Origin of the sequence: Alkalinema sp. FACHB-956 (genome assembly GCF_014697025.1) — a bacterium.
In the GTDB taxonomy this organism is placed as follows: Bacteria; Cyanobacteriota; Cyanobacteriia; order Leptolyngbyales; family Leptolyngbyaceae; genus Alkalinema.
Genome location: NZ_JACJRC010000008.1, coordinates 1 through 200,810 on the forward strand (window position 1 = coordinate 1; position 200,810 = coordinate 200,810).

174 protein-coding genes, 5 tRNA genes and 1 pseudogene are annotated in these 200,810 nt (G+C 50.4%); 105 read left to right on the plus strand and 75 right to left on the minus strand.

Features of this window, described 5'->3' with window-relative positions; all coding sequences use genetic code 11:
- The 4 genes from H6G21_RS10835 to H6G21_RS10850 all read right to left on the minus strand — a co-directional run.
- Positions 1-175: IS630 transposase-related protein (locus H6G21_RS10835; RefSeq protein ID WP_190573429.1), on the minus strand; the 175-nt coding region annotated here is incomplete at its 3' end.
- Between the two features lie 148 nt (positions 176-323).
- Positions 324-1,667, minus strand: coding sequence for an urea ABC transporter substrate-binding protein (gene urtA, locus H6G21_RS10840; RefSeq protein WP_190573430.1), 1,344 nt, complete (start codon positions 1,665-1,667; stop codon positions 324-326).
- Positions 1,668-1,793: 126 nt separating this feature from the next.
- Positions 1,794-3,185 carry a TIGR03279 family radical SAM protein gene (locus H6G21_RS10845; protein ID WP_190573431.1) on the minus strand — a complete coding sequence of 464 codons (1,392 nt, stop codon included), beginning with the start codon at positions 3,183-3,185 and terminating at the stop codon, positions 1,794-1,796.
- A 154-nt stretch (positions 3,186-3,339) separates the two neighbouring features.
- Positions 3,340-4,239 (minus strand): undecaprenyl-diphosphate phosphatase, encoded by a 900-nt coding sequence (locus tag H6G21_RS10850; RefSeq protein WP_190573577.1) that lies wholly within the window; start codon positions 4,237-4,239, stop codon positions 3,340-3,342.
- Between the two features lie 434 nt (positions 4,240-4,673).
- Between H6G21_RS10850 and H6G21_RS10855 the strand changes: the two genes are divergently transcribed.
- From H6G21_RS10855 to nadB, 4 genes are all read left to right on the plus strand, one after another.
- On the plus strand, positions 4,674-5,288 hold the full coding sequence (locus H6G21_RS10855; protein WP_347278006.1) for a DUF3120 domain-containing protein: 615 nt from the start codon (positions 4,674-4,676) through the stop codon (positions 5,286-5,288).
- A 527-nt stretch (positions 5,289-5,815) separates the two neighbouring features.
- Positions 5,816-6,802 carry an FHA domain-containing protein gene (locus tag H6G21_RS10860; RefSeq protein ID WP_190573432.1) on the plus strand — a complete coding sequence of 329 codons (987 nt, stop codon included), beginning with the start codon at positions 5,816-5,818 and terminating at the stop codon, positions 6,800-6,802.
- Positions 6,803-6,959: 157 nt separating this feature from the next.
- The gene (gene psbU, locus H6G21_RS10865; RefSeq protein ID WP_190573433.1) at positions 6,960-7,403 is read left to right on the plus strand and encodes a photosystem II complex extrinsic protein PsbU; all 444 of its coding nucleotides are present in this window, start codon (positions 6,960-6,962) and stop codon (positions 7,401-7,403) included.
- Positions 7,404-7,644: 241 nt separating this feature from the next.
- Positions 7,645-9,381 (plus strand): L-aspartate oxidase, encoded by a 1,737-nt coding sequence (gene nadB, locus H6G21_RS10870; RefSeq protein WP_347278007.1) that lies wholly within the window; start codon positions 7,645-7,647, stop codon positions 9,379-9,381.
- Between the two features lie 282 nt (positions 9,382-9,663).
- Here nadB and H6G21_RS10875 read toward each other — a convergent pair whose 3' ends face one another.
- Positions 9,664-10,005, minus strand: a complete 342-nt coding sequence (locus H6G21_RS10875; RefSeq protein WP_190573434.1) for a DUF1830 domain-containing protein — start codon at positions 10,003-10,005, stop codon at positions 9,664-9,666.
- 371 nt (positions 10,006-10,376) lie between these two features.
- Here H6G21_RS10875 and H6G21_RS10880 point away from each other — a divergent pair, with 371 nt between their 5' ends.
- The gene (locus H6G21_RS10880; protein WP_190573435.1) at positions 10,377-11,948 is read left to right on the plus strand and encodes a photosystem II high light acclimation radical SAM protein; all 1,572 of its coding nucleotides are present in this window, start codon (positions 10,377-10,379) and stop codon (positions 11,946-11,948) included.
- 101 nt (positions 11,949-12,049) lie between these two features.
- On the opposite strand, the gene H6G21_RS10885 is transcribed toward H6G21_RS10880, so the two are convergent.
- Together H6G21_RS10885 and clpS are read right to left on the minus strand one after the other, a co-directional pair.
- Positions 12,050-12,961: a type II CAAX endopeptidase family protein gene (locus H6G21_RS10885; RefSeq protein ID WP_190573436.1), complete on the minus strand. Its 912-nt coding sequence runs from the start codon at positions 12,959-12,961 to the stop codon at positions 12,050-12,052.
- Between the two features lie 257 nt (positions 12,962-13,218).
- Positions 13,219-13,500 carry an ATP-dependent Clp protease adapter ClpS gene (gene clpS / locus H6G21_RS10890; RefSeq protein WP_190573437.1) on the minus strand — a complete coding sequence of 94 codons (282 nt, stop codon included), beginning with the start codon at positions 13,498-13,500 and terminating at the stop codon, positions 13,219-13,221.
- A 354-nt stretch (positions 13,501-13,854) separates the two neighbouring features.
- Here clpS and H6G21_RS10895 point away from each other — a divergent pair, with 354 nt between their 5' ends.
- Together H6G21_RS10895 and dapB are read left to right on the plus strand one after the other, a co-directional pair.
- Positions 13,855-14,328 (plus strand): hypothetical protein, encoded by a 474-nt coding sequence (locus H6G21_RS10895; protein ID WP_190573438.1) that lies wholly within the window; start codon positions 13,855-13,857, stop codon positions 14,326-14,328.
- Between the two features lie 106 nt (positions 14,329-14,434).
- On the plus strand, positions 14,435-15,256 hold the full coding sequence (gene dapB / locus H6G21_RS10900) for a 4-hydroxy-tetrahydrodipicolinate reductase (RefSeq protein ID WP_190573439.1): 822 nt from the start codon (positions 14,435-14,437) through the stop codon (positions 15,254-15,256).
- A 405-nt stretch (positions 15,257-15,661) separates the two neighbouring features.
- Here the strand turns inward: dapB and H6G21_RS10905 are convergent, their stop codons facing one another.
- Entirely contained in the window at positions 15,662-16,294 is a 633-nt protein-coding gene (locus tag H6G21_RS10905; RefSeq protein WP_190573580.1) for a precorrin-8X methylmutase, read from the minus strand.
- Positions 16,295-16,476: 182 nt separating this feature from the next.
- Here H6G21_RS10905 and H6G21_RS10910 point away from each other — a divergent pair, with 182 nt between their 5' ends.
- From H6G21_RS10910 to H6G21_RS10930, 5 genes are all read left to right on the plus strand, one after another.
- A complete protein-coding gene (locus H6G21_RS10910) occupies positions 16,477-18,303 on the plus strand; it encodes an alpha/beta hydrolase (protein WP_190573440.1) in 1,827 nt (608 codons plus the stop codon).
- 49 nt (positions 18,304-18,352) lie between these two features.
- Positions 18,353-19,807 (plus strand): glycosyl hydrolase, encoded by a 1,455-nt coding sequence (locus H6G21_RS10915; RefSeq protein ID WP_190573441.1) that lies wholly within the window; start codon positions 18,353-18,355, stop codon positions 19,805-19,807.
- Positions 19,808-20,046: 239 nt separating this feature from the next.
- The gene (locus H6G21_RS10920) at positions 20,047-20,841 is read left to right on the plus strand and encodes a PspA/IM30 family protein (RefSeq protein WP_190573442.1); all 795 of its coding nucleotides are present in this window, start codon (positions 20,047-20,049) and stop codon (positions 20,839-20,841) included.
- 69 nt (positions 20,842-20,910) lie between these two features.
- Positions 20,911-21,366: a DCC1-like thiol-disulfide oxidoreductase family protein gene (locus tag H6G21_RS10925; protein ID WP_190573581.1), complete on the plus strand. Its 456-nt coding sequence runs from the start codon at positions 20,911-20,913 to the stop codon at positions 21,364-21,366.
- Entirely contained in the window at positions 21,363-21,857 is a 495-nt protein-coding gene (locus H6G21_RS10930) for an MEKHLA domain-containing protein (protein ID WP_190573443.1), read from the plus strand. Before H6G21_RS10925 ends, H6G21_RS10930 begins: the two co-directional genes overlap by 4 nt.
- Here H6G21_RS10930 and H6G21_RS10935 read toward each other — a convergent pair.
- The gene (locus H6G21_RS10935; protein ID WP_190573444.1) at positions 21,841-22,596 is read right to left on the minus strand and encodes a membrane-binding protein; all 756 of its coding nucleotides are present in this window, start codon (positions 22,594-22,596) and stop codon (positions 21,841-21,843) included. The genes H6G21_RS10930 and H6G21_RS10935 overlap by 17 nt on opposite strands.
- Before the next feature lie 526 nt (positions 22,597-23,122).
- Between H6G21_RS10935 and H6G21_RS10940 the strand changes: the two genes are divergently transcribed.
- The 3 genes from H6G21_RS10940 to H6G21_RS26210 all read left to right on the plus strand — a co-directional run bounded on the left by H6G21_RS10940 (position 23,123) and on the right by H6G21_RS26210 (position 25,283).
- A complete protein-coding gene (locus H6G21_RS10940; protein WP_190573445.1) occupies positions 23,123-24,583 on the plus strand; it encodes a DUF3370 domain-containing protein in 1,461 nt (486 codons plus the stop codon).
- A 180-nt stretch (positions 24,584-24,763) separates the two neighbouring features.
- A complete protein-coding gene (locus H6G21_RS10945) occupies positions 24,764-24,991 on the plus strand; it encodes an addiction module protein (protein WP_190573582.1) in 228 nt (75 codons plus the stop codon).
- Entirely contained in the window at positions 24,981-25,283 is a 303-nt protein-coding gene (locus H6G21_RS26210; protein WP_199307154.1) for a type II toxin-antitoxin system RelE/ParE family toxin, read from the plus strand. The genes H6G21_RS10945 and H6G21_RS26210 overlap by 11 nt, the downstream gene beginning before the upstream one ends.
- Before the next feature lie 210 nt (positions 25,284-25,493).
- Here H6G21_RS26210 and H6G21_RS10955 read toward each other — a convergent pair whose 3' ends face one another.
- The 4 genes from H6G21_RS10955 to H6G21_RS10970 all read right to left on the minus strand — a co-directional run bounded on the left by H6G21_RS10955 (position 25,494) and on the right by H6G21_RS10970 (position 29,452).
- On the minus strand, positions 25,494-27,614 hold the full coding sequence (locus H6G21_RS10955; protein WP_190573446.1) for a prolyl oligopeptidase family serine peptidase: 2,121 nt from the start codon (positions 27,612-27,614) through the stop codon (positions 25,494-25,496).
- Between the two features lie 196 nt (positions 27,615-27,810).
- Positions 27,811-28,173 (minus strand): dihydroneopterin aldolase, encoded by a 363-nt coding sequence (folB, locus tag H6G21_RS10960; RefSeq protein WP_190573447.1) that lies wholly within the window; start codon positions 28,171-28,173, stop codon positions 27,811-27,813.
- Positions 28,174-28,299: 126 nt separating this feature from the next.
- Entirely contained in the window at positions 28,300-29,124 is an 825-nt protein-coding gene (locus H6G21_RS10965; protein WP_190573448.1) for a Ycf66 family protein, read from the minus strand.
- A 211-nt stretch (positions 29,125-29,335) separates the two neighbouring features.
- On the minus strand, positions 29,336-29,452 hold the full coding sequence (locus H6G21_RS10970) for a photosystem II reaction center X protein (RefSeq protein WP_190573449.1): 117 nt from the start codon (positions 29,450-29,452) through the stop codon (positions 29,336-29,338).
- A 157-nt stretch (positions 29,453-29,609) separates the two neighbouring features.
- On the opposite strand from H6G21_RS10970, the gene H6G21_RS10975 reads away from it, so the two are divergent.
- Positions 29,610-29,897 (plus strand): YggT family protein, encoded by a 288-nt coding sequence (locus H6G21_RS10975; RefSeq protein ID WP_190573450.1) that lies wholly within the window; start codon positions 29,610-29,612, stop codon positions 29,895-29,897.
- A gap of 240 nt (positions 29,898-30,137) precedes the next feature.
- On the plus strand, positions 30,138-30,848 hold the full coding sequence (locus H6G21_RS10980) for a Uma2 family endonuclease (RefSeq protein WP_190573451.1): 711 nt from the start codon (positions 30,138-30,140) through the stop codon (positions 30,846-30,848).
- Between the two features lie 13 nt (positions 30,849-30,861).
- Here the strand turns inward: H6G21_RS10980 and H6G21_RS10985 are convergent.
- Positions 30,862-31,560: pseudogene (locus H6G21_RS10985) on the minus strand (Uma2 family endonuclease).
- Positions 31,561-31,903: 343 nt separating this feature from the next.
- Here H6G21_RS10985 and H6G21_RS10990 point away from each other — a divergent pair.
- The gene (locus H6G21_RS10990) at positions 31,904-32,143 is read left to right on the plus strand and encodes a hypothetical protein (protein ID WP_190573452.1); all 240 of its coding nucleotides are present in this window, start codon (positions 31,904-31,906) and stop codon (positions 32,141-32,143) included.
- A gap of 2 nt (positions 32,144-32,145) precedes the next feature.
- Here the strand turns inward: H6G21_RS10990 and H6G21_RS10995 are convergent, their stop codons facing one another.
- Positions 32,146-33,549, minus strand: a complete 1,404-nt coding sequence (locus tag H6G21_RS10995; protein ID WP_190573453.1) for an ATP-binding protein — start codon at positions 33,547-33,549, stop codon at positions 32,146-32,148.
- 352 nt (positions 33,550-33,901) lie between these two features.
- On the opposite strand from H6G21_RS10995, the gene lepA reads away from it, so the two are divergent.
- The 3 genes from lepA (at position 33,902) to H6G21_RS11010 (ending at position 38,654) form a co-directional block, all read left to right on the plus strand.
- Positions 33,902-35,722, plus strand: coding sequence for a translation elongation factor 4 (lepA, locus tag H6G21_RS11000; RefSeq protein WP_190573454.1), 1,821 nt, complete (start codon positions 33,902-33,904; stop codon positions 35,720-35,722).
- Between the two features lie 279 nt (positions 35,723-36,001).
- Positions 36,002-36,961, plus strand: a complete 960-nt coding sequence (locus H6G21_RS11005; protein ID WP_190573455.1) for a UDP-glucuronic acid decarboxylase family protein — start codon at positions 36,002-36,004, stop codon at positions 36,959-36,961.
- Between the two features lie 292 nt (positions 36,962-37,253).
- Positions 37,254-38,654, plus strand: a complete 1,401-nt coding sequence (locus H6G21_RS11010; protein WP_190573456.1) for a UDP-glucose/GDP-mannose dehydrogenase family protein — start codon at positions 37,254-37,256, stop codon at positions 38,652-38,654.
- A 192-nt stretch (positions 38,655-38,846) separates the two neighbouring features.
- Here H6G21_RS11010 and H6G21_RS11015 read toward each other — a convergent pair whose 3' ends face one another.
- Positions 38,847-39,737, minus strand: a complete 891-nt coding sequence (locus H6G21_RS11015; protein ID WP_242041769.1) for a 1-acyl-sn-glycerol-3-phosphate acyltransferase — start codon at positions 39,735-39,737, stop codon at positions 38,847-38,849.
- A gap of 347 nt (positions 39,738-40,084) precedes the next feature.
- Between H6G21_RS11015 and H6G21_RS11020 the strand changes: the two genes are divergently transcribed.
- Positions 40,085-40,157: transfer RNA gene (locus H6G21_RS11020), tRNA-Glu, on the plus strand.
- Positions 40,158-40,436: 279 nt separating this feature from the next.
- Positions 40,437-40,509, plus strand: a tRNA-Glu gene (locus H6G21_RS11025).
- 78 nt (positions 40,510-40,587) lie between these two features.
- On the opposite strand, the gene H6G21_RS11030 is transcribed toward H6G21_RS11025, so the two are convergent.
- Positions 40,588-44,247, minus strand: coding sequence for a CHAT domain-containing protein (locus H6G21_RS11030; RefSeq protein WP_190573457.1), 3,660 nt, complete (start codon positions 44,245-44,247; stop codon positions 40,588-40,590).
- A 297-nt stretch (positions 44,248-44,544) separates the two neighbouring features.
- Between H6G21_RS11030 and H6G21_RS11035 the strand changes: the two genes are divergently transcribed.
- Both H6G21_RS11035 and H6G21_RS11040 read left to right on the plus strand, forming a co-directional pair.
- Positions 44,545-49,953 (plus strand): AAA family ATPase, encoded by a 5,409-nt coding sequence (locus H6G21_RS11035; protein WP_190573458.1) that lies wholly within the window; start codon positions 44,545-44,547, stop codon positions 49,951-49,953.
- A gap of 241 nt (positions 49,954-50,194) precedes the next feature.
- On the plus strand, positions 50,195-52,303 hold the full coding sequence (locus H6G21_RS11040; RefSeq protein ID WP_190573459.1) for a carotenoid oxygenase family protein: 2,109 nt from the start codon (positions 50,195-50,197) through the stop codon (positions 52,301-52,303).
- Positions 52,304-52,540: 237 nt separating this feature from the next.
- Here H6G21_RS11040 and H6G21_RS11045 read toward each other — a convergent pair whose 3' ends face one another.
- From H6G21_RS11045 to H6G21_RS11055, 3 genes are all read right to left on the minus strand, one after another.
- A complete protein-coding gene (locus H6G21_RS11045; RefSeq protein ID WP_190573460.1) occupies positions 52,541-54,097 on the minus strand; it encodes an anthranilate synthase component I in 1,557 nt (518 codons plus the stop codon).
- A 140-nt stretch (positions 54,098-54,237) separates the two neighbouring features.
- Entirely contained in the window at positions 54,238-54,432 is a 195-nt protein-coding gene (locus tag H6G21_RS11050; protein ID WP_190573461.1) for a chlorophyll a/b-binding protein, read from the minus strand.
- A gap of 62 nt (positions 54,433-54,494) precedes the next feature.
- A complete protein-coding gene (locus H6G21_RS11055; protein ID WP_190573462.1) occupies positions 54,495-55,490 on the minus strand; it encodes a succinate dehydrogenase/fumarate reductase iron-sulfur subunit in 996 nt (331 codons plus the stop codon).
- Between the two features lie 1,151 nt (positions 55,491-56,641).
- On the opposite strand from H6G21_RS11055, the gene H6G21_RS11060 reads away from it, so the two are divergent.
- Entirely contained in the window at positions 56,642-57,040 is a 399-nt protein-coding gene (locus tag H6G21_RS11060) for an AbrB family transcriptional regulator (protein ID WP_190573463.1), read from the plus strand.
- A gap of 628 nt (positions 57,041-57,668) precedes the next feature.
- Here the strand turns inward: H6G21_RS11060 and H6G21_RS11065 are convergent.
- Positions 57,669-58,448: a DUF1868 domain-containing protein gene (locus H6G21_RS11065; protein ID WP_190573464.1), complete on the minus strand. Its 780-nt coding sequence runs from the start codon at positions 58,446-58,448 to the stop codon at positions 57,669-57,671.
- A 245-nt stretch (positions 58,449-58,693) separates the two neighbouring features.
- Here H6G21_RS11065 and holA point away from each other — a divergent pair, with 245 nt between their 5' ends.
- Entirely contained in the window at positions 58,694-59,677 is a 984-nt protein-coding gene (holA, locus tag H6G21_RS11070; protein ID WP_190573465.1) for a DNA polymerase III subunit delta, read from the plus strand.
- Positions 59,678-59,999: 322 nt separating this feature from the next.
- Entirely contained in the window at positions 60,000-60,503 is a 504-nt protein-coding gene (locus H6G21_RS11075) for a DUF4168 domain-containing protein (RefSeq protein ID WP_190573466.1), read from the plus strand.
- Positions 60,504-60,748: 245 nt separating this feature from the next.
- Here the strand turns inward: H6G21_RS11075 and aroQ are convergent, their stop codons facing one another.
- The 5 genes from aroQ to glyA all read right to left on the minus strand — a co-directional run bounded on the left by aroQ (position 60,749) and on the right by glyA (position 65,743).
- Positions 60,749-61,195 (minus strand): type II 3-dehydroquinate dehydratase, encoded by a 447-nt coding sequence (aroQ, locus tag H6G21_RS11080; protein ID WP_190573467.1) that lies wholly within the window; start codon positions 61,193-61,195, stop codon positions 60,749-60,751.
- 80 nt (positions 61,196-61,275) lie between these two features.
- On the minus strand, positions 61,276-61,416 hold the full coding sequence (locus H6G21_RS11085) for a hypothetical protein (protein WP_190573468.1): 141 nt from the start codon (positions 61,414-61,416) through the stop codon (positions 61,276-61,278).
- 223 nt (positions 61,417-61,639) lie between these two features.
- A complete protein-coding gene (locus H6G21_RS11090) occupies positions 61,640-62,893 on the minus strand; it encodes a competence/damage-inducible protein A (RefSeq protein ID WP_190573469.1) in 1,254 nt (417 codons plus the stop codon).
- A gap of 129 nt (positions 62,894-63,022) precedes the next feature.
- Positions 63,023-64,072, minus strand: coding sequence for an MraY family glycosyltransferase (locus H6G21_RS11095; protein ID WP_190573470.1), 1,050 nt, complete (start codon positions 64,070-64,072; stop codon positions 63,023-63,025).
- Positions 64,073-64,447: 375 nt separating this feature from the next.
- On the minus strand, positions 64,448-65,743 hold the full coding sequence (gene glyA / locus H6G21_RS11100; RefSeq protein ID WP_190573471.1) for a serine hydroxymethyltransferase: 1,296 nt from the start codon (positions 65,741-65,743) through the stop codon (positions 64,448-64,450).
- 389 nt (positions 65,744-66,132) lie between these two features.
- On the opposite strand from glyA, the gene H6G21_RS26010 reads away from it, so the two are divergent.
- Together H6G21_RS26010 and H6G21_RS11110 are read left to right on the plus strand one after the other, a co-directional pair.
- Positions 66,133-66,330, plus strand: a complete 198-nt coding sequence (locus H6G21_RS26010; protein WP_190573472.1) for a hypothetical protein — start codon at positions 66,133-66,135, stop codon at positions 66,328-66,330.
- A 154-nt stretch (positions 66,331-66,484) separates the two neighbouring features.
- The gene (locus H6G21_RS11110) at positions 66,485-66,982 is read left to right on the plus strand and encodes a Tic20 family protein (RefSeq protein ID WP_190573473.1); all 498 of its coding nucleotides are present in this window, start codon (positions 66,485-66,487) and stop codon (positions 66,980-66,982) included.
- Positions 66,983-67,120: 138 nt separating this feature from the next.
- Here H6G21_RS11110 and H6G21_RS11115 read toward each other — a convergent pair whose 3' ends face one another.
- Entirely contained in the window at positions 67,121-67,900 is a 780-nt protein-coding gene (locus H6G21_RS11115) for a fumarylacetoacetate hydrolase family protein (protein ID WP_190573474.1), read from the minus strand.
- Positions 67,901-68,039: 139 nt separating this feature from the next.
- On the opposite strand from H6G21_RS11115, the gene rpsF reads away from it, so the two are divergent.
- Positions 68,040-68,357 carry a 30S ribosomal protein S6 gene (gene rpsF / locus H6G21_RS11120; protein ID WP_190573475.1) on the plus strand — a complete coding sequence of 106 codons (318 nt, stop codon included), beginning with the start codon at positions 68,040-68,042 and terminating at the stop codon, positions 68,355-68,357.
- A gap of 324 nt (positions 68,358-68,681) precedes the next feature.
- Complete coding sequence (locus tag H6G21_RS11125) at positions 68,682-69,248, plus strand: Npun_F5560 family protein (RefSeq protein WP_190573476.1); 567 nt, start codon at positions 68,682-68,684, stop codon at positions 69,246-69,248.
- A gap of 189 nt (positions 69,249-69,437) precedes the next feature.
- Here H6G21_RS11125 and H6G21_RS11130 read toward each other — a convergent pair whose 3' ends face one another.
- Positions 69,438-69,911: an STAS domain-containing protein gene (locus H6G21_RS11130; protein ID WP_347278008.1), complete on the minus strand. Its 474-nt coding sequence runs from the start codon at positions 69,909-69,911 to the stop codon at positions 69,438-69,440.
- 361 nt (positions 69,912-70,272) lie between these two features.
- Between H6G21_RS11130 and H6G21_RS11135 the strand changes: the two genes are divergently transcribed.
- Complete coding sequence (locus H6G21_RS11135) at positions 70,273-70,923, plus strand: DedA family protein (RefSeq protein ID WP_190573478.1); 651 nt, start codon at positions 70,273-70,275, stop codon at positions 70,921-70,923.
- 165 nt (positions 70,924-71,088) lie between these two features.
- Here the strand turns inward: H6G21_RS11135 and H6G21_RS11140 are convergent, their stop codons facing one another.
- The gene (locus H6G21_RS11140; protein ID WP_190573479.1) at positions 71,089-72,291 is read right to left on the minus strand and encodes an argininosuccinate synthase; all 1,203 of its coding nucleotides are present in this window, start codon (positions 72,289-72,291) and stop codon (positions 71,089-71,091) included.
- Positions 72,292-72,567: 276 nt separating this feature from the next.
- Between H6G21_RS11140 and H6G21_RS11145 the strand changes: the two genes are divergently transcribed.
- Positions 72,568-73,368 carry a Uma2 family endonuclease gene (locus H6G21_RS11145; RefSeq protein ID WP_190573480.1) on the plus strand — a complete coding sequence of 267 codons (801 nt, stop codon included), beginning with the start codon at positions 72,568-72,570 and terminating at the stop codon, positions 73,366-73,368.
- 65 nt (positions 73,369-73,433) lie between these two features.
- The gene (locus H6G21_RS11150; protein ID WP_190573481.1) at positions 73,434-74,360 is read left to right on the plus strand and encodes a glycosyltransferase; all 927 of its coding nucleotides are present in this window, start codon (positions 73,434-73,436) and stop codon (positions 74,358-74,360) included.
- Positions 74,361-74,390: 30 nt separating this feature from the next.
- Here H6G21_RS11150 and H6G21_RS11155 read toward each other — a convergent pair whose 3' ends face one another.
- Positions 74,391-75,599 (minus strand): SGNH/GDSL hydrolase family protein, encoded by a 1,209-nt coding sequence (locus H6G21_RS11155; RefSeq protein ID WP_190573482.1) that lies wholly within the window; start codon positions 75,597-75,599, stop codon positions 74,391-74,393.
- A gap of 253 nt (positions 75,600-75,852) precedes the next feature.
- A complete protein-coding gene (locus H6G21_RS11160; RefSeq protein WP_199307156.1) occupies positions 75,853-77,331 on the minus strand; it encodes a DUF2079 domain-containing protein in 1,479 nt (492 codons plus the stop codon).
- A 262-nt stretch (positions 77,332-77,593) separates the two neighbouring features.
- On the opposite strand from H6G21_RS11160, the gene rpsB reads away from it, so the two are divergent.
- Both rpsB and tsf read left to right on the plus strand, forming a co-directional pair.
- Entirely contained in the window at positions 77,594-78,367 is a 774-nt protein-coding gene (gene rpsB / locus H6G21_RS11165) for a 30S ribosomal protein S2 (protein ID WP_190573483.1), read from the plus strand.
- A gap of 160 nt (positions 78,368-78,527) precedes the next feature.
- Positions 78,528-79,190 carry a translation elongation factor Ts gene (gene tsf, locus H6G21_RS11170; protein ID WP_190573484.1) on the plus strand — a complete coding sequence of 221 codons (663 nt, stop codon included), beginning with the start codon at positions 78,528-78,530 and terminating at the stop codon, positions 79,188-79,190.
- Positions 79,191-79,538: 348 nt separating this feature from the next.
- Here the strand turns inward: tsf and H6G21_RS11175 are convergent, their stop codons facing one another.
- Positions 79,539-80,012 carry a tellurite resistance TerB family protein gene (locus H6G21_RS11175; protein ID WP_199307157.1) on the minus strand — a complete coding sequence of 158 codons (474 nt, stop codon included), beginning with the start codon at positions 80,010-80,012 and terminating at the stop codon, positions 79,539-79,541.
- A 126-nt stretch (positions 80,013-80,138) separates the two neighbouring features.
- Here H6G21_RS11175 and H6G21_RS11180 point away from each other — a divergent pair, with 126 nt between their 5' ends.
- A complete protein-coding gene (locus tag H6G21_RS11180) occupies positions 80,139-82,343 on the plus strand; it encodes a DEAD/DEAH box helicase (RefSeq protein WP_190573485.1) in 2,205 nt (734 codons plus the stop codon).
- 305 nt (positions 82,344-82,648) lie between these two features.
- Here the strand turns inward: H6G21_RS11180 and atpC are convergent, their stop codons facing one another.
- The 3 genes from atpC to purD all read right to left on the minus strand — a co-directional run bounded on the left by atpC (position 82,649) and on the right by purD (position 86,163).
- Complete coding sequence (gene atpC, locus H6G21_RS11185; protein ID WP_190573486.1) at positions 82,649-83,059, minus strand: ATP synthase F1 subunit epsilon; 411 nt, start codon at positions 83,057-83,059, stop codon at positions 82,649-82,651.
- Positions 83,060-83,176: 117 nt separating this feature from the next.
- On the minus strand, positions 83,177-84,628 hold the full coding sequence (gene atpD, locus H6G21_RS11190) for a F0F1 ATP synthase subunit beta (RefSeq protein ID WP_190573487.1): 1,452 nt from the start codon (positions 84,626-84,628) through the stop codon (positions 83,177-83,179).
- Between the two features lie 239 nt (positions 84,629-84,867).
- The gene (gene purD / locus H6G21_RS11195) at positions 84,868-86,163 is read right to left on the minus strand and encodes a phosphoribosylamine--glycine ligase (protein WP_190573488.1); all 1,296 of its coding nucleotides are present in this window, start codon (positions 86,161-86,163) and stop codon (positions 84,868-84,870) included.
- Between the two features lie 175 nt (positions 86,164-86,338).
- Between purD and H6G21_RS11200 the strand changes: the two genes are divergently transcribed.
- Positions 86,339-87,739: a hypothetical protein gene (locus tag H6G21_RS11200; protein ID WP_190573489.1), complete on the plus strand. Its 1,401-nt coding sequence runs from the start codon at positions 86,339-86,341 to the stop codon at positions 87,737-87,739.
- Between the two features lie 167 nt (positions 87,740-87,906).
- Positions 87,907-88,434: a universal stress protein gene (locus H6G21_RS11205; RefSeq protein ID WP_190573490.1), complete on the plus strand. Its 528-nt coding sequence runs from the start codon at positions 87,907-87,909 to the stop codon at positions 88,432-88,434.
- Positions 88,435-88,624: 190 nt separating this feature from the next.
- Here H6G21_RS11205 and H6G21_RS11210 read toward each other — a convergent pair whose 3' ends face one another.
- The 3 genes from H6G21_RS11210 to H6G21_RS11220 all read right to left on the minus strand — a co-directional run bounded on the left by H6G21_RS11210 (position 88,625) and on the right by H6G21_RS11220 (position 91,152).
- Positions 88,625-89,275 carry a response regulator transcription factor gene (locus tag H6G21_RS11210; protein WP_190573491.1) on the minus strand — a complete coding sequence of 217 codons (651 nt, stop codon included), beginning with the start codon at positions 89,273-89,275 and terminating at the stop codon, positions 88,625-88,627.
- 413 nt (positions 89,276-89,688) lie between these two features.
- On the minus strand, positions 89,689-90,189 hold the full coding sequence (locus H6G21_RS11215; protein WP_347278009.1) for a ferredoxin: 501 nt from the start codon (positions 90,187-90,189) through the stop codon (positions 89,689-89,691).
- Positions 90,190-90,426: 237 nt separating this feature from the next.
- A complete protein-coding gene (locus tag H6G21_RS11220) occupies positions 90,427-91,152 on the minus strand; it encodes a helix-turn-helix domain-containing protein (RefSeq protein WP_190573492.1) in 726 nt (241 codons plus the stop codon).
- Between the two features lie 82 nt (positions 91,153-91,234).
- On the opposite strand from H6G21_RS11220, the gene H6G21_RS11225 reads away from it, so the two are divergent.
- Positions 91,235-91,579 carry a DMT family protein gene (locus tag H6G21_RS11225; protein ID WP_190573493.1) on the plus strand — a complete coding sequence of 115 codons (345 nt, stop codon included), beginning with the start codon at positions 91,235-91,237 and terminating at the stop codon, positions 91,577-91,579.
- Between the two features lie 246 nt (positions 91,580-91,825).
- On the opposite strand, the gene H6G21_RS11230 is transcribed toward H6G21_RS11225, so the two are convergent.
- Positions 91,826-92,431, minus strand: a complete 606-nt coding sequence (locus H6G21_RS11230; RefSeq protein ID WP_190573494.1) for a hypothetical protein — start codon at positions 92,429-92,431, stop codon at positions 91,826-91,828.
- Positions 92,432-92,591: 160 nt separating this feature from the next.
- Between H6G21_RS11230 and H6G21_RS11235 the strand changes: the two genes are divergently transcribed.
- The 4 genes from H6G21_RS11235 (at position 92,592) to H6G21_RS11250 (ending at position 106,134) form a co-directional block, all read left to right on the plus strand.
- Positions 92,592-93,071 carry an NUDIX domain-containing protein gene (locus H6G21_RS11235; protein ID WP_190573495.1) on the plus strand — a complete coding sequence of 160 codons (480 nt, stop codon included), beginning with the start codon at positions 92,592-92,594 and terminating at the stop codon, positions 93,069-93,071.
- Between the two features lie 508 nt (positions 93,072-93,579).
- Positions 93,580-103,641, plus strand: a complete 10,062-nt coding sequence (locus H6G21_RS11240; RefSeq protein ID WP_190573496.1) for a DUF4347 domain-containing protein — start codon at positions 93,580-93,582, stop codon at positions 103,639-103,641.
- An 89-nt stretch (positions 103,642-103,730) separates the two neighbouring features.
- A complete protein-coding gene (locus tag H6G21_RS11245; protein ID WP_190573497.1) occupies positions 103,731-105,389 on the plus strand; it encodes an Lpg1974 family pore-forming outer membrane protein in 1,659 nt (552 codons plus the stop codon).
- A 178-nt stretch (positions 105,390-105,567) separates the two neighbouring features.
- Entirely contained in the window at positions 105,568-106,134 is a 567-nt protein-coding gene (locus tag H6G21_RS11250) for a gamma-glutamylcyclotransferase (RefSeq protein WP_190573498.1), read from the plus strand.
- Positions 106,135-106,178: 44 nt separating this feature from the next.
- On the opposite strand, the gene H6G21_RS11255 is transcribed toward H6G21_RS11250, so the two are convergent.
- From H6G21_RS11255 to H6G21_RS11265, 3 genes are all read right to left on the minus strand, one after another.
- Positions 106,179-106,763 carry a zf-HC2 domain-containing protein gene (locus H6G21_RS11255; RefSeq protein WP_190573499.1) on the minus strand — a complete coding sequence of 195 codons (585 nt, stop codon included), beginning with the start codon at positions 106,761-106,763 and terminating at the stop codon, positions 106,179-106,181.
- Positions 106,764-106,946: 183 nt separating this feature from the next.
- Positions 106,947-107,603, minus strand: coding sequence for a sigma-70 family RNA polymerase sigma factor (locus H6G21_RS11260; protein ID WP_190573500.1), 657 nt, complete (start codon positions 107,601-107,603; stop codon positions 106,947-106,949).
- A gap of 577 nt (positions 107,604-108,180) precedes the next feature.
- Positions 108,181-108,327: a hypothetical protein gene (locus H6G21_RS11265; RefSeq protein WP_190573501.1), complete on the minus strand. Its 147-nt coding sequence runs from the start codon at positions 108,325-108,327 to the stop codon at positions 108,181-108,183.
- Positions 108,328-108,491: 164 nt separating this feature from the next.
- On the opposite strand from H6G21_RS11265, the gene H6G21_RS11270 reads away from it, so the two are divergent.
- From H6G21_RS11270 to H6G21_RS11335, 14 genes are all read left to right on the plus strand, one after another.
- Positions 108,492-109,064, plus strand: a complete 573-nt coding sequence (locus H6G21_RS11270) for a L,D-transpeptidase (protein WP_242041771.1) — start codon at positions 108,492-108,494, stop codon at positions 109,062-109,064.
- A gap of 288 nt (positions 109,065-109,352) precedes the next feature.
- Positions 109,353-109,826 carry a phycobilisome protein gene (locus tag H6G21_RS11275; protein WP_190573502.1) on the plus strand — a complete coding sequence of 158 codons (474 nt, stop codon included), beginning with the start codon at positions 109,353-109,355 and terminating at the stop codon, positions 109,824-109,826.
- A gap of 133 nt (positions 109,827-109,959) precedes the next feature.
- Positions 109,960-110,640 carry a V4R domain-containing protein gene (locus H6G21_RS11280; RefSeq protein WP_190573503.1) on the plus strand — a complete coding sequence of 227 codons (681 nt, stop codon included), beginning with the start codon at positions 109,960-109,962 and terminating at the stop codon, positions 110,638-110,640.
- Entirely contained in the window at positions 110,637-110,981 is a 345-nt protein-coding gene (locus H6G21_RS11285) for a hypothetical protein (protein WP_190573504.1), read from the plus strand. The genes H6G21_RS11280 and H6G21_RS11285 overlap by 4 nt, the downstream gene beginning before the upstream one ends.
- A gap of 13 nt (positions 110,982-110,994) precedes the next feature.
- The gene (locus H6G21_RS11290) at positions 110,995-111,492 is read left to right on the plus strand and encodes a hypothetical protein (RefSeq protein ID WP_190573505.1); all 498 of its coding nucleotides are present in this window, start codon (positions 110,995-110,997) and stop codon (positions 111,490-111,492) included.
- Positions 111,493-111,581: 89 nt separating this feature from the next.
- Complete coding sequence (locus tag H6G21_RS11295; RefSeq protein ID WP_190573506.1) at positions 111,582-112,241, plus strand: V4R domain-containing protein; 660 nt, start codon at positions 111,582-111,584, stop codon at positions 112,239-112,241.
- A 134-nt stretch (positions 112,242-112,375) separates the two neighbouring features.
- A complete protein-coding gene (locus H6G21_RS11300) occupies positions 112,376-113,935 on the plus strand; it encodes a serine/threonine-protein kinase (protein ID WP_190573507.1) in 1,560 nt (519 codons plus the stop codon).
- A gap of 92 nt (positions 113,936-114,027) precedes the next feature.
- Entirely contained in the window at positions 114,028-114,741 is a 714-nt protein-coding gene (locus H6G21_RS11305) for an NnrU family protein (protein ID WP_190573508.1), read from the plus strand.
- Positions 114,742-114,964: 223 nt separating this feature from the next.
- The gene (locus tag H6G21_RS11310; protein WP_190573509.1) at positions 114,965-115,294 is read left to right on the plus strand and encodes a thioredoxin domain-containing protein; all 330 of its coding nucleotides are present in this window, start codon (positions 114,965-114,967) and stop codon (positions 115,292-115,294) included.
- Positions 115,295-115,407: 113 nt separating this feature from the next.
- A complete protein-coding gene (locus tag H6G21_RS11315) occupies positions 115,408-117,468 on the plus strand; it encodes an NAD(P)H-quinone oxidoreductase subunit 5 (RefSeq protein WP_190573510.1) in 2,061 nt (686 codons plus the stop codon).
- A gap of 385 nt (positions 117,469-117,853) precedes the next feature.
- Positions 117,854-119,446: an NAD(P)H-quinone oxidoreductase subunit 4 gene (locus H6G21_RS11320; RefSeq protein ID WP_190573511.1), complete on the plus strand. Its 1,593-nt coding sequence runs from the start codon at positions 117,854-117,856 to the stop codon at positions 119,444-119,446.
- Positions 119,447-119,837: 391 nt separating this feature from the next.
- Positions 119,838-120,800 carry a response regulator gene (locus H6G21_RS11325; protein WP_190573512.1) on the plus strand — a complete coding sequence of 321 codons (963 nt, stop codon included), beginning with the start codon at positions 119,838-119,840 and terminating at the stop codon, positions 120,798-120,800.
- 296 nt (positions 120,801-121,096) lie between these two features.
- The gene (locus H6G21_RS11330) at positions 121,097-122,080 is read left to right on the plus strand and encodes a cysteine synthase A (RefSeq protein ID WP_190573513.1); all 984 of its coding nucleotides are present in this window, start codon (positions 121,097-121,099) and stop codon (positions 122,078-122,080) included.
- 605 nt (positions 122,081-122,685) lie between these two features.
- On the plus strand, positions 122,686-123,516 hold the full coding sequence (locus H6G21_RS11335) for a DUF4388 domain-containing protein (protein WP_242041772.1): 831 nt from the start codon (positions 122,686-122,688) through the stop codon (positions 123,514-123,516).
- A gap of 68 nt (positions 123,517-123,584) precedes the next feature.
- Here the strand turns inward: H6G21_RS11335 and H6G21_RS11340 are convergent, their stop codons facing one another.
- Together H6G21_RS11340 and H6G21_RS11345 are read right to left on the minus strand one after the other, a co-directional pair.
- Positions 123,585-124,634, minus strand: a complete 1,050-nt coding sequence (locus H6G21_RS11340; RefSeq protein ID WP_190573515.1) for a folate-binding protein YgfZ — start codon at positions 124,632-124,634, stop codon at positions 123,585-123,587.
- Between the two features lie 164 nt (positions 124,635-124,798).
- On the minus strand, positions 124,799-125,326 hold the full coding sequence (locus H6G21_RS11345; RefSeq protein WP_190573516.1) for a hypothetical protein: 528 nt from the start codon (positions 125,324-125,326) through the stop codon (positions 124,799-124,801).
- Between the two features lie 104 nt (positions 125,327-125,430).
- Here H6G21_RS11345 and fmt point away from each other — a divergent pair, with 104 nt between their 5' ends.
- The gene (gene fmt, locus H6G21_RS11350; RefSeq protein WP_190573588.1) at positions 125,431-126,426 is read left to right on the plus strand and encodes a methionyl-tRNA formyltransferase; all 996 of its coding nucleotides are present in this window, start codon (positions 125,431-125,433) and stop codon (positions 126,424-126,426) included.
- A gap of 41 nt (positions 126,427-126,467) precedes the next feature.
- On the opposite strand, the gene H6G21_RS11355 is transcribed toward fmt, so the two are convergent.
- Entirely contained in the window at positions 126,468-126,689 is a 222-nt protein-coding gene (locus tag H6G21_RS11355; RefSeq protein ID WP_190573517.1) for a hypothetical protein, read from the minus strand.
- 319 nt (positions 126,690-127,008) lie between these two features.
- Here H6G21_RS11355 and H6G21_RS11360 point away from each other — a divergent pair, with 319 nt between their 5' ends.
- The 4 genes from H6G21_RS11360 (at position 127,009) to H6G21_RS11375 (ending at position 129,668) form a co-directional block, all read left to right on the plus strand.
- On the plus strand, positions 127,009-127,173 hold the full coding sequence (locus tag H6G21_RS11360; RefSeq protein WP_190573518.1) for a hypothetical protein: 165 nt from the start codon (positions 127,009-127,011) through the stop codon (positions 127,171-127,173).
- A gap of 49 nt (positions 127,174-127,222) precedes the next feature.
- Positions 127,223-127,729 carry a hypothetical protein gene (locus tag H6G21_RS11365; protein WP_190573519.1) on the plus strand — a complete coding sequence of 169 codons (507 nt, stop codon included), beginning with the start codon at positions 127,223-127,225 and terminating at the stop codon, positions 127,727-127,729.
- A gap of 227 nt (positions 127,730-127,956) precedes the next feature.
- Entirely contained in the window at positions 127,957-128,352 is a 396-nt protein-coding gene (locus tag H6G21_RS11370; protein ID WP_190573520.1) for a DUF3119 family protein, read from the plus strand.
- A complete protein-coding gene (locus H6G21_RS11375) occupies positions 128,331-129,668 on the plus strand; it encodes a DUF3086 domain-containing protein (protein ID WP_242041773.1) in 1,338 nt (445 codons plus the stop codon). Before H6G21_RS11370 ends, H6G21_RS11375 begins: the two co-directional genes overlap by 22 nt.
- Positions 129,669-129,800: 132 nt before the next feature.
- Here H6G21_RS11375 and H6G21_RS11380 read toward each other — a convergent pair whose 3' ends face one another.
- Positions 129,801-130,373, minus strand: a complete 573-nt coding sequence (locus H6G21_RS11380; protein WP_190573521.1) for a Uma2 family endonuclease — start codon at positions 130,371-130,373, stop codon at positions 129,801-129,803.
- A 219-nt stretch (positions 130,374-130,592) separates the two neighbouring features.
- Between H6G21_RS11380 and plsY the strand changes: the two genes are divergently transcribed.
- From plsY to H6G21_RS11390, 3 genes are all read left to right on the plus strand, one after another.
- The gene (plsY, locus tag H6G21_RS11385) at positions 130,593-131,360 is read left to right on the plus strand and encodes a glycerol-3-phosphate 1-O-acyltransferase PlsY (protein WP_190573522.1); all 768 of its coding nucleotides are present in this window, start codon (positions 130,593-130,595) and stop codon (positions 131,358-131,360) included.
- 347 nt (positions 131,361-131,707) lie between these two features.
- On the plus strand, positions 131,708-131,833 hold the full coding sequence (locus tag H6G21_RS26015) for a hypothetical protein (RefSeq protein ID WP_277875281.1): 126 nt from the start codon (positions 131,708-131,710) through the stop codon (positions 131,831-131,833).
- A 67-nt stretch (positions 131,834-131,900) separates the two neighbouring features.
- Positions 131,901-132,869, plus strand: a complete 969-nt coding sequence (locus H6G21_RS11390) for a KGK domain-containing protein (RefSeq protein ID WP_190573523.1) — start codon at positions 131,901-131,903, stop codon at positions 132,867-132,869.
- A gap of 123 nt (positions 132,870-132,992) precedes the next feature.
- Here the strand turns inward: H6G21_RS11390 and rlmD are convergent, their stop codons facing one another.
- Both rlmD and H6G21_RS11400 read right to left on the minus strand, forming a co-directional pair.
- Entirely contained in the window at positions 132,993-134,456 is a 1,464-nt protein-coding gene (gene rlmD, locus H6G21_RS11395) for a 23S rRNA (uracil(1939)-C(5))-methyltransferase RlmD (protein WP_190573524.1), read from the minus strand.
- A gap of 134 nt (positions 134,457-134,590) precedes the next feature.
- A tRNA-Phe gene (locus H6G21_RS11400) sits at positions 134,591-134,663 on the minus strand.
- Positions 134,664-135,027: 364 nt separating this feature from the next.
- On the opposite strand from H6G21_RS11400, the gene H6G21_RS11405 reads away from it, so the two are divergent.
- Positions 135,028-136,026, plus strand: coding sequence for a vitamin K epoxide reductase family protein (locus H6G21_RS11405; RefSeq protein WP_190573525.1), 999 nt, complete (start codon positions 135,028-135,030; stop codon positions 136,024-136,026).
- 150 nt (positions 136,027-136,176) lie between these two features.
- Here H6G21_RS11405 and H6G21_RS11410 read toward each other — a convergent pair whose 3' ends face one another.
- Positions 136,177-136,851 carry a response regulator transcription factor gene (locus H6G21_RS11410; RefSeq protein ID WP_190573526.1) on the minus strand — a complete coding sequence of 225 codons (675 nt, stop codon included), beginning with the start codon at positions 136,849-136,851 and terminating at the stop codon, positions 136,177-136,179.
- Positions 136,852-137,224: 373 nt separating this feature from the next.
- Here H6G21_RS11410 and H6G21_RS11415 point away from each other — a divergent pair, with 373 nt between their 5' ends.
- A complete protein-coding gene (locus H6G21_RS11415; RefSeq protein ID WP_190573527.1) occupies positions 137,225-137,905 on the plus strand; it encodes a hypothetical protein in 681 nt (226 codons plus the stop codon).
- Positions 137,906-138,054: 149 nt separating this feature from the next.
- Here the strand turns inward: H6G21_RS11415 and H6G21_RS11420 are convergent, their stop codons facing one another.
- The 4 genes from H6G21_RS11420 to H6G21_RS11435 form a co-directional block, all read right to left on the minus strand.
- Complete coding sequence (locus H6G21_RS11420; RefSeq protein WP_242041774.1) at positions 138,055-138,708, minus strand: exopolysaccharide biosynthesis protein; 654 nt, start codon at positions 138,706-138,708, stop codon at positions 138,055-138,057.
- A 484-nt stretch (positions 138,709-139,192) separates the two neighbouring features.
- The gene (bioD, locus tag H6G21_RS11425; protein WP_190573528.1) at positions 139,193-139,903 is read right to left on the minus strand and encodes a dethiobiotin synthase; all 711 of its coding nucleotides are present in this window, start codon (positions 139,901-139,903) and stop codon (positions 139,193-139,195) included.
- 180 nt (positions 139,904-140,083) lie between these two features.
- Entirely contained in the window at positions 140,084-142,006 is a 1,923-nt protein-coding gene (locus tag H6G21_RS11430; protein ID WP_190573529.1) for a serine/threonine-protein kinase, read from the minus strand.
- Positions 142,007-142,162: 156 nt separating this feature from the next.
- Positions 142,163-142,621 carry a GatB/YqeY domain-containing protein gene (locus tag H6G21_RS11435; protein ID WP_190573530.1) on the minus strand — a complete coding sequence of 153 codons (459 nt, stop codon included), beginning with the start codon at positions 142,619-142,621 and terminating at the stop codon, positions 142,163-142,165.
- A gap of 516 nt (positions 142,622-143,137) precedes the next feature.
- On the opposite strand from H6G21_RS11435, the gene H6G21_RS11440 reads away from it, so the two are divergent.
- A complete protein-coding gene (locus H6G21_RS11440) occupies positions 143,138-144,136 on the plus strand; it encodes a ribose-phosphate pyrophosphokinase (protein ID WP_190573531.1) in 999 nt (332 codons plus the stop codon).
- A 289-nt stretch (positions 144,137-144,425) separates the two neighbouring features.
- Positions 144,426-144,716 (plus strand): hypothetical protein, encoded by a 291-nt coding sequence (locus H6G21_RS11445; RefSeq protein ID WP_190573532.1) that lies wholly within the window; start codon positions 144,426-144,428, stop codon positions 144,714-144,716.
- On the opposite strand, the gene H6G21_RS11450 is transcribed toward H6G21_RS11445, so the two are convergent.
- Together H6G21_RS11450 and H6G21_RS11455 are read right to left on the minus strand one after the other, a co-directional pair.
- Positions 144,713-145,174 carry a DUF3531 family protein gene (locus tag H6G21_RS11450; RefSeq protein WP_190573533.1) on the minus strand — a complete coding sequence of 154 codons (462 nt, stop codon included), beginning with the start codon at positions 145,172-145,174 and terminating at the stop codon, positions 144,713-144,715. The genes H6G21_RS11445 and H6G21_RS11450 overlap by 4 nt on opposite strands.
- Before the next feature lie 215 nt (positions 145,175-145,389).
- Complete coding sequence (locus H6G21_RS11455) at positions 145,390-146,388, minus strand: Sll0314/Alr1548 family TPR repeat-containing protein (protein ID WP_242041775.1); 999 nt, start codon at positions 146,386-146,388, stop codon at positions 145,390-145,392.
- A gap of 248 nt (positions 146,389-146,636) precedes the next feature.
- On the opposite strand from H6G21_RS11455, the gene H6G21_RS11460 reads away from it, so the two are divergent.
- Positions 146,637-147,332: an energy-coupling factor ABC transporter ATP-binding protein gene (locus tag H6G21_RS11460; protein ID WP_190573534.1), complete on the plus strand. Its 696-nt coding sequence runs from the start codon at positions 146,637-146,639 to the stop codon at positions 147,330-147,332.
- 183 nt (positions 147,333-147,515) lie between these two features.
- The gene (gene rsmG, locus H6G21_RS11465) at positions 147,516-148,244 is read left to right on the plus strand and encodes a 16S rRNA (guanine(527)-N(7))-methyltransferase RsmG (RefSeq protein ID WP_190573535.1); all 729 of its coding nucleotides are present in this window, start codon (positions 147,516-147,518) and stop codon (positions 148,242-148,244) included.
- Between the two features lie 86 nt (positions 148,245-148,330).
- Here the strand turns inward: rsmG and H6G21_RS11470 are convergent, their stop codons facing one another.
- Both H6G21_RS11470 and H6G21_RS11475 read right to left on the minus strand, forming a co-directional pair.
- Positions 148,331-151,693: a Calx-beta domain-containing protein gene (locus H6G21_RS11470; RefSeq protein WP_190573536.1), complete on the minus strand. Its 3,363-nt coding sequence runs from the start codon at positions 151,691-151,693 to the stop codon at positions 148,331-148,333.
- A gap of 1,399 nt (positions 151,694-153,092) precedes the next feature.
- The gene (locus H6G21_RS11475; RefSeq protein ID WP_190573537.1) at positions 153,093-154,436 is read right to left on the minus strand and encodes an ArsB/NhaD family transporter; all 1,344 of its coding nucleotides are present in this window, start codon (positions 154,434-154,436) and stop codon (positions 153,093-153,095) included.
- A gap of 351 nt (positions 154,437-154,787) precedes the next feature.
- Here H6G21_RS11475 and H6G21_RS11480 point away from each other — a divergent pair, with 351 nt between their 5' ends.
- Both H6G21_RS11480 and H6G21_RS11485 read left to right on the plus strand, forming a co-directional pair.
- Entirely contained in the window at positions 154,788-155,921 is a 1,134-nt protein-coding gene (locus tag H6G21_RS11480) for an FIST N-terminal domain-containing protein (protein WP_190573538.1), read from the plus strand.
- Positions 155,922-155,969: 48 nt separating this feature from the next.
- Positions 155,970-157,331: an ATP-binding protein gene (locus H6G21_RS11485; RefSeq protein ID WP_190573539.1), complete on the plus strand. Its 1,362-nt coding sequence runs from the start codon at positions 155,970-155,972 to the stop codon at positions 157,329-157,331.
- Positions 157,332-157,785: 454 nt separating this feature from the next.
- Here the strand turns inward: H6G21_RS11485 and psbN are convergent, their stop codons facing one another.
- Positions 157,786-157,917 (minus strand): photosystem II reaction center protein PsbN, encoded by a 132-nt coding sequence (gene psbN / locus H6G21_RS11490; RefSeq protein ID WP_190573540.1) that lies wholly within the window; start codon positions 157,915-157,917, stop codon positions 157,786-157,788.
- A gap of 99 nt (positions 157,918-158,016) precedes the next feature.
- Here psbN and psbH point away from each other — a divergent pair, with 99 nt between their 5' ends.
- From psbH to H6G21_RS11510, 4 genes are all read left to right on the plus strand, one after another.
- Positions 158,017-158,220: a photosystem II reaction center protein PsbH gene (gene psbH / locus H6G21_RS11495; RefSeq protein WP_190573541.1), complete on the plus strand. Its 204-nt coding sequence runs from the start codon at positions 158,017-158,019 to the stop codon at positions 158,218-158,220.
- A 225-nt stretch (positions 158,221-158,445) separates the two neighbouring features.
- Positions 158,446-158,790, plus strand: a complete 345-nt coding sequence (locus tag H6G21_RS11500) for a TatA/E family twin arginine-targeting protein translocase (protein ID WP_190573542.1) — start codon at positions 158,446-158,448, stop codon at positions 158,788-158,790.
- A gap of 380 nt (positions 158,791-159,170) precedes the next feature.
- A complete protein-coding gene (gene pth, locus H6G21_RS11505; protein ID WP_190573543.1) occupies positions 159,171-159,791 on the plus strand; it encodes an aminoacyl-tRNA hydrolase in 621 nt (206 codons plus the stop codon).
- A 26-nt stretch (positions 159,792-159,817) separates the two neighbouring features.
- Positions 159,818-160,081, plus strand: coding sequence for a DUF3146 family protein (locus tag H6G21_RS11510; protein ID WP_190573544.1), 264 nt, complete (start codon positions 159,818-159,820; stop codon positions 160,079-160,081).
- Here the strand turns inward: H6G21_RS11510 and H6G21_RS11515 are convergent.
- From H6G21_RS11515 to ntcA, 3 genes are all read right to left on the minus strand, one after another.
- Positions 160,059-160,577, minus strand: a complete 519-nt coding sequence (locus H6G21_RS11515) for a pre-16S rRNA-processing nuclease YqgF (RefSeq protein ID WP_242041776.1) — start codon at positions 160,575-160,577, stop codon at positions 160,059-160,061. The genes H6G21_RS11510 and H6G21_RS11515 overlap by 23 nt on opposite strands.
- A complete protein-coding gene (locus H6G21_RS11520; RefSeq protein ID WP_190573545.1) occupies positions 160,546-161,943 on the minus strand; it encodes a DUF3084 domain-containing protein in 1,398 nt (465 codons plus the stop codon). The genes H6G21_RS11515 and H6G21_RS11520 overlap by 32 nt, the downstream gene beginning before the upstream one ends.
- A 236-nt stretch (positions 161,944-162,179) precedes the next feature.
- Entirely contained in the window at positions 162,180-162,851 is a 672-nt protein-coding gene (ntcA, locus tag H6G21_RS11525; protein ID WP_190573546.1) for a global nitrogen regulator NtcA, read from the minus strand.
- A 711-nt stretch (positions 162,852-163,562) separates the two neighbouring features.
- Between ntcA and fabI the strand changes: the two genes are divergently transcribed.
- Entirely contained in the window at positions 163,563-164,360 is a 798-nt protein-coding gene (gene fabI, locus H6G21_RS11530) for an enoyl-ACP reductase FabI (RefSeq protein WP_190573593.1), read from the plus strand.
- A gap of 28 nt (positions 164,361-164,388) precedes the next feature.
- On the opposite strand, the gene H6G21_RS11535 is transcribed toward fabI, so the two are convergent.
- Positions 164,389-164,949: a Uma2 family endonuclease gene (locus tag H6G21_RS11535; RefSeq protein ID WP_190573547.1), complete on the minus strand. Its 561-nt coding sequence runs from the start codon at positions 164,947-164,949 to the stop codon at positions 164,389-164,391.
- Positions 164,950-165,084: 135 nt separating this feature from the next.
- Here H6G21_RS11535 and hisB point away from each other — a divergent pair, with 135 nt between their 5' ends.
- The 5 genes from hisB to mnmE all read left to right on the plus strand — a co-directional run bounded on the left by hisB (position 165,085) and on the right by mnmE (position 169,831).
- Positions 165,085-165,717: an imidazoleglycerol-phosphate dehydratase HisB gene (gene hisB, locus H6G21_RS11540; protein ID WP_190573548.1), complete on the plus strand. Its 633-nt coding sequence runs from the start codon at positions 165,085-165,087 to the stop codon at positions 165,715-165,717.
- A gap of 266 nt (positions 165,718-165,983) precedes the next feature.
- A complete protein-coding gene (locus H6G21_RS11545; protein ID WP_347278010.1) occupies positions 165,984-167,060 on the plus strand; it encodes a Gfo/Idh/MocA family oxidoreductase in 1,077 nt (358 codons plus the stop codon).
- A 143-nt stretch (positions 167,061-167,203) separates the two neighbouring features.
- A complete protein-coding gene (locus tag H6G21_RS11550; protein WP_190573549.1) occupies positions 167,204-167,770 on the plus strand; it encodes a GNAT family N-acetyltransferase in 567 nt (188 codons plus the stop codon).
- Positions 167,771-167,792: 22 nt separating this feature from the next.
- Positions 167,793-168,275, plus strand: a complete 483-nt coding sequence (locus H6G21_RS11555; protein WP_190573550.1) for a GNAT family N-acetyltransferase — start codon at positions 167,793-167,795, stop codon at positions 168,273-168,275.
- Between the two features lie 146 nt (positions 168,276-168,421).
- Positions 168,422-169,831, plus strand: a complete 1,410-nt coding sequence (mnmE, locus tag H6G21_RS11560; protein WP_190573551.1) for a tRNA uridine-5-carboxymethylaminomethyl(34) synthesis GTPase MnmE — start codon at positions 168,422-168,424, stop codon at positions 169,829-169,831.
- 32 nt (positions 169,832-169,863) lie between these two features.
- Here the strand turns inward: mnmE and H6G21_RS11565 are convergent, their stop codons facing one another.
- The 6 genes from H6G21_RS11565 to H6G21_RS11590 all read right to left on the minus strand — a co-directional run bounded on the left by H6G21_RS11565 (position 169,864) and on the right by H6G21_RS11590 (position 174,232).
- The gene (locus H6G21_RS11565; protein WP_190573595.1) at positions 169,864-170,406 is read right to left on the minus strand and encodes a Uma2 family endonuclease; all 543 of its coding nucleotides are present in this window, start codon (positions 170,404-170,406) and stop codon (positions 169,864-169,866) included.
- 45 nt (positions 170,407-170,451) lie between these two features.
- The gene (locus H6G21_RS11570; protein WP_190573552.1) at positions 170,452-171,000 is read right to left on the minus strand and encodes a Uma2 family endonuclease; all 549 of its coding nucleotides are present in this window, start codon (positions 170,998-171,000) and stop codon (positions 170,452-170,454) included.
- Positions 171,001-171,106: 106 nt separating this feature from the next.
- Positions 171,107-171,583, minus strand: a complete 477-nt coding sequence (locus tag H6G21_RS11575; RefSeq protein ID WP_190573553.1) for a DUF29 domain-containing protein — start codon at positions 171,581-171,583, stop codon at positions 171,107-171,109.
- Positions 171,584-171,705: 122 nt separating this feature from the next.
- Positions 171,706-172,776 carry a class II fructose-bisphosphate aldolase gene (fba, locus tag H6G21_RS11580; protein WP_190573554.1) on the minus strand — a complete coding sequence of 357 codons (1,071 nt, stop codon included), beginning with the start codon at positions 172,774-172,776 and terminating at the stop codon, positions 171,706-171,708.
- Positions 172,777-172,929: 153 nt separating this feature from the next.
- The gene (locus H6G21_RS11585; protein ID WP_199307160.1) at positions 172,930-173,685 is read right to left on the minus strand and encodes an ACP phosphodiesterase; all 756 of its coding nucleotides are present in this window, start codon (positions 173,683-173,685) and stop codon (positions 172,930-172,932) included.
- A gap of 19 nt (positions 173,686-173,704) precedes the next feature.
- Entirely contained in the window at positions 173,705-174,232 is a 528-nt protein-coding gene (locus H6G21_RS11590; protein ID WP_190573555.1) for a hypothetical protein, read from the minus strand.
- A 180-nt stretch (positions 174,233-174,412) separates the two neighbouring features.
- Between H6G21_RS11590 and H6G21_RS11595 the strand changes: the two genes are divergently transcribed.
- The 20 genes from H6G21_RS11595 to H6G21_RS11690 all read left to right on the plus strand — a co-directional run bounded on the left by H6G21_RS11595 (position 174,413) and on the right by H6G21_RS11690 (position 196,041).
- Positions 174,413-175,009, plus strand: a complete 597-nt coding sequence (locus H6G21_RS11595) for a Uma2 family endonuclease (RefSeq protein WP_190573556.1) — start codon at positions 174,413-174,415, stop codon at positions 175,007-175,009.
- 97 nt (positions 175,010-175,106) lie between these two features.
- Entirely contained in the window at positions 175,107-175,889 is a 783-nt protein-coding gene (locus tag H6G21_RS11600; protein ID WP_190573557.1) for a photosystem II S4 domain protein, read from the plus strand.
- Positions 175,890-176,342: 453 nt separating this feature from the next.
- Positions 176,343-176,720: a response regulator gene (locus tag H6G21_RS11605; protein ID WP_190573558.1), complete on the plus strand. Its 378-nt coding sequence runs from the start codon at positions 176,343-176,345 to the stop codon at positions 176,718-176,720.
- Entirely contained in the window at positions 176,717-179,047 is a 2,331-nt protein-coding gene (locus H6G21_RS11610) for a CHASE4 domain-containing protein (RefSeq protein ID WP_190573559.1), read from the plus strand. The genes H6G21_RS11605 and H6G21_RS11610 overlap by 4 nt, the downstream gene beginning before the upstream one ends.
- 192 nt (positions 179,048-179,239) lie before the next feature.
- A complete protein-coding gene (locus H6G21_RS11615) occupies positions 179,240-179,563 on the plus strand; it encodes a 2Fe-2S iron-sulfur cluster-binding protein (protein WP_190573560.1) in 324 nt (107 codons plus the stop codon).
- Between the two features lie 92 nt (positions 179,564-179,655).
- Complete coding sequence (locus H6G21_RS11620) at positions 179,656-179,910, plus strand: hypothetical protein (protein WP_190573561.1); 255 nt, start codon at positions 179,656-179,658, stop codon at positions 179,908-179,910.
- Positions 179,911-179,949: 39 nt separating this feature from the next.
- Positions 179,950-181,047, plus strand: a complete 1,098-nt coding sequence (locus H6G21_RS11625) for a DUF3326 domain-containing protein (RefSeq protein ID WP_190573562.1) — start codon at positions 179,950-179,952, stop codon at positions 181,045-181,047.
- Between the two features lie 219 nt (positions 181,048-181,266).
- Complete coding sequence (locus H6G21_RS11630) at positions 181,267-181,815, plus strand: type II CAAX endopeptidase family protein (RefSeq protein WP_190573563.1); 549 nt, start codon at positions 181,267-181,269, stop codon at positions 181,813-181,815.
- A gap of 773 nt (positions 181,816-182,588) precedes the next feature.
- Positions 182,589-182,942 (plus strand): hypothetical protein, encoded by a 354-nt coding sequence (locus H6G21_RS11635; RefSeq protein WP_190573564.1) that lies wholly within the window; start codon positions 182,589-182,591, stop codon positions 182,940-182,942.
- Positions 182,943-183,823: 881 nt separating this feature from the next.
- A complete protein-coding gene (locus H6G21_RS11640; RefSeq protein ID WP_190573565.1) occupies positions 183,824-183,973 on the plus strand; it encodes a hypothetical protein in 150 nt (49 codons plus the stop codon).
- Between the two features lie 48 nt (positions 183,974-184,021).
- A complete protein-coding gene (locus tag H6G21_RS11645) occupies positions 184,022-185,674 on the plus strand; it encodes an NAD(P)H-hydrate dehydratase (RefSeq protein WP_242041778.1) in 1,653 nt (550 codons plus the stop codon).
- A gap of 93 nt (positions 185,675-185,767) precedes the next feature.
- Positions 185,768-185,849: transfer RNA gene (locus tag H6G21_RS11650), tRNA-Tyr, on the plus strand.
- Positions 185,850-185,860: 11 nt separating this feature from the next.
- Positions 185,861-185,932 (plus strand) — tRNA-Thr (locus H6G21_RS11655).
- Between the two features lie 405 nt (positions 185,933-186,337).
- Entirely contained in the window at positions 186,338-186,976 is a 639-nt protein-coding gene (gene pdxH, locus H6G21_RS11660) for a pyridoxamine 5'-phosphate oxidase (RefSeq protein WP_190573566.1), read from the plus strand.
- A gap of 120 nt (positions 186,977-187,096) precedes the next feature.
- Positions 187,097-187,735, plus strand: coding sequence for a hypothetical protein (locus H6G21_RS11665; protein WP_190573567.1), 639 nt, complete (start codon positions 187,097-187,099; stop codon positions 187,733-187,735).
- Between the two features lie 822 nt (positions 187,736-188,557).
- Entirely contained in the window at positions 188,558-190,078 is a 1,521-nt protein-coding gene (locus H6G21_RS11670) for a CHAT domain-containing protein (RefSeq protein ID WP_190573568.1), read from the plus strand.
- Positions 190,079-190,101: 23 nt separating this feature from the next.
- Positions 190,102-191,373: a sigma-70 family RNA polymerase sigma factor gene (locus H6G21_RS11675; protein ID WP_199307161.1), complete on the plus strand. Its 1,272-nt coding sequence runs from the start codon at positions 190,102-190,104 to the stop codon at positions 191,371-191,373.
- Between the two features lie 101 nt (positions 191,374-191,474).
- Entirely contained in the window at positions 191,475-192,659 is a 1,185-nt protein-coding gene (locus H6G21_RS11680; protein WP_190573569.1) for a DUF1822 family protein, read from the plus strand.
- Between the two features lie 29 nt (positions 192,660-192,688).
- A complete protein-coding gene (locus H6G21_RS11685; protein WP_190573570.1) occupies positions 192,689-195,040 on the plus strand; it encodes a CHASE2 domain-containing protein in 2,352 nt (783 codons plus the stop codon).
- Between the two features lie 101 nt (positions 195,041-195,141).
- A complete protein-coding gene (locus H6G21_RS11690) occupies positions 195,142-196,041 on the plus strand; it encodes a DUF928 domain-containing protein (RefSeq protein ID WP_190573571.1) in 900 nt (299 codons plus the stop codon).
- A 23-nt stretch (positions 196,042-196,064) separates the two neighbouring features.
- Here H6G21_RS11690 and H6G21_RS11695 read toward each other — a convergent pair whose 3' ends face one another.
- From H6G21_RS11695 to H6G21_RS11725, 7 genes are read right to left on the minus strand one after another with little or no spacing between them, the layout of a single operon-like run.
- Positions 196,065-196,724: a Na(+)/H(+) antiporter subunit B gene (locus tag H6G21_RS11695; RefSeq protein WP_190573572.1), complete on the minus strand. Its 660-nt coding sequence runs from the start codon at positions 196,722-196,724 to the stop codon at positions 196,065-196,067.
- Entirely contained in the window at positions 196,724-197,401 is a 678-nt protein-coding gene (locus H6G21_RS11700; protein WP_190573599.1) for a DUF4040 domain-containing protein, read from the minus strand. Before H6G21_RS11700 ends, H6G21_RS11695 begins: the two co-directional genes overlap by 1 nt.
- Positions 197,394-197,690: a monovalent cation/H(+) antiporter subunit G gene (locus tag H6G21_RS11705; RefSeq protein WP_190573573.1), complete on the minus strand. Its 297-nt coding sequence runs from the start codon at positions 197,688-197,690 to the stop codon at positions 197,394-197,396. The genes H6G21_RS11700 and H6G21_RS11705 overlap by 8 nt, the downstream gene beginning before the upstream one ends.
- The gene (locus H6G21_RS11710; RefSeq protein ID WP_190573574.1) at positions 197,690-197,947 is read right to left on the minus strand and encodes a hypothetical protein; all 258 of its coding nucleotides are present in this window, start codon (positions 197,945-197,947) and stop codon (positions 197,690-197,692) included. The genes H6G21_RS11705 and H6G21_RS11710 overlap by 1 nt, the downstream gene beginning before the upstream one ends.
- Before the next feature lie 2 nt (positions 197,948-197,949).
- Complete coding sequence (locus H6G21_RS11715) at positions 197,950-198,348, minus strand: Na+/H+ antiporter subunit E (RefSeq protein WP_190573575.1); 399 nt, start codon at positions 198,346-198,348, stop codon at positions 197,950-197,952.
- Complete coding sequence (locus H6G21_RS11720) at positions 198,345-199,787, minus strand: cation:proton antiporter (RefSeq protein WP_190573576.1); 1,443 nt, start codon at positions 199,785-199,787, stop codon at positions 198,345-198,347. The genes H6G21_RS11715 and H6G21_RS11720 overlap by 4 nt, the downstream gene beginning before the upstream one ends.
- A gap of 11 nt (positions 199,788-199,798) precedes the next feature.
- Positions 199,799-200,134 (minus strand): NADH-quinone oxidoreductase subunit K, encoded by a 336-nt coding sequence (locus H6G21_RS11725; protein ID WP_190573600.1) that lies wholly within the window; start codon positions 200,132-200,134, stop codon positions 199,799-199,801.
- Between the last annotated feature and the right edge of the window lie 676 nt (positions 200,135-200,810).

Here is a 200,810-nt window from a genome sequence, read left to right on the forward strand (position 1 = left end):
GAGACTGGCGTTGCTTGGGTTTAATATCTCCGGTTTCGGCTTTGCGGTGGAGCCACAGGTTAATCGTATTGCGACTGATGTGAAACAGTTCACTGGCTTCTTGTTTTTTCAGTCCGTCCAATTCGATCGCTTCGATGACTCTGCGTCGAAAATCTTCACTGTAGGGGCGGGCCATGGTCAGCAGGGGGAATTACTCACTTCCCTTCTAGTCTACGTCCTAAGGTCGCTGGCTTTAGCTATATTTGGATTTTGATTGTTCTGGCGAGGGGCGCATGGTCAATGGTGTTGATGAGGGTAGCCAGTAGTCAACACTGGCGGATGGGTCAAACCTGTCTACTCTTGAACTTCCCTCCTCTTTTGGGATTCGTCCAATCGCAGGCATAGCCTTTAGTTTCTGCAATGGCTTGACTCCAAGGCTCCGGCGCGATCGGCCCTGAAGATCCGTAGACGATGTTAAACAATCCATCCGATCGGGCTTGGCCAATGTAGCAAGGTTTAGAAAGGTGGTGATTGCGATTGAGCGTGACGCGCCCCATGGGAGACACAAAGGTTTGGCCAATGGCTGCCCGTCGCACTGCCTCTAGATCCTGGACTGTACCCGCTTTTTCGACCGCCTGCTTCCAGAGATAAACGGCAGTGTAGGCCGATGCCATGGGATCATTCAGACGGCGCTGGACTCCGTATTTGGCCCGAAAGGCTTGGATAAATGTTTGGTTCGCCCCATGCTTCAAGGTTTGGAAATAGTTCCAAACAGCATAGTGTCCACGCAGATATTCTGCACCGATCGCTAACGTTTCATCCTCGGTAATGGTGAACGACAGGACTGGATAGTGTTGTGGCGTCATGCCTTGCTGGTGGAGGGCTTTAAAAAATGCAACATTAGAATCGCCATTGAGGGAATTCAAAATGACGCCCCCCTTGGGCATCGCCTGACGAATTTTCTGGATGATCCGATCTACATCGGTGACACCGAGCGGTAAATAGTCTTCTCCGAGATAGCTGCCTTTTTTTGCCAAAATCAGAGTCTTGAGCACCGTATTGACCACCCGAGGATAGACATAGTCCGACCCCAAGAGAAACTTGGCTTTTCCGGGAAAATTTTTGAATACCCAATCCAAGCTGGGTTCCACCTGCTGGTTAGGAACGGCTCCCGTGTAGAAGATATTCTTAGAACATTCTTGTCCTTCGTAAGAGACGGGATACCAGAGCATAGAAGCTTCCGCTTCAAATACTGGCAATACTGATCTACGACTAGCGGAAGTCCAACAACCGAAAATAGTCAGCACGCGGTCTTGGCGAATGAGTTTTTTGGCTTTTTCTGCAAACTGAACCCAATCTGAAGCCCCATCTTCAATCACTGGTTCAATTTCTCGGCCTAAAATGCCGCCTGTTTTATTAATTTCTTCAATGGCTAACATTTCTGCATCTAAGCAACCCATTTCACTGATCGCCATCGTGCCACTCAGAGAATGGAGCAGGCCGATCGCCAGGTGCTTGCTCGATTTTGGGGCCGATCGCGCGGGTTGGGGACTCGGTAATGGATTGGGTTTCACCGATCGCGGTGGGGAAGCGGGCCGGGGTGGCAAGCCAAAGGCCGTTAACCCCGCCCCCGCGATCGTCCAGCCTGCCAGTTGCAGAAATCGCCGTCGCCGAAATCGTTGTTCCATAGGACATGCTCCCGAACGATCGCAAAGAATCCTGCGTTTCACTCTACGATTGGGGACTGGCTGCGGTCTGGTTTATTACAGTGCTGTCAAGCTATTTAACGTTCAGTCACGTTGGAGCGCTTGAATTTACACCACTCCGGCGGCGGCAAGCACGGTCGAACCCCCTCCCCCGATCGCCTGTTCCCGATCCAAATGGATACAGGTTTGCACCAAACCATCGGCTCCATCAACAATCCAAACCCGAGTTTGTAATTGCTCAGCCACCTGCTCCACCGTCATATCATCGAGGAAAAGAGTGGAATGCAACTTCAGCATTAGAGAGGGTAAAAGAATGCCATCTCCCAAGTCCTGTCCCCGTAACCGTTCCACAATATCCAGCCCCGTCAACAAACCCGTGACCGTAATACTCTGGCCCCAGTAAGTGCTATTGAGTGCGGCCATGGTCACTTCTAGATTCTCCACTTGATTCAACCGTTGCAAAATCGGCTGAAATGCAAGTTCCACGGCATTGCCCACAATCCAGGTTAAGCGCTGAAGTCGATCGATCTGGGCTGGCAGTTTGCGAGCCTGCTTGTCAAATTCCTTGAGAAACAGCCGAATTGATCCAACCCCATTGCCAATCTGGGGATAGTCTTCATAATGCTGCTCCGAGGGAATCTCCATACCTGCAATTAGAAACCACTCGTCAGCCAACCACGCAAAAGTTGAGCCGAGTTCCTGCTGGAACTGTTGCTGTAAGGCTTGCACCTGGTGGATCACTTCTTGCGCCTTGGCGGGCGAAACGGGAATCAGCTCATCCTGATCGGGCCGAAAGCGCGTCAAACCGACGGGCACAACGGCAGCTGAGAGCACTGCGGGAAAGTCGCCCCGGTGGAAGTTGGCTAAATCCGTGAGGGTGCGCGTTAAATGTTCGCCGTCATTAATGCCGGGGCACAGTACCACCTGCGCATGGATTTGTAACTCGTTCTGCTCAAACCAAGCTAACTGCTCCAACAGCAGCCCCGCCCGTGGATTTTTCAGCAGCCGCGATCGCACATCAGGTTCGGTCGCATGCACGGAGACGTACAGGGGCGACAACCGCATCGCTGCAATACGATCCCACTCCCGCTGAGGCAAATTCGTCAGCGTCAGGTAACTGCCATAGAGAAAACTTAAACGGTAGTCGTCATCCTTGTGATACAGCGTTTCCCGTTTCCCTGGAGGCTGCTGATCGATAAAGCAAAAGGGACAGCGATTGGTGCATTGGATCAGTGCATCAAATAAGGCTGTTTCAAATTCCAACCCTAGGTCTTCGTCGTAATCCTTCTCAATTTCGATCGTGTGGGAGCGACCCTTGCGATCGAGCACTTCCAATTCGAGAGACTCATCAGCACAGAAAAATTGATAGTCAATTAAATCCCGGGGCTTCTGGCCGTTAATCGCCACGATCGCGTCTCCCGCCTCAAAGCCAATTTCCTCCGCGATCGAAGCGGGCAAGACCTGACTAATCACTGCCGGACGGATCGTAGACTCACTCATAAATAACAGCTGCTGAACCAAAACTGAAGGGCTGCGTTCTTCAGTCTACCGTGTCTTTTCAAGGCTGATCGACGGCAACGACGAAACATTACTTGGATACTTGTCGATGAACGCCATGCAGCTTGGTTTTCTAGACCTTTAACAGCTTAGTTTTCTAGCCCTTCAATAAGCCCAAGCCCAGGGCTGTAAATAGAAAAGCTGCAAAAACCAGACGATACCAGACAAAGACCCAAGTACTTTGTTTTTGCAAAAATTTCAGCAACCACGCGATCGACAGATAGGAAAAGATAAAGGTTGAAACAATGCCCACCAATAAGGGGACTGCCATTGCCGCTTCGTTCACCACTTCTTTTGCTTGCACTAAGGTAGCGATCGCGAGGGTTGGAAAGCCCAACAGAAAGGAAAAGCGAGCTGCTGTTTGTCGTTCCAACCCCAGAAACAGCGCAGTGGTTAGTGTAGACCCCGATCGGGAGGCCCCCGGCAAGAGTGCAATCATCTGCCCCAGCCCCACAAGAATCCCATCCTGGGTTTTCAACTGGCTAAAGCGCCGTTTACGACTGCCAATTTTTTCCGCCAGTCCCAGCAATAACGACATGACGATCGACATAACGGCAATCATGACCGGACTTTCCAGTTCCACCTTCAGCATTTTGAAGACCAGTCCTCCCAGTAATGCAGGAAAGGTGCCAATCACAATGCCAATTAGGATCCGCCACTCTTCCCGTCGCCAATCCTTTTGCTGAAAGGCTTGCCAAGCGCCTCGCAGGAGGAAGTCAAAGTCCTTCCAGAAATACATTAAAACCGCAACCACACTGCCGAACTGGATGGCATCGATCGCTTCCTTACTCCAGCCCGATCGCGGCACACAGTCCGGCGGAACGCTGGCCAAGGCATCTGCGCAACTCACGGCTTCCCACCCCAATAGATCCCGAAAAATAATCAGATGGGCAGTGCTGCTAATTGGCAAAAATTCTGTAATCCCTTGCACAATTCCCAAGACAATGCCCTGAAAGGCTTGAAATAATGGCGTGACTCCCGTCTCTGCCAGCAGCATTGGCTCAACTCCTGTGAAGGGCATTCCACTCATAACCGTCGTTGTTTACTAGGCTGTTGTATTTTGACAAAATTTGTGTGACTCAAGGATGTCGTAGAGATGACGATTTAGTCAGGGCTCAGCATGAAACCAGTCACTTTACGTAACGTTTCTCCCCCTCCATACACCCAGGAAACACGACAATCAGCAACAAACCATGAAGGCTGATTAAGAATTTGTAAGGTCTTTCGGGGCAACCCCTAGTGAAGTCCTATCTTCGTCAACTACGGGTGATTGCGAAGAGTGTGGTACTGTTAAGGAAGGTAAACTAAATTAATCAGCTTTTCAGAATTCCGTTGATTACTTACCCTCGCGATCCCCAAACCCTTGCCCGAGCAACTGAATCTCCTGTCAGTGCTCCTTTCTTTCAGTTCTCATTATCCCAGCGTTGGAGGGTGATTGCAGGTTCTGTTTTTTTAATTTCAGTCCCCGTTTTTTTTCAAGCCCCTTTAGTGCGATCGTTGCCTGCGGTTAGCCTCACTAGCACGATCGTCTGGGCTTGGCTCAGTATTTACCTATCGCAACAATCCAAAACGCGAATTTGGGGCGAACTCCTAACCGGATTTACCTGGACTTGGTTAGCGGGTTCTCTGTATTGGGGCTGGTTACGCTGGGAACCGACATTGCACCTCCCCATTGAGGCGATGGCGCTTCCGATCGCCCTGTGGGGGTTAGCCCGAGGCTGGTGTAAAATCGGTAACTTTTTCTATCTCGGGTCACTTTTGGGAACCGCGATTACTGATTTATACTTCTACGCAGTTGACCTGATTCCTGCTTGGCGACAGCTGATGCAAGAGCCCAGTGAGGTTGAAGCAATTTTTCATGGTGCGCTGGCTCGAATGAGTACTCCCTGGGGGCAACTTTGGGTCATTTTATTAGGGGCACTACTGTTGGCCATTGGCCTACGAACCATTCGCAGTTCCTCACTCCATTGGTTAGCTTTCAGTGGAGCCGTTCTCAGTACAATTCTGGTGGATGGTTTATTTTGGATAGCGGCTTTACTTGCGTAAGGCGAAACGATCCGATTAACTTATGTGTATCCTGATGAGTACCTATGTTGGCATTTGACTGTCAATTTTGACTATCTTTTGACTCTCTAGTGCTGGCATTGGCTGCTTGTGTTAGCTTCGATCGTGTGTTGAATAGCGGTTTGCTGAATACTAGTAGGCTCCTAGCGTAGCAATCTAGCTTGGCTACTTCAAAGGAGTGATGTGCCACTTGTACTAGCTAGCGATGCTTCTAGCTGGTAATGCTTCTGGCTAGTGATGCTTCTGGCTAGCGATGCATTTTTCGCCGAACTGGTGTTTTTCCTGTTGAATCTTTTAAATTAGCCGGGTTGTCCAGTTCAACCTGGAATTTCTGTAGTTACTGGAATTTCTGTAGTTATTTGGGATTCCTAGAATAATTCAGGATTCCTGTAATAATCTGGGATTGATGCTGATTTTGTTGAATTTCCAGATTCGCTCGCATCTAAGACTTCCAATGCCAGGGATTCTCAGATGGGAGAATTTTTTGTAAGGCTTATTGGCGCACACCTGTGGTTACTGTTCAACCCACTCCCCACCTACTTTTGAGAAGTGAATCGGGCAGTCAGCGGCTACCGTTGGCCGAGGGCACTTGCTGGACGATCGGCCGAGGGGATGAAAATGACTTCGTTTTAGGCGATCGTTGGATTTCTCGGAACCATGCCATGCTGCAAAGTATGGAAAATGGCGAAATATATTTGATTGATTTAGGCAGCCGTAACGGATCCTTCGTAAATGGTCGTCGGGTCAGTGTTCCAGTCACCCTCCGCAATGGGGATCATTTAACCTTTGGACAAACGGAGCTGGAGTTTTACTGTCCTGCTTCCCAGTTTGAACAGGATGAAGAGTCCCGAGAATTTACGGCCACAGCCACGTTACATGTACGTCGCCTGATTTCTGTGCTGGTGATTGATATTCGGGATTACACGGTTTTGACCCGGCAACTGGATGAAGGCATCCTGTCGGAAATGATTGGCCAATGGTTCCGGCGAGCGGGGGATATTATCCGCAAGCATGGTAGTTGGGTGGATAAATATATTGGGGATGCCGTGATGGCCGTCTGGATTCATGGTGCCCAGGAGGTGAGCCCCCAGGAAATGCTCTCGGTGGTGCAATCTGTGGATGAACTGCACCAAATGACCAACGAACTCTCCCAAATTTATCCTGTGCCCTTTCCCTTACGCATTGGAGCCGGTGTTAACACAGGGTTTGCCATGGTTGGGAATACGGGAACTGGCGATCGACCCGACTATACCGCCCTCGGCGATACTGTCAATGCGGCCTTTCGGCTAGAAACCATTACCAAGCAAATTGGCCGGGATGTGGCGATCGGCGAAACCACCTACCAATACATGGTGCCGTTGCTGATTGCCTGTGACCCCTTTAAACAACATACGGTCAACCTGAAGGGGTACGACGAGCCCACCAACGCCTACGCCGCCTCCTTCCAGCAAGTCAATGAATTTTTGCTCCGACAGGCCGCTACTCCCCGTTCTTAAGGGGTTCTCCATGGCTCAGTTCTAGCATCAGTTCTAACAATTGTTAAGAATCCTGAGAACTCTCCCCTACTTGATAACGACACCGTAACAGAGAGATGATAGTCTCTAATAAAGCTGTGTAGAGAGTCTGCTCGATTCGAGTGGGAGGGTTAAATTCATGAAGCGTATTGTTCGGTGGTTATCCGTTCTTAGCATCATCGTCGGCTGCCTCGGTTGGTTAGGCAATGTTCAGAGTGCTATGGCCGCTAATTTCGGTGCCATGGGTGCTTGGATGCAGCCTACAACGGTTCTCGCTGCGGAAGCTGGGGAACTCCGGAATACGGTGTCTGACAAGTTAGCCACGGAGTTTGGCAAGAAGTTGGATTTGAATAATACCAACGTGCGTTACTTCCGTGATTTACCGGGGATGTACCCCAAACTGGCAGGCATCATCGTCAAAAATGCACCCTATGCTCAGGTGAATGACGTGTTGAATATTCCTGGCCTGACCAATGAACAAAAGTCCGTGATAGAAGGCTATCTGGACAAGTTCACCGTGACTGATCCGGATTCCGCTCTGGTTGAAGGCAACGATCGCATCAATAATGGGATTTATCGTTAATTTGTGCTGGAAGACAAAATTGGGTTGAATCGGGTAGGCTCAGACACTCGCAGCTAATTCCCAGGATTTAACGCCAACGATTCCAGAGAAGGAGTCATCCAGTTCTGTATCACGGATCAAACTGAACTTTTGATTGCTCTCTGCACCGTGCTCGACCTGCTCGTGTTGCAGAGAGTTTTTTATTCCTCAGATATTTCTCAATGACCGCATCGACTGCATCGACCGAGGAGAGAGACCGATCGTGGATGGGTACAAAGTGGATGGGCAACTGGATGGGCAACTGGATGGGCACACATTTGATGTCTTGGTGGTGGGGGCCGGAGCCGCAGGACTCTATAGCGCGCTGTGCCTGCCACAACATTTGCAAGTGGGCCTGATTAGCAAAGATAAGCTTTCCCGATCGGCCAGTGACTGGGCCCAGGGCGGCATTGCTGCCGTTGTCTCTCCAGAAGATTCCACCGAGTTGCACATTGTGGATACCCTCAAAGCAGGAGCAGGGTTGTGCGACTACGATGCGGTCAAGTTTTTGGTAGAACAGGCCTCAGACTGTATTCACAATTTGGTCGATCTCGGGGTGGCCTTCGATCGCCAAGGCGATACCCTGGCGCTCACGTTAGAAGCGGCCCATTCCCGCCGCCGGGTGCTCCATGCCGCTGATACGACCGGTCGTGCCGTGGTGAGTACCTTAGCGAACCATGTTCTCGCCCGGGAAAATATTCAAGTGCTTTCCCCTGCCCTAGTGCTCGATCTTTGGATGGACGCGGGCCAATGTCGGGGGGTGTGTTTGGTCTATCAGGGGCAAATCCACTGGCTGGCGGCAAAAGCGGTCGTATTGGCGACGGGCGGCGGCGGCCAAGTCTTTGCCCAAACCACGAATCCCAAGGTCAGTACTGGAGATGGTGTGGCGATCGCCCACCGTGCCGGGGCCATTCTGCGGGACTTAGAATTTTTCCAATTTCACCCCACTGCGCTGACCCAACCCGGTGCTCCCCGGTTTCTCATCAGTGAAGCCGTTCGAGGGGAAGGGGCCCATTTGATTGACAAGACGGGACGCCGCTTTGCCTTTGACTATCATCCAGCCGGAGAGTTAGCCCCCCGCGATGTTGTTAGCCGCGCAATTTTCAGCCATCTGCAAAAGACGGAAGCGGATCCCGCTAGTGCCCATGTTTGGCTGGACTTACGACCCATTCCCCCCGATCGCATCCACCATCGTTTTCCCAACATCATCCAAGTCTGTCAGCAGTGGGGCATTGATATCCTCAAGGAACCGATTCCCGTAGCTCCAGCGGCCCATTATTGGATGGGTGGCATCCTGGCAGATACGATGAACCGCACCTCTATTCCAGGACTCTATGCGGTGGGCGAAACGGCCAGCACAGGCGTACATGGGGCTAATCGTTTAGCAAGTAACTCCCTATTGGAGTGCATTGTCTTTGGGGCTCAACTGGCTCACATTGCCATTGAACCGACTATCGAGCCATCTTTGAATGCCAGGGATGTGCCCCCTTCAGATTCTCTACCAGAAGCTGCTAGAGCCCCGATCGTTCTGCCGTCGATCGATCCGGCGGAATTAGCTTGGATCCAAAATATCCGCGTAGAATTACCACGTCTGGTCTGGCAAAGTGCTGGAATTTGCCGAGAGCATTCCCACTTGCAAGCAGCCCTGACTCAGATCCAGCAATGGCAAAGGGAATTTGCGGCTTTGGCAGTCAGTCGATCGCTGCAAGCACTGCTCCCGACGCAGTCTGTTTCATTGGCAGCCCAAGCGGATGGCGAAGGGGTTTTACGCCAGTGGGGCGAATTACAAAATCTACTGACGATCGCTGCGCTGATTCTGCACAGTGCTCATTTGCGTACCGAGAGTCGCGGTGGTCACTACTGCTCAGACTTTCCAGACACCTCTGAGGATTGGACGGTTCATACCCTGGTACGATGCGATCGCTGGTGGCAAGGGTCTGTGCACAGTGCGCCAAGCTGATCTCCTCCAATCCCACCCACATCCCCCCAGCCTGCCCAACTTGCAACCCATCACCCTGCAACCGATCCGATCTACCGCCAATAAAAACGGAGAAAGCACCCAGTGGGTTACTTTCTCCGATGAATAAACTTGATTAATTAAACAAAATCATCAAACCCAGTCGTCCTAAACTTTGCCTCTTATTTGAGCTATGACTAGCCTATGTATTTGGCACAGGTATGCGTACAGGTATGCATTTGGCAGAGGGATTGGATAGGCCCCATCAGCTCTTTCCCAAACCGTCTAGGACGCGATCGCGGCATTGGAGCACATCAATCCTTCGTTGCGTTCTTCGAGCAGTTGATCGGGCACAACTTGTACCATCGGTACAGCCTGCACGCAAAGCTTATGGCATGGGATCGTATCCGATAAAATCGCACTCGCCATCATCCCAGTATGGATCTCCAAGAGGGCTTCCGGTAGCGCTTCAAACATCAGACGCTGACCTGGAAAAACCACCCGTTCAAAGTACCATTTTGGAATGTTGGTAATGCGGACAATTTGAATCTGACTCGTGACGTTGACATAGCAGCAAACTAACCGCGCAGACGTTTCAGATGGTAGTGGATCAAAAATTTGTGCCATAGTGCCCTAAGGATGACATCCCAGATGTGAGGATAACGAAACTGAACTCATTTTGAACACTAACACCCCCCGATCCCAGGGAACTGTCAAGCCAACTACCATCTTTTAGTTGTGTTAATTATTCATGGAAGAATTAACCAAGCATTTCCCCTAGAGCCACATGGCGGAAAATTCCATGATCCTGCGTGGGGCCTAGATAGAATCAATGGTTTGCCCGCTACTTGAAGAACTTGTTGCAAATTCTGGGGTTAGCCAACCAGGGGCTAGATTCCGGTGGTATCGTAAAGTTATGTGAAAGTTCATTTCAGATTTGTCTTGGAATGAATCGATCCCCACAGTCCTCACGCCTGAACTTGCCCTGCGGATTTCCTATGGATGCTCGAATTCTCTACGTCCGGCTGCCCTGTAATCCCATCTTTCCCATTGGGGTTGTCTATTTGGCCGACCACGTCCATAAGCTTTTTCCTGGGATCGAACAGAAAATCTTTGACCTGGGTACAGTGCCGCCGCTGGACTATGTCAGCGCCATGGAAGCGGCGATCGACGAATTCCAACCCAATCTCCTGGTCTTTTCCTGGCGGGATATCCAGATCTACGCGCCAGTGGGTGGGCGGGGGGGCAATCCCTTACAAAATGCCTTCGAGTTTTACTACTCCCTAAATCCGCTGCTCAAACTGCGTGGCGCGATCGGGGGCCTGCGGATGCTGACCTCCTACTATGGGGAGCTGTGGCGGAACCAGACCCTGATTAAGCGCGGGATCAAGCGGGCACAGCAGTATGTACCCGATGTCACGACGGTAGTTGGGGGGGGCGCGGTCAGTGTGTTCTATGAACAACTGGGGAATAAGCTTCCCAAGGGCACCATTATTTCCGTCGGTGAGGGAGAAGCGCTGCTGGAAAAGCTGATTCGCAAGGAAAGCATTGCCCAGGAACGGTGCTACATCGCAGGCATGGAACAGCCCCGCCAGCGACTGATCCACGAGCAACCCGCTGCGATCGAAAAAACAGCCTGCAACTACGACTACATTGAAAAAATCTGGACGGAGTTTGAATATTACTTCCAGTCCGATGATTTCTATGTGGGTGTGCAGACTAAACGGGGCTGTCCCCATAACTGCTGCTACTGCGTTTACACCGTGATTGAAGGTAAGCAGGTGCGCATCAATCCCGCCGATGAAGTGGTGCGGGAAATGCAGCAACTCTACGATCGGGGCATTCGCAACTTCTGGTTCACCGATGCCCAGTTCATTCCGGCACGGCGCTTTATGGAAGATGCCAAGGAATTGCTGCGGAAAATCATCGCTGCGGGCATGACCGATATCCATTGGGCCGCTTACATTCGAGCGGACAATCTGGATCCAGAACTCGCAGACTTGATGGTTCAGACAGGCATGAACTATTTTGAGATCGGCATTACCAGCGGATCCCAAGAGTTGGTGCGCAAGATGCGGATGGGTTACAACCTACGCACGGTCTTGCAGAATTGTCGTGATCTCAAAGCGGCAGGGTTCAACGATCTGGTTTCGGTGAACTACTCCTTTAATGTGATCGATGAAACCTTTGAGACGGTACGGCAGACGATCGCCTACCACCGGGCCTTAGAGGAAGTCTTCGGGGCGGACAAAGTGGAACCCGCGATTTTCTTTATTGGGCTGCAACCCCACACACACCTAGAAGACTATGCCTTTGAAAACAACATCGTCGATCGTAGCTACGATCCCATGAACCAGATGCCCTGGAATGCCCGCAAGCTACTGTGGAATCCGGAGCCCCTAGGATCCTTCTTTGGGGAAGTGTGTCTACAGGCATGGAAACGCAATCCCAATGATTTTGGGCGAGAAGTCATGCAGGTTCTGGAGGAACGGGTGGGGCGTGCACCGTTGGAAGAGGCCCTAACCGCACCGATCGCTCCAGCGACTAAGGAACCGGCCCTGGCTCGTTAACTGCCAATTTGTGCACAAGACCAATTTGCTGGTTCACATTTAAAAAACTCCACTCCATTGCCACAGGAGTGGAGTTTTTTATGGGTGGTGAATAATGCAGGCTAGAATTTTTGCTGTTTTGATCGGGGTTTCCCGCGATCGCGAACTTGCATCAACTGCCGTAGACCGATCGCCATTACCCCCAAGGTGATCACACCTGGAAAACTCGCTAACGGATTGCCATTCATTCCCGTCAGCCAAGTCGGTACCGTTGCCACCGGATGGATCAGATTGCCCACATTCAAAATATAGTAACCGCCAACTAATCCACCATGGATCCCGATCGAGAGGCCAATTTGTCCCCCAGTGGCCCGTTTGGCCCAAGCCAACGATAGTCCCAAAATTAGTAAGGCTGGAAAGGTCAGCCAAGCGGCAATCAGTTCTGACAAGGGGCGAATAAAATGGGCGATCGCAAAAATCAAACTACTGGTCGCCGTGGCCACGCTGGAGGAATAATCCCGCTCTAGCTCATTAAACAGCCAACCTCGGAAGAGCAGTTCTTCTGCAAAAGCCAGCAGGACTGAGATCAGCAGGGCTTCTCCCACAATCCGAGGCAACGTTGCAGAGACTGGCAGCCACTGTACCCACCCGAGTTCTCCTTCGAGAAAAAATAAGCCGAACACAGTCCCCCACCCCAGGCATAATCCTGCCAATAGATTGCGCCCGTTGCAACTGAAAGGTCGCAGTCCATAGCGGTGTAATGGTTGGGATTCGTTGTACAGTAAGCGATTCCAGACCTGGATCAGGACTAGAAATTCCAGGTACAAAATCGGCATCGTCAGGAGGGATTCCAGGTTTTGGTCAGCAACTACCAGCGCGATCGGCCCAGCGATCGGGATCCAGCACAGCAGCAAAATTAGAAGAAAGCAGACGATCCGTAGGGGTGCAGGCAACTTAGCTAAACTTTTTAACCTAGCTAAACTTTTCAACTTGGCCAAACCTTTAATGTGTTGCAGAATTGCTGGCTGCGCCATGCCCTGATTGTCCTCACTTCAGTGTTCCATACTTCAGCGTTCCATGGAAAAACAGGGCAAAGCTAAACTCAGCCCCGCTTAACTCTATTTCGATAACCAATACTTCTTAGATAAACAATACTTTGCTGGACAATTCCTTGACAATTGCTCGCTTATCCAGAGCTAGCCAATTGTTTGCAGCATTCTCTATTCAGTTGACGTAATTGAGTTGAGGCATCTGGTGAGTGATAGATGCCTGATCACGGTGCCTGATCACATTAAGTATCTGGCTCGATCGTGCTTTCTAGGCCATGCTGCTTCAGCATTTCGCAGTAGAACTCAGCAGGTTCCAAGGCACAGGTAATAACGAGCGCCTGCCCGTTGGTATGGGCTTCCATCATGATGCTGACCGCCTGGGGTTGCGTCAAACTCGGAACGGTGTGCATCAAAGTCTGTACAACATACTCCATTGTGTTGAATGGATCGTTGTAGAGTAGCACGCGGTACTTGGGTGCTAATTGACGGGACGTTGAACGTTGTTCAATAGTCTCGACAGCCACTGTGACAACCTCGATAAATTTGCTAAAAACTGTTTTACATCTTTCCAGAATTTTTTCCCAGAGATTTTTGTAGTTACGCTTCCCAAAATCTCTTGGTGGGGAGAGGCTTGTTGAGCCTAGAACTTACCCAGAGTCTAACCAATGAAACCTGTATTGTTATAGCATTTCTGCCCCTAGTCTGCCAGCGTCCTCCTGACTTCAGCGGAGATTTTTGACGACAGGAAACGCTAGCCATTGCTTCTACCGAATTTCTACAATGTATTGAGGTCACGATTGTACCGAGGTCACGATCGTAATCGCCCGTTCAAAACAAAATTGCCATCCTTCCAACTGTTTCCCTCTTTTCGGTTCCCTATGACGACGGTTCCCCAGTTCTCTCCCAATCAAATTGTCTGTATTGAACAAAATGCGGAGTTTGTGTTTGGAGAAGTCGTGCAAATGGTTCCCAGTCGTGGGCTATGCTGGGCTAGACCGATCGCGATCGCCCGTCCTGGGCCTAGCCTGCTCCTATTAGAACTGGTACAAGATTTACGGGATAGTTCTGACTTACTCTTACCCGCTGTTCTCTTTCGGGAAGCCCTGGATACAGAAGTGCTGCCCTTGATGACTGCGCTGCTTGATCCAGAAAAACCCGTTCCCCCGCAGCATAGTCAAGAAGCCCGTCGTTGGCTGAATCAATTTGTGCAGCAGATTTGCCAAGTGCACCCTGAAGTCTTTGTTAATCCCCCCGTTATTAATCCCCCCGTTATTAATCCCCCCGTTATTAATCCCCCCATTACGGCCACCCACCCCATCGCACCCACCCAGGACGGGGCAACTCCAGCGTGAGAATCGTTCCAGAGGGTGCCCACGGTGAAATAACGGTGAAATAATAGCCTTTGGGCCAATGCCCGAATGATTTACCGTTTGTAGGATTTACCCGAGGGAACCCATCATGAGCCAGCCGATTCCTGTTGTGGTCAATGGTGCCACTGGCAAAATGGGGCGTGAAATCGTTAAAGCGATCGCCAGCGCTCCTGGTTTACAACTCTTTGGCGCGATCGCCCACAATCCCAAGTGGGAAGGGCAAGACATTGGTGAAGTCGTGGGGCTAGACCCCTTGGAAGTGCCGATTACGCGGGAGTATGAACCGATGATGGCGATGCTCTCCCAGGAAAAGCAACTGGGCGTGGTGGTGGATGTCACCCATCCGGAAGCGGTGTATCACAACATTCGCACGGCGATCGCCTACGGAGTCCGTCCGGTGGTGGGAACGACGGGGTTGACGCTGGATCAAATCCAGGAGCTAGCCGAATTTGCCGACAAAGCCAGTACGGGCTGTATTTTGGCCCCCAACTTTTCGATCGGTGTCATTTTGATGCAACAGGCTGCCCTGCAAGCTTCGAAATATTTCGACCACGTTGAAATTATTGAACTGCACCATAACCAAAAGGCCGACGCCCCCAGTGGCACAGCGGTACAAACGGCGCAACTCCTGGCGGAAATGGGCAAAACCTACAATCCCGCGAAGGTGACTGAAACGGAGAAGCTCCAAGGCGCGCGCGGTGCCCTCGCGGAAGAAAACATTCGCATTCACAGCGTGCGCTTACCGGGTTTCATTGCCCATCAGGAAGTGATTTTTGGGGCACCGGGGCAAATCTACACCCTACGCCACGACACCACCGATCGGGCCTGCTATATGCCGGGAGTCCTGTTGTGTGTCCGTAAGGTGATCGAGTTGAAAACGTTGGTTTACGGAATGGAGAAAATTCTGTAGGTGATTGATAGGTTGGCGATAGATAGGCCCATGGACGCGGAGCCAAACCCCTAGGCATTCGCCAAGACCCTAGGTCGTAGCCGTATCAGCCTGGAATAAGCAAAAAAATTGCCTGACCCACTAAAGCCCCCAGGGTCAGGCACTGTACCTGTAAGGACGCTGAACCATCGAAAGAGACTAAACAAACTGTAGTTGCCCCCTAGCTGCTTAGTTCTTCGAGCGCGTTCCTCAGATTCGTCTCCTATTTTCAAGAAAATCTGGCTGATTCCCCTCGAGGGATGTACCCATCTTTGTTGCTGTTTCTAGAGAAAATTCCAGCCAGATCTCCGTAGAACCCCCCTGAGCAATTACCAGAACGATCGTTCAAGCAAAATCTGGGGTGAGATTACGGTGCATTGCCACGGGTTAGTTACCATTACTAGCTTCCTGCTGACCGTAAGCTTGCCAAGCGATGTCTACGAGGCCATTCATCAAAGCCGCTGCTACAACAGCACTGCCCTTGCGCCCTTCTGTGCGGATATGGGGAATCAGAGAATCTTGCAGGCGTTGTTTGGCGACATCTGCATCCACAAAGCCCGCTGGGGTACCTACGACTAGGGCAGGCCGAATTTCCTCGGCTTCAATGAGTTCCGCCAGGGTAAACAGGGCAGTCTGGGACTGACCCACGATAAAAATGCCCTCGGGGTATCGCCGCGCCAAGGTTTCAATCCCCCAGGCAGACATGGTTTTTTCCTTCTGGGGACGGGTGAGGGTTTCCATGGCGCAGTAGATGGGATTGGCAAAGGTGTGTTGGATGTTTTGGGAAATGCCGACCTGCACCATGGGCACATCCACAATAATGGTGGTTCTTGCAGCGAGGGCTGCGGCACCTGACTGGAGGGCAGTTTCCGAAAAGCGAATCAGAGACTTGTACTCAAAATCAGCGGTGGCGTAAATGACTCGTCGAACAAGCTCATATTCAGCCGGGGTAAAGGTATGGGTTCCGACCTCCCGATCGATGATCGCCAAACTGTGGGCATCGGAAATGTGCCACTCCATCATTGTCTGCTACTCAACAAACTAGGTTTAACGCTCAAGAACTCAAAATTAGCGAATCGCCAATATCGTCAATACAATATCGCCAATAATGTAACAATTCATGGGAGATCAGGTCTCCATGACAACTATAGACGAATACACTATAGGTTGCCGAAAAACCAACCGTAGTTTCTGATCGACTTATGAGTTATCACTTACTGTCGATTTCCGACTTGGGAGTCAGTTCCGCTGTTAACTTCCCCTGCTATTTTGCAGTGAGTACCGCACCGATCAATGTAGAAGATGCGATCGCGATTTCAGGGGACAATCCTGCACAAAAGATCCGCGAAATTACGGATTACTTAAAACAGCAGGATGCAAACGCAGAAATCTTAATTTTGATTCATGGCTACAATACCGATCGGAATAATGTTCAACAATGGTATCGCGATACCTGCGAATACATTGCCCATCATTATCCTCAACATTCTCAAGGATTGGTCGTCATTGGTTATCGCTGGTCATCGGAGCAAATTTCGGGGGATGAGTCTGGTAAGTTTGCAGATAAACGCTTATTTGCTTGGGAAGCCTTACCCAAATTTGCGAAAGGGGTTTATATCTTTTCCCTGGCTGGGATTGCGATCGGTGCAGTGGGCGGCCTTTTGAGTTTTTTCTTAGCATTTTCTAGTCAAATTCCATCATTATTTCTTTTAGGATTATTTTCACTATTTTTACTGACTGCTTTATTTCTACTTTCGCCACTTCTGACATTATTTCTTCTGCGTTTATCTGGCTATTTTAGAGATGTTTTTAGAGCAGATCAGTATGGGGTTTCAGATTTAATCGAACTGATTCGCAATCTCGATGATCAGTTGGTTGAATCCGTGGATTTGCCGGAGCGCTACCAACGGGAGCAGTACTGGCAATCGAAGGAACGCAGCAAAGTCCGCCTGTCCTTTGTGGGCCACAGTATGGGCGGATTCGTGGTCACCAATACGGTTCGAATTTTATCGGATGTCTTCGATCGTAGTTCGATCGGGAGTCTAAATCTGGTAGAAAACTGTAAGACGCCGCCTTCTGGGGTGGGGAATGTGTTTTCACTAGGGCGATTGGTGTTGGTTGCGCCGGACATTCCTGCGGAAACGTTAATTACTGGACGGGCCAATGTTTTGCGATCGTCGCTCCGTCGCTTTGAAGAAGCTTATTTGTTCTCCAATGAAGGCGATATGGCCTTGCGTCTGGCATCTAGTACGGCCAACTATTTTTCCTATCCCACCAAAACTCGGACAGGCGGATATCGGTTAGGCAATGTGGTTGTTCGGGATCTGGGTCAGATGGGAAAGAACAATCTGGAAAAAGCTGGCATTCTCAATTTGACTGCGGATGGTCACTTAATCGCAACAAATGAGAAAAATCCCTATCTGGATTATCTCTATTTACAACGCCGTTGTTCCCTCGCCGATCGCCAGCGCAGCATCTTCCAGCAACAGTTTCGAGAAGATGCATTCATTCAGCAACAACATAAATCGATCGCGGAGCTCTTTACCTATTTCGACTGCACCAACTATCAGGAGCTGGTGATTGATCCCAAGACTGGACAACGGGCCATCCATCCTAAAACCGGACAACCCATGACCAAAGGGATTGTCAGTCGAGCTTCCGGAAAAACTAGCCTAGACTTTCTGGACTATGTGGCACTGTTAGTGGATTCGGCCCGTCAAAAAGTGGATCCCCACGGAGGTTATATTTTTTCTGCCGATGCTCGGTTTACCAAACGACTGATCTATGGTCTCGCTTGTTTGGGATGGCAAGGATTTTTAGAGAGCTTGCAACAGGAAGCCGCCTTCCCAGAAGTGCTGGTTCAAGTGCAACAGGATTATCCCGATCTGAAGGAACCCCAACAGCACTGGCTGGCGTCTCTGCAAGTGTTAAATATCCTGTGTGAAGCCCGTGGATTACAGGTGTTACTTTCCCCAGAACGCTATCAATCAGACATCATGGGTCATCCGCGCGATCGTTATGGCTATTAAACGCCTTGCTATACAAAACACAGGGAGCTGGAAAACGGGACGTCGCTGGATGATGCTTGGATTACTGCTGGTGAGCCTCGCAACTGCTTGCAAGGTAAGTCTTCTGAGTCGGTCGCCCACGGGTTCTCCCGGTCTGTCCCACTCCCCCAAGCTAGAAACCGTGACATTAACGGCCCAATCCGGTGAACAGCAAAGGTTTGCTGGTTTTGGCATCAGTCAAATCGTGTCCAAGGATTATGCGAAGTTGCCCCAGGGTCGCCGCAAGGAGTTATCGCAAAAACTATGGCAGGACTTGCGGCTCAATACGCTGCGCCTGTGGTTCTTTATGGATGTCTATGCCCCTACACCCGGCCAGCGGCAATTGCAGTCCATGTTCACTGAACCCTACCTCCAACTAGTGCGGGATGCCCAACAGACAGGGCAGTTGCAAAACCTCCTGCTAGCGCCCACTTCAGTGCCGAAATATTTGCTGGAAAAGCGGGATGGCGGGATGCGCCTTCGCAGAGAAAAGTTGAGGGATTGGGCCGATACGATCGCGGATTTTATCCAAGCGGTGCGCGATCGCTATGGCATCACCATTAATGTCACGGGCATTCAGAATGAGCCCAACGACGATCATCTCAATTTTTCTAAGGGCGAAATAGCCCAAGCGGTTAAACAATTGCGTCGATCGTTGAACGATCGCCAACTCAACAGCGTCAAAATCATTGCGCCGGAAAGTGCCAATGCCGATGGATATGCTGAAAGCCTGATTGATGACTTGAAACAGGATCCTGAAGCTTGGAACGCGATCGACGGCATTGCCACCCATTCCTACAATATGGCCGCGACTCCGGCGATCGCCGATCGGGTCAGGAATACGGGGAAAACTTACTGGCAAACGGAAGCGGGAGCCAACGGCCCTGAAGAGTCGGGTAACGCCATGATTGCGACCTCTATGGCCGCGCGATTTCTGAACGATGTGAACCACTGGGTGACCCATTGGATTTGGTTTATTGGGGCAGCCCAGGCCGATCCCAACGACAATGCCACCCGCTTGATGAAGTATGAGGCCGATCGTCCCCAAAGGACTTGGTTAACGCTATTCAAAAAATACGACTACCTCCAGCAACTGAGTCAGACCTTTGAGGTCGGGGCAACCTTTCGTACGGTGGAAAGCTCTCTGGAGGGCAAAATGGTCTGGACCTATGGCAAAAAGCCGCGCATTAATGGGGCGGTAGCTCGCAATCCCGATGGAAGCTGGGCGATCGGCGTTACTAATTTCACGTCTAAAGAAGGGCGCAATACCCAAGATCCCCACGACCAAACGGGCTATCCGACCCAAGCTTTTTCGGTCACGATCCGAATTGCTGAACTGACTGGTAGCCGCGCAATGCCGTTCCAAGTGTGGCGCAGCAATGCCCAGAAGGGGAATCACAAACAGGCCGATGTGATGATGCGCAACGGTACGTTGACGGTAGAAGTTCAGCCCTTGGAATTGGTGACACTGCGATCGCAACCCTAAGGGGTTATCAATGCTATCTCTACAGTCATCACCTCTTGTCCATAGTTTCAAAGGGACAATGCATAACCCATAATGCATAACCCATTCGGCGATCGCCCTATAAAGTTCTCGGAAATCCGTCCTCGGAAATTGAATAGAGGAGTACCGATTTTTCGCGGAACTTCCTAGACTGGAAAGGAAGCCATTCAAATTTCTTCAATCAACGTCCAACTTAGACATCCAATTTACAAGGAAGCATTATGGGACTGTTCGATCGTGTGAGCCGCCTTGTTCGTGCCAATCTGAATGATGCCGTCAGTAAGGCTGAGGATCCTGAAAAAATCCTAGACCAAGCCCTCATGGACATGCAGGAGGACTTGGTCAACATGAAGCAAGCGGTGGCTTCCGCGATCGCCACCCAAAAGCGCACTGAACAACAGGTCGCCAATAATCAGCGGGAAGCCGATACTTGGCAACAACGGGCTCAACTCGCGCTCCAGAAGGGAGATGAGAACCTGGCACGGGAAGCCCTGATGCGCAAAAAATCCTTCGTGGAAGCAGCGACCACCCTGAATCAGCAACTAACGCTGCAATCCACCCAGGTTGATACTCTCAAGCGGAACTTGATCGCTTTGGAAGGCAAAATTTCCGAAGCGAAAACCAAGAAAGACATGCTCAAGGCGCGGGCTGCTGCTGCCAAGGCTAACGAGCAACTGCAATCCACCGTGAACAGCATGAGTACCGGTTCCGCCATGGCTGCCTTCGAGCGCATGGAAGACAAGGTGCTGCAAATGGAGGCCCGTTCCCAAGCCGCTGCGGAACTAGCGGGAGCAAACTTGGAAGCACAATTTTTGTCCTTAGAATCGGGTGATGTGGATTTGGAACTGGAAGCGATGAAGGCCCAGTTGCTGGGCGGCACTTCTGCCCAAACCCAACAGCAACTGCCCCAACAGGCCACCGCTGGCGCACCGGCACCGAAGTCAACGGCAGCGCCCCAAGACAAAGCGATCGATGCGGAGTTGGAAGCGCTGAAAACCCAATTGGATAACCTTTAGATCCGTTAGGCCAGTCCCTTGAAGCCCAGGAATCCCGATCGACCCAAGCGTGCAGAACGCCCCACCCCGATGCAGTACACCGTGATCTATGACGGCAACTGCAACCTCTGTTCTAACCTCGTGCAACTGTTGGAGACCCTCGATCGGGGGCAACAGTTTCAATACATCCCCATGCAAGCTGAAGAGGCCCTAGCGAGCTATGGGGTGACAGCAGTGGACTGTGAGCAGGGGATGATGTTGATTCACCCGACGGATCCCAGTCAGCGCTGGCAGGGGAGTGCGGCAGCGGAGGAAATTGGGCGTCTGCTGCCCTTGGGCGCGATCTTTGTGGCGGCTTACCGGGCACTACCGGGGGCGAAGTTTTTGGGCGATCGGGCCTATTTACAGATTCGCGATCACCGCTATGACTGGTTTGGGCGGCGGCGACAGACCTATCGATCGCGCTACCCGGCCTGGGAGAGTGACCCAGCCTGTGATAATGGTTGTGAACGTTATTTTGCTGATTCCTCCGCCGATTCTCCATGACTGTGCCTTCCACGATTGACCCTGCGCCCTGGCAATCTCCGGCCAGCCTGCGCCATGTTCAGCGGCTCCTAAACAGCTTTGCGCAACAGGTGGGTCGATCGCTCTTAGCCAATCAAGGCAGTCCCGATGCGATCGCCCAAGCGCTCTTTGAAGCCCCTTTTGTTGTGGTCTCCCACGGAACCGAGGCCGATCCGATTTTCAACTATGGCAATCAGCAGGCACTGAATCTGTGGGAATTTGACTGGGACAGCTTTACCCAACTGCCGTCCCGCCAGTCCGCTGAAGCCAGTGAGTACGTCGATCGAGAACAGCTTTTAGCAGAAGCCAAACTAAAAGGCTATATCAGCAACTATCGAGGCATCAGAATTTCCCGCACAGGCCGCCGCTTTTGGATTGACAATGTGATTCTGTGGGGCGTTGTGGATGAGCAGGGAGCACCCTGTGGACAGGCTGCCACCTTTGATCAATGGACCTTTATCGAATCAATCTAGGATCGATCGGAAATCGACGACTGGGCTGCTCGCCTAAAAACTGCCCACTGCGCCAGCGCCCAACCACCTGCTGCCCATTGGCAAAGGTATAGGTTCCTAGCCCGTTCCATTGATTGTTGCGCATTTCCCCTTCGTAGCGATCGCCATTGGGTAAGGTACAGACAGCGATGCCTACGATCGTGCCCGTTTGGAAAAATCCTTCGCAGCGGGTGCCATCTGGATAGGTAAAGGCTCCATTGCCTTGGCGTTGATTATTGTCAAATAACCCCTCATAGCGGCTCCCACTGGGAAAGATACAAACCCCAGCCCCGTTCAGCGCATCATTTTGAAACTGTCCTTCGCAGCGGGTGCCATTGGCGTAGATAAACGTGCCCCGCCCTTGCCGCTGATTGTTGACAAATGAGCCTTCATAGCGATTGCCGTTGGGGTATTGGCAGGTGGCTTGGCCGTTCAGAAAGTTTTTGCGAAATTCGCCTTCGCAGCGGGTGCCATCAGCGTAGGTAAATTTGCCTTGGCCCTGCCGTTGGCCCTCGCGGAACTCGCCTTGGTAGCGGTTGCCGCTGGGAAAATTGCAGGTATGTTTGCCGTTTAAGGTGCCATCTCGATACTTACCATCACAAAATGCCTCAGCTTGGGCCGACTGTAGGGGGATCATCAGGCTGATACAATAGGCGATCGCTGCCCATTGGAACGATCGTCCCCACCACTTTGGTAGGGCTTGCAGCGGATTTTCTGACATTTTTGTCGGATTTCTTGCCTGCATAGTGTTTTGATTAGTAAAGACAACGACGGATCACGACTTAATACATGAGGTTAAACATGAGGTTGAACAATTGTTGAAGAACGGTTGAACAACTGAACAACGATCGAGGTTAAAGATAGAGGTTAAATAACCTGTTCAAAATCCTTATCAAACCATTGAATGCGTAATTTTTAACCACAAATTTTTAGAATTGTTCGATCGCTCAGATCGCTAAATTCGCTAGCTAAGCAGCCGAACAGCCGATATATTTGCCTCTATCCATTGCAGAAAAGCCTATATTCGGTCACTTTGACCCAAGGTTGGGCATGTTAGGTTAATAATTTTGTTCAAAAATTAAGAACGCGATTCCCGGCGACTGTTGCTATTCAAGGCTTTGGCAATGGGTGAAACATGGCTCTAGGGTACTTAGCTCCATGTTCCTCCTATTTGAGACATTGCCTGGATTGATGACAGTTCTGGTTATACAAAAGCCCTGAGATTGGATGAGTCTGGTTTGAGTCTGATGATTTTTCCATTATTTCCCCTCGCCCAAGCCCTCCCCCTTCCGACACCGGTTCCAACCAGCCCGCCTCTTCAGGTGCCAGAACCGCCGAAGCAGCAGGTTCCTCCCATGTTTGTCTTTCCCCCCCAGGAAGACATTTCCCCGCAGGATAGCCTCCCCCGCCAGGAAATTCTCCAGGTTCAAGAAATTCGTGCCTTGCCCGGTCAACTGGATGAGGTCCCCGTTTTCAACAGCAACAGCCCAGAAATGGTCATGGACGAAGGGGTGCTCCTGTCCACCCTGCCCCCCAAGGGCAAGCTGTTCCCCAAGGCTCACCTGAACTATGCCTTCAATGGTCGGTTTGATGTGTTTTCCCATCACATCAGCCGAGCCAGTACCCCGAGTCAGATTCGATCGCTCTTTCAAGGCATTTTGGTGCAAAATCCGGGGCCCCAGGCGGTGACGATCGAAGTTTTGCAAGCGGCGAGCTACCTGACCCGTCCCGATGCTTTATTTATTGATTTGCCAGATTACCAAGAAGATCCGATCGGGAATGTGTTTTCGGGTCCTGGCAGTCGGGTGATGAGTGACATTCTGCGGGGACGTCGCCAAGGCAGTTTGCCCGATCTGATGGTGATTCCGCCGGGGGGAAGCCGCATGTTAATGAATTTGCCGATTCCTGCTGGCTTGGTTACCCCTACCTCTAACGGTCGATCGACGATGATTCGGCTGCGCAGTAGTGGCCCAGTCTATTTGGCCTCCTTGGCAATGTATGCGCCGCGCAATTTGGACGGGACAGAGCGCATTCCCACTCCAGAAGAATGGCAACAGTTTGCCCTAACAGCCAACTTAGCAGGGCCGCGTGACTTGCCCCCGACGCCCCCCACCGATCGCCGGGAACGAGTGATCTACGGGCGGGTGGCTGGGGTTGCCCAGGGATCCCAATGGCAGGCCAAGTTAACGGACTCTCCCAATGGCGATCGCTTGACGATTCCTCGACCAGGGGCAGCGTTTTCCTACGGTATTAGTACCTTGCCGCGCGGGACGTTTGGCACGGGGCAAGTCCAAAGTGCCAAAATGCTGGTGCGCTATCCTGATACGGCCTATCTTGCCAATGGCAACTATGGCATCCAGTACAGTTTGACCCTGCCGTTACACAACAATACGCGCCAAGCTCAGAAAGTGGCTTTGCTCTTTGAAACCCCGATTAAGCACGATCGCAGCAAACAGGAAGCGCTCTTTTTTAATCCGCCGGAACCGAAGATTTTTTTCCGAGGAACGGTGCGAGTGCAATACCAAAATGATGCGGGGGTGAAGCAAACGAAGTTTGTTCATCTGGTGCAACGGCGGGGCCAGCAGGGGGAACCGTTGGTGATGCTGAAGTTGCCCGCAGGCGATCGGCGCTTGGTGGAGGTCGATTTTCTCTACCCCCCCGATGCCACGCCTCCACAGCTTTTGACGGTCAGAACCCTCAAGGATTAGGGGGCTAGATGAAACTTTCTATGCTGCCACGAATAAAAAATACTGTGAAGAGATGGCCGATCGACACAATTGCAGCTTGAATCGTATAGAGCTAACATGCCTCAAATGGGCAATAGATCAGCATATTGTTGCCAGTGATAGACTTGAAGTAGAATGCCTAGTCCCTATGGTGAAGTCAGCATGAACACAGAGTTTACTCAAGTTTTTGAGTTAACCCTCTCGGAAAAATTGTTACTGTTGGAAGACTTGTGGGATAGCATTGCCCAAACTCCGGAGCAAGTTCCTGTACTTGACTGGCAGAAAGAAGAACTTGATAAGAGAAAGGCTACCTACTTGTTGAACCCTAACTCCGGTAGTTCATGGGAAGCGGTTAAGCAGCGGATTCGCAACGGACAGTATGGTGCCTAGAACTCTGATCCTTCAGCCAGAAGCAGAACAAGATGTGGCTCTGGCTTTCACTTGGTATGAAGAGCAAGAGCCTGGTTTGGGTGAAGAGTTTCTCCGTTGTGTTGATGCTTGTGTTCAATTCATCCGACGCAACCCGGAGATGTATCCAATAGTCCACGAAAGCTATCGAAGGGCTATCGTTCGGCGCTTTCCCTATGTGGTCTTCTATGAGTATTCAGACACAATCATTATTATTTACGCGGTTTTTCACTGTTCTCAAAACCCGAAGAAATGGCGAGGGCAGTTACCGTAGGAGTATACGATTCAGTTTAAATTTGTGAGAATGCTAATCGAATTCTGGTGCCCACAGTTCATCGACTAAAATCTGCCATCCCGGTAGAAGGTCAGGCACCGTCAGCATCTCCCCATCCCGCAAAGTCATTGGCTTAGGACTGGGAAACTTAGCCGCGATAGCAAGTTTCCCAGTCGGTACCGTTACACCGACGAGCCTCAGCCACGAGATTTAGTCATCGCCTAGATTGGCTAACAGGAAACTCCACTTGTCGGTCGCTTCCTCAATTTGTTTGGTCGTCGGTTTCCCAGCCCCATGGCCCGCCTTCGTTTCAATGCGAATCAGCACTGGATTTGGCCCCTGGTGAGCCTTTTGCAATGCCGCTGCAAACTTGAAACTGTGGGCAGGCACCACCCGATCGTCGTGGTCTGCGGTGGTAATCATCGTAGCGGGGTAGTGGGTGCCGGGTTTGAGGTTGTGCAATGGGGAATAGGCATAGAGCGCTTTGAACTCCTCTGAGTTTTCCGGCGAGCCGTATTCCGAGATCCAAGCCCAACCGATCGTGAACTTGTGGAACCGCAGCATATCCATCACCCCCACCGCCGGAAGCGCCGCCCCAAATAAGTCGGGCCGTTGAATCATACAAGCTCCCACCAACAAGCCGCCGTTACTGCCCCCGGCGATCGCTAATTTTTTAGGTGAGGTGTAGTGCTGAGCAATCAGCCATTCCGCAGCGGCAATGAAATCGTCAAATACATTCTGTTTCTTGAGTTTCATGCCAGCTTCGTGCCAAGCTTCGCCATATTCGCCACCGCCCCGCAGGTTGGCCACCACGTAGACGCCACCCCGCTCTAGCCAAACCAGATTCGAGACGGAAAACGCAGGCGTCAGCGACACATTAAAGCCCCCGTAACCGTAGAGCAGCGTCGGATTGTTGCCGTTCAGTTCCAGTCCCTTGCGATGGGTGATGAACATCGGCACTTGAGTTCCGTCTTTGCTGGGGTAGAACACCTGCCGCGTTTCATAGTGATCGGCCTCAAATTGAAGCTGTGGCTGTTTGAACAGGCTGCTTTCGTTGGTCAGCAAGTTGTAACGGTAGATCATATTCGGCGTCACAAAGCTGGTGAAGCTGTAGAACGTTTCAGTGTCTTCCCGTTTGCCGCCAAAGCCACCGACGGAACCCAACCCCGGCAAGACCACCTCGCGCACCAAGCTTCCGTCTAAGCTGTGAATTTTCACCTGCGATCGGGCGTCCTTCAGGTAGGTCAACACAAACTGGTCATTCAGCACATTCACCCCCTGCAAGGTTTCCGCTGCTTGGGGAATGATTTCCCGCCAATGGGCCTTGTCCGGTTGGGTGAGATCGATCGCGATTACTCGACCCCTCGGCGCATCGAGATCCGTCTGAATCCACAAGGTCGATCCCTCGTTTTCAATCACCCCATAGCTGGCTTCCCAAGTGTTAATCAACTCCACCACGAGGGCGTCGGGCTGGGTTAAATCTTTGTAGAACAGCAGATTGCGGCGATCGGTGCCCTGCCAAACGGAAATGATTAAATAGCGCCCATCATCCGTCACGTAGCTGCCAAAGCCCCATTCTTTTTGATCAGGCCGTTCGTAAATTAACTGATCCGCTGACTGGGGCGTGCCCAAACGGTGGTAGTAGAGCTTTTGGTAATAGTTGACAGCAGCAAATTGGGTTTGCTCGTTGGGTTCATCGTAGCGGGCGTAGAAAAAGCCTTGACCGTCCTTGGTCCAAGCGGCTCTAGAAAATTTTACCCACTGGACGCGATCGCTCAAATCCTGGCCGGTTGCAATCTCCCGCACCTGCCATTCCTGCCAGTCGGATCCGGATTTAGAAATCCCGTAGGCCAGCCGTTTACCGTCATCGGTAATGGCAATGCCCGACAGCGCCACGGTTCCATCTTCAGAGAGCTGGTTGGGATCTAGCAAAACCTTGGGTTCCGCGTCTAAGGTTTCCAAGGTATAGAGAACACTTTGGTTTTGCAACCCATCATTTTTGTAATAGAAATAGCGATCGCCCCGCTTAAAGGGCAGGCCATACTTTTCGTAATTCCACAGCTTGGTCAAACGGGCTTGAATCTCCGATCGCTGGGGAATGGTTTCTAAATAATCGAACGTCACTTTATTTTGGGCTTCCACCCAGGCTTGGGTCTCGGCAGAATCTGCATCTTCCAACCAACGATAGGGGTCACTCACAGCAACCCCATGGTAATCGTCTACTTGGTTGACGGTTTTACTGGTTGGATAGATCAAACTTGTTTGAGATGTATTGGTTTGAGATGTATTGGTTTGAGATGTACTGGTTTGAGATGTGCTGGCCTGGGTCATGGTGTTCAGTGAAAGACTTATCGTTAGCAGCAAACCGAGCAGAAAATTCAGCAAATACTTCACGCTCAAAAACAATGGAATAGTGACGAGGAACTCTAGAGCGACGCCTTCTGGCAAGTCACTTTGTTACGGGTGAGAAGAGAAAGTGGCTAGGATGATTAGTGACTAGGGCGATTAGTGACTGGGACGATCGGGATCAAGACGATCGTTGACGGGTAATGTCGATCGTAATTTTTCCGCCAAAGTCAGGGATTGGGGCCGCAGGTTTGTGTAGTCGGACGCGCACCTCGTGAACTTTGGGAAGCACCAGAATGCTATCCGCGATCGCCGTCGCTAACCGTTCAACTAAAGCGAACTTGGACTGTTTGACGATCGTTTTGGTTTGTTCAATCACCTGGCGATAGTCCAGCGTGTCGTCTAGATGATCGGTCTGTCCTGAGATTGATAAATCTAAGGCGATCGTTAAATCCACCTCAAACCATTGCCCAAGAACCGTTTCTTCTGGCAAAAATCCAGTGTAGCCGTAGCAGCGAATATTCGTCAGTTCAATTCGATCCATGGAGTTTCTAGGCTGTAATGATGTCCTAATATTTTCCATTGGCATTGGCTGAAATCGTCTCCCAATCCAGCCTGAAATTGTCACAAAAAAAGCCCAGAAATCTCTGGGCTTGAAATTCTTAAGTAACTAGGCTTCGTCCGCTGAAGGTCCCCAGCTTTCCTTGGGAGGTGGGGGTTCCACAGGCCGGAAATCGACATAATCCGCAGGCGGTTCATCGCTGGGCGATCGACGGGGTTTTACATCTTCTACCGGTCGCCGCCGCCGAGGACGAGGTACCTCAATATCGTTGTTGTCTAGAGTATCCATACCCCGATTATCCATGCCTCGATTACTGCGATCGGGGGCGCTGGAACGGGATGGAATACTCCGGGGCGCGGGGGGTTCATCTTCCCAGCTGTTGGACTCGCGACGATCGCGGCGAGGTGTATCCATCGTAGGCAACTCTGTGGGATAGTCATCATCCACCCGAGAGCGACGACGGGACGGTGGCCGATCTTCTAGATAGCGATCGCGCTCTGTGCGCCGACGACTGCTGCGATCATCCAAATCATCGCGACGATCGCCCCGCACTTGGCGACGGGGTTCCCGATCGTCCAGTCCTCCCATTGCGCCATAACTATCTTCAAACCCAGCCCGATAATTGCGAGGTGGCAAATCGTAGTCCCGAGGATTTCCTCCCGCTTTGGGGTTTGTATCCGGAGTCCGCTTGCCGATCGACTCAAGAATCAAGGCAATAAACATCCCTGTAAAAATCACCGACTGCAATGAGTGTTGCAGTGTTGCCCCTAGATCAACTAGCGACAAAATCCCTACAGAGAGTGCCAAAAAGGCATAGACCACATCCGAATCACGCTTGCAACCTGGCTTGAACCGCTCTAGAAAGAACAGAAAAACCGCAAACAAAATCAAGATGATGCCTAGTAGGAGTGGAACGGGAGTACCGAAATTCACAGTGAATTCCTCGTCAGGATGAATTGCTGGTTCAGCAAGAGTCTGTTCTATGTTAGCGACTTACTGGGGCCTCGGAACGGGAAAATCGCTCCCATACAAAAAACCTCAGCCCACGATCGATCCCGCGATCGTACACTGAGGCTCATACGTAAAAGATTGAATGCCGGAGTAATCGGGACATCCCCTGACCACCCTAGCCAGATCAACTAGACTATGAGCGAGAGATTTTATCTTGTTGGCTGACGAGAATGAGAGCAGCCAAAATTCCACCAACCACAACCGCTCCGTACAGTAAGCCCCAGAAGAAATTTGCTAAAGATGGCGTCATAATTCGATCCCGGAATCCTTATAATTCAAGTTGTCTAAATTCTAGGGGTTTGCGGAGCTAGGAGCAAGAGGCAAGCCCTAAGGGGCGCGTAATTAGGTACAATTAAAGTTACAAAGCTTTACATTTCAGAACATTTACCAATTAGGACGTGACAGGTATGTCCATGTTAGAGATTGCAAATCTAGCCTTGGGAATTGGTCTTGGGGGCATGATTTTTCTCTTCATCTTCCGCATTGTGTTGACCTGGTATCCCCAAGTTGATTTAACTCGATTTCCCTTTAATGTCGTTGTGTTACCTACTGAACCTTTTTTAGGGGTTACTCGGAAGGTGATTCAGCCGATCGGCGGCGTAGATATTACCCCTATTCTCTGGGTGGGAATTTTGAGCTTGGCACGGGAAATTCTGCTGGGCCAGCAAGGACTGATGACAATGGCGTTGAAGTAAACGGCGTTGAAGTAAACGGCGTTGAAGTGAAGAACTAGGGCGGCGTAACGACGCAAAGGTAAACGACGCAAAGATAAAGGTGCGATCGTCCGCTGCCGAACTCCTCAAACAACTGGGCGATCAACTCTGGAAACGCCAATTGATGCCCGATCGTGCCTTACTCCGGCAATCGATCGGGGTCAATGCCCTGCGATATTAAATGCGTTAAGCTGAGCATAACCCCTCCCTGAGGTTTCGCTGATGACAATTTCAGCTACTAATCTCACAACCGAAAACCCATCTGTAGAGATCGCCAGTGACAGCGATTGGAAGGATGTTGTGGTGCCTCCTGGGGACTTATACAGTGACGAGCCACCCTTGGAAAGTTCTCTACATTTGCAGCAACTGGTACTGCTACTGAAATGTCTCGAATGGCTGTGGCGCGACAGAACAGATTATTTCTGTGCTGGAAACCTCACGATTTACTATAGCCCGCGTCAACGCAAGTCAGAAGATTTCCGGGGGCCGGATTTCTTTGTTGTTCTGGGGGCTGAAAAACGTCCGCGTAAGAGTTGGGTTGTATGGGAGGAAAATGGTCAATATCCCCATGTGATTGTCGAGTTATTGTCAGATTCAACGGCTACCACCGATCGCGGTTTCAAAAAACAACTCTATCAAGACACGTTTCGTACCCTTGATTATTTTTGGTTTGATCCAGAAAGTCTGGAATTTCAAGGCTTTCACCTAGTCGATGGACAATATGAAGCGATCGTCCCAAATGCCGCAGGGCTGCTATGGAGTCAACAGTTAGGATTGTATTTAGGTGTTTATGAGCAGCAGTTACGGTTTTTCACCGCGTCAGGGGAATTAGTTTTGACCCCAGAGGAATCCCACGATCGGCTAACGGAATCCCACGATCGATTGGCAGCAAAATTGCGCGAGTTGGGCGTTGATCCAGATGCATTAGGCTAATCGATAAGTTGTCCTACTCCGGCAATCGATCGGGGTCAATGCCCTGCGATCGTAAATAGGCTTCCAATCGCTCCCGCTGCGCTTGTTCTCGATCGGCCCGTTCTTCCGCACTCAAGTAGCGATTACCCTTGGCATCAAACCACGTCAAAAGCTCTTTCTCAATCCCGCCGATCGTCTTTTGATAGCGTCCAATTCCCAATCCCACTTCCGGCATCCAGTAAGGCTCACCAATTTGCAGCCGATATTCGCCCTCAACTAATTTGTAGAGTTCAAACGGTTGATGCCTGTCCCGTTGCCAAAACTCCGGATTATAAATCAAGTAATATAAAACGCCCAAATTGGCATAGAGAGAGCGCTTCTCGTCATACTCATCCCCCGGACGATGGGACACCATTTCCAAAACAAAAATGGGAACAACCTCATTTTCTTCCCAGGTTGCATAGCTGCGACGTGACTTGCCACCTTTTTGGCGTTCAACCCCGAGACTCAAGAAGCCATCCGGCATGACGGGCACCCTCGGACTCACCCCAGTCGTGTGATAAATCGCCATATCAGCCCCAAAGTATCAATCCATCCGATTGCCCCAAAGGCTCGTCAGAAGTAGCAGAAGTAAATTGGGCAATAGATTCTGATCTTCATTATCCACCGGCGTATCATCCGAACAAGGTAATTCTTCGGTCGAAGGAAGCGGGTATTTCAGGTGGGCGGTCATTATCGCGAACCAACTCCTGAAGTAGATGGGTAATACTCACCAGTATAAAGTAGTCAATAATTCGCGAGCTCGATTGCTTCAGGCCGTCGCCCAGCCCTCCACAAACTTGGCTATCAACCCTAACAAGTATCAACCCTAACAATGCTTGCACCGCGACTCTGGCAATCGATCGAGCTCAGTGTGATTGTGTTACGATCGACCTATTCTTGAAGCGATGACCCATGGGCATTCTCACGATTGATGAACGGGGTCGGATGCCGTTTCTTGCTGCCTTAGGCGATCGCACCATCAGAGGGTGAACTGACTCGACATTGCCTCAAAAAAACTGACAATTAGCCAAACTATGGATGCTTTTTCCCTGGTTCCTCCCGCTTGGACAGAAGCGGCGGTTCATGCCCGTGGTTTCCAATGTCCAACCTGTGCTAAGTCCCCTCGGGAAGCCAAGCAAGTCTGGCTCAACCGTCGATCCCCCGTGTATACCGATGACGGTCGCAAGTATCAGGAATTTTATCAGTGTGATTGCACCACGGTTTGGTGGGCTTGGAGCACCGATCGGCCTCAGCCCGACTGTTCATCTGACTAGGGTTAGCTTGCGATCGCTACAGGTTCCTGAAATAAGGGCACGGTAAACGTCACCGTTGATCCAAGACCTTCCCCCATACTGTAAAAATTAACTTCACCCCCCATTTCGTGGACTAACGTTTGAGAAATGGCCAAACCTAAGCCTGTCCCACCATATCGGCGCGTCAAAGACCCATCAATTTGACTAAAGGACTGGAAAAGGCGATCTTGCTTTTCTAACGACACGCCGATTCCCGTATCTGCCACTCGAATCATCACCAAACCAGGGCATTCCTGATTTTGTACCGTCGTCTTTTTACGGACAAATTCGGTGCTGATGGTAATGCCGCCTTCATGGGTGAACTTGACCGCATTGCCTACAAGGTTAATCAAGACTTGATAGAGCCGCTGGTAGTTGGCGTAGACAATCACCTCATCGTGGGTGCTGGGCATTTGCAGGTCAAAGGTGAGTCCTTTTTGCTTGGCGGACGTAGCCTGCGATCGCTCAAGTTGCTGGAGGACTTCGTTTAAGTTCACTGGACTGAGATCAATCTGGAGCTTGCCTGCTTCAATTTTGGCCAGATCCAACACATCGTTAATAATGTCCAGCAAATGCTCCGCTGACTTCAGCGCTTCTTCCAAGAATTCTCGCTGTTCCTCGGGATCGTCCGCCATTCCATCCATGATCAACTTCAAAAAGCCAATCATGCCATTCAATGGAGTGCGCAACTCGTGGGACGTATTGGCCAAAAACTCACTCTTGAGCCGAGACGCTTCCTCCGCCCGCTCGCGGGCGTCTTCTAGCGCTTCTTGTTTCCGGACTAAGCTATGGTTGACCCGTTGCAATTGCTGGAAGAGGCTGGCATGGGCGATCGCGGTTCCAACTTGATCGGCCAATTCTTCTAAAAATGCGGTTTCGGCCTCTGTCCAAGGTTGGTTGACGTTGCAACGACAGAGAACAATGAAGCCATTGGGTTGATCCTGGTGCCCCGTCGCAACAACGAGGCGATCGTAGAGCACATCTTCCAAGGGCACGGCATCCGCAATGACGCAACAATCATCCAGCAGGCTGTTGACTTCAAAATGCACTTCTGCCGGGGTGGGACGCAAACTGTCCAAGGCTTTTTGGAAACTAATATCTTGGTTGAAATCCACAACTCCATTGACCCAAGACCGTAACCCTTCTTGATGGTATTCCGCTTCCACCCGCGCAGTAGATTGGCCCGAATCGATCGAGTAAATCAGGCAACGGCTAACTCCCAACGCCTGCCCTAGTCCATCTACAGTCTGCTGATAGATGGTTTTAAGATCCAAGGTACGACGAATGCTCCAGGCAATCCGGGTTAGCAGACGATGGTACAAGTCTGGGCAAGTACCAAGATTCGTGGTGGACGACACGACACCGGGAGAATCGATCGGAGCTGCCATGGCACAATCTTTTAAGGATGACTAATCAAACATTGTCAACTCTAGTTTGAGTAAGGAAAGTCCCTTGAGCAAGAGGGGCTTGAGCAAGGAAGTCACGCCTTTCTGATCTAAAGTTACATACATCTATCTAGTGTTAACTCAGAGTTGCCCAAAATGGCACATTAATCTGAGGACTCTGGAATCTGAGGCCCCTGAGTTTAGCCCAGAATACTGAACCCGATCGCAGAGTTTCCCAATCACATCAACAGAAAGTATTAAAATATCTTAAGCAATCTGCCCTGGTGGATTGTCTCCAGCTGCAACTATTTTGTTTGCCCTTGTTTTGCTTTCTCTTTGGATGCATTAAAGTCCTATGACCGACGTACCCGTCAACCGAATTCGTAACTTCTCTATCATCGCTCACATTGATCACGGCAAATCCACCCTGGCCGATCGGCTCCTGCAAGACACCGGCACCGTGGAAGCTCGGGAGATGAAGGAGCAGTTCCTGGACAACATGGACTTGGAACGGGAGCGTGGTATCACCATCAAGCTGCAAGCTGCTCGCATGAAATATCGGGCACAGGATGGTCAGGACTATATCCTCAACCTGATTGACACACCGGGGCACGTAGACTTTTCCTATGAGGTTTCGCGATCGCTAGCGGCCTGCGAAGGAGCTTTGCTGGTGGTGGATGCATCCCAGGGAGTGGAAGCACAAACCCTGGCCAATGTGTACTTAGCGTTGGAACACAATCTGGAAATTATCCCGGTTCTGAACAAAATTGACCTGCCGGGGGCGGAACCCGATCGCGTCCGCGAAGAGGTGGAAGAAGTCGTCGGCTTGGATTGCAGCGACGCAATTTTAGCCTCTGCTAAAGAAGGCATTGGTGTACCCGAAATCTTGGAAACGATCGTTCGCAAAGTGCCGCCCCCCCAGGACACGATCGATCAACCCCTACGGGCTCTCGTGTTTGATAGCTATTACGATGCCTATCGTGGGGTGGTGGTGTACTTCCGCGTGATGGATGGCGTGGTCAATGTCGGTGACAAAGTCCGCTTCATGGCCTCCGGCAAGGAATATGTCATTGATGAATTGGGGGTACTGGCTCCAACTCAAGTGCGAGTTGATAGTCTCCATGCTGGGGAAGTGGGATATCTAGCCGCTTCGATTAAAGCTGTCGGGGACGCTCGGGTGGGCGACACCATTACGATCGCCACGAAGGCTGCCCCCGATCCCTTACCGGGCTACGTCGAAGCCAAACCCATGGTCTTCTGCGGCCTCTTCCCCACTGATGCTGACCAGTTCCCCGATCTACGGGAAGCGCTAGATAAGTTACGGCTCAACGATGCAGCCCTCAGCTTTGAACCGGAAACCTCGAGTGCGATGGGGTTTGGGTTCCGCTGCGGCTTCCTAGGGCTCCTGCACATGGAGATTGTCCAAGAACGGTTGGAGCGGGAATATAACCTCGATCTGATCACCACTGCGCCCTCGGTGGTCTATCGCGTCACCACGATTAAGGGTGAAGTGCTGCTGGTGGATAACCCCAGCCATTTACCTGACCCCCAGTACCGCGAAAAAATTGAAGAACCCTACGTCCAAGTCGATATCATCACGCCGGAAACCTATGTGGGCACGTTGATGGAACTTTGCCAGACGCGGCGCGGGATCTTTAAAGATATGAAATACCTGACGCCGGGACGCACCACGTTAATCTACGAAATTCCCCTGGCGGAAGTGGTGACAGACTTTTTTGACCAGATGAAATCCCGATCGCGTGGCTATGCCAGCATGGAGTACCAGCTCATCGGCTATCGAGAAAATAATCTGGTGCGCTTGGACATTCTGATTAATGGTGATCCGGTGGATCCCTTAGCCACGATCGTGCACCGCGATAAAGCCTATGGGGTCGGTCGGGCTTTGACGGAAAAATTGAAGGAACTGATCCCACGACACCAGTTCAAAATTCCTATTCAGGCGGCGATCGGCAGCAAAGTCATCGCCAGTGAACATATTCCAGCCCTGCGGAAGGACGTTTTGGCCAAGTGCTATGGAGGGGATATCTCTCGTAAAAAGAAATTACTGCAAAAGCAAGCTAAAGGTAAAAAGCGCATGAAGGCGATCGGTACCGTTGATGTGCCGCAGGAAGCCTTCATGGCAGTGCTAAAGATTGGCCAGGAAAACAAAGGCTAGTCGATTTCACTGATGACTGTATCAAGCTTTCATAAATTATTCTGGAAGGGCGGACACAGGTAGCGACTTATGCTAGCTTGCCTGTGTCATCGGGATTGATTGAGAGATTGCTGTAAAAGTTTTATCGCAGAGTGTCTGAAGGCAAAATTTGAAGGCAAAAACTTAGTCTTGTATCCACTCCATCATGGGCGTTTCCAGACTCGCTTTTTTCGAGAGAGTTGACCGGATTAATGATCGGATGGACAGAATCTGTACTCACGACCCTTACAACGTACAATTATGCGAATTTTAGTGACAGGCGGCGCAGGCTTCCTTGGTTCCCATTTGATCGATCGGTTAATGGTGGCTGGTCATGAAGTGATCTGTCTTGATAACTTTTATACAGGTAACAAGCATAATGTTGGTCAGTGGCTCGGAAATCCTAATTTTGAGCTGATTCGCCATGATGTAACGGAGCCGATCCGCTTAGAAGTGGATCAAATTTACCACTTGGCTTGTCCAGCATCGCCAGTTCACTATCAATACAATCCCGTCAAGACCATTAAAACCAATGTGATGGGAACGCTCAACATGTTGGGGTTAGCAAAACGGGTAAAAGCCCGCTTTTTCTTGGCATCCACGTCTGAAATTTATGGCGATCCGGAAGTGCATCCTCAGCCTGAAGAGTATCGCGGGAATGTTAACCCGATCGGGATTCGCAGTTGTTATGACGAAGGTAAACGGGTCGCAGAAACGTTGGCTTTTGACTACCATCGCCAAAATGATGTGGATATCCGAGTGGTGAGAATTTTCAATACCTACGGCCCCCGCATGTTGGAAAACGATGGTCGTGTGGTGAGCAACCTCATCGTCCAAGCTCTCCAGGGCATTCCCTTAACCGTCTATGGAGATGGGTCGCAAACTCGTAGTTTTTGCTACGTCTCGGACTTGGTTGAAGGCTTCATTCGCCTGATGAACAGTGATTACATTGGCCCGGTCAACTTGGGAAATCCCGGGGAATACACCATTCTGGAATTGGCAAAAACGATTCAAGACATGATTAATCCCGATGCCCCCTTGAAGTTTGAGCCTCTGCCCCAAGACGATCCTCGCCGTCGCCAACCGGACATTACCCTCGCCAAGACGCAGCTTGGTTGGGAACCGAAAGTGCCTTTAAAGGAAGGCTTACACTACACGATCGAAGATTTTCGGCAACGCTTAGGCGATCGAGTAGCGGCAGCAGCGGTCATGGGTCGATAGCCGCGCATTGGCACTGAATTCTTCCCACTGAATCTTTGACGCTGAAGGATTGACATTTAAGCATTGGCCAATGGGGACAATTCCCACTGGTCAATTTCTACTAGTCAATTTCTACTAGTCAATTCACAGCAGCAAATTCCCAACAAATGGTAGTCCTCGGTAGTTTAAAGATTTTGGGGGCACGCTATTAAGTAAAGGGTATGAGCGAAGGTTGACTCAAGTCTCAGTCAAAAGGATTCAGTAACGCCTTCGTAGTTTGTTGTTGTTGTAACTTTCCCTTTGAGGACTTTCTATGCGTGTTTGTGTAATTGGGACAGGATACGTGGGCTTGGTCACCGGTGCTTGTCTCGCCCATGTGGGGCATCATGTCATCTGTGTGGATAACAATGAGGCTAAAGTGAACCTCATGAAGTCTGGACAGTCTCCCATCTTCGAACCGGGATTGTCTGAGATTATGCAAGCTTCGATCCAGTCAGGTCGGTTGGAGTTCACCACAGATTTGGCAGCAGGGGTTGATCACGGGCAAATTCTCTTCATTGCCGTTGGCACACCTGCTTTACCCACTGGCGAAAGTGACACCCGTTATGTTGAAGCTGTGGCCCGAGGCATTGGTGCTAACCTCAAGCCGGAAAGCGGCTACAAAGTGATTGTGAATAAATCCACCGTGCCGATCGGTTCTGGGGATTGGGTTCGGATGCTGGTTTTGGATGGGGTGGCTGAACAACAGGCGGCAGAACCCGTTTTAGCGGGTGTGGGAGCAGCAGACAGTCGCCCTAGCCTGAATGAACCAGAATTTGATGTCGTGAGCAATCCAGAATTTCTGCGGGAAGGGTCTGCGGTCTATGACACCTTTAACCCCGATCGCATTGTCCTGGGTGGCAATAGCGAAAAGGGCATCAGCCTCATGCAGCAACTCTATCTACCAATTATCAATCGAGAGTTTGCAGAAGAGAAAGATCTATCTCCTGTCCCCGTAGTGGTGACTGACCTCAGCTCGGCAGAAATGATTAAGTATGCCGCCAATGCGTTCCTGGCCACCAAGATTAGCTTCATTAACGAAGTGGCGAACGTCTGCGATCGGGTCGGGGCAGATGTGACCCAGGTTGCCAAAGGTATTGGGCTAGATTCCCGGATTGGCAGCAAGTTTCTGAATGCAGGCTTGGGTTGGGGGGGCTCCTGCTTCCCGAAGGATGTTTCAGCCCTCATCCATACCGCTGACGACTATGGCTACGAAACCCAGCTTCTGAAGGCTGCGGTGAGTGTCAATGAACGCCAAAAGATGGTTGTCATTGAGAAACTACAACAGGTGTTGAAAATTCTCAAAGGGAAAACCGTTGGGTTGCTAGGTCTGACCTTTAAACCGGATACCGATGATCTGCGGGATGCTCCAGCTCTGGTGTTGATTGAGAACTTGACTCGATTGGGCGCTAAGGTGAAAGCCTATGACCCCATCATTTCCCAAACTGGGATGCGCCATGGCCTGTCGGATGTCGTTGTTGAAACTGATCCAGAACGCCTCGCAGATGGGTGTGATGCCCTCGTTCTCGTCACTGAATGGCGCGACTTCCAACACTTGGAATACGGCAAAATGGCTAAGTGTATGAATGCTCCCATCATCATTGATGGTCGTAACTTCTTGGATCAGACGGCATTGGAAGGGGTCGGCTTCCGGTATGTTGGCATTGGTCGCTAACAATCGCTAACTGGTGCTTCTAATCGAGCGCTTGCGATCGCCCAAATTCAACTATCGTTAATCTGAGCCAACGATCTAACGTTGGCTCAGGTTTCGCTTTGACTGTCTTTTTGAGGCTGTGAGGATCAAAATTTTGAGGCGTACCTAGGCGAATGGCCGAAGAGGTCGCCTCACATTTTTAATGTTGCGGGTTTAATGTTGCGGGGCTGTATAAGCTGCTTCAGGAGCACTCCCTAGCGCTCGATCGTTCAAAGTTTGCAGAGCTTGCGTTAAATCGGCGGTCAGCGATCGTGCATCTTGTTTACTATGGCCTGTCATGTATTGACTCACGGATAGCGGTGGCCCAATTTCAATGCGCACTGCCGTTCGGCAAGGGACTTGGGGGTCACTGTACTGGAGGTGCATAGGCACAATTTGAATCTGGCTACCCGGCTTCAGGGTTTCCGCTTGCAGGGCTAGACGCGCAAGGCCCGGTTTCAGAGGATTGATGTAGGGATCTCGAAAAATATTGCCCTCTGGGAAAATGACCAGCATTTCTCCCGCTTCTAACAGGTCAATCCCGTGGCGCAGGCTGGAAATCCCAGGTCGCTTAGTATCGATCGGAAATCCCCCTAAGCGTCGAATAAACCAACCTTGCACACCCGTCACTTCATCCGCAGTCACCATGAAGCGGAGGTGTCTACCCGTGACGTGTTTACCGGCTGCAAAGGGAACAAGAATAGCATCCCAGCGGGAACGATGGGTGGGGGCCAAAATAACAGGCCCAGTCGTGGGTAAATGTTCCTGACCGACCACCTTAATGTGGCTAAAGTAAGCAGGTAAAACAATCCGATGCCCTAGTGGATAGACGATCGGGGCGAGCCAAGGGGATAAACGAGAACTCACAGTGGCGTTCCGGACAGTACGGGGTGGATGCAGAGACAACTGAGACAACCAATTTCGAGACGCTAAAATTGGACGGACTAATCGGGCTACGATCGGTTGAGTTGCTTGACGGACACGCTCCAACCGAGTGACGTCAGCCTGAATCGGAGTAGACTCATCCATCAATTCGGATAGGCTATCTTCTGATACAGCCTCCATGGATGATGGTTCGTGACAAAGGTGACCAGATTGAAAAACAACCATCTCGTTGATGTCCCTGGGCAAAGTCAAGCCATTATCCTACAACCCGTTATAGGGAGTAGGGCAGATTCTAGCTGAGGCAAAGTACTGCAAAGGCATGGTGTAGCTTCTAGGCTAGTCGTTACCAGAAGCCCAATGATCAAAGAACGGGACAGTTCCTGGGCTGTCATGATTCACCAATTCGAGGTATGGACGGGGGATTAAAACGTTCCAATCTTCCCACGAAAATTTCCAACAGGCGAGTCTTGACAATCTAAAACCATTCTTTTACATTATTAACAGTGAGCGCAAGCGCGCTAGTTCAGGCCCCCATCGTCTAGAGGCCTAGGACACCTCCCTTTCACGGAGGCGACGGGGATTCGAATTCCCCTGGGGGTATTTAAAAAATATTAGATAGGCGAGGATAAACTTTATCCTCGCCTTTCTGTCATGTCAGATATTTTGGTCAGTGTTGTCATTAGTATTTTGATTGGATTGAGGATCCGTTACTAGAACTCTCTGAAGACCTAGACAGTTGGAAGACCTAGAAAATTGGTGAAATCTGGAAACAAGTAGGGTTGAGAAATGAGGTTGAGAAAAAAATTGGCTTAAAGGCTTGCATCTCCCAAAGTTTTGCGTTATAAATACTAAGGCGAAAGCGCAAGCGCGCTAGTTCAGGCCCCCATCGTCTAGAGGCCTAGGACACCTCCCTTTCACGGAGGCGACGGGGATTCGAATTCCCCTGGGGGTATTCATCTAAAATAGTTAAGCGGTTGGGGAGCAAGCATCTTCAACCGCTTTTAAGTTTTGCCCGTTACTGCCATAGCCTTTAGTTGGCGTTGCCTATCAGGTTAAATGCAGCCCAGTCACTTGGGTGAGGGTACTTCTTTCTAGTCTCCAACATGGCTTGACGTAGGGCTTGAGCCTTTTGGGATGGGTCTACCTTGAGACGTTGATAAAACTCTGTCATAAGGAAGGCTGTACTTTCATCCTTCACATTCCATAGAGAAACGACCACGCTGGGTACCCCTGCAATAAACAACGATCGCGAGAGTCCAATCACGCCATCGCCTGTGATGTCCCCCCGTCCGGTGCTACAGGCGCTCAGAACGGCTAAATCGGCTTTGAGTTTTAAATCCAGGATTTCACCAGCAGTTAAAAAGCCATCATTGCCTGCTGAAGGGGTGAGCGCGATCGCACCAGGCACTTCACCTCGGAAGGTGTCGAGTAATCCATGGGTTGCGAGATGAATCACGCTAGCAGTTTTGATTTGTTTCAGGACTTGAGTTTTCGTTGCTTGGCGGCCAATGAGGGCAGAACTTTGTAGGAGTTGGGCAATTTGGGTCGCTTCCTGCTCGGCACCGGGTAAGGACTCCAAAGGCTCGTTATTGTAGGTTGGCATCTGCGGATTTCCCACAATCAGCGGTGCAGCGAGCGGCGTCGATCGAGCGGAGGATGACGTAAGTTCGATCGCTTGTAAAGCAGGTGCAGTGGCGATCGTATGACGGAGGATGAGGGAATTACCTTGCCCATCCTCCAAGGCCGCAAAGGGCACTAGAAATAAAGCACCTTGGGGAACAAAGATGACCAAATCCTCGGGATTGGTTGGTAAATCCTGGGTAATGGGGGCAATCAGCAGATTGTGAAGGTGGTGTAGGTTATTGACTAAGCCCCGGGCCATTGTATTTGGCTGTTGGGTAATGGTGATCTTGGCACGACCTCTGACGCCTAGTTCATCTCGACTGTCTTGGATCAGGGTTGCGATCGATTCAGGGGCTGTGTTGCGATAGAAGCGCACGGTTCCATCGGGCTTGATCACCCAAATATAAACTTCCTGGTTGCCAATCAGGGAATATTGCACCAAGGTGGCATTGAGCCTTTGGGCAATTTGACGTATTTCTTGGATTTTTGGGACCGTGCCTAATAACGGTTGACTTTGGTTAAGCTGTTGGCTTTGGTTAAACGGTTGGCTTTGGTTAAACGGTTGACTTTGGTTACCCAGCCGACTGGCGAGAAGTTCGACAAAAGCCCTTGCCCGTCCCCGTTCTGCGGCTTCCAAGGCAGCTTCTGGTTTTTGTTGCAGAATCAAGGCGGTTTGCAGCAACTCATAGGTTGATTTTTGGGTTTCAAACAGTGACACCCGATCGAAATCTGTGAGGCCGGGACGTTGCGATTCCCAGAGTTGTGCGGCTTGGCTGAGGAGATCGACTGCGGTAGCCGATCGCTGCTTCTGAATTTGCACCGCCCCCAGGAGTGTGAGGGCTTTCGCCGTTGTGGCATGGTTCCCCAGCCGTTGGGCTAGGGCGATCGCAGCTTGTAAATGCTGTTCCGCTAGCTGAAGATTCCGGCGATCGAGGGCGACTTTGCCTAACTCCGTTAATAGTTCTGTTTCTTCGGGTTGTAATTTGAGTTGTTTGGCAAGGGTCAGTCCGGTTTGTAAGGTCTGTAGTGCCTCAGGGCTACGATTTTGCTGAACGTACAGACGACCCAGTTGTTTCAGCGTACCAATTTCCGTGCGTCGGCTACCCAATTCCCGATGTAGCAGGAGGGCTTGCTGGAGGGTTTGTTCCGCCCGGGGCAGTTGTCCCATGTCTAAATACAAACTGCCTAATCCGCTGAGGGCAACGGCTTCATGAATTTTGCTGCCCATTTCGCGAGCCATCGTTAAGGCCCGATCGTACAATTCCTGGGCTTTGGCATAGCGCCCCAGGGTGCGATAGGCAAACCCAAAACTGACCAAGGTGCCCAGTTCCGCTGGACGATTGCCGATCGCTCGATGAATGTCCAATGCCTGCTGATGATAGGTTAAACCTTTGGCGTACTGGGCTTGATCCCCATAGAGGCGGCCAATGTTGTCTAAATTAATGGCCTCCAGGTTTTTCTCGCCGATTTCTCGGGCAATCAGCAAGGCTCGCTGATGGTAATCCAGCGCTCTGGAATAATCGCCCAACGTGGCATAGAACACCGCAAAATTAGCAAAAGTCACCGCCTGCCCCGGACGATTGCCTGTGACTTGGTACAACATCAGGGCATGCTCATACTGCTGACGGGCGTTGGGATAATCTCCCAGGGTTTGCTGGGTTGACCCCAGGTTGTTCAAGACCGTCGCCTCATTATCGAGGTCGTTAATGGTTTGGGAGAGATATCGAGCTTGTTGATAGGTGGTCAGCGCTTGGGAATAATCGCCTTGCCGATCGTAGACTTGGCCAATGTTATTTAACGTGATGGCCATTTGGCTCCGGTTGTTGAGCGACTGGTGGATTTGCAAACTTTGTTGGTAGAGGGTAAGGGCTTGGGCATATTGCCCCAGATTGGTATAGAGATTGGCTAGATTATTCAGACTGGTGCCCTCATTACTTTTATCCCCCAAGGCTCGATCGATCATCAGCCCACGCTCATACAGACCACGGGCCGTTGAGTAATCCCCCAAGCGGACATAGCTATTTCCCAGATTGGTCAGCGATCGGCTTTCCAGCACCTTGCCCTGGTTCACCAGTTGGAGTCGCAGCTTGTTGAAACTTTCGAGCAAAACCGTCTCTGGCAGCTGTTTGGCATCGCAAAACTGACGCATGAAGCGATGGAGCGAGGAGTTTTCACCCCCTTGGGCCGCTTCGCAACTCCGCGCTAAGTTCCGAGAGGTAATCGCTTCACCATAGCGCGTTTGCATTTCCTGGGCGGTCTGTAACCCCTGGAGATAGCGCGCGATCGCCTGCGTATGATTGCCTTGACGGTTTTGTAGCGTACCCAGGTTATTGAGAATAGCGGCAATTTGTTGCCGATCGCCGCTCTGCTGAGCCATTGTCAGAGCTTTGTGATAAATGTCGATCGCGAGGGCCGTTTCTGACAAGTCATCATAGGTTCTGCCCAACGTTATCAGCAGAATCGATCTCAGCTCATGCGGGTCTGGCAATACCGTTAGAGCCTGTTTCAGGATGGGAATGGCTTGGCGATACTGCTGTTGCTCCCGTCGGAGATTGGCTAAAGCCAGTAACGAGAGTCCTTGGCCTTCGGGATCCGCCATGACTTGTGCAAATTCGAGCGCAGTTTGATAGGCTGCGCGGGCCCGATCGAACTGTCGTTGATGTTGTAATTCGGCACCTAATCCACTGTAAGCAATCCGTAAATTTGCGGTAATTCCTTGATACAGAGGATGGTCCTTAGACAACATTTGTCGCGCTTCTTGTAGAACTGCGATCGCGGCTTGATATTTTTCCTGCTGGTGATAAACTTGACCGATATTCCAAAGTGTTTGCGCAATCTTTGGTGTATCCCGCCGTTGGCGAAAGTCCTTCAGTGCATTTTGGTAGTGGTGTAGAGCGAGATCAAGGTTGCCTGCTTGGAGTGCGATGGTGGCTGCTTGCAGGGCTGGATGGGAGGTTTGAGGAGTGGATGCGACTTGGGCAAGGGTAGTGCCCGGAAAGAACAAGCCGATCGGCGTAGAGACCAAGAGAACCGTCATTGTTGCAAGTTCTACCCATTGCCGACCCATGGTCTTCTCCTTGGTGCATCGATTGCCTAGGCGCTATTTCTTTAATTTAAAATTGCTGCTCGCCAGATCAGTAATTTTCCGGAGAATGTCTTCCAGATTAGGTCTAGAGAAATAAGCCGTTGGATAGGAAAATCCCTGGTTGGTTGACCTGATTGGGAGAAGCTGAACGATCCAGTCTGTTTAAGGCTCCTGAAGGGGAGCTTGGTAGTTGAACTTCTTCCAAGGGAACTCTGAAATGAGTGGTTTTACGGATTGATTGGCTTCGCTGTGTAGGTGTGCAACGCCCTAGAGATCTTTATGCTCCAACTTCCTGGTTATCAAGTCTTGAATCCGCTGTATGTCGGAGCGAACTCCACCGTCTTTCGGGGCTGTCGGTTAGCGGATAGCTGTCCAGTGATTCTTAAAGCATTACAGATCACGTCTTCTGATCCGTTTGAGCAGTCGCGCTACCGTCAGGAATACGATCTACTGCAATTGCTTGACCCGATCGGGGGCGTCATTCAAGCCTATGACTGGGTCATGCATCAACAAGTTCCTATCATCATCTGTGAAGATTTTGGGGGCCAGTCGCTGGAAGATTTTCTAGTGCAGCAACCGTTGAGTTTGGAGCAATTTTTCCCGATCGCGATCGCCATTACCAACATCCTGGGGGAAGTCCACGCAGCCCAAGTCATCCACAAAGATCTCAACCCTGCCAATATCCTCATCCACCCGCAAACCCATGAAATCAAGCTGATTGACTTCGGGATTGCAACGTTATTGACCCGAGAAAATCCAGCGATTAAAAACCCCAACGGGTTAGAGGGCACCCTGGCCTACCTCTCACCGGAGCAGACTGGGCGCATGAATCGCCAGGTGGACTACCGCACCGATTTTTATTCCTTGGGGGCGACTTTCTACCGCTTACTCACTCGGCAGTTCCCCTTTGAAGCCAAGGATGCTCTGGAACTTGTCCATTGTCACCTAGCCCGCTTGCCCCAGCCTGTCCATGAGCTGAATGGGGCGGTGGCACCGATCTTGTCGGCGATCGTGGGCAAATTGATGGCTAAAACCGCTGAAGATCGCTATCAAAGTGCTTGGGGGATCCAAGCGGATTTGGAAACCTGTTGGCAACAGTGGCAAACACAACGGACGATCGCGCCGTTTGTGCTGGGTCAACAGGATGTTTCTAGCCAGTTTCAAATTCCCCAAAAACTCTACGGTCGGGATGGAGAGATTCAAACACTGCTGGCAGCCTTCGATCGTGTGGCGTCTCCACCGGAGAATCGGGTACCTAGTCACGCGGGGGGCAGCGAACTGGTTTTAGTGACAGGCTTTTCCGGCATTGGTAAGTCAGCCCTGGTGCAGGAGGTGTATAAACCGCTGACCCAGCGGCGGGGCTATCTGATTTCGGGCAAATTTGACCAAGTGCAGCGCAACATTCCCTATCGGGGGTTTGTGTCTGCTTTGTCTAGCTTGATTCAGGAGTTACTAAGCGAAACGGAAGCGGAACTCCAAAATTGGCGATCGCGATTGCAAGCGGCTCTCGGACAAAATGGCCAAGTGATTGTGGATGTGATTCCAGCGGTTGAGCTGATCATCGGCCCCCAGCCCCCTCTGGCCGATTTGCAGCCCTCCGAGGCTCAAAACCGCTTTAATTTAGTCTTTCAAAATTTCATTCAAGTTTTTGCCCAATTAGAACATCCCCTAGTTTTATTTTTAGATGATTTACAGTGGGCAGATAGTGCCTCCTTGAAGTTAATTCAACGGTTGCTAGTGGGCGACGATCGGCAAAATTTACTCTTAATCGGAGCCTATCGAAGCAATGAGGTGAATGCTAATCATCCGTTGCAGTTAGCGATCGAAGAGATTCAAAAAGCGCAAGGTCGAATTTCTCAAGTATCGCTCAATCCACTCGGGCTCAATGATGTTCAACAATTGATTGCCGACACGGTTAAAACGACGATCGAGGCCGTTGAAGATCTCGCTCAACTCGTTTTACAGAAAACAGAGGGGAATCCTTTCTTTTTAAATGAATTTCTAAAAACGCTGTATACCCAAAAACTCATTGACTTTGACACTCGTCAAGGGCAGTGGAATTGGGACTGTACCCAGATTCAAGATTGCGGCATTACAGACAATGTAGTAGAGCTGATGACACAACGGATTCAGCAATTGCCGTCCATGACCCAAAAAGCCTTGCAGATGGCTGCTTGTATTGGTGCCCAATTTGATTTAAAAAGTTTGGCGATCGTGATGCGCCAGTCCTGTAAACAGACCTTGCAGGATCTACAGGATGCCATTTCCGTAGAATTGCTCTACGGAATCGATCGCGTGATTCACCCAGAAACCTTAGAGAGTGATTTGCTAACGAGTGAATTGCTAACGATTGATTTTGAAAGCCAATTGCGCTATCGCTTTGTCCACGATCGCATTCAGCAAGCAGCCTATGGGTTAATTCCTGAGTCTGATAAACAGCGGATACATTGGCAAATTGGACAGTTGTTACTCGCACAGACTCCCCCGGAACAGCAGGAACAAAAGTTATTTGAATTGCTGAATCATTTGAATTTGGGGCGATCGTTTTTGACCAGTGAAGCCCAACGACAACAGGTGATTCAACTGAATTTGGAAGGGGGAATCAAAGCTAAACAATCCGCTGCCTATGAGCCAGCCTTGCAATATTTTGAAATCGCGGTGGAATTATGCCGTGATCAGGATTGGCAGGATCAGTTTGATTTGATCTGGCAGGTTCACCGTGAAATCGCTGAAGCTTGCTGCATTTGCTCACAGTTCGATCGGATGGGTCAATTCGCCGCGATCGCGCTCAGTCAAGAGCAAGATGTGTGGAAACAGGCAGAAATTCAAACGATTTGCATCCAAGCTGCGATCATGCAGAACCAACCCCTTCAGGCAATCCAAATCGCCCATCGGGTCTTGCGTCAAATGGGTCTACGGTTGCCGAAAAAACCGCACCAGGGTCATGTAATTTGGCAAATGTTAATCACCCAGGCCAAACTAGCGCGGAAAACGCCACAAGTGCTGCTAGATCTGCCGGAGATGCAAGATCCGAAAATGGATATGATGCTGAGTCTCATGGGTCGAGTGGGCGCAGCATCCTATTTTGCTTACCCCGAATTTACATCCATTCAGATGTTCAAATCGATTCAAATTGCGTTGAACCATGGCACTCATAGTAACTCCAGCGGTAACTATGCCACCTATGGCCTCGTGCTCTGCGGTGTTTTAGGAAAGATCCCAGAAGGCTATAAGTTTGGCAAACTGGGCATGGATTTGGCCAATAAGCACCCGTTAAACCGTGCATCTGTAATGACCAAGTTTGTATTTAATTTCCTGATTCGCCACTGGCAAGATCCCTTACATTCCCTCATTCCTGAGTTCACAGAAGGATACCAGAACGCCCTAGTGGTTGGAAATCTAGAGTACGCAGCTTATTTTCTATTTAGCCGCTGCAATCTCAAGTTTTTAGCAGGTCGGGACTCCTTGGTTGATTTGATACAAGACCTGAAGGACTGCACGGAGACGATCGATCAATTGAATCAAGTGGCGACAGGGCGATGGATTCGGGCAACGTTGCAAGTGGTACAAAATTTCTTACAGCCTTCTGATAATCCCCATTTGTTACAGGGGGAGTTCTACCACTTGCCAGACATGCGGCCCTTGCATGAAGCGGCTAACGATCGCACGATCATTTTCCAAGCCTATTTCTATCAGGCGATGCTAGCCTATCACTTTAGACAGTGGGAGACCGCGATCGAAGCGATTCGTTTGACGAAGCAATTTGCAGATTCAGCCATTTCTTCTCCTGTCATTTCAATTCTGAATTTCTACGAATCCTTAACGCATTTATTTGGTTATTCCCAATCGTCTAAACAGCAGAAAAAACAGATATTAAAAGTAGTCAAGGCTAATCAGAAAAAGTTAAAGGAATGGGCTAAACATAATCCCAACAGTTGTCTCCATAAATTCCATTTAGTCGAAGCGGAACGGCAGCGCCTGCTGGGAAATCCCATTCAAGCCATGCAGCACTATGAACAGGCGATCGCCCTTGCCTATGACCATGGCTATCATCAGGAATCCGCGCTGGCCAATGAACTGGCTGGACAGTTTTACTTGCAACTCAATCAACCCGTTCCCGCGAAGGTTTACTTGGAAAAAGCTTGTGCAGATTACCAATATTGGGGCGCGATCGCCAAAGTGGAATGGTTAAGAACGACCTATCAGGACTGGTTAGCCCCGGTTGGGCTGGGAGCCCAGGCTGGAGGGACAACGATGAGCAATACCATGACACTGTCCCAGGGGACTTTATCCACCACCGATCGTGGCAATTTCCTAGATTTAGATACCGTGGTCAAGGCCGCCCAGGTGATGACGGGCGAAATCGTTTTAGACAAACTCCTGTCTAAACTGATGCAAATTTTGATTGAAAATATGGGAGCGCAAATTGGGTATTTGATTCTAGAGTCCAAGGGGCACCTCTGTATCGAAGCAGAAGGCTCGATTGATCAGGCGCAAATCACCGTGTTACGAGGCATTCCTGTCGAGGATTCAGTGAGTTTGTCAACCGCGATCGTGAATTACGTGGCTCGGACTGGGGAAAGTGTGGTTCTCTCCGATGCCAGGGACGATCGGCGCTTTCAACAAGACCTCTACATTCAACAACAGCACCCCAAATCCGTCCTCTGTGCGCCCCTAGTCAACCAAGGGCGCGTGAGTGGCTATGTTTATCTAGAAAATAACCTGACCGTTGGAGCCTTTACCCCCGATCGCTTAGCACTGCTCAACGTGCTCTCCTCCCAGGCCGCCATTGCGATCGAAAATGCCCGCTTGTATACCAATTTAACGGAACTCAATAACGCCTATTCCCGCTTTGTCCCGCGCCAATTCTTACAATTCCTCAACAAAGATAGCGTGGTTGATGTACAGCTAGGGGATCAACAACAGTTAGAAATGTCTGTCCTGTTTTCCGATATTCGATCGTTCACGACCCTCTCGGAACAAATGACCCCGCAGGAAAACTTCCAATTTATTAATGACTACCTCAGTCAGATGGAACCGGTGATCATTGATCACCAGGGCTTTATTGATAAATATATCGGGGATGCCATCATGGCGTTGTTTGGTCGATCTGCGGATGATGCGGTGCGGGCCGGGATTGCGATGCTGCGGACCCTCGATCGCTTTAATAAAATTCGGAACCAATCCGGAAAACCTTCGATCCAAATTGGAGTTGGCATTAACACGGGCCTGCTGATGCTAGGAACCGTGGGTGGCTACAATCGCATGGATAGTACGGTAATTAGTGATGCCGTTAATTTAGCTTCTCGCATTGAAGGTCTGACCAAGACCTATGGTGTGAACCTGTTGATTACAGAACAAACGTTACAAAAATTAGAAAACCCGGATCAATATCACATTCGTAAAATCGATCGCGTTCAAGTGAAAGGGAAGTCGGAAGTAATCACGGTGTATGAGGTCTTTGATGCTGACCCACCGCCTCGTTTAGCAGCCAAATTGGCAATGTCTGACCAGTTTAATCAGGCAATTCAGCTGTACGAGTCAGGTGATTTTGCGATGGCGATGCATGAGTTTGTCCAATGTCTAATGCATCACCCATCGGATCTCGTTGTTCGGCATTATCTCAAGCACTGTATGCAACGGCGTTTTCAGATCGTGCGCGATCGGCAACTAGCTGGGGAATTCTAGGGTTAAATCTTCCCAAGATTTTCACTTTTCCAAGATTTCCACGGTGATTGCTGACGCAGTGATTACTAACAGTGATTACTAACTACGTAGTGATTACTCGAGGATTACTCGAGCTACAGTGATTACTCGAGGATTACTCGAGGGCAATGAATCAACAGGGTGCATCACGGGTTTTATAGCCAGTTCCTTGCGGGACTGCAACGGTTTCGCACATATTTCCCATCAATTTAATGAGGCTCTGATGACCACTCGTTATCCTGTGTCTACGCCTTCCAATTTTGTGCTCTCTACAGATAAGGCTGCTCCGTTAGAATTAGTCAATAACAAGGCAGAAATTACGTCTACGGTACGGTTTCCAGACGCTGGGATGATCACCAGCCGCGAAGAAGTCACCGATCGTCCCTTGCAAGTTCTTGAAGGCTCCCTACCCGCCGATCTAACGGGGCATATCATTTTTATGAGTCCTGCAGGCAGCATCGATATGCAAGAGCAGGCAGGAAAACCGCTCTATCCTTCGGCGGACGGCACCTCTTTGTTTAACGGTGATGGCATGGTGCGTCGTTTCGACTGCCGCCCGGAGGGTATCCGCTATACCAGTCGTCTCCTCAAAACCCCTTGCTACTATGCAGATGCAGCCAGCCGTCCGGGAACCCGCTATGCAGACCTGAAGTTTTTCAGCAGTGGATTGGCTCGGTTTTCCTTCATGCTGGGTTTCCGGGATGAAATTAACACCGCTTGTATTCCGGTGAAATTTACAGGCGATCGCCATTGGCGGCTCTTGGCCTCCTGGGATGCGGGGCGACCCTACGAAATTGATCCGTTGTCCTTGAAAGTAGTCACCCCCGTCGGTTCCAATCAAGAATGGCGCGAACAGAAATTACCTTTTAGATACGGCCCCTTCCGCTTGGTCACTACGGCAACGCACCATGCCTACGATGACCATACCCAGGAACTCTGGACGGTTAACTGGGGGAAATCGTTGTTAACGATGGTTTCTCCATTAGTGATTCAAATCTTTCGATCGCTCACCCGAGGCAATCCTTTGCTGGAATTTCTCGGCAAAATTGCCTTTTGGGTGATGATGCAAGTGCTGCAATTTGTTAGCTTGATTTTGCATGTCTTTGGCTTTGGGGGCGAGGACTTTGTTCGGTTGATGCGCTGGGACGGCCAAGGCGAACTCAAAGGATGGAAGGTCGTTCTGCCGACAGGTTTACCCGTGCAAATCGAGCAAAGTATGCACCAAGTTGGGGTGACCCGAGATCACATTGTGTTGATGGATACGTCTTTCAAACTGGGGCCAGAACAATTAATTCCCAATCCCTTGCCGGGGAATACCCAAACGGAACGGGTGATTCGTAAGGTATTGAATTACGCCCAATTCCCTGACACAAATGTGTATATTGTGCGGAGATCGGACTTAGATCCCAGCAAGGATAAAGTGGTTGCCCATCAAGTGAAGATTAAGCGAGAAATTGCTCACTTCCGGGTTGATTATGATGATTCCAATGGCATTGTGCTCCATGTTGCCCATAACAATGCTTGGGATCCTTCGGAATGGCCGCAAGCCTATGATAACTTTGTCCCGTCTCCGCCCAATCCGGCTCCCGTGGACGATCGCATCGATCGCTTAGTGGGAATGACCGTTACCACAACGGATCTGAACTATTTGGGCCGCTATGTGATCAATCCCAAGAATTGGAAAATCACGGAGGAAAAACGGGTCAGTGATCCGGCCTGTACTTGGGCACCCGCGCTCTATGCAGATAATGGCACGCTGACTGCACCGGAGCACTACAACACTATTTACTGGAATGCCTGGGGTTGCTGGGATGAGTTAATGACGGAATTCATTGCCAACCTCTACAAGAAATACAAATATCGCCAACTGCCGTTGCAAGAGGTGTTGCAGTACGCCAGTAAGGGCCAACCCGCGAGCCTATGTCGCTTGGATACCCAGTCCATGACGATCGTGGATCAATACGCCTTCCCATCCGGTTATTTTGGGAACTCGCCGCAGTTTGTGCCTCGGGATGCCAACAGCTCCGATCCGACCGATGGTTATCTCGTGTGCGGCGTAATTTTTGATGGGGCGGAGGGGCAATTAAACAGTCAACTATGGGTGTTTGATGCCAAGAACCTCGCCCAAGGGCCGGTGTGCAAGCTGGGTGATTCGGAGGGTAAGAGCCTGTTTGGGTTAACCATTCACACAACTTGGATTCCAGAGATTGCCCCCCGCACGGCCAGTTACTGCATTCCCGTACGATCGGACTATGATCCGTTGTTACAAGACCAGCCGGAAATTGTGCGGGAGTTGTTTGAGCAGGAAGTGTATCCCCACTTTGAGGCGTAATCCTACTTTGTGGTCTAATCCGGCGGTCTAATCCGGCGGCTTAATCAGGGTGCTTAATCCCCGTTTCCAGTACGATTGTTAGCAAAACGATCAAACACAAGTTTCAGGTGGGCGATAGATCGCGATGAATCGAGGTCAGCGATCGTCCACCTGTTTTTTGTTGAGCTTGATAGACAGATTTTTGCTGAGCTTGATGGACAGACGATCGGGCAACATCACGCGCCTATCGAACAGGTGTTAATGCAAATCCAGGGCCGCTAACTGAGCTTTTGCTTTCTGTAACGACTCAAACCACTCTCGCTCGGGATCACTATCCGCCACAATTCCCGCTCCCACTTGCCCCCAAACCGTTGCAACTTGAGGTGCTACAGTCTGGGACGCTACAGCTACAGTCTGGGACGCTACAGTCTGCGGTGCATTATCCGGTAACGGTTTAGAGGTATCTTGTTTAGATGTGTCTTGTTTAGATGTGTCTTGTGGTGCGTAAAGCAGCGTGCGGATCAGAATATTTAAATCCAAATTACCCCGAAGATCCAAATAGCCACAGGAACCGTAGAAGAGGCTGCGGCGCACGGGTTCTAGTTCTTCAATAATTTCCATGCAACGCACCTTGGGGCAGCCCGTAATCGTGCCACCGGGGAATAATGCTTGAATGACATCAATGCTATCTACATTCGATCGTAGGGTCCCAATCACATTGCTGACTAGGTGCATCACATGACTGTATCGCTCGATTACCAGTAATTCATCAACCTGAACAGTTCCCCATTCACACACCCGACCTAAATCATTCCGCTCTAGATCAACTAACATGATGTGCTCTGCCTGCTCTTTCGCATTCGATCGAAGTTCTGAAGCCAATTCCTGATCGATTTCCAAGGTCATGCCTCGGGGGCGAGTTCCGGCGATCGGTCGCGTTTCCACTTGACGATCGACCTGTTTGACTAAGCGTTCTGGCGAACAACTAATCACATCGCCGTAGGGCGTTCTCCAATAACTGGCAAAGGGCGATGGATTAATGGTTTGTAGCGCTTGATAGATTGCCCAACTACTGGCTTGAGTTTCCGTTTCAAATCGTAGGGATAAATTCGCCTGAAAAATATCTCCCGCTTGGATGTAGGCTTTGGCTTTCAGGATCGCAGCTTCGTAGGCAGCCCGATCGGTCTGTAACTTCAAAGGTGCTACGGGAGAGGAAGCCTTCTGCAATTGCTTCCGATCGTTTGCCTGGGTCGCGATCGCCATTGATTCAGATAGAGCAACCTCCAAGCGCGAAAAATCCTGGGCATCCGTAACCGCTAACCACAATACCTGCGCCTGATGATCCAGCACTGCAAAACAATCTGGCTCGTACCAATAAGCCACAGGGAACGGCAATGGGTCAGGATTCGTATAGGGCAGTTTTTCGATTTCCCACGCCAAATCATAGCCCAGCCACCCTAACCAACCGCCAATAAAAGGCAGATGAGTCGGAGGTTGGGATGCTGGCAGCGGTTGCGAAGCATCCTGAAGGGTGACCTTGGGTTCTGAGGTTGCCCCGGATTCCCCGGCTAATTGCTGGCGCAGAAACGGCAAAATTGTCCCCACGGGGGGTGTCCACAGTTGCGCTCGGTCTGCAACCTGGCGAGGGTTTCCCGCACAGATGGAATATCGTCCCAACTGAGGATAATCCGGCGACGCAGGATAGGGACTCTCCAGCAAAGTTGCCACCGGCTCGGTGACAAATAGCGCTGCAAAGATGTCAGAACCCGTACGATCGGCCAACGGATACGATCGCCATTGCCAGGAAGTCACCATAGAAAACGGAGCAACCAATAAAAGACTTATCAAAACTCAGGGGAAGCCATTCTAACAACGGCATCCCCCACCACTCAACCACTGCAACAGCAACCAGTAGACCGCATTGATACCAGCCAAAACCGGATACCGGCTAGGACTTAGCGCAAGCCGATCCAACTGTAAAAATCTTGGTGGGTAAAAAACTCCAAGAGGAGCAGCCCGAGTAACCCAAGCATTGCAAAGCGACCATTAATCTGTTCAGCATAGGGCGTCCAGCCAAATCCAGGTGCTTCAGTGCTGCTCGGTTCAACGGATTGCTGGGATTTGTCTTGTACTTGCGGCTCTTCAGTCATCGGTTCAATATCCTTGGTTCAAGGGCCTTGATGGAATATTGCAGAATTTTAACCTGTGGTGCCTAACCTTGGGATTCTGCTTCAAAGGCTTGGACAGATTCGATCAGCGATCGCACCTCTTTGGTGCCTTCCGAAGGATGAAAGTCTAGGGGTAATTTGCCCTTGGACAGCATCCGCACCCCCAACGGAACCAGACTCACCAACCCAGGAATGTCGCGAAACTTATTGGCCACCACGTTCAAGCCAAATTTACGCTCATCGATCCACCCTCCCTGCTTCACCAGTTCAATCAGTTGCTTGCGGTGACGGATCGATCGACTGGCTTGGTCATCGCTACGATCTAAAATTTCGCCTTTGATTTGGCTAATTTGTTGCAGGGGAGCTACTTCCATAGGGCAGACGGAATCGCACTGCTGGCAGCGGGTACAGCCCCAAACCCCAGCATCTCCAGCGTTATACTGCGCTAGCCGCTGCTCCGTTTGGTCGTCTCGACTGTCGGCCACCATCCGGTAAGCCTTGGCCAGGGCATGGGGACCCACAAAGCTCGGATTGACCTCCCGCGCATTACATTCTGAGTAACAAGCCCCACAGAGAATGCAGTTACCCACTTGATTCAGCTTGTCCCGCTCCGCTGGCGATTGCAAAAACTCCCGTTCTGGTACCTGCCGTGCGGCTGTGCTGACGTAGGGCTCCACGGCTTCTAGGTTGTCCCAGAAGGTTTTCATATCCACCACCAAATCGCGGATAACAGGCATATTACCCAACGGCGCGATCGTAATTGTTGGGAGTTCGTCGGTTGAGTTAGCACTAAACCGATCGACTTCGCTCCCAACATGTTCCTTACAAGCCAACGCCGATCGACCGTTGATGCGGATGGCACAACTCCCACAAATCGTATTGCGACAATTGCGACGGAAGGCCAAGCTGCCATCCTGCTCCCATTTGATGCGGTTGAGGCAGTCTAGAATGGTCGTTCCCGGCTCCGTCTCAATGGAATAGGTTTCGACCCGAGGCATTTCGTTAGGGGCTTGCCGAACAATCTGGAAGTTAACTTGCATAACCAAGACGACACCAAACTAGAAAAACTCAACCCAAACCATGATTCGATCGTCATTACCAACCCCACAAAATTAATCAGAAACCCCCATCAGAAGATCCCAATATTGAAATGCTATTGTGATGATCTAATGGTGAGATCAAGTTGTGAGATCAAGCACTGTAACCGAGACTGCTGCGCTAAAGTACGCTACAGCCTCCTATGAAATACTGGATCCTGGATGGAGCCGATCGAGTCATCTCTTCCATAATACTGAGCTTTTTAGCGTTCCCACCGAGTTACCAAGAATTCAATGCAGATTAATTAGTAGGGCTTAGGAATTTTAGTAGGGCTTAGGAATTTGACTACCCCTTGAGGGTGAGCTACCCGAGGTGAGCTACGAGATAGGTTGTCCGTGATAGGAACCAGATAACCCTATGCAATTTCCATAGGGCATTTCGATCTCACCCATTTATTCCCCGATCTCACCCATTTATTCCCCGAGTCTGTCTGATTTTGACCTCTCTTTTTAAGGGTTGAGTAACATCTTGCAACACAGCTCAGTATGAGTTCAATATCAATGGATAATCAGTGCTAATTCTATGCTATCGCGGGATGATACCTGCTGGATTCAATCAAACATCTCTGGATGAAGTAATCAATATTTTACCTTGCTCAAATCCTCAACAAATTGTGGAGAAAACATGGAGAAAGTCAGCTTTTATTTGCTATCACGTGAGCAATTACTGCGCAGGTTTCTCTGGTGAGACAAGTTAGAGACTAGCAGGTTCCAATGCGCATGATAATATCAATTTTTAAAGAATTTATTATTTCTAGCGCGTCTAATCCTTGCTTATTACTCAGTTAGAATCCCTTGTAACTTCACTTGAATTAGGCTGATAGCAGGTCGAAAAGTCCTATTCTTAAAAAAATGTGAGATTAGAGTCTGCATTTTATGATGAATGACTTGGATCGTCGCGATCGATGCAGTGTATTACTCAAGTCGAAGAAATTTATTAAAGACCTTATAACTGAATTGAACTGTTAGATTGGATCTAGAAAACCTTGCAAACCGAGTTGGGGAGAACTTCCCAAGAAGTATGTTCAATTGACGAACTTTAGCGATATATTTTATTAGGCTAAGTAAGAACAATTAGGAATATTTTCTAGAGAATGACTGAGACAGCAACTGCTCCTCTTACAGGTAAGGCTTTACTTCAAAAGGTAAAAGACCTAGCCCATTGTCCTCGTCGAGAAAAGGCCATGCGCTGTGGTTACTATACCGTTAGCAAGACGAAGAAAGTTCGAGTTAATTTCACCGAGTTTTATGATGCGCTCTTGGCTGCACAGGGTCTCGCATTAGATGCTTCCAGTGCAAAAGATAGTCGAGGCCGAGAAGCATCCTATCGTGTGACTGTTCATAAAAATGGACAGATCATTATTGGCACAGTCTATACCCAAGAAATGAATCTTCAACCCGGCGATCAATTTTTGATTAAGCTGGGATATAAGCATATTCATTTGATCCAAGTAGATAAAACTGACGATCTTGGAGATGATGACGAAACTTAAATGAGGGCACTGTCAAAGCTGATTACCAAGGCTTGCTGCCAAGATTTGCTACTGAGACTGGCCACTAAGACTTGCTGCCAAGACGTTAAGCACTGTTCCGTCACTTTGGGACGGGCACTATGGAAGTTTTACGTAGAGAAAGTTTTACGTAGAGATCACTCATCCTCTATGCAATTGCAGGCCGACGAGATTGACTGGGGATCTGAACCTAATTTCTAAACCTACTTAAGGCTATGTGCTTAGGGTTGCTGTGTAAGCGCAGCTTATGCAGGGTCGGTTCAATTTCTTGCTCGTCGGATTCTTTAATGATGTTGCTGGAATACTTATGGTTCTGGGATGATTCGTGTCCTCAAGAGTCCCAATGGGTTCAAGATATGGGCTCAAGACATGGGCTCAAGACATAGCTCCAAGATACGGAGGCAGGCCATGCGTGGGGGAAACCATGCGTGGGGGAAATCATGCGTGGGGGAAATCATGCGTAGGGCAGGCCATGGGTTTAGGATATGGGCTCCGGCCCCTTGCCTACAGGTTGTTAAGTGATCAAAAAAGCGGTGATCCCAACGTTCCCGATCGATCACCGCTAAACTCCACACCCTGATAGGAGGCATGGGTAAGGGCCTTATGAAGGCTAGAACTGAAACACGGGCCAATCTACCTCGCGGTGGTAGCTCATCATGTTGGGAAACTGTCGCAGTTCAGCCTGCTTGACCCAAAACGTCGCGTCAGTCGCTTCCAGCCAAGGTTGATTGAGTTGGTCGCAGGTTTCCGCCATGGCATCCCGATCTACCTGGGCAACATCCCCGAAATAGCCCAACGTAATGTGGGGCGTAAAGTGGTACTGCTGCTCAATTCCAATGGCAATCAAGTTGGAATTTTGATAAATCGATCGCCGCAATTCTAGGATTTGGTTGTAACCCATTTCATCCGTAGCCGCTAGGGCAAGGCCAATGGCACGGGTCATGACGATGAGCCCTGCCACCCGAAAGGGAATGGGCTGTCCACTGGTCAAGTGGGCACTCTGCTCAAAACTTTGGGAAATTCCCGATCGTAACTTGCCTTCAAAGTCTGGATCCTCGCAGGCATGACGATAGGCACTATCCCAAATCATGTCCGCAATGGTCAGGTGGAAACTTTCGGGTGGAATGGGAATGAACACATCCGCACCCAACGTCTTGACCAGTTCGTGTTGGTAATTGGTCAAACGCTGATACAGAGCGGGATTAGCACTATCTTCAGGGCCAGGGGGGGTAATGACGGTATACCCTGGAAATGTGCTGGGCTGCCAATCGCCTGGTTGACTTCGCTCAAATTTTGGTGACTGCTGAATATTCTGCACCTGGGAGCGATAGGTTTCTGGCAGCGTCATCCGCATTATTCGGTTGAGATAAATTTGATAGGTCTCGTCCAAGAGCGATCGCCTCAATTACAAAATGAAGATTTATCCTTAATCTAACGGGATCAGTGACTCTTCACCTAGGGAATTTTTACCAATCTGTAAAAGCCTTGCCACAGCATAGTTGTGATTGGGGATCAAGTCGGAGATTAAGGGCTATTTCATTCACAGTCGGGCAGTAAAATGACCGTTAAGTTTTCTTAATCCTAGTCCCTCTGCACCCCCTTTTCTAAGAACCCCATAGGACGCTACAAAACGCTATGCCCATTTACTTTTTCTGGGGAGAAGATTCCTTTGCTCGAGATCGTGCGGTTAAAGCTCTGCAAACTAAGGCTTTGGACCCAGATTGGGCAAGCTTCAACCTCGATAAACTGAGTACTGATCAACCGGATGCCATCCTGCAAGCCCTGAATCAAGCCATGACGCCTCCCTTTGGTTTGGGCGATCGTTTTGTTTGGTTGGTGGATAGTTCGATCGCCCAACGCTGTGGAGAAGACCTCTTAGCGGAGCTAGAACGGACTTTACCAGCTATTCCTGCGACTACCACCTTCGTGATGACCAGTGCTAGTAAGCCTGATGGTCGCCTCAAGTCCACCAAGCTCTTGCAGAAATATGCGGAGATTCAAGAATTTTCCCCGATTCCGCCCTGGAAAACTGATCACCTAGCACAACAACTCCGTAAACTGGCCCAGGAACTGGATCTCAAGTTGACCCAGAGGGCAGTGGATTATTTGGTAGAAGCAGTCGGAAACCAGACCCGGCAACTGCATAGCGAGTTGGAAAAAATTCGCCTACTGGCTGGAACGACCCAACAGCCTCTAGATGTAGACGAGATTGCCCCGATCGTCACTGCTTCCAACCAAAATAGCCTCAAACTGTTTGCAGCGATTCGTCAGGGGCAAACGACAACGGCGCTGGAACTGGTGGCAGATCTGCTACGTCAAAATGAACCAGGGCTCCGAATTGTTTCTACGCTGACGGGGCAATTTCGCCAACGCCTCTGGATCAAGCTAATGCTGGAGTCTGGAGAACGGGACGATCGCACGATCGCCCAAGCGGCAGACCTTGGAAACCCCAAGCAACTCTACTTCCTACGCCAAGAAGTGGTTCGCACGCCGCTACAAGCCTGGGAAAGGGCTCTTCCCCTCTGTTTGGAATTGGAATTTAGCTTAAAACGAGGGGGCGACGAAATAGCAGTCCTACAAACCAAGGTGATAGAGCTGTGTGAATTATTTCGAGGCTAAATGACGGGCCGCCACAAGCTGCTTTCTACCACCGCAACTCTTTCTAACAGCCCTGTCTACCAATCCTTTCTATCAACTCTTTCTATCAATCCTTTCTATCAAAATTGTCTGAACCATTGTTCTACGCCCTCCCAGGCACGCTCGCTCGCTTTTCAGGATTTCAAGAATCTGTGACAGGTCAGGAACTTATCCCGCATAGAATGAATCTAGAAAATTAATCCTCTGTTGTGTGCAAGTTTTTCAAACGTCACACCTTGTCATGAGTAACCTGCTGTTCTCCCCTAAAACCATGCGTCTGTCTAGCTTCCCAATCCCAACTCCTGTGAAGACTCCTCCTCTGTCCCAATACCGCCGCGGGTGCCAGCGATCGCTGACTCGATCGCTGTGGGTTGGTGCGTTGTCTTCATTGACCCTGCTCGCAAGCTGGGCCCCCATCCTTCCCCTCGGAAGTTCATCTTCGGCGCTATTGGGCACCACACTCTGGGGAACTCAGGTAGCACGGGCGGAAGAATCTTCGTTTACCCGTTACGTTCGGGCGGCCTTTGAAATTGAAAAGCAACGGCGGGCTTTGATTGGCCGAGTGAAGGAACTGACCGATGGGAATGTTCCCAATAATGTCTGTCATAGCAGCGGCTTGGAACAAATTCCGGGAGGCATTCGCGAGGCAGTGCAAGGCATTTGTGGTAATTTCAATCGGTTTGCTGGAGATACGGTCAAGAAATATCAACTCAAGCCAGAGGAATTCAATAGCTTCCAGCGTCAGGCAGGCAATAGTGATATGAAGGAACGGATTAACGCAGAAATCAAGCGCCTTAATCTTAAATAGACGCTTCTAGACACTTCAGAAACTTCCTACGGCCTACAGGTACGTGTTGCTAGCGCTAGGTGCGTGTTGCCATCGCTAGCCCATCAAATTCTGCCCCGCTTCAGCAACTTCAACTACCTAGACTCCCGCTCCAGATTCATGGAGCGGGAAAATTTTTTAGGATTTTTTTTGAGCGCACCATTTTTTGAGCAAAGCAATGCCGGAGCAATGACTGAAGCGACCTCAGACCTAGGCTGACTAAGACTTCAACTGGGTTGCTGCTTTAAATGGGTTACTAATGCCTGTAAGCCCAACCGATAGCTTTCAGCGCCAAACCCACAAATCTGCCCGATCGCAACTGGTGCAATGTAGGAATGATGGCGAAAGGCTTCGCGTTTATGGATATTACTCAAATGAACTTCTACGGTGGGCAGATTCACTCCCGCGATCGCATCCCGAATCGCCACACTGGTATGGGTATAGGCACCGGGATTTATTAAAATGCCTTGGTGAACTCCCATCGCAGCATGGATGGCATCCACCAAGGCACCCTCATGGTTAGACTGTAGACTAGACACCCTGATCCCCAGATCTGGAGCCATTTGCTCCAGCATCAAGTTAATATCTGCCAGGGTCGTAGAGCCATACACTTCCGGCTCACGCAGACCTAAAAGATTCAAGTTAGGGCCGTGCAATACTAAAACGCTAAACAAACTTGACCTTCTCGTAGCGTCAGCGAAGTTTTGATTGAAATGATAGAAGACGAAACTCTTTACCCAGTGAAACGTCCGTTCTAACGTGGGTAGCGACGGCGATCGTCCACGGGAACTGGAATGGGTTCAGGTTCAGGCTGAGCATCGGGGCCTAACAGCGCTTCAATCAGCTTGCGAGCCCACTCTTTTACCTTTTCCAGAACCTTATCAATGACATCCATTGAACAGACCTCTCCTTAAATGTCTAGTCTGGACACAGTCACCTTTCAGACGTTAAACCCTTAAGCTAAAAATCTCCTCGACGAAGAAAATTTTTAAAGGTAAACATAACCTGATCTTAACAAGGGAACGAAGTAAAGCCAAGCAGAAATTTTGCAGGACTTCTCCCATCTGATTCAAATCATAACGAATCTTGACAGAAGTGTGAGGGTTATCCAGGTAGGGTTATCCAGCCAGGACTTGTCGCCGCAATTGGTCAAGGGCACTACAAGCACTGACTTGCCGAATCCAATCTCGACCTCGGTTGCCAAAACGGCATTCCTGAGCTATAACGCTGCCATCGGGGGCAGCTACGCCAACGTAGACCAGGCCGATGGGTTTCGCATCGGTTCCACCCGTGGGGCCTGCAATCCCTGTGATGCTGACTCCCCAGTCTGTGCCTAGGGCCGATCGGGCTCCCCCTGCCATCTGTTCCGCCACGATCGCGCTAACGGCCCCTTCAGTTTGTAAGACTGTCCGATCTACCCCTAGGAGTTTTTCTTTAATGCGGTTGTCATAGGCGATGATTCCGCCCCAGAAGTACTCCGAGCTCCCGGAAATCCCAGTGAGCATCTGGCCCAACCCACCGCCGGTGCAGGATTCAGCCACGGCCACTGTTTGCCCTCGATCCCTGAGTAAGGCCCCCACGACAGAGGCTAGGGAATCTTGATCTGCACCATAGCAATCGCTGCCTGCGATCGCGCGCAGTTGGGCTTCCACCGGGCTAATCAGAGCCTGTGCAGCGGTCGTTGAATCCGCTTTAGCGGAAATTCTCAATTTGACTTCCCCCCAGTTGGCATAGGGTGCGACTGTGGGATTTGTCAACGCCAAAAATTCACTGACCCGTTCAGCCAGACTGGACTCGGAAATGCCCCAAAACCTGAGGGTTCGGCTGACGATCGTGGCTGAAGTCCAGCCCTGGGCTTGGAGATAGGGAATGGCTGTCTCCTGCCACATGGCTTTCATTTCCGTGGGCACTCCAGGGAACGTGAAAATTGTGACATTAGGCCGAGGCTGCCAAATCATGCCGGGGGCGGTACCGACGGGATTGGGCAAAATGGCTGATCCCTGGGGCCGGAGCGCCTGTTTCCGATTGTTGTCGGTCATGGTTCTGCCACGGGCTGCGAACTTTTGAGCGATGTCTGCAACCACTGCGGGATCTTCCACCAGAGGCGTTTCAAACGTTTGCGCGATCGTTTCTGTAGTTAAATCATCGGGAGTTGGCCCCAGGCCACCCGTGAAAATCAGTAACTGTGCCCGACTCGCAGCAAGTTCGATCGCCCGTTTCAGTCGATCGGGATTATCGCCGACGGTGGTTTGGTAATAGTGAGCAATGCCTAACTGAGCCAACTGTTGGGCTAAAAATTGCGCATTGGAATTCAGAATGTCGCCCAGCAATAACTCGGTGCCGACACTCAACACTTCTGCAACGATCGTCATGGATTTTTAACCTAGGGTTCTAAGGCGATTGGTTGGGGCGGGATTACTGCGGGAGAGAAATCGGGTAGATTACTAGGCTGCGCTAGATCACCAGGCTGCATTTTTCCACTCAGTCCCTCGGCCTAGTCTCTAAGCTTGCTTGGCAATTCTCCAAACTCGCCAGGTCGCAAAGCTGAGAATCAACGTGGCCGAAATGGCGTAGGCAAAGCCACTGGGAACCCCCGAAAAGGCTAGGGCTAAGCTCCCAACCCAGAGGGTCAGAGAATAGATAAACAGAACCGTCCGGCGGTGGGAAAGTCCAGCATTGAGCAAGCGGTGGTGTAGGTGGCGCTTGTCCGCAATGAAGGGCGATTTGCCGTTGCGTAATCGATCGAGAATAACCGCCGACATATCGAGAATGGGTACCGCCAGAATCAGATAGGGCAATAGGACTGCCACGGTGGTAACGCCTTTGACAAGGCCGATCGCGCCAATACCCGCTAAGGTAAATCCAATAAAGTAGGATCCACCATCCCCCATAAAAATTTGGGCTGGGTTAAAGTTGTACCGAAGGAACCCGAGGGAAGACCCTGCAAGCGCGGCGGCAATCAGCGCTGCTGCCGGTTGCTTCATGAAAATACAAGTCAGCAGCATGACCACGGCTGCAATACCGGAGACCCCAGCCGCCAAGCCATCTAAGCCATCAATCCAATTAATGGCATTGGTCATGCCCACCAGCCACAGCACCGTAATGGTCAGACTGATTGGATCGGGAAGCTGGAGAAGTCCCAAGCCAGGAATGGTAATAAAGTCAATTTGTACGCCCGCCGACCAAGCCGCGATCGCGACAATAACTTGCATAATCAGTCGGCTCAGGGGCGACAAATTAAACAGGTCGTCGAGCAAGCCAATACCAAAATAAGCCAAGGCTCCCAGAGCGACCCCCCAGGCTTCGTATTCTTTGACTTGCGGCAGTTGCCCGAAGCCCCCTGTCCACCAAACTGTGAGCAGCGCGAGAGAAAACCCCGCAAACATCGCCACCCCGCCCAACCGTACCATGGGACGATTGTGAACCTTCCGGGGATCGGGGCGATCGACGAACCCCAAACGGAGTGCCGTCTTCTTGATCAAGGGGGTGGTAACAATGACCGTTAGAGCAGCAATGAGAAAAGCAGCCAAGGGATAGAGAAGGGACAGCATCTGGAAGTGCAGTGAAGTTTCTTTGGACAGACGTTGCCAGCAGGGTGAGCCTACCACATACTGATGTTACTCAGCAAAGATTTATTAAGACCGATCGGGTTTGCTTGTTTCTTCGATAGTTTTGCGGGAGTTCCGTCAAGTTTCAGCGAAGATTAGCTTAACCGATCGAAATTCGTGCTTAAGGTGCCTCAGCATACACGCAAAATTGCCAAAGTGAGGAAATCTTTTGCAGCAAGGTGCCTGCTGAGCCAAGGGGATTTCAGCTTGTTGCCCAGACTGTTTGCGTCCTAGATTGCTTGTTTTCCAGATTGCTTAATGGGTCTTGCGGAGGAGATCGGGCAGCGGGCCTCGATCTCCTCTGGTGGTAGGAAATGCCTACACGAGGGCGGGTTCTTCAGCGACTACTTCAGCAGCACCCAGATGGGCATAGAGCGGAAAGCGCTCACACAGGGCTGCTACACGATCGCGGCAGGATTGGGCGATCGCGGCATCTTCCGGGTTCAGCAAACGATCGGCAATGATGTTGGCAATTTCCGTAAACTCAGCGGTTCCCATACCCCGGCTCGTCATGGCTGCTGTACCCAGCCGTAAACCACTGGTGACAAAGGGCGATTCTGGATCAAAGGGAACGGTGTTTTTGTTGGCAGTGATGTTGACTTCGCTGACCAGGGCATCGGCAATTTTACCTGTCATCCCGATCGATCGCAGATCCACCAGCAATAGATGGTTATCGGTGCCGCCGGAAACGATCTTGAAGCCCCGTGCTTGCAGTTGGGCTGCTAAAGTTTGGGCGTTGGCAATGACTTGGGCGCAATAGGTCTTGAACTCAGGCTTGAGGGCTTCGCCAAAGGCAACGGCTTTTGCCGCGATGACATGCTCCAGAGGCCCGCCTTGGGTTCCAGGGAACACCGCCTTATCGAACAATTTGCCCAGGTCTGCATCGCGGGTCATGATCAATCCACCGCGCGGCCCCCGCAGAGTCTTGTGGGTGGTGGTGGTGACCACATCGCAGTAGGGCAGGGGATTGGGATGGTGGCCCGTGGCAACAAGCCCAGCAATGTGGGCGATATCTGCCATGAGGTAAGCACCCACTTCATCGGCGATCGATCGGAATTTGTCGAAGTGGATCGTCCGGGGATAGGCTGAGTAGCCACAGATGATCAGCTTAGGCTTGTGTTGTTTGGCCAGTTCCCGAATTTGCTCGTAGTCTAGTTGCTCAGTTTCTTGACTGACGCCATATTGCACGACGTTGAACCACTTCCCGGAAACGTTCACCGGAGATCCGTGGGTTAGGTGACCGCCATGGGACAGATCCATCCCCAAAATGGTATCACCCGGTTTGAGGAGCGCTAAAAACACAGCAAAGTTGGCCTGGGCACCGGAGTGGGGTTGCACGTTGGCATGGGCTGCGCCAAAAAGTTCCTTGATGCGATCGATGGCAATTTGTTCAATCTGATCCACAAACTCGCAGCCGCCGTAGTAGCGCTTGCTGGGCAGGCCTTCAGCATATTTGTTGGTCAACACCGAGCCCTGGGCTGCCATGACAGCGGGGGAGGTAAAGTTCTCGCTAGCAATCAGTTCCAAGTGATCCCGTTGACGCTTCAGTTCCTGGTTAATCAATGCAGCAACTGCTGGATCCTGTTTGGAGAGGAAATCAGAGTTCGTAGTCACAGTTTCAGTCCTATGCAAATGTAGTGAATGGGAAAACGTCAGAGACGTGCTTTGATGTCCTGGTTTAGCGGTACGACATTGCTAGCCTAGCCGCTGCGGTCGCTTGGCAGATTGTTCGCTCAAGCTCCTTTTTAGTTCAGTCAGATTTCAAATCATACTGCGTTGAGAAGTCTGACGCATTGGGCAACTTGAGAGGAAACCAAAATTTTTAATCTTACGTCAGAGTTTTTGTGTCAAGTGCAGTGGCCTGTCTCATGGGTTACGACTTCAAAATGAGCCAGCGTTTAAACTGTCTATAAAGTTTGCAACGATCGTCCTTATCTCTCGCCTACAATAAAGTCAAGACAATATGGTCAAGAGACACAGGCGAATCACTGGAGGTGGCAGCAATGTTAGTGGTTCTAGTCGGTGATCAACTGATTTCTCCTCAGCAAGTTTGTCAAAACTGCCTTATGGCTGATCAAAGTGGTCAACCCCGTTGGCAAGGGGGACGACTGCGATGTGGTCAGGCGATCGCTAAAACGGTTGATCAGCAACCCCGTCAGTTTGAATGTCAGATGGGCTTCAAAATTTTAAACGTTGAGTAACGGGGCTTCATCTTTAGTCATCCGATACCCTCCCTATCATCACTTAATGGTTCGAACCTTCTAGCGGGTACTGAAGGCTGACGCTCGTCAATCCGATAGGTTTGCTAAAGTATGCTGGTGCATAGCCTGTTGTATTTCGTTGGAGAATCTGCTCATGACTGGCCGTGGGTCTGTTAGTCCATCCGATCGCTTTTTTTCTTGCTTGGTCTACATCTTGCCCTTGATGGAAACCCTGGTTTTAGTCAGTCAAGGAATTACTGGTGGTTCATTACTAGCCCCTGTGTTTGCCCTGTTAGTGGTGCCCTTGAGTCCAATCATTAGCATTTACTACGGTTTTGGGGGCTTGCTTTCCTTTGCCGTATTTTTAGCCCTTTATATGTTGGTGGTGCGGAACTCGGAACTGTCCCACTTCCTCCGCTACAACGTCATGCAAGCCATTCTGTTCGGCATCGTCCTGAGTCTCATGGGGATTGTCTGGCAGTACTTCCTCGAGGCGATTTTCAAAAACACGATCGTTGCAGAGACGTTGTTCAACACAATTTTTCTGGGTGGCTTAGTGGCGGTCGGCTATTCAGTGGTTCAGACGGCCTTGGGGCGATATGCGGAAATTCCAGCCATTTCTGAGGCGGTGTCCAACCAAGTGCGTTACTAGGGCTGCTGCGCTAGGGCTGTTAGGACTGGGCTGATTAGGACTAGTGAGGACTAGGTTGGTTAGGACTGGGCTTGTTACTCACAGTGGATTCCTAGCAGCGCATGTTTAAAGCGAAGTCTGGGTGGAAAGGTTTTGGGGTCATTCAGGACTAATCCGTTTATGAACGGTGTTTTCTAGAAATCCGATTCCCTCGATCGAGACTCGTACTCGATCGCCCACTTGCATGGGGCCAACGCCCTCAGGAGTGCCGGTGAGAATCACATCTCCCGGTAACAAGGTCATGATGTGGCTAATGTATGACACCAACGCCGCAGGCGAGAAAACCATTTCGCTGACAGAGGCTGATTGAACATTCGTCTCATTCAAGAGCGTTGTGACTTGGGCATCCGGACTAATTTCCCGCACAATCCAGGGGCCGATCGGACAAAAGGTGTCAAACCCCTTGGCCCGAGTCCATTGGCCGTCTTTTTGCTGAAGGTCGCGGGCTGTGACATCGTTGGCGATCGTGTACCCCCAAATTTTGGTTTCCGCCTCAGCCAAAGAACAATCCACGGCACGATCGCCCATGACCAGCGCCAATTCTCCTTCGTAATCTACTCGATCGGACTGGGGCGGATACAGAATGGATCCGCAATGGGGAATAATTGTGGTGGTGGGTTTCAAAAACAACAAGGGTTCCGGTGGCAGAACACCACCCATTTCGGCGGCATGTTTCGCGTAATTCTTACCCACGGCCACAATTTTTGAGGGGGCACAGGGCGCTAGTAGTTGGTAATCCGTTTCCGGAAAGGTCAGATCCATCGGCTGTCCATGCAACCAAGGAGGAGCGTCGAGCACCTGCACGGTGCGATCGAGGTGGAGCAACCCATAAAAAATGCGTTGATCAGGGGCTTGGATGCGGACATAGCGCTGTGCCATAGGACTTTGTGCTCAAACTGGTATAAAATTGTAGATCCTTGCTTTTTTGGTGGCAGCGTCATGGAGTACTGGATCAGGTTCAGTACTGAATGAGCGACTGGTACTGGAGAAAGCCAGTTAGTCCAAAAGGAGAAAACCCATGGCTAAGAACTTTATCTACGAAACAATGTACATTCTGCGCCCTGACCTGGGGGATGAATCTGTCGATCAAGCGATCGAAAAATACCAAGGCATCCTCAAGGATAATGGGGCAGAAATTCTCGAAACTCAACACCGGGGTAAGCGTCGTCTGGCCTACGAAATCGATCGTCACCGTGAAGGCATCTACATTCAGATGAATTACCGGGTGACGGGCGCAGCGATCGCAGCCATGGAGCGGGCCATGCGTCTGAACGAAGATGTGATTCGCTACCTCACCGTCAAGCAAACCGTTGAAGCTGAAGAAGCGCAAGCTTAAGCTATCAATTCATCACAAGCTAACGATTTCATCACAAGCTAAACGATTTAGTGTGAGTTCCGGGGCAGTTGATTAAGACTGCCTCGTTTTTTTTAGGACCGTTGGGTGACTGAAGGCATTTCAACCAGCCTTGGATTGACAAATTTGGAGAGTCTTGGTTGAGTGATTCTCAACGGGGACAATAGTGAGTTGGTTAAGTTTGCTGAGAAGTTTCTGAGAACAGTGTGTCATCTTGCCGATCGCTGATTAAAATAGCCAGCATCCTTGATTAATCAATTTCTTGTCCATCGAATTATCCGCGTTAGTTAACGGAGCTACGAAGTCGTGTCCCAAGCTGAAATTCCTACTCTCCAGCAGCTTCAGGCTGAAGTTGTCCATCTCAAAGAAGAGTTGCAAACCCGTGACCAGTTGGTACAGCAGCTCTCCCAGGAACTATTTCGGCTGGTCAAGGGAAATAGTCGTCAGCCCCTACAGCAAGTGACAACTGAACGCGACTTGGCGGAAATGCGAGCCCTGCGGGAACAGTTGCAAGGCATGGAAGAACAGGTCAGCTTTTACCAGGATCAAATTGCTGAACGTGATACTCGGATTTGCTCTCTGGAGCAGTCAGTACAGGAGCTGAGCGATCGGTCACAAATGCTAGAACAGGTGGTTCAGGAACTGCCGAATCTCTATCGCCAAAAGTTTGCTGAACGGATGGCTCCTGTCAAGGAAAAAGTAGCCCAAATTCAGCAGGAAAATCGCAAACTCCATGCCGAGTTACAAAGTGTCAGCTATCGCTTGGCGGTGCGGAGTCGTAAGGCGGGACAACTGGATTTACCCAGCTTTGCCCGTGGTGAAGACGAAGTTGATTTGTCTGCACCAGGGCTATCTCCCTTAGAAAATGTCTAATCCAGGCTGGATCCGCGACTCGCTAGCTGTAAGTTTGACAAGAATAACGAACAGGACACCCCGCTCACGGCATATCAGCTCGACATAGCAGGGTGTCCCGTTTGGTTTGCTGGGTTGTTAGCCAGGTTGCTTGTTCCTGGTGTTGAGATTCCAAATCCTTGGAAAGTGAAGGATTGGATCTGCCACAGGTTAGCAATCTTGGACAAGACCTTCATAGGTTTCCACGATCGGCAATACGTTGTCTAAACGAGAAATTTCCAAAATTAATCGCATTGACGGACTAAGGCCACAAATCACCATTCTGGCCCCGTGGTGTTTGGCCATGCGTACCCCAGAGGCGAGGGCAACTAAGCCGGTACTATCCAATGAATCGATCGCGGATAGGTCTAACACCCAAAGCTGTTGAACCTGAGTCTGCTCAGGCCCGTTCGATCGATGGCGGGAAACCTGCTTCATTTGAGCAGCTAACCACTGTTCATCAAACTGAAACTGGGGTTGTAAAAGGACTAAACCTTTGGTCTCTATTTGAACTGTCATACCACACCCCTTGATTAAATTCTTTTGACTAAGATTTTCTTGACTAAGATGCATGGATTGAAAATACATGGATCGAGCGATCGTGACCTGTATCGTTCTGGTATCGTTCTGGTCTCCAGCAGGCATTAGGTCACCAATTTTCACAGTATGGGTTGAGAATACAGCGGACTCCCTCGGTGAAACACCTAGAAATTTTTTCCCACAAAGTCTGTAATTCTACGGAATTTAGATAGCTTCAATATAGAAACCCCGATCGGAGGAACCCGTCTATTTTGTCAGGGTTTCATTAAATCTTGACCTTAGGGCAGAAAGCAAGCCTAGTTTCTTAAAGAAATCTTTGAACAGTGATAATAATTTCTTCAATTGAAAATTGTGATGGCCTATGGTTGGCCTCTAGACTTTTGGGCAGCCATCAAGACTTGATTGACAGTCTGGATAGCTGCACGCCAAGATAGATGGGTGCATGAAGGATTGTAAAGGACGTCTAATGTCATTGGACTTCATTTCGCCAGAGCTAATTGAAGACATTGCCCAGAAGTATGGCTACTGGGCAGTTTTTGTGGGGATCTTGCTGGAAAATCTGGGGTTACCCATTCCTGGCGAAACGGTGACGATCGTCGGCGGTTTTTTGGCGGGCAGTGAGCAGTTGAAATATCACTGGGTGCTCCTGGATGCGGCAGGGGGAGCGGCCCTGGGTGGTACGGCGGGCTATTGGATTGGCCGTGCAGGGGGTTGGCCTCTGCTGTTGAACCTAGGAAAGCTCCTGCGTTTTCAAGAATCTCAATTAGAAGATTTACGCCAACAGTTTAGTTCTAGTGCTGGTAAAGCTGTCTTTTTTGGGCGCTTTATTGCGCTTTTGCGGGTTTTTGCCAGTCCACTGGCGGGCATTGCTGAAATGCCCTTTTGGAAATTCACAGCCTACAACGTTGCGGGAGCATTGACTTGGGCCACGGTAATGGTCAGTCTTGCCTTCTTTGCGGGACAATTAGTGCCTCTAGAAAAGCTCATCAGTCTAGCGTCCCAGTTTGCCTTGATTGCCCTCGCGATCGTGGTGGCTGTGATTGCGATTCCCCTGTGGTTGGAGTCGCGCAAGCACAAGCCGATCGTGACCCCTCAACATTCTGCTGAAGGGGAATAATTCTCCATCCGTTTTCCTTGGAGTGCGCGATCGTTCAACCCGCGCTTGTTGCATAACTCGCTTCATAAAAATAGCGATCGTCTTTACCATGAGACGATCGCTATTTTGTTGGAATTGATTTGGAAGCTGACTTGGGCTAACCTTTAGCAAAATGGCTACAAACGCCTAGCCACGAACTTTTTGAGACCAGACGCGCGTAGGCAAGCCCCACACATAGATAAAGCCTTCTGCGGCCTTGTGGTCGAACTGATCGCCCGATCCGTAGGTTGCCAGATCTTCGTTATAGAGAGAGTTGGCGGATTTACGACCGACGATCGTAGCGTTGCCCTTGAACAACTTCACCCGCACGGTACCTGTTACCCGCTCCTGGGTCTTCTGGATAAAGGCATCGAGGGCTTCTTTCAAGGGGCTATACCATAACCCGTTGTAAACCATTTGGCCGTAGGTTTCTTCCAAGCCCCGTTTGTATTGGGTGACATCCTTGGTTAGGGTGAGGCTTTCCAAATCCCGGTGGGCGTGGATCAGAACTAACAAACCAGGCGTTTCGTAAATTTCGCGGGATTTAATACCGACCAAGCGGTTTTCCAGCATATCGATCCGCCCGATGCCATGGTTGCCCACCCGCTGGTTGAGGTGGATGAACAGGTCGACTGGATCAAAGGCTTGGCCATCGATCGCCACGGGAACGCCCTGCTCAAAGCTAATTTCTACGTATTCAGGTTCGTTGGGGGTATCAGCGATCGCCTTGGTCAAGACAAAGACTTCTTCCGTCGGTTCATAGTAAGGATCTTCCAGCGGGCCTGCTTCGATACTACGGCCCAGCAAATTGAGATCCACACTGTAGGGAGAGGACTTTTTCACCGGAGATGGAATGCCAAACTTTTCACCGTAGGCGATCGTCTCTTCACGGCTCATGCCCCATTCCCGTGCCGGAGCGAGGACCTTGAGATTGGGATTGAGGGCCGCGATCGCGACATCAAAGCGCACTTGGTCGTTGCCTTTCCCCGTACAGCCATGGGCTACGGCATCTGCACCATGCTCCGCTGCGGCATCCACAAGCAACTTGGCAATCAAGGGCCGTGCTAGGGCCGTAGACAAAGGATAGCGATTTTCGTAGAGGGCGTTGGCTTGAATGGCTGGGAAGGCATAATTTTTCACGAAGTCAGCCTTGGCATCGGCCACTAGGGAAACGGCAGCCCCAGAATTCAACGCTTTCTGGCGGATAGGTTCCAGCTCATCACCCTGTCCTAGGTCAGCCGCCAGGGTAATGACTTCTTCGACGCCCCATTCCTGTTTGAGGTAAGGAATGCAAACGGAGGTATCCACACCGCCGGAATAGGCCAACACAACCTTCTTTGCTCGCCCCATGATGTCTCTCATTGCTAATTAACAAGTTTTCTATTATCTGGCAAAGTGGGGTTGCAGGGGACGATCGACCGGAAGAATCCCCAGGAAGTTGAGGGTTTCTCAACAGAATCGGTACACTGGAACTCAGTCAAGGGTCTAGTTCCAACCTACGGACGATGCTAGCAATGCAAGATATGGGGGTAGAACAACTACTCTGACAATTCTGACCATCGTCCCGATCGAAGCCAATTGATTACAGCGATCGAGGGAAAACCCAAGGAAAAACGAGGGAAAACTATGGTTACCCAACTGACCAAGCCCGATGAAATTTTCTACCCAGAATCGGATGGAGAACCGTTGGCCAATAGTACGATTCAGTTTGATTGGATTGTTCTGATCAAAGAAAATTTAGAGATTTTCTACCGAAATCAGAATGATGTCTTTATTGCAGGGGATTTATTTTGGTATCCGGTGGAGGGAGACCCTACGATTCGCTGTGCACCGGATGTCTTAGTTGTTTTGGGGCGACCCAAGCATAGCCGCAAGTCCTACAAACAGTGGGAGGAGGGGCAGATTCCGCCGCAAATCATCTTTGAAATCCTCTCCGATAGTAATACTTCTGATGAAATGGATCGGAAGCTCCGATTCTATGATCGCTATGGCGTGGAGGAGTATTACGTTTATGACCCTCGGGTTGCGACGTTACAGATTTTTCTGCGCGGGCAACGGGGCTTGGAACCTGTGACGATCGGATCGGACTGGGTAAGTCCCCGTTTACAAATTCGTTTTTGCTTGACTGAAGATGACCTAGAACTCTATCAACCCAATGGAGAGCGCTTTCTCAACCCAGTGGAACTGCGCGAACTGGCTGAGCAAGAGCGGCAACGGGCTGAGTCTGAAAAGCAGCGGGCTGAGTCTGAAAAGCAACGGGCTGAGTCTGAAAAGCAACGGGCTGAGTCTGAAAAACAACGGGCCGATCGCGCTGAAGCTCAACTGATCCAAGCGGTGCTAAAACTCGCAGAATTGGGACTGAGCCCTGAACAGATTGCCACTACCTTGGCGCTAGAGGTGGAAACGGTTGCTGGTATTGTGGGTTAACGCGAATTCGATCGCACCAGTCGCCACGATAGACTGAAGGGAATCCCATTGCCAGGAGTTGTTGAGTGTTTAGTGTTGTCATTCCGACCTACAACCGCAAGCCCATTCTTGAAAAGTGTCTGCGGGCACTGGAGAAGCAGGCTTGGAGCGAACCCTATGAAGTCGTAGTGGTGGATGATGGCTCAACCGATGGCACGGTGGATTGGTTACGCGATCGATCGGCGGAATTTCCCCATGTCAACCTCTTTTGCCAAAACCACCTTGGCCCCTCGGCAGCAAGAAACTTGGGGGTGGAAAAGGCCCAAGGAGACATGATTATTTTTATTGACAGTGATTTAGTGGTGCTGTCTACGTTTCTCCAGTCCCATGGGGCTGCGTTGGCAAAAGGGCGTCAGGAATTGGGCAGCGATCGCTTTTTTACCTATGGCCGCGTGATTAACACCTGCAACTTTGATCAACCCACGGCGGAACCCTACAAAGTCACGGATTTCTCGGCGGCGTTTTTTGCAACGGGCAATGTGGCGATTCCCAAGCACTGGTTACTGGAAGCGGGCTTGTTCGATACGGGGTTTCAACTCTACGGCTGGGAGGATTTGGAACTGGGAGTGCGGCTGAAAAATTTGGGGCTGAAGCTGATTAAGGCTCCGGAAGCCGTGGGCTATCATTGGCATCCGCCGTTTAGCTTGGCCCAGATTCCCAACCTAATTGACAAGGAAATTCAGCGCGGGCGGATGGGCGTGTTGTTTTACCAAAAGCACCCCACTTGGGAAGTGCGGATGATGATCCAAATGACCTGGATTCATAAGGTTCTCTGGGGGTTGCTGTCCCTAGGGGGTTTGCTGAATGAAAAGACGATGGCTCCGCTGCTGCAATGGTTGATCGATCGCGGGCAACCTCAATTAGCGTTGGAAGCGGCCCGGATTTTCCTCAATTGGTACAACGTGCGTGGGGTCTATGATGCCTACGCTGAACTCAAGGCGCAAAGCTGTTAAGCCGAATTAGCGATTAGGCCAGATGGGCGGTTAAACCAAACTGAGTTTGGAGGGTGGAGTAATCGATTGGGAAGCCAACAGTGGGTTTATGCTGGATAACCGTTGGGAACTGCTGCTGAGCAGGGTGGTAAATGCCGATCGCAGGGCACTGCCATTACTGCTATTGAGTAAGCTGATCGCGGTGTTTAAGCTAGTTTCCAGTACTCGGCTGGGCGTCGGAGCAGACAACGCATGCTCAAAGGTTTTCGCAATCACATTGTGGAAGGCTTGAGTGGGATGGAACTCGTCCCAGAAAAGATAGGTATCCGGGTTGATGGTTGGGAGTTTCGCGATCGCTGGCTCAGTGATATTCGTGAAGCCAAACTTGCTGGGATTGGCCGCGATCGCTTCTCCGAGCGAAAAGGTATCCAGTTCTACGATGTCGGCTTTGAGGTAGCGATCGAGTTTGGCCAAGGTAAAGGAGAGGGTGATGTTAAACGCCAAACTATAGAGGGTGCTTTCCGTGGAAATATTGCGGATGGTGGCGAAGGGGGTGCGGCCTAGGTTGGGCAAGTTGGCAACCGCGATCGTATTGGCTCCCAGATCCGACAACTTCATCACCGATCGGGCAATGTTGGTTACGCCTTGGACAATGTCATTGGCGGCATTGGCAAACTGGCTTTGCAACGAAAAGAGATAATCATTGGCTCCGCCCCAAACGAAATATAGGGCATTGGGATTAGCCCGTTGTCCCGCCAAACTGAGTTGGAAGGTATCTACTTCCTGCTGGATGCCGGGAAAGATATCGGGTAAGGCTTGGCCTAAGGTTAATGAAGCTACATTCTGTGTTCCAGTGGTCGCTCCGATGTAGGCAAAATTGGACACCTTCGTGATACCGAGATCCTTCGCCAGGGACTCAACCCACAGGGCTCCGTTGGAAAGACGACCGGGGGCATAGGGTGGGCTGGGCGGAAACGGAATGCCAAAGGCCCTAGAAAAGTCGCGAGAAAAATTTCCGGTATCCGTCAAACTGTCACCAAAGGCCACAATTTGGTCGTATTGTCGGCGATGTAGCGTATTTTTCGGTGAGATCGCTAGCAGATACCGATCGTCAAATAGATCATGAATAAGAGACTTGATCCACCGGGTCGATCGCGATCGACGACTCAGAGCACTGGAGTAATTGGAGAGAAAATTGGCAAAATCGTAATTATCTTTAACAGCGCTTTTATCAGTGGATGCTAGCGGGGCCTGGGGCATGGCTTGACTCCTGGATCAGTTCAGAGCACTAAATTTTCTTGAGCTGATGCACACCGGATGCGGGGGAGCTATACAACTAATTAAGACGAGCTAATAAGTCAAGGCAGATTAATCAGACAACCTAATAATCCGCATAGAGTGATGGGCCGCATAGAGTTGGTTATAGCGACTTGGCTAGAGAGAATGTTGCCCAGGAAATAAATTGTTATCTGAACTTGTGCAATCCCCCATTTGCGCAGATTGCCGAGGATGGTTAGCGTTTGGCTTGTGAGGTGAGCGTTTTGGCGTGCGATCGCTGCACAAAAAGAAAAACACCCTCCTTTTCAAACTGCAACTGCAACTGGCGATCGGCCTTGAGCTGGTTCAGCCAGCGGGTCGCTAGAGCGGGATTCTTCCGGAAGGCGGGGTAGTGCTGATTGATCAACACATAATCCATTGCGGCAAAACTCTGGGGCGGTTGATTTGGCGTAATTTGATAAATCCCAGGACGGTGGGTCAGGTGGGGAATCAGTTCGTGGGTCGTGAGTACGGTGCCCTGGTGGGCCGGAATTTGGGCGATCGCCTCCCGTCGTGCCTGCCATGTCTCAAATCCATCCAAATATTTACCCGTAAATTGCCCATACTTCGCCATAGCCAGAAAGCTGACGATCGCCCAAACCCAGATCCAGCGCCGTGATGGGATGCTCCCTTTGCCCTCGGCCAAGATTGCGATTACGGTTAACAGCAGAAAGGGCAGAATCGGCAATGAGTATTGATGGATGATATTGCGCATCAAATCATTCTCAGACAGCAGATTCATCGCCAATTGGGGAATGGCCGCGACCAAGGGGACTAACGGCTTCCAGGAACGTAACCCCACCAGTCCCCAGGCCAGCGGAATCAGCAGCACAAACAGATAATTCAGCGTTTCCAGGGAAACAATATGTTCCAGCCAGAGCCAAGGTTTAAAGAAAATATTGAAGACAATTTCGTTAAGGGATTGGCCGAGATAGCCGTAGCGCACCACTGACTCCACGCCATGGGGTCGGAATGCCGGAATCACCACTTTTGTCGCCAGAAGAAACCAAAGGGTGCCGGAAAAGAGCGCGATCGCACCGCAGACTCGGCGCTTTTCCCAGACGATCAACCACAGCCCCATGGCCGCGATCGTCAACGCCAAAGCATCTCGGCAACCCAGGGCGAGAAAAATTGCGCTACCAAACCAGCCGATACGATTGGCCCGAGCGGCCCAAAGGGCGGTCAGAATTGCGGGAAAGGCCAACACTTCCGGATGAAAGTCCGACAGATTCAGGTTAAACAGCAGGGGATACAGCAGGGTTGTTCCCGCGATCGTGCTGGCTTGAGCCGTGGTCAATCCCGCTTGCCGTGCCAAGGCCCAGACGGGCCAGGGGCTGAGACTGAGGGCGATCGCTTGCAGCCCCAACAACCAGTACACCGTGGGATACAGTTTGTAGAGGATCGCCACAAAATACATAATCCAGTCCGCATGGCCGCCCATAAAGTGGTAGCCCCAGAAGGACACGATCGGCACTTCCCCCTGGCTAAGCAGATAGGCCGCTTGGTCGAAGTATCCAAGGTCGAGGGATCCCGATCGCAACAGGAGATGGCGAACCGTGCTGCATCCCATCAAAATCAACATGCTGATTCCCATCAGCCACTGCAACGGCTTGGGCGGGAGATCGACGGGGAGAGCTGCTGGAGACTCAAGTGGGAGCCATTTCACTGCACGCATAGGGCGATCGCACCACAATATCAGCACCCCTCATTATCCAGTACCCCGTAAATTCCAGATCGAGTCAATCCCTAGAGTGGCCCGCTTATGCTAGGCTAGAAAAGCTGTAAAAACCACACATTCAGGGTTTCGGGTGCTTCCAGAATTGTGCAGGAACGGACGGGAATTGAACGCTTGTATGTCTTCCTGGATCTCGCTTTCCCATCAATTCGCCCTATGAAGTACGCCTGAATGGAGGATTAACCCGAAAGGAGAAAATTTAATGCCAGTTGTATCTTTGGCTCAACTGTTGGAATCTGGAGTTCACTTCGGTCACCAAACCCGTCGTTGGAACCCCAAAATGAAGCCGTACATCTTTACCTCGCGTAATGGTGTGCACATTATCGACTTGGTGCAAACCGCTGAGTTGATGGATGGCGCGTACAACTTTGTGCGGACGGCTTCTGAGCAGGGCAAAAAGTTTCTGTTTGTGGGCACTAAGCGTCAAGCTGCTGGCATTGTGGCCCAAGAAGCGGCCCGTTGCGGAGCTTACTATGTGAACCAGCGCTGGCTCGGTGGAATGCTGACCAACTGGACAACCATCAAAACCCGGGTCGATCGCCTGAAGGAACTGGAGCGTCTGGAAGAAACGGGAGCACTGGATCTGCGGCCTAAGAAGGAAGCAGCGGTTCTCCGTCGGGAGTTGGATAAACTGCAAAAGTACCTCGGCGGTATCAAGAACATGCGGAAGATCCCCGATGTGGTGATCATGGTGGATCAACGTCGGGAATATAACGCAGTGCAAGAGTGCCAAAAGCTGAATATTCCGATCGTGGCGCTGCTGGATACCAACTGTGATCCCGATACGGTGGATGTGCCTATCCCTGCAAACGATGATGCGATTCGCTCCATCAAGCTGATTGTGGGTCGTTTGGCAGATGCGATCTATGAAGGTCGCCATGGTCAAGTTAACGCCGAGGAAGACTACGAAGATTACGAAGGCGCAGAGTACGAAGACGATTACGAAGAAGCGAGTGAAGAAGGCGGCGAAGAATAAACCTTCTCCTGCGATCGCGTGATCGTATACGTGTTCTCGATCGTCTAGTCAAATTCCAGTTCGCCTAGTTTCGAGTCCGTAGCACTGTATTTGAGGAGACGCGATCGATCGCGTCTCCAACCGCATAATCAATCATTGACGCAGATTCAGGAATAAAAAAATGGCTGAAATTTCCGCACAGGCAGTAAAGGAACTGCGCGAAAAAACGGGCGCAGGCATGATGGACTGCAAAAAAGCTCTGAAAGAAAACGACGGCGACATGGAGAAGTCCATTGATTGGCTGCGTAAGAAGGGCATTGCATCCGCTGAGAAGAAAGCTGGCAAAGTGGCAGCTGAAGGACTGGTGGGTCAGTACATCCACACCGGTGGTCGGATTGGTGTGCTGGTAGAAGTCAACTGCCAAACTGACTTCGTGGCGCGTAACGAAGCCTTCAAAGAGTTGGTCACCAACATTGCGATGCAAATCGCGGCTTGCCCCAACGTGGAGTACGTGAAGGTGGAAGACGTTCCCGCCGACTTCATCGAGAAGGAAAAAGCTGTGGAAATGGGCAAGGAAGATCTGGCGAACAAGCCTGCCGATAAGCGCGAAATGATCGTTAAGGGTCGTTTAGAGAAGCGTTTGAAGGAACTGTGCCTGCTGGATCAGCCCTACATCAAGGATCAAAATATCACCGTTGCCGAATTGGTGAAGCAACAGGTGGCAGCCCTGGGTGAAAACATCCAAGTGCGTCGCTTTGTGCGCTTTGTCCTGGGTGAGGGCATTGAAATTGAGCAAACCGACTTTGCAGCAGAAGTAGCCGCTCAAATATCAGGTCAAGCGTAAGCTGTGATTTCAGTGGTGATTGTGATTTCAGTTGTAATTTTGCTGAGTCCCATTATCCTAGCTAGTCACAACATGAGAACCTCAGTTTGAGAGCTTCAGTAATTTGAGAGAAGTAGTAGGTGGGTTTCTGACTGAAACCTGCCTTTTTTCGTTGTAAGATTTGCGTCCTACAACATTTGTGTCCTACAAGATTTGCGTTGTTTTGGATGAAAAATAGCGACGAAAAAACGGGAGTATTGTATTCAACACTCCCGTGGGATTTAACCAAGCTTATAGCCAACGACATGAGGCCGATCATCTTGCAGTCATTCTATTTGCCAGAATGGGCAACCTCATCATTTAGTAGATTTAACCCCGACTTTTAATCATCATCACTTCAACGATTTTGAGTGCAGTTGTCTGGGAGATTTCCAGAATGCGGCATAAATCATTGAGAAATCCTTGCTCGTCTTGCGTCATGATGCCGTCGGACAGTACCAAGTCCGTTGCAACGGCAAAAGCGGCTTCCCGCAGTTCACAGGGCAATGACTCCTTCGCAGCTTGTAGCAATATAGAAATACCGTCTTGCCGCATAATGCCGAATAATTTGTCATACATGTGGCGCATGGTTTCCGTAGGAGTATTGCGGAACAAGTGCATTCGAGCAAGGCTTGCAGTGATGGTATCAATCTCTTCATCCGCTAGATAGCCATCGGAAGAAATGGCCACGATCGTAATGGCTGCAAAGGCCTCCGCAGGACTTAAGGCGATGGGTCGTGCCGTGATCGGGCAGGCTATGACGGTGGAATTGGGTGAACTGCAAGGCACATCGAACAGAACCATACACCGATCTCCTGATGGCAGGGGGGACTGTAGCATTTCTCGATCATCTTTTTCTTTAGTCAGACTGCCCGGAAGTCTGCTAGAGTGAACGCGCCAACGATGGGTTCAGTCATTTGGCGGAATTAGATGAGTATGAAATCGCGTCTTGCTCCTTTTATCCAGGAATATATCTACCAGCAGGGTTGGGCGGATTTACGTCCAATTCAGGCGGAGGCTTGCCGGGTGGTTTTTGATACGGAAGATCACCTGTTGGTTGCGGCAGGAACCGCTGCAGGCAAGACAGAAGCGGCTTTTTTACCCGTTCTGACGCGATTGTATGAACGCCCGTCAGCATCGATCGGCGCATTGTATATCGGCCCAATTAAAGCGTTGATCAACGATCAATTTGAACGGCTGAATGATTTGCTGCAATTTGCGGACATCCCAGTTCACATGTGGCATGGGGATGTCACACAAAGCAAAAAGGCTCAGGTCTTGCGCCACCCCCAAGGCATTTTACAAATTACGCCGGAATCACTAGAAAGTTTGTTGGTCAATAAAGCCAGCGATCTCCAGCGATTATTAGGTGAATTACAATTCGTTGTCATTGATGAAGTCCATGCCTTTATCGGGAGCGATCGCGGGGATCAAATTCTTTGTCAACTGACTCGATTAGCGCAGTTAACCCGTAACGAAGCGCGTCGCATTGGTTTATCTGCTACCCTGGGTGATTACGATTTGGCTGAACGTTGGATGGCAGCAGGCACCCAGCGCCGGGTCGTCACGCCGAAAATGGCTGGGGCCGATCGTAAAATTCAACTGTCCCTAGAACATTTCTATGATCCAGGGCTGGTGGTACGGGCCAAGGAAGACACGCGGGATCAGGCGTTTAATCCCTACCATTTACATTTGTTGAACCAGAGTTTGGGTAAAAAATGTTTGATTTTTGCCAATGGGCGCACGGCGACGGAAGAGGCGATCGCGGGGATTCGCTCGATTGCCCAAGCCAAGGGCTATCCGGACATTTACCACGTGCACCACGGCAGCATTTCCGCTGATTTGCGTCAGGTAGCAGAGGCGGCCATGCGAGAACCCGATCGACCCGCTGTTACTGCCGCTACGGTGACGTTTGAAATGGGGATTGATTTGGGACAACTCGATCGGGTGATTCAACTGGAATCGCCCTCATCGGTGGCCAGCTTTTTGCAACGATTGGGACGATCGGGACGGCGGGGAGGCGTGGCGGAAATGCGCTTCGTTTGTGCGGAGGAGAAACCCACGGGGGAAGAAACCCTACCGGAACAACTGCCTTGGCAACTGCTGCAAGCGATCGCGATTATTCAACTCTATCTAGAAGAACAGTGGATTGAGCCACCGCAGTTTGTGCAGTATCCCTATAGTTTGCTCTATCACCAAACCATGAGTACCTTGGCCTCCCTGGGTGAATTAACTCCGGCCATCCTTGCCCAGCAGGTTTTACCCTTGCCCCCCTTCCAGAAGATTACTCAGGCCGATTATCGTGATTTGTTGCGCCACTGGATTGAGTTAGAGCATATTGAGGTGACAGAAACGAAGACCTTAATTATTGGGTTGAAGGGTGAGAAAATTGCCCGGAATTTTAAGTTCTACGCCATCTTTGCAGACAACGAAGAATACATCATCAAGTGCAATCAAAAAATTGTCGGTTCGATTATGGTGCCGCCCAGTGAAGGCGATCGCATCTCCCTAGCGGGTCAGGTGTGGGAGGTGCTGCAGGTGGATAGCCAACGCAAGGCCATTAAAGTGCGGCCCACCCAGCAAGCCGCGAATGCCAGCTCTTGGCGGGGCACCACGGGCGATATCCATACAAGGGTGTTGCAACGGATGCGGCAGGTATTGCAAGAGGATACGGTTTATCCCTACCTGCACCCCAGCGCCCAAGCACGACTTCAGACGGCACGACAGTTTGCCCGTAGTCACGGAATTTTAAACAGTCCGATCGTGTTACTCGAAGAGGGCTATGCCTGTATTTTTCCCTGGATCGGGACCAAGGCATTTCGCACACTGGAACGATTTCTGCGGCTGTACTGTCGGCCTTTGTTGAATATCAAAGGGGTGAAGGGTCGATCGCCCTATTTTTTAGTGGTGAATTTAGGGAAATGCCCGATCGAGAATCTACGCTATGAAATTCAAGCCCTGGGAGAACGGCCCTTATCAGCGGAGGAACTCATGGAAGCAGAAGAAGCTCCAAAAATTCAGAAATATGATGCCTATATTCCCGATGAATTTCTGCGCAAAGCCTTTGCTGCCGATGGGTTAGCGATCGAAGATTTAAAATCTGCCATCGCCCACGGATTTCCTGCCTTGGCTTGACCGAATTCCTGTTAACGTGCGTTCGACAAGCCAAATTGTCCCTCACAAATCTCCTGTGCTGGGACGGAGAATTCACTTGGGTGTCGGGGGAGTAGAGTCCCCTGACATCGCAGGGGGGTGGGGAGAAGGTCCCCGATCTTCGCTGCGCAGCAGCCCTGACGATCGAACTGCACCACGAATTGATCGAACTCACGGCCTGTTAACGTGACCAAATTTCCATTAAAAAAGAGAAGCTCCAAACAGGAACTTCCCTTCGTTAATTCAGCAAATCACAACCTCTGTAGGGCAAAGCGAACAAAGCAAATTTAGGCGTTTCCACCCGCAGCTTGAACGCGCGCGCGCGCCCGCTTAAATGCTTGGCTTGCCTGAAGCAATTCTTGGCGATCGGTGCCACTTTGAGCCTTGTTATAGCGAACTTCCGCTTCCCCAAAGGCTTTGCGGGCTTCATCCAGATTAATATCCGCCCCGCGTTCTGCACCATTCACCAGAACCGTGACTTCGTTGCTTTCAACTTCAGCAAAGCCACCCATCAAGGCGATCGGGGTCCAGTTTTTGTCTGCCCGAACCCGCATTACCCCAGTTTCCAATGCGGTTAACAGGGGTGCGTGGCCGGTCAAGATTCCCAACTGGCCGGTTGTGCTGGGCAGAATCACTTCTTCAGCCGTTGCATCCCAGACAGTTTTATCGGGTGCAATCACACGAACAGTTAAAGACATGGCAGTTCTCCGAGCAGTTCTTCAAGTCGTTCTCCAAAGGATTGCCAGGATTGGCTCAGGAGCTAGGGGCGAGCTGAGGACAGGCCGTTTAGCTCACCCCTAGACTCGAATCACTGACTACTTGCCTTCAGCCTTCAGCTTCGCGCCTTTAGCGATCGCTTCGTCAATGTCGCCGACCATGTAGAAGGCTTGCTCCGGCAGGTCATCCAATTCACCCGCCAGAATCCGCTTGAAGCCTTCGATCGTCTTGGGCAGCGTCACATACTTACCAGGTGCACCGGTAAACACTTCAGCCACGAAGAAGGGCTGGGACAGGAAACGCTCAATCTTACGGGCACGGTATACCGTCAGACGGTCTTCTTCAGACAGTTCGTCCAGACCCAGAATTGCAATGATGTCTTGCAGTTCTTTGTACCGTTGCAGGGTGGATTGCACAGCCCGAGCGGTGTCGTAGTGGTCAGCCCCTACGATCGCGGGTTGCAACATCGTAGAAGTGGAATCCAGGGGATCCACAGCGGGGTAAATTCCCTTAGCGGCCAAGCCCCGGGACAATACCGTCGTTCCATCCAAGTGGGCAAAGGTGGTTGCCGGTGCGGGGTCAGTCAAGTCATCCGCCGGTACGTAAACCGCTTGGATGGAAGTGATGGAACCCTCGGTGGTTGAGGTAATCCGCTCTTGCAGGTCACCTACGTCCGTCCCCAGGGTGGGCTGATAACCCACAGCGGAGGGCATCCGACCCAGCAGTGCGGATACTTCAGAACCGGCTTGTACGAAACGGAAGATGTTGTCAACGAACAGCAATACGTCTTGCTTGTTGACATCACGGAAGTACTCAGCCATGGTCAGACCCGACAGAGCCACGCGCATCCGTGCCCCCGGTGGTTCATTCATCTGACCGTAGACGAGTGCAATTTTGGATTCTTCCGGCTTGTCAGGGTTGATTACGCCGGACTCAATCATTTCGTTGTAAAGGTCATTCCCTTCACGGGTCCGCTCACCCACACCGGCAAACACCGACACCCCACCGTGCTTGGTTGCGATGTTGTTGATCAGTTCCATCATGATCACGGTCTTGCCCACGCCAGCACCGCCGAACAGACCGATCTTGCCACCCCGACGATAGGGGGTCAGCAGGTCAACGACCTTAATCCCGGTTTCAAAAACGGAAGGCTTAGTTTCCAGTTCCGTCAGCTTAGGTGCGGGACGGTGGATGGGCATCGTCTTGGAGACATCCACATCGCCTTTTTCATCCACGGGCTCACCGAGCACGTTGAAGATGCGACCTAGGGTTGCAGTTCCCACGGGGACGCTGATGGGAGCTCCGGTGTCTAACACTTCCATCCCACGGACCAAACCTTCAGTGCTGCTCATGCCCACTGCACGGACTTGGCTATCGCCCAAAAGCTGTTGAACTTCACAGGTTACAGAGACTTCTTGACCTGCGCTGTTCGTTCCTCTGATATTGAGGGCGTTATAAATAGCGGGCAATTTGCCGGCGGGGAACTTAATGTCAATAACCGGACCGATGACTTGTGTAATGTAGCCAATACTTGCTGCTGTGGTGACCATGCTTACGCCCTACTGTAGGTATTCAGCTTACTTCAAAAACGAATGTGCTCTGAAAGCTATCCCGACTAGGATCCCAGCAGTCAGGGCTAGTCGTATTTGAGATCACTTTCAAGCAGGCTAAATTGCCAAATCCCAGATTACCACTGAAGGGTTACGGATGATTAAGAAGTTCTAAAGTCCGTAGGAAATTTTGCTTAGTGGAGACTGCTGAGGCTGGGATCGCGGTGGAACTGGGGATCCTAGGGTTCGCTGCTGAGATCGATCGCCGATCGCACCTGATGGCCGATGTCTCGACGGTAGTACATCCCCTGGAACTGGATTTCCCCTAGGGCCTGGTAGGCTTTGGCAAAGGCCGCATCGAAGGTATCTCCAAGGGCGGTGACCCCTAGGACGCGCCCACCATCGGTGACGAGGCCCGTTTTCTTCCGGTAGGTTCCCGCATGAAAGACCGTGGCTCCCCAGCCTTCGGCATCGGAAATGCCAGTGATGGGATAGTCTTTTTTGTACTTGCCGGGATAGCCACCGGAGGCTGCAACGACGCAGGCGGATACTTGAGGTTTCCAGCGGAGGGGATCGACATCTTCCAGCTCCCCATTGACGCAGGCGAGCATGAGTTTTTCCAGGGGCATGTCCAGGAGGGGCAGGACGGCTTGGGTTTCTGGATCGCCGAAGCGACAGTTAAATTCGATGACTTTGGGGTCGCCCTCCGGGGTGATCATTAACCCCGCGTAGAGAATGCCACAGTAGTCAATGCCCCGTTGCTTCAGGGTTGCGATCGTCGGTTCCAGGATTTCCCGTTGGACTCGTTCCATCAACTCCGGGGTGACGATCGGAGCGGGGGCGTAGACTCCCATGCCGCCGGTGTTTTCTCCGGTGTCCCCTTCGCCGATGCGTTTGTGATCCTGGGCTGGCAGTAAGGGGCGGATAGTGTTGCCGTCGGTAATGGCTAGGACAGAGGCTTCCTGACCGAAGAGGCATTCTTCGATTACCACCTGCTTACCAGCGTCGCCAAATTGACCGCTGAAGCAGGCATCGATCGCGGTGAGGGCTTGGCCAACGGTTTCTGCGACGGTCACGCCTTTCCCAGCAGCGAGGCCATCGGCTTTGATGACGATCGGGGCTCCCTCCGCTTCCACATAGGCCTTAGCATCGGCGGCATTGTCAAACACAGCGGATTTGGCCGTGGGAATACCTGCTTCTACCATCAACGCCTTGGCCCAAGCTTTGCTGGATTCAATTTGCGCTCCGGCACGGGTGGGGCCGAAGACTTTCAGCCCTTTGCCCCGCATATAGTCGGTAATGCCTTCCGCTAAAGGAGCTTCTGGCCCAATCACCACTAACTTAACGTTATTGACCAAACAGAACCGAGTAATGCCCTCAAAGTCGTTTTGGGTCATTTCCATATTGCGGCATTGGGGCAGGGTTGCTGTGCCGCCATTCCCCGGAACGCAGGTGACCTCCACATTGTCCGACTGCACCAGTTTCCAAGCGATCGCGTGTTCGCGCCCACCATTGCCAACCACCAAAACTTTCACAGCAGCCTCACTCAACTTGATAGAATCCAGAGCTGGGGTAGATGTCGAGTCGATTTGCCCACTTGCGGGAACTTTTGACTATAAAACTTTTGACTATAACCCAAGGATCAACAATACCATTCTGGGTGGTGAGATGAGGACGATCGTGATGAGTCGATGGCAGCAGCACAGCAGGATGCAAGGCGGGATCCCCAGAGGTGTGACCAGTGGATTGGCGGGGATCGCACTGGGACTATTCGCGATCGCCTTACCCAGTTCAGCCCAACTCCCAACCCGAGTGCTTGGCCCGCAGATTAAAACGCCGCCGAAAACCCAAGCTTCTCCCCCCAAGCCCCAGGAAGATCGATTTCCCCCGAATCCCTTGGAAATCCAAGAACCCGATCCTCTCTTGCCAAAAGGTAAACAACCCCTATCTGCGGCAGAGCGCGATCGCCTGCGGACAGCCTTAGATGCACTATCGCTGCAAGGAATGGCCAAGCTCCAAGAAGGGAAACCCCAGGAAGCCTTTGACCTTTGGAATCGGGAGTTGCGCTTGCGACGGGCGCTGGGCTATCGGGAAGAGGTGATTGCCCTGGGCCGTGTGGGGGAAACGGCGTGGCAGCAGAGCCAGACCCAGGAAGTTCGCTACATTAGCCAACGCTTGCAGCAAATCCAGGCCGAAATTCAGAAGCCCCCTATTCCCACCGATCGCGCCGAACTGATAGAACTGCTGGGACTCGCCTATCAATTAATTCGATCGCCGGATTTGGCTTTGAGTGTGTACGAGCCGAAGTTGGCCCAAGCCCGACAACGGAAGAATGCGCTGGAGGAATTTAATGCCCTCAACGAAATTGGGTTACTGCATCTCAACTGGTTTCGCTATCCCAATGCGGCGCAAACCTATCGGGATTTACTAGCGATCGCCCGTCAAAACCAGGATCTCACCAGTGAGGTACTCTACCTGATCCAACTAACCTATGTGCATGAGCAGGCAAAACAACCAGAACAAGCCGTGCCCTATCTGGAAGCCCTGCTGCAAATCTATCAAGATCAGCCAGAAGTTCTGCCAGCCTTGACCTTGCGGTTGGCGGAAAACTATGACGCCGCGAAAAACGTTGAAAAAGCGGAGCAAAATTACCAAGCGGCTTATACCCTGTCCCAAGCGATTACTCAGTCTTCCTATGGTGGAGATGCATTACAGAAACTAGGTCTTCTCTATCGTCGTCACGATCGCATTGATGCCGCAGTACAGGTGTATGACTTTCTGGTGGATTATGGGCAGACGATCAATGATCTGTATCTCTCCATGAATGCGGCGGATCAGCTCGGTCAGTTACGACTTTTGCAGAAAGACACGCAGGGAGCGATCGCGGCATTCCAGCAAGGCTTGCAATTTGCCCAAGTGTTGCAACTACGGCCTGAATATTTCACCCAACGCATTGAGAAAGCGCAGAAACCTTCGAACTCGCAAGGCCAACCCTTGGATAGTCCATCGAGTGGCCCCAAAGTAGCACCTCAAATAGCGCCTCAAGTAGCGCCTCAAGTAGCGCCGACACCCATGCCGCCTGCGATCGAAGGGAAACCAAAAGCGTCCTAGTCAGCGATCGAGGCTGCGGGTCAGGAAACATCTCAAAACATGTCAAACTCCGCCTATTGCGATTGTGTCTGATTACACTGAAGGTAAATCTTCAGTCAACGCTAGATTACACAGCGGTTGTGTAACAGTTTTTCGTTGTTTCGCTGCCTCAGGAAGGCTAGAGGACTATGTTTCGGCGGATTCTTGTCGCGTTAGATCGTTCTGACAGTAGCTCAGCAATTTTTCATGAAGCCCTGACATTAGCGCGATCGATGGGGGCAGCCCTGATGCTGTTGCATGTTGCCAGCGTCTTTGAAGAGGGGTATAGTGCACCGTTTTATCCTGGGGTGGACGGGATCTATTCCACGCTCCATGATGAAGTGATCAAAAGCTATCTGGCCCATTGGGAAGAAATGCAGGCAGAAAGCTTGAATTGGTTGCGATCGCTCTGCGACCAAGCGACGGAGGCCGGGGTTCCGACGGAATTTTCCCAGGCAGTCGGCGATCCGGGACAAGTGATTTGTCAGCAGGCCCGATTTTGGAATGCAGATTTGATTTTGGTGGGGCGTCGAGGGCGCAAAGGCTTCACCGAGTTGCTGTTGGGGAGTGTTAGCAATTATGTCCTCCACCATGCGCCCTGTTCGATTCTGACGGTGCAGGGTTCCACTATTTGTGCACATGAGCAACCCATAATACAGGAATCGCCAGTCGTGTGATGACCAGCGTGTGATTCCCTAAAGTGTGATTCCTAACAAATTAAGGGAAGGTGGCTGAAAAGCTACCTTCCCTTAATTTTTTCATTGAGATATATGGACGGGATACATGGGTGGAATACATGGGCGATCGTGGCAACGAGACTTCTCATACAAGATAGAGACCCGCTGCCCACGATCGATAGGCAGGATCTTATGCCATATTATTTTCCAAGGCCCACCGTGCGAGTTCAGTCCGGTTGTGTAAGCCCGTTTTGCCTAGCATATTGCTAACGTGACTTTCGATCGTCCGTTGGCTGACGTTCATTTCTTCAGCAATTTCGCGATTAGCACGCCCCCGAGCGACAAATTGAACGACCCGCAGTTCAGTCGGCGTCAGTTCCACATCAAAGGGCACTTGAATCTTGGGAGACCCGTCTCCACCTTTGGACTCCTTGTGTTGGATCAGTCGGGATGCTTGTTTGAGGGACGATTCCACTTGAGCCACCAATTCTTCTGGCTCAAAGGGCTTGACCATATAGACATCCGCCCCAATGTTTAACCCTTTAACGCGGTCTTGGCTTTGGCCCTTGGCGGAGAGAAAGAGAACAGGAATCCAGTTAGTTTTGGGATCATTGCGAATGGCACTCACGAGCGAATATCCATCCATCTCGGGCATCATGACATCGCAAATAATCATGTCCGGTGTGTGCCCTTCTAAAACCTCTAGGGCCTCTCGACCGTTCTCAGCGGTAATCACCTCATAGCCACGAAACTCCAGGTAGTCCTTAACCAACAAGATGAGGTTAGGGTCATCGTCAATGAGGAGTAACTTTTTTGGGATGATGTTAGTAGCTTCCTTCATATTGACTCGTATTGCCTGGATGTCGATAAGGTGAACTCGTTAATCGGTGCTGGGTGGAACCCAAGGAACCTGCCCATCGTTAATGAACCTGCCGTAGGAGATTACGGATGCAAGATTCATTGATTTCTGCCATGCTGGGTGGATACAGTGAATATTCCCAAATGAACTGCAAAACTATCGGTTGAAGGCAGGAACCTTCGGATTATTTTGCACCGGGTTCTCGATCGGTTCACTGAGTGCCATTTTACTTAGTGACATTGTATACGACCCCCTAAAAAAGTTACCTTGGAAAGCTTGAAGATTGTGAGTTGAGGTTCCAGGAACTGAAGGACGCTCACAATGTAAGTTCCGAGCAAGTTCCGAGCAAGTTCCGAGTAAGTTCCGAGCACAGGGTACAGAGTTTAGGAAATGCCCTAGGGCGCTGCTTGTGAGTCAGGAGACTGGAGACTCGCTTCCTGGCTGGTCTGAGTACTGAGGTTCTGAGTGTTAAGGTTCTGAGTGCTGAGGTTCTGAGTGCTAAGCTTCTGGGGTCTCGGGGTTAAGGGATGCTCCAAAAAAGCATACTCTTGGACAACTTGCCCACCAATGAGATGCTGCTGAATAATCTGTTCAATGACCTCAGGTGTTGCACATCGGTACCACACCCCCTCAGGATACACCACGAGGATGGGGCCTTGTTGACACACTCGTAAACAGTTGGCTTTCGTACGAAAGATACAGGTGGGCCGATCGGGTTGAGGTTGATCTAGCTTCAATTCGCTGAGGCGTCGCTTGAGATAGTTCCAAGCTTCTAATCCCACTTCCTGGCTACAGCACAGGGGTTTGGTTTGATCTGCACAGATGAGAAGGTGACGCTCGATGGTGCGTAAACCAAGGGTGCGAATACAAGCGTCTAAGGAATTCTCTTGAGACATCTAGTTTAGGCAATACACGGGAGACACAGCACACGGGAGGCACAGCACACGGGAGGCACAGCACACGGAAGACAACACCTGCGGAATGCTTACTTAAGGATAGCCTTTACAGATAGAGATTAGTGGCCATTCCCCACGTTCTAGGATTAGGGATTCTGGAGTTTAAGATTAGGACGCATACAATTTGATGATTGAGTAATGGTTGAGATGATTCAGCGGGGATGATTTCGATGGAGATTATTCGATCGGACTGACCTTTGCCCGATAGAGCAATTTTTCTCCCTGCCGATAGCCAGAATATCGGATCCGTACCTGATCACCTGGATTGGCGCTCCCTGCCATTAATTGATGTTGGTGCGGATCAAACGGAATTTCGTCCCCTACCGTTCCGATGGGGAGAAGTCCCCACTGTTGAAGCAGCGTTTCCACCGGGCGTACTAGGGGAATCAAATTAACAGCAGGTAATTGGGGATTTTTCTGGGCGGCATGAACAGCAGCAGACCATTGCAATAACCAAGGTTCCAGCGTTTGTAGACTGGTTTGCTGAAATTCTTGCCACAGTTGTTCCCGTTGTTGCTGTAACTGCTGCACGAGTCGATCGTATTCCCCTTGCAGATTGTTGGAGGGCGGTAAATGATGGGCTGGCGGTGCGGTCGGTTCCTGGGAAAACTGCTGGAATAGCGCTTCGATCGAGATCTCTAAAGCACTAGCTAACCGGGTTAATGTCCTAATTTTCATCAGCGGAAGATGACCGCGCCGTAGACGGGTAATCGCTTTTTCCGAAATGCCTGCCCGCTGACTGAGGTTGCGAAAACTGGGAATGCCTTGAGCCTGCATCAACGCTTGTAAACGCGCTGTGTATTCCGGTGACTGGGTGGGATGCGGTGAGGGGGTAGATGGAGCGCTAGAAGACTGGCTAACGGATGGATGGGACGATGGGTTGACCGATGGATGGAACGACATAGTTTACCTTGAGCACGACCCCAGTTTTAAATATCCCATACGGACGATCGATCATAGGGTAAACGTTTGTTGAGGAAGCGGTATGTTGCAGCCGATCGTGTTGTTGATGATTTCCAATGTGTTTATGACCTTTGCCTGGTACGGGCATTTAAAGGATCTCAAAACTGCGCCTCTCTGGGTCGCGATCGGGGTGAGTTGGGCGATCGCGTTTTTTGAGTATTGCTTTCAGGTTCCTGCAAATCGGCTTGGCAATGCTTATTTCAGTCTGCCGCAGCTCAAAGTGCTCCAGGAAATTATCACGATGGTCATCTTTGCTGGATTCAGTGTGATCTATATGAAAGTTCCCATTACCCGCAATTACATGGTGGCCGCGATGCTATTAGCTGGAGCCGCCTACCTGATTTTTAGCGAGAACCAGACGCGATGAGGAAATTACGATCTCTACCGATCGAATTAGACCATGCGTGAAGAACTCGGGGAGAAAATATCACTTACAACAGATTTGCAGCCCTATTGGATGATTTTGTCTCAGTTTTTTCCTGATTGAATTGGATGGCTGCGGTATAGGGGAATGGTAGATGCACCCTGACAAATTTGACCTCCCAAGCTCCCGGCCTGGGAGGTTTTTTATGGGCTCTCTGTTCTTTGATGACCGGAACGATCGCGGGTTCGGCTAACGCATCGCCGCAACGGTATTTCGCCATGCCAAGTCTTTGGACAATACAATCAGGGCCCGTTCCTCAGGGCCTGTAAACATTTGGGCTTTGATCAGTTCAGTCAGTACTTGGTACGTTAGTTGTTTCGCAAAGGTGCCCCCCGCCTGTAGTAGATGACTGTAGTAAGTGAACTGCGATCGGCCTTGGGGGTCCAGGTGAAATTGATGGATTTCATCGTGCGTCATTTTGACGACGGGGGTATCCACGGGAACGACAACGCGGGGAATCCCTTGCAGCCCATAGGCGGGCGTCGTTGTGGAGACCAAGCTACCAATGAGAACTGTCCACAATAAGGTGCGCGTCTCAGTAATCAGATCGGGCGCAAAAACGGGGTCAGGTTCGCTAGTGAGGCGGGGGCCGAGGTTGTTGAAGTTGGGATTGAGCAATTGGGAGTTGTACACTAAACCCACTGCCCAGTGCCGACCGTGGCTTTCTTCCAGCTTGACAAAGGTGCCAAATCCATAGTCATCGGCCTTGGGCGCATCGAGAAATTCGGTTTCATCATCGACTTGGACGATGTAATCGCAGTGGGAGTTGGATTTGACGACTTTGCCCAAACGCATGTTTAGTGCCTGCTTGAGGGTTAATGAATAGTTCTTCTGTTCCAAATGGGATTATTGTAATACCATTTGCAAATTTGCAAACAATAGAACTCTGTACAGTCACTAAACTCTGTACAGTCACTAAACTCTGTACAGTCACCAAACTCATGCTGGAGGATTTATGGCAAAGGTTATTCAGGGCGATCGAATTGGCAAGACAGGTCAAATTACGTTGGGGTGTTCAGCGGTTTTATTCGACCCCGATGGCCAACGGATCTTGATGACGCGGCGCACGGATAACGATCGCTGGTGTTTGCCGGGAGGGCGGGTTGATCCGGGGGAATCCGTAGCGGAAGCCTGCCTGCGGGAAATGGTGGAGGAAACAGGGCTGTTAGTGGAAATTGTGCGCTTCTTAGGCGTGTATAGTGATCCCAATTATTTGATTGAATATGCCAGTGGTAACCGCTGCCAGATTGTGGCGTTGAATTTTGAAGTTAAACAGGTGGGCGGTGAATTGGGGTTGAGCGATGAAACCAACGCCTATGGCTATTACACGCGATCGGAGATTCGATCGATGGATGTCATGGATCACCAACGACAACGTATTGAAGATGCATTTGACAGTCTAGAAAATGCAACAGAAGGTCCTTGGATTCGATGATTCTTGAATCAGAAAAAGTAACACTTGCTCTAGAAAGGTAAGGCTTGCTCTAGAAAGGTAAGGCTTGTTTTAGAAAAGTAAGACTTGTTTTAGAAAAGTAAGGCTTATTTTAAACAAGTAAGACTGGCTCCAAGGAAGAAAAAAATAACTTGGAGCAATTTTATGCTGTCAATGCTTAAAGGTGAAAGGTGGAGGTCAAGCCTCGGGTTGCGGCTGCCCAAAAATGCAAGATATTGTCCCAGACAAGGGCTCCCCGTAGAACTTTAAACTTCCTTCAAAGAAAGACCACGGTTTTTAGAGATTTGTCTCTGGCACCATCATTTGTCCGGAATTTTACTGAGGTTAGAGAAACCTGAGTCATTCACTGAACAAAAATTTGCGTACTCATCAGGATGTCACCCTTGCTTGCTTGTGAAAGAAGCAGGCGATTTGTCTTCCCATCGTTTTTCGGTGTCTGCTTGCCTCTTGTGCTTAGAACCCTGGTTTCTCTTCCAACGGAACATGTGCTATGAATCCTGATTTTTTTGCTGCGGCTTCGGCGATCGCGCCGTTGACCGATCATTTGTCCCTATCGACCAGTCCCCTAGACCTACCCCCATTCTCTGGGGCGACGACTGGGCGATCGCTCGTTTTTATCGATGGGGGGGTGGAAAACTACCAGCAACTTCTGACGGGACTGAATGCGGGAAGTTCTGCATACTTTATTGATCCCCAGCAGAACGGGATTGATCAGATTAGCCAGGTTCTCGCTGGATTGAGTGACGTTGCTGCCATTCATATTGTTTCCCACGGCAATGTTGGCAGGCTCAAACTGGGGAATGCGGATCTGAGCGGCGATACCCTCGGACTCTACGCCGATCGCCTGCATCAGTGGGCGACACATTTAACCGAAGATGCCGATATCTTCCTCTATGGCTGTGATGTAGCCCAAGGGGATTTGGGAACCACCTTTGTGCAACAATGGGCAACCCTAACAGGGGCAGATATTGCGGCTTCTAATAACCTCACGGGGAATTCCGACCTAGGGGGTGATTGGACCCTAGAAGTTAACACAGGTGCGATCGCGACCAACCTCGCCTTTCAATCAACCACCCTAACGCAGTATCAAAACACGCTGCTTACACCGATTAGTACAGCAGAATATAACAGCTTTAAAGCTGGGGTTAATGATTTTCTAGCACTGGCGCAAACGGGAATTGATACGATCGCCTTTGCCCAACGCTTACCCCTGGTTGGCAGTCAATTAGCCAGTACCGCAAAATTTTTCCAAACGCTGAAGAACGATTTAGCAACCGCCTGGGCCACGCTAGAAGCGATTCCTGTGGCTGATTTAGATAGCGAAGATATCCGCAGCACGATCGCGACTGCTTTAGCGCCCTACCTACCCAGCGGCGTTACGGTGACTGAAAATGCGAGCCAGGTTGTCTTTAACTTAGATCTGAGTCGAGTGGTGAATTCTAACCTGGACTTTGATCTGGGCTTAGATGCGATCGGGCTGAGTGTTGGCAGCAGCGGCAATATCAATACTCAATTAGGGTATACCTTGCCGCTTAAGTTTGGCGTTGATTTAACTAGCAGTGAATTTTTTGTTGATACCAGTGCGCTGAATGAACTCGCGATCGGCTTAACGGTCACCACACCGGGACTCAGCGCCACCGGACGACTAGGCTTTTTGCAAGTCAATGTGGCTGGGCAAGATAGCCAAGGCAACGCCACCAATTTTGCGGGACAGTTTCAGGTTGACCTGCGCGATCCCAACAGCGACGGACGCCTCACCGCCAGCGAACTCGCCGGACTCAGCGCAACCCAACTACTCAGCTCCAAACTCCAAGCCAATGCGGATCTGAACTTAGGGCTAACCACGAGCTTTGGTGGTTCTGCGGCGTTCCCTTCTTTGAAAGCGGATTTGAATATTGATTGGGCCTTTGATCCCAATAATCTCAATCTCCTCCCCACCGCAGCTTTTAATAATGCGCGTTTGAATCTGGGTGAGTTTTTTAGTGAATTTGTTAATCCCATCTTTTCAGAAATTCAAAAAGTTTTAAAACCGATTCAGCCGGTTTTTGATGTTCTGAATACCCGTATGCCCGTCCTATCAGATATTGGGCCACTGCGGGATATTTATGATTTGGATGGGAATGGCACCGTCACGCTATTAGAATTCGTCGGCAAGTCTAGCGGCAATGAAAGTGCTGCAAAATTCCTCAGTGCGGTCACTCAAATTGCGCAATTTATTAACAGCATTCCCACGGGCGTGGGGGATGTCTATATTCCCCTAGGTAATCTGCGGTTAAACGACAGTCCCACAGCGGATTTGCGCACAGCAGGTTTACTGAATAGTCTCAATTTAAATAACGCGAGCTTGGTCGATGACTTAACGAATCTGTTACCCGGTGTTGATAATGCAACTCGCAATATTCTAAACAACTTTAAGAGCAGTACTAGCAACGCGAACTTCAGCGGGGGCCTAGCCTTTCCGTTATTGCAAAATCCAACCACTGCCTTGGGGTTACTTCTAGGTCGGAACGTTTCGCTCTTTACCTTAGACTTACCGGCCCTAGGCACCAACTTTAACGTTAGTCAATTTTTCCCCATCCTCGGCCCCTTGGGCGTACGCTTAAGTGGCAGTTTTGACTTCCAGGCCGACTTTAACTTTGGCTACGACACCGAAGGCTTCAAACAATTTGCTACAGCGTTGGACGGCGGATCGATCGACCCCAGTTTGATTTTCAACGGTTTCTACATCAGTGATACCGCATCCCCCGATGGCAACGGCCCTGATATCCCCGAAGTCAAGATTAATGCCAGCGTTCAGGCATCTGGGGAAATTAATGTCATCGTTGCAGCGGCTGGCGTGGGCGGCGGACTATTTGCCACAGTGAACCTCGACCTGCGCGATCGCGATCCTGCCACAGGCAATTCCGTACCCTATGCTGACGGCAAAATTCGCCTCGATGAATTAGGCAAAAACTTCGCAGCGAATGGCCCCCTTGGGATTTTCACCGCATCGGGTAAGTTGACTGCGGGGTTAAATGCCTACATTAAAGTCGGCGTTGACTTACCCTTTGTCGGTTTTGTTGGCTGGCAGGATTCCTTTGACATTGCCACTGCCACCCTCCTTGACTTTGATACAGACACCTCAAAACTTGCTCCTAATCCTGTCTTAGCAGAATTCGATCCGACCTTAGGCGCTAACGTCCTGCGACTCAACATGGGGCCTAATGCAGCGGCTCGGCTGGCAGGCAATCTAGATGATGCGAACGAAACGTTTAAAGTAACCCGATCGGCGGATGGCAGTAAATTACTCGTCACAGCCTTTGGCTATACCCAGGAATTTGACGCTAGTACCGTCGCTAAGATTTACGCAGAGGGAGGCGCTGGAGATGATGTAATCGACATCGCTGAGGATGTAGCAATTCCAGCAGAACTGTGGGGCGACTTTAATCCAGCACGCAACCCAGGCCGCAGTGAATTTGGCAATGACAAGATTTTCGCAGGAGGAGCCGCTGCCATTCTCCATGGTGGGGCTGGGAACGACGAATTAACCGCTCGATCGGGGGATTCCCAACTGTTTGGGGAAGCGGGCAACGATAAGCTATTTGGGGGCACCGGCAACGATACAATGCTCGGCGGCGAAGGAGACGATCGTCTCTACGCTAATGATGGCAACGACACTCTAGAAGGTAATCAAGGCGACGATTACCTTGAGGCGGGCAAAGGCAACGATACCGTCTACGGCGGCGATGGCAACGATCGCATCAAAGGTGGGGACGGGAACGATACACTCTACGGCAATGATGGCACCGACATTATCGAAGCGGGGCAAGGCGATGATACGGCCTACGGTGGAGCAGGCAATGATTACATCTTAGATGAGGGAGAAATCGTCATTGTCAACAGCACGGATTCCCCTTCGCTTCCCCCCGGTGGCCCAGTGCTCGACAATGTGGTTGTGAAAAACAAACCAGGTTTATTGATTCAAGTCAATCTCTCCGCCGGTGGTGGCAACGATACCTTCTACGGTGAAACAGGCAATGATGTCTTGTTTGGTCAAGCAGGTGTCGATATCCTCTACGGACAGGAAGGCGATGATTGGCTGGATGGGGGAGCCGATCGGGATTTCCTATTGGGTGATTTAGGCAGCGTCGATCGGGCAACGGAAACCGTCACACTCACACCGGGCAGTGGCGGCAATGATAAGCTCTTCGGCGGTAGTGGCAATGACGAACTCTACGGGCAAGCAGGTGATGATGAACTCTACGGGCAATCCGGCGATGATGTCTTGATTGGTGGATTGGGCAATGATCTAGCGGATGGTGGAGCCGATCGAGATTGGGTACTGGGGGATGAAGGAAGTGTTAATCGTACGACCAACACTGTCACCCTGGGTGCAGGCAATGGTAACGATATGCTTTTTGGTGGTTCAGGCAACGATGATCTCTACGGTCAATTAGGTGATGATTTACTTTTTGGCGATAGTGCTCAAATCGTTAGCGTCAATGGTTCTACGGAACGAGTCGAATCGATCGACACGACCAATGGTGGAAACGATCGCCTCTTCGGTGGCTTAGGACGGGATGTCTTGCTGGGTGGAACCGGGGACGATCGGCTATTTGGCAGTGACGAAACTTACAGCGAAGTTGGAGCCGCCAATCTTCTCTTTGGCGATAATGGGGCCGTGCTGCGACGTAAGTCCGATTTGTTTATCACTGAAGTTGCGTCCACCAATCCGGCCAACGGCGGACGTGACGAGATTCAAGCGCAAATCAGTGATGTCATTGTGGGCGGTTCCGGCGGTTTGGATGCCCCTGGTCTAGGAGGCGATCGTCTCTTCGGCAGTACAGGGAATGACATTATTCTGGGCGATAACGGTCGGGTAGTTCGCCGCAATGATGGTCAAGTCGATCGTATTGACCTACTGTTTAACGATCAAGGGGGCGATGATCTGATTGAAGGTCGCGCAGGCAGCGATATTTTACTGGGCGGCGGCGGCAACGATCGCATCATTGGCGGCAGTCAGATTGCCAATGCCAGCGATGGCGTCGATTACATCTTCGGTGGTGGGGGTGATGACGCGATCGCCGGGGGCAACGCCACCATTACAGACAATGCCAACCCAGCGGCGCGGGTGATTACTAATCTTGACAGTAGCGCGATCGTCAATTGGCTGTTTGGCGACTACGGTTTATTGACCTTTATCGGCATTGGCGATGATTTAAATAGCCGCTTGGGCTTTAAAGTGCTGGATTACTTTGCAGCCACCCTGACCAAAGCCCAAAGTATTCTAGGCGAAGCAGAAGGCAACGATCGGATCGTCGGTAATTTAGGTGCCGATCCCCTCTTCGGCGGTGGCGGCAATGACACGATCAGCGGCGGCGAAAACGACGATCGCATCTTGGCTGACTACGGTGTAATTGAACTGACGAACGGGAGTCCAACCCGCCTAGCCAGCACAGAGCCAAGCGTTGGCGGCAACGACATTGTCGAAGGCAGTAATGGTAAAGATTGGATCATTGGGGGAGCTGGAAACGAAATCAACCTTGACGGCAGCAGCGGTCAAGACATCATTTTGGGTGACAACGGCGAAATTCTAATCAATAACGGAATCGTTACCCAAACCCGATCAACCAATCCAGAATTTGGCGGTAATGATGTTATCAACGGTGGCAATCAATCGGATATCATCATCGGGGGCAGCGGCAACGACCAAATGGATGGCGGTGCTGATGAGGCTTCAGATATTCTGCTAGGTGACAACGGCATTGTCTACGGTAATACTGCTAACCCCAATACTGCCAATGATATTGTTTCCACCGATCCCACCTTTGGCGGTCGTGACCAAATCTCAGGAGGTGCGGGCGATGACATCATCTTGGGCGGTTCTGGAGGCGGTGATATTGCGGGACAACTCGGCGATACAATTTTGGGAGGACTCGGCGACGATATCTTGCTAGGTGATGGGGGGCGCATTACTCGTAACAGCAATAACGAAGTCGAAAAAATTGAAACGCTCTTCCCCAGCAATGGCGGCAACGACATCATTAATGGCAATGAAGGTCGTGATATTGCGCTGGGTGGTGCCGGGGACGATACGATTTCCGGCGATGCAGGCAATGATATTTTGCTAGGCGATCAGGGTGTCGTTGACTTCAGTCTGGATGAAGATCTAGAAACGTTGGATGTGATTCGATCGATCGACCCCAGTTTAGGCGGTAAAGATACCATTTTCGGTAACGATGGTGATGATATCGCCTTTGGGGGCGCAAATGATGACACGATCGACGGCAATAACGGGAATGACATTTTGCTAGGTGATAATGGCAAAATCACCTTGGATAGCAATCAGTTCATTACCCAAATCACAACCACCGATGGCCAAATCGGTGGCAACGATCGCATCAAAGGTTCCGCAGGCAACGATCGGGTACTAGGTGGATTTGGAAATGACGATCTCCAGGGCAACGCAGGCGAAGATATCCTACTGGGCGATAACGGCACTCTGGAATACGCCCTCGATAACAACCCAGAAACCTTAGATTTAATTGCCACGATCGACCCCGAATTTGGTGGCAATGATGTCATTCAAGGCAACGACGATCGAGACATTGCCCTCGGCGGTGCGCAGAACGATACGATTAACGGCAATGGAGGCGATGACATCCTCCTGGGTGATAACGGTCGCATTACCTATAGCAATGGCAAAATCCGTTTGATTGAAACCACCGATCCCACGATCGGCGGCCAAGATAATATTTTTGGCGATGATGGCAATGACATTATTTTAGGTGGTGCAGAAGCCGATTACCTCCGAGGCAATCATGGCAATGACACGATTCTAGGCGATCACGGAAAACTCGATTACGCCTATGCTGGCGATGACAAAGTTGCCGCTGATAGTAATCTCGACACCTTAGATTTCGTCACCACCACCCATCCCACCTTGGGCGGCAATGATTTAATCTTCGGCGATCGGGGCAGCGATAATCTCCTAGGTGGCACCGGCAGCGATCGCATCTATGGAGACGAAGGACTAGATACCCTGGATGAAGAATGGCAAGTCGTGGGTAATGCTGATTTGAACGGAGACGGCGCAAACGATCTCCTCTGGCGTAATCAAATCACCGGGCAAAATCTGCTCTGGGTAACCCGAGATGGCAAATTCTCGGAAGCCGTTCCCCTACCAGATGTTAACGATTTAAGTTGGCAAGTGGCAGGCATCTTTGATCTCAATGGTGATGGCAAAAAAGACATTCTTTGGCGGCACAGCAACGGTACTCTAGTTGCCTGGAAAATGAATGGCATTACCTACGATTCCGGTTACTGGTTTAATAATTCACCCGACAGTAACTGGCAGTTATTAAGCATTGCTGATCTAGCGGGTAATGGAACTCCCTATTTTGTTTGGCGACATATCACTGGCCCTATGGTGCTTTGGCAAATCCAAAATTTCCAACGAGTCAATGGATTCACCCTAGCCTATGCACCAGATGCTAGTTGGCAAGTGGAAAAAATCGCTGATGTCACCAATGATGGTAAAGCTGATTTGGTATGGCGACATACCGCAGCCAACCTGGTTGTAATTTGGGCAATGGATAGGGACAAGGTGATTAATAGTAATGTTTTCACCCATGTTACGGACTCCAATTGGATGATTGCGGGCTTTGCAGACTTCAACAAGGATGGTAAAACAGATTGGCTCTGGCGGCACAGAATATCTGGTGGAGCAGTAATTTGGCAAATGAATGGGGTTAACCTTATCGGAGGCCAAGTATTTAATAATGCTCCGGCGCTCAGTTGGCAGATTGCTAGTCTAAGTGACTATACAGGGGATGGCCAAGCAGATGTAGTCTGGCGGCATCAAGCATTAGGATTAACCGCTTTCTGGCAGCTAGAGGGTGCCAACTTGAAGCAGGGATGGTTTCTGCCCCATGCCGATGAAAAGGTCTTTGATTCTACTTCGGCAGATCTCATTCTGGGTGACCATGGCAAATTCTACCCCGCCCTACTGCGCGATCGTAATTACGTCTCGATCGACACCGCAGCTAACCAAGGCGGCGGCAACGACATTCTCTTTGGAAACCAAGGAGATGACACCATCCTAGGACAACAGGGACAGGATATTATCTACGGTGGTTCCGGTGAGGATGATATTCTCGGGGGCCATAATGTGCGCGGAGGAGCCGATGGTGACGATCAGGTCGATGGAGGCGCGAATTCGGATGTTGTGTTGGGTGATAACGGCCAAATTACCCGGCGACCTCTCGCAAACGGCAGTTGGCAGAAATACCCGGCCCCCTTTGCCGATACGATTCGCGATGTGATTCGCTTTGACGATGTCGATCGGGTTGGCGGTAACGATACTCTACGCGGCAGTGCAGGCGATGATATTTTGCAAGGACAACGGGGCAATGATTGGATTGATGGGGGTAAGGGCGATGATGAATTAATTGGGCAACTGGGCAATGATTTTCTGCTGGGTCGATCGGGTCAAGATTTTGCTCTGGGCGATACGGGCATTATTCTGCGGGACTACAATCCCGATGGTACCCCACGCTTAAATCGTAATCAGTCCTGGCATCGGGATGCGCTGCTGCTGGATGTAGCCAATTTAGTCGATAGCTACAATCTTAATGCCATCCCCAATAGTGCCTTCCAGGATGCCAATATCGATAGTCTGCTCTTCACTGCTGCCAACGGACAGGGGGGGGTAGACAGTCAAGTGCAGGCCCTCAGCTTCTTCGATGATGGGCATGATTATCTTGATGGAGGGACAGGGGACGATAGCCTCTTTGGACAGCGGGGGAATGATTCGATGTTTGGGGGGGAAGGGAATGACTACGCTGAAGGGAATGCCGGTGATGACACGATCGAGGGTGGTTCCGGTGATGACTTCATCGTGGGTGATAATGCAACGAACATTGCACCCTTTAATCGGGAATTACCCACCGTCTTCCGAGGCATTCATCTAATTCAACAAGGAACTGGCTTGAACTTTGAGTTGGGTGAATTTGGCACGATCGTCATTCCCAACCTGAGTCTGCACCCCCAAACCAATGATGGGCTTCTGACTACCGTAAGTTTGACGGAACCGATTACGTTTGACACCGCCCCCCAAGCCCCGATCTCACCCTTAATGCGTAATGGCAAAACCTGGCGACCCTTAATTTCCCTCATCCCCAACTTGACCCATCACTTAGATTTGCTATCAGGCAACGATCGCTTGAGTGATGTGAGTGGTAACAATACGTTGATTGGGGATAACTACGCCAGCTTCCTACCCCTACGCACAGGTAATGCCGAGGTTGATAACAACTTGGATGACCTAGACACGCTCATGCACCATGTCACCTACGATCTGCACGATCTGGAACTGACGCTACGGAATGGGCAACCGAAACAGACTCTGAGCATGGCCAACGATCAAATCTTCGGCGGCAGCGATCGCGATTTAATCTACGGGGATGACTTGACGCTCTACAGTCCCTTCCTAGTTCGATCGCCCAGTCAAATTGCAACGTTAGGCAGCACTGTTAATGCCCTCAAACAGGTACTTGGTCAGTTAGGAACTAGCTTGAATGCCAAGTTATTGAATGTTCCTAGCGCCTTACCGAATACCACGCTGTCCTGGAAAAATGATGTGATTCGCGGTGGCAATGGAGATGATTCTATTTTTGGCGGCGATGCCATGATGTTTGCGCCGTTGTTGAATAACTTTGATTACAACTTTGGTGATTTCTGGCGTTATGGCTATCGTCCTGTGAATAAAGCAGTACGACCTACCTTCCAAGAATTTGACTGGTATTTGAATAATGACAATATTCAGGGTGATGATGGTCATGACTTTATGATTGGTGGCTATGCCAACTTAATTAGCCCGATCGTCACGCAAACTCCTACCACTGCGGATCAGGTTGTCAAATTCCGTAGCAGTTTGAATACCCTCATTGCAGATATTGAGAATGTCTGGATTCGGGAATTACATAACCGCACCTACGGCATTGATTACGCAAATCGTAACCGTAGCAATCAGTTAGTAGCTGGGAATACCATGATGAATGGTGGTAATGGCAATGATGTCATGATTGGGGATAATGCATCCATTCGTCTACCTATCCTGAATGGACAGGTCAGCCTGGGAATCCAGATTCAAGGCGGTGATTTGGATGTCACAGAGGAAGGTCACAATTTCTTTGGTAAGCTGCCCCACGCCTATGACACGCAAAATCGTAATCTCGATAGTGGATTTGGCCAAGACCAAATGTTTGGCGGCAGTGGTACGGATGTCATGCTGGGTGAGCAGTTCTTTGATTGGCTCTACGGTCAGGAAAATTATGATTATCTGTTTGCAGGTCGCGGCATTGATTTTGTGGATGGGGGAAGTGATAGCGATAACCTGATTCGCTACTATGCCAATCCCAGCCCCGATGATGTCACCGCGATTACGCCCTACATTCGACCCAAGTTGCAATTACTCTTAAGCCCCCACCTATTGCAATATTTCCAAGAAATTGCCGCGAATCGCAACACCTTAGCTTTAGACGGGGAATTGCTGATGCAGTATCCCAATTAGATCTCAGGTGGCTTGCAAGTTTGCTAGTTTTCAAGGTTTCAATTTCAGAGTGCAGATCACCAAAATGAACGATCGAGGAGAAGATTGAAATGAAGGAAATCACATTGGGTGTAGCAGTAACCTTAACCGCAACGTTAACGTCAATGATGGGTGCCCAGGCCGCCCAAGCACAGGAAACATCAGAATCGATCGATCGTCCCGAATCTGACTTGTCTTCGGAGGTTATGCCAGTGCAAACTAAGCGCTCCAATGTATCTAATGGGGTGTTAGCGCAGCCTTCCCAGCAGATTGCCCGTGCGACGGTGGAAGTTGCAGAACCCACGATCGAATTTTCAGCGGAAACGCCTGCACCGATTATTGCCCTTGCCGATAAACCAACGACAACAGTTGAGTCACTAACGCCTCAATCATCGCTCAAAACAACGTCAGTCATTCCAGAAAAAGTAGTAACCTCAGCAACAGCAGGAGTCCCCGATCGTGCGGCCCTATCTACGACTGCTACTGCCGTTACTACTGCTACACCTGCTGCGGCGAGGTCAGTTACCGTCAGTTCCTCGGATGCAAAGCCAGTCGCCGCGATCGCGCCTCCCGTCAGAACGGTTTCTCCCTTAGCAACGGATACCTTAGCAACGGGTAATCCATCCATGGCGTCGATCGGAACTAGAGCCAATCCCACGGTCACTGCTCCGCCGGAACCGACTGTGATTGCAGATAGCGTCCAGGAGAAAATTCAACAACTTGAACAGCAACAACTGAAATTACAACAAGAGTTAAATCTTCTACGCCAACAGGTTAGTGAGAGTAAAGCCCAAAATTTAGAAATCACCCGTGAAGATTTGCCGGAAGGATTAACGGTCACGGGGCAAGCACTGTTCCTCAAGCCGCGTAATAGTAATATTATGGATTTCGCGCGGGTGAACGATTCGTTCAATACCGCAGTGGGTGGACGGTTGGCGACGGTGGACTATGACCAATCTACTGCTTGGCGAGTTGGGGTGAACTATGCTCCCAAACCGAGTCCTTGGGAATTGGGTGCCACCTATACGTTCTTCAGTGCTGATGACCAAGCTACGGCTACGGAACCGCTTCGGACGGATGGAACCCCTGGCCGTTTGCTAGCCACCTACGCCCACCCATTCCAAAATCAACGGGCAGCTAGTGCCAGCGCAGAAGCCAACTTAGACTACGATCTCGTAGATCTGGACGTTGCCTACAATTTGCGGCCTAGCAAAAATTTGAATATTAAACTCTTTACTGGATTGCAAATTGCCAATCTCGATCAGGCTATGGCGATTCGCTATGACGGTCAAGATTTTTCTCCTAATGGTGGCACAGTGAATTTGGTGAATGACTTCGATGGAATTGGTCCAAAATTGGGGGCAGAAATGCGTCTGATGCTGGGTAGTGGGTTTAGTGTGTATGGTCGGGGTTCGGCTGCCCTCCTGTTTGGGAATGCAAAATTCCGTTATCAGGAAACCTTTGGTTCAGAAACGGTGGCGGATTTGAATTTCGATCGTAAACAAACGCTCCCAACGGTCAATTTTGCGGTGGGGGTAGATTGGACGAGCCAACTGAGCAAGACGGCTAAACTCTCGATCGGGGCGGGCTATGAATATCAGCATTGGTTTAATGCCACCCGTGATATTCGCTTTGTGGACGATGCCAGTCCAGCCATTTTTGCTGAACGTCAAGGAGACCTCAGTATGCAAGGCTTCTTTGTCAAGGCGGGCATATCCTTTGTGTTCTAATCGCGTGGTTTGATCGCAAACTCATTCTTTCAAAGACAATACTGGTAGAGAAAATCTTTTCAACAAAAATCTTTTCAACAAGAATCCTTTCCACGAGAATCCTTTCCACGAGAATAGCGGATTAAGAAGCTATGGAGAAATATCCAGGCTTCTTTTGCGATCGCATTCCTCTAAAACAATGCTGAACCCGTCTGCTATCAACGTTTTTGTCTACGGCACGCTTAAACCAGGGCACGCGGCCTACGATCGCTTCTGCGCCGGAAAAACGATCGCAGAGGTTGCCGCGATCGTGCCAGGTCGTCTCTATCATCTCCCTTTGGGTTATCCTGCCATGACTTTAGAACCCACCAGGGAACCGCCAGAACCCACCAGGGAACCGCCGGAAAATGCATCCACACCAGCCGCGATCGCGGGTTTTCCCGCACCTATTGCTCTACCGATGACTCTACCTGAATTGCTGCTTACTCAAAATGATGGGCAGAGTTGCGTACAGGGGTACTGCTTAACGTTTCATGACCCCGAGATTTTAGCCGTGCTGGATGACTATGAAAGTCATGATTGGGAAGAGTTGCTGCGATTGTATCCCCAAGCGCCCGACGGCAATGACTATCAAAGGATCCAGCATCGAGTTTATACCCCGTTGGGACAGCCATTAGATCTAGCCTGGATGTATGTTATGACGCCGACTCAGATCGATCGGCTCCAAGGTGAACTGATCCCCAACGGTAACTGGCTCAAGCCCTAGCCAACGGAGTGAAGGGCTGATGGACGATCAATCATCGTCCCCCTCTAGCGGATATCAGCATTTCTCACCGAGCCATTGCCGTTATCGTCAGCTACGGCACTCTTGGAAATCACCAATACGGGTTGATCTAAGGCAACCAATAGACCATTGTCGCTGGGAGCCGCAGGAGAAGATGTCGTTTCTGCCACCGATGGAGATTGGGGAGCAACCTTAGCAACTTCAGTCTTGCCAGTTTTGTTCGCGTTATTGGCCATTTGGGGGCTATATCCCATCGGAGTCAGGTTAGAGACCATGGCCACTGCAACCGCAGCCGCAGCCGCCATCCCCCCGCCCCACAGGACAGTTAAACGAGGTCGCCGATCGACCTTCTGCATGACTTGTTCAATGGTTTGATCAATCGGTTGCACAGGTTGAGGCGCAGGCAACGATTGAAATCCTTGACGGAGCTTGACTAATCGCTGATGGAGTTGCTGCATCTTGGCATCTTCCGCCAGCCAGCTCTCCACCTGACGCCGCTCATCAGCGGTGACTTCACCGTCTAAGTAAGCACTGAGGAGTTCAAAGCGATCGCGCTGGATATTCATCACACCACGACCCGATTCTGGAAATTCATTGGGGGCGGACAGCATAAACTTTTTCGCGGATCAGAAGCTAAACAACAAGTACACAAAATTGATTCTAAACTAGGATGCCCGTTCAGCCCGTTCATCAAGAACCCTCCTAGGAAATTGGGTAATCCATTGGGTAATCCTATGAGTGATTTCTAGATGTCGTGTAGGGACAACTCATCCTATCAAAGCCCTCTCGAATCTTCATCCCTCTAAATAAGGTTGAAGTTGTTCTTGTAGGCGAAGGCGAGCACGGGCGATGCGAGATTTCACGGTCCCGAGAGAAACTCCAGTGATTTCAGCAATTTCTTCATAGGCCATCCCTTCAATCTCCCGTAGGACAATGGTGGTGCGAAACACCTCCGGTAAATCTGCGATCGCTAGTTTTAGCTGATCATAGAATTCCCGACTGGTCATCTCTTCGACAGGCCCCGGTGCATCGGAGGCAATTTCCCAGTCCACCTCTCCATCTTCCACGGATAAGGGGGCATCTAGGGATAGGGGGGCCGCATTCCGTTTCCGCTTGCGCAACTCGTCGTAGAACAAGTTAGTGGCAATCCGACTCAGCCAACCCCGAAATTTAACGGGTTCTTGCAGTCGCTTGATGTTGCGATAGACACGGATCCAAACTTCCTGGGCTAAGTCCGACCGATCCTGCCAGTCCGGTGCCAAATGGTACAGTACTTTGTCCACATGGGATTGATGCCGACGCATCAATTCGGCAAACGCAGCTCGCTCTGGGCGATGCCCCGTTTGGCATTGCAGCACCAAATCGTAGTTAGAGAGTTTATCGACTTGCACAGACGTTTGAGGAACCATGACCTCAACCGCAGACCAGGACGCAGAAATAGGCTGACTCATAGGAAGAAACGAGCTACAACACGGTCTTAAAACGACAACGACGGTCTAACGACGGTTTAAAACGTGGATAACGCTTTCTTCTAGTGACCCCACCCCGATCCAAAAAGTTCCCGATGGTCTGGCAACTGGCTGATCTGCATCAGCCGCTACCCCCTGTCTGAACTGCTTACCTGAGTCTGAGTTGATTGAATACAGTGGATTGAAGACAACAGATTGCCGACTCGATCGCGACAGTCTGTACCAGGAATACACCATACATCAGGATAGACGTTCTGGCGCATCGACGTTCTGGCGCATCGACGTTTTACCCATAAGAAAAGGCACCCTGCGAGGTGCCTTCAGTACTGGAAAGATTATTGCTTGAAATCCTTAGAGCACAGGAGATCTGACCATACTGGTAATTGAACCGAAGCTGACAACCGAGTGAGCCTCGTTGAACTGAATCTTGAATTGAACCGAATCTATAGCTGAAGGAAACGGCTGCATCCTCACCCTGTATAAAGAGCAGTACTGTATAAAGAGCAGCACTGTGTAGAGAACACACTGTGTAGAGAGCAGCACTATCAGGCTGGAAGTGCTATGCAGATGGGACTAGGGTGGGTAACGCAGCCTTGTAGGGTGATAAGGTCACTGCCCCAGCCTTTTGCACGGGCACGGAGGGCAGTTTCATGAGTAAGTAGAGTGAGATGGTCAGGATCGTGGCTAGGATAAATTTTTCGACCATATGTCTTCCCTCCTTTAACTCTGCATAACAGTAAATGCAGCCTAAACCCAATGGATTCCGTATAAAAAATTCATAAGTTTCTTGCTGTTTTGTCAAAATCTTTTTTGTCTAAGTTGCGCTAAGTTTGGAAAGGACTGTCGGGTCACAGGACTGCCCTTGTAGGTATGGTTGTTAAGGCACAAAAATCAAGTCTGACTCGCCATTTGATGCTGGTATTCATGGTGGGTGGGGTGATCGTTGGATTAGGCCAGCGGGGAGATATCAACCGCTATGCCCAGGCTCTCCAATCGACGATTCCATCCAATCCAGCCCCGGTTTCCCACAGCCAGGACATGGGGCCTCGTGCCTATGACACGCGCTTAGTGGTGGATCTGAGCGATCGCGTCGTCTATCTCTACCACCACGACAAAATTAAGGCAAGCTATCGCGTTGCGATCGGTCAAAAAGGCTGGGAAACGCCGACCGGCAATTTTCGCATTCAGCAAATGATCCCGAATCCCACCTGGCAGCATCCACTCACGGACGAAATTTTTCCACCAGGATTAAAAAATCCCCTCGGCGATCGCTGGATTGGGTTTGCTGCCGATGCCACGATGAAAATTGGCTTCCATGGCACTCGCGAAGAAAAAACGATTGGGCAGGCGGTTTCCCATGGGTGCCTGCGGATGACGAATCGAGATGTGCGGACGCTCTACGATGCAGTCTCCCTGGGAACCTTGGTCACCGTCCGTCCCTAATTGCTGCCCGCAAGCCTTCGATCGTGACGCCGCCTCGATGATGAGAATCGTCAATGGAAAGGATAAGGGATTGCGTTAGCGCTGGAATCTTCTAGGGCATTCTCCATACATGGCTTAATCCCATGACTTAATCCCATGACTTAATCCATAGTGCAACTAAGCATTAGTGCAACTAAGTATCCTGCAATAAACCGCCCAACGATGGTGGCAGGGTCTTGGTAGCAGGTTATCCGATTAAGGGGGAAAGTCGATTCAAGTTGATCGCCGATTGCCTACCGAGGAAGTCCCATGCTAAGTCAGATGCAGCGTCTGAGCGTTGAGGCCGATGGTCGTTACGCGACCGATGAAGAACTCAAATTTTTAGCGACCTATTTGAGGTCTTACGATCAGCGCTTACAAACCTATCAGAAACTGCAAAGTGCAGAAACTCCCCTGATTCAGCAGGTTTACGATCGTGTGCGCGAAAAGGATCCAAGCACATTCCGGAATGGGAATACCGATTACACCCAGATCTGCAAGCGTGATATGGCGATGAACTTGCGGTACGCAGCGCTAGCGATGCTCCTCGATGACACAGATACCCTGCGAGAAAAGCATCTGTTTTGGTGCCAAACCATTATGCGAGCCTGCGGGATTCAACGGAAGTGCAACTTGATCTATTCAACGATGCAAGAGGTCACCCAAAAGCAGATCGACCCTGCTCAAGCTCGTTTGATTAACGTCGTCCTCGAACAAACGCAGCGATTGCTAGGTGGCGTTTAATTGACCTCGCAGCCCCAGCGCATTTCCCAGCGTTTACTCTACTGATCTTTCTTCGCACATGACTTGCTTGAAGTCCATTGCTTTTTAGCAAATTCTGCGGCCATATTCTGCGGCACTACTCTGAGGCATTACGATGACTGTGACACTGATTCACCAAAGTTCTGCGAAACACGCCAATCCTAAAAAACATAACCACTACGGATTCCAGGATTTCTTTCAGTTTGATCCCGATAAAGGCACGATCGTGGATTGGAACAATAGCCAAAACATCATGGCAACCGAAGATTTTATCATCGGGTTAGTGGAGGGATTGGAAGAAGAAGTGGGAACGGCGTCCGCTGCAACCATGTACACGATCGGTTGTGAATGGGGGCAAAAAGATGCGTTCTTTTTTGAAAAGTGGTTCGAGAAGGAATTCGATCGGCCCGTTCGGCAAACTAGCTTAATGTTCCTGTTAGAAACCTGGTGGTGGCCGTTTACGGCCCAGGGCTGGGGGCGTTGGGAAGTGGATCTGGGCGATCGTCGCCAAGGCTTTATGTTCATCAACCTCTTTGATTCTGCCGTGGCCCGCACACTTGGGGATGTCGGTAAACCCGTTTGTTTTCTCTACGCAGGGTTGTTTGCTGGCTTTTTTACCGAAATGGTGAAAAAGCAACTCAGTTGCATTGAAATCCAATGCTATTCCATGGGTGAAACCTATTGCAAATTTTTGCTGGGTGGGAAGGAACGCATTGACGCAGCAGCCTTTTGGATGAATGAAGGTGCAACGGCTAAGGACATTGAAAAACGTCTGCGTTCAGGAGAATTGAAATGATGGTAGATTTCGTGGCTCCGACAGTTCCGAAAGACTGGCTGCTCACCTCCGTACACCAGTTCTTGAGTCAAGTGAACTGGGAAGGCATTGAAGCCCAGCCGGAAACCCTAACATCGGCTGGCTTGAGTCAATCCACCACCGTTGATCCCAACGCTCCACTACCCCTGACCCTCACCGTGAGCCAGTTTATGACGGCAGTCAATTGGGAAGGTGCTGTCATGGTGGATGTAAATGCCCGACCGACTGATCTAGCAACCCTGGATGATCTGCTGGGGGATGTGGGTGAATCCAACAATCAAGCACCGGGGTTTACCCTGACAGATTTTTCAGATTTGTTTTAAAGGAGTTTGAGCCATGCATCCTGTGATTGAATCGCTATTTGACGGAGCAGAAAATGGATATATTCCGTCAGAAACGTTGGCAGAGGTGAATCAGTATATGAAATCTTTGCCAGAGCGGCTGGCTGCCTACCGCACCCTGCGCGATCGCGAAATTCAAGTCATGCAAAAGGTGGCGGATGAGCTAGAAAAGCAATTGACTGGGGAATCCGTGGAACGATTGGAACAAAGCTTGAAAACCGGAATTCTGGCAATCCGACACTGCGCCATGGCAATGCTGATGCAGGACGATCGCTACCTAGAGGAGCGCCTGCTGTCCTGGCTCGAGGAAACTACCCAGATTTACAACACACAGTCGATCGATCGTATCCTTTATCCCCTGATCCGAGATCACCTCGGTCAACTGTTGAACGCAAATCAAATGCGCTTATTGGAGCCTTTCTTGGCCAAAGTACAACATCACTGTGGGGCTAGCGAAGAGGATTCTTTGTTAACCGTAGCCGGGATTTTTTAGGTTAGAAAATTTCGGCTAGATGGCCTTGTTGGTGTCATCCATGCATGGTTTGCGATTGCCCACTCCTACACTACAAACATCTATCAGCCATGATTTCTGTTGAGGATCTACTGGTCAAGAACACACTGCCAGGAAGTTACTACGCCCATCAAGCTTATTTCCGGGGTGACTTGGAAATGGGATTGCTGGAAAATCGACGGGGCGATCGACTTCTGGCCATTCCGAAGAGTTTGATCCAAGCGATTTACTCCGGCCTGAACCAAGAAACGGGACAAGCCTCTCGCCTAGTTTTATTTAACTGTGGCCGCTGGTGGGGCAAAAACTTCTACAACCGCTTTCGGGATGAAGTCTCTAACTACTACAGTGTGCCGATCGCGGATATGCGCATGGCCGAATTCTTGCAATGCCTAAGACATTGCTGGGCCACCTACGGTTGGGGCAAATTGGAATTCGATCAAACCTACCATCAGCGTGGATTTCTAGTCATTAAGACGCAGAACTCTAGCTTTGTAGACCATGGCCTAGAAGGGCAATCTTTGCCAGTCTGTTCCCTGGAAGCCGGGGTCTTATCGGCCTTTTTTAGCCAACTGACAGGGCGGGATCTCCATTGCGTGCAAACCGATTGTGAATCCTTGGGTGCTGAGTCCAACACCTTTGTAATTGGGTTGCGGAAACGCTTAGAACCCGCAGAAGCCATGGTAGAAAACGGTCTTGACCACAACTCCATCATGCCTCGTCTATGCGCCTAAGTGGGTGCGCCGTCGATCGTTGCCTAGGGTAACTCTAGGGAATCAATTCGGTGTGCAATGAATTCGGTGTGTAATGAATTCGGTGTTTTGTCCAAACTGAGTGTATTCCCCAATATGCTTGAGGAGCGTTAATTGTGGCTACGCAAAAAAAAAGCTCCAAATACCGACTCCTTGGGCTAATTGGTCGGGGGCAGTTTGGTCGTGTCCACTGTGCAATGCATCGATCGACGGGGCAGTTGGTTGCCCTGAAGGAGTTGGATCCTATTCGTTTTCCGACTCACCAATTTTTGCGGGAATTACGCTTTCTACTAACACTTCACCATCCCAACATTGTGACGTGCTGGGCCTGTGAGCATTCTCCCACCGGGCGCTACCTGGTGATGGATTACTGTGAAGGGGGCACGCTGCGCAATCTGTTGGATGCCTACGGTGCCTTGCCTCCGATTCTTGCATTTTCGATCGTTCAGGATATTTTGGCGGGCTTGGCCCATGCCCATAGCTGTGGCATTATCCACTGCGATATCAAGCCCGAAAATATTTTGCTGCATCTCCATCACCAAGGCTGGACTGCCAGACTTTCCGACTTTGGCATTGCGCGATTAAGCCAAGAGTTTACTTGTCATAGTGGCTTGACAGGGTCTCCGGCCTACATGGCTCCTGAGCGCTTTTATGGCCAGCAATCGATGACGGTGGATACCTATGCGGTCGGGATCTTGCTCTATGAAATGTTGGTGGGCGATCGACCCTTTCGGGGAACTCCAGGAGAACTGATGGCCGCCCATTTCAGTCAACCCATTGTGTTACCCGCACAAATTCCTGAAAACTTACAAACCTTCCTACGCAAAGCGCTAGCGAAGCTACAAGCCCAGCGGTTCCAGTCCGCAGGGGATATGCTGTCAGCACTCCAACATATTCAACAGGCGAATTCTGCACAATCCCATCATTTAGATAATTTAGATCATGGAGCTGATCATCACCCCCTAGTCTGGCTCGCACAGCTCGTGGCAGGGCAAAGCATTGCATGGCAGACACTGCCCACCATTAACTGGGTTCCGCCCACTCCGCTCCCGTTGAGTCCGCCTGCACTAGCGGGGGATGCGCCCCAAACGCTCTGCGCCACTTCCCCCCAAGGCAATTGGAGGGCAACCCTAGAAATCACCACTGGGCAGCTCGAAATTCGATCGGGGAACCATCATCCATCCCGCTACAGCCTCAAACTGCCCACCCCGATCGCCCCGGAATCCCTGGTGCAACTCATTCCAATCAGCAGCAAACATTTAGCGATCGTGATGCGGAGTCCGGGGCAACCGCAAGAACCTGGGACCAGTCCCACCACACGACTCCTGATCGTCAATCGGCGGGGCAAGCGCTTGGGCGATCTCCAGCTAGACCTCAATCTCCAGCAGCTTTGGCCGGGATCCAAACCCTATCAAGTCTGGGCTACTGAGGCAGGCGATCGAACCAGCCTCCTATTAATTCAGTTCAAACCGCTTAAGATTCGTCGCATTGTGCTCAACACTAGTCCCCATTGCGTGATCAATACGGATCAAGGGACGATCGTGCTCAACCTGCAAGGCCAGGGCTGCTTGTTGGACGAGACAGGGGAATTCCGGTCTACCCTGCAAATCCCGATCGAGGCTCAATCTCCCGCTGCCCAAGTTGAGCTATCTGCTTCCGTGAGCCAGCCCATCTGAGACGCTCTTCAACAAAGATGAAGAAATATGACGAAATAGGACTGCCCATGCTCTAAACTAGATCCCCGAACTCATTTACTCAACACACCTCCATGGCCTTGGATTGGTTAACGCCTAGCCACTTTGTGATTCTGGGATTTCTAGTTTGCTTTGCGATCGTCCACAGTGGGTTGGCAGCCCTCAGACCGATCGGAGAAGCCAAGATTGGCGCAAGGGCCTATCGGATTGTGTTCGCCTTAGCCAGCTTGGGGTTGGCCGTGCCCATGGTGATTTATTTTTTCAATCACCGTTACGACGGGGCACAACTTTGGAATCTGCAAGGGGTTCCTGGCGTGCAGACGACGATCTGGATTTTATCGGCCATTTCCTTCCTATTCCTCTATCCTGCAACCTTTAATCTGCTGGAAGTCGCGGCCATTCAAAAGCCCCAGGTACACCTCTACGAAACCGGTATTATCCGCATTAGCCGCCATCCCCAAATGGTGGGCCAAGTCATCTGGTGTTTTGCCCATTTACTCTGGTTAGGAACGAGTTTCATGGTCGTCACCTGTGCTGGGTTGGTCGCGCACCATCTCTTTGCAGTCTGGCATGGCGATCGACGCCTGACCCAGCGCTACGGTGATGCCTTCACTCAGGTCAAGGCCCGTACTTCTGTGGTTCCCTTTTTAGCAATTGTTCAGGGTCGCCAAAGTCTGAAATTGCAGGAATTTTTGCGGCCTGCTTACCTAGGGGTAAGCGGATTTGTTCTCCTGTTCTGGTGGTTGCATCCACTACTGATCCAGGGAACGAGTCGCTTGTACTGGTAAACCTGAGTTGGATTAGTAAACCCGAGTTGGATTAGTAAACCTGAGTTGGATTAGTAAACCTGCATCCTTTCTTTGCGATTTTTCAGGGATCTGATGACGAACTAACTACGATCGGGGCTTCCGTGTTGCTTGTCATCGAACAGACCTCGAATTCTACGTAGCGAAAGTGGGAACCACCCTGGTAGACTGATCCCTAAGGAATAGTAAAAGTGCTTAATAAGCTATGCCATCGGTTATTAATGAACAGGCATTTGCCCAAGAGGTTCTCCAGTCTTCAACCCCTGTTTTAGTACACTTTTGGGCACCGTGGTGTGGGGTCTGTCGCATGATTGAACCTGCCCTAGAGCGCGTTCGATCGGAGTTTGGTGAATCCCTCAAGCTGGTGGGGATCAATGCCGATGAAAACCTCAAACTGACGAGTAACTATCGGATTACAAATTTACCAACTGTCCTGGTTTTTAAGGAAGGACGCCTATTACATCGACTTGAGAAGCTTCATCGCAAAGATGAAGTGAAGTCTTCCCTAGAGAAGGTTATATCCCTCATCCATTAGCCATATACGATCACAAAAATAAGGTGGGCAAGATTGCCTACCTTATTTTGTGATGTGGGATAGGCTATTAAGGGTATGTATGGAAGAATAGTCACTTCAATTAGGCGTGAGTAATGGAACCGATCTATGAGTACGCCTGGATCATTCCAGTGTTGCCTCTAATGGGAGCAATGCTGGTGGGTCTGGGCCTAATCTCCTTCAACAAAGACATGAACCGTCTGCGGAAGGCGACCTCCACGTTTATCGTGTCGCTGATCGGCACAGCGATGGTTCTGTCCTTCAGTATTTTGTGGAGCCAGTGGCAGGGCCATGCTCCCTACACCCGCATGATTGAATGGGCCGCAGCGGGGGATTTTCGCCTGCAGATGGGCTACACGATCGATGCCCTCACCTCAATGATGCTGGTGGTGGTGACGACCGTAGCCTTTTTGGTGATGATCTACACCGATGGCTACATGTCCCACGACCCCAGCTATGTGCGGTTTTATGCCTATTTAAGTTTGTTTAGTTCCTCGATGCTGGGTTTGGTAATCAGCCCAAACCTAGTGCAGGTCTACGTCTTCTGGGAACTGGTGGGGATGTGTTCCTACCTGCTGATTGGCTTTTGGTACGATCGCAAGCCCGCAGCGGATGCTTGCCAAAAGGCATTTGTTACGAACCGGGTGGGCGACTTTGGCCTGTTGCTGGGGATCCTCGGGCTGTACTGGTGCACCCGTAGCTTTGACTTTGGCACGATCGGCGAGCGCCTCCAGGATCTTGTCGCCAATGGCACCATCAGCGGTGGACTCGCTGCCCTGTTAGCCATCCTGGTCTTTCTCGGCCCCGTCGCCAAGTCGGCCCAATTCCCCCTCCATGTTTGGCTACCAGACGCCATGGAAGGCCCCACTCCGATTTCTGCGCTGATTCACGCAGCAACGATGGTGGCCGCCGGTGTGTTTTTGATTGCCCGCATGTTCCCCGTCTTCGAGCACATTCCCGTTGCTATGGATGTGATTGCTTGGACGGGTGCGATTACGGCATTTATTGGAGCCACCACCGCGATTACGCAAAACGATATCAAGAAGGGCCTAGCCTACTCCACCATGTCGCAGTTGGGGTACATGGTGATGGCCATGGGCGTTGGAGCCTACAGTGCTGGGTTATTTCACCTGATGACCCATGCTTACTTCAAAGCCATGCTGTTCTTGGGATCGGGTTCCGTGATCCATGGGATGGAAGGCGTGGTCGGTCACAATCCGGCCTATGCCCAAGACATGCGACTGATGGGCGGGTTACGGAAATACATGCCCATCACCGCGATTACCTTTTTGATTGGAACCCTGGCCATTTGTGGGATTCCCCCCTTCGCCGGATTCTGGTCCAAGGATGAAATCCTACACCAAGCCTACGAAGCCAATCCTGCTCTCTGGGGTGTTGGGTTTGTCACGGCTGGCATCACAGCGTTCTATATGTTCCGCATGTACTTCAGCACCTTTGAGGGCGAGTTCCGGGGCCAAGATGCGGCGGTACTCAACCTAATTGAAGGGGAACAACTGCGCCGCATGGGCATTGCCGCTGGCCCCGGTGCGATGCATTCCAAGGAACTGAGCGCTAAGGCGGATCATGGCCACGATCACGATGATCACCATGCCAGCGAACCCCACGAATCGCCCATTACAATGACGCTGCCGTTGATGGTGTTGGCCGTGCCTTCGATCGGCATTGGTTTGCTAGGTACGCCCTTTGCCAACTACTTTGAAGCCTTTGTCCATGCACCGGGCGAAGTCTTCCATCAAGAAGCGGTGGATCTCCCGGAATTCTTGATCATGGGCGGTAGCTCGGTGGGCATTGGCCTGATTGGCATTACGATCGCGCTGATGATGTATCTCCAGAAGAAGATCGATCCTGCTAGCATCGCCGAAAAATTCCCCAGCTTGTATAACCTGTCTAAGAACAAGTGGTACTTTGACGAAATCTACGACGCAGTCTTTGTGAAAGGATCCCGTCGGATTGCCCGCCAAGTCTTAGAAGTGGACTACAAGGTTGTGGATGGTGTGGTTAACCTGACCGGCTTGGTGACGCTGTTGACAGGGGAAGGTCTGAAATACTTTGAAAATGGTCGGGCTCAATTCTATGCGCTGATCATTTTTGGTGCCGTTCTGGGCTTTGTCATTGTTTCAGGCGTTACGGGCTAGCCTCCGTACGTCATCTCCCAGGCGAGAGGCTCTAGTCATTTCAGTACGGTAAGACTCATTACGGTAAAACGAACGATCGCTGAATCAGCGATCGTTCTGCATTTTGAGCAAACATTAAATTTTACGGAAGTTTCAGCGATCGCTGGATCGCTGGATCACAGTCATACCAGCCCACGGAGTTGATGAAGTTCTGTAAAACTTGAAGAAGTACTGCAATTTTCTAGCCTTTCGTTTCTGAGTGTTTAGAATTTTCCTAACAGGCGGTAAAAGCTTGTTATAGATTGCAATCTAACTATTAGCGAGCAGGTTTCTAAACTGCAAGCTCAGGCTTTCTACTGACGGACTTTCTGCCGCTAATAGGCTCACATCGAACCCGAAGACTCCCATGTTGACAGCTAACTTTCCCTGGCTGACGACAATCATTCTGTTTCCGATCGCGGCCTCGCTGCTGATCCCCTTCATCCCAGACAAAGACGGTAAAACTGTCCGCTGGTATGCACTGATTGTCGGGCTGATTGATTTTGTATTGACCGTCGCAGCCTTCTACCTGGGGTACGACCTCAACAACCCAGACCTGCAACTCTTCGAGCGCTATGCTTGGGTGCCGCAACTGGATCTCAACTGGTCGGTGGGAGCGGATGGCCTGTCCATGCCACTGATTCTGCTGACAAGCTTCATCACCACCTTGGCGATTCTGGCGTCTTGGCCCGTCAGCTTTAAGCCCAAGCTGTTTTATTTCCTCATGCTCATCATGTACGGCGGCCAAATCATGGTGTTTGCTGTGCAGGATATGCTGCTATTTTTCCTAGCTTGGGAAATGGAGCTGATTCCCGTTTACCTCATGCTCTCCATTTGGGGTGGGAAAAAACGGCTCTATGCCGCCACCAAGTTCATTCTCTACACGGCAGGCGGATCCCTCTTCATCCTGGTCGCTGCCCTGGCAATGGCCTTCTATGGCGATACCGTTACCTTTGACATGCGATCGCTCATGGCCAAGGACTTGCCTGTCAACTTCCAATTGTGGATGTATGGGGCTTTTTTAATTGCCTATGCGGTCAAACTGCCCATCATTCCCCTGCATACTTGGCTGCCGGATGCCCACGGTGAGGCAACGGCCCCCGTTCACATGTTGTTGGCGGGCATTCTGCTCAAAATGGGTGGCTATGCGATCGTCCGAATGAACGCAGAAATGCTCCCCGGTGCCCATGGCATTATTGCCCCGGTGCTCGTCATTCTGGGGGTGGTGAATATTATCTACGCCGCCCTCACCTCCTTTGCCCAACGCAACCTAAAACGCAAAATTGCCTATTCGTCGATTTCCCACATGGGATTTGTGACGATCGGCATCGCCTCATTTACCGACCTGGGCCTCAGCGGTGCGGTGCTGCAAATGGTTTCCCACGGGTTGATCGGAGCGAGTCTCTTCTTCCTGGTGGGTTCCACCTACGATCGCACCCATACCCTGATGCTGGATGAAATGGGGGGCGTCGGCCAGAAAATGCCGAAAATTTTCTCCATGTTCACGGCCTGTTCCTTGGCCTCCTTGGCCTTACCTGGCATGAGCGGCTTTGTGGCGGAACTGATGGTCTTCGTTGGCTTTGCGACCAGCGATGCCTACTCGCTGACCTTCCGCATCATTATCGTGCTGTTGGCGGCGATCGGGGTTATCCTGACCCCCGTTTACCTGCTCTCCATGCTACGGGAGATTTTCTACGGCCCAGAAAACAGTGAACTCACCTCCCACCAGGTTCTAATTGACGCCGAACCTCGGGAAGTGTTCATCATTGCTTGTTTGCTTGTACCGATTATCGGCATTGGCTTTTATCCCAAGCTGCTGACCCAAATCTACGACTCTAAAACAGTGCAACTGACGGAAAAACTGCGGAGCAATGTGCCAGCGCTGGCCCAAGGCAGCAGTCAGGAACCGTTGGCGTTACGGGAAGCGATCGTGCAACCTGCACCGATTGTGCTTCAGTGATTCCTAGGGATTCAGTCATTTCTATTACCTTGAAAAGACTGTGAAAAACGAGGGGGATGAGACCAACTCATCCCCCTTTACTTTTCCCCTTTACTTTTGAAGGGAACTAGGGATTGAGGGATGGTTGTGGCGGGACAAACTCCATGCAGTCACCACTCCAAGGGCTGACGCACCCTGAAAATGTCCGACCTGAAAGGGATCAGAAGACTTTCCAGAGGGGCTGTTATAAACGTCAAGAAATTGGCAAGACTATACAATAAGGGATCTTGACTAGGGAATCTCGACGATAGGTTACCCTATCACTAGTGACTTTCGATTGATTTACTAGGATAGATAGATGGACGGATCAGGCTTTGCCCTGATTCCAGTGTTGCCAAGGAGAAAGACTGTAATGGAATATACAATTCCAGACCTAGAGAGCGTCAGTCGCCAATTTATGAACCTCCATCGGCCTAAGAAGGCCAAGATGCTCGTGGTTGACGATGAGCCAGATAATTTAGATTTGCTGTATCGTACATTTCGCCGTGACTTTCAGGTTCTCAAGGCAGAAAGTGGAATCAAAGCCCTAGAAGTCCTCGCCCGTGAAGGAGAGGTTGCTGTCATCATCTCTGACCAGAGAATGCCAGAAATGAAAGGGACAGAATTTCTCAGTCGCACAGTGCCAGAATTTCCAGATACTGTGCGGATTATTCTCACGGGGTTTACAGATGTAGAAGATTTGGTCGAAGCAATTAACTCAGGCCAAGTGTATAAGTACATCACTAAGCCTTGGGATCCTGAAGAACTCAAAACTGTGGTACAAAGAGCCGCAGAAACCTATGAATTGTTAAAACAACGGACGGAGGAACTTCGACGATCGCAGGCGCAAACGGCGCTCCTAGCAACGATCGTTCGGGTGGCTCAAGATGCTACGAGTTTAGACAGCACCCTGACCCCGATCGCAGAAGCCTTTGGCATGAGTTTCCATGCCGATGCCACCGTTTTACAGTTAGTGGATGGCTCTGTTTTAGCGGAGGGGAGCGATCGCTATAGTAGTTATGGCACCTCTGAAAATTGGCTTGCCCAAGATGCGTTAGTTCAGATGGCACTGTCCACGGGTAAGATCCAAGTGGCAGCCAATATTGCAGCGGATGAAGCCTTATCGGCTCAGCCCCACTACGTTAGCTCAGGAACTCAGTCCCATATTGTGGTTCCCATTGCGTTGCGGAACCAAATCCTAGCGATCTTATCTCTGCAATGGCTTCAGCCTGCGAATCTGCGTCAAGATGAGTTGATCCTTCTACATCTCTCTGCCCAGCAAGTTGCTTTGGCATTAAGCTGTAGCCAATACACTCGCTTCTTGGCTAATGTTTAGGGCTATCTTTTGAGCCCCAATCTAGCGGCGCAATCTGCGAGCATGTTTTGGGTCAGCGAATAGGCGCTGATTTTGCTGAGTCGGTTAACGGGCTCAGATCTCTAGGATAATTTCGATTCTCCATCCACCCTAGGTTGGTAGAAGTGACTGAAAGGAACGAACCCGTGAGAGCAGGACTGACCTCTCCCAGTTCATTCTTTTCAGTCTTTTTTTGTGGAATCCCCCATCGATCGAACTTTCCCCATGAGCCGTCATGGCGCACAATGCTGATAGGGAAAAAACAGGTAATTTTCAGCATGGACATCAAGAAAGGATTCGTTGGCACTGTGGGTAACACGCCGCTAATTCGTCTCAATAGTGTGAGTGATGAAACGGGGTGCGAAATTCTAGGCAAAGCCGAGTTCTTGAATCCAGGAGGATCGGTGAAGGATCGCGCGGCCCTTTACATTATTGAAGATGCCGAACGCAAAGGATTGCTTAAACCTGGGGGCACTGTGGTGGAAGGAACCGCAGGCAATACTGGAATTGGACTGGCCCACATTTGCAATGCGAAGGGCTATAAATGCTTAATCATCATTCCAGAAACGCAGTCCCAGGAAAAAATTGATCTGCTGCGTACCTTGGGGGCTGAAGTCCGCACAGTGCCCGCTGTCCCTTACAAAGATCCCAACAACTACGTCCATCTATCGGGTCGGGTGGCAGCGGAGTTAGACAATGCGATTTGGGCAAATCAATTTGACAATTTAGCAAATCGCTTAGCGCATTATGAAACCACGGGAGCCGAAATTTGGCAGCAAACCGATGGTCAAGTGGATGGATGGGTGGCTGCAACGGGAACTGGGGGAACCTATGCCGGTGTTGCGATGTATTTGAAGGATCAAAATCCTCAGGTCCGGTGTGTGGTGGCAGATCCGATGGGAAGTGGTCTCTACAGTTATGTCAAAACTGGCGAGATTAAGTTAGAAGGCAATTCAGTTACTGAAGGCATTGGTAACAGTCGGATTACGGGCAATATGGAAGGGGCTCCGATCGATGATGCGATTCAGGTTCACGATCGCGAAGCCATTCGGATTATCTATCAACTGCTGCAAAAAGACGGTTTATTTGTCGGCGGATCTGTTGGGATTAATGTGGGTGCAGCGGTTGCACTCGCGAAACAAATGGGGCCGGGACATACGATCGTCACTGTGCTGTGCGATGGTGGTAGCCGCTATCAGTCCAAGTTGTTTAACCGTGAGTGGCTAGCCTCCAAAGATTTATTGGTCGAGGGCGTTGTCTAGCATTGTCATTTATTTTTATCGACTCCAGGAAATTCCATTGCACAATTTCACCATATGTTCACTTTTGCAAGCCAAGATTAGAAAAGAACTCGAAGAGTACTTGCTAACTCATTTACTCCACTAGGTTTGCAGGATAGTGTGGGCATATCACTTCTTCGTTTGGGGAAAACTTTGCTCACACTATATCACTCACTCAGGAGAGTAGAGTTATCCAGTATTCAGCTAGATTTTTGCTGACTTCCGATGTAATTTTCTTGCTTGAGTTCAATTGGTTTAATTTATTGAGTCCATTTCGTTGTTAGGAGTAGGCTGGGGTGAACTTCCCATTCATCGTTTTCAGCTGCTTATGCATCGAAGGATCAGTTGGCTAGATTGTGTGTTCCTGAAATCTTGAGTGATGTTTTCAAAAATATTTTGAAATGTAACCAGCGATTCGTGCATGAGGATTAAACTCATCAGCTCAAGCGAAACGATATTGTTGCATTTTTATTGCTGAAGTTGATCTATTAAGACATAACAACTGGGTTAATTGAGCTTTCACTTAACTTAGCTTTTAAGTTCCCTGTCCTTCCACTATTTACAATTTACAACTCTGTTAGGTAAATATGGATTTTGAAGGTTCTCTCGCATCTTATTCTTTGGTGCAGGTGCTTCGTTTCTTGCATCAGCATCGTCAATCTGGGCTTTTGACCATTTCCCTAGATGATCATGATAGCAATCATAGTGCTCATCATCTGGGAATGAATACTACAGATATGTCCTGCTGTATCTGGTTATCCTACGGAAGAATTGTTGCAGTTTCCGATGATCAGGAAGTTGGCTGTTTATTGGGCATGCTATCGCAGCGGCGTTGGCTCAGTCCGGCCACCATTGCCCGACTTCAGCAATTTTCCAAGCTTGATAAGCCGTTGGGGCTATTTCTCAAATCAAAGGGCATCTTGCAAGCGGAGCAAATTAAGCTTCTATTCCACGCACAAGTTTTACAGCGTATTGGCACGCTGTTTAAGTATCAGTTGGGATCGTTCAACTTTACCCAAGGTGTGGAAGCTTCAGTGATGGAAATGACTGGGTTGAGCATTTCCGTGGCGGAAGCGTTGCTACTGGGATTGCGGGTTCTGCGCGATCGGGATTGGGCTGCCTTTGAGGATAAACTGCCACAAGCCACTTCTGCATTAGTCCGTTGCGAAACCCAAAACCATCCATTCGTGCTAGATAGTTTAGAACGGAAAGTATGGGATACGGCTTCCGGTGGCTTATCGATCGTTGAACAGGCCAAACTGTTAAACAAACCCGTGGCTTGCATTCAACAGGTGGCCTATCGGCTAATCATGGTTGAAATTTTGAAAGAAGTCACTGAGGCAGAGCGCATCGCAATGGCTCCGTCACCCCAGTTCCAGCCCGCCCCCCACCAACCCTTCCAAATGATGATTGCCTAAGCGGAGCCATTCTGAGGAATGGCCTGATCGGAAACGCGATCTTCAGTGCCCTGATCTTAAACGTGTTCTTAAAGCTGTTTTGCGCGAGTCAAGTAAGGTAAATCCAGCAAATCCACCATTTCCTCCCCAATCGTCACCCGCAGACCCGCTCCACCAGCTTTTGTGCGCACATAGACCAGTCCCCGATAGTTCCCTGATGGCTCTGCAATGACACTCGTGACCCGGCCAACTTTCTCTTCATTGATACAGACTGGCGTGTCTACCGTTACCGGGTGGGCTAGCTGCACCCCCCAGAGTTGTTGTTTGACGCCATTGTAGGTATCCAGTCGTGCGATCGTTTCTTGGCCGATGTAACAGCCTTTGTTGAATGAAATGAGGTGCCAGAGTCCTGCTTCTAAGGGATTGTAGTCTTCCGTTAACTCATGCCCGATCGCGGGACGACCCTGTTGGATGCGCAACTGTTCCCAAACGCGATCGCCCAGGGGGGTGATCGCCATGTCGGTTAGATAAGCCCACACGGTTGCTGCGACATGCGCTGGCATCCAGATGGTATATCCCGGCGTGGCTAAACCGCTCCCGACCGCAATTCTCACATCACAATCGGCAATGCGGGCAGTCTGGTGGGAGCCGTAGGGTTGTCCAAGCAATTCCGATGCACCGATCGCCTGTACAATTTCATGGCTGGTTGGCCCGATTAAACTAAACATGGCCGTTTGCTGAGTGAGGTCAGCGAGTTTAACTTTATCGGCAAAGAAGATGTAGCGATCGAGGAATTGCATTAAACGATCGGTGTTTTGGGGCGAAACAGTTAATAGCACCGATTGCTCCAACAGATAAGCCGTGGCCAGATCGATCGTCCGGGCAGTGGAGGTCACAAAAACAGTATCGCAGCCTTCACCGGGCTGGCGTAGTTTGAGGGTATGGGTGCTTTGGTTGTGGAGAAAGTTGAGCCGATCGGCATCGCTTACTTCAATGCGACCCCAATGGCTGCGATCGTAGAGGGCGACGCTGGCTTGGGCCGCTGCGATCGCGGCGGCATCTTGGCCAAAACTAACGGGCACTTGATCTTCGAAAATGGCCCCTTGCTGGGTTTGTAATTGGCGTAGATCTTGAAGCATGGGGCTGTATTCACTCCCGTTGTCAAACGTGATTGAGCAATAATTGAGCAATGTGACTCTACAAAATCGTAATGTAGATCGAACATAGATTGAATGACGTGCGATCGAACTGATGATTCAGCCACCAACCCCAGGGAGTGGGCGGTACTCGATCAGGAGCAATCCTAGGCAATGGGCGGGAGTTGGGCAAACATTTGATGGATAATCTGTTTAGTTTTTTCATCTAGGGCGATCCAGTCTACATCGCCATCTTCTAACAGCGTGGTATCCACTTCCACAGGAATATCGGTGGGGTTTGGGTCGCTGGAGCCATTGCTGGACCCACTAGCCCCTTCCTGGAAACAGATGCGGTAACACAGATCCCACAAATCCCAGATAACGACCTGATCACCGTGGCTCAGGTGGAGTTCATAGATGATTTCTGGGGTGGGCAGTTCAGCCAGAACGTCTTCCAGTTCTAGAATGCGATCGACCGATCGGGTGTTTTTCAATTCTTGCTGGAGCAGGGCAAAGCGGCTCTTGGCTTCGTCGGAAACGTCGTCATCCCAAACCAAGGTTTCGCGGTAATCCCCCTTCCAATCCGAGGTCTCTAAGGATTTGCGGAGGTTGTCAATCAGCCGGATAAAGACGGGCTGCATCAGGATTTCGGCTTGGGCCCAGGCGGCTTGGTCGGCAAAGGTTGGCTTCTTCATGGGGGACTGATCTCGACTCGCACCTGTTCACCGTACACCGGAGATGGGATAATCTGTACCCGTTTGTAACGTTTTCGCTACAATCCCCAAAGGCTCAAACCATGATCAAAGTTGTCTTTTTTGGAACCCCCCAGTTCGCTGTTCCGAGTTTGGAGGCGTTGATTGCCCATCCAGACTTTGAGGTTTTGGCGGTGGTGACGCAGCCGGACAAGCGCCGGGGGCGAGGCAATGATCTGTCGCCTTCGCCCGTCAAGTCGATCGCGCTGACGCACAATCTGACCGTGTGGCAGCCAAAGAGTATTAAGAAGGATCAGGAAACGCTGGCGAGTTTGCGGGCGTTAGAGGCGGATATTTTTGTAGTGGTGGCCTATGGGCAGATTTTATCCCAGGAAATTCTGGATATGCCGAAGTATGGCTGTGTGAATGGGCATGGGTCACTGTTGCCGAAGTACCGTGGGGCTGCGCCGATTCAATGGTGTCTTTACCACGGGGAGCCGGAAACTGGGATGACGACCATGCTGATGGATATTGGCATGGATACGGGGGCGATGCTGCTGAAGTCGAAATTACCGATCGACCTCTTGCAGAATGCCCAAGCGTTGGCGATCGCGTTGTCGCAACAGTCAGCAGCGTTATTGCTGGAAACGTTGCCCCCGTTGGTGGCGGGAACCTTGCAACCGGAACCCCAGGATCCCGATCAGGCAACCTATGCACCGTTGATTAATAAGGAAGATTACGGCTTGGATTGGGCCCGATCGGCGATCGCGTTGCATAACCAGGTACGGGGGCTTTATCCCAACTGTGCAACAACCTTTCGGGAGGGGGCGTTGAAGGTGATGGCGACGGTACCCTACACGGCGGAAACGCTGGCGCAGTTACCGGAGGATTGGGCCGCGATCGGCGAGCAGGTGTTGGCATTCCAGAATCCGGAGGCGACACCGGGAACGATCGTAGGAGTGGTCAAAAATTATGGTGCAGTGATTCAAACAGGAGCAGGATTGCTATTGCTACGGGAAGTGCAGTTAGCAGGCAAACGGGCACAGTCCGGGTGGGATTTTGCCAATGGGTTACGGATTCAGATCGGGGAACGGGTTGGGTAACGGGAATACCCAATCAAGTTAAGCGGCACGCAGCGCGGGGGCTAGGGAGGATCTTTCCGATCGCGCTCCATCTTGCTCACGTATTGCCAATTCGAACCCGGCACCGGAACGGGGGGACTCCAGCGCACTCTGTCGCTAAACCGCAGCACATACAACTGATTAATCGTCGATTGCACTTCCTCGCGAGTTCCTAATAAATAAAATTGCAACGGCTGGCGATCGTCCTCGATCGCACGATCGAGATCGTCAAAACTAACAAACATGGGATTTCTCCTAAACGTAGAGGGGGGAAGAAATCCCAAAAATTAAAGCCACCCTTTTGCGCAGGACAAGTAGGGTGGCCCGATCGAATGTTAAAATCCGTGTCAGACCGCCTAGCTGGTCAGATCAGCTTCGGGGTTTAGCTACCCTTTGTTGGTTCCAAGCAACGCTGGGTAGCGCCTTAATTTTTGGGGTCGTAGCTGATTCAATCGGGACTTAAAAAACACGGTTGCACTCAGCTATGAAAAACAAGCCTAGGGGGAAATCGAAGCGCTGTCAACTGTTTTGCGATTGATTGCAAATCCGTGATATTTAGCAACATTGCCAAGTTACGTTCTGCCTCGCTTTGCCTGCAACCGCGATCGGGATCAGCATCTGGCCTGGTCATCCGGCTCAGCGATCGATTCCACCCATCCACCCCTGCGATCGGGCAAGCGCTTAACTACAGTCAGCGATCCAGCCAATCTTAGAAATTATCAGGAATAGGCTAACTCGAACCTGAAGCCATCGGAAGTATTCATTCTCCAACGGTTTTATGAAATCTGCTTCTCTGTCCCGTTCGATCGCAGCACTCACCCTCCCGGCCTTTGCAGTGGTGCCCTGCTTGCTCCCCGTGCTGAGCTTGCCTGCCCAAGCGGCACAACCGCAAATCTATCGGCAAAGCGTCACCTTGCCCATGCACCGCAAAAAGGGGAACTGTCCCAAAACCCTCAATCTGGCGGTTGAAAGTCGGCCCTACGAAGGCGGCTCAGAGCATACCGTTGTCCTGAAAACAAGCGCGATCGCGGGTACCGCAAAGTATGCAGACTCCAAACCTAGAGTTGTAATTTTTAGTGCACCATTAAAACCGCAATATAAAAATTGTGTTGGTTGGATTGATGCTGAAAAGAATCCTTCACCGTTATACAACGTGTGGTTTCAGTCTGGCTCTGTCTATTTCCGATTCGATTTAGATGCAATGAAAGATCGGCCCGATAGCGCAATTACCTATCAGAAAGTAGTCAACGGCGAACCCAAGATTCGCTATGCCATTGCAGATTAGGAATCCCCTCACCCTGCAAACCTCTCCCAGAACGGGGGAGGTTTTTTGCGTCTAGCTCTCCTTCCCAAAATAGAGGGAGACGAGGTTGGGGGATGAGGGCAAATTTGCAAAACGCGGATCCTTTGCCCCCCTTCAGCCTAAAAACTCCGGTGGGATGCAGTGCCTCAGGTAGCAGAGCAGTTAGGATAGGGATTAGTTAAACTTTGCATTGAATCAAGGCGATCGTTGTGACCTCTGCAATTTCCACCCCGCAACCCACCGAAACCGTAGAACTCGCGCCAAGCTACAAAATTCCGATCGTGTTGCTATTGGCGGGATTTGCGATGTTATTTGTCCAGATTTGGGTGGGCCTACCGATTTTTGCCTTTGGCTTATTTCTTTTGATTCAAACCGCAAGCCTCAGACTGACCTTCACCCCCACCGAACTAGATGTCTATCGCGGCGCTACTCGAATTCGCCAATTTCCCTACAGCGAATGGCAAAACTGGGAAATTTTCTGGTCGCCTGTCCCGATTTTGTTCTACTTCAAGGAAGTAAAAAGTATCCACTTTCTCCCCATTCTGTTTAACCCACAGCAATTGCGAACCTGCCTAGAGCAGCGTTGTCCCAGAATGACTCCCTAACTCAACCCCTCCCCGGTTCTGCAAAATTCATTAAAATTGTCCTACTATACATTCCGACGGTTATGCCTTCCGACGCTATGCCCTCTGACCTCCCTTCTGACGATCTTCAGCCATTCAATCCGTTGAATTCAGACCCTGCGGCGGAGGGGGTTCCGGTGCCGTCTGCCAATGCAGTCAGCCAAAATCCGTCTGAACCCACGATCGCAGATATCGATAGCGTTGAGCCAGAGCCTTTGGAGTTAGAGCCTTTGGAGTTAGAGCCTTTGGAGCTAGAACATTCTCATTCTGAGCCAGAGCATTCTGAGCCAGAATATTCTGTACAAAGTGCCTTGATCCAAGACTTATCCCAGGAGCAAGCTCGCTTGGAGGCGGTGTTGCAATCGCTAAAGGCTGATATTGGGGAGTTAGAGGCGAAGCGCGATCGCCTACAAACGGAAATTGCCGAATCTCAGGACTATTTAGCCAAATTTGTCCAAGATGCCCTGGGTGACTTGGAACGGCGCAAACATACGTTGCAACTGTCGATCGAGCAATTGGAACGACGGCAGGAACGCATTCGGGAAGAAATGCGCAGTACCTTTGCCGGGTCTTCCCAGGAAATTGCCATTCGCGTACAGAGCTTTAAGGATTACCTCGTCGGCAGCTTGGAAGATCTCGTAGCGTCCGCCCAAAAACTGGAAATAGGCCGACCGGAACCGGAAGTGGTGCCTTCTGCGCCAACCCCGATCGCGACAATGCCCGAAGTCTTGGAAGACCCGCAGTTTGCCGAACCGTTGTATGAAAAACAAACGGACAAAATTAAGCGAGTCATTGCCCTATTTCGCAACGAGCCCGATTACTACGGGCCAACCTGGAAACTGCGGCGCACCTTTGAGTCCATCCATGCAGAACGGACAAATGATTGGTTCTTTACCCAAGGGGGACGAGGATCCATCCGTAGTTTGGGGTCGCGGTTGCAAAATATTTTGGTGGCGTCGGCGGTTATTTCGGTGCTGTACAACCTCTATGGGGATAAGCTACGCCCCTTAGTCTTGGCCAACAGCCCCGAACGCCTAGGAGAGTGGCGACGCGGCTTACAGGATTGTCTAGGATTGCGGCGGGATGACTTTGGGGCCGATCGGGGGGTGACGTTGTTTGAAGCACCGGAACCGTTGATTGCGCGGGCCGATCGGCTGCAAAAAGATCAGAAAATGCCGTTAATTATCATTGATGAAGCGGAGGAGTTTGTGAACTTGGCCTTACTCCAGTTTCCGTTGTGGCTGGCCTTTGCAGGCGATCCTCAGAAGCAAGTGGTTCAGCAAGCTTACTTTTATTAACGATCCTTTTTAACGGTTGATTAACGATCATTTATTGGACATCATTTCGATCGATCGAACATCAATCATCTCTAACGCTGGGTGTGGCTAGTTTCGGACAGCTGTATCCAGCGTTGATCTTTCAGGTTGGATTTATAAAATCCCCATCAGGTTCAAGACAAATCCCGGCATCAGATCTGGGGCTGAGAGTTCCGTAGGCTGGCTCAAAACAGCGATCGGGGAATTGGCTTGGTAGATTTCCACGGTTTGCGTATCTGGGTCAATCAACCATCCCAGTTGTGATCCGTTGTCCAGATATTCCTGCATTTTCAGCCGTAAATCTTCAATTTCATCCGAGGGAGATTTCAACTCCACCACAAAATCAGGACAGAGGGGAACCCATTTCTGGCGTTGTTCGGGCGTTAGGGCATCCCAGCGGGTTTGACTGATCCAGGCTGCATCCGGCGATCGAATGGCCCCATTCGGCAACCGAAACCCCGTCGAGGAATCGTAGAGATGTCCTAATCGGGCTTGCCGATTCCACAGCCAAAGTTGTCCAGTTAATTCAGCGTTACGTTCGCCTGTGTCGCCGCCGGTCAAAGACATGATAACGAGTCCTCCTCGGGCGGTGCGCTCAAACTTAAGGTCACGGTTGTGGTGACAAATTTGCTCAAATTGTTCATCGGTCAACTCAAGGGTCGGACGGAGATTAATGGTGACAACCATAGAGGAGATCTCCTAGGGCAGAGAGGCGCGGTTATTCTCTAGTTTAACCTAGGGGCAGTGGATGAATCTTAGAGGAAATCCCCAGCAAATTGCCCCGAAGGTGAGACAATTTATCTCACAATCTTGGCCTATACGATTGGCTGGGGCCGAGACCTGATGGGTAACCTGTGATGTCGGTTATCTAGATTGAATAATGCTGTTCTGACTTGGTGAATTGCCATGACTGCTTGGTTGTTGGTTGCCTTAACTTTAGTGATTGCTTATTTGTTGGGTTCGATTCCGACGGGATATTTATTTGCCAAATGGCTGAAGGGTATTGATATCCGCCAAGTGGGATCGGGTTCGACGGGGGCCACCAATGTTTTACGCACCCTGGGCAAAAAAGCCGGGGCAACAGTTTTGGCGATCGATGTTCTGAAGGGGGTTTTAGCGGTTTGTGCGGTCTATGGACTGTATAAATGGCTTGCCCAGACGACCTGTCAGCTAGATGATGCAAGTTGGCAAGCCATTAACGAAGCGACCAGTGCGTTTAATGCGGGGCAAGGGGTGAATGCCACATTCCCTGAACCGCAGATGCAATGCCTGAAGTTATCTCTGGCAGCGCCTTGGGTCGTTGTTGGGGCGGGGCTGCTAGCGATTTTGGGCCATAGTAAGTCGGTGTGGTTGGGGTTCACGGGGGGAAAATCCGTGGCAACCAGTTTGGGCGTGCTGTTGGCGATGAGTCCGATCGTGGGTTTGAGTGCCTTTGGAGTGTTTCTGATTTCAATCGCGCTGACTAAAATTGTTTCCATTAGCTCGATCGCGGCGGCTTTGGGGGCAATGATTTTGATGCTCGTCTTTCAGCAGCCGATCGCCTATTGTTTGTTGGCGATCGCAGGGGGAATTTATGTGATTTGGCGGCATCGATCGAACATTCAGCGATTGCTAGCGGGAACAGAACCAAAAATAGGACAAAAAACAAACGACAATGCTGAAACATCCACTTAGGATTGAAGGGTTATTTAAAGTTGCGGATACGGATAAAGGTGGGGGATAGGAGATGGGGATGTCAAAAATCGGTCAGTTCTCGATCGAACAATTAATCACAATGCCCACCCACACAGGTCTGCAACTTCGAGTCGAAGTCCTACCCACAGTAGCCTAAAGCCGCATCCATCCTTCGCGACCCGATCGCTTCCTGCAACCCCTGTTCTCGCTGGGTTGCCCACCCCCATCCGTCACCCAGATCAGATCTCCGCATCGGGTCTCGGCTGTTTAAACCTTCCCAAAAATGTATCCGTAATTACCGCAATTTTTGCGTATAACCACGGATGAGTGATACGGATTAATCTGTCATGATTAATTTCTATCGAAGAATTGAGTTACTCATCGGGCAAAATCTGGTCGAAAGCAATATTTTCACAGCTACCTACTCAGCAGCGATCGTTGCTGAGTTTTTTGAGGAAATTACGGAATTTTAGTGGATTGGGTTATTGGGATCTCTCGCGAGGGCAATTTAACACCAACAGCCTAAGGAGAACCGCCACTATGAGTCAACAGGGTAATTTCCCGCTTTCTACCAAAGACGTTATCCACATTGAGAATTTTCAAGGCAAAGGGGCATTACTGCAAAACGATGCCACCCTGCGAATTCATACACTTCTGCGTCAATTAGACAATATCCTGAAGCAGTCTGGATCCCTCTCCATTGATGAGATTACCGCATTGCTCCAGCAAGGCATCCCCTGCGAGGTTCTCCAACCCGGCGCACCCGACTGGCAAAGCGGGACTTTACACCTCAGCCTGCAATTCTATCCCAGCACTGCACCCATGGCTGCCTCCATGGAATTACAGCAAGCCGCTACACCCCTTGCATCCACTGCACCCGCGACCCCTACTGCCGCGATCGTTCAACCTGTACCGCAACCCGCAGAAGACAGCTTGTCAGACAGTTTTTCAGACAGTTTGTCCGTAATGGCCAACGACGCGATCGCTGAACCTGAGCTAGCTGAATTTGAAATTCCTGAACTGGGGGAACCTGCGATCGCTGAAATGGCCTTTGATGCACCGGATGCCACGGACATGGGAGTCTCTTTAGATGAGTCCTTAATGGATGCGGAAACGGCGTTTGACGAGTCTTTGCTAGAGCCCGAGTTAGAGGCTGAGTTAGAGGTCGAAGCACCCGCGATCGAAGATGCCTTTGCAGGCAGTGATTTAGATGCAGACGTTTTCAGTGCCAATCTAGAAGAAGAAATTGGTGCAGAGTTTGACGGCTTGATGAATGATGAAATGGAAATTGAAGCTGCAATCTCAGCAGACATGATGGCTGATGCAACTAACAGCGAACTTGATGAATTTGCATTTATGAACGCTGAAGTCGGCAGCACAGAAAATGTAGAAATGGCCTTTGATCTAGATAGCCAATCAGTAGATGTCGGTTCTGTGAACGATCTAGACAGCCCTTGGGATTTGAACAATGAATTGGATGCAATGCTGCTACAAAACGGTAATAGCTAACAGCAGGTTTACACCTCTGAATTCATCAAATTATCCCTGATAAAAAGCCTCCAGAATTGATTTTGGAGGCTTTTTGATGGCAATCACAGCAATCAGATTGATGTCCTTCAAGTACATTAAAACTTAAGTTGACTCACCCTCCGATCGCACTAAAAACGCTGCCGTCTCCACATGGGGCGTCTGGGGAAAGAAATCCGCTGGTTGCACCCGTTGCAGTTGATACAAGCCATCTGCACAGAGAATTTTCAAATCCCGTGCCAGTGTCGCTGGGTTACAACTGATATAGACAATTTGGTTCGGTTGCCATTGACGTAACGTTGCTAGAACCCCGCCATCGCAGCCCTTCCGAGGGGGATCCAGAAGCACAACTTCTGGATGAATCTCCAAGGTAGGTAAAACCGTTTCCACCGCTCCCACATGAAATTCAGTATTGTCAATCTGATTGTTCGCAGCGTTGATTTTTGCTTGATCGATCGCCGCCGCTTGCACCTCAATCCCAATAACTTGTTTCGCCTGTTTTGCCAGCGGTAACGTCAAAGTTCCAATGCCACAATAGGCATCCACGATCGTTTCCTGCCCTTGCAGATTAAGTTCTTGGCGAACGACTTGGAGTAACGCTTCCGCCTGCTCGGTATACACCTGAAAAAAAGTATCCGGCCCAATCTGGAACGTCAGGTCTGCAAAGGTTTCTTCCAAATACCCTTGCCCCGCAATACAAAAGGTTTCCGGCCCAAAAATGGCATTGGTTTTGCCGGGATTGAGATTTAAACACACCCCCACTAAGCCAAATCGCTGCATCCAAGCCGATGCCTGGGGCCAGAGATCATTAATTTTGCGATCCTTGGCCACGATCGTCAGCAACACATCCCCTGTGCGCCGTCCCACCCGCAAACTGAGATGCCGGATATTGCCTTGATGGGTTTTCTCGTCATAAATCGGCCATTTCCGCTTGCCAATATCCTGCTTAACCGCTTCCAGAATGGGATTAAACTGTTGGTCTTGAATCGGACATTGGTTCAGATTGACAATCTGGTGACTTCCCTTCTGGTAATAGCCCGCAATCACCCGGCCATGGACGATCGACCGCTGGGGATCCGCAGGTGGAGCTGAACGATCCACTGGCCCACTTTGCCGCTCTGCGATGCCCAAGGGGTAAGTCGATTTGTTGCGATAGTCAAACGCAGCCCCGATCGTCAGGACGGGATCAACCTCGACCTCACTAAACCCACCAATCCGCTGCAAGGCTTGGCGCACCTGATTACGTTTCGCCTCCAATTGGTACTCATAGTTCACATGCTGCCACTGACACCCGCCACACTTATCAGCCACAATACAGCTAGGCCGAATCCGGTGGGGGGACGCTTCTAGGAGTTCTTGAACTTTGCCGTGGGCGTACTGGGGTTTGACACGCAACAACCGAACGCTGACCCGATCGCCCGTCACCGTATCCGGCACAAACACTACCCGATCGTCCATCCGACCCACGCCATCACCACTATCGCTCAAATCCGTAATGGTGACTTCAACCAACGCCCCCTGTTGCCAGGAACCAGATCGATCGGACACAGATGGTGAATCAGGGGACATAAATAAAACGGCTAAAGAACGATCGGTAGACAGTACTCACCTAGGAGTTAAAGTGCCATACCTTAAGAGTGAATGCACTGAAACGTCGAGTTACTGATGTTCAAACCATCAGTGACTCCAATTAATTTTTTGAATGCCAGGAGGCGGACTTGAACCGCCGACACGAGGATTTTCAGTCCTCTGCTCTACCGACTGAGCTATCCCGGCTTGCTTGCTCTCTTGCGAGCGCTTAATTAAATTAACAAACCCTTCCAAGTTTTGCAACCCCTTTCGGAAAATTTCTGAAACTTTTTTTAGACAGCCAAAAAGGTAAGCCGCTGTAGAGGGCATTCCAGGCTGTTTTAGAGTAAGCTTGAGGCAAACTTCTGGAAAAGCTTGCCACTTTTCTGTTCTCCGCCTACAGGCTCTCCGCCTAAATCCTGACCCAATGCGGACAAGGTTGCTTGAATCGTTCCGTTAACACTCCTTGGGATCGGGATGCAGGGCAGGGGCAGAATCCGGAAATCGGGTAACGTGCTAGGCTTCCTTTGCCAAATTTATTTAGGATTGGTCATTTCTAGTCTAAAAGTCTATGATTCGCCGACGCTCTACGCCTTGGATCCACCGCTGGTCACGCCCCATCATTGGGGGCATCGCCACCTTAGGGGTGCTCAATACGGCCTACCTCACCTATCTGCGTTTTTTTGCAGTGGGTGATTCTTGTCCAACCCAAACCTGTGCTGTGTTAGCTAGCCGCTATGCCACTGTCTTTGGGCAACCGCTCTCTTTGTTTGGACTACTCGCTTATTTAGCGATCGCCGTTTTGGCCCTCAGTCCCCTGCTATTTAAAGGCGAGGACAGCCTTTCGACCCGCAAGAAACTGGAAGATAGCACTTGGCCACTTCTCTTTCTAGGCACAACGGCCATGCTGGTCTTCAGTGGCTACTTGATGTATGTCATGTTCTCGGAATTCGTCTTCGGAGGCCGAGCGTTGGGGTGGGGCGGGATTTGTCCCTTCTGTCTGTTCTCCGCCGTCTGTGCCACTGCAATGTTTGTGTTGTGCTTGCTGGGACGGGATTGGGACGATCGCGGCCAACTGGCCTTTATGGGCGTCATTATCAGTATGGTGACGCTGGTGAGCACCCTCGCGATTTATGCTCCACAACAGGAGACCGCCGGTGCTGGCACGATCGGGGATGCCCAGGGGAATGTTTATTTCTTGGTAGATGCCACATCGGGCGAATCTGAAGTCCAACTTGCCAAGCACCTGAAGCAATCTGGAGCCAAAATGTATGGTGCTTTTTGGTGTCCTCACTGCTGCGAACAAAAGCAGTTATTTGGCAAAGAAGCCATGAAGGAATTGGAGTACGTGGAATGTGGAGAGGGTGGAAAAAATGCCCAACTCAACACTTGCAAAACGTCCTTAGAGGCAGCCGCTAAACAAACGGGACAAGCACCCGGATTTCCCACTTGGTCTGTCGGTGACAAATACTATTCTGGACGGCAAACCCTCGCTGAGTTAGCGAAAAATTCAGGATACACCGGGCCACAGAATTTTAAGAATGAGTTTCGTGTCTGTCGTCAACCTTAAGTCGCACCCCTTAAGTCATCCCCCTTCAGTCACGCATCTTCAGTCACACCTCTTCAGTCGCTAACCTTAAGTCACCGCAACCCCTAACAAGTCAGAGTCACTAGCCCCCAGTAATCAACGGAGCAGAGGATATTCCTTCTCTGCTCTTTTTTATGGCTCGATCGGTTCTGCAACGGTGCGATCGATCGGAGGTTTATGGCCATGTTCAAAGGCATAGCGAACTAACTGCGATCGATTTTCCAGTTGTAATTTATTGAGAATATTGCTGAGATGGGTTTGTACAGTGCGGGGACTGACAAAGAGGTGTTCACCAATTTGCTTATTGGTATAGCCTTGGATCACTTGCCAGAAAACTTTCTCTTCGGCAGGCGTTAAGGGCAGGGGATGGGGAGCGGATTGGGGTTCCGGTGGGTTGCTGACCTGCTGAAGTAGACGAATAATTTCGGCATGGGTTCGGCGCGATCGCTCCAGCTGTGCTTCAATCTTGGCGAGCAGTTCACGGGGTTCAAAGGGTTTGATTAAGTAATCATCTGCCCCCATGGAATGGCCCTGAACCCGATCTTCGATGTCTGCCCGACTCGATAGAAAGATAAAGGGGAGGAGCTGCCCAATCCGGCTCGATCGAACCCGTCGGCAAAATTCGTAGCCATCCATTTCGGGCATCAGGACATCGGAAACAATCACGTCTGGAGGATCCTGCTCAAACAGGGCTAGGGCATCCAGCCCAGAAGCGGCATCTTGTACACAATAGCCCCGTTTACTCAGATAGCGGCTGAGGGCTGTCCGGAGCGTGGTGTCATCATCAACAACAAGAATTTTTTTCATGCGGAGGTGTCCTCGATCGGACAGAGTTGGAATAACAAGGTTGCACTGTTTCTGTAGTGCTAGGATGCCCAATTCACAACCTAGAATCGAAAATCATCGAAAATTCAACCCCGCTCAATTCACTGTTGAGGGCGCTGTTAAGGGCACTGTTAAGGGGCCTGTTGAGGCAACGCAATGCTTCCTCCGGATTACGCCCAACAATTGTGGAATTGATTAACTTTCCCAGCCCGCCATCCAGCGAACACGCAGTGAGCGAATACATAGAATACATAACAAAACTAGACGCATCAGGGCTGCGCCTCCAAAGCATTCTCGGGAATCCCCAGAGAAGCACTTGTATCCATCTGGAACCCTGTTTTGAGGAATCCGCATCATGATGAAACGCATGGTATTCATTGGGTTGGGATTATTGGGAACGATGTGTTCTGGGCTCGCGATCGCCTATCAGCAAGCCACAAGTTTGCCCGCTGGGTATGAAAATCCAGCCCAAAACCCCCTCCCTGCACCAGACACCCTCCAAGCGGCGGCCCAACCCATCGAGCAAAAGCTGCGATCGCTGAACTCAGAAAATTCCTCCGTCAGCTTAAGCCCAGCCGAAGTCAAGGTTCTCGTCGCCGCTACCATCAGCCAAATCAGTCAACAGGTCAAAGCCTCTACCGCCATTAAAGGTGTTCATACCACACTAGAGAATCAGCAACTTCAGGCAGGGGCTGTGGTTGACCTCGCGGAGTTACAGCAAAGTCAGTTATCTCGCCAGGAAAAGGCCCTGCTGCAGGACACGATCCAGCGGATTCCAGGCTTTCAAGATCGCCAAATCTATCTCGGGATTTCAGGTAAACCTCGAATTGTCCATGGCCAAATTCAACTTGATCCAGAGACTCAAGTCAAAGTGGGCAATCTCAGTTTTTCACTCCAGCAAATTGCCCAGCGCGTTGGCGTTCCGCCAGAACAAATCCAAGCCCAAATTAACCGAACCTTACCTCAATTTCCATCTGAAATGTCTGCCAGTTCTGTGGAAGTTGAGAACGATCGAGTGGTGATTCGTCGAAATTAGGCGCGATCGAACACAAGGTTTAAACAATATTCAGTCGCAGGATAAAAGATTCAGTCAAAGCACAAAGATTCATACCGTTGTGAAGTCTCAGCAATCCACTGGAGCACCCAAGTAGATGGATAGGACAGTTAACAGTGGGTTTGGAAGTCCTAAAAAAGTTTATGGAAATACTCGATCGCTTGGCAAAAGATAATCCACATTGCACCCGTAATGCTGGCAAAAAAAACGGTTGTGAGGGCCGTCATGCCTAGCCCAATCAGCATCAGCAATCCATCATCTTCTAATAATCCAATGACCAACGCTTCGATCGTATAGGCAGGTAATAGATTCGTCAGTGGAATGGGCAAGGGAAGCGCCATTAATGTTGCATTCCAAGCCATACACAGACCCACCAAACGGCGGATATTCCGGTTATGACTCACACGAACCAATCGCATTTGAGAAAACTTTTCAACAGGATAGAGAACTCGTTCAATATTTTTAAGTAATCCCTGGGATAACTTCGGCGACATTTCCAACTGTGCCAAACGATGGGGTAACCAAGGCTGTTTAGCCCCCAATGCTAACTGCAAGCCCATCAAGATCGTGCCTGCTCCCATTAAGGTGGAAAATCCCGCTAATGGAATGGGTACTGGAATCAACATCGGTAGGGTGAGAAGTCCGCTCAAAATGCCAAATCCCTGTTCGCCAGTGCGCTCCAACAAGGTTGCAATCGAAAGAGGCGTGTCTGAATGTTCTTCGAGCAAACCTTGAATGGTTACAGAGAGCTTCATATGGGCAGGGATAAAAGAGCGCGATAGCAAAAGAACCTTATGGGATAGAATTCCCGCTGACACAGGTCAATTCCGCAATAAAATTCTCGAAAAACGATATAAGAACCCGATCGAACCAAAAGCTTCCTTTCAACCAATACCAAAATCGAAAACCAAACAAATCGATTTTTGATTGCAACCTAGGGGTGATGGCTCTCTAAATTTCCCTACTCTGCGGGACGCAGAACGCCAAGAAGCAGAACTCTAGAAGCAGAACGCCAGAAGCAGAATTCCACCAAGAGACTTGCAAGCCGTTCAGAGCAATTTTCTCCGATTTCTTGGCAGAGTCCTTCCATCAGGCGCTAGGGGATCTAGAGGAAATCGGATTTACAGCTCGGATCTGTAGTCTTGATCAATCAATTTACTCCGGAATCTTGCTTCTGTTGTAACCTTCTTTTCCTAATAAAATCGGTTCGCAATAGTTTTGTAACAGACTGGATCGATCCTTGCGATTCCTTTGTGGGCAGGCATTGACCTAACCCGTCGGGGTCAAAGAACTGAAGCTAGCTAGCGGAAGCAATTTCTCAAGGGCCAAATCTGAGGCGATGGTGGCAAGCTGGTTGAGATTCGTCGGATCTTCTAGGTGAGGCAAGACGCCCAAAACGGGCAAGCGGGTCAACGTTTCAATCAGCGCAATGTTCGCCCATTGATCGACTTCATCAGCCGTGACGGGCGTGATACAGTTCAGCACAATCCCTTTCAGGTGAACCCGCGATCGTTCTGCCAGAGCGACATTGGCTACCGCTTGCCCGATCGCGCCCAGCTTAACCGGAACCACCAGCACCGCAGAAAGTCGCCAATCCCAGGCTAAGTCGGCCACAGTGGTCTCGTGGGTAACGGGTGACCCCAATCCCCCCAGACCCTCTACTAGCACAAAATCATGGTTTTGCACTAGCTGAGTATAGGTATGCCAGACGAGATCGAGGGGAATCGATCGGCCTTCTCGATCCGCTGCCAAGGGGGGCGCTAAGGGAGCTGCAAACTGCAGGGGGTTAGCTAGGGTGAGGTGAGCACTGGCTGAGAACAGCCGCTGGTAATGCTCACGATCGCCCACCCCGGTTTGAATCGGTTTCAAAATTCCCAGCGATCGGGGTTGACAGTAAAGCTGCCAATAGGCCGCTAACGCAGAGGTTAGCACCGTCTTACCCGCATCGGTATCCGTTCCCGTAATTAACAGTGCATTCACCCGCAATTTCTCCTTCGCACCGTATACCCGCCATTGTACGGGATCATGCTAGCATCCCTTTTCCATGACATCGGAGTTTATTCCCGAGGAGTTTATTCCCGATGCCCTCCAACCGCCCACTAAAGGGAATGCTCCACTGAATGGGAGGATCCACCCAAGCAGTGACCATTGATGGCCCCCTTACCTCACACTGACCGTCAACGTAAATTCCGCAGGTTCATTGGCGCTAACATCAATCTGATAGTCCCCGGTATCGGCCACAGGATTTTCCCAAGACTTCCCACCCCCTTCCAGCGGACTCCCATCGGGACGCCGCACAATGAAAGCTCCACTGCCTTGGAGGTTAATACTGAGCGCCTGACCCGATTGGATGCTGAGTAGATAGCGGCGAATGACTCGGCCATCCGTGCGACCTTGAATTTGGGCAGAGCTTTGTCCTTGCGAAAAGGAAATTCGTTCAGTTTTGACCTCGGCTTCAGAGGGCGGGGTTGGATCGGTGCTGGGAGAAGGCGACACGGATGGAGATGGGGAGGGCACGATCGGATTGGCCAACTTCAGTTCCAACTTAAAGTCCGATTTCGACAAACCTTGGACCGTCTTAAGTTGCACAGCATAGCTGCCATTGAAGGGCAATTCTCCTTCCCAGAACGGCACCCGTTTTGCCCGATCGAGGGGTTGGTCATCGGGCCCCAGAATCGTCATCAGTACCCCTTCTCCGCCCAGGGCTGCCGTCAAGGTTTGCCCCTGTTTCCCAGCAAAGTTAAAGGTGAGGGTTTGATTGGCTTGGAGAGGGCCTGTGCGGGTGACGGGCTTGTCTGGCGTCAAATCCACCCGCTGGCTAATCTCCACATTGGTTGGGCTGGGACTGGGCTTTGGCGTTTTGCTGGCGCTGGGACTAGGACTCGCGCTAATGGTAACAGTTGGGGTTGGAGAGGGCTGATTTTGAGAATTGGATCCTAGCGATCGGGCAATGACCCAGGAGCCAATCCCGACCAAAGAGACCACGCCCACACCAATCAGCCCCACCGACCAGGGATCATCCCACAGGGAACTGCGCGTCGGGGAACTCGTCGGGGTCGATCGCCGCTGACCCGCGTTGGCACCCAGATTGGAGCCCGCATATTCAGTCCCTTCGGGGGGACGGCCAATGGCCACCGTTGCCATCTGGGAGGGCTGGGCAGTTGGGGGCTGAGCGGGCAGAGTCACGGGACCGCCGGGAGGCGTTGGGGAAAAATGACTTGGATCGGCTTGATAGGTACCCGGTTGACCCAAGTTTTGCAGAGCTTGTTGGACTTCCAGGGCGGACTGGAACCGCTGACTGGGGGTATAGCTCAACATCCGATTCACAATTTGCGCAAAGGCTGGCGACACCTGACACCAACGCTGCCAATGCCAGGTCATCGTACTGTCATCGAGGAGTTCCTGGGGTTCCCGTCCAGTCAACAGCACCACGACCGTCACCGCCAAGGCATAGAGATCGCTGTTAGGGTAGGCTCGGCCCGTCTGCATCTGCTCGATCGGGGCATAGCCCAGCTTACCCACGGTGGTAGATTGTTTCAGCGTATCTGGCACCTGAATCCGCGTTGCGAGTTCCTTGACCACACCAAAGTCAATCAGCACAGGGAGCCGATCGCGTTCCCGCAAAATCACATTATCTGGCGCAATGTCGCGGTGGATAATGCCCTTGCCATGGAGATAGGCCAGTACTGGCAACACCTGCTGCATCAGTTGAATGATTTCCGGTTCCGAAAAGACATAGCCCTGGCTTTTCCGTTCTTCCAGCAAGGCGCGATAGGTCTTGCCATCCACATAATCCTGCACCAGGAAAAATCGCTGATTTTCCTCAAACATGGCGCGGAATTGCGGAATTTGAGGATGCTGAATCTGGTAGAGGATTTGGGCTTCGCGCTGAAATAGTTCCTTGGATTTTTCCAAGGCGTACTCCCCCGTTTGGGGCAACACCAATTCCTTCAAGGCACAAGGCTCATTAAAGCGAGCTTGATCTTCAGCGAGATAGGTTCTCCCAAAACCGCCTTGGCCCAAGATGCTCAGTAAGCGATATCGGCTTTGAAGAACAGTCCCTATCGAAATCGGTGGTTGCATAGTCTTGGCGATGACTGAACGGTAGAACGTACTCTGGAATGAATCCTGAAACTAATCAAGTCTACCCGACCTAGCAAAATGTGACGCGAGAGAATCCCAACATTTCTCCGGTGGACGGAATATCTTGCAGGGGGGCAGGATGCTGAGGGATCAAGCTTAACCCAACTTTGCTTTCACGATCGCCTGCACCTTTTTGCCATCGGCCTTGCCTTTGAGTTGCTGCATGGCGGGCCCCATCACTTTGCCCATATCCTTTGGACTCGTGGCCCCCACCTGGGCAATGATTGCGTCGATCGCTTGCGCCACTTCTTCATCCGTCAATTGTTGTGGCAGGAACCCTTCAATGATGGCTAACTCCTGGGCTTCTTGATCCGCTAAATCCTGCCGACCCACCGCTTGGTATTGTTCGATCGCATCCCGTCGCTGCTTTGCTATCTGCATCAACGCTTCCATTTCTTGCTCTTCTGTCAACGTTTGCTGGCCTGACGGACGGACGCTAACTTCTTTCTCCAGGAGAACTTTTTTGATGCTGCGCAAGGTTTCCAGGCGCACCTTCTCCTTGGCTTTCATGGCGGATTTAATCTCTTCACTGATATGGTCAATGAGGCTTGCCATTACACACGTCCTTTTGTAAACAATCTCGTTTAAATACTATTTTCTTGCCTAATGGTATTGGCAGACCGTCGAGAAATTTGGCACAATTAGTTGTCACTTCTAGTTGTCACTCCAGCTACTCTGACAACCTTGTCAGAGATTTGAGTCATTCAACTATCAGTTTCAAGTTTATAAGTTTCAAATTTAGCCTTGGTTGCGAAATTTCTTGAGCAACGACGGAACCTTAACCCTGTTGCCGAATTTTACTGGCTCGTCTTCGTTAACCTGTGTTTTCTTCCACTTTTTGCGATTGCTTGATTCGCTGTTTCGTTTTTTGACAAATTTTCTTGGCAAATTTTTCTTGGCAAATCAATATCTTAAGGTTCCCATTTTGACCATGACTGTCTCACGGCTGCAAATTTCTAGTGTGATTGTGCACAAGTGCCGCAATTGGTGAGATAGTCTTTAAGCAAGATCTGGGACGATGTTCTCTGATCTCAGTGATAAGATTGCCGTGAATGCGTTCGAGGGCTTGACGTGATCAGTTCTGCGACTCTGACTCTCCCCATTGCTTCTGCTCCTGTTGTTGATACTCACAATAACCGTCTCTGTTTACTAACGGGATCCGCGAATCCGGTGTTGGCACAAGAGGTGGCCCGTTATTTAGGGATAGACCTTAGCCCAATGATTCGGAAGCGGTTTGCGGATGGCGAAATCTATGTCCAGATTTTGGAATCTATTCGGGGGAGTGATGTTTACATCATTCAACCTACTTGCCGTCCAGTGAATGATCATTTGATGGAACTCATGATCATGATTGATGCCTGCAAGCGAGCTTCGGCACGGCAGGTAACTGCGGTTTTGCCTTACTACGGCTATGCACGGGCCGATCGCAAAACGGCGGGTCGTGAGTCCATTACAGCGAAGTTAGCCGCTAACTTGCTAACGAAGTCGGGAGCCAATCGCGTGTTGGCCATGGACTTACACTCTGCTCAAATCCAAGGCTACTTTGACATTCCATTGGATCATGTCTATGGGGCTCCTACGATCGTTGATTACCTAAGGAGCAAGAAACTAGAAGACTTGGTGATTGTCTCGCCCGATGTCGGCGGGGTTGCTCGGGCCCGAGCCTTTGCCAATCGTTTAGGGGATGCTCCACTCGCCATCATTGACAAACGTCGTCAGGCTCACAATGTGGCGGAAGTGATGAATGTCGTGGGCGATGTGCGGGGTAAGACTGCGGTGCTGGTCGATGACATGATTGATACCGCTGGCACGATTACTGAAGGCGCTAAGCTACTGCGACGGCAAGGAGCACGGCAGGTCTATGCTTGTGCAACCCATGCGGTGTTTTCTCCACCGGCGATCGAACGCCTGTCGAGTGGCTGTTTAGAAGAGGTGATCGTCACGAATACGATTCCACTGTCTGAGGATCAACGATTCCCGCAGTTGACGATTTTGTCCGTAGCCAATGTTTTGGGCGAAACGATTTCTCGGATTCACGAAGACAGTTCTGTGAGCAGTATGTTTCGCTAGGGTGGAATACTTCCCTAGCCCCTGATGTTCAGTATTCGTTCAGCTAGGCCACTTGTGAGATGATTCGGCGATTGAACTGAAGTTTTTATTCTTTTCTACTGATGTCATCGTTTTCGACTGAATAGACTGCTGATCCTGATAGATTCGATGAAAGGTTGATGGTCGATCAATGTCGATCAATAGGGTGTGCTGAATGGTCAGTGCACCTTCTTTGCTTTTGCGACCTTCTTTGCTTTTGCGAATATCTTCTCACTGGCTCGTTGCTCAAGGAATCGCATATCCAGGAAGGATGAATTGGAACAGCTGTAGCCACACCACTGGCAATCAACAGGGCATCATGCAGCTATCAATTGGCGATAACCTAGCCCATCTGCCCAATAAAAATGGGCGATTTGCATCGCCCACTGAGGAATGTCTCACTTTAGCTATGTCATTAATAGCTAGCGTCAACTTCATTCCGCAGGAATTGATTTCCAGATTTCTTAAGCAGTCTTTGTCAGCGGACGTTGATATTACTCGGCTATGCCGCGATTGCACGATCGTTGATATCCCTCGATCGCCCGATCGCGCACAGGGCTAGTTCCAATCGTTATCTGCACCCAAAAATTCCGGTCGGCTGCTCCCAGGAATTTGCCAATCCTCATTTTCACCACCCACAACCAGCCGTTCAATTCCCACAAAATCTCGACTGAGTTGGTTGAGGGCATTGATTAGAATATCGATCGCGAGGGCATCACTGGTGCCTAAATCAAACCAACAGCGAGCCCAACTCCCTTCGTATTCAAATTCCCCCATGTTGTGCATCAGCGCCATCATGGAATTGTCTGCCTGGTCGTTATCGTAGGGCAGATAGCTAATTTCTAGTCCAATCTCTTGCACCTGAACATTTTCAGCATTAAAGCCACCTAGCTTGCCAAGATAAAACCAGGAACTGAAGACTTCTTCCACATACTGCTTTTCCATTTCAGAAGGCACTGTGGGAAACTTTAGCCAGATCCAAAGATTGAACTGGTCAAATTCACGAAACTCAACTTGCATAGAATCAATACTGAAAGTAAACAGGCAATCAACTAGAAAATGGGAAACTAAGTCGTGAATCTGTGAGTTAAGTTACGTTAGTTCAGAATACTGAACTGTTAGCTGCTAATCTAACGCCACCGAACTCTCGGCTATTAATTTTCCCACACTCCCGATCGTTCCTGGGCTTCCCGCCAGATTTCTATGCCGCCCAATTTATCGACCAACAGATAGTCCTATGGCTTTTTGTCAGCCGGCTTTTGGCCCGCTTGGGCGCGCTGATTGGCGAGGCGCAGTTCCCGCTTCATTTGGTTGACAAGTCCCGCAGGAAGTTGACTTTCTTTCTTGAGGGCTTGTTCAAAGAATTTGATGCTATCTGAGAATTTGCCTTGCTTGTAGAGAATTTGCCCCTTGAGGTATTGCACCTCAGGGTTATCGGGCGTTGTACCCAGGGCCCGATCGACGGAGGCTAGGGCTTTATCCAATTTTTTCAGGTCACGATAGCCCCACGCTAAACTGCGATCGGCAATGTATTTTGGCCCTGCTTTTTGTTCTAGCCGTTCGATCGCTTGATCGGGATTGGACAGCGGCAAGCTCACATTCACCGCCAACATCAGATCCATTGCGCCTTTCACCAAGTTCAGTTCGGGATCGTTGGGAGAAACTTTTTCAGCTTCGTCTAACTTTTTAAACGCATCCTGTACCTTACCCAGAGCAGTGGGCATACCCCGCACCATCCCTTGGGAATTAATCGTAGAAGCCGCTTCCAAAAAGTTACCGACGGCAATGTAGAGATTACCGCGAAGGGGATCGGAACTTGCCAGCTTTTCTGCGGTTTCGCGAGTCAGGGTGGCGTTGGATGTAAAGGTTCCCCCATCCCGTTGCATGAAAGCTAACGTTGATTTGAGGGCATAAACCAGGGGATCGCTGCCTTCCTTGGCAGCGGCCTGATCTAACAGTTCTAGGGTCTTGGGACTGTAATCGCCTTTTTCAAAGATCGCTTTGAAGGCTGCTTCCGTTTTATCCCCGATCGGTTTGGGATTGCTAGTGCGGAACGGATCCTTCGCCAAGGCAGGATTCGTTAAACAGCCCAAAAGCAACGCCGTACCACCCGCCAACAGGCCCAATCGTCGTGTCACCGGGAAGGATTTCACCCCCAACGTATTCCCCGAAGAATGGGTGCGTTGAGCCGTGCGTTGAGCCATGCGTTGTCTAGCTGTGATTTGATTTGCCATGGGTGTATCCGATCGAGGATGTCTGCATTCTACTAGCGACTGATGACGCTAGGATTCGGTGGGAAGTTCCAAGCCAAATTTTTACCCAAGCCAGATTTTTACCCAAGCCAGATTTTTAACAGAATTCGTTCCCTAGGATTCGGCGGTTTCGGGGATCATTCGCTAAACTTGCATCAATCAGGTTTCTTCACCCTGAATATGGGCATAACTAGGGGAATCCTGAACCATACCTACCCCAGCCAAGCGGAATGTTATACCTGCGAGATCTGTCCTACTATCCCACTGCCTGCCCCCAACCCATCCTCAACGCCATCAACCTGGACATGCCCACCCAGCAATTAGGACTGATCGTTGGGCCAAGCGGCTCAGGCAAAAGTACTTTATTGGAAATTCTGGCAGGCTTGGCGGAACCCACCAGCGGCAGCATGTTCTGGCGGGAACAGGAGTTGACGTTTCTGCACATGCAGCAACTCTGCGGCTTGGTCTTCCAGTTTCCGGAACGGCATTTTTGTGGTGGGACGATTCTAGAAGAATTGCGCTTGGGCCATCCGGAACTCAGTAGCGATCGGATCCGGGAAGCTTTGACGGAAGTAGGACTCGATCGTTTATCGCTGCAAACTTCGCCCCATGCCCTCAGTGGGGGACAGCAACGCCGTCTAGCCTTGGCGGTGCAACTGATTCGCCAGCCCAATGTACTGTTGCTGGATGAACCAACGGCTGGCTTGGATTGGTCTATGCGACGGCAACTGGTCAAACTTTTGGCGAAATTAAAGGAGCATTGGACGTTATTAGTCGTCTCCCATGATGCCTCGGAATTGCTGGAAATCGCCGATCGCTGTTGGCAGATCTCCCAGGGCAATTTGAAGGAGGTGGCTCCCGCCGATCTGCGGCAACAGTTTACAGAAACTGCCGTGGCTTCAGGCTTATCTTCGATCGCGCCGTAATGCTGGCATCAGTGAGATCTGAGTTGGACCTTTGCTAGGCATTCACTAGGCATTCGCTAGGCATTTGCTGGACATTCGCAAGCAGGGCGAGAACAGAGATGCGATGATGGGAAGTTGCGCGAACCTGACTGCACACTCGTTCAACGTGAATTCAACCCCTTCGTTCCGACCCTCAGCACGCTCATGACTGCCCTACCGCACAATCTTGACCTCTGGCAAGCCACCCTTGACTGGTGCCCTAGCGATCGCCAACAGGAGCAATTTCAGGGGCTCTACGAAGCACTGTTGGCTGGAAACCAACGGCTGAATTTAACCCGCATTACCGAACCCACGGAGTTTTGGGAAAAGCACCTGTGGGATTCCCTAGGTGGCATTATTGACTACCTCCAGGATCCAACTCCAGCGATCGAGATGATTGACATTGGCACAGGCGGCGGCTTTCCAGGGGTACCGATCGCGATCGCGTGTCCCCATTGGCAAATCACACTTTTGGACTCTACCCGCAAAAAAATTACCTTTCTACAACAAATGACCCAGGAACTGGGCTTAACTCAAATCCACTGCGTGGTCGATCGGGTAGAGCAGGTAGGTCAGGATCCTAACCATCGGGAACGGTACGATTTGGCAACCTTGCGAGCGGTGGCTGCTGCTAATGTTTGCGCGGAGTATGCCCTGCCGTTGGTCAAAGTTGGGGGTGAGGCCATTCTCTACCGAGGCCAGTGGACGATGGAGGAAGAAGCAGATTTAATTCGGGCGACGGAAAAATTGGGTGGAGATTTGATCGAAGTCGAAACCTTTGTCACACCGCTGAGCGAGGGCCAGCGCACCTGTCTACATCTGGCCAAAATCAAACCTACCCCCCCGGAATTTCCCAGGGCGATCGGCATTCCCACTCAAAAACCACTCAGCTAATCTCAATGGGATTGATTTGTTTGATTCGATTCGTGAGGTAGCGCGATCGTCGCAGCGATACAGCCATCGAATGCAGGTTCAATTCGTTAAACCTGCAACGGCGATCGCAGCACACCACCACTAGCAACCCAGGGATCCGTTTGTTGTAAAGCAGAAGGTTGGAGAAGGGCGTTAGTCGATAGGGCGGTCGATCGTAGGGCACTAGAGCCAACCACCTTTGCCGTAGCAGTATCATCATTGACGATCGTGCCTGTACCGCGACTAACGGCAAAGGTCGCATTGGTCAGGTTTGTCAAATTGACAGAGAAGGATTCATCCCCTTCCACCGTCCCATCCCCGCGAATCGGAACACTAATGGTCTTGCGGGTTTCGCCAGGATTAAAGCTGAGGTTACCACTAATGGCAGTATAGTCACTCCCCGCGATCGCTTGTCCATTCACCGTTGCATACCTCAACGAGACGGTTTTACTAGTTGCAGCGGTTAAACTCACGGTAAACACTGTATTCTTAGTTCCCGCATTACCTTCAGTAATTCGTACATTATTAATCGAAAGCTTGGGGGGAGTACTATCGTCATTGGTGATAGTAGCGATTCCCTTACTAGTACTTAAACTTGCATTAGTTGGACTACTAAGGTTAACCGAGAAGGTTTCATTAGCTTCTACCTGGGTATCTCCAGTAATTGCAATACTAATCGTCTTGCTAAGTTCACCAGCATTGAAACTTAAGGTACCTGTTTTGGCGGTATAGTCACTTCCTGCGGCAGCTGTACCATTAGCCGTTGCATACTTCACACTAATTGTTTGGGAACTGACAGCAGAGAGTTTAACCGTAAACACTGCATTCTTAGTCCCTAGGCTCCCCTCGGTCAAAGTGACATTATTGATAGACAAACTGGGGAGCGTGGTGGCCGTGTCATTATTGACGATCGTTCCCAGTCCCTGACTATCGGCGATCGTGGCATTGCTCGCACCACTGAGATTGAGGAAGAACGACTCATTCGGTTCGACTGCCGTCTCACCTAGGACAGGAATCGCGATCGTTTTCGTCAGTTCGCCAGGATTAAAGCTAAGGGTACCGCTGGTGCTGGTGTAGTCAGACCCCGCCGTGGCCGTGTTATTGGCCGTGGCATAGTTGACTTTAACGAGTTGTGTGCTAGCTCCCGATAGGGTCACTGTAAAAACTGCATTTTGTGCGCCGGAATTGCCTTCAGTCACTTGCACATCATTGACCCGCAGACTGGGTAACGGTGAGCCACCACTGCCAAATTCGACTGCGCCCACATCCGGCTGACTATCGCGAGTGAAGCCGAGTAAATCGGTAATCGGTGCCCCCGATACGCCAGTGTTAATGGCTGGACTACCCGCCAAGAGCGGATGGAACCAAAAATTTCCCGACTGCTGCAATGCGCCCAATTTCGGATCAACCGATCGCGCTCCCGAGGCCACACTCACATCACTGGGGGGATATTGAATATTGCCGCCTTGGTCGGTAAATGTGCGGTTCACATGCTGTTGGATATTCCAGGGATTCGTCCCGTTATCAGCGGTATTGCGATCGAAAATCGTATTTTTGAGACTGACGGAGGCGTCACTGGCTGCCACGATCGCGCCACCCACCCAGCCCGCATGGTTCAGAGCAAAGGTGACGTTGGTCAGGTTGGCCGAAGCATTGCTAAACAGTGCCAGGGCACCGCCATTTTTCACATAGTCATCAGCAGTCAACCCTTTAGCGGTTCGATTGCCTGAAAATGTAGTGTTGGTAATGGTGGAGTTGGTTTGATTAATCCAAACACCGCCCCCAGAGCCAGCGGAATAGTTGTCCACAAAGGCGGTATTGCGCAGAGTCAGGCTGCCACTGCCTTTGCTGTTGCGGACATGGTCGATCGCACCGCCAGCGCCCATTTCACCCCCCGGCAAACCGATCGCTTGGTTGCTTTTGAAGCTGGAATTTTCGATCGTCACCACATCTTCCGGATCATTGAATAGATAGAGTGCGCCTCCCGCTGATCGACTAATGTTATTTTCAAAGACGCTGTTTTTAATGGTGGTATTGTTATTCGCCCGATCGGTGAAGATTGCGCCCCCATAACCCCGCAGCGTCGGGTTGAGCGCCCCGGCACGATTATCCACCGTTGCCGCAGAGACATCGTTATTGAGGAACTTAGAATTTTCGATCGTGAGCTGACCGTTCAGGCTATTGATCGCACCCCCGTTAATACCTTTGTTCCCTGTAAATTCGCTATTGGTAATCGTCAAAGCCCCAGGGCCAAAGAAACCGATCGCCCCCGCTCCCCGTTCATCATTGCCTGCGGTTGCTTTGTTGCCCGTAAATTTGCTGCCTGTAACCGTCAGGCTGCCTTCATACTCGCTGTAAATAGCCCCACCGCCATTATCCGCTGTGTTATTGCTGAAGGTGACATTTTCAACGGTTAACTTGGCTTTGTGGGTCGTGGTAATTGCACCCCCGCGATCGCGGGTAAACCCATTGACCAACGCAAGATTTTTGACCGTCAAACTTGTGGGAAAATCCACATTGGAATTGAGTTGCAGAATGCGAGTGGCATTGTTACCACTGATTTTCAAGCCCGCTGCCGCCGCACCATCAATAATGAGGTTTTTACCCGCTGGAATGTCCAGTTGACTACTGAGGGTAATGGTCTGATTTGCCAAGTTAGCAGCAAAGGTAATCGTATCTCCCGTTTTGGCGTTGGCGATCGCCTCCCGCAGTGACCCAGCACCGCTATTATTCGTATTGGTGACGGTGACCAAGGCCAATACCCCAGCATAGGACGCCATCGTTGCTGGATGTAGGATTGAGTCAAACGCAACGGCACCCAGCCGAGTTTCCAACTGCCAGTTCCCCGATCGATCGCCGTGGCCGGTTGGACTCACGGATGCTGCAATGTTCGCATCCGTCAACTGTTGAAACTTGTGCAGAAAAGCTTGGCCAACCTCTCCCTGGGCCACATTACAGCCGTACAGAACCCAATTGGGAGGCACTTCTGGATGACAGGCTGTAATGGCTGAAAAATATCCTGCATAGCGATCGAGGGTCTCTGCCATCACGATCGTATCGCCTAGAGATAATTGCCCAGGACTCCCATGGGCAAAGACATGAATCTCAGTCAATTCCGGATGGCTCACCAATGTTTGTAGGATTTGTGCAAATCCATCCTTGTGGGGATTGAGTAGTTGCACAGCAACATTGGGCAAAAGACCATTCAATAACGAGATGTAATCTTCTACTGCCGGATCAATGAACGCGATCGTGGATTTGACTTGCTGAGAAACCCGTTGAGGGGGGGACTGAAGAGTTTCCGCTACCACCGGCTGGCAGGAGCTAGACTGAGAAATTCTAGATTGAGAAATTCTAGATTGAGAAATTCTAGACTGAGATGTAGCAGTATTTGCCATTTGCGTGGATAACATTTGCGTATGAGCAATCATAAAAATCCTCCAAAACAGATGGGGCAAACTGTTCTCGGAATACACTGCCAAAGCAGCAAGATAGACACTAGGATTTGTGCTGAGCCCGACAATTTTGGTCATAGCTCAGCCATTGCTAGAACATCAGTCCACCGCAAGTAAATCGCGTTCCTGTGAATCTAGCAATTGGATTGATTTAGATTAAAATTGAATGACTGTTTCAAGCATGAGTACCAGAGTAAATTTTGACTACTATGAACTCACAGCAGACTTAAAGAAATAGGTAGACTTAAAGAAATAGGCAGGCTTAAAGAAATAGGGTAAGAAATCGTAGGATAAGAAATAGGAACCAGTAATTTCTGGAGACCCATTCTGATAGCGATTCTGGCTCAAGCGGTTCTGGCTTAAGCAATTCTGGCTTATAGTTGCTCGACTTATAGTTGCTCGACTTATAGTTGCTTGAGCAGATATACGTTCTGACTGATGTACATGCTGACGGATATATGTTTTGGCTCGTGTTGGTGATTCAAGTTAAGTTACGTGCCATGCATATCCATCTTGTCAAATTACTATCAGGCATGACATCACTCATTAAATAACAAGAATTTCATTATCTGGACGGGAAGTTTAAATCTGCCTCGGAACAATGCGGATTTATAACTTTCTTGACCATATTCTTTCACCTTACAAAAACAATCAAGGTGGGATGATTGGTTCAATTTGTTGCTGGAATTCAAGATTCGGTAGATATTTCCGCAATCAAACTACAACCCACCCTATTGAATTAACGAATGGAACGTGTTGGTAGAACCCTAATGATGACGGTAAACCTCTGTGCTTTCTAGTAGGCCCCTGATGTTGGCAGAACCCTAATGATGAATAGAACCCGTACTTGCTAGACCCCGAGAAGTTACAACACCAATCGGTGGTCTGAAATGATCTGAAATGACTGGTAGACGTTTCTGTGCTTGTCTGAATGACTGTTTCTGAATGACTTATCTTGCTTGTCAGCCTACAGGGTCAGCCCTCGTGAAATCACTGAGAAACTGCCAGTTTTCTGTCTGTCCACTATGGGAGGCTGATTTTGTCATAGGGCTAACTTAGTTACTATTCAAACAAACTAATCTCTCAACAGTAACTTCTGTCGTGATTCTAAAGGCCAACCCTGAAGCCAGTCATCTGCCATTTCACCCCTGCACGATCGCAGTGACAGTTACCCTGGTGTCTACTGATCAGAGTCTCCATCCAACCACAATCTCTAGGGACGACCACGTCTACAAGTCCCCATCCACACCCCCTTATCCCAAGGAACTAGCGGTTCACACAAAACCTGAAATTTTATCCGGAATAGGGGGAGAGGCAGGGAAATACGTCAATGTAAGATGCACTCTGACAGCGCCCCTAGTTCTACTAGGGGTTTTTATTTGAGCACTAAGAATTTAATGACTACGTAGAATACTGACACTGTGAGTTGTAAGAGGGCGATCGGGATCCCATATTTCAGAAAGGTTCGAAACGACATGCCCCGACCATGCTGCTGGGCAATGCCTGCGGCCACAATGTTGGATGATGCCCCCACCAAGGTGCCATTTCCCCCCAAGGTTGCTCCAAACATCATGGCGTAAAACAACGGCAAGACCTCTGGCGGGAACTGGCCTGCGTAGTCTTTCATTGCCATTTCTGGGGCAATTAAGCCCACTGTGACGAGATACTGCTTCAGCAATGGCACCATGGCAACCACTAGGGGAATATTGGGAACCACGCTGGAAATAATCCCAACTGCGAATGTCAGCAAAATACAGCCCAGAACGATATTCTTGCCAAGCACGATCGCTAGAAATCCTGACAAACTTTGAATGACTCCTGTTTTTTCTAACCCCCCAATCAGAACAAAAATGCACATGAAAAAGATCAGGGTGCTCCAGTCCACATCTCGTAAAATATTTTCTAGACGATCGAGGCGGCTATGGTGGGCCAAGAGCAGAGCCAGTGCCGCTCCGAGCAGTGCCACCGTCGCTGGACTAATCGGCGTCGGCAAATTTTCACCAATCACAAAGAAAATCAGAACAAACGCCACAATAAGCGCACCGATCGCCAAAACACGAGGATGATTAATTTGAGGATGGGGCAAGTTTTCTAAGCTATCCAATTTTTTGCGCCAAATTCGCCGAAACAAAATTGGTAAAGTGACAACGACGCTTACAACCGCAAGTAATCCCCCAAAACTGAGGCGTAGGAGATAGTCCGTAAAACTCAAATTAATTGCATCCCCTACAATAAAAGTCGCCGGATCCCCCACTAGGGTTAATAGACCAGAACTGTTTGCCACGAAGACCAGCAGAATTAACAGGGGAATGAAATCGACTCCCACTTCCTCGGCGATCGGGGGAATCAACGGAGCAATCAACATCACCGTTGTAGCATTGGGCAATACTGCACAAATCGGCGTCGTAATTGCTGTAATCCCTAACAATAGGCGCTTTCCCTCGCCCTTAGCCAGTAACACAATTTGGTTACCGAGATATTCAAAAATTCCGGTGGGTTCAAAGGATCGAACCAACACCATCACCCCAAAAAATAAAGCCAAGGTGCCATGACTCCGACCGATATAGTCGATCGCCTCTGGCAGGGTCATCACATTCCCGATAATCAACAGGAGTGCACCACATAACGCCGCGATCGTCATATGAGTCCACTCAGTCATGACTAAAACAATGACTCCTAAAAAGATGGCTGTTGCAAAACTTGCCTGCCAAGACTCCATACCCACACCCTTGAGGTAAATTACCTCAGTATTCTAGGGTGAAACTGATTAGGCCAATGGTTATCCCCATCTCTCCACTCCCGCAGAACTTTCTAGCAAAAGCGCAGGCAGACAATCCGTCAAATCCAGCAAGCAAGACAATCTAGGTCAGTTAAGTCATCAATCTAGGCCAGTTCAGTCAATCTAGACCAGTTCAGTCAATCTAGGCAAGTCAACGGTATACTGCCTCCAGGGGTAGAATTAACCATGGATTCAGCAGATTTACGAAGATAGGATCCCAATTCATCCGGGAAAATTAAGAATGCGCGGGTAAAGATCCCATTAACTATCAGCTTGCTGTGGCACCGAGTTATGAAAATTGAGCAATGTCAATGGACACAACACAATGGATGGCATCTGCATGCACCGGGTAAACTAGCAGAGCAGGCTCAACTCCTTTTGGTATTTGGAAATTTGCAGGATCACGCTAATCTTCTCAACGATTTGCAAGCGATTTATCCGAATGCCTATTGTTTGGGGTGTTCAACCGCTGGGGAAATCTACGACACCCAGGTTACAGATAATGCTCTCGTCATCACCGCGATCGCCTTTGAAGCCACCCAGGTCAAAAGTTTCAAAATTCATCTCGACCCGGATGACAATAGTTTTCAGGCAGGCGATCGCTTAGGTAGCCAACTCGACACAGAAGGACTGGCCCATCTCTTTGTTCTCTCCGATGGTCTACAGGTCAATGGCAGTGACCTCGTCCGGGGCTTGTCGCAGCACTTACCCATCGGAGTTGCCGTCACGGGAGGCTTATCCGCCGATGGGGCCAACTTCCGCCAAACTTGGGTCATGCTGAATCACGAAATCCAGCAAGGTATGGTAGCCGCGATCGGGCTCTACGGCGATCGCCTGAAGGTTGGATACGGTTCTCGGGGTGGGTTTACCCCCTTTGGCCCAGAACGAGTCATTACTCAGTCAGACGGGAATGTATTGTACAAACTCGATGATCAATCCGCTTTAGAACTCTATCGAAACTATCTCGGAGAACATGCAGAGAACCTACCGGCCAGCGGCTTACTGTTCCCCTTAAGTTTACAAATTACTAACCACAAATACCCCTTGGTGCGCACCCTCTTAGCCATCAACGAAGCCGATCAAAGCATGACCTTTGCGGGAGATGTTCCCCTGGGATCAACTGTGCGGCTGATGCAAGCCAGCTTTGCCAATCTCACCCATGCCGCCGTCCAAGCGGCAGAAGCTGCTCAGCAAGCCTTGGGGGAACCGCAACCGGAACTCGCCATTTTAATCAGTTGCGTCGGTCGCAAGCTACTGCTCAAACAACGCATTGAAGAAGAGGTTGAAGAGGTTCGGGAGGTTCTAGGCGAGAAGACTGTCTTAACAGGATTTTATTCCTATGGTGAGATTTGTCCCTGTGCCCTAGGGCTCCCAGCCGAGTTACATAATCAAACCATGACAATTACAACCTTTGCGGAAATTTAGCGGGACGATAGAATTCTTTCTCAAGCCATTCCTTTGAGCAACCCCTCAATGCTGGAGATCCATCGTTTACTGAAACGACAACTGAAACGGTACCTGGGTGATTTTGAAAATCTGCCAGAGGATGTCAAAGCCTTCGTCACCGCCGTCAATGATGCCTATTGGCAAGCAGAGGAAGATCGGACCCGATTGGAACGCACCCTGGCCATTAGCTCAGAAGAGCTATTGACAGCCAACAATGCCCTGAAAGGAGTTCTCCAGGATGTCGAGCAACAGGTTGCCGATCGCACCCAAGCGCTGACCCAAGCCAATGCCAATTTAGAAACCACCCTGAAGGAACTCCAAGCAACCCAACTACAACTCTTGCAACAGGAAAAGATGTCATCCCTGGGGCAGCTAGTTGCAGGGGTGGCCCATGAGATTAATAACCCTGTGAACTTTATCTCCAGCAATTTGCCCTACGTTGAGCAATACGCCAATGACTTCATCCGAATGCTTCAGATTTATCAGTTGCAGTATCCCCAGTCCAATCCTGTGATTGAGGCACTTTGTAGCGATATTCAATTGGACTTCTTGATGACCGACTTGCGAAAAATTTTGGCCTCCATGCGAGTGGGGACCGAGCGCATTCAAGAAATTGTCCTCTCCCTACGCAATTTTTCCCGCTTGGACGAAGCTGAAATGAAGCCGGTCTACCTCCAGGAAGGGTTAGATAGTACCTTAATGATTTTGAGTAGCCGCTTGAAATCCTCGGATTTGCGAACACCCATTTCCGTCATTCAGCACCATCCTGATCTTCCACAAATTCACTGCTATGCAGGTCAACTTAACCAAGTGTTTATGAATTTGCTGGGTAACGCGATCGATGCGCTAGAAGAAGCCCCCAAATTTAACCGATCGTTCAATACTGTCTCTACGGGTCAGGGAATAGGCCAAGCACTGTCCAGCGTGGGCCAAGCCAATGCACCTCTGATGGCTCGCGACGGTGCAGACACTGAAGTTCCTGAGCCAACCTACTCCGATCCCACTCTCACCTGGTTACATCAATGGCTCCAACAGGAACAAAGCAAGCCGACCATTTGGATCCGCACTGAGCTCATTGAATCAGATTGGGTGCAAGTGCAAATTATTGATAATGGCACTGGGATTCCGGCCAAGATTCAGCAGCACCTATTTGATCCATTTTTCACCACCAAGCCGATCGGCAAAGGTACGGGTTTAGGGCTGTCGATCAGCTATTCCATTGTCACCGATCGCCATGGTGGCCATCTCACCTACCATTCTTTACCGGGACAGGGCACAATGTTTACGGTCAAAATTCCTATGCATCAACCGAGCCCCGCCTCTCGAAATCTTCTAGATTCTCTCAACGCCTCAGAGCTTAATTTCGAGACAGCCGTTGAGAAGCTGTAACAAAATGCAGGTGTAACAAGATACAGATACCGCTTCCACCCCCTAGCCCCAGTAACATACCCAACCTAGGCGCATATTCGACCCAGACGCATATTCGACCCAGGCATACAGTCATTTAGGCCCATACCTGCTCCAAGCATCCAGCCCTACTGAAGTTCTACGCAAAAATTCTACTCAGAAGTTCTACTCAGCGTGGGCATGTGGAATAAGCCTGTACAGGGAAAGTAGCCAACAAGACTTTCAATCTAATCACAGCTGTTTCCCTGAGAAGCTTCCTGAGTAAAGTTTTGTGTATCCAGTTTATGCATCAAACGATCTGCATTAAACCATCTGCATCAAACTATTTACACCAAACTATCCACACCAAACTATCTACACCAAACTGTCTCCCTTGAGCTTGGCAAGTGCTATGGGTACCCCCCCACCTGCTCAGCGAATGATGACAGCGGTACCGCTAATCTTCATGATCTTCAAAGGGATCGCTGAGTTCTTTGGAAGGGGGGCCAAATGCTGTATAGATGGCGTATCCTGTCAACCCGATCAGGGCTGCACAAAGCGAAATGTTAAGAGCCATTGCAGGTTCCATAGTGACCCTAAGATTATGAGTGTCTTTCCCTTATAATGTAACGCAGACTTAACAAGTTCTGTCGAGACAATCTCAGTAGAAAAGCACAGTAGGAAAGCTATGGCACAGCGGACTCGGTTGGGAGACATCCTTAGACCCCTCAACTCTGAATACGGTAAAGTCGTTCCCGGTTGGGGCACCACGCCTGTTATGGGTGTTTTTATGGCTCTGTTCTTGGTCTTTTTGCTTATCATTCTGCAAATTTACAACTCTTCGCTCCTGCTGAATGATGTCTCCGTAGACTGGAGAAGTTTAGGTCAGTAGTTCAGCCGAGGTGACGATCGAAGCTTGCGAAGGATTCAGGGCGCAAACGTTTACGATCGTCCCACATCGCAGAACCCTATAGCAGGATTTGTATTGGCGGCTTTGTTTTTGAGGAGCGCAATGACTCCGAAACAAGAGCCGTTTTTTCGTGGGGTGTTTTTTCAGATTGCGTAGAGTATAGGATGGGATGTACTCTGAATCCTGACCAGAGCCGGAGGTAACTGCATGAACGTATTTGGTATTGGCTTACCGGAAATGGTGCTGATTTTTGTGTTAGCACTGCTCGTCTTTGGCCCAAAAAAATTGCCGGAAATCGGCAAAACCTTGGGCAAAACCCTGCGAGGGTTTCAGGATGCGTCTAAGGAATTTGAGAACGAATTTAAAAAAGCATCTGAGCAAGTGGAGCAAGCCGTAAACGCTCCCATGAAGGCAACCTTAGAAGATAAGCCCAGCCTCTCGCCCGCCAGTGACGTTACAGATGCCACAGTCATTGAGACGAGTGCAGATGCAGCGACCAGTCCGGATGCCTCCAATCCGCAAGAAACTGCTGATGCTTCCAAGTCGGCTTAACGATCGTCCAGTTAATGATTGCTAGTGAGAGTCAATAATCACTAGTAATTAGTTACTAGTGATTACTAGTGATTGCTAGGAATTGCCAGTCAGTGATTGCCCATCAGGAATTGCCTAAGCTGCGGCCCAACGGGTTGAAACTCCAAGCCGTGATTTTCTCAACTAGTTCAGTTTTCAACTAGTTCAATTCCTTGACTCGTAATATTGACTCGTTTGTGCTGACTGATCGTGCTGACTGCGATGCGGCGTGAGGGGACTGACTGATAATGCGGGCTGATGATTTTACCTGGCCCTGCGGTTGCAATCTTTCCTCATTTTTTGTTGCTTTTCGTTACGATTAGTAGTGGATTGTCCTCTTAGTCTAATATCCGGCGCTTGTCATGTCCGATGCAGCTAAGGCTCCCCCATCCCCCATCATCCCTCAATTGATCGTGGGGTTGGGGAATCCTGGAGCCAAGTATGAAAATACTCGTCACAATATTGGGTTCACCGTTCTGGATGAACTGGCTCGATCGTGGCAGATTTCCCTAGCAGAACAAAAGAAATTTCAAGGCTGGTTTGGCGAAGGCACGATCGCATGCCGGAAGGTGCGGTTGCTCAAGCCTTCCACCTATATGAACAACTCAGGACAGGCCATTCGAGCCGTCGTGGACTGGTACAAGCTGGATCCAGAGGCTGTCTTGGTGGTCTACGATGACATGGATTTGCCTGTGGGTAAGTTGCGGATGCGACTGTCTGGTTCCGCCGGGGGACAAAATGGCATGAAATCTGCGATCGCCCATCTCGGCACACAAAAATTTCCCCGCCTCCGAGTGGGCATTGGCAGCAAGAGTCAAGACGCGGTATCCCATGTGTTGGGCAGTTTTGCGCCTGGGGAAAAAGTGATTATGCAAGAAGTGGTGCGGCTGTCCAGTGATGCGATCGCAGCCAGTCTGCGGGAAGGGGTTGAAAAAGCTATGAACCTCTATAACAATCGAGTAATAGAAGCCAGTGTTGCCTAACGTTTTGCTCACAGTTTAAAAATTACATGGCCCGTAAGCGTCTTCCCCAAACCACCGCCCATGTACGAATTGTTCGCCAATCTTGGCAGGCAGGCCAGATTGAAGGCGAAGTTCGGGCCAATCAGTATGAATGGTCCTTTGCTTGGAACTTTCGCCAGGGAGAATTGCTGATTGAGCCATCCTTGGGACGGGCATTGATTCGGGAACCCCTAGGCCGTTTTCTAGAAGCCAAGGACTATCAACTGGAACCGGGCGGTGACTACTCGTTTACGATTCGGGCGGAGTTGTAGCCGGTGGGTTGCTTTCCAGAGACTTTAAATAGCGCTCCACCAGGATAATCGCGACCAGATCATCGATCGGCCGGGGGGGAGTTCGCATCCCCTGGGGAATCAGCTTTTGTAATCCTTGGGGGGGGTGCAGTTGCCAATAGCGATCGCGGGCCTCTAGGCTGCTAAAGCGTTCATCCACCCGTTGCACCGGAATTTCGGGCAAAGCTCCTTGAAATTGTTTCTGCCAAGCCTTTGAACCCGTTTGATCTCCCAAAACAATCAAACGCACTGGGTAATGCTGGCACAGGGTTTCCACCACGGTAAGGGCTTGATCCACAGCAATGACTTCATGCACTGGAGGATGGCCGTGATCATCCACGATCGCCACCCCACATTTATCCCGTCCGGGATCAAACCCTAAGTAGTACATATTGCCTCGCGCCTCTCCATCACTAGTTCTGCGGCTGGCCGTGCGGGTCACAGCCCTAACGACTAGTTTGCAGCACCGTTTGTCCATTCTGAACTGCAATCAATTCTAGACGCATCGGCCCCGCCGTATAGGTGACATCCCCCGCGATCGCGCGAATTTCAATCGAACTATCGTACTGCCGGAGTCCATCAATAAACTGAATCAGCGCCTGAATCCGACTGACCTGCACATTATCGGAGAGCAATCCAGCTCGCTTCGCCCGGAAAATCGAAGCCGCCACGAGTTTGTTAATACGATCTTGAATCTCTGTGACAGTCATCTTGGACGGATCCAGAGAAGTGGTGGCCAGGACATCCCCAGGCCGATAAATCACTTCATTACGCACCACATCGGCAAACACCGTTACCTCTGTTTTTTCGCCCAATAGGTAATTCGCCGCCGCCAAAATTCGCACAAAGTAGTCCCGGCCATCGCTGATCTGGCGAGCTAACTGATCCACTTCCGATCGGGTAATCCGCAAAATTTGACCATTGCCATCGACCCCCGGTTGCAGTGCGCCCTGTGCCACTCGATTGGCTTCCCGCAGGAGTGCATCCACCGCCTGGTTGGAGGCTTGGGGATTGGTAATGCGCACCACCCCTGACGCCAGCACTTGGTTCCGCAAAATCGCCGGGGTGCCCAATCGCAGACGCTGAGCTTCCTGTTCCAGTTTCTCCACTTCACGGGCCAGCGCAACCTGCTGATTTTCCAAAGCCCGTAGCCGTTCTTCCCGTTGGGTAATGACGGTATCTCGGGCTGCAATGTCCCGATCGCGCTGTTGAATGATTTTGCTGCGTTCTTCAATTTCTTGATCTCGGGCAGCAATTTGGGCTTTGACTTCATCCCGCTGGGCGGCTAACTGTTTTTGCTCAGCTTCTAGTTCCAGAATTTCGGATTTTAGCGCGAGAGCTTGCTGGGAAACCGAGAGTAACTGTGCCTGCACGACATTGCGTTGCTGTTCGACCTGCGCCCGTCGGGCTTCGGTGGCCCGTTGCAGGGCAGCGGCATCCTTGAGGGAGTTTTTGACCCGATCGAGCTGCGCCTGCACCTTGCCCCGCTCCACTTGGGACTTATTCAACTCCGCCTCAACATTTTCTTTTTGCTCGGCGGTCTTACCCAGTTCAGCCTTCGCTTGATCCAAATCGGTACTCGCTCGCCGTAATCGCCGCTGAATCACCTCAAAGTTGAGAATCATGTCGCGAAATTGCCGATTAGCCAGCAGTAAAATGCCCAGCGTGGACGCTGAGATCAAAATCCCGGTCAAAATAGTGACAACGACAGCCGTCTTCTTAGGGCGGAGATTAAACAAGCTCAGACGCGCTTTGCCCACTCGGGTTCCAATGCGATCGCCCAGCGTGGCAATGACACCCCCTAAGATCAACACCGCCAAAATCAGGATATACCCGCTAGACATTACAACTCCACCACACCTGCCGCTGGACTAAAGGTTTCCAAACGGCTCCTACCAAAAACTATAGCCAGTCTAAAGCCTATTGACCGTTCTAACAGGACTGTTCTGACAGGACTGTTCCCCAGGGAACCTTAGGGCAGTGGGATTCTCCCGCAGAACTGGATCCGGTGGATCAGCACGTCGGAACTGGACTATTGGGAACTGGACTATTAGGAACTAGACTGTTTGGAACTGGGATTCTAGGTGAATTGCTGACTAAGCATGACGGGATTATGAACCGTGATTTTCTTTTTGTGAATAGAAATCATTTCATCCTGCCGCAGATCCCCAAGTAAGCGAGTCACTGTGACGCGAGTGGATCCAATAGCTTCCGCGATCGCCTGGTGGGAGAGCTTGAGATCGATCGTGATCCCGTTTTGTCCCGGCACCCCAAAGTCCCGGCATAGGATCAGCAAAAAACTCACCAACCGAGATCCCATATCCCGGTGAGCCAAGGTTTCGATCATCATCTCCGTTTGCAGAATCCGGGATGACAGCCCCTTGAGCATCCACATGGACAGATCAGGATTTTCCTTCAGGGCCTTTTCTACCTGTTCGATCGGTACCGAAAGCAGTTCCACCGGCGTAAACGCCACCGCGTGGTAGAAGCGATCGGCTTTTTGTCCCGTAATCAGCGATAGGACTCCAAATACACTGTTTTCCCGCAACAGCGCGACAGTGATTTCTTCCCCCGCTTCATAGACCCGAGATAACTTAACAGCCCCTTTCTGGAGAAAATAAACCCGTTCAGCAGGATCACCCGGAAAGAAGATTGTCTTACCCCGCTCGAAGGTTTCCACCATCGGCGGATAAGCGTTTCCACCCATTTGGCGGAACATTGATGCGAGCGACTTGTCTGGGCTTATTACCATCTTCCCCGTTCCTAACGCCGTTCTACGGAAAGGCCAGTAGAGTTAGCTAACTACACAATCAAGGGGTCAACGTTCAAGAGATCCGCTAAGAGATTAATTCCGATGAGAATCGTTTCTGTAAGATTCACTCTGTGAGCAATTGTTGACTTGAGACCAATAAAACCTACCGATCGAGGAGTTTTTGTAGCAAGAAATACACTCCACTACGCTTTCTACTAAGCTTATGGGCAATTTAGCTGAGCCGGAGTCTTCAACGTTGAGTTTTATTGAATTAGCACAGGTCTAAGTTCGCTCTGAGTTGAATCATCTGAGTTGAATCAGGAGGCTGCACCTAAACTGATCACAATCCATCCAACCAGGTTCATCTAGTGCAATGTAAAGATAGTGCAATGTATAAGGTGGACGAACGATGGCGAAAACCTGTGCTAATTCGCACGGGGTATTCCGGTCACCATTACCTTGATCACACTGAATCCTGATCACACTGAGGCACTCTGATCACACTGAGATTGTCAATATCTTACTCCCAAGTTTTGGCCCCTGCACAATTTTGTCCAGTTAGCGCATCCCCACCCAAGACCGGGCTTTGGGCACTTTAGGCCGCAACGATCGCGGTGCACGACCGCAATGGCCGGAAATCTCCCTAGGGTCGCCTATTCCATGGCTGACCATCTTTGAGTATTCTCATAAATGCTCTCAACGTACATGGCTATGCTGAATCTGAGTGGAAAAAACGCCCTGGTCACAGGAATTGCTAACGATAAGTCGATCGCCTGGGGCATCGCCCAGCAACTCCATAGGGCCGGAGCCAACATTGGGGTCACCTATCTGCCGGATGACAGCGGCAAGTTTGAGAAAAAGGTGCGGGATCTGACCGAGCCGTTGAATCCCAGTTTGTTTGTGCCCTGTAATGTCCAGAGCGATGAGCAAGTTCAAGCTACCTTTGATGCGGTGAAGGAAGCTTGGGGACGGCTAGATATTCTGATTCACTGTCTGGCCTTTGCCAATAAAGAAGAATTGAAAGGCAACTTTAGCGCCACCAGTCGGGAAGGCTTCAAGTTGGCCCTGGATGTCAGTGCTTATTCATTGATTCAGATGGCGGGGGCGGCTAAACCCTTGATGACCGAGGGCGGCAGTATTGTCACCCTGACCTACTACGGTGGTGTGAAGGTCATTCCGAACTACAACGTTATGGGCACGGCCAAGGCAGCCTTGGAAATGAATGTGCGGTATCTGGCCCATGAACTCGGCTCCCAGGGCGTTCGAGTCAATGCCATTTCCGCTGGCCCCATCCGCACCCTGGCCTCCTCTGCGGTGGGTGGGATCCGCGACATGATTAAGCATGTGGAAGAGGTGGCTCCCCTGCGGCGCACCGTCACCCAGTTGGAAGTGGGTAATACGGCGGCATTCCTGAGCAGTGACCTCTCCAGCGGGATTACAGGTCAGGTGATCTATGTGGATTCCGGGTACGAAATCATGGGGATGACCGACAGCCGCGTCGAGTCCTAACCCACCCCTGATTAAGTTCTCATGCAGGTTAAATCCCCGTCAGGAAAGGCTCGATCGCCAGTTCCACGTCGGGGAAGGCTAAGAGCCGAATGGGGCCTTGGGAGAGGGTGGTCATTGACCGATAATCCTCTCCTTGCGGGTCTCGATAAATTCTGACTTGGCGAGCTGCCAGGTGAATGACCCAATAGTCGGGAATCCCGGCTTGGGCATAGAGTTGTCGTTTGATGCCAGTATCTTTTTTCCAGCTGGTATTCGCGTATTCAATCAGGAGGAAAATTTCCTCTGGATAGGGATGGCGCTGGGTTCGATAGAGCGATCGCTGGGGCAGGACGACCGCAATATCCGGCTGGGGTTCGGAATTTTGTAACGGTAAAGTAATGGGTTTTGTTTCACGAATTAAGGCAAGATCGCCCAGTTTCGATCGAAGATAATCGGCGGTATCGGTACACCCTTGGGCATGATCGGGACTTTCGGGTGACATCTCAACAACGGCTCCGTTCAACAGTTCAACCGATCGATCGGCTAGCAGCCCCACTTGGATCATGTGGTGATAGTCGGCGATCGTCCAGTGCGCCAGGGTTACAGTCATCGCATTTCCCAGGAAATCAATCTGTTGCAAATTCCTACGGTTGCTCCTGTCTTAATCTTAGCTAACTCCCTAAATTTCACGGGATAATGGAACCCTCACACCCTTAGATTTGCAATATTTGAGTGGAATTTGGCTATGCAGACCACCGATCGTCCGACTGTTCCTGCTGTGTTCCCCAGCGATCGCACCGCGACCGTTCACCGCAAAACCGGTGAGACGGATGTGACGGTGACCATTTGCTTGGACGGGACGGGACAATGCAACGTCAACACCGGGATTCCCTTCCTAGACCACATGCTGCACCAAATTTCCTCCCATGGATTGTTTGACCTAGACATTCAGGCCACCGGTGACCTCCACATCGACGACCACCACACCAACGAAGATGTGGGCATTACCCTCGGGATGGCGCTGGCTAAAGCCTTGGGCGATCGCAAGGGCATCGTGCGCTTTGGGCATTTCCTAGCGCCCTTGGATGAATCGCTGGTACAGGTGGCCCTGGACTTTTCGGGACGGCCCCATTTGGCCTATGGCCTCGACATTCCCACCCAGCGCGTGGGCACCTATGACACCCAACTGGTACGGGAGTTTTTTGTCGCGATCGTCAACCATGCCCAGATGACGCTACACATTCGCCAACTGGACGGCTTGAACTCCCACCACATCATTGAAGCGACCTTTAAAGCCTTTGCCCGAGCCATGCGCATGGCCACAGAGGTCGATCCCCGCCGCGCCCACGAAATTCCGAGCTCAAAGGGTGTTCTATAAAACTTCAGGAACTTTGTCCTATCGTTGAAAATCTTCAGATAAAGAGTCTCTGTGTTACTATCTGTGATGTTTGAGGAGACCTGTATGGAGACTGATGCCAATTCCGTTGGTGCTGACATTGGATTCTGTATTCAGGACTGAGAAGGGTGGACTGAGTAAGTCATCTACCCTCAGTCTGAATCTCTTTCTCTCGCAGTCTTGATTGTATCCATGGCAAAGGCTAGGAGTTGCACAGTCACGAATGTGGTGGTAGAGGAGTAACGAGAGTGACAAAGCGACCTGAAGACTGTTCGGGGTTCTCGCTCCAGAGAATTCAACCGACACCGATTCGTATTGGTGTGATTGGCATTGGCAATATGGGCCAGCATCACACTCGAGTCTTGAGCCTGCTGAAGGATGTGAAACTCGTTGGGGTTTCCGATGTGAATGTCGAGTTGGGCTTAGAAACTGCTAGCCGCTATCAGACTCGATTTTTTGAGGACTATCACAACTTATTAGAGCATGTGGATGCGGTCTGCATTGCCGTTCCCACTCGCCTCCATCACGCGGTCGGCATGGCTGCGCTGAAGGCGGGGGTGCATGTGCTGATCGAAAAGCCGATCGCGGCCACGATCGCTGAAGCGGAGTCCTTGGTCAATGCCGCTGCGGAGAATGAATGCATTCTGCAAGTCGGTCACATTGAACGCTTTAATCCCGTCTTTCAAGAGTTAAGTAATGTCTTGAAAACGGAAAATCTCCTGGCGTTGGAAGCCCACCGCATGAGTCCCTACAGCGATCGTGCCAATGATGTGTCGGTCGTGTTGGATTTGATGATCCATGATATCGATCTGATGCTGGAACTGGCGGCTTCTCCCGTGGTGCGTCTGACCGCCAGCGGTAGTCGCGGCAGCCAAAACTCCAAGTACCTCGACTATGTGACTGCAACCTTGGGCTTTGCCAACGGCATTGTGGCAACTTTGACCGCTAGCAAGGTGACCCATCGCAAGATTCGTCGCATTTCTGCCCATTGCCAGCGATCGCTGACGGAAGCCGATTTCCTAAATCACGAAATTAAAATCCACCGCCAAGCCCACGCCTATAATTCTTCCAGCTTTGGCAAGTCGTTCTACCGCCAGGATGGCATTGTAGAGCAGGTGGCGATCGGGCGGACGGAGCCGTTGTACGCAGAACTAGAACATTTTGCGGCCTGTGTGCGGGGTGGCCTATCGCCCTCCGTCGGCGGCGAACAAGCCCTAAAAGCCCTGCGGTTGGCTAGCTTGATTGAACAAATGGCCATGGACGGCCAAGTTTGGCAACCTTCAGAATTGGCGGGAACGATCGAGACTCCAGTCATGTCAATCTAACTGCAACAGATGGAATCAATGCACGGCTTGGAGCAACCTTGCTCTAAGCTAAGGGGGGAGTTATTGATGAGCTCCCCCCCTTTTTCTTTGCCCAGTTCTGCGTTTTCCGTTGGTGAGTTCTGTTACCGAGTCCTATTGAAAACATGCCCGTTGCGCTAGAAACTCCGCGTTTAATTGTCCGCCTAGCCTGTCAAAAAGATGTCCCGCAAATTCTCCAGTATCTCCGGGATAACGATGCCTTCCATCATCCTTTTACCCCGTTACCCCCAGAAGGCTGGCTGACAAGGGATTTTTGGCGGGGACAAGTGGCTCGCAATTTTAAGCATTATCAACAGGGGCAGGCGCTACGTCTTTTTCTCTTCGATCGACAGTCACCGGGCGTTGTCATTGGCATGGCCAACTTCACCCAATTTATGGGCTATCCGTTTTATGCCTGTAACTTGGGCTATGGGCTCGCGGAGAAGAAGCAAGGACAGGGGCTAATGCAGGAAGCGTTACAAGCCGCGATCGACCATGTGTTTTGCACCATGAATTACCATCGCATTCAGGCTAGTTACATGCCTCGCAATCAGCGCAGTGGCAATTTATTAAAGCGGTTGGGATTTGTGATTGAAGGCGAAGCTAAAAATTACTTATTAATTAACGGTGTTTGGGAAGATCATATTCTGGTGAGTTTAACCAATCCCCATTGGCAACTAAAGGATCATTAGAAAACTCAGGAAGGTCGATCGGGTGGATATACGATTATTTACACCAAAGGATGCAGAACAAATCGCCCAACTTTTTCATGACACGGTGCGCACCGTGAATCGCCCAGATTACTCACTGGAACAGGTCCAGGCGTGGGCCCCGGAGAATCTACAGTTCAGGAATTGGGCGGAGGTTTGCGCCGATCGCTTTACCTATGTAGCAGATGACAAGGGTGTGATTGCAGGATTTGGGGAATTAGAACCTAACGGTCACATTGATTGCTTTTACTGCCATCGGGATTATCAACGCTGTGGTGTGGGCAGACAACTTTATCAGGCGATCGAGCGTAAAGCTTTAGAGTTATCACTGCCTAGACTGTTTGTAGAATCTAGTATTACAGCAAAATTATTTTTTGAAGCAATGGGTTTTTCTACCATTTGCCAACAGCAAGTGAGTTCCCGAGGTGAAATATTTGTAAACTATAGAATGGAAAAAGTTTTAAGCAATGTACTCTCCGATTCCTAAGTTAATTGATCATAGGTTAGATAATCTTGCGGAATTACGATCGATGTAAATGGCTAAATTCTTGGATAGTTACGTACGTTTTTAGATTTTATTTTTAGATCTCATTTTTGGATCTCATGGTTTCTATTCCCCCGACCAGCAAATCTATGATATCTTCTCCCTCCCCTATCGCTGCATCTCCCACGATCGTGGCCATCGCAACGGCGATCGTGCCGGAACAGGGCAGCGTCGGCATTATTCGGATGTCCGGGAGTGAGGCAGTGGCGATCGCGCGGCAGATCTTCCACACACCCGGTCAGCAGGTATGGGAAAGCCATCGCATCCTCTACGGCTTTGTGAAAGATCCAGCAACACAGACAACAATCGATGAAGCATTGCTATTGGTCATGCTGTCTCCGCGATCGTATACCAAGGAAGATGTGGTCGAGTTCCACTGCCATGGGGGCATTATTGCCGTACAGCAGGTGTTACAAGTCTGTATTGCCCAGGGTGCGCGGCTGGCCCAACCGGGAGAGTTTACGCTGCGGGCCTTTTTGAATGGACGGATTGATTTGACGCAGGCGGAAAGCATTTCGGATTTAGTCGGTGCCCGATCGCCCCAGGCAGCGGCAACGGCCCTGGCGGGCATCCAAGGCAAGCTGGCGCAACCGATTCGTAATCTACGCACCACTTGTTTGGATATTCTGGCGGAGGTGGAAGCCAGAATCGATTTTGAAGATGATTTGCCGCCCTTGGATGAAGCACAGGTGGTGGCTAGCGTTGCCCAAGTGGTGGCTGATGTGAATCGCATTCTAGCGACTGCCGATCGGGGGGAACTGCTGCGGACGGGTTTGAAGGTGGCGATCGTGGGTCGGCCCAATGTGGGAAAATCCAGTTTGCTCAACGCTTGGAGTCGCAGCGATCGGGCGATTGTCACCGAACTACCGGGGACGACGCGGGATGTGGTGGAGTCGCAGTTGGTTGTGGGGGGCATTCCCATTCAGGTCTTGGATACGGCGGGCATTCGAGAAACGGAGGATTTAGTCGAAAGCATTGGAGTAGAGAGATCGCGGCAAGCAGCCCAGTCCGCTGATTTGGTCTTATTCACGATCGCGGCGGATCAAGGGTGGACTGCTGGGGAGAGGGAAATTTATCAACAGGTGAGTGATAAACCGTTGATTGTGATCGTCAATAAAGTCGATTTAGTTGACCCAGCAATGACGATTGCGGAAATTACAACACAATTAACGCTACCGGAAACACGAATTGTTACGACAGCAGCGGCTAGCAATCAAGGCATTGAGGCGTTAGAGCAGGCGATTTTGCAAGCAGTGCAGGCAGGAGAAACCCAAGCCGCAAACTTGGATTTAGCGATTAATCAACGGCAGGCAGCGGCGTTAACCCGTGCGAAGGTGGCATTGGAGCAGGTGGAGGCAACGATCTCGCAACAGTTACCACTGGATTTTTGGACGATCGATCTGCGGGGGGCGATCGCGGCGTTGGGAGAGATTTTGGGTGAGGATGTGACGGAATCCGTTCTCGATCGTATTTTTAGTCGGTTCTGTATTGGGAAATAACTGGATTGGGAAATAACCGGCGATTAATTCAGCTAATTCAGCAAGCGATCGACCTCAACCGCAATCTCTGGAAATGCAAGTGGTGTAACAGTTCCAGTGGTTAGTATCGTGTGTTGTTGGTAGCGATCACCCTGGGGTTGGCGCAGAAGATGGAACCGCCGATCGGCCAAATCAATGACCCAATATTCCGGAATAGCAGCTTGGGCATAGAGCGCTGCTTTCAAGGTCAGATCGGTTTGTAGACTGCTGTTCGCCACTTCAATCAACCAGAAAATATCATTGGGGTTGGGATGGCGATCGTTGTACTGCATACCAGGCCGTTGCACAATCGCGATATCGGGCTCGGGTTCGGAAGTTGCCAAGGTAATTGGGCCGTTAAACCGCACGTAGGCCCGATCGCGCAATAGTTCCCGCAAATAATCCGCGCTCAAATTGGCTGTGTTGTAATGAATTGGTTTTTCAGGCGTCATTTCAACAATATCTCCAGCCAACAGTTCAACGCGCCGATCGCGAAGAATTCCCGCGTCAATCATGCAGTGGTAGTCATTAACCGACCATTTGGCCAGGGTGTGTATGGGCATTAGCGTAAAGGGATTAGAGTAGAGGAACTAGCGTTAAAATCAGAGACGGTTTAAGAGGCGATCGACCTCAATCGTAATCTCTGGAAATGCAAGCGGTATGAGAGTTCCAGTGGTCAGAATGGTTTGCTGTTGGTAGCGATCACCCTGGGGTTGGCGCAGAAGATGGAGCCGCCGATCGGCCAAATCAATGACCCAATATTCCGGAATAGCAGCTTGGGCGTAGAGCGCTGCTTTCAAGGTCAGATCGGTTTGTAGACTGCTGTTCGCCACTTCAATCAACCAGAAAATATCTTCTGCACCAGGATGGCGATCTTCGTACCCTATATCGGAAATTTGAACGATCGCGACATCAGGTTCCGGCTCGGAGTTTGCCAAGGTAATGGGGCCATTGAACCGAACATCGGCTAGTCCTTGGAGTAAGATCGCTAGGTATTGGCTGGTGCGTCGGGCTCGGCTGTAGTGAATCGGTTTTTCGGGCGTCATTTCAATAATGTCTCCAGCCAACAGTTCAACGCGCCGATCGTGAAGAATCCCCGCGTCAATCATGTGGTGATAGTCATCAACAGACCATTTGGCCAGGGTGTGCATAGGCTAAACCCTACAACAGTAAATCCACAACGCATAAACTTCTATATGCATTGTAAAAGAAGAGCGAGGGGGATCGGATCGGTAGCAGTGATAAAGCAATTTGGCCTTACTCGGGTAAGAAGTCTAAATCGATTACCTGAGTCAACTCATAGGGGCCAATTTCGGGAAACGTTGCATCAGGCAAATTGGTTTCCTGAATGGCTAAATCTCGCCCAATTTCATAGGCTTCAGCCATGGCTTCCAGCACGTAAGGTTGGAGACTGGGGTTTTCTTTCAAAAGCTTACCAATCCGGCGGCGCTGTTCTCGTAAGGTTGCTCGCCAGCTATTGCTTCGATTTGCTGGCTGATATTGCCACTTTAATAAATGCCCCAATAGCACCGCTAACCAATTTCCCAACTCTTGGCGTTCCCGTCTACCCAAACTTTCAAGTTCCTCTACCAAATTTTCGATATCTAATTCTGCCCAATTCCCCGATCGAAGGGCATTCACCATTTCCTGAGTCCACGCATAAAAATCCCGATTGTACAGCGGTTGCTGGGTCTCCGAAGGATGGGATACGAGATTGTGAGATACCGGGGTCATAACAACTTACCTCAAGAATTAGCCCCTATCCTTGGAGTCTATCACGGCCAAACAAAAGGGTGAGCCGTAGCCCACCCTAAACTAAATCTCAATCAATCCCAAGTGAAACGAAGTCAATTGGACTACACAGCAGCAGCCACTTGCTTCAGTTCACCCTTGGAGTACTTGCGAGCGTACTCTTCCAAGCTGATTTGCTGGATCTTGCTAGCTTGGCCAGCGCACCAGAACTGCTGGTAACGATCGGCACAAACTTTCTGCATGTACTTGATGGAAGGCTTCAGGAAGTGACGGGGGTCAAACTCGCTGGGCTTCGCCATCAAAGCTTCCCGAACCGCAGCCGTAATGGCCAAACGGTTGTCGGTGTCGATGTTCACCTTACGAACACCGGACTTAATCCCCTTTTGAATTTCTTCAACGGGAACCCCGTAGGTTTCAGGAATTTCGCCACCGTACTGGTTGATCAGCGCAATCAAATCTTCGGGAACCGAAGAAGATCCGTGCATCACCAAGTGGGTGTTGGGCAGACGACGGTGGATTTCTTCGATGCGGCTGATCGCCAGGATTTCGCCGGTGGGCTTACGGGTGAACTTGTAAGCACCGTGGCTGGTTCCGATCGCCACTGCCAGCGCGTCCACTTGGGTCGCTTCCACGAAAGCCACGGCTTCATCGGGATCGGTCAGCAGTTGGGAGTGATCCAACTTGCCTTCAAACCCGTGACCATCTTCAGCTTCGCCCATGCCGGTTTCCAGAGAACCCAAGCAACCCAGTTCACCCTCAACGGATGCCCCGATCGCGTGAGCCACTTTCACCACTTCACTGGTCACAGCCACGTTGTAGTCAAAGCTTGCGGGGGTCTTAGCATCAGCTTCCAAGGACCCGTCCATCATGACGCTGGTGAAGTTGTTCTTCAGCGCAGAGTAGCAAGTTGCAGGCTCGTTCCCATGGTCTTGGTGCATCACGATGGGGATGTGGGGATAGGTTTCCACCGCCGCCAAGATCAGGTGGCGCAGGAAGTTCTCACCCGCATAGTTGCGCGCACCGCGAGAAGCTTGCAGGATCACGGGGCTGTCCGTTTCGTTAGCAGCCTGCATGATTGCCTGGATCTGCTCCATGTTGTTGACGTTGAATGCAGGAATGCCGTAGCCATTCTCTGCTGCGTGATCGAGCAGCAGTCGCATAGGTACGAGCGCCATAAGAGTCCTCCTGGGATATGGTCAGCGAGTTTCAGATACTTGATCCTGAGAATAATCTTAAGACAAGTCTGTCCCCTGGCACAGGTCGATCTCGATGATTCTTGGACCTAAATAGGTAAAAATCTCTATCAAATTTTCTATTTCTCTGAAAAGTTATGATAAGTGGACATTATCTGTGGAGGATTCTGGTGGGAATTCCGGTGGGTTTGGTTGAATTCCAGAGGATTGCTCCCGCACCCATTGCACCAGGATAGGAAAAAAGGCTTGAAAATCCGCTTCCAAGGCCGGGTAATGATGCTGAAGTTCTTCGATCGCTTGGGCTAGGGGCGTTTCTCGCTTAAACCGTCGAGCAATGCGCCGTAGGGTGAGATCAACCCCTGCCAGATCGCGGTAGGAGTAGAGCCAGTCTTGATCCACCATCACCGGAACCGCCCGTTGCAACAATGGCGGCAGGATGGCTTGATGGGTCAACAGAATGTCGTAGGCCCGATCGACGAACTCCCGCAAACTTTCCTGGGAGTAGTCCGCCCAATGTTTGGACAAAAAATGGTCGTACAGCACATCAAGCATAATGCCTGCAAAGCGCCGGAATTTCGGGCTCATCCGCTGTTTACTCCGCCGCACGATCGCATGGGTATCGGTAAAGATGTCCACTTGCTGATGCAGGACAATCCCTTGGCGAATCGCAGGACTATACTGGGCTTCGCATAATCCTTTGCGAAAATCTCCCAGCAGATTGCCGATCATCGATTCCGGGGATCCATCTGAGAGGTGTAAATGGGCTAAATAATTCACCAACTTAACTCCTCGATCGTTCCCATCCTGCGTTGTCTTGGACGGGTTGTCTTGATCAAAGCGCTGCGATCGACTCCAAGGTTCCCAGCTTCCCGATTCCAGGGGCAGCAGCATTCCAGAGGTGTCGGTATCGCTAGCGCAAATAGGCCGTTCCAGTCTTATCAGTATGGATTTGCAGACTTTCCGTAGACTCCTGTTTCAAAATCATCAACGCCCGCTGTACCAATACCTCGGATCCTTTGACAATCACTAGATATTTGCCCGCATCCATTTGACTGCGGTAGGGCAAGGCATCCCCCGTTTTGGAAAATAATCCGGCACTACTGCCCATGAACAAGCTCCCCGTGAATCCTCCAAAGGCTCCCAATAGCCCACCCAGAATCACGTTCCCCACTTCGCCCGCCCAGGGAAATGTGTTGAGTTGCGTAGACAAGTTAAACCCAATCCCCCCCACAAAACCAAAGGGCACCATCCATAGGGCAGACCACTTGACCCGATTCCAGGCTTGTGCTCTGGGGTTAGCCAGCCCAAAGTCATCTGCGGTTTTATGGCCTTGACCAAGAATTGCCCGGTTGGTTGTTGGCACTTTTCCCGCCTGTAATGCAGCATCGGCGGCCTCCGCCAACTTTCGATCGCGTACCACTGCTACTAAGTAATTCATTGCACCATCCCCCACAACACCGTTTGCAAACCATTTCCTAGGGTAAAGGGCTGTAGGTACCCTTGACTAGCGCACCTCAAAAAAGCACATTCTTACACCAGCATCTTTAGGTCGCGCCCTGAATCGCCCCAACCTCTTCCACATTGCTAGACTGAGGGTGTCGATCGCTGGTAACCCCCCATGGCCATCGCAACTCAAAGAAGGCTGACATTAGAGGAATATCTGACCTATGACGATGGGACGGAGACTCGGTATGAGCTGGTGGATGGAGTACTCGTTGAAATGGAGACAGAAAGCACGATTAATACCCGAATAGCAGTGTTTCTGATTCAGACCTTCCTATTGCTGGGACTAGAGGTTGCCCTGCTGGGGATTAAGCAAAAAATCCAGGTAAATAGTCCCTATGCCTCAGCCCGTGACCCCGATCTAATTGTGCATTCAGAGGCTTCAGCACGGGCGATCGAAGGTCGGAAAGAATCCTGTTTGTTTCTCGGAGATCCTAATCCCTTGCTAGTAGTTGAAGGGGTTTCCCCTGGAAGCGAATCCAGTGATAACTATCAACGGGACTATGTGCAGAAAACGACTGAGTACGCCGCACGGGGTATCCCTGAATATTGGATTGTGGATCCCGATCGAGCTGTAGTGTCGATCAGGACGTTGACGGACGAGGCGTACCAGTTTCAACCATTTGAGGGCAATTCCTCGATCGCCTCTCCTTCCTTCCCCAACTTGCAGGTAACCGCAGCGCAGGTGCTGCAAGCGGGGAGAAACGGGTAGAGGGGACGGGGAAGCACTGGGAAGAGCGCTAGAATAGACTCTGCTTTGTGGATCAGTTGTTTTGATCCACTCCACTAGAGGACGCTATTCAGAATTTATGCTGCCACGTGAGGATTTGCTCAAAGGGGTTGAGAACCGTGAAACCGTTGCCCAAGTCATCGATCGGGCCGAACAGGCCATCAAAACTTGGGAAGTGGTGCAGACTGACTTTTTAGCCCCTCCCGAACTGGCAGAAGTTCAACAAATTTTCAGCCGCTTAACGGATATTCATCTGCTGACCTGGGGGGGCTATCCCCAAGCCGAACGGCAACGGGTTGCGATCGCGCGATCGGAAATTCCTCTGGATCAAGACACCACTGTTGAGCTAACGGCCTTGGAAATTGCTGGCAACTTCCTGTTTGATACCGCCACCCACCGGGACTTTTTGGGGGCTTTGCTGGGAACCGGAATTGTCCGAGATAAAGTGGGCGACATTATTGTTTTGGGCGATCGGGGGGCGCAGGCGATCGTTGTGCCGGAACTCGCCGACTTTCTAACAATGCAGCTCACCCAGGTGCGATCGGTGCCCGTGAAAACTCGCCCCGTCCCCTTAACTGAGCTGAAAATTCGAGAACCTAAAAAGAAAGAACTAACCACCGTGGAAGCCTCCATGCGTCTCGACGCGATCGCCTCTGCTGGGTTTGGCATGTCCCGGAGTAAAATGGCTGACTTGATTACGTCTGGGGATGTCCGCGTCAATTGGAAAGAAATCAGCTCGACCAGCCACCCTGTCAAATCCGGTGACTTAATTGCCGTGCGGGGCAAAGGGCGAGTGGAGGTGGGTGAAGTCGCAATCACCAAGAAAGATCGCTATCGAGTCAACCTGACTCGCTTCGTATAGCTTGAGCCCAGTCCTGAAAGCTAATTCCTGAAAGCTAAATGTCATGTTTCGCTTAGTCCGCTGCAAGAGAATTTTCTGCTTTGAGGCACTCTCCCCCCAATTTCTTACGAAAGATTAAGCACGCGCAGGATTGCTCTTTCTTTCTACTTTTAGACCTTATCAATAGGGCTAGGCAGGTTCATCAGGGAGAAAATCTATCCTGACAAGGTTTGTATCTTGTGTAACTTACATACACATATTGTTACGGAGCTATTACAGGGCCATTTACGTAAATAATCCAGCCTATCACTGATTGTCTCGAAGGAGCCTTGGGTACAATTTCCGAAGGGGGGCTTATCCCAAGTCTTGTCGCATTGCATCAAAAAAATTGCCATTTCCATCCCTTGGCAATGACTCAGGTTGCATGATTACCGCGTATTCCAGTCCTTCAATTCGCCTCCTTGCTGATCTGCCATGCCTCGAATCTTGTTAGTGGAAGACAATGAAGTCAACCGAGAAATGCTATCTCGGCGGTTGTTGCGGCGCGGGTTTGAGGTGTTGATTGCAGTGGATGGCAAAGTAGGGGTTACGGCAGCCATTGAAGCAAAACCTGACCTGATCTTGATGGATATGAGCTTGCCCATTCTGGACGGATGGGAAGCGACCCGACAAATCAAAAATCACCCTGATACCCAACATATTCCAGTCATTGCTCTGACCGCCCATGCCATGGTGGGCGATCGGGAGCGATGTCTAGAAGCAGGATGCGACGAGTACGATACCAAACCGATCGATTTTTCTCGCCTGCTTTCCAAAATTAGTACCTTTCTCGGAAACGACGTGGTGCCATGAAGCCTATCCGCCTCTCTTCTAAATCCCCCAGTCTGAGCCTACGTCGCAAAACTCTGGGAATGATTGGGATCACGTTAGTAGGACTCAATGTCACCCTGTTTTTAATTTTTTCAAGCTTGTTACTGCGCAACGCACAACAGGCAGATCATCGGCAAGCTCAGCATGATATTGAGATCGCCAGCCAATTTGTGGATCACACCCTCGAGGAGATCAGCGATCGCTTTAGCGATTGGTCGTCTTGGGATGATACCTATAACTACATGCAAACCCGTGATCCAGGGTTTATTGAGTCGAATTTGATTGACTCTCAGCTTGCCTTGCTGGATGTAAATCTGATTGCCTTTTTTAGTCCCACTGGAGAGTTGGTTTTTGGGACGATGTACGATTCGAAAAAGGCACGTTCAGAACCCATTCCGCCGGAAATCCTCAAAGCTTTAACTCCAACCAGCCCCATTCTGAAGCCCCCATCCCAGCAAGAAGATTTAACCGGATTAATTCAAGCTCCCGAGGGAGCGATGCTGCTGGCATCCCGTCCCATCCTCAATAGCAAACGCCAAGGCCCTGTGCGGGGGCGTATGGTCATCGGGAAGTATTTCCACAACAGTCATTTTCTCGCATACTCAAAAATGTTGCGTCTGCCCCTCCAATCACACTCTATTGTGAATGGTGAATTTCCCAAGGAACTTAAGCATATTCAGTTCAAACCACAGGATCCCGTCACAGTGGATGTGCACGAGGCATCGTCGAAAATCATCCATGCCCATACTGTTCTCAAAGACTTTTTTGGCAATCCTGTCTTGGCCTTAACCCTGGATAATCCTCGATCGGCTTACCAACAAGGTTGGCAGACGCTCTACTCACTGATGGGCCTCAGTATCCTCGTGGGCTTGGTTTTTGGTGGAATGACGGTTTTAAATTTAGAAAAGTTGGTGCTGGCTCGGCTCAGTCGCTTAAACAAAGAAGTCAAAAATATTAGTCAATTACGACGGCTAGATCAACGCGTCACCGATCTAGGCACCGATGAATTGGGCAATCTCAGTCGTACTTTAAATCGAATGCTCAATGCACTCGAACAGTACGAGCAGGAACAACATCAAGCCGCCGCCGATATCCTTCATGCTAAGGAAGAAGCGGAAGCAGCCAGTCGCGCCAAGAGCCAATTTTTAGCCAACATGAGCCACGAACTGAGAACGCCGATGAATGCCATCATTGGCTTTAGCGAAATGCTCATGGAAGATGCAGCCCAAGCCCACAAAACTGACCTATTTCAAGATCTGGAAACCATCCACAACGCCGGCAATCATTTGCTGAGATTGATCAACGACATTTTGGATATTTCCAAAATCGAAGCTGGCAAGATGGAGCTTTACCTAGAGAAGTTTCCAGTTCTGTCTTTGGTGCAATCGACGATCGAGACCATTCAACCGTTACTCCAAAATAACGCCAACCATCTCGTAACCCATTTATCACCTGACTTGGGTGAAATGTATGCGGATGCAGTCAAGGTGCGTCAGATTCTCTATAACTTACTGAGTAATGCCTGCAAATTTACCCACAACGGAACGATTAGCCTCAGTGTCGATCCCATTCCCGAATCTCAAAGCATTCGTTTTCGGGTGATAGATTCTGGCATCGGTCTGTCCCAAGAGCAGATCGGCCAACTTTTCCAAGCATTTTCCCAAGCAGATAGTTCAACCACTCGTAAATATGGTGGAACGGGGTTAGGTCTAACCATTACCCAACATTTTTGCACCATGATGGGCGGCACTATCTCGGTTGAGAGCACTTTGAATGAGGGCTCAACGTTTGAGGTTCTGCTGCCTCAACAAGTCTCTGCTCTGCAGCCGAGTGAGCCCCCATTGATCCAGCAGCCCCGCACCCCCTTCAAAGCCCAAAATCTTCCACTGTTACTCGTGATTGATGATGATCCGAACTTTCACGAATTGATTCGTCGTCAGCTCACGAGCTACCCCCTGCAAATCGTGGATGCAATGACGGCAGAAGAAGGCATTCAAATTGCCAAAACCATGAAACCACAGGTCATTACGTTGGATGTGATGATGCCCAATCAAGATGGGTGGTCTGTTTTAATGACCCTAAAGCAGGATCCAGAACTCGCTCAGATTCCTGTGATCATGACCACGATCGTGGAGAACCCCCGCCTCGGCTATTCCCTAGGAGCGACGGATTATTTACTCAAGCCCGTGAGTCGTGAACGCTTGCAATCCACCTTGGAGAAGTACTGTCCCCCAGACAATGCAGACTATGGCAAAGCCATCAGCCCGGATCGAGTGAGTGAAGAAATTTATAAGCTGCTCTTTGGGTAAACCTCCAATTGGGGATAAATTGGGTAACGGTTCAGAGTCAGGGTAACGGTTGGGAGAAGCGGGGTTTCTAGTTGCGAAGTCGGTAGAACAGGACACACATTCTCCTACAATGATTAGGACAATTGTTGCTTAAAGCCCAGGGTGCTCACAGCACTCATGGTGCTCACAGCAGGGGATTCATCGGTTTCAAACATGGCGACGAACTACCGCGTAGAAATTTTGCATCAAGGCCAAACCCATGTCATTGAGGTACCAGACGATCGCACCGTTCTAGAGGTTGCCAATGAGATGGGGTTGGATTTGCCCGTATCTTGTACCGCTGGTGTCTGCACCACCTGTGCTGGCAAAGTGCTGGAAGGCAAGGTCGATCAAGCAGATAATTTAGGGATCAGTGCTGAGTTGCAGGCGGAAGGATATGCCTTGCTCTGCGTGTCCTATCCTCGCTCTAACCTCAAAATTGAAACTGAAAAAGAAGAAACAGTCTACCATTTGCAATTCGGCCAATACCAGCAATAAGGCCATCCTGAAGAATCAGTCCATCCTTGGGATAAGCAACTCATGAACGATCGACGAATGGAGCTGTCTAGCTCTGGCTGCCGAGGGCAACGATGAACACGGCTTTTATTACCTTGGATGTCAGTGTTCCGGCGAACTCTGCGGATCTTCCAGGGGTGGTTGAAACAGCCCTACGACAGTATGGTGAGCCATTGCGTTGGGCGATTACCGAGATCGTTTCTACAACAGACTCTGAGAGGGGGAGCACCCGTTTTGCCACACCGCTTAGTCAGGCCAAGGCAAGGATTGAAGCGATCGTTACGACGGGTTGTAGCCCCTCGAATTGTCAGGCTCCAGGTTCAACCTAACCTGTGCTGTTTCCAGATCTTGAACGTTCTGACTGTGTCATGGTGAACCGACCTTATACTGTTGGCCTGATTATTCCAACGGGCATTGGAGCCTCTGTGGGCGGCTACGCTGGAGATGCACTCCCCGTTGCACGGGCGCTCTCCCAAGTGTGCGATCGCTTAATTACCCATCCCAATGTCCTCAATGGAGCCCAGCTCTACTGGCCCATTGCCAATGCCCTCTATGTAGAAGGCTATGCCCTTGATCAGTTTGCTGCTGGCCAATGGGGGCTACAGCCCGTGCATCAGAATCGGATCGGATTACTGCTGGATGCGGCGATCGAGCCGGAATTGCGTTGGCGTCACCTACAGGTGGCAGATGCAGCGCGGGCTACCTTGGGGCTGGATTTGACTGATTATGTAGTGACCGATCAACCGCTGGGAGTGGAACTCCGCACCGCCCCATCCGGTGCCACCTGGGGCACCATTCAAGCCCCCGATAGTCTGTTGCGAGCAGCCCACCGACTCATTCATGATGTGAAAGCGGACGCGATCGCTGTGATCGCTCGCTTCCCGGACGATCCAGGAACCGAAGCCTTAGAAAATTATCGCCACGGTCAAGGAGTAGATCCTCTGGCGGGGGCAGAAGCGGTCATCAGTCATCTCGTGGTGCGCCAATTTCAGGTGCCCTGTGCCCATGCCCCCGCCCTAGAACCATTGCCTTTGGATCCGACGCTCTCTCCTAAGTCCGCCGCAGAAGAAATTGGTTATACATTCTTGCCCTGTGTTCTGGCAGGTTTGAGCCGTGCCCCCCAATTCATTGATCGATCCCAGGGCGATCGTTCGATCGTCGGCTCTGCCTCAGCAACAACGGTATGGCGTGATCAACTCGATGCATTTATTGTTCCAGAAACGGCCTGCGGAGGCAGTGCAACCTTGCATCTCAGTCAATCTCGCACTCGCATTATCACCATTCGAGAAAATTCAACTCGGATGCAAGCTGGTCCCAGGGATCTTGGAATCACGACAATTTCTGTCCAGTCTTACTTGGAAGCGATCGGAGTCATTGCTGCCCATCGAGCGGGAATAAGCCCAGCCGCTTTAGGCCCATCCATCCTACCTCTCCAAGAATCCCGATCTGCCCTCCAACCATCGTGAGCTGCTTAATGTTACCTGTCTCCTGTTTTTGGATCCTGATTGGGCCTTAGTTGTGATTGGTAGACAATCTGTCCCAAAATCTTGGTATTGTTTCGATCATGGACGTTATCTACTTTCTTCATCCAGAATTTTTTACTGTTCTTCCTTAAGTTCTGCTAGTTGTCCTCCTAAACTCTATCGAACGTGACCAATCCTCCCAACTCTCCCAACCTGGAGCCAATGACCCGCACTCAAATCTTGATCGTGATGGCGGTTACGGCGATCGGATTGCTTTTAGTCGCTCGAATTTGGATGCAGGTCAGTACTGTGAATCTCTTGGCAGTCCAGCTTACAGGAGTCGCCGTTGGGCAAGGAATCTTGTTAGGACTGGGAATTAGTCTAGCGAGTATTCTAATTTATCAGGTCTGGGCGGATTATCGACATAGCGCAGATTATTATCTTGAACTGATTATTAAACCCCTCATTTTGTTGGATTTAATTTGGCTCGGCTTGTTACCGGGACTGAGTGAAGAGCTGCTGTTCCGGGGCATTATGCTGCCAGAATTTGGCCTGAATTGGCAAGGCTTAACGCTTTCCAGCATCTGTTTTGGCGTGCTCCACCTCTCTAGCCTCAAGCATTGGGCCTATGTGGTGTGGGCTAGTGTGATTGGTATTGTCTTGGGAATCAGTGTGATTCAGACAGGTAATTTGTTGGTACCGATCGTGGCTCACGTATTCACCAATATCCTATCGGGCTTGATTTGGAAGTTTAGACATCGATCGTCTTAAAAGCAGACCTACGAGTCATGGCTCTCAGATTCTGGATGGCTAGGGTTCCGTCAGGCAGATTTTGATGGAATAGAGACTCTCGAAATTTAAATAGCATCAGTGCTCTAGCATCTCAGGATCTGTCAAATTTCACGGGACTATCCTAGCCATGGGCCAGTCACTCAGCGCAGCAAGCCAGCACAGCAACACAACCTTGATTGCCGTCAATCATCTCTGACAATCACTTCGCCGATGCAATTACTGCATAACTGAGTTGAATGATGAGTTGGATGGTGAGTTGGATTCAATGCCTGTTAGATCCGGCATCTAGAGAAAAGAGGGAGAAATTGTAATGGTTAGTGGATTATTAATAGACTTTTTTATATTCTCCTCTCCAGCTTTCCGAGCATTCCAATGTCTCCGATCGAACTAAAATCGTGAGTTGGCCTAGGTGATTTGAATCACTCGAAGTTAGTTAGAAATACTGATGTCACGGAATAATTCAACACTCATTATTTTTGAGATTCTAGAATTTTGATGGGCTTTTCCGGTGGGCACGGAATGGAAATATAAAGGAACGAATAACTTCTTTTTAGAGACTTCAACTAACAGAATTCCGTAATGATAGATGGTTGAACTGATTGGGAAATTTAGTTAAAGCAAGTTCTCCATTGACTTTATGTAAAGCGAGTTTTTATACAACCCAGAAAATACAAATTTGTGAGAAGATTTGCTGGGTAGTCATCAATACCCGGTAATTGAGTTCATACACAAGAATTTATTTCTAGACATCTATGTACAACAGTGAGGAGATTGCGCAGCAATCCTGGCTCTTTCATTCCTGGCTAGAAGCTGCACCTTTTGTTGAGTATCGAGGTTGGCTCATCCGAGCTTACCCTGAGGGAGAAGATTGGGTGTGGGATGTCGTCGCCCCCCCCGATCGAGGTAGTTGTTGGTTTGAATCTGGTCACGTTTACCGATCAAAATCGAAAGCACTGTTGGAAGCACGACGCTTGATTAATCAAATTGCTGTCAATGAAGCAATTTCATCTGTTTTAGAATCGCTACACCAAGCCAATCAAATTTCGTCTCCAGAGTATCAGGCACTCCTTCAGAGCCTAACACCCGCCTCTCTTTCGTTAGCTTAGCGGCCTAGTTGAACTTTCATTCGTTTTCTTGGCTTGCTTACCTGCTACGAACTGAATCTTATCAACTCTAAATTTTATTCACTCTAGGTTTTATCAACCTATGGTTTTATCAACGCCAGCTTGCTGCCTCAATGGGTTAGCTTCGGTGGGTTGATTCAGTGCTCCCAGATTATTCGGCTAAAGTTTCCTTCGGTATTGATCCTTCTTTCGTACCCTTCATTTCTCGATCGCTTTAGGATCTCGCAATTCAGACATTCCGTAATACCCCTAGTATTCTCTAACGATACTTTAAAACTACAACTCAATTGTGCTTTTACAGATAATCTTTCTGCACAGTTATTTTTTTCGATGGCAATGACTAAGTGCAAGAATTGGCTTATTGATGTTGAGTGCATGGGTAAGGTTAGATTTATCTTTTTGGAAGATAGATCTAATTCGTTCTTCAACTAAGAAGTTCACAAAATCGTTGGAGCTGAGATTTAATTTTTACCAACTTCAATTTAAAAATATTTCTTGTAAAAACAAACTAGATTTCAAGAAATTCCACAACTTAATTCAGTTAAAGCCAATTTTATCAATCCTTAAGTTAAAACTTGGTTTGCAATCAATTAGTTTGCGATCAATCAATTCAGAGTAATTTTGTACTGAAATGATACCGAGTACTGCAATCGAGTCCTGTCATCTTAGTAAGCGATAGCGGCCTCACCTCCCACAATTCTGTTCGCTCATCCTTCGAGTCCGTTCGCTCATCCTTAGAGCCTGTGCCACCCCATTGGAACTGAACTGAAAAAAATTATGGATTCTTCCAATGGAATGACCGGAACCTAGTCCCGATCGCTGGAAACGAGTAGCAACCTTCTAACTCAGTTTCGGTGACTGTCATGCCAGGTTTTCTTGCAGGAACGAGCTTACTGCTCTGGTTTTTACTGATGTTTTGGCTGTATTGCAATGTGCCAGAGTGGATTTTTGTCCCTCTATTTGTGGTGGCAACCCTGTGGTACCTCAAGATGATGGAGCCCAAAAGCCCCTAAGCCAAGTCATTGCAGAATAGATCTTGATGTCTGTTCTAAACATTTGCCATGGATACTGTGCCGAACGATCGCACCCTAATGACCCAGTTGCAGGGAAAAGCGTGGCGGGAGCGGAACGAAGTGTTAAACCGAGTTGTTGTCACTGCGGCCCAAATGCAGGCGATCGAAGCACGGGTGTTTGCCGCAGAAATGCCGATCGCGGCCTTAATGGAAAAAGTCGCAGGACTCATTGCCCAACGGGTCATGGAATTGTATCCCCACACGCAATCGTCTCGCGTAGGCGTGTTAGTCGGTTCCGGACACAACGGAGGCGATGCCTTAGTGGTTGCACGGGAAATGTACCTGCAAGGCTATCAGGTCGTGTTGTGTTGTCCATTTACGTCACTCAAGGAACTGACCCAAGCCCACCTGAACTATGCCCAGAGCTTAGGCATTCCCTGTTACAACCATTGGGCAGAGGTTCCAGCTTGCGATCTGTGGATTGATGGTTTATTCGGCTTTGGGCTATCGCGATCGATCTCAGGTGCCTCAGCCGAAATTGTGACTCAGATTAATCAGCAAACCTGTCCTGTCGTCAGCATTGATCTGCCTTCTGGGATTCACACTGATACCGGAGCCGTTCTGGGGACAGCCATTCAAGCCACCCACACCCTGTGCCTGGGGCTGTGGAAGTTGGGACTCTTGCACGATCGAGCCTTACCCTATGTGGGCCAAGCAGAGTTGATTGATTTTGGTCTGCCCATTCCCGATATCCAAGCAGTTCTAGGAGCCGATCCAAGCATTCAGCGTATTACCGCCACATCAGCGCTAGCGGGTCTCACCCTACATCGCCCGGTCACAGTCCATAAATACAAGCTGGGCCATGTGCTGCTAGTTGTGGGTTCCCAGCGCTATCCTGGAGCCGCCATTTTAGCAGGCTTAGCGGCTCAAGCTAGCGGGGTTGGAATGCTCTCGATCGCGGTGCCAGCTTCATTACGATCCCTATTAGTGTCGCGGATTCCTGATGCTTTGGTCATTGCCTGCCCAGAAACAGACAGTGGTGCGATCGCAGATTTGCCGTCAGATATCAACCTGGAAAAATATCAGGCGATCGCGGCGGGATGTGGCCTGACAACGGATGCCCATGCCGTAGTGGAGCAGTTGTTGGCCTGCGATCGTCCAGTTGTATTAGATGCCGATGGTCTGAATTGCTTAGCCGATCGGGCAACCGCTCTGTTATCTCAACGGCAAGCCCCCACGATTCTGACACCACACACGGGCGAATTTGAGCGTCTTTGGCCCGGTCTACTGCAACAATCAATCAGTACCACCGCAGCCGTCCAACAGGCCGCACAGACCTGCCAGACTACGGTTTTACTCAAAGGGGCACGGGTGACGATCGCGAATCCTCAGGGCCAAGTTCGAATTAATCCGGCCAGTACCCCTGCCCTTGCCCGAGGGGGGAGTGGTGATGTGTTAACTGGATTGATGGGAAGTCTGTGGGCACAGGCGATCGGGTTAGCCCATCAAGCCCCCCTCGATCACGGATCCAGTCGGGCTAACCCTCCCACCGATCCCTTACAAATTGCCCAAACAGCGGCGTGGTGGCATGCCCAAGCAGGAATCTTAGCGGCGATGGAGCGATCGGAGTTAGGTGTGGATCCAGAAACGCTAACCCAACACTTACTCAAAACGCTGGTTCAATATGTCGGATCCAAGTAGTCCCAAGTGTGGCGAAAAATTTTCAAAAAAAGTTTGGCTAACCCCTTGCAAAATCTGAAGAAAGTCTTTACTATAAGAACTCGTGGAAGGCAAGGGTCGGTGCCCGAGTGGTTAATGGGGGCGGACTGTAAATCCGCTGGTTACACCTACGCTAGTTCGAATCTAGCCCGGCCCATTCCACACAACGCCCATGTAGCTCAGTGGTAGAGCACACCCTTGGTAAGGGTGAGGTCACGAGTTCAATCCTCGTCATGGGCTTTGGGTTTGAGCGCTCTACGACTGAGTTCTGGCGGTTCTTTCAAAAAATCGGTTGGGTGACTTTGGACTAGGTTGGGTAGGTTTGGGAGTCAAAATTAGGGCAGATTAAGGGCAGTGTTTTTACAGCCCTAACCTAGGCAGTTTGGGACGTTTGACGGTATGCCCATAAACTTTGCTGACCATGGCCGTGTTCCGGTGGCCCATGAGATAAGCAGCATCAGGTCAGGTGCCGCAGCTCGATCCAGAATGGGTCAGCATTCAACGGATTATTTATCGTGATCGGGGTAGCATACGAGTACAAGAACCTCATCCCAAGGTCATATTTATCAGTTCGCTGCCACTGGATGCTAACGGCCTAGAGTCGTTCTGGCAGAATGGCAGAATGAAGTTGTGCATGCTTACTCTATGGATCTCGGAAAGCTACGGCAGGACTATACCCAGGCAGGGTTAAATCGAGAAAGTCTCAAATCAAGTCCCTTTGAGCAATTTGAATTGTGGTTTCAGCAAGCTTGCGAAGCCGAGTTGTTGGAACCCAATGCAATGGTTTTAGCAACGGCTTCAGCGAGTGCGGCTCCTTCGGTTCGCACGGTGTTGTTGAAATATTTCGATCGCCAGGGATTTGTCTTCTTTACGAACTACGAGAGTCGCAAAGCCCAGCAAATCCAGGAAAATTCCCAAGTTGCGGTGTTATTTCTTTGGTTGGCGCTGGAACGGCAAGTGCAAATTACAGGACAAGCCATCAAAGTTTCCACGGCGGAATCCTTGAAATACTTTGCCACTCGCCCACGGGGAAATCAATTGGGCGCTTGGTGTTCTCAACAAAGTAGCATCATTTCTTCCCGGCAACTGCTGGAAATGAAATTAGAGGAAATGCAGCGTAAGTTTATGCACCAGGAAATCCCGATTCCCTCCTTTTGGGGTGGGTATCGCATCGTCCCCGACAGTGTTGAGTTTTGGCAGGGACGACCGAATCGGCTGCACGATCGCTTTCTCTACACACGTCAGGAATCCGAGGGGTGGGAGATCCAGCGTCTTGCACCGTAAATGTGGACATTGGCTAGGTCGATCGCGCGATCGACCTGCATAATCGATCGATCTCCAGCATGTGATACTCCAGCACCTTGAATTTCCCCGGATTCAAGGTTTCCTATTTTGGAGGTTGATATGGTTCGTCAGTCAATTCAGCAGAGTATTTATAGAACCACTGTTGTTAGCAGTTTGATGATGGCAACAGTATCGATTCTCTACCCGTTGCAAGCCAGAGCAGAAATCCAGTCTACTCAATTTGAAATGTACCCCGTTGGCCAGTTTGTTCCCTGTTTGGCAAAGCCTGGACTGCAACCCAAAGTCAGAGTTACTGTTGTGCGTGGCGAATTAAACGACCATTTGAACATTCAGCTAGAAGGATTCAAGGAAGGGGTGAAGTTTGACCTGTTCTCGATCGAAAATACACCTCAGTTACCCGATGGTTCACGGGATCCTAATTTTAAAAATTTTGGGCTCGCTTGGTACCAATCGGATTTGGAAGCCGGGTCAACTTCACTGAGAACCATCTTTTTGGATCAAATTTTTGGCATTGACACCTCGGGAACCCGTGGCCCAGTCAAGACCTTCCACCTGGGCTTTTGGTTTAATAATCCCAAAGATGCCCAAGCCTGTGGTTTTGATGTCACCAAACCTACACCGTTTAATGGAGAACATCAAGCAGGGCCTTTGGCGTTTGTGACACGACAAATTGCAGGACGGGCAGCCAAATTAGGGCCACTCTGCACCAAACCCAACGGCCAAAAGTGTGATCCCTAGATCCCTTTTATCCCCAATCAACTGGTGTCGGTTCAGGGTAAAGGTTCAAGTAAAAGACACAGGTATATTTTATATTTATTGTCTGAGGTGAGTCACCTTACCCCTATTCTGGCTAACGCATCACAATTAACTACACGATCGCCGATGGCAAAGGCAAAGAGGTTACTAGTAGCTTCATCACGTACCAGGGGGATTTTCAATACGGAGCTGCCTTACCGTTTTCTACCACGCGATCGACACCAGGAGCCAGCGCTAAAATTACGTCTGTGGAATGGGCACATTAAAGACAGTTCGAAGTTTGGGTTGTAATAGAAGAGAGCTGAGCAATCTCAACTGTTACAAGAAAAAACATCATGTCTCAATTAACGATCGAGGGTTACTCGATCGTTTTTCTGTTTGAAGACCATCGCAAAAATCACAACCATGCAAGGCAAAGTTTGTACCAAAGGAACACTCAATACATTGAATTCAAAGCCAATGGCTTAGAGTTATTTAACTGTGATTTTAATCACTAGGATGATTGTAAAATTTAATCCGGAATAGCAACTTTAGAAAGCGAATTAAACATTAGAAGCAAACACTAGAATTCAACATTAGCAATCAAATTTAGTGCAAATCTTCTCTAGTTAAACTATCTAATGCCATAGCATTCACAATAACGTTGCCTCAGATAATTCTTGGATCAGACAAAACTGAACCCAGGCGAAGAATAACACTGGAATTGCAACAGTTCGTGAGGTTCTACAGCGGAACACCCTGGGAATCAGCTAGGATATTTTGACTCGACCATTGCCAACCTACAAGCACTCATCCAATATTCCTATGAAATGCTGGCAAGGCTATAGGCTTCTACATCCCTCGATACCCCGATCGCTCCTGTTAGGCTTACTCATCATTCCGTCGATCGGCCCCCTGATCCCTGGGTTAGGACTGCGCCCTGCACTGGGGGAAACTCGTCTTTCTCCCGCAGCAAAATTACCCACAGCAAAATTACCCACAGCAAAATTACCCACAGCAAAATTAAATGTATTAGCGCGATCGACTCCAGCTCCGGTCATTCCGCCCTTAGATATCCCTAAACTCAAAGCTAGCCTCGATCGGGAAGATTTAGCCGATGCCATTAATCAGGTTGAAGTGGGTTGGAAAGCCCAATACGAAGCCTTTTACGAAGGAAAACTGAGTAGCCAATTACTCAATCTAGAGCAAATTCAAACACGACTAAACCAGTTAACGCCCCAAACAAAAACGAAAACAGCCCTCCTTTATGCCATTCCCCTGCCCGATCGCCTAGATATCATCCTTGTCACCCCACAGGGCAAACCCATTCATCGATCGATACCCACCGCGACTCTCAAAGCCCGCAATCAAGTTGCTGCACAATTTCGCCTCGGTGTCGTCAATCCACTGACAGAATCTCAAGAATACCTCCCCGCCGCACAGCAACTATACCAATGGCTGATTGAACCCGTTGCGCAGGATTTAAAACAACAGGAAATTGGCACCATTTTATTTTGTCTCGGCACAGGACTGCGGGGCTTACCCCTGGCAGCACTGCACGATGGTCAGCAATATTTAATTGAAAAATATAACCTAGGGGTGATTCCAGCCTTTAACCTCCTGGATCATCGCCCCAATAATCTGCAAGGGTTGCAAGTGTTGGCCATGGGTTCCGCCAAGTTTGCCACAGCCCCCCCTTTACCTGCGGTTCCGATCGAACTCCAATCCGTCACCCAATCCGTAGGCCAAGGCAAACAACTTCTCAACGAAGACTTTACCCTGGAAAATCTACAAAAAGCGCGATCGCAGCAACCCTTCGGCATCGTTCACATCGCCACCCATGCGGTCATCTCAGCCCATTCTGCCCAGGATTCCTACCTACAACTGTGGGATCAACCCTTACGCTTGACGGATATCCGAGAACTCAACCTCAGAGTGCCTGTGGTGCAATTGCTGGTGTTGAGTGCCTGTCAAACGGCTCTGGGGGCTCCTAACGCAGAACTCGGCTTTGCGGGATTGGCGGTGCAGTCCGGAGCCAAGGCCACGATCGCCAGTCTGTGGGCGGTGGATGATACCGCAACCTTGGTGCTGATGCGGCATTTATACGATCGACTCAAACAGGCTCCCATTAAATCCGCCGCGTTACGGCAGGCACAACTGGCCATGCTCAAACCAACCGCCTCCGATCCTTTAAAGTTAAACCAAACCTTAAGTTTTTCCAGTCCCCTTGCCTCCCGCACAGGCGATCAACCGTTATCCTTGGCCTCGTTGCCCACGTTGGCGCAAACGGACTTTTCCCATCCTTACTATTGGGCAGCATTTACAGTGATTGGTAATCCCTGGTAGAAACAGGACAAGGACATTCAGCCATGCCTATGCAGCCCCGTAAAGATCTCATTGCTAGCTTCTCCAGTTTTTTGCAGTTCCAGTCCGATCGTGCAGCAGGCTGGGTCGTGGATGCCCGATTGCGCCGCAGTATGCAAAACCAGGTGACCCAAGATGCCCCTCAGGAGGTAACCCCAACGCGATCGGATGAGTTTTGGGCCACCTATTGGCATCGGGTCTGGCAGACCAGCGAAACCCCTCAAACGCCTGCCCTGCGCCAACGGCTTGCCTTGGGTCATCTCTCGGCTTATCTCCAGGAAACCTGCTACTGGAGCGTCCATCGCACTATTCCCCACGTCAGTTCCACCCAGGTCAGCTTTTCCGATTGCTTTCAAGGGGTGATTGCGGAGGTTCCCCGATTGCTGCGGGCCTTCGATTCCAGCCAGCGCCCCAGCCTCAAAACCTACGCCAACACAGCTTTTTGCAACATCCTACGCAGTAATCTCCGGCAACAGCGGGAAATCGATCTCTGTAGCGAATGGAGTTTGTTGCTCAAACTCAGCCGTCGATTACTGGTGGAAACGTTGAGTCAAGCAGGTTTAAGTTCCCGTCAGCAGCAGGACTATCTCCTAGCGTGGACTTGTTTTATGGCGGCCTACCCCCCCAGCCGCAGTACCCAAGGCCGTACCTGTACTGGCCCCGATGCCGAGACTTGGGCAGAGATTGTAGCGCAATATCACCAGCAGTATCACCAGCAAGCCGCTACGGAACGAAACTCTGGTGCTTCCCCAGAGCAGACCCCAGCCGTCGAGACGGACGTTACAGCGGAAATCCTAGAAACCTGGCTGAAACAAATGGCGAACCAGGTGCGGCGGTACCTCTATCCTGCAACTCAATCGCTGAATGTGGCGGCGGGGGATGGCGAGGAAGATTGGCAGGTGGATTTGCCCGATGTGCAACGCGACTCGCCGATGGGGGAGTTAATTTCCCAGGAAGAAGCGGACGATCGCACGGCCCAGTTAGTGGCGATGCAAACTTTTCTCCAGGGGGCGATCGGGCAGTTGGATGATGTGGGGCAACAGTTACTCAAGCTGTATTACCAGGACAATCTAACGCAGCAGCAAATGGCCAAAGTTCTGGGCATTCAGCAGTACACCGTATCGCGAAAATTGGCCAAGGCACGGGAAACCTTGTTGCTGGCCTTAAGTCGTTGGAGTCAGGAGACGTTGCATATTTCTCTGAGTTCCACCGTGGTGAAGTCTATGAGCACCTTGCTAGAGGATTGGCTGCAATTGCATTATCGATCGAGTTCCTAAGAGCATCAGATCATTGCATTCTCACCTTGCTCACTCGCTTTGCGAACCACCCTTGCTAGCCGACCTAACGAAGTCGCCAGCCCACCACCGAGGAAAGTCCCATGAGTCTCCATCTAGAAAGTCCTACCGAACTGATTTTAGCCATTCCGCAAACTGTGCGATCGCAGGCAGAACACCAAAGCCAAGGCAGCACTGATACAGCGGGACAGTGGAGACTCTTTCTGAATCACCTCAGTTTGCAAACGATTTTACCCTGGCTGCGATCGGAATATTTTCCGCAAGCAACGGCATTCCCCAACGTTTCCAACCCCTCTAACGTTTGGGCCTGGGTGAATGGTGCAGGCATTCAGGTAGGGCAGAAGCGGCTCATTCTGCTCCCCGATCGCAGTGTGGATACCTCCGAATTGGTGGTTCCCCAGGAATGGGTGGATGCACCGGATTGGCTGGGGGATTATTTTCTGGCGGTGCAGGTGAATCTAGAGGAGAGTTGTGTCGATCTTTGGGGCTATGCCACCCATGAAATGCTCAAAACCCATGGACGGTATGAGGCCGATGATCGCACCTATCACCTCGATCGGGAATTTCTGGTGTCCGATATCTCGGTTCTGTGGGTGGTGCAGCAGTTGGCTCCCAATGAAGTGACGCAAGCCGCGATCGCGCCCTTAGCAACAGTCGAGGCAGTGCAGGCGGAGAACCTACTGCAACGCTTGGGGAATGCGACCAATCCCCGCTTAGAAATCCCCTTTTCACTGTGGGGATCATTAATCACCCAGGATGTTTGGCGACAACGCCTGTACCAACTCCGGCAAAATTTCTCCGTGGATTCGATACAGGCTAACCTCCAACAAACCTTACAACAATCTATTACTCGCTTAGGACAATGGTTCCAGAATCAATTTGAAACAGGTTGGCAAACCTTGGAGGAATTACAACTACAACCCGCGATCGCCCTGCGGGATGGGGAGGAAACGGTGGAGATCGTGCGACGGGTGAAAGCCCTGCGGTTAGCGGATCAGGTCGTGCTGTTGCTAGTCGCGATTACGCCGGAAGCGGATCAACGGGTGATGGTGCAGATACAACTTCGCCCGATCGCGGGGGTAGACTGCTTACCTGAAAATCTAGCACTCAGTTTAGTCACCCCTGAAGGAGAAACGGTACAAACAGTGCAAGCCCGATCGGCGGATAATGTGATTCAATTGCAACGGTTCCGCTGCCCGATCGAAACGGCCTTTGCGGTACAGGTCACATTAGAGCAAACCACGGTCATGGAATCCTTTATCGCGTAACGGCTGACTAACGGCGGGAAGGAGTGAGTATGAGTCAGCTCGTGGTTTTAAATTTAGGGAAGGGCAACTGGCAGCAGGGATTTCCGTCGATCGCAGCCCAAATTTGGGCGGAGAGCCAGACGAATCCCATTCAAGTCATGGGGAGTCTGCCCGCCCTACCGGAATTACAACGGTGTTTTCAGCAATGGCGTGATCTCTACCAAGCCCTGTATCGCCATTTAGGGGGAAGCCAACTGGGGGGGCTGCGATCGATTTTTGAAATTGATGAAACCGATGTTACCCATGTTTCCAAGTCAGAATTTAAAACCCTCTGCCAAACATTACACAGTCTGCTCAATCAAGCACTGAGCGATCCGGCCTTCCAAGCGATCGAACGCCAGTTGCGGACCCAGTTGAATCCGATCGAGGAAGTGCGGTTGGTGATTTTGGCGGATCAGTTGGAAATGCTACGGTTTCCCTGGGAACATTGGCAGTTTTTCGACGATTATCCCCGCGCGGAATTGGCGCTGAATCCGCCGAATTATGGTCGATCGATCACCAAACGCGATCCCATTCAATCCCGCAAAGTCCGGATTCTTGCCGTCCTAGGCAACAGTCAAGGGATTGAGATTGAGCACGATCGGACTTTACTAAGTCAATTACCCCAAGTAGATCTTCAGTTTCTAGTCGAACCAACTGCTCAACAGTTAAATCATCAGCTTTGGGAACAACCTTGGGATATTTTATTTTTTGCAGGTCATAGCAGTAGCCGCAGTCGAGGCATTCTGCAACTGAATCCCCAGGAAGAAATTACGATCGAAGATTTGAAATATAGCCTACGACGCTCGATCGAACAGGGGCTGAAATTAGCGATTTTTAATTCCTGTGATGGGTTGGGCTTAGCCCAGGATTTAGCGACCCTGCACATTCCCCAAATGATTGTCATGCGGGAACCTGTCCCCGATCGAGTGGCCCAGGAATTTCTGAAATACTTTCTCACCACATTTTCAGCGGGACAGTCGCTCTATCTGGCCGTGCGGGAAGCGCGGGAAAAGTTACAGGCGATCGAAGCCCAATACCCCTGCGCCTCGTGGTTACCCGTCCTCTGCCAAAATCCAGCGGAACCGTCCCCCCGTTGGCAGGATTGGTGTACGTTACCCGCTGCACCCGCGCCGAAATTCCCCCTGCGATCGCTCTCGATTGGGGTAACCAGTGGCATCTTGGTGGCGGGGTTGGTGATTGCAGTGCGGGCCTTGGGTTGGCTGCAAACGGCAGAATTGGCGACTTGGGATGGGTTGATGCGGCTACGACCGGGAGAATCCCCGGACGATCGCATTGTAGTCATCACGATCGGCGACCAGGACATTCAAGCCCAAGGCAACGAACCCCGTCGAGGCTCTCTGTCCGATCTCACCACCCGGCAACTTCTGACCCAATTAACCCAAGCCCAACCGCGTGTGATTGGGTTAGACATCTATCGGGATTTTTCCGCTAGCGATCCGCAGTTAGCCAAGTTACTGAAAAGCGATCGCTTGGTGGCTATCTGTAAACGCCCCGATGCCCAGGATGATGCCAGTGGTATTCTTCCACCACCGGAGACCCCTGGAAAACAAGTTGGCTTTAGTGATTTCGTTCAGGATTCCGATGGCATTGTCCGCCGTCAGTTAATTTCGATGTCTCCGCAATCAACATCCCGTTGTACAGCCAGCTATTCCTTCAGTGCCCAATTAGCGTTTCGCTATTTAGCCAGCCAAGGGGTGGCGATCGACTTTACCCCGCAACAGCAGTTGAAACTTGGACAAACGGTATTGAATAAACTGGGCCCTCGATCGTCGGGCTACCAGCCGGTGGATGCAGCGGGCATCCAATTTTTGCTGAACTATCGCAATGTGGGATCACCCGCTTCCCCTAGAAATGTGGCACGACAAATCGCCCTCACCCAACTCCTAAAGGGCGAAGTGAACCCAGAAATCTTCCGCGATCGCATTGTCATTGTCGGGGTCGTCACGCCCAACACGGGGGACATCTGGCCCACTCCCTACGGCCAAGCCTTTGCTACGCGCTTACCCGGCGTAATGGTGCAGGCTCAAATGGTCAGTCAACTGCTCAGTGTTGCCCTCGATCGACGACCGATGATTCACCCTTGGCCATTTCTGGCAGAGGGGCTCTGGATCGTTGGCTGGTCATTGACTGCGGTCGCGGTGGGGTTAGGCGTTCGATCGCGCCGTTATTGGATCAGCGCAATGGTTAGTGGATCGGGGCTGTTAATCATTACAGCTTATCTGCTGTTACTGCAAGGCGCTTGGGTGCCATTGCTGCCCCCGATGATTGGGCTATGGGCTAGTTCTAGCCTAACCCGTGCAATTAAATTTAAACCATCTAATCTTGGAGTTAAACCATGATGATACCTGTATCATTCCGGTTCTATGCGTTCTTAATGTTAATGACCAGTGGTTTCGGAATCACGTTCAGCGTTGATGCAAGAGCGAATGCGCAAGTTAATATGCAAGCTAATGTGCAAGCTAATGCACAAGTGAATGCGCAAGTGAATGCACAAGTTGAACTGAATGGAAGGGCCCAAAACTCGTCCAGCTTAGCCCAAAGTCTTCAATGGGATCCGCCTACCCCTCCCAATAGCGGCGAACCGGGCGGACGGGGCCAAGGCGGAGGCTCGCGCACCCAATGCGATCGCTATGCCAATCTGCAAGCGATCGTCCCCCCACTCCCATCGAAAGTACAGTGGGGTCAAACGGTGAGCGATCGACCCACGCTATGGATCTACGCGCCGGAGGGCTTTGCTGACCAGGAAATGGTGGAAATTCGCCTCAAGGATTCCGCAACGGGCACCTTAGTCAAACAACAGTTCCAAACGAAGGCGATCGGGCCAGGAATTACCAGCATTGCATTTCCAAACCAAGCCGCGCTCAAAGTAGGACAGTCCTACCAGTGGTTTTTCTCAGTGCAATGCCAACGCCCCGATATCAGTGATGCGGATACGATTAACACCCCAATTATTCTGCGTGGTTCAATCACTCGGATCGCACTCAAACTACCCATTGGACAACAGTTACGCCAACAGAAAGATCCGGTACAAAAAGCAATGATCTATGCCAAGAAAGGTATCTGGTTTGATGCCTTGACGACCTTGGGACAGCTATTGCGATCGCAAACGACCTCTCAAACAACTACACTGCAACCCTCAGCGGTCTCCATGGGAACGGTCTCCATGGGAACGGGCTCCATGGGAACGGGCTCCAGCAAGCCCCAGAGAACCGCTTCACCACAAACCCCGGATTCTCCGGGGCAGATGGCTTGGAAACAGTTATTAGACCAAGCTGGATTTGCCCCACTGGCCACCGTTCCCTTACAACCGGAGTTGGCCCCTGCCCAAAATTCTCGGTAATTGCAATGGGCATGGGAAATGCCCTACAGCAGCCCACGGTAGCGAATAAACAGTAAAACGACCGCCCAAGAGCCTAAGGTTACTTTGACTGCAACGAGAATATTGAGAATTGGAATAATTCCGCCGCTGAGGAGTTCTCCCATTTCCCCCCGTGGAAGTTCTAAACCTGCCAGGGTTAGCATTGCCAACACAACGAACATGAGGACTGAAATCTTTTCCCACATGGCCACACGCCAGCGCTGGTAAAGGGTCTGCATTCCTTCTAGGGAGGATGTCATGGCCACTAACCCGATCGCGGTTCCCCCCGCAACCCCTGCGGCAAACCCGCCCCCAGGACTTAGGTGTCCCCGAATTGCTAATTCAATCCCAACCAAGGCTGCAACGGTTGCTCCCAACCGCGCCAATAGCATGGAAGAAGAATCGGTAAATTGGTGGATTTGCACCGAAGGCCGGTCATTGGCTAATAAAAAGTGGGCTCCCATGATGGCGATCGTAAAGACAATTACCTCAAAAATGGTGTCATAGAGACGATTGTATAAAATAATCCCTGAGACAACGTTAGGAATAGCACTATCCTGCGCGATCGCATCCACTGCGGAAAAGGGTAAAACGGGCTGTGGATTCTTCATCCAAAGCATTTTGATGTAGAACACCAAGCCCGCTAGCAAGTAAATCCATTTCATCACCCTATCTCCTGCGATTTTGCGGAATGGATAGAATCAATCGACTGCCCAGCAGAGACCGCAATACTTAAGTCTACATAAGTTAAATTTGTACTGGGCAAGTCTAGTTCTGCTTTGAGAATTTCGTGGAGGCGCTGTAATCGGACTGCCAGTGCATAAGCAGGTGCATAGGCAGGTGCGGCAGCAATCCCATCACTCGGTTCCATCGCCGATCTCAGTGCTAAAGGCGACCCTGCGATCGGTAGCCAAGTCGCATGAATTTCCTTATGGTTCATCGCCTGTAGCAAAGTATCCCGATCGTCGTAGGTCACCCATTCCACCTGCATGTAATAGGACTTAAAAACTCGACGTAGAGCGATCAGAAGTTGCTGGAAATCCTGGTTCTTCGCTCCATCTTGATCCACTTGCATAGCCGATTCATCCTGTTGTAGGATTCCCAACCGGAATACCAGCGATGACCGTACTGTAATGACATACAAGGTGACCGCAAGCAATGTACCGACCAATGCCTCAGTCAGTGCAACATCTGCCGCCCCTAGCATTGCATAAACCAATGCAGAAATTGCTCCCAGCGCTCCACGGAGAATCAGCGCATGGTAGGGATTAGCTTGCACAACGACCATTAAAGCCGCCAAAGGCATCAAGGCCACAATCCAGTAGATGTAGTAATCAGTCATCATTCCTCCCAAGGTGCGCGTCCAGTCGAGGGCTGCTTGAGCAGTAGGCCAGCACGTAACCCAGCATGGTGTTCCAAAAAGCGAGGGAAAGAATTGCGAGTAGCAATAATGGCCATTCGCGGGAGCGTAGTAGCAACAATCCCACAATAATGCTGATTGAACCTAGCGTATCTGAAACCGAGAGGTTATGCAGCTTAAACAGAAGCGATCGACGACTCAGTAACGATGATGTGCCCCAAAACCAAAATATTAGTCCCATGGCAATGCAAGCATAGCTCAGTAAACGCATTAAGGTTCCCCCAGTTGTTTCACAATATGTGCCAAAAGCATTAAACCTGCATTGCCAACACTGAGAACAATGACCCCGACAATTCCAATCATCCAGTCATCTCGCAGTACAGAAATCAGCAAAATCATCACTGCAGCTTTAGTCGAAATACTCGAAAAAGCCAGCATCATTTGCCAAATATCATCATTGCGCCAGGATTCATACAGGGGAATGAGCAACGCCACAATCATGGCCATTAGAAAGAGGTTCAAAATCATAATCAAGTCTCAGGTCTGGATAGATGTGCTTTTCGATCGACAAGATGCACTTCATACCAACCTTCACCGTGATATTTCAAAACCGTGGTCTTGGGCGTAAAGGTGATGAGGAAAATATCTAAAAAGACTAATCCTGGCGATCGACGGGAGGAGGCTCGCTCCATGATGATGGCTTCGTGGGTGTGGGGGCGAAGTATTAAATCAAAGGCCTCGATGTAGGCTTGGGGAATGGCCAAAAGAATTTTTCCGATCCCTCGAAACAGATCTTTCAATCGTTCCGGTGAATGGGAGGGATATGGTAAAAACACGGCAATTGCAACGCCAATGAGAATGTTCACAAGACTCAGATTAGCGGTCAATAGGAACCAAATTGTCAGCCTGAGAATAAAATGTCCAATCATGGCAGCACCATCCAAAACAACAGAGCTAAGCTAAGGCTCATCACCCCAATGAGATGGTCAAATTGTTCAAACATTCGGGGTAATTTCACGACCAACCGACGGAAAATCAGCCAGTAGGCTAACCAGCCCAGCCCGATCGTGGCTAGGGGTTTGATCACATTTTGGGGTGTGTACGCATCGTAGTAGACCAAATTGGCCGCGACAAGTCCTCCCAACAACAGCAGGATGGCCGCCCAAAAGCCGATCGACTTGCCGCCAGATAAAGCACCCGGTGATTTTTGCACTGGTAAAAAGATGAACTTGGCGAAGGAGATTGCGGTTCCCAAGGCGGCTAAGTTCATGCCGATGATCTGCCAGGGCAAAAGATTTTTCATGGTCAATACTTTGGCTCCAAATCCCGCCAAAAGCGGAAACCCGGAGATGGAAAAGCTAGCGGCAACGACTGCCCCCCAGAGGCCAAAGGAAATGGGCTGATGCAGCAATTCCTTAAGATTACGGCTGGGTAACTGACCCACAATCAGGAAAAGGGACGCTTTGACCAGACCATGGGTGAGGGCATAGAATCCGCCCACTTCCGGGGCCGCTAAAATAAAACCCAATTGCGAAACTGTATGAAATGCCAACATCCGCTTGGCATCTTTTTCCACGACCGCATAGGCCACGCCAAATATAGCCGTTGCCACGCCAAACATGCGGACGATCGGATCAATTTCTTCCAATAAGAGCGCACAGCGGGCCAGGGGAAGGATAGCAGCTTTGACGACGACGCCAGACATTAAGGCAGACACCGGAGAGTCGGATTCTGCATGGGTGAGTGGCAACCACAGTCCTGATACAAAAACCCCGCCCTTCACCAAGAGTCCCAAAAGAATGAGGGCGATCGCTTCGGGGGGTGCCCCTCGTAATCCGGCTAAATCAAAGGAATGATGGGCTTTATAAACCAGTACCGCGCCGACCAGATAAAACAGCATGGCCACGTTACTGACGAACAGATACCGCAAACCGACCCACAGGGAGCGATCGCTACGGGGATAGGTCATGAGAATAAACGTGGAAATGCCAATCACTTCAAGAGCCACATATAAGCTCATGAAATCTGCACAGGCAAAGGCAGAATTCACACTACCGTGCAAGATCAATAATTGGGCATAGAAGAACGGAGTTTTATCGCTATCCCAGCAATAGAAAGTAACCGCAGCCGTGACTAAGGCATTGGTCAGAATGAAAAATGCAGTTAGTGGATCAAGCAATAGGCTAACGCCAAAATGATCCAGTAGCCTTAAGCTCAGGGGTGATTCTGCCAGAAATAACTGCGTTGCATAGGCCGCGGATAACACTGCCCCCAACAGAGCAAAATAACGACTAACGCGCGGAATGAGGTAGACAATAAACCCTAGCAAAAAAGGACAGGCGATCCAAGCTAGTGTCCAGTAATTCATCCATTGATTCATCATGTATTATTCTTTTCGATTTCATGACATTCTAAGGTCGGATTATCTCGCGATAGCTTCATGGCTCCGACCAGCATGAGTGCTTGGATAGAGAGGCCAATCACGATCGCGGTCAAGATCACAGCCTGGGGAACTGGATCAGCATAGGCTCCTGCCGGAGACGACTCAGCCAAAATCGGCGTAAACACCCCATCCCGGCCTGCAATCACGACATAATACGTAACCACACCGGTACTCATGACATCCATGGCGATGATTTTCATCACCAAGTTCTTTTTGAACAGGATGCCGAAGAAACCAAACAAGATCGTTGCAAAAACAAATGCTTCTAACACCATACTTTTTGCCTAATCACAATATAGATTGACAGTAATGGCTTGAGATTTCGCTGAATAATGCACGATGACAAGCAATCATGGACGCAAGTGAATAACTTGCATCAAAGCCTGTGTCAGATACAGCATCGGTTGATTGAGCTCAGTTGAATGAATCCTACGCTCACAAGCTGGGAACTAGCTTCCTCTCGATCGTGGGTGATTCAATTGCGCCAATACGCTAATACATCCATGCCCATAAAATACCTACATCCCTGGTCTCTGGTGAACAAAAAAGCTTGGTCGAGAAATTAATCAGAATCACCATCAGAAGTCAGCAAGGGATGAGGTCAGGCCATTAGAGCATGAATGACAGATAGACCATGCAGCACTTGCGATCGCACATTACGATCGCAGGAGTTAAATCCAGGGTGGGAACCTCCATGAAAACAATAGATTGTTCTAAATAGTCCAATAAGCTTCAATAATTAAACTATTATCATTAATCAAGTTTCTCAGCAATGGTTTCTGATAGAAAAATTAAAGTAGTCCAGCAAGTATAGAGAATTTGTAACTACTCAGGCTTAAAAAAATAGAGAGTTTTTACAAGAATCCAGAAAAAGCAGTTAATTTAGCATTCTATTAGGGACTAGAGATTGAATCTGTGAGTAAACCTGCGCTTCAACCCATCCAGCTC

What these genes read in the sequence shown, in the direction of transcription:
- urtA (WP_190573430.1), bottom strand. Translation starts at nt 1,667, where the DNA reads ATGGAACAACGATTTCGGCGACGGCGATTTCTGCAACTGGCAGGCTGG.
- H6G21_RS10845 (WP_190573431.1), bottom strand. Translation starts at nt 3,185, where the DNA reads ATGAGTGAGTCTACGATCCGTCCGGCAGTGATTAGTCAGGTCTTGCCC.
- H6G21_RS10850 (WP_190573577.1), bottom strand. Translation starts at nt 4,239, where the DNA reads ATGCTGCTGGCAGAGACGGGAGTCACGCCATTATTTCAAGCCTTTCAG.
- psbU (WP_190573433.1), top strand. Translation starts at nt 6,960, where the DNA reads ATGAAGCGTATTGTTCGGTGGTTATCCGTTCTTAGCATCATCGTCGGC.
- H6G21_RS10875 (WP_190573434.1), bottom strand. Translation starts at nt 10,005, where the DNA reads ATGGCACAAATTTTTGATCCACTACCATCTGAAACGTCTGCGCGGTTA.
- H6G21_RS10880 (WP_190573435.1), top strand. Translation starts at nt 10,377, where the DNA reads ATGGATGCTCGAATTCTCTACGTCCGGCTGCCCTGTAATCCCATCTTT.
- H6G21_RS10885 (WP_190573436.1), bottom strand. Translation starts at nt 12,961, where the DNA reads ATGGCGCAGCCAGCAATTCTGCAACACATTAAAGGTTTGGCCAAGTTG.
- H6G21_RS10895 (WP_190573438.1), top strand. Translation starts at nt 13,855, where the DNA reads ATGACGACGGTTCCCCAGTTCTCTCCCAATCAAATTGTCTGTATTGAA.
- dapB (WP_190573439.1), top strand. Translation starts at nt 14,435, where the DNA reads ATGAGCCAGCCGATTCCTGTTGTGGTCAATGGTGCCACTGGCAAAATG.
- H6G21_RS10905 (WP_190573580.1), bottom strand. Translation starts at nt 16,294, where the DNA reads ATGGAGTGGCACATTTCCGATGCCCACAGTTTGGCGATCATCGATCGG.
- H6G21_RS10910 (WP_190573440.1), top strand. Translation starts at nt 16,477, where the DNA reads ATGAGTTATCACTTACTGTCGATTTCCGACTTGGGAGTCAGTTCCGCT.
- H6G21_RS10915 (WP_190573441.1), top strand. Translation starts at nt 18,353, where the DNA reads ATGATGCTTGGATTACTGCTGGTGAGCCTCGCAACTGCTTGCAAGGTA.
- H6G21_RS10920 (WP_190573442.1), top strand. Translation starts at nt 20,047, where the DNA reads ATGGGACTGTTCGATCGTGTGAGCCGCCTTGTTCGTGCCAATCTGAAT.
- H6G21_RS10925 (WP_190573581.1), top strand. Translation starts at nt 20,911, where the DNA reads ATGCAGTACACCGTGATCTATGACGGCAACTGCAACCTCTGTTCTAAC.
- H6G21_RS10930 (WP_190573443.1), top strand. Translation starts at nt 21,363, where the DNA reads ATGACTGTGCCTTCCACGATTGACCCTGCGCCCTGGCAATCTCCGGCC.
- H6G21_RS10935 (WP_190573444.1), bottom strand. Translation starts at nt 22,596, where the DNA reads ATGTCAGAAAATCCGCTGCAAGCCCTACCAAAGTGGTGGGGACGATCG.
- H6G21_RS10940 (WP_190573445.1), top strand. Translation starts at nt 23,123, where the DNA reads ATGATTTTTCCATTATTTCCCCTCGCCCAAGCCCTCCCCCTTCCGACA.
- H6G21_RS10945 (WP_190573582.1), top strand. Translation starts at nt 24,764, where the DNA reads ATGAACACAGAGTTTACTCAAGTTTTTGAGTTAACCCTCTCGGAAAAA.
- H6G21_RS26210 (WP_199307154.1), top strand. Translation starts at nt 24,981, where the DNA reads ATGGTGCCTAGAACTCTGATCCTTCAGCCAGAAGCAGAACAAGATGTG.
- H6G21_RS10955 (WP_190573446.1), bottom strand. Translation starts at nt 27,614, where the DNA reads ATGACCCAGGCCAGCACATCTCAAACCAGTACATCTCAAACCAATACA.
- folB (WP_190573447.1), bottom strand. Translation starts at nt 28,173, where the DNA reads ATGGATCGAATTGAACTGACGAATATTCGCTGCTACGGCTACACTGGA.
- H6G21_RS10970 (WP_190573449.1), bottom strand. Translation starts at nt 29,452, where the DNA reads ATGACGCCATCTTTAGCAAATTTCTTCTGGGGCTTACTGTACGGAGCG.
- H6G21_RS10975 (WP_190573450.1), top strand. Translation starts at nt 29,610, where the DNA reads ATGTCCATGTTAGAGATTGCAAATCTAGCCTTGGGAATTGGTCTTGGG.
- H6G21_RS10980 (WP_190573451.1), top strand. Translation starts at nt 30,138, where the DNA reads ATGACAATTTCAGCTACTAATCTCACAACCGAAAACCCATCTGTAGAG.
- H6G21_RS10990 (WP_190573452.1), top strand. Translation starts at nt 31,904, where the DNA reads ATGGATGCTTTTTCCCTGGTTCCTCCCGCTTGGACAGAAGCGGCGGTT.
- H6G21_RS10995 (WP_190573453.1), bottom strand. Translation starts at nt 33,549, where the DNA reads ATGGCAGCTCCGATCGATTCTCCCGGTGTCGTGTCGTCCACCACGAAT.
- lepA (WP_190573454.1), top strand. Translation starts at nt 33,902, where the DNA reads ATGACCGACGTACCCGTCAACCGAATTCGTAACTTCTCTATCATCGCT.
- H6G21_RS11005 (WP_190573455.1), top strand. Translation starts at nt 36,002, where the DNA reads ATGCGAATTTTAGTGACAGGCGGCGCAGGCTTCCTTGGTTCCCATTTG.
- H6G21_RS11010 (WP_190573456.1), top strand. Translation starts at nt 37,254, where the DNA reads ATGCGTGTTTGTGTAATTGGGACAGGATACGTGGGCTTGGTCACCGGT.
- H6G21_RS11015 (WP_242041769.1), bottom strand. Translation starts at nt 39,737, where the DNA reads ATGGAGGCTGTATCAGAAGATAGCCTATCCGAATTGATGGATGAGTCT.
- H6G21_RS11030 (WP_190573457.1), bottom strand. Translation starts at nt 44,247, where the DNA reads ATGGGTCGGCAATGGGTAGAACTTGCAACAATGACGGTTCTCTTGGTC.
- H6G21_RS11035 (WP_190573458.1), top strand. Translation starts at nt 44,545, where the DNA reads ATGCTCCAACTTCCTGGTTATCAAGTCTTGAATCCGCTGTATGTCGGA.
- H6G21_RS11040 (WP_190573459.1), top strand. Translation starts at nt 50,195, where the DNA reads ATGACCACTCGTTATCCTGTGTCTACGCCTTCCAATTTTGTGCTCTCT.
- H6G21_RS11045 (WP_190573460.1), bottom strand. Translation starts at nt 54,097, where the DNA reads ATGGTGACTTCCTGGCAATGGCGATCGTATCCGTTGGCCGATCGTACG.
- H6G21_RS11050 (WP_190573461.1), bottom strand. Translation starts at nt 54,432, where the DNA reads ATGACTGAAGAGCCGCAAGTACAAGACAAATCCCAGCAATCCGTTGAA.
- H6G21_RS11055 (WP_190573462.1), bottom strand. Translation starts at nt 55,490, where the DNA reads ATGCAAGTTAACTTCCAGATTGTTCGGCAAGCCCCTAACGAAATGCCT.
- H6G21_RS11060 (WP_190573463.1), top strand. Translation starts at nt 56,642, where the DNA reads ATGACTGAGACAGCAACTGCTCCTCTTACAGGTAAGGCTTTACTTCAA.
- holA (WP_190573465.1), top strand. Translation starts at nt 58,694, where the DNA reads ATGCCCATTTACTTTTTCTGGGGAGAAGATTCCTTTGCTCGAGATCGT.
- H6G21_RS11085 (WP_190573468.1), bottom strand. Translation starts at nt 61,416, where the DNA reads ATGGATGTCATTGATAAGGTTCTGGAAAAGGTAAAAGAGTGGGCTCGC.
- H6G21_RS11090 (WP_190573469.1), bottom strand. Translation starts at nt 62,893, where the DNA reads ATGACGATCGTTGCAGAAGTGTTGAGTGTCGGCACCGAGTTATTGCTG.
- H6G21_RS11095 (WP_190573470.1), bottom strand. Translation starts at nt 64,072, where the DNA reads ATGCTGTCCCTTCTCTATCCCTTGGCTGCTTTTCTCATTGCTGCTCTA.
- H6G21_RS26010 (WP_190573472.1), top strand. Translation starts at nt 66,133, where the DNA reads ATGTTAGTGGTTCTAGTCGGTGATCAACTGATTTCTCCTCAGCAAGTT.
- H6G21_RS11110 (WP_190573473.1), top strand. Translation starts at nt 66,485, where the DNA reads ATGACTGGCCGTGGGTCTGTTAGTCCATCCGATCGCTTTTTTTCTTGC.
- H6G21_RS11115 (WP_190573474.1), bottom strand. Translation starts at nt 67,900, where the DNA reads ATGGCACAGCGCTATGTCCGCATCCAAGCCCCTGATCAACGCATTTTT.
- rpsF (WP_190573475.1), top strand. Translation starts at nt 68,040, where the DNA reads ATGGCTAAGAACTTTATCTACGAAACAATGTACATTCTGCGCCCTGAC.
- H6G21_RS11130 (WP_347278008.1), bottom strand. Translation starts at nt 69,911, where the DNA reads ATGCCTGCTGGAGACCAGAACGATACCAGAACGATACAGGTCACGATC.
- H6G21_RS11135 (WP_190573478.1), top strand. Translation starts at nt 70,273, where the DNA reads ATGTCATTGGACTTCATTTCGCCAGAGCTAATTGAAGACATTGCCCAG.
- H6G21_RS11140 (WP_190573479.1), bottom strand. Translation starts at nt 72,291, where the DNA reads ATGGGGCGAGCAAAGAAGGTTGTGTTGGCCTATTCCGGCGGTGTGGAT.
- H6G21_RS11145 (WP_190573480.1), top strand. Translation starts at nt 72,568, where the DNA reads ATGGTTACCCAACTGACCAAGCCCGATGAAATTTTCTACCCAGAATCG.
- H6G21_RS11155 (WP_190573482.1), bottom strand. Translation starts at nt 75,599, where the DNA reads ATGCCCCAGGCCCCGCTAGCATCCACTGATAAAAGCGCTGTTAAAGAT.
- H6G21_RS11160 (WP_199307156.1), bottom strand. Translation starts at nt 77,331, where the DNA reads ATGCGTGCAGTGAAATGGCTCCCACTTGAGTCTCCAGCAGCTCTCCCC.
- rpsB (WP_190573483.1), top strand. Translation starts at nt 77,594, where the DNA reads ATGCCAGTTGTATCTTTGGCTCAACTGTTGGAATCTGGAGTTCACTTC.
- tsf (WP_190573484.1), top strand. Translation starts at nt 78,528, where the DNA reads ATGGCTGAAATTTCCGCACAGGCAGTAAAGGAACTGCGCGAAAAAACG.
- H6G21_RS11175 (WP_199307157.1), bottom strand. Translation starts at nt 80,012, where the DNA reads ATGGTTCTGTTCGATGTGCCTTGCAGTTCACCCAATTCCACCGTCATA.
- H6G21_RS11180 (WP_190573485.1), top strand. Translation starts at nt 80,139, where the DNA reads ATGAGTATGAAATCGCGTCTTGCTCCTTTTATCCAGGAATATATCTAC.
- atpC (WP_190573486.1), bottom strand. Translation starts at nt 83,059, where the DNA reads ATGTCTTTAACTGTTCGTGTGATTGCACCCGATAAAACTGTCTGGGAT.
- atpD (WP_190573487.1), bottom strand. Translation starts at nt 84,628, where the DNA reads ATGGTCACCACAGCAGCAAGTATTGGCTACATTACACAAGTCATCGGT.
- H6G21_RS11200 (WP_190573489.1), top strand. Translation starts at nt 86,339, where the DNA reads ATGCAAGGCGGGATCCCCAGAGGTGTGACCAGTGGATTGGCGGGGATC.
- H6G21_RS11205 (WP_190573490.1), top strand. Translation starts at nt 87,907, where the DNA reads ATGTTTCGGCGGATTCTTGTCGCGTTAGATCGTTCTGACAGTAGCTCA.
- H6G21_RS11210 (WP_190573491.1), bottom strand. Translation starts at nt 89,275, where the DNA reads ATGAAGGAAGCTACTAACATCATCCCAAAAAAGTTACTCCTCATTGAC.
- H6G21_RS11215 (WP_347278009.1), bottom strand. Translation starts at nt 90,189, where the DNA reads ATGTCTCAAGAGAATTCCTTAGACGCTTGTATTCGCACCCTTGGTTTA.
- H6G21_RS11220 (WP_190573492.1), bottom strand. Translation starts at nt 91,152, where the DNA reads ATGTCGTTCCATCCATCGGTCAACCCATCGTCCCATCCATCCGTTAGC.
- H6G21_RS11225 (WP_190573493.1), top strand. Translation starts at nt 91,235, where the DNA reads ATGTTGCAGCCGATCGTGTTGTTGATGATTTCCAATGTGTTTATGACC.
- H6G21_RS11230 (WP_190573494.1), bottom strand. Translation starts at nt 92,431, where the DNA reads ATGCGTTTGGGCAAAGTCGTCAAATCCAACTCCCACTGCGATTACATC.
- H6G21_RS11235 (WP_190573495.1), top strand. Translation starts at nt 92,592, where the DNA reads ATGGCAAAGGTTATTCAGGGCGATCGAATTGGCAAGACAGGTCAAATT.
- H6G21_RS11240 (WP_190573496.1), top strand. Translation starts at nt 93,580, where the DNA reads ATGAATCCTGATTTTTTTGCTGCGGCTTCGGCGATCGCGCCGTTGACC.
- H6G21_RS11245 (WP_190573497.1), top strand. Translation starts at nt 103,731, where the DNA reads ATGAAGGAAATCACATTGGGTGTAGCAGTAACCTTAACCGCAACGTTA.
- H6G21_RS11250 (WP_190573498.1), top strand. Translation starts at nt 105,568, where the DNA reads ATGCTGAACCCGTCTGCTATCAACGTTTTTGTCTACGGCACGCTTAAA.
- H6G21_RS11255 (WP_190573499.1), bottom strand. Translation starts at nt 106,763, where the DNA reads ATGCTGTCCGCCCCCAATGAATTTCCAGAATCGGGTCGTGGTGTGATG.
- H6G21_RS11260 (WP_190573500.1), bottom strand. Translation starts at nt 107,603, where the DNA reads ATGAGTCAGCCTATTTCTGCGTCCTGGTCTGCGGTTGAGGTCATGGTT.
- H6G21_RS11265 (WP_190573501.1), bottom strand. Translation starts at nt 108,327, where the DNA reads ATGGTCGAAAAATTTATCCTAGCCACGATCCTGACCATCTCACTCTAC.
- H6G21_RS11270 (WP_242041771.1), top strand. Translation starts at nt 108,492, where the DNA reads ATGGTTGTTAAGGCACAAAAATCAAGTCTGACTCGCCATTTGATGCTG.
- H6G21_RS11275 (WP_190573502.1), top strand. Translation starts at nt 109,353, where the DNA reads ATGCTAAGTCAGATGCAGCGTCTGAGCGTTGAGGCCGATGGTCGTTAC.
- H6G21_RS11280 (WP_190573503.1), top strand. Translation starts at nt 109,960, where the DNA reads ATGACTGTGACACTGATTCACCAAAGTTCTGCGAAACACGCCAATCCT.
- H6G21_RS11285 (WP_190573504.1), top strand. Translation starts at nt 110,637, where the DNA reads ATGATGGTAGATTTCGTGGCTCCGACAGTTCCGAAAGACTGGCTGCTC.
- H6G21_RS11290 (WP_190573505.1), top strand. Translation starts at nt 110,995, where the DNA reads ATGCATCCTGTGATTGAATCGCTATTTGACGGAGCAGAAAATGGATAT.
- H6G21_RS11295 (WP_190573506.1), top strand. Translation starts at nt 111,582, where the DNA reads ATGATTTCTGTTGAGGATCTACTGGTCAAGAACACACTGCCAGGAAGT.
- H6G21_RS11305 (WP_190573508.1), top strand. Translation starts at nt 114,028, where the DNA reads ATGGCCTTGGATTGGTTAACGCCTAGCCACTTTGTGATTCTGGGATTT.
- H6G21_RS11310 (WP_190573509.1), top strand. Translation starts at nt 114,965, where the DNA reads ATGCCATCGGTTATTAATGAACAGGCATTTGCCCAAGAGGTTCTCCAG.
- H6G21_RS11315 (WP_190573510.1), top strand. Translation starts at nt 115,408, where the DNA reads ATGGAACCGATCTATGAGTACGCCTGGATCATTCCAGTGTTGCCTCTA.
- H6G21_RS11320 (WP_190573511.1), top strand. Translation starts at nt 117,854, where the DNA reads ATGTTGACAGCTAACTTTCCCTGGCTGACGACAATCATTCTGTTTCCG.
- H6G21_RS11325 (WP_190573512.1), top strand. Translation starts at nt 119,838, where the DNA reads ATGGAATATACAATTCCAGACCTAGAGAGCGTCAGTCGCCAATTTATG.
- H6G21_RS11330 (WP_190573513.1), top strand. Translation starts at nt 121,097, where the DNA reads ATGGACATCAAGAAAGGATTCGTTGGCACTGTGGGTAACACGCCGCTA.
- H6G21_RS11335 (WP_242041772.1), top strand. Translation starts at nt 122,686, where the DNA reads ATGGATTTTGAAGGTTCTCTCGCATCTTATTCTTTGGTGCAGGTGCTT.
- H6G21_RS11340 (WP_190573515.1), bottom strand. Translation starts at nt 124,634, where the DNA reads ATGCTTCAAGATCTACGCCAATTACAAACCCAGCAAGGGGCCATTTTC.
- H6G21_RS11345 (WP_190573516.1), bottom strand. Translation starts at nt 125,326, where the DNA reads ATGAAGAAGCCAACCTTTGCCGACCAAGCCGCCTGGGCCCAAGCCGAA.
- H6G21_RS11355 (WP_190573517.1), bottom strand. Translation starts at nt 126,689, where the DNA reads ATGTTTGTTAGTTTTGACGATCTCGATCGTGCGATCGAGGACGATCGC.
- H6G21_RS11365 (WP_190573519.1), top strand. Translation starts at nt 127,223, where the DNA reads ATGAAATCTGCTTCTCTGTCCCGTTCGATCGCAGCACTCACCCTCCCG.
- H6G21_RS11380 (WP_190573521.1), bottom strand. Translation starts at nt 130,373, where the DNA reads ATGGTTGTCACCATTAATCTCCGTCCGACCCTTGAGTTGACCGATGAA.
- plsY (WP_190573522.1), top strand. Translation starts at nt 130,593, where the DNA reads ATGACTGCTTGGTTGTTGGTTGCCTTAACTTTAGTGATTGCTTATTTG.
- H6G21_RS26015 (WP_277875281.1), top strand. Translation starts at nt 131,708, where the DNA reads ATGATTAATTTCTATCGAAGAATTGAGTTACTCATCGGGCAAAATCTG.
- H6G21_RS11390 (WP_190573523.1), top strand. Translation starts at nt 131,901, where the DNA reads ATGAGTCAACAGGGTAATTTCCCGCTTTCTACCAAAGACGTTATCCAC.
- rlmD (WP_190573524.1), bottom strand. Translation starts at nt 134,456, where the DNA reads ATGTCCCCTGATTCACCATCTGTGTCCGATCGATCTGGTTCCTGGCAA.
- H6G21_RS11405 (WP_190573525.1), top strand. Translation starts at nt 135,028, where the DNA reads ATGATTCGCCGACGCTCTACGCCTTGGATCCACCGCTGGTCACGCCCC.
- H6G21_RS11410 (WP_190573526.1), bottom strand. Translation starts at nt 136,851, where the DNA reads ATGAAAAAAATTCTTGTTGTTGATGATGACACCACGCTCCGGACAGCC.
- H6G21_RS11415 (WP_190573527.1), top strand. Translation starts at nt 137,225, where the DNA reads ATGATGAAACGCATGGTATTCATTGGGTTGGGATTATTGGGAACGATG.
- H6G21_RS11430 (WP_190573529.1), bottom strand. Translation starts at nt 142,006, where the DNA reads ATGCAACCACCGATTTCGATAGGGACTGTTCTTCAAAGCCGATATCGC.
- H6G21_RS11435 (WP_190573530.1), bottom strand. Translation starts at nt 142,621, where the DNA reads ATGGCAAGCCTCATTGACCATATCAGTGAAGAGATTAAATCCGCCATG.
- H6G21_RS11445 (WP_190573532.1), top strand. Translation starts at nt 144,426, where the DNA reads ATGAATTGGAACAGCTGTAGCCACACCACTGGCAATCAACAGGGCATC.
- H6G21_RS11450 (WP_190573533.1), bottom strand. Translation starts at nt 145,174, where the DNA reads ATGCAAGTTGAGTTTCGTGAATTTGACCAGTTCAATCTTTGGATCTGG.
- H6G21_RS11455 (WP_242041775.1), bottom strand. Translation starts at nt 146,388, where the DNA reads ATGGCAAATCAAATCACAGCTAGACAACGCATGGCTCAACGCACGGCT.
- H6G21_RS11460 (WP_190573534.1), top strand. Translation starts at nt 146,637, where the DNA reads ATGTTATACCTGCGAGATCTGTCCTACTATCCCACTGCCTGCCCCCAA.
- rsmG (WP_190573535.1), top strand. Translation starts at nt 147,516, where the DNA reads ATGACTGCCCTACCGCACAATCTTGACCTCTGGCAAGCCACCCTTGAC.
- H6G21_RS11470 (WP_190573536.1), bottom strand. Translation starts at nt 151,693, where the DNA reads ATGATTGCTCATACGCAAATGTTATCCACGCAAATGGCAAATACTGCT.
- H6G21_RS11475 (WP_190573537.1), bottom strand. Translation starts at nt 154,436, where the DNA reads ATGGAGTCTTGGCAGGCAAGTTTTGCAACAGCCATCTTTTTAGGAGTC.
- H6G21_RS11480 (WP_190573538.1), top strand. Translation starts at nt 154,788, where the DNA reads ATGAAAATTGAGCAATGTCAATGGACACAACACAATGGATGGCATCTG.
- H6G21_RS11485 (WP_190573539.1), top strand. Translation starts at nt 155,970, where the DNA reads ATGCTGGAGATCCATCGTTTACTGAAACGACAACTGAAACGGTACCTG.
- psbN (WP_190573540.1), bottom strand. Translation starts at nt 157,917, where the DNA reads ATGGAACCTGCAATGGCTCTTAACATTTCGCTTTGTGCAGCCCTGATC.
- psbH (WP_190573541.1), top strand. Translation starts at nt 158,017, where the DNA reads ATGGCACAGCGGACTCGGTTGGGAGACATCCTTAGACCCCTCAACTCT.
- H6G21_RS11500 (WP_190573542.1), top strand. Translation starts at nt 158,446, where the DNA reads ATGAACGTATTTGGTATTGGCTTACCGGAAATGGTGCTGATTTTTGTG.
- pth (WP_190573543.1), top strand. Translation starts at nt 159,171, where the DNA reads ATGTCCGATGCAGCTAAGGCTCCCCCATCCCCCATCATCCCTCAATTG.
- H6G21_RS11510 (WP_190573544.1), top strand. Translation starts at nt 159,818, where the DNA reads ATGGCCCGTAAGCGTCTTCCCCAAACCACCGCCCATGTACGAATTGTT.
- H6G21_RS11515 (WP_242041776.1), bottom strand. Translation starts at nt 160,577, where the DNA reads ATGGACAAACGGTGCTGCAAACTAGTCGTTAGGGCTGTGACCCGCACG.
- H6G21_RS11520 (WP_190573545.1), bottom strand. Translation starts at nt 161,943, where the DNA reads ATGTCTAGCGGGTATATCCTGATTTTGGCGGTGTTGATCTTAGGGGGT.
- ntcA (WP_190573546.1), bottom strand. Translation starts at nt 162,851, where the DNA reads ATGGTAATAAGCCCAGACAAGTCGCTCGCATCAATGTTCCGCCAAATG.
- fabI (WP_190573593.1), top strand. Translation starts at nt 163,563, where the DNA reads ATGCTGAATCTGAGTGGAAAAAACGCCCTGGTCACAGGAATTGCTAAC.
- H6G21_RS11535 (WP_190573547.1), bottom strand. Translation starts at nt 164,949, where the DNA reads ATGACTGTAACCCTGGCGCACTGGACGATCGCCGACTATCACCACATG.
- hisB (WP_190573548.1), top strand. Translation starts at nt 165,085, where the DNA reads ATGCAGACCACCGATCGTCCGACTGTTCCTGCTGTGTTCCCCAGCGAT.
- H6G21_RS11550 (WP_190573549.1), top strand. Translation starts at nt 167,204, where the DNA reads ATGCCCGTTGCGCTAGAAACTCCGCGTTTAATTGTCCGCCTAGCCTGT.
- mnmE (WP_190573551.1), top strand. Translation starts at nt 168,422, where the DNA reads ATGATATCTTCTCCCTCCCCTATCGCTGCATCTCCCACGATCGTGGCC.
- H6G21_RS11570 (WP_190573552.1), bottom strand. Translation starts at nt 171,000, where the DNA reads ATGCACACCCTGGCCAAATGGTCTGTTGATGACTATCACCACATGATT.
- H6G21_RS11575 (WP_190573553.1), bottom strand. Translation starts at nt 171,583, where the DNA reads ATGACCCCGGTATCTCACAATCTCGTATCCCATCCTTCGGAGACCCAG.
- fba (WP_190573554.1), bottom strand. Translation starts at nt 172,776, where the DNA reads ATGGCGCTCGTACCTATGCGACTGCTGCTCGATCACGCAGCAGAGAAT.
- H6G21_RS11585 (WP_199307160.1), bottom strand. Translation starts at nt 173,685, where the DNA reads ATGCTGCTGCCCCTGGAATCGGGAAGCTGGGAACCTTGGAGTCGATCG.
- H6G21_RS11590 (WP_190573555.1), bottom strand. Translation starts at nt 174,232, where the DNA reads ATGAATTACTTAGTAGCAGTGGTACGCGATCGAAAGTTGGCGGAGGCC.
- H6G21_RS11595 (WP_190573556.1), top strand. Translation starts at nt 174,413, where the DNA reads ATGGCCATCGCAACTCAAAGAAGGCTGACATTAGAGGAATATCTGACC.
- H6G21_RS11600 (WP_190573557.1), top strand. Translation starts at nt 175,107, where the DNA reads ATGCTGCCACGTGAGGATTTGCTCAAAGGGGTTGAGAACCGTGAAACC.
- H6G21_RS11605 (WP_190573558.1), top strand. Translation starts at nt 176,343, where the DNA reads ATGCCTCGAATCTTGTTAGTGGAAGACAATGAAGTCAACCGAGAAATG.
- H6G21_RS11610 (WP_190573559.1), top strand. Translation starts at nt 176,717, where the DNA reads ATGAAGCCTATCCGCCTCTCTTCTAAATCCCCCAGTCTGAGCCTACGT.
- H6G21_RS11615 (WP_190573560.1), top strand. Translation starts at nt 179,240, where the DNA reads ATGGCGACGAACTACCGCGTAGAAATTTTGCATCAAGGCCAAACCCAT.
- H6G21_RS11620 (WP_190573561.1), top strand. Translation starts at nt 179,656, where the DNA reads ATGAACACGGCTTTTATTACCTTGGATGTCAGTGTTCCGGCGAACTCT.
- H6G21_RS11625 (WP_190573562.1), top strand. Translation starts at nt 179,950, where the DNA reads ATGGTGAACCGACCTTATACTGTTGGCCTGATTATTCCAACGGGCATT.
- H6G21_RS11630 (WP_190573563.1), top strand. Translation starts at nt 181,267, where the DNA reads ATGACCCGCACTCAAATCTTGATCGTGATGGCGGTTACGGCGATCGGA.
- H6G21_RS11635 (WP_190573564.1), top strand. Translation starts at nt 182,589, where the DNA reads ATGTACAACAGTGAGGAGATTGCGCAGCAATCCTGGCTCTTTCATTCC.
- H6G21_RS11640 (WP_190573565.1), top strand. Translation starts at nt 183,824, where the DNA reads ATGCCAGGTTTTCTTGCAGGAACGAGCTTACTGCTCTGGTTTTTACTG.
- H6G21_RS11645 (WP_242041778.1), top strand. Translation starts at nt 184,022, where the DNA reads ATGGATACTGTGCCGAACGATCGCACCCTAATGACCCAGTTGCAGGGA.
- pdxH (WP_190573566.1), top strand. Translation starts at nt 186,338, where the DNA reads ATGGATCTCGGAAAGCTACGGCAGGACTATACCCAGGCAGGGTTAAAT.
- H6G21_RS11665 (WP_190573567.1), top strand. Translation starts at nt 187,097, where the DNA reads ATGGTTCGTCAGTCAATTCAGCAGAGTATTTATAGAACCACTGTTGTT.
- H6G21_RS11670 (WP_190573568.1), top strand. Translation starts at nt 188,558, where the DNA reads ATGAAATGCTGGCAAGGCTATAGGCTTCTACATCCCTCGATACCCCGA.
- H6G21_RS11675 (WP_199307161.1), top strand. Translation starts at nt 190,102, where the DNA reads ATGCCTATGCAGCCCCGTAAAGATCTCATTGCTAGCTTCTCCAGTTTT.
- H6G21_RS11680 (WP_190573569.1), top strand. Translation starts at nt 191,475, where the DNA reads ATGAGTCTCCATCTAGAAAGTCCTACCGAACTGATTTTAGCCATTCCG.
- H6G21_RS11685 (WP_190573570.1), top strand. Translation starts at nt 192,689, where the DNA reads ATGAGTCAGCTCGTGGTTTTAAATTTAGGGAAGGGCAACTGGCAGCAG.
- H6G21_RS11690 (WP_190573571.1), top strand. Translation starts at nt 195,142, where the DNA reads ATGCAAGCTAATGTGCAAGCTAATGCACAAGTGAATGCGCAAGTGAAT.
- H6G21_RS11695 (WP_190573572.1), bottom strand. Translation starts at nt 196,724, where the DNA reads ATGAAATGGATTTACTTGCTAGCGGGCTTGGTGTTCTACATCAAAATG.
- H6G21_RS11700 (WP_190573599.1), bottom strand. Translation starts at nt 197,401, where the DNA reads ATGACTGATTACTACATCTACTGGATTGTGGCCTTGATGCCTTTGGCG.
- H6G21_RS11705 (WP_190573573.1), bottom strand. Translation starts at nt 197,690, where the DNA reads ATGCGTTTACTGAGCTATGCTTGCATTGCCATGGGACTAATATTTTGG.
- H6G21_RS11710 (WP_190573574.1), bottom strand. Translation starts at nt 197,947, where the DNA reads ATGATTTTGAACCTCTTTCTAATGGCCATGATTGTGGCGTTGCTCATT.
- H6G21_RS11715 (WP_190573575.1), bottom strand. Translation starts at nt 198,348, where the DNA reads ATGATTGGACATTTTATTCTCAGGCTGACAATTTGGTTCCTATTGACC.
- H6G21_RS11720 (WP_190573576.1), bottom strand. Translation starts at nt 199,787, where the DNA reads ATGAATTACTGGACACTAGCTTGGATCGCCTGTCCTTTTTTGCTAGGG.